Consider the following 230,686-nt stretch of genomic DNA (forward strand, 5'->3'; position numbering starts at 1 on the left):
TTCAAAGTGGGAATGGGATTTTTTATAAAACCAACAATTTAATTCCTCCCCAAAAATGTGAAAGTCCTTCTGGAAATTGCTTGCCCGAGGTAAGAGACAGGGATGGTTTAGAATATTTTTCCCTGAGTGATCCTGATAACCTTAGGTCCAAGGAAGAAATAATTATTTCATTTCCTGTTAATGAGGCTGGACAAAAAGGACTTGTTATTGGGAAAAGACAAAGCCTGATGACCACCTATTTATTGTACCAGGGCCTGGCTTATATGGGGAATGCGGTTGGATACTTTTTTACCCAATATGAATTGGGAAATATTCGACAAAAAGAGAATGTTTTTAACCTATTGGGTGGAATTGAGGTTTTTGTGAAGGATGCTGATGGAGAATGGGTTTTGCAATCCGAAATTCATGAAACCGGACCGATTGCCGTGGATTATTCTATAATTCCTATTCAAAATTTAAAAAAAGGAGAGGTAGAAATTAAAATCAGGATGAACAATGGCCTTTGGAGAATTGGCTATTTGGCTTTAACAGAAATTAAAGGAGAGGTTTACCCTGAAGTTTTTCAGCCTGTTGAGGTGGAAAAACAAGAGGGGAGTGAATCTGATGGATTAGGGAAATTACTGGACCCTGATGATTATCTGGTAACCTTTCCAGGAGATCGTTATGTTTTGAAATATGAACTTCCTTATGAACATGCAGCCTTGTTTTTGAATTCCAAAGGGTATTATTTGGAATGGATAAGAGAAGGTTGGATAGAGGAGCAGGATTTAAAGAAACTCCATCAAATGATTCGAAAACCGGAGCGGTACCTTAAGGAAATAGCTCCATCGTACAAAAAAGTAGAACCTGAAATGGAAAATGCCTTTTGGAATAGCAGATATGTCATGCCCTAAACTTATATATCAGGTATTGATTTTAATATTGGTGGGGATTTCCTGTTCTCCTCCGAGATCCATTTTGGCCCCTAAAAAGATGGTCCCCAAACAAAACGAAATTCTCTCAGATGCTTTCGGAGGGTGGATGGAATTGGGAGTTACCAATAGGCCAAACAAAATAGAAGGAGAGTTTATAGCCATTCACAACGATTCCATTTTTGTCTTGAAAAATGACCAACTCAGTGGGTTTCCTAAAGGTGACATCCAATTTGCACGAGTGATTTTTTATAATACCCAATACAATGCTATGGCTTTTTTGACTTCCATATCAAGTCTTGCCACAATCTCCAATGGTATTTTCCTCATTGGTACGCTTCCCTTAAATATAGTAGTTGGGGTTTTTTCTAATATTGCAGAGAGAAAAAGGTTGAATTACCGGCAATACCCAGATCAACCATGGGAGGAATTGTCCAAGTTTTCCAGGTTTCCACAGGGTTTACCAAAAGGGGGCCAAAGAAGAGAGATTAAAAGCCGTAAGTGGTTAAGAATTTGAAAGAAGAGAATCTGATCCGCATTTGCAATGCCCATAACATCTGATTTTTTGCAGGGGAAAAACTATTTTCTAACTCAGATAATTAGATTAGAAAATTCTAAGATTGAAATATTGGAAAATTAGGTGCAGGTTTAAATTGTCGTTAAATCCCCCCTAAATAATTTCTTGGGTGTTTTTTATGAAAGGATATTCGATTTTAAGTAGTCAGTGCCCCAGACCCTGAAAGGGTCAAATATTTTAACCCCGGGCAAACTGGTGCAGCCCAGGGAATAGAGCCAATCCGGTTTCACGCATTAGCAGCAAACCCAGTATCCAAATTCAACCAATTTTTCGCTAATGCCCATGGTCTGTTTGTTTTTAAGTTGTTTGTAAAAGGTCTGGAGACTTGAACCAAGGATTCGTGACCATTTGTGTAATTGGTGGTCTGTTAAAATTGTGAAAATATCGAAATGGATTTGCAACAAAAAACTGGACAAATGATTAAGCTCTATGTTAATATAATAACGCCTGCCGCGGGCTCCTCAAATTGTCAGTGCGATATTGAAAAAAAAATCACCCTGACAATTTCGAGGTCAGTCTTTATACGGTAATTTTTTTGTTGGTTTTTCCGAACTGATCAGGTGATAGGTACCCAAGTGAGGAGTGTCTCCTGTTCCTATTGTACCAGATTTCAATAAATTCGAAAATTTCCTGTTTTGCTTGCATTACTGATCCGTATTTACGGTATCCTGTTTCCGATTTCAGGATTTTGAAGAAGTTTTCAGCTACTGCATTGTCCCAGCAGTTTCCTTTTCTGCTCATGCTCTGCCTCACCTTTTCAGAATCGAGTTCATTCTTGAATTCACCGCAGGCATATTGTACGCCCCTGTCTGAATGGAAAACCAGGTCTCTGAAAAAAGGCCTGTTGATCTGTGCCATTCGCCATGCCGGTATAACTGTTGCCCCGGCATGCATGGTGGTGGACATCGACCATCCGATTATCTTACGGTCATACAGGTCCATGATCATGGTCAGGTAAAGCCATCCCTCTTCTGTCCAGATGTAGGTAATGTCCGATACCCATGATTTTGCAGGGCCATCAGGGCTGAAGTTCCTGTTAAGCAGGTTCGGACTGATTCTGAAACTGTGGTTAGATTCAGTGGTACAGACACTGAACTTCCCCGATATCACACTCCTGAGCCCATTTGCTTTCATTATCCTGGCAACCCTTGGCCTGGACACCGAAAAGCCCCTGTCCCTAAGCTCAATGGTTATCTTCGGACTTCCATACCGGCACTTGCTTTCAGCATAGATTTTATGGATTTCCCTGGATACTTCTTCTCGCTCCTCAGCACATTTGGATGGTTTTCGGTTAAGCCAGCCATAAAAACCGCTTCTGCTTACTTTAAAAACCCTGCACATCTTTTCAACAGCAAACTCGTGCCTGTGAGCCCTTATGAACCGGAATATTTGTTGTCCCCCTTGGAAAAGATGCTTACTGCCTTTTTTAGAATATCACGCTCCAGTTCGGCTTCTTTCAGGGCTTTTTTCAAGGCAAGGATTTCTTTCTCTTCTTCTGTTAGATGCTGTTTCCCGTTTCCGGGAAAGCTGCTGGATTCACTTGCTTTAAATTCCCTGGCCCAACGCCTGACCAGGTCTGGTCCAATCCCAAGTTCTCTTCCAACTTCAGTACTTGTTTTTCCATTCAAATGAAGCTCTACGGCCATCGTTTTAAAGGCCTTGTCAAATGTTCTCCTTTCTCTATTACTCATTGTTTCAAATTTAAGAAAAGAGCTTAACTTATTGTCCAGTCAAAGGTATACACTCCAAAAACCTCATTTTAAATGAGACCCCAGCCCCTGAAAGGGTCAAATAATTTAGCCCTGGGCAAGCCTGTGCAGCCCGGGGAATAGAGCCAATCCGGTTTCAAGCATTAGCAGCAAACCCAGTACCTAATGTCAACCACTTTCCGCTAATGCCCATGACCTTTTTGGTTTTGAGTCCCTTTTAGAAAGTCGGGAGACTTGAACCAGGGACTCATGACCATTCGTGTGATTCGTGGACTTAATTATTAGGAATTAAAATGCAGGTTATATAGAACCCTCGTTGCAAACGAGGGCCAGTTTTGGGGACCTTTTATAAGAAAATAAAACTAATCATCCCCTTGTGTGAGCAAGCATAAACTGTCTTCCAAGGCTTCCACAGAATGAGTGACTTCTACCGGAATGTCAATTTCCTCATAGCGTTTAAGCAAGGTTGCTTTATCCTTTTCTTGATAATTGACCGCTCCTTCCAAAACAAAAAGTTTGGAGGTCTTATGGGCTTTATGTTCTTGTAAAACCATGCCTTTTTTGAATGCAATGGCCAGCACCCTAAAAGAAGAATTTTGGTGAAGGGCCTGAGCGATGGGATGGCTGCTGGATTCTACTTTTGATTTTATGGTTGGAATGATCATAGTGGATTTTGAAAATGATTACACCTTAAAATACAAAAATTGTTGCAGAATCCTTAGGAACTCGATCTCAAAAATCCGTTTTACTATTGTCAAATGGATTTGAAAATTTTAAGATTGAAAAATAGGGTGCTTGATCGCTTAACAAATTTTTTTGTTGGTTCATAATAAAAGGCTGGTCCGCATTTGCAATGCCCATTAAATTGGAATTTCCTAGGGTAAACGAAATAGCCCTCATTTTCAACGAAGGCTATTGATATACCAAATTCGATAGAAATTCAAACTATTTCAAACGAATCCCCAGACCCTGAAAGGGTCAAATAATAATAACCCCGGGCAAGCTTGTGCAGCCCGGGGAATAGGAAAAACAAGGTAACCTGCATCATATGCTCGTGCAGGTTACACATTATATATTTGTGCTGACGAAAACAAAATGAATTTTGGAGTGTATACCTTTGACTGGACAATAAGTTAAGCTCTTTTCTTAAATTTGAAACAATGAGTAATAGAGAAAGGAGAACATTTGACAAGGCCTTTAAAACGATGGCCGTAGAGCTTCATTTGAATGGAAAAACAAGTACTGAAGTTGGAAGAGAACTTGGGATTGGACCAGACCTGGTCAGGCGTTGGGCCAGGGAATTTAAAGCAAGTGAATCCAGCAGCTTTCCCGGAAACGGGAAACAGCATCTAACAGAAGAAGAGAAAGAAATCCTTGCCTTGAAAAAAGCCCTGAAAGAAGCCGAACTGGAGCGTGATATTCTAAAAAAGGCAGTAAGCATCTTTTCCAAGGGGGACAACAAATATTCCGGTTCATAAGGGCTCACAGGCACGAGTTTGCTGTTGAAAAGATGTGCAGGGTTTTTAAAGTAAGCAGAAGCGGTTTTTATGGCTGGCTTAACCGAAAACCATCCAAATGTGCTGAGGAGCGAGAAGAAGTATCCAGGGAAATCCATAAAATCTATGCTGAAAGCAAGTGCCGGTATGGAAGTCCGAAGATAACCATTGAGCTTAGGGACAGGGGCTTTTCGGTGTCCAGGCCAAGGGTTGCCAGGATAATGAAAGCAAATGGGCTCAGGAGTGTGATATCGGGGAAGTTCAGTGTCTGTACCACTGAATCTAACCACAGTTTCAGAATCAGTCCGAACCTGCTTAACAGGAACTTCAGCCCTGATGGCCCTGCAAAATCATGGGTATCGGACATTACCTACATCTGGACAGAAGAGGGATGGCTTTACCTGACCATGATCATGGACCTGTATGACCGTAAGATAATCGGATGGTCGATGTCCACCACCATGCATGCCGGGGCAACAGTTATACCGGCATGGCGAATGGCACAGATCAACAGGCCTTTTTTCAGAGACCTGGTTTTCCATTCAGACAGGGGCGTACAATATGCCTGCGGTGAATTCAAGAATGAACTCGATTCTGAAAAGGTGAGGCAGAGCATGAGCAGAAAAGGAAACTGCTGGGACAATGCAGTAGCTGAAAACTTCTTCAAAATCCTGAAATCGGAAACAGGATACCGTAAATACGGATCAGTAATGCAAGCAAAACAGGAAATTTTCGAATTTATTGAAATCTGGTACAATAGGAACAGGAGACACTCCTCACTTGGGTACCTATCACCTGATCAGTTCGGAAAAACCAACAAAAAAATTACCGTATAAAGACTGACCTCGAAATTGTCAGGGTGATTTTTTTTTCAATATCGCACTGACAATTTGAGGAGCCCGCGGCAGGCGTTATTATATTAACATAGAGCTTAATCATTTGTCCAGTTTTTTGTTGCAAATCCATTATTCTTAATTAAATGAATACCGAACTCTATTACCCTTGCATACAACGGTTAATTTAGGCGTGGGCTTCAGAGTAGCAAGGCTCATGCTTTCATCATGTTATTCTTAGTTATCTCTTTGATTAAAGTTTGAATATATTTTTTCTTCTAATTTCAAGAGGTCTGTGTCCATTTTATCCTCGCCGTTTGAATAAAATAAAATTATTGTGACTTTAACATCATTCAAAGTTACTATCTGATTTTTAGGCAGATCCAAAGTGAATCTCAACACGTTTAGAGTTTCTTGTGGAAAGATCGGCATATTTGAATTTGCAGATATTTTGACTCTATCTTTTTCTAAAAGTGTATAGTCATAGTTTACCTTTTCTCGATGCCAAGTTATATTCATACCGGATTTAAAGTTCTCCATTATTAAATTTACCTTATAACTTTCTTCACCAATATCACCATCATTGTAAATTTCAACTTCACATAAAAAACGATGGTGATCTTCGTCGTCTACATCAATCTGAGTTAGTCCCCATCTTTCAATCACCAACTTAGACTTTGCCTTTCTCCCATATAACTGTCTGATTTCATGTTTTTCCATCGGAACAGATTCAAAATTGAATCTTTTGTAAAATCTTTTATCCTTACTTAGATGAGGCGCCTCAAGACTTTTTGGGATTTTGACCAAGTAGATTGAATTACTTACATTTTAATTCTGCCTAATCGGTATTATCTTGATTTCATCAATTCTTCTTTGGATAGAGGAATTTATTACACGTTCGAGCCACTCTTTTGTAAACTCATTCCCGTCGATATAAGTAAATGAATTGGCTTTATGATTCTCCTCTTTGATTCCGTAGATGATAATTCCGCCGTCTGAGTTAGCAAAAGAAGCTACATCTTTAGAAATCTCTTTCTTTTTACCATCGGTTTTACCTAATGCATCACTTGCTTTGAAATCCAAATAAATTGATTCTTCTACCTCATTATCAATCAATGATTGAATGTCACTAATTTTATAATCCTCTTTGTCGTAAAAGCTTTTCATTTTTTATTGAGCATAACGGTTTGGCGCTTGGCGAAGTGGCGGATTTCAGAGTACTAAACTGTCAATATACCACAAAAGTTGATGCGAGGTAGAATGTTCAATTAACCACTTCACCCGCCATTGTGCCAAACGCCTGTTGGCGGTAGTTTTTATTGATTAATTTTAACTTTATCCATTGTCAAATCAATGTCTAAATTTGTGTTATTTTCTTCAAGAAATCGATATAACTTATTTTTTGATTCAGCTCTGTCTAACCTAATTTCAATCAAATCTTCATCAATAAATACAAGGTTGTGATTTTCTTTGAGAAATCCTTTCATTGTTATACCGTTATCCGATTCACAAACAACTACATCCTCAGGTGAATGAGTAGTTATACATGATCTCCATTCTCTCTCATCATAAAGTACTTTATCCTTAATTGTTTCACCCGAATTTGGACAAGTAAAATCTTCCCTATAATTCCTTAAAAATGGATCTCCAATTTCAAGAGAGTGATGAAGTTCTGCTATTCTCTGCCTGAATTTTAAAATAGTTTCATTAAAAAATTTGTCCTTGTTAGTAGGTTTTAATAATTCTATTAATTCTTTGTACTCTTGGTTAATTTTTTCTTCTACTAAATTAGTATTGCCTCTTAGATCCATCCAGAATGACCAGGCAATAACATTCTTTATTATCTTTTCTTCAAATTCTGCTTCTTTTTTAAAATTGTGTTCGGACTTAAATAGACCTATGGTAAAATTCCTCAAGTCAATGTACTGTTGCTCAAGTCCACATGAGTTAAAGTGAACATATCTTACAGGGGATATTTTATTTCTCATGCCCCAATGTTTAGTCAAAGCTAAGGCAAAGGATCCATAACACTGCCGATGAAAAGCATTTTCGTCAGGCTTTATGTCACAAAAACAAACAAGAAAGTTTTGTTGCATGAAGGTTCTGTCAACAATTGGGGAATTTGGTCTTGACTCAGAGATTAATGAATGTCGAAATCCATTTTGAAGAATTAACTTAATGGTTTCAAAATCAGATGTAAAATGATATAAGTAGTCTGAACTTAGTCTTGTTTTCATATTTCTATAAATTACCGCCAACGTAAAGTGTTTTAAACGCAATCTAGGCAAAAAATAAACTATTTTCTTAAGACTATCAAGATTGCGTTTAAAACATAGTTGGACGGAGCCGGTGAACTGCTATGGGCATTTGTCTTTCATGGATCTTTTCTTGGCGGGAGTTTTCAGGAGGTTCTTTGGTTTCGCTGTTTAAAGCTTCTAGTTTGATTGATGGTTTTGCTGGAAAAAGGCATATTTTTCCCTGGGAAACCTTTTCCCTCCAATCTGTTCTTCATGATGTCAATGAACGTCCCGTTTATAAAGTTTCAGGGGCCTTTTTCTTTTGGTGAAGCAATCCCGAACACCATTTTTCCCCGTTTACAGCAGGGGCAAAGGAAGAAGTCCGGGCCCAGTACCTCTTCAAGTATCTCGTAAGTGGTCAGTCCCTGGTAGAAGGAGATGTACCCTGTCTTTTTCAGCAAGCTGAAGCAGGTTTCCATTTTGGTCCTGCTGTTTGCCGAGGCCATGATCCCGTAGTACCTGATCTTGTAAAATCCAGAAGGGAGGATGTGCTGCATAAACCTCCTTACAAACTCGTGGCAGCTGAGGCTCATGGTCCTGTTCCTGTTGTCCCTGTAGTCCTTCCACCTGAAACTGACCGCTTTCCCATCAGTCCATTGGATCCTGCTGTTGCTGATGGCCACGCGGTGGGTATACCTTCCCAGATAGCTGACCACCTGGTTTGCCCCCCTGAAGGTCTTTTTGATGTAGACATGCCAAAACTTTGCATAGGCTTCCCGCCTGAGAAGCCTTGGGTCGGCAAACAGTTTTGCCTGCTTTTCCGGTATCCTGAGAAGGTTTCCTTCCAACGCCCTGATAAGTTTTTCCATAAATACGCCCCTGTAAATAGCTGACAGTGCCTTCACCGGAACAAAGAACTTTTTATGGGCGACGATCCACTCCTGCCCATCGCTGTCCAGTCCCCCGGCAGGAACAAGCATGTGGATATGTGGATGGTAGGACAGGGACTGTCCCCATGTATGCAGCACCGCCATACAGCCGCTTTCAACCCCCAGAAAAGCGGGGTTCAGGGCAGCCTTTTTCACTGCGGCCGAAGAGGCTTCAAACAGGAGCTTGTAACCATACCGCTGGTTGGTATAAAAAAGCGGCCTGAGAAAGTCCGGGACGGTGAACACTACGTGAAAGTACCTCACCGGCAGCAACCTGCTCCTGAGCTTTTCTACCCATACCTGCTGTTTGATATACTGGCACTTGGGACAATGGCGGTTCCGGCAGCTGTTATAGCTCGTTTTGGTATGGCCACAGCTGTCACATGCCAGGGTATGGGAACCCATTTCAGATGTCCTGCAGGAAATGATGTCCAGATAGGCCTTGTACTGGGCGGTACACGGGCTGTTTCCTGAAAGAAAGGATTCTTTCTGCCCCAGAAGGATATCGGAAAGTTCTACCCCGCTGTTCCTCTTGTTAAGGATATCCATCACAGCTCGTCCAGGGGACTTTTGATCTGTGCCGGATTCAAGTTGGTCACATGCAGGTAAACCGTAGTGGTCCTGAGGGATTTGTGGCCCAACAGCTCCTGGATTAACCTGACATTGGTTCCCTGCTCAAGAAGGTGCGTGGCAAAGGAGTGGCGAAGGGTATGGAAAGAAGCATGCTTTGTTACCCCTGCGCATTCCATGGCTTTTTTTAAAACGCACTGTGCACTCTTTTCACTGTGGGGTTTGCCAGGTGTCCGGCCTTCGAAAAGATAGGTTTTGGGCCGGTAGTACCTGTAGTATTCCCGGAGCCTTTCCAACAGCCCTTTTGGCAGCAGGGTATACCTGTCCTTATATCCCTTTCCTCCCCTTACTTTCAGCTGCATCCTGTCACTGTCGATATCACAGGGCTTCAGGCTGATCACCTCGTTCAGCCTCAGACCGGAGGCGTAGGTGAGGGCCAGCAGGCAATAATGCTTTCTGTTCCTTATGGAGTTCAGTATAAGGGATATCTCCTCTTTCGAAAAAACAGAAGGGAGGAGTTGGGGCCGTCTGGGCCGCTTGATTCTTACCGGATCCCAGCTCCTGCCCAGGACATCTTTGAAAAGTATTTTGAACGCACTGATGGTCTGATTCACCCCTGAAGGGGACATTTTGTTGACTTCGACCTTATGGAAAAGGTATTCCTTTAACTTACCAATACTGATCTGTTCGGGGATCTTTCCAAAATGTTTGGAAACTGCCGATACAAGGCTGATGTAGGTACTGATGGTCCTGGGGGAATAGTTCCTGACCAACATTTCCTCATACATCCGTTGACGAAGACTTTTTTTCCATGATGTTATTTATTTAATGGTAAAACATGGAGTGAATTTAGGGTAAATCACTGAAAATAAATTGGTTAACTGTTCAAAATCAAATAGCTACCGACGTAGGAGGTTTTGTTCAACTTATCTTATATATCTGGTTTTTCTGTACCTATCAACCCTATTTGGAAAGGTATATCCAACTTTACCCAAAACCTGCTAATAAACGTAATCGCATTTAACTCTCTTCCAATTCCCCATCCCCAACCACTTACAAACGTTTAAAAACAAATCGAACTCTAAAAATAACCAATCCAGGTCTCCCAAAAAATACCTGAATTGCGGTAGTTTTTTGCTTGATGATAGGTAAATAATAGACCCCAATGTGGTTTTTGAATATAATTGGAGCCCAAAAAACCAACAACCTCCAAAACCCTGTAACGCTATCTTAACAGTAGCGTTTAGCAATTGGAACAAAAAAATGTAACTTTGTGACCGGTAATTAGTTGTTATGCTAACTATTTGATTCACCTTAGATTTGAAAACATAAGCTTATGGCTCAAAGCATTTTAGTGACCGGTGGAACCAAAGGCATTGGCCGGGAAATCATCTATCGATTTGCCAAGGAAGATTTTGATATTTTTACCTGTTCCCGTCACCAGGATGACCTGGACCAATTGGAAGCAGAAATGAAGGAGAATTTTCCTTCCGTTAACTTTTATACCAAGGTGGCTGACCTTTCCCAAAAGGAGGAAGTCAAAGCTTTGGCAGATGCAGTTAAACTGAAATTTATTCCGGATGTGCTGGTCAATAATACAGGTATTTTCCTGCCCGGGGCCATCCATGAGGAGCCGGAGGGGAACTTTGAACTTATGATGCACACCAATCTCTTTAGTGCTTATTACCTGACCCGGGAGTTTACCCCGGATATGATCCAGCGAAAGTCGGGGCATATCTTCTCCATGGGCTCTATTGCTGGCCTGACCGCCTATGCCAATGGAGGCAGCTATGCCATCTCCAAATGGGCCATGTTGGGCATGACCAAGTGCTTGCGGCAGGAATTGCTGGAATATGATATCAAGGTGACCTCGGTAATGCCCGGGGCGACCTATACGGCCAGCTGGGAAGGCGTGGACATTCCGGAGGAAAGGTTTATGAAGGCCAGTGATGTGGCCGAATCCGTTTGGGGGGCATACAACCTTTCCCCCCAATCAGTTGTTGAAGAAATAGTGATCAGGCCTCAGCTTGGGGACCTGTAAAAATATAGGAAATGATGGAAGTCAAAGATACCGTTCAAAATTTCAATTATTGCAATAGCCTGACGGCCTATTCCCGCAGAAAAACCATTCCGGTCAATGTGGGAGGCGTTTGGATTGGCGGGGACCATCCGATCGTGGTGCAATCCATGACCACCAAGGATACCATGGACACGGAAGGCTCTATCGAAGAGTGCATCCGCATGATTGAAAGTGGCTGTGAGCTGATCCGGATCACTGCTCCCAGTAAAAAAGAGGCCGAAAACCTGAAAAATATTAAGGAAGGTTTGCGCCAAAGGGGCTATTCCGTGCCGTTGGTGGCAGATATCCACTTTACACCCAATGCCGCGGAAATTGCCGCCCGCATCGTGGAAAAAGTGCGGATCAACCCCGGCAACTATGCCGACAAAAAGAAGTTTGAGGAGATTGAATATACCGATGAAAGTTACCAAGCTGAGTTGGACCGGATCCGGGAAAGGTTTTTGCCCCTTGTGAAAATTTGTAAGAAACATGGCACCGCCATGCGGATCGGTACCAATCATGGTTCCCTGTCTGACAGGATCATGAGCCGCTATGGGGATACGCCCATGGGCATGGTGGAGTCGGCCCTTGAATTTTTAAGGATATGCGAGGATGAAAATTACCATGATATCGTCATTTCCATGAAATCCTCCAATACCCAGGTGATGGTGCAGGCTTACCGCCTGCTTGTCAATAAGCTGGAGGAAGGTGGATTCCAACCCTATCCTTTGCACCTTGGGGTGACGGAAGCCGGGGATGGGGAAGATGGCAGGGTGAAATCTGCTGTGGGAATCGGTACTTTGTTGGAAGATGGATTGGGCGATACCGTCAGGGTGTCTTTGACTGAAGATCCGGAATTTGAAGCGCCGGTAGCCAGGGCTTTGATCGACCGTTATACACATCGTGCAGGACATGATGAAATCAAGCCTATTGCCGAATATCCCTTGAATCCTTTTGATTATGAAAAAAGGGACAGCCGGGAGGTGTACAATTTTGGCGGGAATAATGTGCCCAGGGTGATTACCGATATTTCCAAGGTGAAAGCTATCACCGAAAAGGAAATGAAAAATGTGGGCCACTTTTACCTTCCTGAACTGGACAAGTGGAAGATGAATGATGTGGGCTGTGACTTTGTCTATTCCGGCCAAAACCCGGTTTCGTTTATGCTGCCCAATGGGTTGAAGGAAATCATTGATTGGGCTGCCTGGGGTAAGGTGGAGGATCATACCAATAAGTTCCCTGCTTTCACCCTTGCCGAACTGAAGGAAGCCGGGGAGTTTCATAGTGAACTCAACTTCCTTAAACTCAAAGATATTGATGTGGAGGAGGCCATTCCGGTTTTATTGGGTAGGACCGATGTGGTGATTATTCTCCAAAGTGATAATAAACACAATATGCCTGCCTTGAGAAGGGCATTTATTGCTTTGATCAATGCAGGAATCTCATTGCCTGTGGTTTCCGAGGTAGGCTATCAAAACCAGGACGCCGATCAGACCATGCTCTTTGCGGCTACCGATTTGGGTGGTTTGTTGATTGATGGTTTGGGAGATGGCGTAATGCTGGGCTTGGAAGAAAAAGACCAGTCCGAACGGGAAGCCCTGATGGATACCATCAAGCTGCATAATTCAGTCAGCTTTGGGGTGTTGCAGGCGGCCAGGACCAGGATGTCCAAGACGGAATACATTTCCTGTCCTTCCTGTGGCCGAACCTTGTTTGACCTTCAGGAAACTACCGCCATGATCAGAAAACGCACCGACCATTTGAAAGGCGTGAAAATCGGTATTATGGGCTGTATAGTGAATGGCCCCGGTGAAATGGCGGATGCAGATTATGGCTATGTAGGCTCCGGAAAAGGCAAGATCACCCTTTACAAAGGCAAAGAAGTGGTCAAAAGGTCCGTGCCTTCAGAGCATGCCGTGGACGAACTGATCAACATCATCCGCGAAGATGGCCAATGGATTGAACCCGAAAAGGTGGAATAGAGTTTTGTAAGTAGTATTGAGTAGCTAGTAGCAAGTATCAAGAGTTAGAAAAAAGAGTCAAGAGCAAAGAATAAAGAGTGTCCAGGCGGAAAGGTTTCTTTTTTCTAAGAGCGGTTCTTCGCCTCCCAGCTTTCAAGGAGGCGGGCGTCCAGGGGCAGTAGGCCTTTCCGGCAAAGACGGAAACCAATTCTAAAAACAGATCGAAAGTCTCAAATCTAAAATCTCATCATATGAGTGATAATAAATTTAAATCGTTTTTTCAATTGGGTGAGGTAGGGAACTACTTTATCCGGGTATTTAAAAAGCCGGATCCCAATAAAAAGTCCAATTTCAACCTCAGGATGATGCATGGGATCAACCGGATTTCCATCATCATGTTTTTGGGGGCCTTAATCGTTTGGCTAATCAAAAGGTTGATGTAGATTTTATGAAATCTTCAGCTCGAAAAAGCGAAGGGCCATTCCCTATCCAACAAACGAATTATTTTGCCCTTTTCCTAAACTTGCCCAGTCAAAAAAAGGTAAATCATTGATGGAAAAATGTTGGAGAGTGGGGTTGAGCTTGTCTTATTAAGCAATTTCTGAATTGGAATACAAAATTTTATTTTGTTGATTTTATCCATTTATTTCTACGGTAATAAGGATTAACCAAATTCGGAGGGGTTGATTTTTCGCCTTGCAGGTTTTGGCGGTAAGAAATTTAAGAAGTGGGTTGCAAAAGGCACAGGCATGTCTGACGGTTATGCTGCAAAAAGATTATTGATGATGCTCATAAAGAAGGAGTTTGGCTGTGCGTGGGGAGGTTTAAATTTTAGCCAAAAGGTGCAAAGCGGCGGGGTTTTTTGGTCACTTTTTTTACCTGAAGAAAAAAAGTGACAAAGTGAATGGAGTTCAAAAGGCTATTGGAAATATGATACATCCTCATAGGGTGGAGTAAGGGAAGATAAATATCAATCCTGTCATTCTACCTCTTTATTTATTAGAGGTTTTATCCTCTCGCAATGACGTTGGCGATACTATTTCTTAAATTATCTATTGAGCTCGGACTGAAAAAAAGCCATTATCTTTAAACCATGGACATCATTTATTTCCGGGACTATTGTATGGCCAAGCCTGGGGTGACTGAAGACACGCCCTTTGATGAAGATACCCTTTGTTTTAAATTGGGCGGAAAGATTTTTGCCATTACCGGTATTGCCCAGTTTGAATATATTAATCTGAAATGTGATCCGGAAAGGGCGATGGAATTAAGGGAACAATATGAAGGAATCAGCCCGGGGTACCATATGAATAAAAAACACTGGAATTCGGTATATATCCAAAGGGGAGTTCCTGACCCCCTGATTTTGGAATTGACCGATCATTCCTATGAATTGATTTACCAAAGCCTCCCTCAAAAAGTTAAAAACAGCATCACAACATGACCTATCTGAAAATAGAGAAAGTTTCTAAGCAATATGATGAGGACAATATGGCTTTGGAGGGCTTTAGCCTGGAAGTGCCCAAAGGAAATGTAATTTCCATGGTAGGGGAGAGTGGCTCGGGTAAAAGCTCCCTGCTACGCATTATTGCCGGTTTGGAGATCCAAAGTGCCGGTTTGGTGTATTTGGGTGACCAAAAAATCCTCAATCCCAATGAAAAGCTGGTGCCCGGCTATGATGAAATCCAACTGATCCATCAGGAATATAAGTTGTATCCCAATTCCACGGTGGAGGAAAATATTGCAAGGCCATTGTTGATGTACGATAAGGCTTACCAAAAGGAAAGGGTGGAAGAATTGTTGGATTTACTTACCCTGACTGCCCATCGTCATAAAAAACCAAGGCAACTTTCCGGAGGTCAACAGCAGAAGGTGGCCATTGCCCGGGCATTGAGCATAGAACCTGAAGTGTTGCTTTTGGACGAGCCATTTAGCAGTTTGGATGCTATCCAGAAGAGGGAGCTGATAGAAGAATTGAAGCAAATTTTTGAATCCCTGCAGGTTACGGTGATTTTTGTGACCCATGATTTGGATGATGCCTTGTTGCTTACCGAACAGCTTTTTATCATCCATAAAGGCAAGTTGATCCAACAAGGAAATGCTGAGGATGTTTTTAGGCATCCGGCCAATCTTTATGTGGCCAAGCTTTTTGGTTACCTGAATGTCCTGCCGGGAAAAGAAAATAATTTTGTCAGGCCTTCTGATATTCATTTTTTAAAATCAGGGGGAATCAAAGCAAAAGTCCAAAAAAGGCAATATTTAATCCATTACAACCTTTTGACGGTCCAACTGGAAGGTTCAGGTGAAATTTGGAGGGTAGAAGATAAGGAAAGGGAATTTCAAGAAGGAGATACTTTATTTTTGGATTTTGATGAAGATAAGGTCCTGTATCTGGAAAAATAAGCCCACGAATTATCCCTGGTTTTTTGAAGGCGGCCCTTCGACTCCCTTCAGGGACCGCTGGACATTCCGATGGAGGTATGTATTTATCCTAATATGGATCGAAAGTCGCCTGTTGCTGAGCGAAATCGAACTAAAAGGGAATTACGGGGCAATAACAGAAGAGTAAATTGCCAAGAATCAAGATTAAAGCGTCTCCATTTTTTGTCTTTGTTCTTTATTCTTGACGCTTTTTTCTAATTTACTATTGTATCCGTCATAACGCTCAGGCCCATACATTACCCAATTAATATACGAATTTAAAGTTCCCCTCAAGGAGGAGTTAGGGGGGAGAGTAGAAACAAATAGCAAGGATCTGGAATCAAGAATGTACCCACCCTTCAATACTCACTGCTATGCAATAATCAAAAAAAATCCCTCAAAAATTTAATTTTTGAGGGATAGTTTAATTTTCAAATTTTTTAGTTTTGATGCCCTTGTGAGCCATCCACATGGCCAAAGGCTAATTCTTCTTCACTAGCTTCTCGAACTTCAAGGACTTCCCCGTCAAAATGCAGTTTGAAATCCACTAAAGGGTGGTTAAAATCCAAAATCAATTCTTCACCCATATCTTTAAGAACTTTGGCCTGCATGGAATAGCCTTCCTCATCTACCAGAGGAAGGAAATTGCCTTCTTGAAGCATTTCCGGCTTAAAGCCTCTTTCTTCAGTCAATTGGTCCTTAGGGATATTGACGATTAACTCATCATCAGCCGTACCATAGGCCTCCTCCACTTCCAAAACGAATTTAAAATGATCCCCTTGTTTTTTATCCGCCAATTCGGCTTCGAATTTTTCAGGTAGACCGCTTTTACCAAACAGGAAATAAAAAGGATCCTCTTGGTCACGGACTTCCACGCTAAAAGGGACCGAGTCTTCATCTTCTTTGCTTACCTTAAGTTCATAAGTAAGCCCCACTATCAGATTTTCTGCAATTTGCATACCGCTTTCTTTATTTCTTATATGAAAACAAAGATAATGAATTGGGGGGATTGGCCATAATTTTGGTTAGTTGGTTAACAGGATAATTTTTGAGATTACAAAAATAATAATAGGGCTGCTTGGGGTGCTAAACCCCGAACAGCCCTATTATTATTTTGCGAGTAATTATTAATTAAACCACGATATTGACAATTTTCCCGGGAACCACAATCACCTTCTTGGGAGACTTGCCATCCAACCATTTGGCTACGGTGGCATCTTCCAAAGCAGCTTCCTCAATTTCCTGCTTGTTCAAGCTCAGGGAAAGCGGTAGCTTGGTCCTCATTTTTCCATTGATGGAAACTGGATATTCATGGGCATCTTCAGTCAGGTATTCCTCTTTATATTTCGGGAAGACGGCTTCAATGACAGATTGCTCATGACCTAAAAGAGACCAAAGTTCCTCAGCAATATGCGGGGCAAAGGGAGAAATAATGACTGTCAAAGGTTCTAAAATGGCTCTCTTATTACATTTCAAAGAAGAAAGCTCATTGACACAGATCATAAAGCTGGATACAGAGGTATTGAATGCGTAATTGTTCATATCTTCTTCTACCTTTTTGATGGTCTTGTGCAGGGCTTTCAATTCCTTTTGTGAAGGCTTTTCATCAGATACGCTAAAGTTGCCTTTTTTATCCTGGAACAATCTCCACAGCTTTTTCAGGAACTTGGACACTCCGTCGATACCATTAGTGTTCCAGGGTTTGAATTGCTCTAGTGGCCCAAGGAACATTTCATAAAGCCTTAAGGTATCCGCACCATAACGGTCGATGATGTCATCCGGATTGACCACATTGTATTTGGACTTAGACATTTTTTCCACTTCGGCACCACAAATGTATTTGCCGTCTTCCAGTACAAATTCTGCTTCTGCCAAATCAGGTCTCCAGGCCTTGAAAGCTTCCAGGTCCAGCACATCATTATGAACCATATTGACATCAACGTGCATTTCTGCAGTGTCGTAATCATTCCTCAAGCCATAGCTAACAAACTTATTGCTGCCTTTGACCCTATAGACAAAGTTGGAGCGGCCCTGGATCATGCCCTGGTTGATCATTTTTTTGAATGGCTCCACCACATTGACATATCCACGGTCATGGAGGAACTTGGTCCAGAATCTTGAGTATAGTAAGTGGCCAGTGGCATGTTCGGAACCTCCGATATAAAGGTCCACAGCTTCCCAGTATTCCTGGGCTTCTTTGCTGACAAACTCCTTGTCATTATGGGCATCCATATAACGGAAGAAATACCAGCTGGATCCCGCCCAACCCGGCATGGTGCTTAGTTCCAAAGGAAATTCTCCTTCCTCAGTTTTATAAGTCCAGTCTGTTGCCCGGCCCAAAGGGGGTTCTCCATCCTCGGTGGGCAAATATTTATCTACCTCAGGAAGTACCAGAGGCAAATCTTTTTCATCAATTAAGTAAGGAACGTCATCCTTGAAATAAACCGGAAGTGGTTCACCCCAGTACCGCTGACGGGTAAAGATGGCATCCCGCATACGGTATTGAATTTTGCCTTTACCGATTTTTTCTGTTTCAAGGAATTCGATGGCTTTGGCCATGGCTTCTTCCATGGGCAAGCCATCCAGAAAATCTGAATTCATGGCTGTAGCGCCCCATCCGTCAAAAGGGATATCATCTTTGCTTCCTTCCAATACCTGTCGGATTTCCATTCCAAAGTGTTTGGCATACCTGTAATCCCGGTCATCGTGGGCGGGAACGGCCATTACAGCTCCAGTGCCATAACCTGCCAAGACATAATCGGCCACCCAAATAGGAATTTCTTCTCCATTGAATGGGTTGATGGCATAACTTCCGGTAAAAGCCCCGGAGATGGTTTTAACATCACTCATCCGGTCTCTCTCCGAACGGTTTTTGGCCACTTCTATATAGGCTTCGGCTTCTTCCCTTTGATCATCGGTGATCAGTTCTGTAGCCAGTTCACTTTCCGGTGCAAGTGCCAAATATGTAACCCCATAAATAGTATCAATCCGGGTAGTAAAGACCTTGATTTTGGTGTCACGGTTTTTGACCTGGAATACCATCTCTGCACCAGTGGATCTTCCGATCCAGTTGCGTTGCATTTCTTTGATGGGTTCCGGCCAGTCCACTTTTTCAAGGTCCTGCAATAGACGCTCTGCAAATGCAGTAATCCGCATACTCCATTGCATCATCTTTTTCCTTTCCACAGGGTGGCCGCCTCTTTCGGAAAAACCGTCTTTTACTTCATCATTGGAAAGCACGGTTCCCAAGGCTGGACACCAGTTTACAGTGGTTTCAGCCAAATAGGTCAAGCGGTACTGTAAAAGAACTTGTTGCTGTTCTTTTTCAGAAAAACCCTTCCAATCATCAGCAGAAAAAATTTCAGTATCCTCATCACAAGCTGCATTGACCTGGGCATTCCCTTCTTTTTCAAAAATGGAAACCAGTTCTTGGATATCTTTAGCCTTTTCTTCAGACTTATCATAATAGCTATCAAAAAGCTGCATAAATATCCATTGGGTCCATTTGTAGTAAGATGGATCAGAAGTCCTTACCTCCTTGTCCCAGTCAAAAGCAAAACCGATATTTTTTAATTGCTCTGCATATCTTTTGATATTTTCCTCAGTGGTAATGGCTGGGTGTTGCCCGGTCTGAATGGCATACTGTTCAGCAGGCAAGCCAAAGGAATCATACCCCATGGGATGCAGAACATTAAATCCCTGCAAGCGCTTGTAGCGGGTGACAATGTCCGAAGCAATGTAACCTAATGGGTGTCCCACATGCAAGCCTGACCCTGAGGGGTAGGGAAACATGTCCAGGGAATAAAATTTGGGTTTTTTAGGATCTATTTTGGCATTGAAAACCTGGGCGGAATCCCAGTAATCCTGCCATTTTTTTTCTATTTCTTGAAAATTATAGTCAGCCATTTTTTAGCAATATTATTACTTGTGATAGGTTTGCCAGCAAAATTAAAAAAATAAATGGGATATACCCTTTGAAATCAGTTTCAAGTACCAAGATGCTAGTGTCAAGATAGAACAAAGCACCAAGATTAAAGAGCCAGGATGGTGGAAACTGACTTTTCCCTTATTTTAATTTACCATTGGTTAAGTTGAGTCTAAGCGTTCTGTGCAATTTGCTAAATACTAAGGACTCACGACTATATGTTGACCAATAGCCCCCTCAAGAGGGATTTAGGGGTAGTTAGTAGCAAGAAAGAGCAAAGAATTAAGTGTAAAGAGTAAAGATCGGAGCTGCTTCAAATCTCCTGACTCCCCTCAAAAACGATTCATTAAAAACCATGGTTTTATCTCAAGCTACTGCCAATAAAGGTCTCTGTTACCGGAAAGGCCCTTTTAGTTGAAATTTGGAAACCGATTTTAGTGTAATAATAAGGGATCTGGAACCATAAGTGAAAAATAAATAAACTTAGCCTCTATCCTATATAGATACTTCAAAAGGCTCAAAATTCAGCTCTCAATTCCCCCACAATTACCAGAAACGCCAGCCTCTTTGCCTTGTTCTTCCTCTTCGGAGCCAATTTTCCCAGATATCTTGTGAGAAGTAGATTTCCAATCCGATGTTTAAAGTAAAATACCCATCATACCTATGGGTCAGGCCACTTCCCCGCCGGATACGGTGCCGCATGGTGCCGTGTTTATCAAAATAAATCCGTTGTTTGATTTTTTCCACATTCGGCTCTCCATTGTCCAATAGCCAGTCGTTATTTCTTACTGCCAACCTGAGTCGGTCAGGATAGGGGCCCTCTCCATATTCTCCATAACTTGCTAATAAATTTTGGTAAAAATCTCCAATGTCAAAATCACTGATATCATCCATATAATCCGTCAGGGTAAAACGGTAATTCCCTTCAATAAATAAATCCGTATAAACATTGAGTTTATATTTCATGCCCAGCCCCATAGGAAATACCACAATTACGGCAGGGTAGGGGTTGCCCTCCAGTTGGAGAGGTCGCAAGCTTACCCATTCCCCATCTAATTGGGCTTTAGGGGTGTTAGTGCTGGCCCCCACACCAGCAAAAATATACCAGTTGAGGAAGTGTCTGGTAATATTGTTGAGTCGAACGGGTTTCCAGTGGTATTCTCCCAAAAAAGCAACTTCAAAGTTTCTCGCCCGGAAATGTAGGTTTCTGGGCTCCCGCAAACTTCTGGGGTCGGCAGGAGGATCCTGCCCGGACATTTGTATAAATGACCCCTCCAATCGTAGCCTTGTTTTGGTCCCAATAGTCCGCCGGACATTGACCGAAAAATTGTAATCAGGCTGAATTCCTTCTTCGTATTTCCACAAGGAATACAATTCACCGAAATATTGGGTTACTCCACCTCCTGCACCGACTGACCAGGGCTCCTCAAACCGGAACCGGTAAAATGCTTGCCCGTAGGACTCCTTGGCCAAAACAATAAAAAATAATATGAGGATGAACCGCTTCATTAATTTGATGGGTGGTTATTGTTTGAGATGCATAAAAGTTAATTCAAAAAACCTTTATGTGTAAATATAATGTAATTTTTAAAATATTGAAAATCAGTAGTTAAACTTTTCAAATCCGGATTTCAAATGCAAATCTCTTTGAGGGTATGGGATTTGTATTCCCTCCTCCCTAAACCGCCTGAAAATTTCATAATAAAGTTGACTTTTCAAAACGTTGGGCTTGTTAATATAGGCGGAGGACCAAACCCTTAAAATAAAATCCAGGCTGCTGTCCCCGTATTCTTGAAATAAAACATCCGGTGGTGGAGATTTTAAAACGCCCTCATGGGCAATGGCCACTTCCTGTAAGATTTCTTTTACCTTTTGGGGATCTTCCTTGTAAGAAACATGAACCGGATAGTTGAACCGGATATTTCGGTCATTATGGGACCAGTTGATTACGGGGTTGTCAATAAATTGGCTGTTGGGCACGATGATGGTTATATTGTCATTGGTGACGACCATAGTCGATCGGGCTGATATTTTTATTACATCTCCATTGACCTCCTCCACTTCAATTCTGTCTCCCACTTTGATGGGCTGTTCAAAAAGGATAATTAGGCCACTGATAAAATTGTTGGTGATATTTTGGAGACCAAAACCTATACCCACACCTAATGCTCCGGCCAAAATACCAAGGGCACTCATGTCTATCCCGGTATTTTGGAGAATGACTACGGTACCCACGGTGATCATGATATATTTCAAAATGGTACCCACAGATTGGCGGGTTCCGATTTCCATATGGTACCGTGGCAGGAGCTTGTGGACAAGGAATTTTCTGATCCATTCGGATACCACAATCAGGACAAAAATGGATATGATCAGGGTAATAATAATGCCGATGGTGAGTTTGGAATCACCTATGTTTAATATGGTGGTACCCAAAAGGTCTTTCAATCGCTCCAGGATAGCGCTTAGCCCTTCCTCCTTTATATCCTGTAAAAGATCCTGCATAATGTTGAAAATTGGTTGAAATGCCCTTTTTATTGGGAATATTTGATACAAAATAATAATATTTATATTGCAAATCCAGTAGATAAATAATTGTTTTTATCAAAAATTTGGAGGAGAGCTAGGTGAAAAATTTTGAAAGATGTATGCTTTAATTATTTAATTTTGGGTCATGACGAAGCAAAAAGAAGAGATTGTCCACCGATTAAAACTGAGAAACCTGCATCTCTCAGATTATAAAAATATCCATGAGATCATGGTGAATATTTACAAAAACCAGGCTATGGCATATACCCGGCAGGAGTTTAAAAACCAAATAAATGCATTTCCGGAAGGGCAGATATGCATTGAAGATAATGGCAGGATTGTGGCTGTAGCTTTGAGTTTGATTGTGGATTACAGCAAATTTGGGGACAATCATACCCATGACCAGATCACAGGGTATGGGAAATTTGATACCCACGATCCGGAAGGGGACACGCTTTATGGAACCGATGTTTTTGTGGACCGGGAATACCGGGGGCTACGGCTGGGGAGAAGGCTTTATGATGCCCGAAAGGAGCTTTGTGAAAACCTGAATCTCCGCAGTATCATTGCTGGGGGAAGAATCCCCGGTTACAGCAAATATGCTGACCAAATGACTCCCAGAAAATATATTGACCTGGTCAAAAACAAAGAGATTTATGATCCTGTACTCTCTTTCCAATTGGCCAATGAGTTTCATGTGCGGAAGGTCATTACCAAATATTTGCCTGAAGATAAAGATTCCAGGGCTTATGCCACCTTGTTGGAGTGGAATAATATTTATTATGAAAAGGATGAAAAACTCATTGGTAACCAAAAATCCATTGTCCGGCTGGGTTTGGTGCAATGGAAAATGCGGCGCTTTAAGGATATCGATGACCTGATGCAACAGGTGGAATTTTTTGTGGACACCGTATCGGGTTACAAATCGGACTTTTGCCTTTTGCCGGAGTTTTTCAATGCGCCGTTATTGGCCGACTTTAATGATATGGATGCTTCTGAGGCCATCAGGAACCTGGCAGATTATACCGAGGAGATTTTGATAAGGATGAAGGACCTGGCCATTTCCTACAATGTGAATATCATAGCTGGCAGTATGCCGGAATATGACGGAAAAAAACTCCGGAATGTAAGCTACCTCTGCCGTAGGGATGGTACCACAGATAAACAATATAAATTGCATATCACGCCGGATGAGCAAGCCTATTGGGGCCTTCAGGGAGGAAATGGGATCAAAGTATTTGACACTGATGCAGGAAGGATAGGGATTCTAATCTGTTATGATGTGGAATTCCCCGAGTTGGGTAGGATTTTGGCCGAGCAGGAAATGGATATTTTATTTATTCCTTTCTGGACCGATACCAAAAATGCCTACCTTCGTGTCAGCACCTGCGCAAAAGCCAGGGCAGTGGAAAATGAATGCTTTGTTGCTATTACAGGTTCTGTAGGGAATTTGCCCAGGGTCGAAAATATGGATATCCAGCATTCTCAGGCTGCCATTTATTCACCCTGTGATTTTTCATTTCCCCATGATGCGGTAGTAGCAGAAGCTTCACTAAACACTGAAACGACTATTGTGGCGGATGTAGACCTGGATTTATTGACCAAATTGCACAAAGTGGGTAGTGTAAGGAATCTGCAACAAAGGCGTTTGGATCTTTATTCCATCCAATGGAAAAAAAATAAATAGCAATGGAGAATTACCTCTCAGGAATGAATGATATTATCCGTGAAAAAGCCTCACGGGTCAAATTATTGATCACTGATATAGATGGAGTCCTTACTGATGGCGGGGTGATTTATGATGATAATTATCTGGAATATAAAAAATTCAATGTAAAGGATGGATTGATCGTCAAAGTCTTAAAAAATAATGGTTTGAAGATTGGGGCCATTACCGGTAGAAATTCACCTGTTGTACGGAGCCGCTGTGAAGAATTGGATTTTGATTTTCATTATCATGGTATTAGTCACAAGGGCGAAAAGCTGGATGAGGTCCTTAAGAAATTTCAAATAGGACTTGATGAATGTGCTTACATTGGGGATGACCTGATCGATATTCCCATTTTGACCAGGGTGGGGTTTTCAGCTGCTCCAATAGATGCCTTGCCTTATGTAAGGCAAAAAGTCGATTTTATTTCCTCCCTTCCGGGTGGAAAAGGGGTGTTCCGCGAAGTAGCAGATGTGATCTTAAGTTCAAAGGGGCTTTTAGAGAAAATAATAAACGAATTGTCAGAAAAATAAAAAAATGAAAGTATCCACCCAACCCATGAAAATCTCTGAGGAGATCGTTTTGGGGAAAAATAAACCTGTTTTGTTTTCCGGACCTTGTGCGGTAGAGAGTTTTGATATATGCATGGAGATAGGGGAAAAAGTCAAAAAGGAAACCCAACGTTTGGGTTTTGATTATGTTTTTAAAGCCTCTTTTGATAAAGCCAACCGGACTTCCTCAGGTTCTTTTAGAGGCATAGGTATGGACATGTCTTTAGAGGTTCTCCAAAGAGTGGGAAAAGAGCTTGGAGTGCCTTTGGTGACAGATGTGCATGAAAGCCATCAGGTTTCTGAAGTGGCCCAAGTGGTGGATGTAATTCAAATTCCCGCCTTCCTTTGTCGCCAGACGGATTTGCTATTGGCTGCAGGCCAATCAGGAAAAGCTGTGAAAATAAAAAGAGGGCAGTTTATGGCTCCTGAAGATATGCAATATGCGGTCCAAAAAGTAAGGTCAACCGGAAATGAAAATGTCTGCCTTACTGAAAGGGGATATTCACTTGGTTATCATAACCTGGTAGTGGATATGCGGTCATTGCCTACGATGAGGCAATTTGCCCCCGTGGTTTTTGATGTCACCCATTCCGTACAGCAACCCGGAGGTCAGGGAGGATCCAGTGGCGGACAGCGGCAATTTGCTCCCTACCTGGCCCGTGCAGCTGCTGCCACAGGTGTAGATGGGTTTTTTATCGAAACCCATCCCGATCCATCTATAGCCCTAAGTGATGGCCCTAATATGGTTCCTTTAAACCAAATGGGAGGATTTTTGGAAATGCTTAAAGCTACCTGGGAATTGGGGAATAGCTATAAAGAATTCCAATTGAAATAAAATTATTGAGCCGGAGTTTCCGGCTTTTTCTTTTTATTTTTTAACTTTCAGTCCATCAATCTCTTCGATTATGAAGCTTCGGTATTTTTTATTTATTGCAAGCTTTTCATTGATTTTTACAGCCCGATGTAATCAGCAAAAGGCTGAGCAAGACCTCCCCAACTCAATCAGAACTGTCCTGGAATCAAGGCTGCCCAATGGGGATTTGGAAATTGCGAAAGAACATATTTACCTTACCGGCCTATTGAATGAATTTTACTATTTCCGGAATTTTAAGCCGGCATGGACACAGGAAGGTAAATTGACCTGCCAGGCCCGTGAACTGCATTACCAAATCCAACAATCCCAATTTGATGGGCTTTTCCCAAGTGATTACCACCATAATGCCATTGAGGAGCTGTTTGTGGAATTGGACTCAATCAATGAAAGAGGGAGCCAAGTCCCTGAAAATAAATTATCCCAATTGGATGTGTTGTTGTCAGATGCTTATATGCGACTTGGAACCCATCTTTATTTTGGAAAGGTAGATCCGGAAGATTTGACAGCTGGTTGGAACATTCCAGTAAAAAAATCCAATCCCCAACTTCCCAATCATCTGGAAACGGCAATCCGGAAAAAAAATATAGCAGAAAGTTTGGAGTCCCTGTGTCCATCTTTCCCTATATATCAACAAATGCGGAATTTCCTCAGGGATTTTGTTAATCTGGAGGAAAAAACAAATCAATGGAAAAAGGTTTCCGAGGCTAAAATGATTCAACCCTTGGAAAGAAATAAGGACATTCCCCTTATTAGGGATAGATTAATATTCTGGAAGGATTTGGTGCCTTATCCGGTGGAAGATGAGGAGGTCTATGACTCGGCCATGTTGGAAGGGGTGTATCGTTTCCAGGAAAGATATGGTTTGAATCAGGATGGGATAATTGGTAAAGCTACTTTAGAAGCCCTGAATGAATCCCCTGAAGATTTAATACAAAAAGTGTCTGTCAACCTGGAAAGGTTACGTTGGTTACCTGATACATTGATTGATAATCGGTTTATTGTGGTCAATATTGCCAATTTTCAGTTAGACCTTATGCAGCATGGAGGAAGGGATACTCTATTGACCTCAACGGCCATTGTGGGAAGGGCTTACCGAAGTACACCTGTTTTTAGTGCTCAGATGTCTTATTTGGTTTTTAATCCTGTATGGACCGTCCCACCTGGGATTTTGAAAGCGGATGTCCTACCTGAGATCAAAAAAGATTTGGAGTATTTGGAAAAAAAGCATATGAAGGTTTTTACCAGTGGAGGGCAGGAAGTTGATCCCAATAAAATTGACTGGAGAAATGCAGTTGCTGATAAATTTCCTTATTTGGTAAAACAGGTTCCCGGCCCCCATAATTCCATGGGGCTGGTGAAGTTCATGTTTCCCAATAAATACAATGTCTATATCCATGATACTCCAGAGAAAGAGCTGTTTAAAAAAGATACCAGGGCGTTCAGTTCAGGATGTATCCGGATCCAAAAACCTTTTGAGTTAGCAAAAATATTATTAAAGGAACATCCTGATTGGCCGGAAGAAAAAATTGAAGAGGCCATCCAGGCAGGAAAAGAACAAACCGTTAGTTTTAAAGCTAAAATTCCTGTGGTGGTTTTATACCTTAGTTTTTGGACAGACTGGGAAGGGAAACCCCAAATCAGAAGGGATGTTTACAAAAGGGACAAACCACTTTATGAGGTGCTGTCCTCTAGGAAGTAAAACCTGCTTGTTTTTTTGTATTGTTTGTTTTTGGCGTAAATGAAAAGACAGGATTTTCCCTTAATACTGTCAATTATGGATTTGTAATTGTCCATGGGAAGAGCAGGGCAGCCCCAGCTTCTTCCAAGTCTTCCGGTTTTTTGAATAAAGGATGGATTGGCATAAGCAGCTCCATGGATAACAATGGCCCTGGGCCTGGCTTTGTCATTGATTCCTTTCTCCAGCCCATCCAAACGGAGGGAATAGCCGTGTTTTCCACGATATGTTTCAGCAGTAAGATAAAAACCAAGGCTGCTCATATGGCTGGACATTTTATTGGAAAAGTGGTTGGCCATCAAGCCACCACTGTTTTTTCCATGAGCCACCCAGCTGTGATGGAGGATGTTACCATTAATGGGATTGATGGTCCAAAGCCTTTTTTGGGTAGAGGGAAGCGAAAAATCAATAATGGTCAAAGGTTTTCCTTCCTCAATTTTTCCAGACTTAATCAGTTGAAAGTAACCTTGTGTAGCTATTTTTATAGCTTCCAGGGATGGTGCTGAATTGGAATTACTGGTGAAATGGGAAGAAATGGCAGCTTCCAGAACTTCAGCTGGAGATCCCATGTCCTTGTTATTTTCAAAATTTTCGTATGTGGGTCTGGTTTTGGATGAGTGTACAAGTCCCACCAAAACACAGCAAATCAAACTGATCTTTTTTAACATATAATTACTATCAAATAAAGTTGGCTTATAAAAAGGCCTTTTGGAATTCGGGTGATTTTAGGGTCTGAATATAAGGGGTTTATGTTTAAAATGCTAACGTGACAAAAAAGTAATCATTGTAAATCTGAACCTAAAAAGGGTTTTGCTTTGTTAAAACCGTATTATAATTTGTTTAAAACAGGGTTGTTTCGATTACCGGAAGTATAGTTATTCTGGTTAGAATAGGCAAAAAAAATAATATTTGGTTAATTTTGTCGCTACCGGAAAAGTAATGGCTTGATCCAAAGGGTTTTGTTTGGATCCAGTTTTGCTTTTTTCAAACAAAAAAGGCCTGTTCAATGTTCTGGTATAAAGGATCAAGCTGGAAGATAATTGAAAAGCCCTTCCCAAATTAGATAAATAAGGCCATATATATATATATATATAGATTTCAGACATTTATGAAAGTAGCGGTTTACCGTAAAGAACATTTTAATGCAGCACATCGACTACATAACCCTGAATGGACTGCCGAAAAGAATAGGGAAGTATTTGGGAAATGCAATAACCCTAATTATCATGGCCATAATTACGAATTATTTGTAAAGTTGGTAGGTCCTATTGATCCGGACACGGGGTATGTATATGATATGAAGGTGTTGAGTGATCTTATAAAGGAAAAAGTCCTAAAGAAATTTGACCATAAAAACTTAAACCTGGATACCGATGAATTCAAACAGCTTAACCCAACTGCAGAAAACATTGCTGTGGTTATTTGGGATATTTTAAGAAAAGAAATTGAAGATAAATACGATCTAACAGTTCGACTATATGAAACAGAAAGAAATTATGTTGAATACGACGGGGGTAAATCTTGACCAATCCATAGATGAAATAGGGGATGAACATGTAGGGACATCGCATGAAACTCCCTTGCGGGAAGATGCTTTTGAAATGGATGATGAACTGAAAATGGAGTTGATCGAAAAACATTTTAAAGAGATCATGCATGTTTTGGGATTGGACCTGAAAGATGACAGCCTTAGCGGAACACCCAGAAGGGTTGCCAAAATGTTTGTCCAGGAGGTTTTTAGCGGCTTGGATCCCAAAAATAAGCCTGAAGTAAAGCTTTTTAAGAATAAGTATAAGTATAATGAAATGCTGGTGGAAAAAGATATTACCCTTTTTTCGCATTGTGAGCACCATTTTGTGCCTATTTATGGAAAAGCCCATGTGGCGTATATCAGCAATGGTCATGTAATCGGACTCTCTAAGATCAACCGTATTGTACAGTATTTTGCAAAAAGACCACAAGTGCAGGAACGATTGACTATGCAGATTGGAAATGAGTTGAAGTCAATTCTTGGTACAGATGATGTGGCTGTCGTGATTGATGCTTACCATATGTGTGTTTCGTCCAGGGGCGTACAGGATGTCAACAGCAAAACCTTGACTTCCTTCTATAGTGGTAAGTTTGAGGATGAAAATGTCCGTAATGAATTTATGCAATATATTTCACTGAAATAGATTCAAATAATTCCCGAAAAAAAACCGAAGTAAACGCTTCGGTTTTTTTGTTTGCAGGGCAAATTAACAGACAAAAAAAAGCACCCATACAGGTGCTTTTTATCCTAAATAAAGGTTAGTTGGTATTTAAGTTGTGGTTTTAAGGTTATTTATATTTTTGGGCTATTGCTGGATGATATTTCCGGATTTATCAAAACTTGCAATGACAGTTTGATTGTCAGGGTCTATAAATGTAAGGTCATAAACTGCTTGGTTTTTACCTTGAACCTTGGTTATTTCTTTTAAGGTAAAGGTGGATAGCAGTTCATTTTTATTGATTTTGGCGGCTATTTTTTGGGGCAAATCATCCAGGGCTACTGCTTTTTCTGGGGCAGTTGCCACTTCTGAAGGGCCAAAAGATGATTCCTGATGTTGATTTTCGGTAGTCTCCCCTGATTGATCTCCACATGAAACCAAAAACAGGAAAAGTGAAAAACTAAGCAGATAAAATGGTTTTGTCATGAAATGTTTTCATTAAATAAGAGGCCTATTCAGAATTTATTCCTCCTTAAATTTTCCTTGCTTAACTTCTATACTCATAAGTTGTGCCAGATTGGAATTTGGGCCTAGGTGAAGGTAAAGAGCATAAGGGACTATAAAAGTTGTAGTTTGCTATACACAATTTGTGGAACAAATCTAAAGTTGTGGTCATTTGGTCCGGTGTCAACGGATTTGCTGGGTTTACCGTTGAATTAATTAAAAACTAGAGCCCCTATGGTGTTTGAGGAAATCCGCTTTTTGATTTTTGCCGATTATGGCTTTGTGATTTTTCACTCTGGACTAATACTGTTCAACCTGTTGGGATGGTATTGGAGAGCTACCAGAGTTTGGCACCTTTGGACCATTTCATTGACTTTTGCTTCCTGGATTGTATTGGGAATTTGGTATGGTTGGGGCTATTGTCCCTTGACGGATTGGCATTGGCAGGTTTTGGAAGAAAGAGGAGTTTCCGGCCTTCCCAATTCCTATATCTCCTATTTAATCCAAAGGGTGACCGGTTTGGGTTTGCCTGGTAATTGGGTGGATACTATGACATTAATTCTGGCGTTTTGTGCCTTAGTAATGTCTCTTAAAGTCAATTTTTTTTCAGCTAAAAAACAAACATAATCAACGGGGCCCTAAAAGTTATTTCCTTACAATGTCATTATTTGAATAGGGTGATAATTTTTGTTTAAAAAATATTTATAAAAGTTAAACAAAAATAAAGGTGTTGGGTTTAGTTACTAAAATCTATGCAACTAAATGAAATTTATTATGACACCTCAAGCCAAAAATCTTATCAGGTTACTGATGATTGCCATTTTAGGAATCATGACGACCTCTTGTAATGATGATGATCCTGCTCCAATGTCAGAGGAAAAAGACATTGTGGAAATTGTAGTGGAAGGTAACAACTTCACCACCTTGGAAGCCGCTGTGGTGGAAGCTGATTTAGTGACCATTCTAGAAGGAGAGGGACCGTTCACGGTTTTTGCTCCAACGGATAATGCATTTAATTTATTTTTTAATGAAAATGGGTTGAGTGCGGAAGAGTTATTGGCCAGTCCCGATTTGTCAGGAGTGTTGACTTATCATGTGCTGGATGGAGAAGTGATGGCCTCAAATGTTAATCCAGGGGAAGGTGTTACGGTGAATGGGGCAAGCTTTTATTTAAGTGAAGATGTGGATGGAAACTTTTGGATCAATGGTAGTGCCCAGATTGTGGATACAGATATTGATGCCTCTAATGGTGTAATCCATGTTTTGGATTATGTGATTGTTCCTCCCAGTGAATCTATTGCCGAAATTGCCGTAAGTTTTACCAACCAGAATAACCCTGAATTTACGCAGTTGGTGGGAGCTTTACAGCGGGCTGATTTAGTAGGGGCCCTAAGTGATGATAATGGGGATCTAACCGTCTTTGCTCCAACAGATGCTGCTTTCCAGGCGCTTTATGATACCAATGAAGATTGGGATGATTTCAATGATATTCCATTAGAAACTTTGGAAGCGGTGCTCTTGGCTCATGTAGTTCCTGTTAGGGCATTTTCTCAGGATTTAAGGCAAGGCCAGGAAATTGCCACCCTCAATGAAAATGCTATGCTAACGGTAGATTTAAGTGCTGGAACGGTAGGTGGCGCTGCATTGAATACCTCCTTGATGAATGTACATGCTACCAATGGCGTGATCCATGTCATCAATGATGTGATTTTGCCCTAAATTAATGAAAAGAAGCCCATTGGAAATTGTGGCGAAAACCTAGGGGAATGATTTAACCGGCCTAATATCCCAATAGGGAATAATGGCATCAGATTATTAGACAAAATAAACTGAGGTTGGAAAAAAAGAACTATATTAAGATTTTTAGCGGCATTTTCCATAAGGCTGCCTTAGGTATGGCACGAATCCTTTTCCCTGGCCGTAAGTATGGTGGAGAGTGTTTTGTCCGCCCCAAGGAGGGAAGGCAATCCCGATTTTAAAAATTGAAACTTCCTCCCCTCCCTTCCATACAAAGCTTCTAGGTGAGGTTTTAGATCGAATTGGGGTAAATAAAAAGCTGCAAAACGCTTGCAGCTTTTTATTTATGCCCTTTCAAGCGTTGGATGAACCCAACCCCTTCAAATAAAATCCGTTTTGATTTGAAGATAAGTCCGTCTTAAATTGGGTTAATTCCCACATTAAAATAACTAAAGCCTGCAAAGTGATTAATGATGAAATATTCCATTTTGGGGAAGGAGGCAGCCAAGCGAGAGTAATTGAAAAGTACCTTTTCAAGGTAATTGGATTTCTATTGATGATGCAGTTGGGAGGATTTTCATTATTTGCCCAGGAAGTCCCGGAAAATATTCCCCTTAAAGTGGAAAAATTGCCCCTGGATCCGAAGCATTTTTATATTGCGGAAGTTTGGGATGAACGGGAAGACCATTCATCAGTGGCAAGGCTATGGACTAATAATTCTTCAAAATTATTGGATGTAGAAAAAGGATCAGACAAACTGAAAAATTATTATTTAGAGAGTTTGCCAAAAAATCCCGAATTGATTCCGGTCATTGTCCGGATTGGAAAAATTAGGATAGATGAAGAATCAGGGGGAGGAAGATCTGTTCCCGGCAAGGTGAAACTTGTGATTTCTTTCTATAAAAAGGGAGAAGATAGTCCAGTCCATTTGATTGATTACCGTGGAGGAGTTCAATATAAACGAACTGCCGGCCAGTATCAATTAATTTCTACCGTTTTGTCCAGGGCCTTGGAAAATTCTCTCCAATTTTTTGTGAAATGGATCGATCAGGAAATTGATTCCAATATTAATCTGGCCAAAGGAGTAAAGGTTTTCTTCAGGGATTATGATGAAGTAGAATCCGGGGATACGGTTTTTTATACCCCTTCCAGACCTATTAAATGGGAGGATTTCCAGGCTCCTACTAGACCTGGGAAATATGTAGCTTCAATTTTTACCAGTTTTTCATGGGAAGGTGAAAGTAAAGTGGTTGATGGCTGGGTGCACCTTTATCTTACAACCAAGGTTTTTATGCTCAAAAATTCCTCTTGGGTCAAATCTGGATCGAGAGATGCATATGGCCTGAATCATGAGAGAAGACATTTTGATATTACAAAATTGGTGGTGGAGCGCTTTAAAAAAAATATCAAAAACAGGGAAATGACTCCTTCGGATTTTGATGGAGTGATAGGCTATGAATACCTTCAGACATATCGGAAAATGAACAAATTGCAGGAGGCTTACGATAGGGAAACCAACAATGGAAGGGACAGGGCAGCTCAGGAGGAGTGGAATACCTATATCAAAGAAGAATTGGCTAAGGTGCAAAAGGCAAATGATTTGGCTCAATGAACTAAACCTAAAAAATTAGGTTATCGAGTTATTAGTATATAGCTAAAAAACTCAGGACCAGGTCAAAGGGCCACCATAGCGAAATAGGTCTTTTTACGCTGAATGTTAATGAAAAAATCCATTTTTCTCCGGGGCAAACCCTTTTCCCCAGATTTTGATATTGTCAAATTTTCCCACATCATCAAAAGTCCCCAGTCCTATATATCCAAAATCAAAATGATGATCAGTAGATTCCATAATAGGTTGGGTCATATCATCAAAGTAAACTTTGATGGAGCCTTTTTCAAGGTCCCTTTCCAACCTTACCCTATGCCAACTGTCAGTTTTGCCCCAATCGACACCATCAGTCACTTTTTCTCCTATGGCCACTCTGGGAGCATCATTGACCAGGAAAATATTATGGGCATGTGCATCGGCTTTAGAGGCGATGTGCACATAATAAAAATTGGAAGGATCTTTAGCCCCAAAGAAGAGGCAAAGGTCCCGGTGACCATACTCCTTTCCAGTCTGCTGTAAATCTGCTTCCAATACGAAGCTGCCAAGCTTTTTTGTTTTTAAGAGGGCGATGTTAAAGGGAGACCTGAACCTGGGGCTGTAATTACTGGCTTTGAAAATTTCAAGGGCTTTATTTTCCTTTCCATTCCCCAGTTTCCAGGCTTGGGAATCTGTGCATTCTATTTCCTTTAAAGCTTCCTCTCTCTCAAAGCTTTGTTGATAAAGTAATCGGTAATCAACAGGGATGTTTTGTGCATTTAGAAAAACCGGAAAGCAAAAAAGGAAAAAGGTTAGGACTGGAAAAGGATTTATAGGTTTCATTTGAATTGGGTTTAAAGTTCATGAAATGGGAAAATAAAAGTACAAACTTTTTTCTAAGTAGCTAAATGCCAAAAAAGTACTAAGTAATCGAAAGGGTTTGATAAAAAAAGTAACTTTTTATTGGAGGGTAGTAGATAATTTGTTAATTATTAGGTAGATATGATTATGGGAGTTGGGGGATAAGAAAGGAAAAAGTATGGGGTATTCTTTTAAAACTTACAACCTTAAATTTGCCCTCCATGGGATAGCAGTCATGGTAATATTCGGTACCCTGACTCTTGGCTGTTCCCCAAAAGTTAATCAGGTAGAGCCTCCCATAGAAAATTTAGAAAACTTTTCCACTACCGGGGTCCAAGTTGTTCCGGGTCAATGGTGGACCAGTTTCAAGGATGCCCAATTGAATGCAATGATAGAAAAAGCCTTGCAGGGAAATTTTGAATTGGCCTCCACTTGGGAACAGTACCGAGCTGCCCGGGCTGTTGTTAAAAGAGAATCTTCATTTTTATTGCCAGACCTGGAAGCTACCATCCAAAATGCCATCAGAAGGCCCGAACCGGATTTTGCCGGAGGCGAGAATTTCCAACAAGGTTTGTCCGCCTCTTATGAAGTGGATTTGTGGGGAAGGATTCGTGCAGGCCTACAGGTAGAAAAATTTAGGGCCGAAGCCAGCCTGTGGGATTATCAAGCATTATCCATGACTATTACCGCAGAAATGGCCATTAATTGGTACCAATGGCTGGCAGCCAACCATCAACTGGACCTGATCAACCAACAGATCCAAACCAATGAAAATATTATCAAACTCATCAAAGCCCGCTTTGGAAGCGGGCAGGTGAGAGCAGTAGATATTCTCCGCCAGACCCAGTTGATGGAAGCAACCCGGGAACAAAAACTTTTGATCGAATCCCAAATGGCCAGTTTGGAAAATCAGCTGGCCGTTTTAATAGGTCAACAACCTCAAAAAGAATGGACTTTTATCCCTGATAGTTTGCCAGAATTGCCGGAATTGCCTGCTACGGGGCTGCCCCTGGAATTGGTAAGAAGGAGGCCGGATATTCAAAGGGCTCATCATTTTTTATTGGCAGCGGATAGGGATATGGCCTCAGCAGTCACCAGCAGATACCCTCGTTTATCCTTTTCACTGGAAGGCCAGGTACGTTCCAATAATTTTAGGGGATTATTTCAAGATTGGGCTTACTCTCTGGCAGGAAACCTGGTCGCCCCGCTATTTTATGGTGGGAGGTTAAATGCGGAAGTGGACCGTACGGAGGCAGTAAAGCAACAAAGACTTTATGAATATGGGCAAACTGTTTTATTGGCCTTTCAGGAAGTGGAGGATGCTTTGGTGCAGGAAAGAAAACAATTGGAAAGGCTGGAGGTCCTTAAAAGGCAATTGGACTTGGCCAATAAAACTTCCGAACAGTTAAAGATTTCCTTTTTGAATGGATTAAGCAATTACCTGGATGTATTACTTGCTCTTGATCAGGAACAGCAATTGCGCCGGGAATTTATTGATGGCCGGTTGAATCTATTAATTATCAGAATTGGACTTTATCGGGCTTTAGGCGGTGGTTTTGAAGCCCAAAGGAAGATACAACAATAAAAATTGCTAAACAGTAGTAAAGAACCATGAGTAAGAAAAACATACTTTTTATTTGTTTGGGTATCCTTCTCAGCGGGGTAGGCGGAACAGTTATGATCTTTATGACCGAACCCACAGCAAAACATGAAGGTACCTCCAAGGAAACAGCCATGCTGGTGGATGTGGTCCAGGTTGAAAGAGGAGATTTTTTTCCTACAATTAAAGCAACAGGAACGGTTCAACCCGTTGAGGATATCATGCTTAGTCCCAGGGTTAATGGTCAGGTTGTCCGCCGGTCTCCCGGTTTTTCTCCCGGCGGATTTGTAAAGAAGGGGCAGGTTTTGTTGCAGATAGATCCTTCGGATTACCAAAATGTACTGGAGCTCAGAAAAAGTGAGCTCAAACAAGCAGAAGCTGATTTGAGGATGGAAATGGGTAGGCAGCAGGTGGCCCAAATGGATTATGAACTTATAGGGGATTCACTTTCTCCAGAGAAAAAGGCTTTAGTCCTGAGACAACCACAATTGGAATCCATCAAGGCAGCTGTCCAATCGGCAAAAGCAGCAGTCAGTCAAGCCCAGCTTGATTTGGATAGAACCGCCATCAGAGCACCATTTGATGCTCATATTTTAAACCGGAATGTTACGGTGGGCTCTCAGGTTTCCTCAGGGGATAATTTGGGTAGATTAATCGGTGCAGAAAATTACTGGGTAGTAGTTACCGTGCCTGTTTCCCAACTTCAGTTGTTGACTTTTCCTTCCAAGGAAAATGAAAAAGGGTCCAAGGTGAATATTGTTAACCGTTCGTCATGGAAAAAAGGCAGCCATCGTGAGGGGTACCTTTATAAACGGATTGGAGCTTTGGATGATCAGACCCGGCTTGCAAGGGTATTGGTAATGGTGCCTGATCCATTGGCCCAGGAGATGGCCGATTCCTTGGGCAGGCCCCAATTGATGGTAGGGGCTTTTGTGGAGGCCCAATTAATAGGGAATGAAATTGATGATGTTATCAGGGTGGACAGGGATTATATTCGGAATAACCAAACAGTCTGGGTAATGGAGGATGGAAAGCTTTCAATCCAACCTGTGGAAATCCTGTTTAGTGATGAACAATATGCCTATATCAATAAAGGGCTGAAAGATCAGGATAGGGTGGTCACCACTAATTTAAGTACGGTGGTGGATGGGGTTGGATTACGTCTAAAAGAAGACAGTGTTTCAACTTCTCAACCCGTAGGAGGTCCAAATAACCAGGGAAATTAAATGAGTCCATCAGAGGAAAATATCCATAAAAGCAAGGGGGGAATAGCCTATATGGCCCGCAATACAATTGCAGCCAATTTGTTAATGATTATCCTTTTGGGCGGGGGGATTTGGACCATGTACAATATCCAAAAAGAAGTTTTTCCCCAATTCCAACTGGATATTGTCAATGTGAGGGTGGTTTACCCCGGTTCTGCCCCAGAGGAGGTTGAGCAGGGGATTTTGTTGCCTGTTGAAGAGGCAATCCGTGGAGTGCAGGGTATTAAAGAAATTACTTCCACAGCTGGGGAGGGCTATGGGAATGTCCAGATTGAACTCGTGGCAGGCACCAATAGGATGAAAGCCTTTCAGGATATTGATCAGGCTGTCAACCGGATCCGGACATTTCCAGATGATATTGAACAACCCGAAGTGAATCTTCAGGCCAGACAAATAGATGTTATGGAGTTGGGTTTGTACGGGGAGGCTGATATTTGGACCCTAAGGAAATTGGCAGAAAGGCTGCGGAACCGTTTACTAAATGAACCTGAAATAACACAAGTTGAAATCGGTAATGTTCCGGACTTTGTCACTCATGTGGAAATTCCTGAGCATAACCTTCGCCAGTATGGGTTGACCCTGGGGAGGGTAGCAGATATCCTTGCCGCTTCAAGTGAGGATATTCCTGCCGGGGCCCTGGAAACGCAGTCCGGAGAAATTCTCCTGAGAATGCAGGAACGTAAACAATGGGCAGAGGAATTTAGCGAAATTACCATTATTTCCTCCCCTTCTGGTGCCAGGGTTACCTTAGGGGAGCTGGCCAAAATTACTGATGGCTTTGAAGAGACTGGATTTCATGGTCAGTTCAATCAACAACATTCCGTTGAGCTGGAAATTTTTAGGATAGGCAAACAATCCCCATTGGAAATCGAATCCACCGTACAGGCTGTTTTGAAGGATGTTTCTCTTCCGCCAGGGATCAATTTGCGTATTGATAGCAATAGGGCAGAGGATTACCGGGAAAGGTTGTCTTTATTGACCGAAAATGGAGCCTTGGCCATAGTTATTGTATTGGTGATTTTAACCTTGTTTTTAGAGTATAGGCTAGCCTTTTGGGTGATGATGGGCATGGCCATTTCCTTTATTGGTGGGATTGTTTTTCTGCCTCTTATCGGTGTGAGCATCAATATGATTTCCATGTTTGGTTTTCTGGTGGTCTTGGGTATTGTGGTGGATGATGCTATTGTTGTTGGGGAAAATATTTATGAGTACCGGCAAAGGGGAATGGGATATCTGGATGCCGCTATTGCAGGTGCCCGGGATATTTCCAAGCCTGTTGTTTTTAGTATTCTTACTACCATTATTGCCTTTGTTCCGCTTTTGTTTATGCCTGGAGAAACCGGGAAATTTTGGTGGCCTTTGCCTGCGGTAGTGATTATTGTTTTGATAGTTTCTTTATTGGAAGCCCTGTTTATCCTACCTGCCCATTTGGGCCATACTTCCAAAAAATCAATTGTGAAATTAGGGGACAGGATTGAGGGATGGCAACAATCTTTTGCTAGAAAGTTTAATTCAGGGATAGATAAGTATTACAGACCATTTTTAGAATTGTGCTTGAAATACAAGTACATCACCTTGTCCTCCGCATTGGCCCTTTTGTTAATTGTGGGGGGGTATGGATACAGTGACCATATGGGCATGATCATGATGCCGGAGGTTTCTGCTGATGAAATAGAGGCAGGGGTGAGGTTACCGGTTGGAACTACCCCTGACCAGGCTGCCAGGGTAGCTGAGGAAATTACTAATTCCACCCAGCGGATGTTTGATAAGCATAACTTGTATGAAGTGGCAGAGGGAATCAAGACCAATGTCCGTGGCCAGAATTTTATTGATGTGGAAATTGTCATGAGGCCACCGGATGAACGAGATATGACCGCAGGCGATGTTATTGCCCTGTGGAGGGATGAAATTGGAGATATCGAGGGGGTAGATCAAATAACCTTTGAAGCCGAAAGGGGGCCAGGTGGCTACCAGCAGGATATCAGTGTGGACCTGAGCCATGCGGATATTGATGTTTTGGAAAGGGCCAGCACTGCTTTTTTTGAAAGAATGGATGCCTATGAAAATACCCGGGATATCAGTGATAATTATAACAAAGGAAAAACCCAATTTGACTTTAAACTGCTTCCCGAAGGTCGGAATCTTGGCCTGACTTCTTCCGAAGTGGGAAGGCAGGTGAGGGATGCTTTTTATGGGGCTTTGGCCATGCGGCAATTACGGGGGATGAATGAAATAGAAGTTCGAGTAAAACTGCCCAAAGAGGAAAGAAAAGATGTCAGGAATCTGGAAACCTTTCTCATTCGGACTCCGGAAGGAGTGGAGGTGCCTTTATTGGATGTGGTGGAAGTGGAACAGCAGGAGGCATTTACTTCCATTAACAGGAGAGATGGCAGAAGGGTGGTCAATGTCGGTATGGATGTGGAACCTTCTAATGCCGTTTCCAGGGTTTTGGCTTCTGTGCAAAATGAAGTGCTGCCTCAGTTAAGGGCTGATTTTCCTGGGATCACCTGGAGTTTTCAGGGAAGCCAGGCCGATATGCGGGAATCCACCCAGTCCCTATGGGGTGGGTTTATGATGGCCATGTTGATCATTTATGCTTTGTTAGCGGTTGCATTTGGCAGTTATTGGCAGCCTGCCATCATCATGGCGGCGATACCATTTGGGATTGTGGGAGCAGTGATCGGCCATATTATATTGGGCTATGATCTTTCCATTGTCAGCCTTATGGGTGTAATTGCCCTTTCTGGGGTGGTGGTCAATGATTCTTTGATCATGGTGGATTATGCCAATAAAAACCGAGGAAGCCTTTCTGCTTTTGAAGCAATTCATGAAGCGGGCCTAAGACGTTTCAGACCAATAATGCTAACTACCTTGACCACTTTTGGGGGCTTGACGCCCATAATCATGGAAACTTCCAGACAGGCTTATTACCTTATTCCCATGGCCATTTCACTTGGCTTTGGGATCGTATTTGCTACTTCTATTATTTTGGTGATTGTGCCTTGTCTGTACTTGATTTTAGAAGATGTAAAGGGGAAGGTTCAATCTAAAACAGAAGAATTCGTGAGGTAGTGTATTGAGTTTCCCTGGTTCGCTTTTTACCCACCCTATCTGTTGAAATAGCCGAACCAAGACCAAGAATAGTTTCAAACTACTTTTGATAGGGCCTGCATTGTCAATCAAAATGAGGTATTAGTCCCATCCAAAACGAATCCCCAAAAGCCTATATTTTCATTTTAGGGGATAAACGGAAAAACTTTTACAGATTGAAAATAGTAACTTATGAATAAGTTATATTCATTACTAAAGTTTAAATAAACGATAGTACAAACAAACATCTTTTAGAAGATGAGTATTTACACGTTAAAAACCACAAATACATAATACTTAATATTGGTGTGGTTTATTATCAAGAAATATAAATGACAAGCCAACAATTTGATGTGATAATTATCGGTGGCGGATTAGCCGGATTAACTACCGCCATTCATCTGGCGCAAAATAATTTCAAGGTGCTTCTCATTGAAAAAAATAGTTTTCCCAAACACAAGGTCTGTGGCGAATATGTATCAAATGAAGTTTTGCCCTATTTAGAATATTTAGGGTTCAACCCTTTTGAATTTGGGGCAAAACGCATCACAAATTTTGAACTTACTACACACAATAACAAAACCATCAACGCTGAATTACCGCTTGGTGGATTCGGAATGAGCCGCTACGAAATGGATTTTCAGCTATATAAATTGGCATTAAAGCAAGGGGTTTCAGTAGTAAAGGATACTGTGGTCGATGTGGTATTTGAAAATGATTTTTTTCACATTCAAACAAAATCAAGTCAAAGCTTTGCTTCCAAAATTACAATTGGTGCTTTTGGAAAACGATCTAATTTAGATACTAAGCTTCAGCGTTCGTTTATCACCAAAAAATCACCATACTTGGGGGTAAAAGTTCATGTGTTAGGTGATTTTCCTGAAAATAAGGTGGCACTTCACAATTTCAAAGGTGGTTATTGTGGTGTATCCAAAGTTGAGAACGACCGTATTAATTTATGTTATATCACGGACTATAAAGCATTTAAACGCTATAAGGACATTGATGACTTTCAAAATGATGTTATCTTTAAAAACCTTGCTATAAAGGAGATGTTTCAGAATTCAAATGCTGAATTCGATAAGCCATTGACAATCAGTCAAATTTCCTTTGCGACCAAAAACCCAATTGAAAATCATATGATAATGTGTGGTGATTCAGCAGGAATGATTCATCCCCTATGTGGAAACGGTATGGCTATGGCCATAAGAAGTGCACAATTGGCATCAGTTCTTATTATTGGCTATCTTCAAAATAAAATACATACACGAGGAGAATTAGAGCGAAAGTATACTAAAGTTTGGAGCAAAACTTTCAGCTTGAGATTAAAAGTCGGTCATGGCATTGCCTATCTATTCAGACAAGATTGGTTGGCACCAAAATTACTGGTAGTTTTAAGGAGCGTACCTTTTTTGATGCCGTTAATTATTAGAATGACACACGGAAAGCCCATGAAAGTTTAATGAACTTATTTGTAGAAACCAAATACAGAAGCAATGCCACAGAGCTTATGGATGATTTTTCCATGAAGGGTGAATTACTACGAGATACGCTGGATAAGCTGGGTAAAATAAATAAATGGCTTGGTGGAAATCATGTGACCTTGGAGGGCCTGCGCCAATTGCTCAAAAATCAACCCAAAGATAAGACTTATACTATTGTAGATTTAGGTTGTGGACATGGCGATATATTAAGATTGATTGCAGATTATGGTAGAAAACATAAGTATTCGTTTAACCTAATTGGTATTGATGCGAACCAAGACGCTATTGACTTTGCCGTGGAATTATCTGAAGATTATGATGAACTGTCATTTAAAAAGCTGGATGTTTTTTCCGAGGAATTTCAAACCTTAAATTATGATATAGTGCTTTCAACCTTGTTTTTACATCATTTAAATCAAGATGAAATTAACACACTATTAAAAATGATAGGCTCAAAGGCGAAGCTAGGTGTTGTTATAAACGATTTGCATCGCAATAGAATGGCTTATGCATTATTTAAATTATTGGGCCTGGCGATTTTTAACCATATGATTGTACAAGATGGATTAACCTCTATTTTAAGGGCATTTAAGCGCGAAGAATTGGAAAACATTTCAAAGCAACTGAACCTTAGATCACAAATTTGTTGGAAATGGGCATTCCGCTACCAATGGCTAATTAAACCCTAAATGGCAGTAAGAATAATATCGGTTGCAAAGCAACTTCCAAAATATACTAGAAAAACCAAAGATATTTTACCTTATGTAGAACTTTGGCTAGAAGGGCAAGAAGAACGTTTTAAGCGTAAGGTCCTCAAGATTTTCGAGAACGCAGCGGTTGATAAGCGTTATTCCATAATGGATGCTGATGAGGTGTTTTTAAAAACTTCATTTGAAGAAAAAAATGACATTTACACCCGAGAATCCATAAAACTGGCAGAAAAAAGCTTGCTGAAAGCTTTAGATAAAGCCAATTTGGCGCCAAAAGACTTGGACTATATTATCACCGTGAGTTGCACAGGTATAATAATCCCCTCTTTAGATGCTTATTTAATCAATCGTTTAAAGTTGAAACAGGATATTGTTCGTTTGCCAGTAACTGAAATGGGGTGTGCAGCTGGAATTTCAGGGATTTTATATGCAAAGAATTTTTTAAAAGCCAATCCTAACAAGCGGGCAGTTGTAATAGCAGTTGAGTCACCAACGGCAACCTTTCAACACGATGATTATTCAATGACCAATATTGTAAGTGCCGCTATATTTGGCGACGGTTGCGCTAGTGTTATTTTATCGTCTCGCGAAGATGAGGTTGGTCCAGAAATCAAGGACGAATCCATGTATCACTTCTATGATGCAGAACATATGATGGGATTTAAATTAAGGAATACGGGTTTGCAGATGGTTTTGGACCAAACAGTTCCACAGATTATTGAAGATCACTTTCCAAATATTATTCATCCTTTTTTAGAGAATAATGGCTTAATAATTGAAGATATTCATCATTTAGTGTTCCATCCTGGAGGCAAAAAAATTGTCAAAACGGTTGAAGATCTATTCGGTGCTTTAGGCAAGAATATAGACGACACAAAAGAAGTTTTAAGACTATATGGCAATATGAGCAGTGCCACAGTGCTATATGTTTTAGAACGATTTATGGATAGAAAATTACCTAAAGGAGACAAAGGAATTATGCTAAGTTTTGGGCCAGGTTTTTCTGCTCAGAGAATACTATTAGAATGGTAACATGAAAGAATTCAAAGATAAAAATTATTGGGCTTTGGTACTTGGTGGCAGCAGTGGTCTAGGTTTGGCGACAGCAAAAAAATTGGCTAAACATGGAATGAATATTTGTATTGTACATCGCAATTCTAGAATACAAGAAGAAGCTATTTTAAAGGAATTTAAAATTGTAGCGCAAGAAGGAATACAATTCAAGGCGTTTAATAGTGACGCTTTTAAACATCAGAAAAGAGAGGCCATTATACAGGAATTGAAATCAATGTTAGGTGATGATCAAAAAATACGAACGATGGTTCATAGCGTCGCAAAGGGCAACCTAAAGCCAATGGTCTCAGATGAAAAAACTGAACTGAATCATGATGATTTCACATTGACCATACAGGCCATGGGAATTAGTTTATATGACTGGACCAAATCAATTTTTGAGGCAAAATTGTTTGCAGAGGATGCCCGGATAGTAAGTTTTACAAGCGAAGGTAATTCTAAAGCTTGGCGGAGCTATGCGGCCATTTCAGCAGCCAAGGTAACCCTGGAAGCGATTACCAGAAATATTGCACACGAGTTTGCACCATATGGAATCAAGGCCAACTGTATTCAATCAGGTGTAACGGACACGGCGTCGTTACGAATGATTCCTGGTAGTGAACAGATTATTAAATATACATTAAAACGGAACCCAAATAAACGCTTAACCACCCCAGAGGACGTGGCTAACGTTGTCTATTTACTAACAAAGGACGAAGCCGCATGGATAACAGGAACAGTAATTCCGGTTGATGGAGGAGAACATTTGATTTAAATGAAAGCATCGGAAATCATAGCGTTATTACCATATCAAGGTCCATTTTTATTTGTGGATGACATTGTTGCCGTTTCTGAAAAAAATATAACGGGGCACTATACGTTTAGAGATGATGAGTTTTTCTATCAAGGGCATTTTAAAAATAAACCTGTTACCCCAGGTGTTATACTTACTGAATGCATGGCGCAGATTGGTTTGGTTTGTTTAGGCATTTACCTAATGAAAGCTGAATTAAAGAAGGTTCAAAAACCACAAATAGCCTTAACCTCGTATCAAATGGATTTTTATTTGCCGGTTTTTCCTGGCCAAAAAGTCAATGTGCATTCAGAGAAAGAAGTGTTTCGATTCAATAAATTAAAATGTAAAGTAAAAATGCTCACCGAAGACGGAGAGCTAGTAGCAAGAGGAGTAATTTCAGGAATGTTGAAAGTATGAGTCATCGCGTTGTCATAACAGGACTAGGAGTCATAGCACCAAACGGTGTCGGTATTTCCCAATTCACGGAAGCGCTAAAAAATGGAACCTCGGGAATCACATTTCATCAACAATTAAAAGACCTTAACTTTTCTTGCCAAATAGGTGGTGTTCCAAACATTACCGATGAATTACAATCAAAATATTTTACAGATTTACAATTAAGGGGATTTAATAGCTCTGGAATATTATATGGTTTTATTGCAGGTATAGATGCTTGGAAAGATGCAGGATTTCAGGTGAACCCAAATAGCAAACTAGATTATGATACGGGACTCATTTTTGGAACGGGAACATCAGGTGTCGAAAAATTCAGGGAAGCAATTTACAAGCTCGATGATGGGAATGTAAGGCGTTTGGGCAGCACGGTTGTTTTACAGACCATGGCAAGTGGTATTAGTGCTTATTTAAATGGTATGCTTGGGTTGGGCAATCAGGTCACCACAAATTCCTCGGCATGTACAACGGGCACTGAATCCGTTTTAATGGGATATGATCGGATTAAGAGCGGAAAGGCCAAACGTATGCTAGTGGGTAGTTGTAGCGATTACGGACCATATGTTTGGGGAGGCTTTGATGCCATGCATGTTATGACATACAGATACAATGATAATCCAGAAAAAGGTTCGCGACCAATGAGTGCCTCAGCATCAGGTTTCGTTCCTGGAAGTGGCGCAGGAGCTTTGGTTTTGGAATCTTTGGAATCTGCATTGGAACGCGGTGCAAACATTTATGCTGAGGTTTTGGGAGGTGATGTTAATTCTGGAGGCCAACGCCAAGGAGGTACGTTAACTGCGCCAAATCCGGAGGCCGTACAACGGTGTATAAGAAATGCCTTAAAGAATGCAGATGTAAGCTCAAGTAAAATAGATGCCATCAATGGACATCTTACGGCTACTTCCAAGGACGCTATAGAAATTGAAAATTGGACCAAGGCATTAGGAAGAAAACATCAGGATTTCCCCCTTATCAATTCTACCAAATCATTGGTTGGTCATTGTTTGGCCGCTGCGGGATCTATAGAATGTGTTGCCAGTATCGTTCAACTGAAAGAGCAATTTATAGCACCAAATATAAATTGCGAGGATCTGCACGATAACATAAAAGAATTAATAGATGTTTCCAGAGTACCAACGCAATCAATAGTTTGTAATCTTCAAGTTATTGCTAAAGCCAGTTTTGGTTTTGGTGATGTGAATGCTTGTGTTTTATTTAAGCGGTTTATACCGTAACTTACTTTTCAAAAAACATGAATAAGGAACAATTAATTGCCAAATTAAAACCTATAATTGAACCCTATGTTCAAGATGAGGAAGCTTTCAAAAACTTATCCGAAGACACGGATTTTGTGAACGACCTCAAGATAAACTCAGCAAATCTTGTGGATGTCATTTTAGATATTGAGGACGAATTTGATATTCGATTGGAGAATGAGGATATGGAGCAAATGCTAAACGTAAAATCCGCCATAAGCATTGTTACTTCAAAACTTAACTACTAATGGTCGGTAATGACATTGTTGATCTTAATGAAGCGCAGCATGCTTCAAATTGGCAACGGGAGAGATTCTTAAACAAAATATTTACGGAATTGGAACAGAGGTATATCAAGGATGCCATAAACCCATTTCGCATGGTATGGCGATTATGGAGCATAAAAGAAGCCTCTTACAAACTATACACTCAAATATATCCAAGCCGTTTTTATAATCCCATGGGATTTGAATGTACTATTGAGAATAATTCCGAAACCGCAAGATTCGGAGATTTCCAATGTTTTGTGGAAACAATGGAGACCTCAAACTATATAATCTCTGAAGCAAGATTGAATAAACAAAAGTTGAGCTCTGAAATCGTAAAATTTAAAACTACTTGTCAAAAGGAGCAGAGTGAAGAACTAAAAACAAGACTACTAAATTATGTTGGTAGCGCTTACCAGCTAAAAAAGAACGAAATAGAAATTCCTACATTGAGTAATGGAAAAGAACAGTTCAATGTAAGCTTGACCCATCACGGAAGTTATGGTGCCTTTGTAATAGATTAATTGTTGAATTGATTCGGTTTAATATTTTATGGTTAATTTTAAAAATCTACAAAGACAGATTCCTGAAAACGGTCTGTAATTCGGTTAGTAATAAAAAAAACAAGGAGAATGGTAATAAACATAAATTAATAGAAAAGTAGATATTATGTATTTATTTTTTGATCCAGAATAACTGGATTACCTAGAAGCTGGAAAGTGCCTATTACAGACCTCAATAATTGGCCTAGGATGGTCCAGATTGCGTAGATTTTATGCGATAAGGATTGAAAAGAATTGAATTTGACGATTTTATTATCAAGCCGGTAAACTTTGAAATACCAATAAATGCAGCAAGAGTGCATGGGATTTCGACTGAAAAAAATTAATTCGACATTCCTCATTTTTAATTTTTTTTCCTTTATTCCACCAAATAACCATAATCATTTAAAATTTTGTGGGCTTCTGATGAAAAAAGAAAATCATAAAACAGCTGGGCATCCTTAATATCCTTGCCTTCTTTTTTTAGCAAAACCACACCCTGATCAATTGACCGGTAAGTGCTGGGATCGATCTCCAGCCATTTGCCTTTACCTTTCATTTCCGGCGATAAAACCACAGACATAGCCGTAAAGCCAATTTTTGCTGCTTTAGAAGTGATGAACTGGTTGGTTTGCGCAATGCTTTCTCCATATACCAATTTCTCCTTTACCTGATCAATAAGTTGATAGTGGTTCAATACGTCCATTGCAGCAATTCCATAGGGTGCTGTTTTGGGGTTGGCCAGGGCAATATGGTCAATTTCAGGAAAAGACAGGATGTCCAAAGAGACTTCGATCTCCTCATCCATGGTCCAAAGAACCAATTTCCCTTTTGCATAAATTCTGGGTGAATGGGCTGCCAGACCACTTTGAAAAATGGCCTCGGGATATTTCATATTTGCTCCCACAAAAACATCGTATGGGGCGCCCTCTTTGATTTGGGCTGTCAATTTCCCTGAAGAGCTAATAATTAGTTCACAATCTATTTGATGGTATTCTTTAAATGCCTCTGTCAAAGCCTTCATGGCAAATTGCATATTGGCTGCTGTGGCAATAGTGATTTTTTCGGTGGGTTTTTGCTGGCACGACAAACAAATTGGGAGAAGTAAAATAAATGTGAAAAAGGTTGATTTCATTTGGCGCTATAAATTATTTCTTAGATGTAAAATCCATTTTATGCTTTATCCCCAGCCAAAATATATGGCTGTTTTGATATTCTCGTGGGGCATTGCTTGCTGAGAATTGGTGGGTATAGGTCAGGGAGAAATCCAGGGTTTTGTTTAATTGAAATGCCGGACCTATTAGAATACGGTTTTGGTTAAAAACATTATACACAACATCCTTTCCTGCATTAATTAAGATTTCATCTCCAACATTGAAGGAAAGACTTTTTCCGTCATGCTCTGTGGATTCCCAAAGCGGAATACTGGCCATGATTCTATAACGGAATCGGAAATTGAAACTGTTAGACTTAGAGTTGTCTTGTGAGGTATTCCTGAAAAAACGTTCCTCGACCCTGTACCTGTGGGATAAGCTAATAGGAGCGAGTTTGTTATTTATAACCAGCTCCTGATAGGGACGCAATTCAGACCTGGTCCTACTGCCATTGTTATAAAAGCCAAGGTGGGCAAAGCCCACCAAAAAACTAAGTATGGAAGATGGGTTAAACCCAATACCTGTCCTGATGAGGTATTGTGAAAATTCATCAAAGTTGTTCCTCGTCCTTAAACCTCCATCCGTTAACAATGCCCATTTTTCATCCAACTTTATTTGGTTATAATACTGAAACCATTGTTGGTTCCCTGTGCTGACTTCTTTTCTCTGGGCAAGACTTTCTTTTATACTTGAAAAAAACACCAGTGTAAATAGGAAAATAAGTAATGGTTTCATGGTGTGAGGTTAATATTTCCGCTATGATTTTTAATGAATCAGGGAGGGAATAAATCAAAAGTTAAGCATTTCTCGAAATCAATTTCAAGATTATTGAGGATGCGAATGAGGATGCGAAACACTTTTTTTATCTTCGGAAACATCCGTGCCGCCACTATCTTTGCCCCTGTCCTTTTTTCTACCAAAGGCTTTTCAGCTTTTTCATTAATGGCATTTACCAAACACCAAACCTGCCTATTAGCCATGTCCATGGATTGGTCCAGTTTATTGATGGAACCAAGTTCATTTATTTTTTCAATAGTTCTATATGACCAAATCCCAGAAAGAGTCCTTTCTCAGTTTCTATTCAAAAACTGTTTGCAATAGTGCATTTCATTTGGATCCGTTATTTAATTACAAACTTAATGAAATGCAGTTATAAATACATAGTAAAAAATAAAGTAAGGTTTTTTGTTTAAGTTGTTGAGTGTGAGTTTGAAAAGGATGGTTCTCCAGTATAAATAGTTTATTTGTCGAATGGAAAGGGTACAGAAAGATATTGTCTACTTCTCTCAAGGTTCCCTTGAAAGAGTGCAAAAAAACATTGGAAAACATAGACTCTCATTTTGATACTTCCCAGCCTTCCCGATATTTCCGTCCAACAAATTGATTGGCGGCTTCCAGATTGGTGATTTTCATATTATCTCCATCCCAAAGCATTTTTTTTCTGCCATAATATTCAAATTGCCCATTGGCATTTTCCCGCCTTAACATATAACTTCTGATGGCCAAATTTCCCATCAGGACTGTTTCGGTCATGGGGCCTGCATAATCAAATGAAGAAGTTAGGGCCAGGTGTTCTTGGCTGTTAAATCCCGCTTTGCAGGCATCCACCCATTTACGCTGGTGGCCATATTCAGGTTCTTCACCATCTTCGGTTTGGGGGCCAAATTCGGTGGTTCCATCCTTGAGATAAAGTTTGGGCATTAGGGGAGAGCTATCATTGATATTGGTGGAGATGATGCCTTTTTCCCCATGGATCAGTACCCCATTGCTGCTTTGATGTCCACCGATGTCATGCTCGGGTGGGATGATTTCGGGATGGCTGGGCTTGATGCCGCCATCGCTCCAGGTCATCTCAATAGGAGACTTGCTTTTTTCTGTCGCATCAAAATGAAGGGTGATAAAAGAAGAGGGAGGACAGCTTTCCGGGTGGTAGTCAGGGGTCCACATTTTGGTGAAAACGGTGCCCACGCTGCATTCTGCATCTTTGGGATATTTCAGTCCCAAAGTCCGGAATGGAATATCAATCAGGTGGCAGCCTACATCTCCTAATGCTCCTGTTCCATATTCCCACCAACCTCTCCAGTTGAAGGGATGCAAGTTGGGTGTGTAAGGCCTGTATGATGCTGGCCCCAGCCAAAGGTTCCAGTATAAGTCATTTGGTTTTTTGTTTGGGTCAGGTTCAGGCATTGCGTAGCCTTGAGGCCAAACAGGCCGGTTAGTCCAGACCTGGACTTTTGAAATTTCCCCCAGTTTATCCGAGTCAATCCAATTTTGCACCAAACTGAGTAAGGGGTTGGAAGCTCCCTGATTGCCCATTTGGCTTACTATTTTGTTTTTTCGGGCCATTTCAGTTAAAATTCTTGCTTCCCGGATATTGTGAGTAAGTGGCTTTTGGACATAGACGTGTTTGCCCCTTTCCATAGCAAAAGCAGCAGCCGGCCCATGGACATGGTCTGGGGTGGAAATGGTAACCGCGTCGATGTCCTTTTCCTTTTCTAACATTTCCCGGTAATCGTGGTAAAGCTTGGCTTTAGGAAAATCCTTTATAGCTTGGGAGGCGGAACCCGAAAAATCCACATCACAAAGGGCGACCACCCTTTCACGGCCATTGACAGCAGCATTTCTGATGTCACTTAAACCTTTGCCTCCTGCTCCAATGGCTGCAATATTCAATTGGTCACTGGGAGCAGTAAATCCCACTCCGCCTAAAACATGCCTGGGGACAAATAAAATAGAGGAGGCAATGGCTCCTTTTTTTAAGAAATCCCTACGGGAATTGCCTGGCTGGCCTTTTTGTCCATTGTTCATAAGAAAAGATTTTTTTGGGTTTTTAATAAATAGGCCTTGACTTTCTAATTAAAATCTAAATCCCTTTCAATTAAGTTAATTGCTTGATTAAATTTTTGCTTAATCGATTTAATAATTTACTAAAGGAAAAATAAAAAACAAATAAACTTTTACAGCCAGAAGGCAGGGATACCTTTCGAGGTTTTAAAGGGAAAACTGAAATCAAAATCGCCAAAATAGAAATTTGTCCCTATAATATTAACCCTCTAAGAATTACCTTTAATTGAATTACTGATAACGATTTAAAGTGGTTGATTGACCTTTTTTATTAAGTAGGAGTTTACCAATAATAGTCCTCTTAGGAAATTGAAAAGTTATTTTGGCCGGAATTTAAGAATTGAAGGCCTCTTTTAATTTTTTAATTTCCAGTTTCTTCATTTGCATCATGGCCTGCATGGCTTTTTCAGCTTTTTCTTTGTCAGGATCATTTAGCAATTCAGGTAAAACCGTGGGTACTACTTGCCAGGAAACCCCAAACTTGTCTTTTAGCCATCCGCATTGTTCTGAGTCCGGAAATGCAGAAAGCTTATTCCAATAAAAATCTATTTCTTTTTGAGTTTGGCAGTTCACTATAAAAGAAACGGCTTCATTAAAGGAGAATTGATGGGAAAGCGCACTTTCCATGGCAATAAATTCCTGATTAGCGAGGTGGAAGTCGGCATATTTGATTTTTCCTTCTTGGTCGGGAGCTTCCTCTTTTTCGTATCGGTAGATATGACCAATATTTGAATCTTCAAATATTCCAGTATAAAATTCCATTGCTTCTTCGGCCTTTCCATATTGATCCCCTACAAATAAAAGGTTGGGAATGATTTTTTGGGTAGCTTTTTCTTCCCCAACTTCCATAATTTGCCATGAAAGCCCGAATTGATCTTGTAACCATCCATATCTCTTGCTAAAGGGGTACTGACCTAAGGGCATAAGAATAGACCCATTTTCTTTCAGCTTTTGCCAAAGCTCATCCACTTCAGCGGTGGAGGAACAATTCACAAAAAAGGATATTGAGGGATTGAACTTAAATTGGGGGCCTGCATTTAAGGCCAGGAAATTATGGCCTTCCAATGTGAATTCCTGGGTTAAAAAATTTCCCTTTTGTTTTTCAGAAGCTTCATAGGAGGCATTGTCATAATAGGCCGCCTTTCCTTTTTTTGAATTTTTTAATGCTGAAATATAGAAATTTACGGCTTCAGCAGCATTTTCATCAAACCATAAACAAGGAGTTATTTTTTGCATCGTGTTTGATATTAAAAGTCCACGAAATTTTAAGGTTGATTCAAGTATTATTTCAAGGATTTCCGTTGATGGCCCATAAACAGGAACATCAGGGAAAACAATTAAGATGGCCATTTATCTCGAATTTTAACTTGGTTCCTTTTAACTGTTTGTTGATTAGTTGTTTGTGAAATTAATAAAATTTAAAGGGAATTCATTTCCTTAGCTAAAGAAGTTGGGGCTTTAGGTTAAATACAAATACCATTTTTTGGATTTTGTTGATTATAGGGGGCAGGAAAAAGTTTGGTAAAAAAAATAGTAGGAAGTTTATCATTTATTTAAATAAGTGGTTTTTGTGGTTTGTGGTAAATGTAATGCAAAGGTTGTAAAAGTAAGGGTGTATTTAATAAATGTTAAAATTAAATCGATATCATTAATTAATATGTAATAAATGTGAAATTATGTTAAAATAATTTGAAAGCAATCTTGGTTGTATTACCTTTGATAGTGTAAAGCAAAGCAAAAGCGCTAAAAGGCTTTAAATACTGTAGGGTGATGAAATTGGTAAACATGCCCCTCTGTCTCAGGGGTGGGGAACCAGGGATAAAGCAAATATTGAGCTCGTATTTTGCCTAACTACCCTTTGAAGGTTCGAATCCTTCTCCTACAGCAGGTTATTTTGGGTTTATTGTTAATTGACTAAAGCTATGAAATTTTATTTCATAGCTTTTTGCTTTTTAAGAGGATTTTAACCGAATATTTCCCTATTAACTTTATTTTTCTTTTTTTCTACCATTTTCCCAAAAATAACTTGCCGTCCAAGTTACTAAATAACCTACCCCTGCAACCAACATTACCCATCGAAAACCCCATTCAATGGCCACCAAAGTAGCCAGAGCAGTACTGATTACAGAAAAGCAGCTGTTGATGCCCCAAGCCCAAGGGATAAGACTGGGGTTGGTTTTGCCAAGAAAGGAAAGGCCTGAGGGAAATGGAAATCCCATAAATATGGCCAAAGGAGCTATCAGAAAAGCTGCAAAAATTATTTTTAATGCAGGGTTCAGAGAAATGGTAATTAACAGCACCTGTGAAAGCCAAAAAGTGTAAGCCAAAATCAATAGCAAAATTATAGCAATACTAACCAATAATATTTTTCGACTAAAATTCCATTTTTCGGCCAAATAACTGCCAATTCCGGAAAATATTAAAATAGCCGAAATGGAAGTGGAAGCTGCATAAATAGGGTCTCCGAAATACAAAGTGAGTCTTTGTATCAAAACCATTTCCAAAAACATATAGCCCAATCCAATTCCACTGAAATAAAAAAATGACCAAAGTCTTTGGCCTTTTCTTGTTTTCAATTGGAACAAGGGGAGAATGATCAATAAAAGGGAAAGAATGCAGATTTGAGCTAAAGTGACAATTACCAAAAGGAAGCCTATTTCAAAAAAAGGTATAGACCTTCCCCCAAAAAGATCAGCCAAATGCCCCAGGCTTTTCCATTGAAGAAATTGGGAGAAATAAGGGGAGTTGTCCGTGGGAGGCTTGATGTCGAATGAGTAATCCTTAAGTAGTTGATTTTTGTTATCAGATAGTAGTTGGTCCACATGATGAAGAATAGTACTATCCTGGAGTTGGTTGAACCGAGTTCTTTCTTCTTCCCTTATGCCTGGTAATACAAGAGGGTCAAATAATTTTTGATCACAAAAATCCCTGATTTTTTGAATTGTTTTTTGATCCAGAGGTTTTTTAGTCACCGCAAAGGTGACTGTTCCCCAGCTCCTTATGGCTGCAATATGGGAGCTCAGCTTGCTAATACCGTTGTCCTCCAGCATCTGACTAATAAGGGCCAGGGATTTTAATGCATTTCTGGGTGGGTAATCCAACCAACAACTAATGCTAATTACCCCGTTATCACTAAGGTGTTCATACATTTCCTGAAAACCCTCCAAAGTCAGCAAGAACTGCTCCTGGGTAGCATGCAGTCCACTTGTTCCTCCAAATGCTCCAATCATTGGGATTTGTATTAATTGATATTGCAGATTGGTGCTGGTGATATAGTTACGGGCATTGACATTTTTTAACTGGATGTGGGAAGTTGCCAAGGGTAATTGTTCCTCCAACTTATCTATGATAAGGTGGTTGGGCTCCACCAAATGAATTTCACTAGCTCCATTTTGTATGGCCTGGGGGACCTGAAACCCCGTTCTGGCATTGAGGATCAAGATCTTTTTTCTTTCCCCCATCACGTAGGGGAGGGCCATTGTGGTGTGCTGCAACACGGAGGCAAATTCCTCATTTCCAAAATCCACATAGGGGCCATACCAATCACCGTTGATGAAAATTGCCTTTCCAATTTTAGGGGCAAATGGTGCTTTAAGGCTCAAGCCAGGGCCAAATCTTAATGCAGGAGAAGAAACCACCTGGACCAGGCCTTGAGGGCTATATTTAGTTTCTTCTACCTTGGTTTCAGGCAAACTTAAAGTCTTTTGAAGGCTTTTGTATTCAGATAGGTGTAAGGTTGGAGGATAAAAAAAGAAAATGATTGTGCCTGCCAAAGAAAGGCTGCCTATAAACAGGGGCCATTTTTTTTGCTTTTTTACTGTAAGAAATCCTGCGATTACCGGAAAAATAGCTATCAATGCCGGGATTTTTTCTGGTGCAAAATATGGCATCAATAAAAGAACACTTAACCCTCCCAGCCCAGAACCAAGTAGGTTGGCAAAATATATCTTGCCAATGTGTTTGACTTCAATTGTAAAAATGATGCCGATGGCCAGGGCACCAAATAAAAAAGGAAAGAAAAAAAGCAGGTAGGTGCCAATTAGCCTTCCAAAATGGCTTTGTTGGGCAAACAGGAGATAGGAGTCAAAGCGAAAAAAAGATAATTGGGACAATGCTGGGACTATTGCCATGAAAAGCCCGCAAAGCAGCATCAAAATGGGTGTATATTTTTCTTTTTTTTGAAGAAGTTTTTTCCGGAACAAAGCCAAAATGGTTCCTGCTGCTCCAAAGCCCAACAGGGCAACTGAAATAATCATAAAGGCAAAATGGTACCATTGGGTAATGGAAAGCAGTTGCATTAATACTAACTGAAAGGCTATAATGGCTGCAGAAAGTAAACCCAGAGAAAAAAGAAGCATAAAACCAACCTTGTCTTCTTTCATTTCATCGGCCCATTTTTTGTTCCTAAATAACTATTGGTTCTAACAAGGATTTTTTGAGTTAATACCAGGGACCCTGTTAATTCCTTTATTATTCTACCGGCTTGTCAGTTATCGAAATTAATCTATTATTCCCTAAATTGGGGGAAAGGGTATGATAGCGCTTTGTACCAGGTAAAATACAAATATTATTTGAGTAGCTAAGAAACTGAGGTTTGGGATGTGAAACATGGGCAAGTGCTTGTCCAGTAACCTAATATCTCAAAAAACATTAATCTTCTCTTGTGAAAGGCACAAACCTGACCGGGAATAGGGTTTTGGTAATAGGCTTGCCTCCTTTTTTTTCTACCAAAGTCAACATCTGTGTCATAAAAGGGGAGCCAACCGGTATAATCATTTTTCCTCCATTTTTGAGTTGTTTGATTAATGGTGGGGGGATAAATTCTGCTGCGGCTGTCACCACAATGGCATCAAATGGGGCATGTTCTTCCCAGCCAAAATAACCATCAGCCACCTTGGTTTTTACATTATCATAGCCTGTGGATTTTAGCCGGGAGGCAGCGGCATTCCCCAATTCTTCGACTATTTCTATGGTATAAACCTCTTTCACCAATTTACCCAGGACAGCTGCTTGATACCCTGAACCGGTTCCAATCTCCAAAACTTTGAAGTCGGGTTGCGGGTCAATGATTTCTGTCATATAGGCCACGATATAGGGTTGGGAAATGGTTTGCCCGTAACCAATGGGTAGTGGGCTGTCTTTATAGGCATGTTTTTGGGATTGCGGGGGAACAAATAAATGCCGCTTGACACTTCGCATGGCATTGAGGACAGAAGTGGATTCAATGCCCCGCCTTTCCAGTTGATTTTTGACCATTTCATGCCTTTCTTCCTTGAAAGGATCTTCCTGGGAAAAGAGAATGAAAACCAGTATAAATAACCAATGGAAGTCCATGATATTTTGGTATGTGTTGTTTGTACAAAACCAAGATTAGTGGGGTAAATGTTCCTGATTTGGGGTTTAGTTTATTGAAAATAAGGTGGTTTTGTTCATGATGGAATGGAGGGAGAGGTTAGAGTTGGAAGGGTGGTTTATTTGATAAATGAAATGAAAATGGTATATTTTATGGGATGGCATTTTTACTTTAGGACCCAAAAAAATCTGAAATCAATCATGAAAAAAACAGCGCAACGGAGGTCCAGGATATTGGAGATTTTGGAAGAGAAGGGTCAGGTCAATGTTTTTGAACTCAGTCGCTCTATGGGGGTTAGTGAGGTCACAATCAGGAATGATCTTTCTAATTTGGAAAGGAATAAAATGCTAATACGGGCTCATGGCGGGGCATTTAAGCCAAGGAGCTTGAATCTGCCAGTTTCTGATAAGAGAAAAATCAACCTGGAAAAAAAGCGTCAAATCGGGAAAAAAGCCATTAGTCAAATTGCTGAGAAAGATTCCATAATCCTGGATTCAGGTTCTACCACTTATGAGATTTCAAAAAATCTGGGAGGTTTTAATGCACTTAAGGTGATTAGTAATTCCCTGGATATTATTCATCAATTGGCAGGTTTTGAGCAATTGGAGGTGTTGGTTCCCGGAGGATTTTTAAGGGATTTTTCCATGTCTTTGGTGGGGCCAATGGCCATAAGAAATTTTAAACAACTGGATTGTCAAAAATTATTTCTGGGTGTGGATGGGGTGAAAGCTGATGTAGGTTTTTTTACCCAACAAATTGAAGAAGCTTATTTAAACCAGATCATGATAGAAGTGGCCCAAGAAGTGATCGTAGTTGCTGACTCTTCAAAGTTTAATAAATCCAGTTTGGCATTTATAGCAGGCTTTGATAAAATCAATAAAGTAATCACAGATGCTGAAATAGAACATCATCAATCAAAAATGCTTGAGAGAAATGATGTGGAGTTGATTGTTGCGGATTAATTAGTGGTATTAAACCAAAAAAAAATAGGTCCTTTAATTTTTACGAAACTTTTCTTTTCCCCTTTTGATTGTTTTTGTTGCTCAGGTTTTATTTGTATTGTGAATGGTGTTTTTCCTTAATTATTTTTTTAAAATCATAAAGTTTTATTCAGTTTATTGATAAAGGATAGGAATTTTGGAAGACTGGGATTGGGGTTTCTCTGGTTCCATAATGCAGTAATTTCAGCTTTTTGGGGATTTTATCCATTTCAACAAATTTCACCCTGGCATTGGAAAATTTCGCAAAAGAACTTGGGAGAAAAGTTATCCCCAACCCATGTGTTACCGAATTTAAGACCGTATGCCCATGCACAGTTTCGTGGGTGAAACCTTGATCCTCGCAAATGCTTAATTGTTGCCTGTAATACAGTTCCCCGTCAGACCGTGTGGGCAAGATAAATACTTCGTCAACCAATTGACGGATTTCCATTAATCAGTATTAGTTATTACGATCCAAAATAATACTATTTTTTATTATTAAATGAAATCCGGAAATTAGTAAAATAGAATGTATGTTATTTAAAGTCAGTTAGTTGTGTTAAGTATTGGTTCCGTGGCACCTTATCATGTTATAGAAAATAAGTCTCTTTCTGTGAGCGACTTGATGGAAATTATTCAATCTAGAAAGCCGGTTTTACTTTCTGAGGAAATCTCCAATAAAATAGTGCGTTGCCGGGAATATTTGGACAACAAAATCACCCGGGATGAATCTGCCCTTTATTATGGGGTCAATACTGGATTTGGATACTTACAACAGGTGGGTATCAATAAGGAGGAAATCCAAAAACTTCAGTTCAATCTTTTGCAGTCGCATGCCTGTGGCACTGGGGAAAAGGTTCCCCTGGAATTGGTTAAGTTGATGTTGCTTACAAAAATATATTCACTTTCCCAAGGTTATTCAGGTGTCCAGCTGGATACCCTCCATAGGCTAATTGATTTTTATAACAATGATATTCTGCCAGTGGTATATACGCAGGGCTCATTAGGTGCTTCCGGGGATTTAGCTCCCTTGTCCCATCTGAGTCTACCCGTGATCGGTTTGGGTGAAGTTTCTTTTCAAGGAAAAACCTATTCCACAGAGGTTGTATTAAAAAAGTTCGGCTGGAAACCCATTACACTGCAGTCTAAAGAGGGGCTATCCCTGATAAATGGTACCCAGTTTATGCTGGCTTATGGGATGCATTGTATTTACCATGCCCAACGGCTTTTTGATTGGGCGGATTTAATTGCAGCTATTTCCCTTGAGGCTTTTAATTGTAATGTTCAGCCTTTTCATCCATTAATTCATGAGATTCGCCCTCATGAAGGGCAATTGGCAACTGCTAAAACCATTAATAAGTACCTAAAGGGAAGCCAAATTACCCAGGCTAAAGGAAAACAGGTGCAGGACCCTTATTCTTTCCGTTGCATCCCTCAAGTCCATGGGGCTTCCAGAGATACTTTAGGGTTTGTTCAAAAAACCTTTGAAATAGAAATCAATTCGGTAACCGATAACCCAAATATTTTTCCCGAGGAAGATCAGATTTTGGCAGGAGGCAATTTTCATGGACAACCGTTGGCCTTGGGTTTTGATTTTTTGGCTATTGCCATGGCCGAAATGGGGAGTATTTCAGAAAGGAGGACTTATCAGTTATTGACCGGAAAGCGAGGGCTCCCTTTGTTTTTGGTTGATGATCCGGGCTTGCATTCTGGATTAATGATTCCCCAATACACTGCTGCCAGTGTGGTAAGTGAAAATAAACAGCTTTGTACTCCGGCATCAGTAGATTCCATTGTTTCCTCTAATGGTCAGGAAGACCATGTCAGCATGGGAGCCAATGGGGCTACCAAATGTCTTCGAGTACTCCAAAATTTGGAAAAAATTTTGGCTATAGAACTCTTGACATCGGCTCAGGCCCTGGAATTTAGAAAACCGGTAAAAAGCTCTGCTGTAGTGGAAAAGGTAGTGGATTTATTTAGGAAAGAGGTTGAATTTACAAAACAGGATAAAGTATTAGCTCCAGAGATTCAAAAATCCATTGATTTCCTTCAAAAGGTAGAATTGAGCAGTCTAATATCCTCCTAAAAATTATTGACCATGACTACTTTATCTTCAAAATCAAGGATGTCCAATTACAAAACCCCACTAGGAACTCAAAGGATTTGTAAGGGTTGGGAGCAGGAGGCTGCCCTTAGGATGTTACTAAATAATTTGGACCCGGAGGTGGCCGAAAACCCTGAAGAACTTATTGTGTATGGGGGGAGGGGCAAGGCTGCTAGAAATCTTGAGGCACTGGATAAAATAATTGCATCCTTAAAAGTTTTGGAAAATGATGAAAGTCTGCTGATTCAATCCGGCAAACCGGTGGGAATCATGCTTACCCATCCCAATGCCCCGAGGGTTTTGATTTCCAATTCCCAATTAGTGCCGCGTTGGGCGAATTGGGAGACATTTGATCAATTGGAGAAAAAAGGTTTGATGATGTATGGCCAGATGACCGCAGGCTCCTGGATTTATATAGGCACCCAAGGGATTATTCAGGGAACCTTTGAGACTTTTGCCGAACTGGCCAGGCAGCATTTTGGAGCTAAGCTTAAAGGGAAGTTGAATGTGACTGCTGGCCTTGGAGGAATGGGGGGTGCTCAGCCCTTGGCCATTACCATGAATGGTGGAGTTTGTCTGGTGGCTGAAATGGAGTCCTGGAGGATTGAAAAAAGACTGAAAACCAGGTATCTGGATGAAAGTTATGATGAAATAGACCAGGCCATTGATAGGGCTTTGGAGGCTAAAACATCAGGGAAAGCACTTTCTGTTGGGGTGCACTGCAATGCAGTGGATTTGTTGGAAAGACTGCAGGAAAGGAAGGTTTTGCCGGACACCTTGACCGACCAAACTTCGGCACATGACCCCTTGATGGGATATTTCCCCCAAGACCTTTCTGTGGAGGAAGCCTATCAAATGCGGAAGGAAAATCCTGAAAAATACATTGAACTTGCTTATGCCAGCATGGTGAAACATGTGCAGCTGATGTTGGATTTTCATCGAAATGGGGTGGTCACTTTTGATTATGGGAACAACCTAAGGGCAAGGGCTTATGAAAAAGGGCTGAAGGAAGCTTTTGATTTTCCGGGTTTTGTGCCCGCCTTTATCCGGCCTTTGTTTTGTGAAGGGAAAGGACCATTTCGTTGGGCTGCTTTATCCGGTGATCCGGAAGATATCAGTAAAACCGATGAATTGATTTTGGAGCTTTTTCCTGGAAATAAATCCCTGCACAGATGGATTCGGATGGCTCAGGAAAAAATAGCCTTTCAGGGATTACCTGCCAGAATTTGTTGGTTGGGGCAGGGAGAAAGGGAAAAAGCGGGATTGGCTTTTAATGAATTGGTTAGTACTGGAAAGGTGAAAGCTCCCATAGTTATTGGAAGAGATCATTTGGATGCAGGGTCTGTGGCTTCCCCTTACCGGGAAACGGAGGGGATGAAGGATGGATCCGATGCAGTAGCTGACTGGCCTATTTTAAATGCTTTGATGAATACTGCATCAGGAGCAAGTTGGGTGTCCCTGCACCATGGTGGTGGAGTTGGAATGGGGTATTCTATCCATGCCGGGATGGTCATAGTAGCAGATGGTTCAGAATTGGCAGCTGGAAAACTTCATAGGGTTTTGAAAAATGACCCCGGTATTGGTGTGATCAGGCATGCAGATGCTGGTTATGAAAAAGCTCGGATGACAGCCCGAAAGCATGGTCTTTCTTTGGATCAAAAAATTAGGGAATAATGCTGTTAGTAAATATCAAGGAATTGTGTGGGATCAGAGAGACTCCCGTTTTTTTGAAAGGGGAACAAATGGGAGAGTTGCCCACCATTTCTAATGCGTATTTGGAAATTGATAAGGATACTATTGCAGACTATGGCCCTATGAATCAACTTTCACCCAAAAAATGGAAGGAGAAGGAGGTTTTGGATTTAAGGGGGCAGTTTGTATTGCCTGCTTGGTGTGACTGCCATACCCATTTGGTTTATGTAGGAAGTAGAGAAGGGGAGTTTGTGGATAAAATCAAAGGGTTAAGTTACCGGGAAATAGCCGATAGGGGAGGTGGGATTCTAAATTCTGCAAGGCGGATTGAAGAGGCATCTGAGGAGGCAATTTTTGAGGAATCATGGATCCGTTTGGAGGAAGTACGGAAAATGGGTACAGGGGCTATAGAAATTAAGAGTGGCTATGGGCTGACTGTTGAAGGGGAGTTGAAAATGCTCAGGGTAATCAAAAAATTGAAGAAAAAATCAAAAATGCCCATGAGGGTTACTTTTCTTGGTGCCCATGCCTTTCCACAGGAATATCAATATGATCACCAGGGATATTTAGACCTAATTTGCCAGGGAATGATTCCAAAAATTGCCGAAGAAAAGCTGGCGCATTATGTAGACGCATTTTGTGAAGAAGGTTTTTTTAGCCCAGATGAAATTCAGCAAATTTTAGATGCTGCCCATTATTATGGGCTCAAGGGAAAGTTACATGCAAACCAGCTTTCCAATTCCGGAGGTGTCCAGTTGGGTGTTAAAAATAATTTATTGTCGGTTGATCATTTGGAGTGTATAGGGGAGAAGGAAATAAAAGCCTTGAGAAATAGCAAAGTTATTCCTGTTTTATTGCCTACAGCGGCATTTTTTCTTCAAATGGATTACCCCCCAGCTAGAACAATGATCGATAAGGGATTGGGGCTTGTTTTAGCCACGGACTATAATCCCGGTTCGTCCCCAAGTGGCAATATCCCGTTTTTGATTGCCTTATCCTGCATCCAGATGTTGATGACCCCGGAAGAGGCCATCAATGCTGTGACAAATAATGCTGCATTTGCGATGGAGTTGGAAGCTGAGGTGGGGAACATTGCCAAGGGTAAAAAAGCCAATTTGGTGATCACCAAACCTATGCCCTCTTTGGCTTTTCTTCCCTATGCATTTGGGAATAATATGGTTGACCAGGTCATGATTGGTGGAAAGTTATTATATTAAATAAAAGATTTGGCTATGGATTTTTTTAAAACATACTCTGAAGATGATTTGCCACATATCATCAGGCACAGGCCTAATGAAATTAAACTTGGTGAAAAGATGTCGGTAGGTTGGGGGGATACTCCCTATGTTCTGATCGGAATTCCGGAATCCCTTGGTGTAAAGGCCAATGGAGGGATTGGAGGAACCGAAAGTCTTTGGTCCAGCTTTTTATTTTCATTTTTAAACATCCAGAGTACAGAAAAGCTGACTGGGGATGAGGTTTCCCTGCTGGGATATTTTGATTTTGAATCCCTTACCCCTGACCATGAGGCACCTGTCGAAAAATACCAAAAGGCAGTAAAAAAAATTGATAAGGCCGTCCAAAAAGTAATCAGAAAAGTCCTAGCTCATGGGAAATTTCCCATAGTTATCGGTGGAGGCCATAACAATTGTTACCCCCTGATCAAGGGAATGGCAGAGTTTAGGGCTAAAGTGCAAAATGAAAAAGATCCAGCCATTAATGTGGTGAATTTTGATGCTCATGCAGATTTTCGGAAAATGGATGGCAGGCATAGCGGCAATGGTTTCCGGTATGCCTATGAAGAGGGATGTCTCCATCGATATGTTATGTTGGGGTTGAGTGAAAATTATAATGGGCAGGAAATGCTTAATGATCTGATTCATCATCCTGATATGGCGCCCATTTTCTGGGAAGATATTGAGTTAAGGAAAAAATTAACTTTTCAAGAAGCCCTGGAAAGGATTCAGGCTTTCCTAGCTGATAGGCCAACGGGTATTGAATTGGATTTGGATGCCATAGAAAATGTGTTATGCAGTGCCATGAGCCCTACAGGGTTTTCAATTTCCCAGGCTCGTCAATATGTTCATCATATGGCTTCCCATTTGGATACGGCTTACCTCCATATTTGTGAGGGGGCAGTGGAGCTGGAAAATGGCCTTATGGACCAAAACACTGCTCATATAGTGGCTTTTCTGGTCAGTGATTTTATTAAGGCAAGGAAAGTAGTATGAATTCGATTATGGTATTCCGCGTCCTTTGCAAGGAGGAAATGTTAATTACCTTTTAAAGAAAAAAATACAACCCTTTAATAATTAAGTTTTACAGTGTTTTATTTTTAATTGGATTATTTTTAAAGTTTATTGTTTGTTTTAATGGTTGGTTTGTATAGGATTTTACAATTTTATTTTAGTAGAAGGTTTTTTTTAAATTGGATATTTGTAATTTAATTAATCGATTTAGCATAAATAAATTTGTTTTGCTACATTAGCAGAAATTACCTGTTTGAACTAGCAGTTAAGGTCAAAAAACAATCCGAAATTTTAAATGGATAGGTTGATAAGAGGAGCTTGTGTTCAAAAAAAAATTATTAAAAAGCTTAAACGATTTAGTTTTAAAAATTAGATTGAAAATATTATTAAATAGATAATAAAAATGAAATTTAAATTCCTTTTGTTGCTTAGCTTAATGCCTTTGATGGTGTCTGCCCAAAAAGCTTATTTTGTTGATGGGTACCATGGAGGGGTATACGGCCATTACCCAAAATGGCAAACCCAGTTTATGGTGGACAAGATCACCGAGCATCAGGACTGGAGGATCAATTTGGAAATAGAGCCTGAAACCTGGGATTCAGTGAAGGTTTATGATCCAGAAGCTTATAAAGCTTTTCAAGAGGCCATGACCCAAGCGGGTTTTGCGGAAAGAATTGATATTGTTAATCCATCGTATGCCCAATCTTACCTTTTTAACATATCCGGAGAATCAATCATCCGACAGTTTGAACAGGAAATATGAATGATGAGTAAGCATTTTTCCAAATTCACTTATAGCACATACTCATCTGAAGAGCCTTGCTTTACCTGTGACCTGCCTCAAATTTTAAAATCTTTTGTATTCAAATATGCAGTCCTTAAAAATCCCAATACCTGTTGGGGAGGTTATACCCGTGGGTTTGGAGGAGAGTTGGTGAGCTGGAGGGGACCTGATGGGGCCTTTATTAAAACTGGTCCGGGGTATGAAAACGTTTTTGTTCTGGGTGTCAATGAATATTTCTGGGGTTATAAGGCCAGGTATTACACACCAATTTTACACCCTCACCTGACCAATGATAAACGGGAAATTGTTATGACCTACTCATTGAATTATACAGGATGTCAGGAAGATGCTTCCAATGCCTGTGACCCGGAAACAGGCTGGATGGATCCTTATTATTACCGTATCAAGGCAGTTAGGATTCCGGTTTCGATAATGGGGATTTAATTCCCCCATCCTCCCTCTGGCCACTTAAGAATTAAATAATACCACATAAATAACACCAATGAATATTTACAAGGAAGAAAGGGTAGTGATGACCCTCGATGCAGGTGGGACAAATTTTGTTTTTTCTGCATTTCAAGGAGGTAAGGAATTGATTAAACCTTTTGTGATGCCTTCCCATGCGAATGATTTGCAGAAATGTTTGGATACCATTGTTGAGGTTTTTAAAGCTATCAGGGGTCAAATAAAAGGGGAGGTTGCTTCCATTAGTATTGCTTTTCCTGGCCCGGCAGATTATAAAAAAGGAATCATAGGGGACTTGCCCAATTTTCCAGCCTTTAAAGCAGGAGTTCCATTAAAAGATATGTTGGAGGGTCTGTTTGGCTTACCCACATTCATTAATAACGATGGGGACTTGTTTGCCTTTGGAGAATCAGTGGCTGGGATGCTTCCTGAGGTCAATCAAAAATTACAATCGCTAGGAATCAATAGGGAGTATAAGAATTTGTTTGGTGTTACCCTGGGGACAGGCTTTGGAGGAGGGATGGTTATTAATAATCAATTGAACACTGGAGATAATTCCGCATCCAGTGAAATTTGGCTTACGCGGAACCCTATTCATCATCATTTAATAGCAGAAGAAGGAGTCAGCATTAGGGCCATTCAAAATGTATATCAAGAGGAGGCAGGAATCAAATGCGATTTTTCACCAAAGGATATTTATGAAATTGCATTGGGGGAAAAAGAGGGGGACCAAGCTGCTGCTCAAAAAGCCTTTGATAATATGGCTTTTGTAATTGCTGAGGCATTGGCCAATGCCATGACTCTGATTGATGGGCTAATAGTTATTGGTGGGGGACTTGCTGGAGCATCTAATTTAATAGTACCAAAAGTTATCCAGCATTTGAATGGGACCATAGAAAATGGAAAGGGAGAAAAAATTCCCCGCTTAGTTTCAAAGGTATATAATGCAGATGATCCACAATCCTGGAAGGAATTTGTGGCGGACCATGAACTGGAAATAGAAGTTCCTTTTACCAATAAAAAAGTGAGCTACAGGCCTGAAAAAAGGATTGCCCTGGGCTTGTCCAGGCTTGGGACCAATAGAGCAGTAGCCATTGGCGCTTATGCTTTTGCCCTTAGCCAATTAGATGAAAATAGTAAAGTGCCCCAATCTAAATTTAGAATGCTGGGGGATGAATCAATGATGAACGGAAAAAAACAAGAAAATGAATAATAATAAACTGTTTTATTATGCAATTACGGTGTCCATGGCTGGATTTTTATTCGGTTTTGACACGGTTGTGATTTCGGGGGCCAATTTGCCCATTAAGCAATTATGGAATACTTCCGAGTGGTTTCATGGTACTTTTATTATGTCCATGGCTTTATGGGGGACCGTAATCGGTGCCCTATTGGCAGGATATCCAACTGAGCGGTTAGGTAGGAAGGTGACTTTGATTTGGATAGGTATTTTGTTTTTTATTTCTGCTCTAGGTTCTGCCTTGGCCCCCGATCCTTACACTTTTTCCTTTTTCAGATTTATTGGTGGCTTGGGTGTTGGAGCTTCTTCCATAGCTGCACCAACTTATATTTCCGAAATTTCAAATCCTGAAAATAGAGGAAGGTTGGGAATCCTTTATCAGTTTAACCTGGTGTTGGGTATATTGATTGCCTTTATTTCCAATTACCTGTTAGAAGGAGTTGGAGGCCAAAATGATTGGCGTTGGATGCTGGGTGTAGAAGCAATTCCGGCAATATTGTACACCTTAATGGTATTGGGGGTTCCTAAGAGTCCAAGGTGGCTGCTTATCCATCAAAATAATCCTGCAGAAGCTTTAAGGGTTTTGAAATTGACTACGGCTGATAAGGAAGCAAGACAGATTTTGAATTCCATCGAAATAGATCACCTTAAAACCCAAAGCAATACTTCCTCCGTGTTTTCAAAAAAATATAGTTTTCCTATGATATTAGCCTTTTTGATTGCCTTTTTTAACCAGCTTTCCGGCGTGAATTTTATTCTTTATTACGCTCCTGAAATTTTGGAAAAGGCGGGTTTTGGTACTTCAGATTCCTTGTTCAGTTCCATTTCCATAGGTGTTGTTAATTTGATTTTCACCCTTATCGGAATGTATTTGATTGATAGGGCAGGAAGAAAACAATTGATGTATATAGGATCAATTGGTTACATTATTAGCCTTTCCATGGTGGCATTGGGTTTTTACATTGAATCATCTGCACTTTTTAAACTGGTGTTCATTTTGACATTTATTGCCTCTCATGCCATTGGTCAGGGAGCAGTGATTTGGGTGTTTATTTCCGAAATATTCCCCAATAAACTTCGCGCTTATGGTCAAGCATGGGGGTGTGGTACCCATTGGGTTTTTGCCGCCTTGATTACCCTGTTCGGCTCCGTGATGATCAATAGCTTCGCACCATGGAAAGTGTTCCTGTTTTTTGCCTTTTTTATGGTTTTACAGCTACTGTTTACTCATTATTTGATGCCGGAGACAAAAGGTGTTTCTTTGGAAGATTTACAGTCCAAGTTGGTCAAAGAAGATGAGGAAAAGGTCCTTCAAAGTTAGGGTGCCAAAGGAAATAAATTGGAAAATGATAATCCCTTAATGTTATAGAAATGGTCAATATCTGATGAAAGAACCCGCAGATTGGTCTGCGGGTTTTTCTATAAAAAAAGAAGTAGAAATCTTTGGTTTCAGGAATCAATTTAGAATGCTAAATTGTTTTAACTTAAGGTTTTAAATATTTCCCTTATAATTCTAAGGGACAGGGTTATGATTTTTAGATAAATTTAATTGAAACATAAAAAATAATGGCCAAAAATAAGGTTTCCATTAGTGATATAGCAAAGCAGCTTAATATTTCCACGACAACCATATCTTTTATCCTGAATGGAAAAGCGAAGAAGAAAAGTATAAGTGATAAGTTGGTGGCTAAGGTGCTGAAAAAAGTGGAGGGGGAGCAAAAAAAAATATCAATTTAGTTATGAAAAAGACTTTGGGACTCACACGGGAAAAGCCCTCTTTCGAATAATATTGCTTTTTTTCCTCTTTTGTGTTTTAAGTTGCAATGAGGAACTAAAGCAATCTTTTCAAGAGCAGGTTATTCCTGGGGAATTGCCTGATCCATCCGTGATCAAAGTAGGTGATGTATATTATGCAAGTGGCTCTTCAAATAATTGGGGACCCTATTACCCAGTATATCAATCTAAAAATTTGAAAAACTGGGAATTTGTAAACTATGTTTTTGATCAAAAGCCAGAATGGACCATTGATAGCTATTGGGCTCCCGAATTATTTTATGAAAATGGAACCTACTATTGTTACTATACCGCAAGGAGGAAAGATGGGATTTCTTGTATAGGGGTGGCAACAACTGATGATATTACAAAAGGTTTTAAAGATCAAGGTGTCATTATTGAGTGGGGCAATGAAGCTATTGATGCATTTGTTTTTAAAGAAAATGGAACAAAGTAAATCACTGGGAAAGCTTATGGGTTAACTCCTGATAAGCCCATTCAAATCTTGGGTTCTGCACTGACTGAAAATGGGTTGAAATTGACCGGGGAAGCCTTTGAAATCTTGACAGCAGAAAAGGACAGATAGGAAAGTGGGGTATAGAGGGCCAGTGTATTGTGAAGCACGGGGATTATCTCTATATGTTATATTCAGGAAATGCTTGTTGTGGAGGGTTGTGTGATTACCAGGTAGGGGTAGCAAGGTCCAAATCCATCAAAGGACCTTGGGAAAAAAATCCAGCCAATCCCATTTTAAAAAGTAACGAAACCTGGAAGTGCCCCGGTCATGGCACGTTGGTAAATTCAGGTAATGAATGGAATTATTTATACCATGCCTATCCCAATTATGGATTTCCATACATAGGAAGGTCCGCTTTACTTAGTCTCTTAATTTGGGATAAAAAAAGTGATTGGCCTTATTTTAACTTAAGTCCTGAGGACATCGACCCAAGACAACTCAAAACTGGAAATGTAGATGAGTTTGATGGCAAAATGGCGGATTGGTGGCGGTTTGATGTGTCCACTTACCTTCCTGTTACCGAGATTTCGGATTCAAAACTTCGATTAAAAGATCAACCCATTGTAGAAGGGGGAAATATGATATCTGCCATGGTGGCAGTTCCAGAATATGGAGATTTTGAAATTCAGACTACTATTGCCGAAGTAAATGGTGTGATGAGTGGACTGGTCTATTATGCCACAAAAGATCGCTCAGTGGGCTTTGGGGTTGAAGACCAACAACTTGTAGTTTGGGAATTGAATAAAGGAGATTTTGAAGTGCTTTCCTAGGAAATAATTCAATCGGAGGGCCCGGTTTATTTAAAATCCTCTATGAAAGGGGTAAACCAGATCGAGTTTTCTTACAGTACAGACCATCAAAACTGGAAACCCATGCCATTGGACGGTCCTGTGAAATCAGACCATTTGTCCTGGTGGTCCTGGGGAATAAAGGCAGGCCTTTTTGTTAAGGCTGGGAGTTATGCTGAAAATAGGGTCGGGGTATTTGAAAATTTCGAGATTAAATATTAAAAAGGCTTTTTGGCTGATTTGCTCAGTAAGAAGAGGTTACTCTTCCGAATTTCTTTTCAGATATTATGGTGCTTCAGCGGAATCAAATAATAAAAATTTGGGGCATGGTAGATAAAAAAGATGTCATCACAGTTCAATTTTACGGTGTTGAAAAAAAGTGTAGCAGGCAAGGATGGAAAATGGTCGGTAGATCTCCCTGCAATGAAATATGGAGGGCCATTCGAGTTGATTATTAAAGGCGAAAAAAATAGGCTTGTCTTTAAAAATATATTCATTGAAGATGTTTGGTTATCCAGTGGGCAGTCCAACATGGAGTTTGGTCTCAATGGAGATTTTACCGGCAAGGAGGCTATTGAAAACTCCAAAAATTCAAATATCAGGCTACTTAATGTTCCTAAAGCCATTCAAAATTCAGAAACTTTTGATATTGGAGCAAGTTCCTGGAGTATATGTGGTCTCTCCACATCAACCAACTTTTCGGCAGTAGGATATTTTTTTGGAAAAAGATTGCAGGAAAACCTGGATATTCCTATTGGGCTAATCAATTCCTATTGGGGTGGAACAGATATTGAAACTTGGACAAGCTGGAAGGCTTCAATGGAAAATAAAGAATTTGCCAAGTACAATTGGAAAACAGTAGAAAAGGCTTTGGGATATTCAACAGCTGATCTAAATAAATTCAAAAAGTCAATTGAAAATGATTCCGCCTTAAAAAGAGGTGGTTTGACCCTGATACCAAGGTTAAAGGTTGGGGAAAAATGACTGTTCCTAAAAGTTGGGATGGGAAGTTTGAGGATGAAGATGGAATTATCTGGTTTCGCAAGAAAGTGGAATTGCCCAAAGAGGTTGAAGGGAAAGAAGGAGAACTCAACCTTGGACCTATAGACGATGCTGACATCACTTGGGTAAATGGAGAAAAGGTTGGAGAAATAGCTTTCTGGATGGCCAATAGAAATTATAAAATAAAACCGGAAATATTAAAACCAGGAGAAAATACCATCAGAGTCAGTGTGATGGGTAATTCTTCCCAGGAAGGGATACATGGCAAACCTGAGGATGTTTACCCGAAGGTAAACGGTGAAAAATATCCTTTGGCAGGAGAATGGGGTTATAAACCTTCAGTAGTCAGTTCGGGCTATGGGTTTTCGAATAGGGGAAAGGTCCAAATTCCTTTGCTTCTTTTTCTTTTAATGGCTTGATATATTCTTTGGTGGGATTTGGCATCAAAGGAGTGATTTGGAACTAAGGGAAAACAATGCCGGAGGAGCTTACCGGTATGGAAAACTTTTCCCAAACTTAATCTATGACAAGTCAAAAATAATTACTTAAACTAAATGTTCCTTAAGATGTTTTTCAACCGGGAAATATGGCAGGTCAAAAGCCTCTGCCACTGCTTTATAAACAATTTCTCCTTTGATAATATTGAGACCAGCTGCTAATTCTTCATTTTCCACTGCAGCCTTTTGCCAACCTTTTTCAGCAAGTTCAATGGCATAGGGTAAGGTAGCATTAGTGAGTGCAACGGTAGAGGTGTAAGGGACAGCACCTGGCATATTGGCCACACAATAGTGGAGTACATCATCGATGGTATAAGTTGGGTTTTCATGAGTGGTGGGTTTGCAGGTTTCTATGCATCCACCTTGATCTACAGCTACATCTACCAATACTGTCCCTTTTTCCATGTCTTTTAACATATCCTTGCTGATCAAATGGGGCGCTTTTGCCCCAGGGATAAGTACTGCCCCGATGATTAGGTCGGCAGAAGGAATCAATTCCCGGATATTAAATTCATTGGACATCCTTGTGCGGACATTTGCAGGCATTACGTCCGAAAGGTATCTCATCCTTGGAAGTGAAACGTCCAGAATTGTTACATCGGCACTTAAACCTGCAGCCATCCAAGCTGCCTGGGTGCCTACAACTCCACCCCCGAGAATGAGGACTTTTGCCGGTAAGGTTCCCGGAACACCTCCCATAAGAATGCCCTTACCTCCTAAAGGTTTTTCCAAATAGTTGGATCCTTTTTGGGCAGCCATCCTTCCGGCTACCTCGGACATTGGGATTAGTAAGGGAAGACCTCCTCCTCTTTTTTCCACCGTTTCGTAAGCTAGGCAAATGGAATTACTTTTCATCATGGCACGGGTAAGGGGTTCGTGGGAGGCGAAATGGAAATAAGTAAATACCAGTTGGTTTTCCCGAACCAGCTTATACTCCGGTTCTATGGGTTCCTTTACTTTGATGATCATTTTGGCTTCCTCATAAATCTCCTCAATAGTGGGAAGAATTTCTGCGCCAGCAGAGAGGTAAAGGTCATTTGAAAAACCACTTCCAACTCCTGCATTATCTTGAATATAAACCGTATGACCTCTTTTGACCAATTCTTGTGTGCCCGCAGGAGTCAGGGCTACCCTGTTTTCCTGAACTTTTATTTCTTTTGGGATCCCTATTACCATAGCCTAATAATTTTGAAGTTTGTAGCCTTTAAGGTAAATATAAGATTTCAAGGGAGAAAATAATTGTGTTTTAGGAGAATGTTTCGGGGATCCCCGAATGGATGGACTGTTTTGGCTTTTTGTATTGAAAAAGTTGTGTTTTTTTTGTGTTTGTTTGGAGGGGATATGGGCTATTGAATTATTTTGATATAGTCAAGCACAGAATTTTAGGTGGGAATATAAATTTTTTAAAGCTTGAAACTGTTTTTGTTAAGGATTTGGTAGAATGTATATTTTCAGGATAAAATTTCGAAAATAGTATTTATTTAAACGATGTATAAAATTTATTATTGAGCAGGGGTTCCATGTGATTAGGATTATTTGTAAAACTGTTAAATTTCTGTATTTTTGGATTACTTGAATACCCAAAATAATAATTTAAATCAACAAGAATTCGAAGTGGAGACAATATCCAAACATAAAGGGAAAATACAAATAGATAAAGCTCAGGTACTTTACGATTATAAAATTGCACATCTTAGTCGTCAAGCTTCTTTGATGGGGAGGAAAGAGGTTTTCATGGGAAAGGCTAAGTTTGGGATTTTTGGAGATGGAAAAGAGTTGGCCCAAGTTGTAATGGCCAAATATTTCAAAAAGGGAGATTTCCGTTCTGGATATTACAGAGATCAAACCCTGATGTTTGCCATGGGAGAATTGAAGCTTCAGGAATATTTTTCCCAGCTATATGCCCATGTGGATGTAAAAGAAGAGCCTGCTTCGGGAGGTAGGTTGATGAACGGGCACTTCGCCACTCGTTCCCTCAATGAAGATGGAAGCTGGAAAGACCTGTCTCAAATCAAAAATTCTGCTGGGGATATTTCTCCCACAGCCGCCCAAATGCCCAAATTGGTCGGTTTGGCCTATGCATCCAAATTGTTTAGGGAAAATAAAGATCTGAAAAAACTCGAAGGATTTCATGCTAAGGGTGATGAAATTGCTTGGGGAACAATTGGTAATGCTTCCACTGCAGAGGGCATGTTCCTGGAAACGGTCAATGCGGGAGGAGTGTTGCAGGTTCCCATGGTTATATCCGTTTGGGATGATGAATATGGGATTTCTGTTCCTAATGAATTTCAGATGACCAAGGGAAGTATTTCTGAGGCATTAAGAGGTTTTGAAAGAGATAAAGGTAAGCCTGGTTTTGAAATTTTTGTAGTAAAGGGCTGGGAATATGAAGATCTTCATGAAGCTTATATGGAAGCCTCTCGGCTCGCCAGGGAAGAATTCGTTCCTTCCCTAATCCATGTGGTAGAATTGACCCAGCCTCAAGGGCATTCCACCTCTGGCTCCCATGAGCGCTACAAATCCAAAGAACGTTTGCAGTGGGAAGCAGACCATGATTGTATCCTAATGTTCAAATCTTATATCCTGGAAAATGAATTGGCCTCAGAGGAAGAATTGGAACAAATAGAAAATGAGGCTGTTCAGGAAGTTAAAGAGGAAAAAAATAAAGCTTGGAAATCATTTTCTGGTGAAATCAAAGCGGAGATGGAGGAAGCGGTTGGCTTGATTAAAAAAGCCGTTCTGGATAGCAAACAATCTGCAGCCTTAAAACAACTTTTGGAAGAGCTTTCCAAAACCCTGAATCCTATTCGGAAGGATGTGGTAAGCACCGTGAGGAGAGCTTTATGGTTGATGCGATTCGATGCGAAGGAAACCCGATTGGAATTGAAATCCTGGTATGAAAAGCAACAAGAACTTAACAAGGAACGCTATAGCAGCCATTTATATAGTGAATCAGACAAAAGCTGTCTAAAAATAAAAGAAGTGCCAGTTGAATATTCTGAAACCTCACCCCAAGTTGATGGAAGGGAGGTATTGCAGGCTTGTTTTGACCAAATACTTACCCGGGATCCAAGGGTGTTTGCATTTGGGGAAGATGTTGGAAAGATCGGAGATGTCAACCAGGCTTTTGCTGGACTGCAAGCTAAACACGGGGAACTTAGGGTGACGGATACCGGGATCCGGGAAATGACCATTATTGGTCAAGGTATTGGAGCTGCACTTCGTGGTCTTCGTCCCATTGCGGAGATCCAGTACCTGGATTATTTGTTATACCCCTTGATGACCCTTTCTGATGATTTGGCCTGTCTTCATTATCGTACCAAAGGGGGACAGAAAGCGCCCTTGATTGTAAGGACCCGGGGGCACAGGTTGGAAGGTGTTTGGCACTCGGGTTCCCCTATGTCTATGATATTGGGTTGCTTAAGAGGTATGTTGGTTTGTGTGCCAAGGAATATGACCCAAGCTGCTGGGATGTACAATACTTTAATCCAGTGTGATGAACCTGCACTAATGATTGAATGCCTGAATGGATATAGATTAAAAGAAACCATGCCGGCCAATGTTGGGGAGTTTACCGTTCCTTTGGGCAAACCTGAAATTTTGAGAGAAGGAGAGCATATTACCGTAGTTACTTATGGAGCCATGTGTAAAATCGTTATGGAGGCTGCTCAGTTTTTGGAGGACTTAGGAATTTCCATTGAAGTTATTGATGTCCAGACATTGTTGCCATTTGATATCCATCATGTCATTAAGGACTCGCTCAAAAAGACCAACAGGGTGATTTTTGCGGATGAAGATGTGCCTGGAGGTGCAAGTGCCTATATGATGCAGCAGGTGATAGAAGAACAAGATGGGTTCTATCTATTGGATTCTGAGCCAGTAACCCTTCCTGCAAAAGCCCATAGGCCTGCTTATTCTTCTGATGGAGACTATTTCTCCAAACCAAGTGTGGATGATGTAGTGGAAAAAGCCTACTTAATCATGCATGAGGCGGATCCTGTTAGCTATCCAAAAATATAAGGGGAAAAAATAGTTGAAGAAAAAAGCTTCCTCACCGGGGAAGCTTTTTTATTTCAATATTTGGTTTAAAGTTACTTCCGGGGAAGAAACTATATCACTTTTATTTAGTGTCCGGTCTTGAATTTGTACGTCAACCCGTATGGTGTCATTCCTGAAAATGGCCCTCCATCCGGAAGAAAGCATCGAATATTGAATAGTCCCTTCAATTGCTCTTTCATTATTGTCTGACAAAATGGTAGGAAAACGTCCGTTAAAAGTGGTATAATAGGGAGGGTCTGACCAATCAAATTCACTGAATACTCCATCCCTTTTTATGTAAAATTTGATAAAAATATTGTTGAAATCGGGATTTTGCTTTACCCAAATCGTATCGTTAATAGGGGTGTTGTTTACAATTGGATTGATTTCCCAATCTATTGGGTTGAAATTAGGGGCTTCAGGCGGCCGGTTGCTATAGGTGATCAAGGCACCTGAGTTGTCCCTTTGGTACTCCAATGGATTAAAAGGAGGGTTGATGTCCTCTGCATTCAAGCCTAAATTTCCTTCCGCATCCTGGAACCTGACGGAAACAATTAGAGAGTCGGAAGCATTGTCCAATTCCACGTAGGAAATGTCTTCAAAACTGATTTGAGGGGTAGAAGGGAAGTTTTCAGGAGGGGAAACGCATCCCAAAAGAAAAAATGCCAAAAGCAATGCGTATATGTTCCGATTAAACGTCATATTTTTGAGGAATATTTTTTTTGCATTTTGTCAAACCTAAATTTGCTTAAAAATGCCCACTATCGATAATAAAACGATGAAATATTTCAAAAGTTTTTCGGCTAGGTTGAAAAATATGGGACCAGAGGACTTTGAAAAAATGGCCCTAGATCTCTTTAGGTTTCAAGCTAAAGAAAATGCCATATATCAGGCTTATTTGGAAGCAAGGGGCATTTCTCTAGAAAGCATTGTAAATGTTAAAGAAATCCCTTTTCTACCTATTCAGTTTTTTAAAAAACATGAAGTGATATGTGGGGAAAAAGAGTCTTTTCCCGGTTTTTATTCAAGCAGTGGAACTACTGGAGCCATTACCAGTAGGCACTATTACTGGTCCGAAAAATATTACCTGGATCATGCTGAAGAGATTTTTTATCAACAATTTGGATCCTTGGAGGGTTACCACATTTTGGCCTTGTTGCCCGCCTATTTGGAACGAAAAGGAAGTTCATTGGTAGCAATGGCCGATCATTTTATCAATAAGTCCGACTCTGAACATTCCGGGTTTTATTTATATGATCATGATCAACTGGTCGAAAAACTTCAAGTGTTGTCCAATGGGAAACGAAAGGTGCTGCTTTTGGGAGTGACATTTGCTTTGCTGGATTTGGCAGAGACTTATGCCGGAAAATTCCCCGAAATGGATAATCTAATTGTAATGGAAACTGGAGGGATGAAAGGCAGGAGAAAAGAGATGGTCCGGGAGGAGGTGCATCATTTTCTCAAAGGTGCATTTGGGGTTTCTCAAATTCATTCCGAGTATGGAATGACGGAAATGATGTCACAGGCATATTCAATGGGATCAGGAAAATATACTTTGCCGTCCTGTATGCGCGTTTACTTAAGGGATTCTAATGACCCGCTTTCCTGGAGTCCCAGGGAACAAGGGGGAATCAATGTGATAGATTTAGGAAATTTTCATTCCTGTGCTTTTATTGAAACCCAGGATTTGGGGAAGTTGGATGAAAATGGAGATTTGGAAGTGTTGGGAAGGTTTGATAATAGTGATGTGAGGGGGTGCAATTTAATGGTAAATTAATTTTGTATTCCTTTTATAAATAGACATATTTGGTTTTAAAAAATGTTTAACATGAGAAGATTAGTTGCTTTAATTTTAGCTGTCGGCCTTATGGCTTTAGGTGCATGTGCCTCCAGTAAACCATGCCCTGCTTATGCAAAAGCCATGGATCAAAAAGAAGTCAAAGGTTAAAAAAATACGCTGATCTTAATAATCAGCGTATTTTTTAATGTCTTCGAGAGTGATTGTCTGATTACCCAAAATGACCAATCGCTCGACTACGTTTCTAAGTTCCCGGATGTTTCCTGTCCAAGGGTATTCCTGTAGTTTTTTGATGGCTTTTTGATCAATTTGTTTTTTTGTGGTGCCATATTCATTGGCAATGTCCTCTAAAAATCTATCCACCAAAAGTGGAATATCTTCTTTTCTGTCTTTCAAAGGAGGAACTTGGATGAGAATTACACTTAAGCGGTGGTACAAGTCTTCCCTAAAATTATTTTCTTCAATTTCCTTTCTCAAATCTTTGTTAGTGGCAGCCAAAACCCTTACATCCACTTTGATATCCTTGTCCCCGCCTACGCGGGTGATTTTGTGTTCCTGAAGGGCACGAAGGACTTTGGCCTGGGCCGATAGGCTCATATCACCGATTTCATCCAGGAAAATGGTGCCGCCATTGGCCTGTTCAAATTTGCCTTGCCTTTGTTTGTTGGCAGAGGTAAATGCGCCTTTTTCATGGCCAAAAAGTTCGCTTTCTATTAACTCAGAAGGAATAGCAGCACAATTGACGGCAATAAAGGGGGACTTTGCCCGGTTGCTTTTCTGATGCAACCAATGGGCAACCAGTTCTTTTCCTGTGCCGTTAGCTCCAGTGATTAGGACCCGGGCGTCTGTAGGGGCTACTTTTTCAATGGTTTCTTTTACCTGGCTTATGCCATCAGATTCCCCTATCATATCCAGCTTTTTGGAGAGCTTCTTTTTTAGGACCTTGGTTTCTGAAACCAAAGTCTTTTTCTCCAATGCATTTCTGACAGTAAGTAAAAGCCTGTTGAGGTCCGGTGGTTTAGGGATGAAATCGAAAGCCCCTTTTTTAGTGGCTTCAACTGCCGATTCTATTGAACCGTGGGCAGAGATCATGATAAATTGAGGTTGCTTTTCCATTTGGCAAACCTTATCCAGGACTTCCAAACCATCCATTTTTGGCATTTTGATATCACAAAGTACCAGGTCAAAATCATTGGATTCAATCAGTTTCAATCCTTCTGCACCGTCTTTGGCTTCCTGAATTTCATAATTTTCGTACTCTAATATTTCTTTTAAAGTAGACCGGATGACTTTTTCATCATCAATAATCAGGATTTTAGGCATAGGTAATTTTCAATTTTAGAATAAAAAAAGTGCAAGCCTATAAGCCGGGTTCTGTCCCCACCGAGGCGGGTACTTGTCATTTATCTGGCCCTGCCCTCACGGACAGGGTCTATCGATCCACCCGCTCCGATTATCCCAGTCCCGAAGGTTGGAAATTGGACGAGCAGCCCTTGGATCGGAGCCTATTTGATCTTTCAACCCATAAGGTTTACCCTGCAATACCGGTCACCCGGTACTCGGTGGGCTCTTACCCCACCATTTCACCCTTACCCCAATAGTAACCGAGGCGGTATATTTTCTGTGGCACTGTCTGTAACAAAGCCGTCACCAGCTTTGCCCCTTCCCGTTAGGAAGTATGGCGCTCTATGTTGCCCGGACTTTCCTCCCCGGAACGGCCTGACTAATCAGGTTCCCGTGGCGACAAGTTGGCTTGCACCTTGCAAAATAAAGTATTTTTAAATGATTTTTACATCTTTAACTCCAATTAAATAGTGTTTGGTTTCAAAGGTTAAGTGGATTTGAAGTAAATTTTCTCATAAGCAACCGAATTAGCGGGTTTGAAAAATTAAAATCCTACTTCGTTTTAGCTTCCCGGACATTGAGCCATTTTTAATTTTAGGGTGTTCTTTTGGGTGGGTGATGTTCTTGAATGGTTATATCTTGTTGGTAGTCAAGTTGTTTTTATAGAAGGGGGATAAAAAATTAAAAAATAATTTGGTCATTAAAGGTTCTGGATAAGCAAGATAAGCATTTAGTTTTTTCTAACTTTGTGGTAATTAAAATTAAAAACTATGATATTATTGGATAATGCCGTGCTCAGTGATGATCTCAAAGAAAACTTCTTTGTGTGTGATCTGGAGAAATGTAAGGGAGCATGCTGTGTGGAAGGAGATGCGGGTGCTCCTCTGGAAGATGAGGAAATTGAAATTTTAGACAAAATTTACCCTGCCGTAAAACCTTATTTGACTGGGGAGGGAATAAAGGTAATAGAGAAAAAAGGTACTTGGGTAATTGATCAAGAAGGGGAAAAAGGGACTCCTACTGTTGGTAAGAATGGTGCTTGTGCCTACGCCAACTGGGATGAAAACGGTACTTTAAAATGTGGGATAGAACAAGCCCATATTGATGGAAAAACGGATTATTTAAAGCCAATAAGTTGTCATTTGTACCCCGTGAGAATTACCAAATATGACCAATACGATGCTCTGAATTATGACAGGTGGAATATTTGTGATCCAGCTTGCCAGTTAGGGAATCGACTTCAGGTGCCAATTTATAAATTTGTAAAGGATGCTCTTATCAGGAGATATGGGGAAGCATGGTATGAGGCATTAGTGGAAGATATTGAAGGGAAAAAATAGCATTGCTGTAGCCATGTGGACCTGAAAGATTTTCTACTGATAAGTCGTAATATTTTGTCGAAAATCATAAATTTTGAAGCTATGCGAGGATTTTCTTTATTGGGCTATTGCTTGGTTGCTTTTTTTATTTTTTCCTGTTCCAGAAACCCCGTGACCGGAAAAAAAGAACTGGTATTAATGTCAGAAAAACAGGAGGTGGCCATAGGTAAAGAGGCAGATCCTCAAATTACAGCAACATATGGAGTTTATGATAATCCTGATTTGCAGGCATTCATTCAAACCAAGGGTGATGCCATGGCCAAAGTTTCCCATCGTTCAGGTTTAGAGTACCATTTTAAAATTCTGGATTCCCCTGTAGTTAATGCATTTGCTTTGCCAGGAGGCTATGTTTATTTCACCAGGGGTATTATGGCTCATTTTAATAGTGAAGCTGAGTTTGCCGGGGTCCTTGGCCATGAAATTGGCCATATTACTGCAAGGCATGGTGTAAAACAACACCGAAACAGGCTCTTGGGGCAGCTGGGCCTTGTGGCTGGGGTTGTGGTTTTTCCGGAATTAGGGCAATTTGCCGGAGAAGCCTCCCAAGGGCTTCAATTATTATTATTGAAATTTGGTAGAGATGCAGAAAGGCAATCGGATGATCTTGGGGTGGAATATTCTTCACATTTGGGATATGATGCCTCCGAATTAGCAGATTTTTTTACTACCCTGGAACGGCAGGGGGAAGTGGCAGGACAAGCCTCACTACCGTCATTTTTGTCAACTCACCCTTCTCCAGAAGACCGTAGCCAAGCTGTGCTTGTAGAAGCACAATTGTGGATGGAAAAATTGAATCTACAGGATCCAAAAGTTGAAAGAGAAGCTTACCTAAAAAGGATTGATGGCTTGGTGTATGGAGAAGATCCAAGGCAGGGTTTTATTGAGGGGGGCAAATTTTATCATCCCAAACTAAGATTTTCCTTTCCCATTCCCCCGGATTGGACTTGCATCAATTCTCCGACATCTGTTGATATGGCCCCGGAAAATGGAGAAGCACTTTTAACTTTTAGCCTTTCATCAAAAGATACTTTGGAAAAAGCGGCAACTGAGCTTGTGAAAAAATATGATCTGGAGCTTATCAATCATAAAGAAATTAGAATTCATGGATTGAAGGGACTTGCCTTAGAAGCTGGAAAGCAGCAAGATAATATGGTGGTCAGGGTTTTGGCTTATCTAATACAATATGGAGATCATATTTATCAATTTTTAGGAGTATCCCAGTCTTCTAATTTTGATAATTATGTAAACCTGTTTTTGGAAAGTATGCGGAATTTTCGGGAATTAACCGACCCGGATAAACTTAACCGTATGCCAAAACGAATTCAGGTTATAACTGTGGCTGAATCCGGAAATCTGGAGTCAATTTTGAAAGGTTTAGGGATGCCTCCATTAAAATTGGAGGAAATTGCTCTTTTGAACGGAATGTCCCTTTCTGATCAAATACAAAAAGGCACCTTAATAAAAATAATTGGTCAATGATTGTTGTCTTTCTTACAAAACAGCTTCATTTCTAGAAGCTACATGTCTAGGGTAATCCGTTTCCAAAATTTTTCTTATCCCATCCAGGTAGGAAGTGGGCTTGAAATAAAATTGCTTCTCAAATTTGGAACTGTCAAAAACATAGGGCCGGTCATATTGATACAGCATTTCCTTAACTTCCCTCATTAAAGGGGAAAAAGGGCTGGCCAAATGAAATATCCATTTGTAAATTACTTGTAGACTGGGTTGAGCACCCATTTCTTCTGCAATCATATAGACCCATTCTTTGCCAGTAGGGGGATTTCCTGCGGTTGGCAAGTGCCAAATTTGATTAAAAGCTTCCGGTGTATTTCCCAGTAAGGCAGTGGCTTTTCCTGCATCTGGTGTGAAAGTAAAAGAATGGGGTTGATAGGAAGATGCTATCCATTTGGCATTATTGCCTTTTGCCAGGGGTAGAAAGACCAGTTCGTTGAGCAATCCTTTCTTTTTTGTACCGGGCCCATAGAAATCTGCAGACCTGGCAATTAGGGCATTAATTTTTCCGTTTTCTACAGCATCCATGACCATTTTTGCAATTATTGCCCGGACTTTTCCCTTTTTACTGGAAGGGTTGACCGGGGTATTTTCTGTCATGGGATTTAAATGAAATGGGTCGTACATAAAAACATTATCAAAAAAAACCAATTTGCATTGGTGGGCACTACATGCCTCGATAACATTTTTAATAGCAAGCGGCCATATTTTTTGCCATAGAGCAGTGTTAAATTCAAACCCTACCGTCAAATAAACGATTTCGGATCCAGCCACTGCTTCCATAACTTCTTGGGCTTGAAGTAAATTAGCAGACTTAGTTTCGTCGCTAGAATTAACCACTTTAGGGTTTCTACTAACCAAGCGGATTTTGTCAGTATAAGTCCTCAATTCCTGAGCCAGTAATGTTCCAATAATTCCTCCAGATCCAAGTATGGTTTGCATAGGCGATGAGGTTTTGGTTCGGACTTTAATAAAGATACTTTAATTATTGGAGGAAAGTTAATTGTCAGGAAAAAATGTGAATAATTCCTGTCTGGTTTGTTGTAGGTAGGTTTGCAGTGTTAGGTGTAGAAGGGGATTAAACCGTTTTTGGATTCAAAAATTGGATCCATTTCCCTAAGTATTTAAATGTTTATAATAGTTATGGTTTTTAGGGGTATACTGTCCTTATTTAGTTTAAAAATACCATAAAAAAGGAATAAAGACTTGGTAAAGTTTCTTGTAGGATGTGATGGTGTTTATTACCCGAAATACTATTTTAATAGGTGTAAAAGGTTGTTAGTATATAGAAAAAAGTAATTAATGTAAATTAGGGGAAGGGTAGAAATATGAAGTGTAGCGCTTTATTTCGGTTATTTTGATCTTTATTTACAGAAATAATTATTTTATTTAATTAATTTTCAAATATATTAAAACGTATTTCAAAATATTTTTTTTGCATTTTAAAATTTGTAAATTAGTATAAATTAATCCCAACTGCTATGAAGAATTTTTATGCTGCTAAAATTCTGAACAAGGTTTGGAGTTTAGCTTTGGTTTTATCGTTAATAGTAATTGCAGCTTGTGACAAGGTAGATCCAGATGGGCCGGATATTGCAAACAAATGTTTTGATCAACCTGAAATGGCTTGGGCAATCGGAGAAAGGTTTAATCAAGAGGGGGACCGGGTTTTGTATGTCGAAATTCCACCATATGACCAAAGTGTGGGAGCTGGCGGACAAATAGTTTGGCTGGATTTAGGACTTGAAAACAGTGAAGAGGTCATTGGTGCGGTGAAGTTTAGAGAGCTTCTTGATAGTGAGGTTCCCAAGGGAGCCAACCCCGGGGAATATATTAAATTACTAGTCAGGATTGATGAGCCCCTTTGGTATTTTGTCCCACAATCCCAGAATATTAAAGTGGAAGGGTATGCTGAATCCCCCACCGGAGAAATTCCTCCTGATCAATTTGAAACCCACAAGGGAGTGGCTACTCAGGAAACCGGTTCAGATTGGGAGTATTATATAGTAGTTTTACCCCGATTTAATTATTACGAGGTTAATGTCGAAGTCCAAAAACAAATTAAATGTGTAGAAGGTGAATAGGTCAATTTGGAAAATAAGCAAATTGTTATTTCTGCAATAAGTGTTTTTCGAAAGAGTTAAGGTGAGGGGTTTCCAGCAGATAATCTCTTTATAAATCCAAGAATCTTTAAGATTGAAAGTTGAATTTTTTAAGGGATTTTGAATGAAAAAGGCTATTCTATTGATATAGAATAGCCTTATTTTATTCAATAATGTATTATCGATTATCCTTTGATCACCGAAAAATCAAAAGTATCAAGGAATTTGGTAGTAAAGTTACCTGCCTTGAAGTCCTCATTGTCCAAAAGGGCCAAGTGGAAAGGAATGGTAGTTTTAATACCTTCAATTACAAATTCTTCCAAGGCTCTTTTCATCCTAACGATAACCTCCTCTCTTGATTGTGCACTTACAATCAATTTGGCAATCATGGAGTCATAATTAGGAGGGATGACATATCCGGCATATACATGGCTGTCCACCCTGACGCCTCGTCCACCTGGAAGGTGCAAGTTTTGGATTTTTCCTGGGCAGGGTCGGAATCCATTTGATGGATCTTCTGCATTTATCCGGCATTCCATAGCATAAAGCTTTGGATAATAGTTTTGGCCAGAAATTTCAATGCCGGCAGCCACTTTTATTTGTTCTTTAATAAGGTCATAATCAGTCACCTCTTCAGTAATGGGATGTTCTACCTGAATACGGGTATTCATCTCCATAAAGTAGAAATTTCGGTGTTTGTCCACCAAAAATTCTATGGTTCCGGCTCCTTCATAACCAATGGCTTCTGCTCCTTTGATGGCAGCTTTACCCATAGCATCACGTAGTTCATCAGTGATAAACGGAGAAGGGGTTTCTTCGACTAGCTTTTGGTGACGCCTTTGAATGGAACAGTCCCTTTCAGATAGGTGGCATGCTCTGCCGGTTTTGTCACCTACTATCTGAATTTCAATATGACGAGGTTCTTCCACAAATTTTTCCAAATACAAGCCATCATTACCAAATGCAGCCCCTGACTCCTGCCTGGCGTCGTCCCAGGCTTTTTTGAATCCACTTACCTCTTTGACGATTCTCATACCTCTACCTCCACCTCCGGCGGTGGCTTTGAGTATTATTGGATACCCCATTTCTTCGGCAATCTTAATGCCATGCTCCATGGAATCCAATAGTCCGTCAGAACCGGGTACGGTTGGTACGCCGGCAGCTTGCATGGTTGCTTTGGCGGTTGCTTTGTCCCCCATCTTATTGATCATTTCGGGACTGGCGCCAATAAATTTAATGTTGTATTCTTCACAGATTTTGGAAAACTCAGCATTTTCTGAAAGAAATCCATACCCAGGGTGGATGGCATCTGCATTGGTGATTTCTGCAGCTGCGATGATACGGGGAATGTTAAGGTAGGATTCCCGGCTAGGGGCTGCACCGATGCAAACGGCCTCATCTGCAAACCTTACATGTAAACTGTCCTTGTCCGCAGTAGAATAAATCGCCACTGTCTTAATTCCCATTTCTTTGCAAGAACGGATAATCCTCAGGGCTATTTCCCCTCTGTTGGCAATTAATATTTTATTAAACACAATATTTCGGGTTGATGAAACAAATTGAATTTTATCCTGCCGGATCGACTAAGAATAGAGGTTGATCATACTCCACGGGGGATGCATTTTCAACTAGGATTTTAACAATTTTACCTGAAACTTCTGATTCAATTTCGTTGAATAGTTTCATGGCTTCGATGATACAAACCGTTTGTCCAGCTTTTATCGAATCGCCCACATTCGCAAATGGATCTGATTCAGGGTTGGCCGAACGGTAAAAAGTACCGATCATGGGGGATTTAACCTCCACATAATTGGAAGTATCGTCCTCTGCTTTTGGTGCGGAAGGTGCAGATGCCGCAGGACTTGGATCAGCAGCGTTTGTAGCTGCAGGTGCCGGAGCGGGTGCTGATGGAGCATGACTTTGAGAAACACTCGCTTCCGAATTTTTCTTGATGGACAATTTAAATTCGTCTGTTTCGATTTTCACCTCGGCTAATCCGGAGTTCGAAATAAAATCTATTAATTCCTGAATTTCTTTCGGTTTCATATTGATTTTGTTTGCAGAAGCGCTAATAATATTAAGCGTTTCTAAATGTTTTAAAAATATGATAGGCTATGTAATTTAATAAAATCACATAGGTATTAAAATTATTTCACTCTTTCTGAGTAGGAACCATCTCGGGTGTCTACTTTAATCAGGGTGTCCTGGTCTACAAATAAGGGCACCATTACAGTAGCGCCAGTTTCCAAGGTGGCAGGTTTAAGGGTATTGGTAGCTGTGTCACCTTTGATTCCCGGCTCGGTATAGGTGATCATCAATTCCACAAATGGGGGCAATTCAACTCCCAAAGGTGTTTCTGTCTCATCGTGGATGAGGATGTCCACCATCTGTCCTTCTTTCAACAAATCAGCCCTTTCGATCAGTTTGGGTTCAATAGGAATTTGTTCAAAAGTATTGGTATCCATAAAATGGTAACCTAAATCGTCTGCGTAAATGAATTGATGAGGGCGCTTTTCTACCCTTGCGGTGGTAACCTTTTCACCGGCATTGAAAGTCTTGTCCAGTACTTTGCCTGTTGTAAGGCTTTTTAACTTGGTTCTGACAAAAGCGGCGCCTTTGCCGGGCTTTACATGCTGAAATTCAACAATGGTATAGATGTCATTGTTGAGCTCCATGCAGAGACCATTTTTAAAATCTGCAGTACTTGCCATCGTTTATTTACTTTTTATAAGTTTCAATTATTTTGGGTCATATCCCCACTTGAGGTAAACTGCTCCCCATGTAAATCCTCCCCCAAAAGCAGCCAGAATTAGGTTGTCTCCTTTTTTGAGTTTTGATTCATAATCCCAAAGACAGAGTGGAATTGTTCCAGCAGTGGTGTTGCCATAGTTTTCTATGTTCATCATGACCTTTTCCGGCCCTATTCCCATTCGGTTGGCTGTGGCATCAATGATCCTTTTGTTGGCTTGGTGAGGTACCAGCCATTGTATATCCTCTCCGGAGAGGTTGTTTTTGGCCATAATCTGGGCACTGACTTCCGCCATATTGGTTACAGCAAACTTAAACACCGTTGATCCTTCCTGATAGGCAAAGTGTTGTTTTGCATTTACTGATTCAATACTGGCAGGAATTCGACTTCCTCCGGCTTTCATGTGAAGATATGGTGCCCCAGAACCATCCGCATGGTGAATGGAGTCCATGACCCCCAGTTCCTCTGTGGTAGGTTCCAATAATACCGCACCTCCGCCGTCACCGAAAATGATACAGGTGGTTCGGTCTTCGTAATTGACAATTGAGGACATTTTGTCCGCCCCAATTACAATGACCTTTTTATGCATTCCTGTTTCTATAAACTGGCTTCCCATGGTCAGGGCATAAACAAAGCCAGAGCAGGCTGCAGAGATGTCATAACCATAACTGTTTTTAGCACCCACCATATCAGCAACAATATTTGCTGTTGCTGGGAATGGCATGTCGGGAGTTACAGTGGCACAAATGATCAGGTCAATGTCTTCAGGGTTGGTATTGGTTTTTTCCAACAAACCTTTGACCGCATTGGCGCCAATGACGGATGTGCCTTGGTTTTCTCCTTTGAGTATTCTTCTTTCTTTAATACCGGTACGGGTAGTGATCCATTCGTCACTGGTTTCTACCATAGTTTCCAGTTCCTTATTGGTCAATACATAATCAGGGACCCAACCTTGAACTCCGGTAATAACAGCTCTAGTTTTTTTCATTTAGTTTTTGTTTTGGGAAAGTGCTTACTCATAGGGGTTTTTAGGGAAAGGCACTTACTCCATTATGTGATATTTTGCCACTTACATAAATAGGTTGTTGGGCAAAATAAATTTGGCTCTCAAAATTATTTAAAATGTGCTTTACCACCAAGAATTTTTATAAGTAGAATCCTATTTCTAACCTTTATTGATAAAATTTCAGGTAAAAACAATTGGTCATAAAAAAATCCATCCGAGGGCCCTCGAATGGATTTTATAAAAGTTTACCTGCGGTAATCGCTATCCACTGCTAGCATGGGATTTGGATTAAGCAAGAACCTCTTTTTCAATGATAACTTGGCCTTTGTAGTAAAGTTTCCCGTCCAGCCAATAAGCCCTGTGTGGCAAGTGGTATTCACCGGTGGTTTGACATTTAGCCAAGCCAGGAGCTGTCAACTTATAGTGAGTTCTTCTTTTGTCTCTTCTGGTTTTTGAAATTTTTCGTTTAGGATGTGCCATCTCTATACAATTTTAGATTAATCTTTTTTCTTAAATTTTTTTAATGCTTCCCATCGTGGGTCAATATGGTCTTCGGAATCATCTTCCGAAGGTGTATTGGGTGTCGGACTACTGTCATCAGGTTCATCTGACCAGTAAACCAATTGCCCCTCTCTGTCCAAATCTTCCTCATCCAACTCATTGATATAGTCCGGATGGATTTTTTTGGCAGGTAGGGCCAATATGATAAATTCATATATCAGTTGAGCCACATTGATGGAAGGGGTGTCTCTGGTAATCATGATAATTTCCTCGTTGATCTCCTGCTCCTCTGGTCCGTATTTGTAACGGATCTTTTGATTTATGGATAAAGGATGGTCAAACTTTTCAAGACTCCTGTCACAGGTCAATTCTGCTTTCCCTTCAATGTCAAATGTTGCCTCCATAAGGTTTACCTGCTTATCAAGTATAACCTTTGCTTTTAGATTGCCTTTTTCGATAATATCGTTGGCTTCAAAATGAGCAAAGAAATCATCGCCAATATCAAAAGAGAACTCGTGTTCTCCCTCACTTAATTTGATGATGTCAATGTCAAAAACTCTCCAGAATTTCACGATTCCTCCTGCTAGTTTAAGACCGCAAATTTAGGGAACTATTTTGTAAAAATAAAACCCTAGTTCTATTTATTTTTCTATTCTACTTCCCAGGGTGTTTTTTGGGCGATAATGTCCTGGGCAAGATAGATGGCAGCACGCATAGAACCCTCGTCTGCAATGTTTTTACCTGCTATGTTATAAGCGGTGCCGTGGTCTGGGGAAGTTCTGATGATTGGCAGCCCTGCAGTAAAATTGACCCCGGTTTCAAAGGATAATGCTTTGAAAGGAATTAACCCTTGATCGTGGTACATGGCCAAAATGCCATCAAACTTTTTCTGATGCATCATACCAAAGAAACCATCCGGAGCATAAGGGCCGAAAATCATATGGCCTTCATCCTGAAATTCACGGATGGCAGGTTGGATAACTTTGGCTTCCTCTTCTCCCAAAAGACCATCCTCACCCGCATGGGGGTTAAGACCCAATACGGCAATTTTTGGTTTATCAATGCCAAAATCATCCTTCAAAGACCGAAGCATAATCTTTAGTTTCTTTTTGATTTTTTCGGTGGTGACCTCTTGGATGACTTCTTTTAAAGGCACATGTCCACTTACCAGACCTACCCTCATATCTTCTGAAACCATAAACATCATGCTCTCTGTGCTTCCAAAGGCTTCAGTTAGATATTCTGTATGACCTACAAATTTAAATTCATCACTGTTGATATTGTTTTTGTTTAGTGGGGCAGTAACCAGCGCATCAATATTTTCCTCTTTTAAATCTTTGATGGCCTGGTCCAAGGCCGCTAATGCCATTTTGCCAGATTCGGCAGTTTCTACTCCTGGGATGATTTCCGGACATTGATCCACTACATTAATGACATTGATTTTTTTATGGTGAACTTCGTGGATAGTCCTTATCTGCATGAAATTAAAATCATCCAAATTCAGGTGTTTCCTATAAAAAGTTAACGCTTTTCCGTGTGCATAAATTACCGGAGTGATCAGCTTTTGCATTCTGGTGTCCAGCAAGGCCTTCATGGTAACTTCCGCACTTATCCCGTTAATATCTCCAATAGAGATGCCAATAATGGGTTTATCCTTTTTATGATTCATTGTTCTTTAGTTACAAATGTTTTTCAAAAACTGGGTGATCAGTCTAACCCCAAATCCAGTGCCTCCCGCAGGTTTATAAGTTTCTCCTGTTTTAAGGAAGGATGGACCTGCAATGTCAATATGGATCCAATCGTAATTTATAAAATGTTCCAAAAATTTACCAGCGGTAATTGCGCCGCCGGTTGCCCCTCCCAGGTTGGTGATGTCGGCAATTTCAGATTTAAGTTGATCCCCATATTCATCCCATAAGGGGAATTCCAGTAATCTTTCAAAAACCTCCTGGCCGGCTCTTTTAAGGTAACTTTTGTCTTCTTCATAGGCTTTGGCCATCATTACTGCACCTTCTTTTCCCAGGGCTCCTGCAGCGGCACCGGTTAAAGTAGCCAAGTCAATGACTAGTTTGGGATCGTATTTTTGGGCATAAATCAAAGCATCGGCAAGAATCAGCCTTCCTTCAGCATCTGTATTTAATATTTCGACAGATTTTCCATTGGCAAAGGTAATCACATCACCCGGAGTAACGGCATTAAATCCAGGGCGATTGTCCGTGGCAGGAATTAAACCAATTACTTCCACAGGTAAATCTAATTTGGCTGCGGCACAGATGGCACCGATGACAGCAGCAGCGCCTGCCATGTCTGCTTTCATGAAGTCCATAGAATTTAGTGTAGGTTTGAGGCTTAGACCTCCGGTATCATATACTACACCTTTGCCGACCAAAACTATAGGCTTTTTGAATCTTTGCCTTTTAGGTTTGTGTTTCAAAATGGTAAATGTAGGAGGGATTTCACTACCAGCATTTACCGCCAGAAGTCCAGCCATTCTTAGGGAGGCTATCTGGCTTTCATCCAAGGTTTCGGTAGTGAAACCGTAGGTCTTTCCCAGCCTTTCTATTTCCAAACCTAACCTAATCGCATCCAAAAAAATCACCGGTTCATTGACAAGGTTCCTTGCTTCAAAGGTGGCCAGGGTGCTTGCCAATAGCGATTCAATTTGGTGTTCTTCGGTAATGTCAGTGATTACTTCCAGGGTGTCCGGAACTTGTTTTTTCTTGGATTTATATTTAGAAAAGGAGTAAGAACTTAAAATTAAGCCTTCCAGGAAAGCTAGAAGCAACCTTTCGGATTTGCCATAAAAGAATACTTGTGGGCTGGAGAAATCCGAAAGGAATTTCCAGCTGGAAGCACCGGCTTTACGGGAATATTCCAATTGATAGGAAGCATCTTTCTTTTGAATAGGCCGGACGAACAAAAGCTGAAGCTTTTCATTTGTCCAAAAAACTTGCTGTTTATTCAGTTTAAATAGCCTTTGGTTTATAAAATTTTGCTGTTCTTTATCTAATGGTAGTTGAGACACCTCATCCTCACCGGAAAGAAAAACTACTCCATTTTTCAAAGGAATATTTCCGGGAGAGTGTAGTAATCTTATGGAGGTTAACATATATTGTCTTAATTTTGAATGGCAATTTACTATAAATTTTATCATTGAACTAAGGATGGAAAAGGTCAGACCAAAAAAGCACCTGGGGCAACATTTTCTCACAGATCTAAGCATAGCAGAGAAAATTGCTGCTTCGGTGACTGGGCATCAGGGAGTTCGCAAAGTTTTGGAGATTGGGCCTGGAATGGGAGTGTTGACTGATTTCCTTATCAAAGGAGGATGGGATTTGAAATTGATAGATATTGATAAAGAATCCATAGCTTATCTCCATAAAAAGTATCCTGAACTTTCTGAAAATATTATTGAGGCCGATTTTTTAAGATATGATCTTGGGAAGATCATGGGAGGGGATTATATCATTGCCGGCAACTTTCCCTACAACATCTCTTCCCAAATATTCTTTAAAGTATTAGAAAACAGGGACCAGGTATTGGAAGTGGTTTGCATGTTACAAAAAGAGGTTGCCAAAAGGATTGCTTCCCCAAAAGGAAATAAGGATTATGGCATACTGAGTGTGTTTTTGCAGGCCTATTTTGATATCGATTATTTATTTTCAGTTCCTCCCGGAGTATTTTCCCCACCACCCAAAGTGGACAGTGGTGTAATCAGATTGACCAGGAATGGGGTTGCAGTTTTGGATTGTGATGAAAAGTTGTTTTTTAGAGTAGTGAAGATGGGGTTTGGAACCAGAAGAAAAACGCTTCGCAATGCCTTGAAATCATTAAATCTTTCCGATGAATTAAAAAAAGACCCCGTTTTTGACAAAAGAGCCGAACAATTGAGTGTGTCGGAGTTTATTTCTCTCACCAATAAATTACAAGCGTCTTGGAAACAGTAAAAGTTTTTGAACTCTCCAAGGAATACCTGGAATCCCTCAGGGAGAGTATAGAGATAGAGGATAATAATTTCATCCAACAATCCCTCGATGGGGCCAATGAGGCGGATGTAGCCTCCCTTTTGGATGAATTGGATATTGAAGAGGCCTTGTACGTGCTCCGGGTTTTGGACCATGAGTTTGCTGCTGATGTGCTGATTGAACTGGATGAGGAAACCCAGTTTAAAGCAGTTCAGGAAATGGAATCAACTGAATTGGCATCCTTAATGGATCATATGGATTCCGATGATGCGGTGGACATCCTGAACCAATTGGTGTTAAAAGACCGGGAAGAAGTCATTAGCTACCTTCAAGAGAAAGAAAAATCTGCCCATATTCTTGATCTTCTGCGCTATGAGGAAGGTAGTGCTGGTGGATTGATGGCCAAAGAGCTTATCAAAGCCAATTTGAATTGGACCGTAATACAGACCATCGATGAAATCAGAAGGCAAGCGGAGAATGTTGAGAAAATCTACTCTATTTATGTGGTAGATAATAAAGAAAAGCTACTGGGCAGGGTAGGCCTTAAAAAGATCATTTTATCCTCCTCCCAAACTAGGATTGCGGATATATATGAAGGTGATATCGTGTCAGTTCCTACTTACATGGATGAGGAGGAGATTGCTGAGATCATGCGGAAATATGATCTGGAAGCCATACCCGTTGTTAATGCAAAAGATAAACTGGTAGGGAGGATTACAGTGGATGATATCCTGGATGTGATCCGTGAACAGACCGAAGAGGATATGCATGCCATGACCGGTATTACAGATGATGTGGAAGAGTCTGATTCCGTATTCCGGCTTTCCAAAGCAAGATTGCCCTGGTTGCTTATTGGAATAATAGGAGGTCTCTTGGGGGCGAAGATCATTGGAGTTTTTGAAGAAGGTCTTAATAAATACATTGCTTTGGCCAGCTTTATTCCCCTCATAACAGCCACCGGGGGAAATGTGGGTATTCAATCTTCTTCCCTGGTGGTACAAACACTTGCGGCGAAATCAATATTTGCAGAAAGCATTGGAAGGAGGTTTGCCAAAGTGCTTTTAGTGGCCATTCTCAATGGGTTGGTGTTAGGTTTTGTAGTGCTGTGCACCATAGTTTTTATTTATGGTTATGATGTGGGATTTGGGCTGGTAGTAGGCTTAGCCTTATTTAGTGTAGTATTACTTGCTTCCTTTATGGGGACCTTAACTCCCATCGTATTGGATAAAATAGGAATAAATCCTGCGATGGCCTCAGGACCCTTTATTACTACTGCAAATGATTTACTGGGTTTGGCCGTTTATTTCCTTGTGGCCATGATGCTTTTGAATCTTTGACTCCCAAATGAAGTTTTTTCTATCAAAAATTTTAATTTAACAATAAAAATCACCTGAACGGTTTTTCCAATGAAGGGTTGGAGGTTTTATATAAAGGTAATTGCCTAATGTGATTTTAAGGGCTGATAAGTGAGATTTTTATATAGTTGTAGGACGGGCCTTTGATTTCCAAAATAAGAGCTAAAATTATACACACATGAGGATATTGATTACGGATGTCATGCATGAAAGCATTGTTCCATTACTGGAAGCAGCCGGATACCAAGCAGATTATCAACCTGAAATTTCCCGAAAGGGCATTGAGGAAATAATTGGAGGTTATGAAGGGATTATCATCCGATCCAAAACAAATTTGGATGAGTCATTATTGGATAAGGCTGGCCGCTTGAAATTTATAGGCCGTGCCGGTGCAGGTTTGGATAAAGTTGACTTGGATTATGTACAAAAAAGAGGTGTTCAGCTTTTTCATGCCCCAGAAGGAAACCGGGATGCAGTTGGAGAGCAGGCTATTGGTATGTTGTTGTCTCTTTTTAACCATATCCCCAAAGCGGATGGAGAAGTAAGGAAGGGCATCTGGGACCGGGAAGGAAATAGAGGGGAAGAGCTATCCGGAAAGACAGTTGGAATTTTTGGATATGGAAATATGGGGCAAGCCCTTGCCAAAAAATTAAAAGGCTTTGGTGTTAAAGTGCTGGCTTATGACAAATATAAAATGAGCTATGGGGATGAATATGCCCAAGAAGCCAAGTTTGAACAAATCCAGCAAGAAGCCGACATTCTCAGCGTCCATGTGCCTCTTACTGCTGAAACCAAGGGATATTTTACCATGGATATTTTGGAAGGATTTAAAAAACCATTTTATCTGATCAATACTGCCAGGGGAAAGGTGGTTTCAATGGCTGTTTTGAATCAAGCCTTGGGTCGGGGAATCCTGAAAGGAGCCGTCCTGGATGTATTGGAAAATGAAAAGCTCCATACTTTTACTGCGGATGAAAAGGATAATTTCCAAGAGTTGATAGCAAGATCCAATGTGATTTTTAGTCCACATGTTGCGGGTTGGACTTTTCAATCCTATGAAAAAATCAACAAGGTGTTGGTTGGAAAAATTAAAGCCAGGTTCCCCGGGTGAACTTTTTTAGGGGATTTATAATTGTATTATCGTTTCTAGATCATTATCTTTGCGTTAAACGAAGAAATAACAAGCAGAAATATGAAACGGTCTTCAGAATGGAGACCGTTCTTTTATTTTCCAAGCTTTAGAAAATAACTTGACTATGGGAAAAATACAGTATTACACAGAAGAAGGGCTTAAAAGGTTGAAAGAGGAGCTTCTGGAATTGAAGACCAAGGGAAGGCAAGACATTGCAAAGCAGATAGCAGAAGCACGTGACAAGGGCGATTTGAGTGAGAATGCAGAGTATGATGCTGCTAAGGATGCCCAAGGACTTTTGGAATTAAAAATCTCCAAACTGGAGGAGGTAGTGGGAAATGCCCGTGTATTGGATAATTCTAAGATGGACACCTCCAAGGTGGGGATTCTCAGTACCGTTAAGATAAAAAATGTAAAAAACGGTACAACTGTTGCCTATACTTTGGTTTCTGAGGAAGAAGCTGATTTGAAATCCAATAAAATATCTTTGGGTTCCCCATTTGGAAAAGGTCTATTAGGAAAGAAAGTTGGGGAGATTGCCCAAATCAAAGCCCCGGCAGGAGTGATAGAATTTGAAATATTAGAGATTAACTATTAATTCTTTAGAATCCCGATGGTAATCCATTCGGGATTTTTTATTTTTATCCCATGGCAAGCATATTTACTAAAATCATCAATCGAGAAATTCCCGGCCATATTGTTGCCGAGGATGACAATTTTATCGCTTTTTTGGATATCATGCCTTTGGTAAAAGGTCATGTTTTGGTGGTCCCTAAAAAAGAGGTCGATTATATTTTTGACCTGGAAGATGACCATTTATCGGGACTCCATATTTTTGCCAAGAGAGTGGCCAAAGCCATTGATAAGACCATTTCCTGTACAAGAGTGGGAGTGGCAGTGATTGGTCTGGAAGTACCTCATGTTCACGTGCATTTGGTGCCCATGAACAGTATGGGAGATATTAATTTTAGCAGGCCCAAACTGAAATTAAGTGAGGAAGAATTGAAAAGTATCGCAGAAAAAATAAGTAATGCTGTGGAACTTTAATTGAAAAAATGTCAATGGATAAATGAAAAGCCTTTCCTGATTTCAGGAAAGGCTTTTTTCATTATTCGTTGGGGTAAGGGATATAAACAAAGTTGGTGAACCCCTCATCCACCACAAATAAACAGCAGAATTCATCAGGGTCTTTGTAAGCCTGTTTGAAATCCTCCAATCCATTTTCATCAATCAATTGCCTTTGGATAAATTCATCCAGGTAGGTAATATAATAATTCCAGTCAATAGCCAACTCCTGGTTGCCCATCAACAATTTTCCAATAGGTTGTTCTGTTTTACAAACCGGAAATATGGGGAATTGGGAGAATTTTCGGGACCGTACCTGATAGGATGCTTCCTTTAGGGTATCGGCTACTTTAATAAAATCCTTCGTAATGGTTCCCAAGTATTTTCCATTCAATTCTGGATCGTTGTCTTCTCTCATTATGAATTTAAAGTCAATAGTACAACATTTTCTACATGGTAGGTCTGGGGGAACATGTCCACTGGCTGAACTTTGTCCACTTGATATTTTTCCCCTAGCAAGGCCACGTCCCGGGCTTGTGTAGCTGGATTACAGCTCACATAGACTATTTTGGGAGCTTCCAATTTTAGCAGCATATTAACAACATCCTCATGCATGCCTGCCCTTGGGGGGTCGGTGATTATAACATCCGGTTGTTGATGCTTTTGGATAAAGTCATCATTTAGGATGTCCTTCATGTCTCCGGCGTAGAAGAGGGTGTTGTCCAATTTATTAATCTTGGAGTTAAGTTTGGCATCTTCGATAGCCTCTTCCACATATTCAATACCTATGACCTGTTTAGCTTTTTTGGCAACGAAATTTGCTATGGTTCCAGTTCCAGTATAAAGGTCATAAACGACTTCATCACCCTTCAGTTCTGCAAATTCCCGGGCTACTTTATACAGTTGGTATGCTTGCTCCGAATTGGTCTGATAAAAGGACTTAGGGCCTATCCTAAATTCTAAGTCTTCCATTCCCTCTATGATATAATCCCTTCCCTGGAATACATGGATGTCCTGGTCATGGAAGGTTTCATTTTTTTTGAGGTTGATGATATATAATAGAGAAGTGATATTAGGAAATGTGTCTGCCAGGAATTGCATTACCTTTTGAATTTCCTCCGGTTGATCTTCCCCAAATTGTACAATGACCATGATTTCCCCTGTGGAGCTGGTCCGGATGATTAGATTTCTTAACACTCCGTTCTGTTGGATCATATCAAAGAAGGAGATGTTATTTTTAAGGGCAAAATCCCTTAAGGCATTTCTGACATCATTGGACAAATTGCCCTGAAGATAGCAATGTTCAATATCAACAATTTTATCAAAACGCTTGGGGATATGAAATCCCAATGCATTTCGTTCAAAGGTTTCTCCTGAATCAATCTCCTCCCTAGTTAACCATCGGTTGTTGGAAAAGGTGAAATCCATTTTATTGCGGTAATACTGGGTTTCCTGAGAACCTATTATGGGCATTACCTCAGGAATTGGGGTTTTGGCAATTCTTTCAAATTGATCAATCACCTGTTGCCTTTTGTAAGAAAGTTGAAGGTCATAATTAATATGCTGCCATTTGCATCCCCCACATACTCCAAAATGCTTACAGAAGGGTTCCACCCTGTCTTTGGAGTACTCATGGATTTTGATGGCATCAGCCTCCATAAAGCTGCTTTTTGCCTTTCTTACCCTTACATCCACAACATCCCCAGGAGCCACTTGCTGTACAAATACCACCTTTCCATTATAGTGTGCTACACTCTTGCCCTCAGAGGCAATCCGCTCGATAGTAAGGTTTTCCAAAACCTTATTTTTCATCTTTCTCGACATAGGCTGCAAAATTAACAATATTATTTGGAACAGCGTTCTATCGTAAAATATCTTGTTTTTGATGTTTGATTTGGAGAATTGGGATCCATTGGAGAATTTAAATACGGTTGGTGGGTAATAAGTACAAGGTATTATGTGCAAGGATTTCTGAGCTGGCATATTAGAGAAGTTCAGCAAGCTGAGAGCGAACAAATCACTATAAATTATAAAATTCGGTTTTTGTTGGATCCAGGATACTTCTCGAATAATAGGTAGTAATCTCCAGTCTACAACCGCTCTGGTATTAGTCTGTTTGGTTAAAAGTTCAGGGGGAGATGTACAAGGGGGGTAATATTATTCCATAAAAAATCTAGTAACATACAACGCAATTCCTAATTTAATGGTAATCTTAGTTAGTGTTGGTTTTCTTACGAGGAAGGCAATTTCACTGAATTGATTATCTTTAGGATTAAAGAAGTAGTAAACATGATAATAAAGGACAAAGTAGTCATTGTTACAGGTGCCACTTCGGGTATCGGAGAGGCCTGTGCAATAGTTTTTGGTAGGGCAGGAGCTAAGGTTGCCATTACTGGGAGAAACCAGGATAAATTGGATAGAACCTTGTTGAATTTGCAAAAAGAAGGGATTGATTGCTTTGGAATAAAAGCCGATGCAGGAAAAGCGGAGGATAATAAAGCCATGGCTGAAGCTGTCCTGGGCCATTTTGGAAAGATTGATATTTTGATAAATAATGCGGGGATTTCCATGCGGGCTTTGTTTGAAGAATTGGAAATGGAAGTGTTTCATCAGGTGATGGATACCAATTTTTGGGGTACCGTGTATGCGACCAAATTTTGCCTACCTGAAATTTTGAAAAATAAGGGGACTATTGTAGGTGTATCCTCCATCAATGGGTACCGGGGTACACCAGCAAGAACTGCTTATACAGCCAGTAAATATGCTATGAACGGTTTCCTGGAAGCCTTAAGGACTGAAGTGATGAAGAGAGGGGTACATGTATTGGTGGCTTGTCCTGGTTTTACATCTTCTAATATCCGGCAAAATGCACTTACGGCCAATGGGAATGCACAGGGAGCCTCGCCCAGGGAAGAAGGAGAAATGATGTCTGCAGAAGATGTGGCTGAGCATATTTTGAAAGCAACCCGCAAGAAAAAAAGGGACTTGGTACTTACCAGGGAGGGAAAGCTAGCCGTTTTTTTAAACAAATGGATACCAGGCATCATGGACGGTATTGTATATAGGCATATGGCCAAAGAAAAAGATTCTCCCTTTAAGTAAGCGAAAATGATTAAAGATGTTTTTCAGGCATATCTAAACCGGCTGACGGATTTATCAACCAAAAACAGGGGAATTTATCTTCCCAAGTTGGTGGTGACACAAATGGTTGACCTGAAAGATTTTGAATTCCTCCAAGAAGAAAATGCATTTGCTTACATTCAAGATTTATTGGGTAGGAAAAAGCAATTTCCGCTTTTGGAGGTAAGTGATGCCCGTGATAAAAAAGTCAATCGGCTATCTAGCCGTCTGCAACGCCTGGGGCAACAGGTGAAGTTGGCTGAAGAGGAAACTGGGGAAAAGACACTTTTTGTGGCCTGGCCATTTGTGGAGGGAAAGTTGTTAAATGGACAGATAATCAGAGCTCCACTGATTTTTTTTCCGGTAAGACTATTGCGGGATGAGAATAATTGGTATTTAAAGAAGAAACCTGGTGATCATCCCTTTATCAATAAATCCTTCATGTTGGCCTATTCCCATTCCCTTGGTAAACCCTTTAATAAGGAGTGGATAGAAAATGCCCTGGAGGATTTTTCCAAAGACCCAACCCAATTCAGAACTGATCTTTACCACTATTTAAAGAAAGAGCTTACCCTAAATTTCACGCAGGAGCTTTTTGAGGATAAGGTGGATGAATTTACCGAGACCGAAAGGGTAAATAGTGAAAGGGACTGGAAAGAGGGGATTTTACAATTGAAGCCCTTTGCTATTTTGGGGCAATTTCCTCAAAAAAGCTCTTTTTTAATCAATGATTATGAGACATTGTTGGATAGGCATCAGGAACAGGGGTTAGAGAGTTTATTTGAAAATTGGTTTGAGGTAAAGGCGGAGGAATCTAAATCTTCCAGTGACGTATTGTTAAATACCTTTCCCGTGGATGCCAGCCAGGAAGAAGTATTGCAATCTGTAAAGTCAGGGGAATCCTGTGTGGTGGAAGGCCCACCGGGGACCGGAAAATCCCAATTGATCTGCAATTTGGTGACTGATTTCACTTCAAGAGGGAAAAAAGTCCTGGTGGTTTCCCAGAAAAGAGCTGCCCTTGATGTAGTAAAAGAAAGGTTAGGCTTACAGGGTTTTTCTGCATTTGTGGCACTTGTCCACGATTTTAGGGCAGATAGAAATGCACTTTTTAAACAGTTGGCCAGCCAGATCCAATCTCTGGAAAGCTATAAAGAACTAAACCGAAGTTTGGATGCCATCCAATTGGAAAGAAATTTTAGCAAAACCGTAAGTACCATTCAAAGTCATGCTGAATTTTTGGAGGAATACAGGCAAGCCTTGTACAACACAGAAGAATGTGGAGCCCCGATTAAAGAGCTTTATGTCAATTCCGCACTGAATGATGAACACCTTGACATGACCCAGTTTTACAAAAATTATCGCTGGGATATGTTAGATGAATTTTGCCGGGACTTCAGGGAATATTCAGTGTATTATAAAAAATATGAACAGGCAGATTCATTTTGGCTTCACAGGGTAGATTTTGGGGCATTTACTCCCAAAGCCATCCATCGATTCAAGGAAACTTTGACTGAGATAGGGGATCTTAAGGAAACAGCAGAAGAAATTTTGGGGGAATTGCTGGGGCAGGATTTTGAGTTCCCTTTGGTTTATCAAGCCTATGAACATAGGGAACGAATTGTTGAATTACAGCAATGGCTCCATCAGGAAGAAAATTTTGTGGTTCTAAAAGAGTTAATGGCTTACAAAAAAAATGAAATTGACCTGTTGTGGTTGGAAAATAAAGGGGAGATTGTAAAAAAATTACTTTCCGATGATGGAATAGAATGGACTATCCCTGATGGGGAAGTAGAAAAAGCCTTTGAAAAAGTAATCCGAATATTGGAAATCAAAGACTCTTGGTGGAAATCCCTTGCCCTAATTTGGAATAGAAAAGAGTTTGGGGAAGTAGGCATAATGCTGGAAAATAATGATTTGGAAAAAAATAAAGAAGGCTTACTTCACCTGAAAAATCGGTTGGAAAACCGTTTGAACCTCAATCATCAATATACCTTACTTGACAGGAAACCCTGGATCCATTTACCCAAGAAACCTTTTGACTTTGCGGAATTTAATCATTGCTTTCATGTGCTTATGGAAGCGGTGAAGGCCAGGTTAGTTTTGGATGATCTAGGGATGCTGGCAGCTTTTTTAATCCGATCCAAAACAAATTATGAACAGTTTCAAATGATTGTTCAGGAATTGATAGGAATTAATAATTTGATTCCATTTAAAATCCAAAATTGGCAAAATTATTTAAGTCAAGTCCAGATAAAGCATCTCTTAACTTCCCCGGATAACAAAAAATTAATGGCGGTAAAAGAGAGTCTTGTTCAGGATTTCAATGAAATTGTTGCACTTGACCGAATCAAAAAGAGGGTGAGAGGGGTGGACCTTGAGGTAATGAAAAAGCATATTGATTCCTATCCCGAAAAAACCTTTGATCGAGTTTGGGATATTTTTTTAGCAGGCTTAAAACTGAGCTGGATAGAACATATAGAGAAAAAGTACACTGTACTTCAACAGGTGAGCGTTGCCAAAGTGAAACATGTCCTTGAGGAATTGTCCTTTGCTGTGGATGAAAAAATAAGCCTTTCTAGGTATATAACGGAATTAAGATTGAGGGAAAAAACTTTTCAAAACCTTCAGTACAATAGGCTCAATAACTTGGTTACTTATAGGGAACTTACCCACCAGGTTACAAAAAAAAGGCGGGTTTGGACCGTTAAAAAATTAGTGGAACACTTTCAGGAAGAAATTTTTCGATTGATTCCATGCTGGATGGCCTCTCCCGAAACAGTCTCTGCTCTTTTTCCTCTGGACGATTATTTTGACCTTGTCATATTTGATGAATCTTCACAATGTTTTGCCGAACAAGGAGTACCTGCAATGCTCAGAGGGAAGCAAGTGGTTATAGCTGGAGACAGCCAGCAGTTACAACCTTTTGATTTATATAAAGTGAGGTTGGATGAGGAAGGGGAAGGGATGGCTCTGGAAGCTGAATCCCTTTTGGCTTTGGCTTCGGGTTATTTTAAGAAATATTCATTGGAAGGGCATTATCGAAGTAAATCACTTTCCCTGATTCATTTTTCCAACCAGCACTTTTATAATAATACCCTTAACATGCTTCCAGAAATGGAAGGATTGAATCATAGTAGAAATGTTTTTGAAAGGGTAAAAGTAGAAGGCGTATGGGAAAATCAAATGAATCAAGTGGAGGCTGAAGAGGTCTTGGACCAATTAAAAAATCATGTAAGGGCAACTCCTAATCTCTCATTTGGAGTGATTACTTTTAATTATTTCCAAATGATGCTGATTGTTGATTTGGTTTCTCAGGAAAGAAGTCTTTTTAATTCCAATATTAAAGTTAGGAATATCGAAAATGTTCAAGGTGATGAATTTGATATTGTGATTTTTTCTGTGGGGTATGCTCCTAACAAATCGGGAAAGTTTACTGCCAACTTTGGGTTATTATCCAAATCCGGAGGTGGCAACCGGTTGAATGTGGCTGTAACCAGATCAAGGAGGAAAATAATTTTGGTTACCAGTCTCAATTCAAGGGATTTTAAAATTAAACAACTGGCCAACCCTGGAGTGAAATTGCTAAAAGAGTATTTACAATATGTAGAAGACATTTCAGAAGGCAACCCGGTAAATATTGAAAAAGAAGAAGGGAAAGGATTTGCCAGTCACTGGAATTTAAAGGATAAACTTGTTGGTAAATTTGGTAACCATGAAGTAAGGGACAGCTCCCAGTCCAAAGTTATGGATTTGGAATTGTTGATCCAAGGGAAGTATCAGGGAGCCATATTGACGGACGACAACAGGTTGTTTTCTGCAAAAAGTGCCAAGGAAGCCTTTGTCTACCATCCTAAATTATTAAAGGAAAAGGGTTGGAATGTGGTTCAGGTTTTTAGCCGTCAGCACTGGATTGATCCGGAAGATTTATTGGAAACCAAGATTAAATCGATAAATGAAAATAAAATCAATTAAAAAGAGGCTGTAACTGTTTTATTGGAGATCAAACAATTATGTTTTGATATAAATATTGGAAAAAATAGTCTTTGAAGTAAACGTATTGGGAGATACTGTCCCTTGCTGTTATTACACTACAAGGAATTTAAATTGTTGTATCAAAATTCAAGTAGCAAGATGTTCTTGAATTTTGAAAAAAAAGATTAATATCTTCTGATTTTAGGATTAGTCTCTTTATTCTTACTGAGAATCAGATTGAAACAAAGGAGTGATGATCATCACTCCTTTGATATTTTAATGCCCACAGATTCAATACCATTCAGGGCTTCACTTCTCATATATTGCACAAACTGAACAGAGGCCTTATTCCCACCGGTCAATTTTTTTAAAGGCAAAGTGTCCACTTTGGTATAAGAATTACCAAAACCATCCCCCAAGGGTCGTCCTGACTTTTGATCAAATAATTGCAAATCCATTAGATCATTTTCCATCATATTACCTGTACTGTCCCTTAAAATATACCGAACATAAAGGTTATGGTAATCATAATTGTTATTGTATTTGACCCTGAGGATAGAAGCCACTTGGTAATCCTGGCTTAAACTTACCTCAAAGGATACGGTATCAGCAATATCCCAGGATTGGTTTTTCATTCCATGGTATTCTTCATAAACCCTATTGGTATCACAAGCCGAAATAAAAAACAGAATTAGGAATCCCCATGGATAAAGAAGGCCAAAACCAGGTTTATTCATTGGTCCGTCCTTTATTTTGATTGCCTCTGTTTCCCTTATTCTTGGGCGGGAATCGCCTTTTTCCTCCTTTGGGTCTTCTTCTGGACTTGTTTTCCGGGGAGTCTCCATTGGCCTTATTTCTTGGATTGGTTTGGTCTTTTTTATTATCCTTGTTTGGGCTTTTCCGATTTTTCCTTGGTGGACGCTCCTTAGAGGGGGCAGCTCCAGAAGTAGCCGTTTTCTCCCTGGAAGTTTTTGTTCCAGTATTGGATTGGGCTTTTGCCTTGGACTTTCTCCTTTTCTTCTTTTTGTTCCGGGTACTGAATTTCTTGTCCAATTGTTCCAGGTCAAAATTGGATTTGGATTTGTCCAACTCCCCTTCAATGATACTATCCATCTCCAGACTAAAGGGTTTTTCACCTTTTTCATTTAATTCGATGATTTCCTTTACCCTATCGCAATCAATGGAGTGCCAGTTGTTTTCATTATTATAGCTGAACCACATCAACTTCCTGAAAATGTCAGTTTTTTGAAGTTTTGCAGTTCCGGCTTCAGTTTGAAGGGGCTTTTCCACATTGGGAATGTCCTCCAAAGCCGCCATATAGGTGTCCAATTCGTAATTCAGACAGCATTTTAAGCGACCACATTGTCCAGATAATTTGCTGGGGTTCAGGGACAGGTTTTGGTACCTGGCAGCAGAGGTGCTAACACTTTTGAAATCATGAATCCAAGTTGCACAGCAAAGCTCTCGCCCGCAAACACCGATTCCGCCCAGCCGACCAGCTTCCTGTCTTAGGCTGATTTGCCTCATCTCCACACGGATTTTGAATTCCGAAGCCAGGATTTTAATCAGTTCCCTGAAATCTACCCTATCATCTGCCGAATAGTAGAAGGTGGCCTTGGAATTGTCGGCTTGATACTCCACATCTGACAATTTCATTTTTAGGCCCACCTCATCTATGATTTGTTTGGTCCTATACAAAGTGGGGACTTCCCTGTTTTTGGCTTCTTCCCACTTTTCCAGGTCTTTGGGATTTGCAACCCGATATATCCTTAGGATGTCATCATCATTTTTGATTTTCCGCTTTTGCATCTGGAGGCGAACCAATTCCCCTTGCAGGGAAACATAACCGATATGGTGTCCATTGGGTACATCCACCACTACGGGGTCCCCAGTGGTCAGTTGGAGATGGTCTACATTCCTAAAATAATCTTTACGTCCTCCTTTAAATTTTATCTCAACAACATCGAATTTATCAACGACTGGAATGCTCATATGGGAGAGCCAGTCAAAGGAATTCATTTTATTGCAATCGCTCGTTCCACAAGTGCCGTTGTTTTGGCAACCCCCTGAACCGGAGGTGGTTGAGCAGCTACTACATCCTGCCATACTTTAATCTATATTTTAGGGAGCCAAAGGCTCCTCGTCAAGTTGAATTATAGGTTATTTCCCATAATTCAGAATATCCTGGCCTATATCCTTTCTATAATATACGCCACTCCAGGATATTTCTTTGGTTCTCGCGTAAGCATTTGCCAATGCTTCGCCAATGTCTTTTCCTTTTCCGGTAATTCCCATTACCCGGCCTCCATTAGTAATCACTTCCTTAGCGTCATTAGTAGTGGTTCCGGCATGGAAAGTGATGCTGTTGCCGTTGTCAGCAAAATTCAGCCCCTCAATAGGATCTCCTTTGGGGTACTTTCCAGGGTAACCATCTGCCACCATTACTACCGTAGCGGTGACATAATCTTCTAGCTCCAATACGTATTGATCCAGCTTTTTGGTTCCCATGGCCTGTAATAAATCCACAAAATCACTTTTGATCCTTGGAAGTACTGCCTGGGTCTCAGGGTCACCCATTCTTACATTATATTCAATAACATAAGGTTCTCCTTTTACATTCATTAGGCCAATAAATAAAAAGCCCTTGTAATCGATATTTTCTCTTTCCAGGCCTTTAATGGTAGGTTGAACTACCTTCTCTTCCACCTTTTTCATAAATGCAGCATCAGCAAAAGGCACAGGGGTAACGGCCCCCATTCCCCCGGTGTTTAGGCCAGTATCTTTTTCACCTATCCTTTTGTAATCTTTGGCTTCAGGGAGGATTTTATAGCTTTTTCCATCGGTAGCCACGAAAACTGAAAGCTCAATGCCGGAAAGGTATTCTTCCACTACCACTTTACTGGAAGCCTCCCCAAATTTGCTTTCCAAAAGCATTTCCTTGAAAGAATCAAGGGCTTCCTCATGGCTTTGGCAAATCAATACCCCTTTTCCTGCTGCCAATCCATCCGCCTTAAGAACCACAGGAAGTGATTGTTTCTCTATAAAGCTAAGGCCTTCTTCGATATTTTCTGTGGTAAAGGTGCCAGAGGCAGCTGTTGGAATGCCATTCCTTTCCATAAATTGCTTGGAGAAATCCTTGCTTCCCTCCAAGGTGGCGCCCAGCTTTTGGGGGCCAATTACGGGGATTTGGCTTGTCTCTGGATCATTTGCAAAAAAATCGGCAATCCCTTTTACCAAAGGCTCTTCCGGTCCCACCACTATAAGGGCAATTTCTTTTTCAAGTACGAAATCTTTGATGGTCGGGAAATCATTGATCCCAAGGGATACATTTTCGGCAATTTCCGAGGTTCCTGCATTTCCTGGTGCTACATAAAGTTTACTGCATTTTGGGCTGTTTACAATTTTCCAGGCAAAAGCGTGTTCTCTGCCTCCGCTTCCTAATAATAATATGTTCATGAATTATTAATCTAACTAAATTTAATTGGCGTGATCTGAAATAAATTTGATGCGGTAAACCCTGATTTCTTCTTCTCCGAAATCTTCATCTTCTAATTCTTTTAATGCTTCTCTGATATTGTCAGTTTCGGCAGTCATGAAATAGTCATGAAGGGTGTCTTCCCGTTCTTCATCCATAATATTATGGATATAATAATTGATGTTTAACTTGGTGCCACTATAAATGATTTGCTCTATTTCCTGCAACAATTCGTTCATGCTGATGTTCAGGTTAGAAGCTATTTCATCCAGGTCAACCTTCCTATCCACTTGCTGAATGATGGAAATTTTTACTTTTGACCGAGTGCCAGCAGTCTTGACCACCACATCAGAGGCAGTGATGATATCATTTTCTTCAACGTAGTTTTCAATGAGTTTTAGGAAAGAAGAACCAAACTTGATTACTTTTCCCATACCCACTCCATTAATCTGGGCAAGTTCATCCCTGGAGGTGGGGTAAACGGTGGCCATTTCCTCAAGGGATGGATCCTGGAAAATGACATAAGGGGGGAGGTTTTTTGCTTTGGCAACCTTCTTTCTTTCGGCCTTGAGCAGTTCGAAGAGTTTTTCATCATATGCCTTATTAGCATTATTGATCTCCTCTACACCGTCACTCTCAATCATTCCCTCAAAATCATGGTCCTTACTTAGTGTAACAGAATAAGGTTTTTTCAAGTAAGAATCACTATCTGGGGAAAGCTTGATGACACCGTAATTTTCTATGTCTTTTTCCAGCAATTTATGGATCATAGCTTGCCGGATCACCATTTTCCAGTGCCTTTCATCGTTTTTCTCACCCTGACCAAAGACCGGAAGCTGATCATGTTGATAGCTTTCCATGTAGTCATTTTGCTCACCACGGATGACATTGACAATATGGTCCAGGTTAAATCTTTGGTTGGTCTCCTTAACTGCCTCGATGGCTATTTTAAGATGGTCTTTTCCATCGAAGGTGTCTTTTTTCTTTTTACAATTGTCACAGAATCCGCAGTCTTTGTCCAGGTTTTCACCAAAATAGTGAAGCAAAACCCTTCTTCGGCAAACGGAGCTTTCAGAATATGCCGCCATTTCTTGAAGTAGGACCTTGGCATTCTCCCTTTCATTGACAGGTTTGTCTTTGTTGAATTTTTCCAGTTTGACAATGTCCTCATACCGGTAAAACATCAGGCAATGACCATCCAATCCATCCCTTCCAGCTCTTCCAGTTTCCTGGTAGTAACCTTCAAGGGATTTGGGTACATCATAATGGATGACATAACGCACATCAGGTTTGTCAATGCCCATACCAAAGGCTATGGTAGCAACAATGACATCCACCTCCTCATTGAGGAAATTATCTTGGTTCTTAATCCTAACAGCAGATTCCAGCCCCGCATGGTAGGGTGCAGCATTGACCCCATTTACCTTCAGGAGGTGGGCAATTTCCTCAACTTTTTTCCTGCTGAGGCAATAGATGATTCCTGATTTACCCTTTTGGGATTTAATATACTTGATTAGCTGTTTTTTTGTGTCACTCTTTACCTTGGGCCGAACTTCGTAGAAAAGATTGGTCCTGTTAAAGGATGATTTAAAGACATCCGCACTTTCCATATTCAGGTTACGCTGGATATCCTGTTGAACCTTTGGGGTTGCGGTAGCTGTAAGAGCAATAATGGGAAGTTCAGGCCCTATTTGACCGATAATGCCTTTGATCCTCCGGTATTCCGGCCGGAAATCATGGCCCCATTCTGATATACAGTGGGCCTCGTCAATAGCAACAAAACTGATTGTAGCTTTTTTTAGGAATTCCACATTATCTTCCTTGGTAAGAGATTCCGGAGCCACGTACAGTAATTTGGTTTTGCCGGAGAGCACCTCCTTCTTCACCCTGTTGGTTTCTGTTTTGCTGAGGGTGGAATTTAAAAAATGGGCATTGATGCCAAAAGCATTCAATTGGTCCACCTGGTTTTTCATCAAAGCAATTAAGGGTGAAATCACAATGGCAGTCCCCTCTGAGGTAACTGCAGGGAGCTGATAACAAAGTGACTTTCCTGCCCCAGTAGGCATGATCACAAAGGTGTTGTTTCCTTTTAATATGTTATCAACAATGAGTTCTTGGTTTCCTCTGAATTGGCTGAAACCGAATATTTTCTTGAGGTTTTCTTTTACTTTTATTTCCACTCCATTCTTTCTTTTTAATGATGTGCCTCTCGCTTTTCATTAAACTTAAAGTAAATAATTTTACCTTTGTACAAATTTAATAATAACCGCGGTAAAATTGAATATAATAAAAAATATTAAGAGCAGTGCCATTAAAGTCCTAAAGACAGAAGCGCAAGCCCTTGAAAATCTGGCAGAATTGGTAGATGATGATTTTGAGGCCTGTGTAGCTAATATTTTGGAAACCAAAGGGAGAGTGGTCATTACCGGGGTTGGCAAGAGTGCTATCATAGCCAATAAAATTGTGGCCACTTTGAATTCCACAGGAACTCCTTCTTTGTTTATGCATGCTGCTGATGCAATTCATGGGGATTTGGGTATGATACAAAAAGAAGATTTTGTAATTTGCCTCTCTAAAAGTGGTAATACCCCTGAAGTAAAAGTCCTAGTACCTATGCTCAAGAAGATGGGGTCAAAGTTGGCCGCCCTGGTGAGCAATACAGATAGTTATTTGGCCAAACAAGCAGATTTTGTATTAAATGCCACCATCCAAGAGGAAGCGTGCCCCTTAAATTTAGCTCCTACAACCAGCACCACGGCACATTTGGCATTAGGCGATGCACTGGCGGTTTGTTTGTTGGAAGCAAGAGGGTTCGGGAGTCAGGATTTTGCAAGGTTCCATCCAGGAGGTTCCCTGGGAAAACAACTTTACCTGACGGTGGAGGATTTGGTGGCTAAAGATTTGGTCCCTGTGGTAAATCAGGAAGCTCCTTTGACCACAGTTATTTTGGAAATCAGTGGAAAACGATTGGGAGCCACTGCTGTCCTAAATGATGGGGGGAAGTTAACTGGAATTGTTACCGATGGGGATTTAAGAAGAATGTTGGAGCGCCATCCTGATTTGTCGGATATTACTGCCAAAGATATTATGACAAAAAACCCAAAAACCATTGATAAAAACGAATACGCTGTTAAGGCCCTTAATTTGATGAGGGAATTTAATATCACCCAATTAGTGGCTCTTGACGGAGAAAAGATTTTTGGGTTTATCCATATCCATGATTTAATGAAGGAAGGGATTGTTTAGATAATTTATGCGGAATAAACCATTTATTGTGATTATGGCCGGAGGGATTGGTTCTCGGTTTTGGCCTTTTAGTAGAAATAATTACCCAAAACAATTTTTGGATATTTTGGGTACAGGAAGGACGCTGATTCAAATGACTTATGACCGGTACGTGAAGATTGCCGGGCCAGATCATTTTTTTGTGGTGACCAATGAACAATATGTTAACTTGGTCAAAGAGCAACTTCCTGATATATCCGAAGAACAAATATTGGCAGAACCTGTTAGAAGGAATACGGCTACCTGTGTTGCCTATGCCAGTTATAAGATACAGAAGGAAAACCCTGAGGCAAAGGTGATTCTTACCCCGTCAGATCATTTAATCATTAATCAAGAAGAGTTTCAGGAAAAAATTAATTTGGCGCTGGAAGCAGCTGAAAAAGAGCCTCATTTGATTACCATAGGGGTGAAGCCAAATAGGCCTGAAACAGGGTATGGGTATATCCAATTTATTGATAAAACTCATGATTCCGAAATCAAAAAAGTGAAAACTTTTACCGAAAAACCAACTCTAAAATTGGCTGAAAAATTTTTGGAAAGTGGGGATTTTGTTTGGAATACTATGATGTATGTATGGAAAAACAAGAGTATTATTCATGCCTTCGAAAAATATATGCCAGAAGTTGCTGAGGTTTTTGAGGAGGGGAGGGAGTTTTATGGGACCGAAAAAGAACCTCAATTTATTAAAAGGGCCTATACCTTGGTTAAAAACACCACGCTTGATTACGGGATCATGGAAAAAGCTGAAGAGGTTTATACCGTAATTGGCGATTTTGGGTGGTCTGATTTAGGTTCCTGGATGAGCATCCATGAACTCCAGCCCCAGGATGATAATCAAAATGTAGTAGAGGCCAATGCCATGCTGTATGATACCTCCAATAGCTATATTAAAGTTTCTCCCAACAAATTGGTAGTTGTTCAGGGACTTGATAATTATCTAGTCAACGAATCAGATAATGTTCTCTTAATTTGTAAACTGGATGCTGAAAATAAATTCAGAGAGTTTGTGGCCGATGCCAGAAATAAGGGTGAAGGTTTTGTATAATTTTCTATTGTGAAACATCTGCATCCCGAGGGGCAGGAAGAGTAATTTGCTATCCTATGGGTTTAAATGACCCTCAGGAACTAAGTCCTGGGATTTTTTGGGATTTTATGCCATGTGGTTTTGGTACGCCCCCCTAAATTCTTAAGCCATTTGTTTGATAGATTTGTGGAATTTTCCAAACAGTAACTTTATCCTTATGGTACCGTTATTCCACCGGTTAGGGTGACCATAAGCGTTCCCGGGAAACTCAAGATTCATTACCTGGGTCCGAACCCTACATTTCCGATGTTTTTTAAAAAAATAGGTAAAAAATGGAAGGGTAAAAAAAACTCCCCATCCATTTTTATGTTTTTATTTTTTGCGCTGGCGGATGGCTTCATAGATCAATATTCCTGTAGCTACCGAAACATTTAAACTTACTATATTTCCTGCCAGGGGTATGCTCACAAATTCATCGCTGATTCCCATTAATTCATTGGATATTCCGTCCTCCTCAGATCCCATGATCAAGGCGGTAGGAGAGGAGAAATCAGCTTGGTACATTTCCCGGTCTGTTTTTTCTGTGCAGCATACAATATTGAGACCTGTTTTTTTTAAGTCTTTAACGGTATAATAAAGGTTTTTCACCCTGCAGACTGGCAAGAAATTAAGGGCTCCTGCTGATGTTTTTACTGCATCTGAGTTGATTTGGGCCGAGCCTTTTTCAGGAATCACGATCGCGTGTACACCTGCACAATCGGCTGTCCTGGCTATGGCACCAAAATTCCGGACATCTGTAATTCTGTCCAGAATAAGGATCAGTGGATCCACCCCTTTTGAATAACATTCTTCAATGACATTATCCAGTGAGGCATATTGGATGGCAGACATTTGGGCAACCACTCCCTGGTGGTTTTTGCGGGTAATCCGGTTGAGTTTTGCTTCCGGTACCCTTACCACATGCACCCTTTCCTTTTTGGCCAAAGTCAATAATTCCTTAATCAACTCATTGTTTAGTTCTTTATTGACAAGTATTTTATCGATGTCTTTTTGCGCATTCAGCGCTTCCATAATTGCCCTGGTTCCAAAGATAATATCCTTATCATGATCTCCCTTGTCGATCAAAAAGCCATCTTTCCGCTTCTCCATAATTTGATATTTCTAAACCACTCTGGTTGATAGGACCTGGAGCGATTCAATTTGTAATAATTTGGGGTGAATATATTTTTGACTCTGGCAAAGGTAAAGCTAATTTTTGAATTGGAGCCTATTCTGTTATAAATCCAGATTTCTTTTCCTTTTTCGAAAAACACATCATTTGGAGGTCCCATAATAATATAGATCATGCCACGGTCCGTTTTCCACCCCTCCTTAAAATCTGTAAACAATAAATTAGCAAATTCAATTTGTCTAAAATATTCCTTTATGATTTCTTTGGCCTTATCTGCATCATGGGTGAGTTCGAGCCAATATTTGTCCAGGGCTTTCTTTTTATCTGCCGCTTCTCTTAAGGCCTCATGTTCACTTCGGGTAGATATATATACCAACATATCGATCATTTCGCCATAATTGGAAACTCCTGGAAAGGCTTCATCCACGGTTTTGATCAATAGGCCACTTTGGGAAGTGGTGTCTGACTGGATAAAATAATACCCATTTTCGTCAAATGGTTTAGGGGTGTTGATAAGAAATTGGCCGGCATACTGGACTTGAATTTCTTTTGGAACAGGGGATTCACGGGTTTCCATTGGCGGGTACGGAGGGGCAAATTCCCTTGGGTAATAAAAACTGAAAAGGTCCATGGGGCCTTCACTTTTAAATATTAAGGCTTCTTCCTTGTGAATAAAGGTTTGGTCAAAAGGAATGCTGTTGTTGTAATATGCCCCGAAATTCGGATGGTTAATAACATAAGGGCTTATTAAATCTTCATGATAAACATATTCGTCATCTTGTCTCTTGTCTTTGGCCCAAAATACTACATAAGCTTCCTCTTGGTCTTTAGGGACGTTTACTGTTTCTTCAAAATAAAAATGCCTTTCTGTTTCCTGTTTTAATTTTGCTTTTGAAAGGGGGATTAGATCTTCCTGGTCGATTTTATCAGTAAAGCTTTTAACTATGGCATATGAAAATTGGTAGTCCTCAAAATTGGCTTCATCCTCAATTTTTTCCACTGGCATCTGTAGCTTAAATTTCCTGTTTTCAAGTTGAATGGGGATGATTTTAGGGGCAATCCGTGAATAACGGGAATACCTCAAATTCTGGTTGATGTTTTTGAGGGAGGTTTGGGCCTGAGTTAAGGGAGTAACAAGTAGGATGAAAAGGGCAAAGGCCAACAGTATTTTTCCAGTCTTTATTTTTATCATCATTTGGTTTTAAAAATTAACCTTATTTTTGTTGATGTTTATATTTACCAATTGGTCCCCAAGGTTTAACCGTCCGGGTTTCTCAATTTGCCATAAGGCTGAACTGTAAATATATTAAAATATTTATAGCTCTTTTTTAGGGCCATTTTGTATGTAACGGATTTAAGGGCAAAACCAATTGGAAATGGTTTATTTGGTTAAAATAATAAAATAATAAATGGCTACCTATACAACGGAAATTGCCTCAGATAAGTTGGTCAGTGATAATCCCATTCACCAGCGGTTGCTCAAGGCTTATGTAGCAGCACAACCTTTGGTAAAGGGGGATTTGCTGGAAATTGGCTGTGGAGAGGGGAGAGGCGTTCAAACCCTAAGGGATCATGTAAAATCTTATCATGGTTTGGATAAAATAGGGGAAGTGATTGATAAGTTGAAGGAACAATATCCGGGAGTAAAATTCGAACAGGCAGTCATTCCCCCTTTGGAGCATATTCCCTCCAATAGTTATGATTCAGTAGTAAGTTTTCAAGTGATAGAACATATTGAAAAAGATAAACTTTTTTTGGAAGAAATTTATAGGGTCTTGAAACCCGGGGGAATGGCAATTATTTCCACACCCAATATCCGACATACCTTGAGCAGGAACCCATGGCATGTCAGGGAATACACTGCTAAGGAATTGGAAGTTCTTTGCGGAAGAATTTTTGATAAAGTGGAGACAAAAGGGATTGGAGGAAATGAAAAAGTTTGGGTCTATCATGAAGCCAATAGAAAATCTGTGAATAGAATCATGCGATTTGATATTTTTAATCTTCAATACCGACTACCAGCATCTTGGTTAAAGGTTCCTTATGAGTTTTTAAATAGAAAAAACAGGGATAAACTCCACCAACAGCAAGGTAATTCTGTTTCCAATATTTCCCATGAGGATTTTAAATTGGTGGATTACCCGGAACAAGGCCTAGATTTATTTTATATTTTAAAAAAGAATTAAGGGTTATAGATTCCAGGAGTGAAGGGGTTTCCATTTCCCAGGAGGTAAATTGAAATATTGGAAAATAGCAGAGGGCAATAAAACTAAAAGGGCGACAGTTGTAACTGTCGCCCTTTTAGTTTATGAATTGAATTTATTGATCAATTCATCGGGATTCTTCCGGGGGTTGTGGTCCCGATGACCTTGTCCAATTGGTTCTGAATTTTTGTTGCCAGTTCATCATATCCCCTTTCTTGAAGCAATGGGACGAAATACCGCATCATTTCCATAGATACCATGGCTTCCCGGTCCATTGGCCTTCCCTTTTCCCGGTAGAAAGTAAGGGTTTGTACGGACTTTTTGGTCAATTGGTCGATAATATCCAAAGCTAAATCATCCTCTCCCATTTCAAACAACAAAGGAACGGATTGGCCATTGGCCAAATCATATGGGATAGCTTCATGAGGGAATTTTTCCAAACTTAATTTTTGGATATCTACTGCCTTTTCCAGCTCGTTTTCCTCCAACAATGCAATGGTTAGGCTATTGAAAGCGCTCCTGTGGTTGGAAGTAAACCTGCGGTATTCCTCATCAAAATAATTGTCAGGGTTGTTCATTCCCCGGAAGGCAAATTTCTCCATCATATTTTTGTAAGCAAGCTCTGTATTAACGAACTCGTCTCTTTGTTCGGGCTTTCTTACCGGTAATAAACGGTAGGTCAATCCTTCCATGACCACATGGTTTTTTAGGTCGAAACCAATAGTTGCTAGTGAAGTATTGTTGAAATAAATTGGTCTTTCCCAATTATTACTAACAATTAAATCTAACAACATGAGGTTACCTTTGGTCATGTAATTCCCTTTGACCCTCAAGTTCATTTGGTTCAATACCAAGTTTTCCATCCCTTCAGGGATAATTCCTTTTTTGATCACCTCTGCAGAGTCGATGTCCAATACCAAGTTTCTGGAGGGTACCATATTAATGGTGCTTTTATAACTGGAAGAAAGCTTGAGGAAATTACTTTCATTATGAATGAGTTTCAGGTATTCCCTGGCTGAGATGGCTTCTAAACCCTGTTGATCTCGGACATAAAGGACATCATTAGTGCCCTTTTTATAATTTTTCTTTTCAAGGGAAAAGGGCAAAGGTTCTGATTCATTTACCTTCCGGGTCATTTGTTCCACATACCAATCTGTGTCAAAATAACTCAGTACTATTACGCGGACATCAGTTCTGAAACCTTCCACTTCCTGAACATACCACAGAGGGAAAGTGTCATTATCCCCACCGGTAAAAAGGATGGCATTTTCTTCACAACTTGCCAGGAAATTTCTTGCAGAATCAACAGAGAAATACCGGTCAGAACGGTCGTGGTCATCCCAATTTTGCTGGGCCATGAGTACAGGAACCGGGAAGGCTAATAAAGTCGCCAAAATGCCGGATACTGCAAAGTTTTTACTGAGCTTCCCTAAAGCATGGGCAATGGCCATTACCCCCATTCCTATCCAAATGGCAAAAATATAAAATGAACCCACATAAATATAATCCCTTTCCCTGGGCTCTACTGGTGGGGAATTGAGGTAAAGCACCAAAACTACTCCCATCATCAGGAAGAGCATCAAGGTCAGCCAAAACGACTTGGCGTCATATTTGGCTTGAAAGAATATTCCGATTATACCCAGAATTAAGGGCAGCATCAGGTAATTGTTGTGAGCTTTGTTGTTGGTGATGTAATCTGGGAAACTATCAGAGAAGGCATCGGCGATACCTAACCAGGGAGCATCGGAAAAATCACTTTCCCGGCCAGAAAAATTCCACATAAAATACCTCCAATACATATGTCCCAATTGATGGGAAAGCATAAAGTAGATGTTGTCCCCAAAAGTGGGGTCCTCACCCTCCCTTAGGCCTAATTTTGACCGGTAGATTTGTTTATGCCTGGGTTGTGTAGAATATATCCTTGGTAGAATCGTGGTTTTGTCCTCTTCATATTCACTGACTAATTGATAGTCCACGATTTCATATTTGTCCTCTCCTTTGACATAGACCGGAGCCCCTTCTTTTTGGTCCACTACTTTGGCAGTGAAATATTGACCGTGGAGAAGGGGTCTATAGCCGTATTGTTCTCTCTTGAGGTAACTAACAAAGCTTAGGACATCTTTAGGGGCATTTTCATTGATAACAGGGTTGGCATTTGCCCTGATTACGATTAAGGAATAGGAACTATACCCAATTAAAATAAAAGTAAGGGAAATCATAATGGTGTTTAAAACCACCATCTTTTTCCTTTCGGAATAAATTATTCCAAAAATTACCGCAGCAATAAAAATGGCGACAAAAAAGATGATGCCTGACCCAAAAGGTAAACCTAAACTATTTACAAAAAAGATCTCTATGGATCCAGCTATGCTGGGAAGTCCTGGGATAATGATATTGTTTATGGCAACCAGTGCAACCCCCCCAAGTATGAAGGCTATAATGCCTCCAGTAAGGTTGGGATTTTTATATTTTTTAAAATAGACTACAAGTGCCAAAGCAGGTAGTGTGACCAAATTAAGCAAGTGGACTCCAATAGATAAACCTACCAAATAAGCAATGAATATCATGTACCTGTTCTCATCCTTTGGGTTTTCAATGACATCCCATTTTAGAAAAGCCCATATGACGATGGCAGTGAAAAAAGAGGACATGGCGTATACCTCTGCCTCGGCTGCAGAAAACCAAAAACTATCAGAAAATGTATAAGCCAAGGAACCGATAATCCCAGCGCCCATCAAGGCAATGGTATGGCCTTTTGTCTCATTTCCTTTCTCTATTTTAAATAGTTTTCTTCCCAACAAGGTGATGGACCAAAATAGGAAAAGAATGGTAAACCCGGAAAATAAAGCACTTCCCGCATTCATCAAAACCGCTACCTCTAAGGGGTCTCCAAAGGAAAAAAAGCTAAACATCCTGTAAATCAATAGGAAAAAAGGAGCACCCGGAGGGTGGGGAACCTGAAGTTTATAGGCCACTGCGATAAACTCTCCCGGATCCCAAAAACTGGCTGTTTCCTCAATTGTGAGCAGATAGACCAATGTGGCTACCAAAAATACAACCCATCCGGTGAGGTTATTGACTTTACTATAATTTATCATCTTTAAAATCCTATAAATGTGAAAGGCGAAAATAAAAAAATATTCAGGAAATGCCGGAGATTTAACAGTTTTTAAAAATAAGAGGCCAGGTTATCTCGATTTTCAAAAAAAGGAATAGCCCTAACAATATTTTAATTTGGATGCTGGGAAATATTAAGCCTCAGGCTGTCCTAAAGATTTGGGGAATAAAAAAACCAAGCTTTTAAATTGGCTTGGCTCGATATTCGTTTACGTGTTGAGATCCGGGTTGTTATTGGTGGCATCTACAAGTTGCCTTTTTAGTTTCCGCTCTCTTTCCAGGGTGTTTTTGCGATGTTGGTCAAATTCTTCTCTAGTTTCAGAAAGTGTCTTTTGGGTTTCAGCAATCACCTTAAAGCTTTTGGAATAACGGTAAATAAAGTAAAGCAAGGTAATGCTAAGCCCAGCCACCAATCCCCACATCATGGTAGTGTAAGTTCCTTTGTGGATATTCATGCCTAAAAAGGAAAAACTGTCTTTGATTTCCAAAGCTTCCTGAAGTTTCTGTTCAGTATTTTGGATTCCTGTGTTTAATTCGTCAATGGAAGCTTGTTGTTCTTTGATCTGGCCATTTTTTTGGATGATTTCCTCCTTGAAAACCCTTAAGGAATCCAATACATGTCCTTTCAACCTCTCCAAGTGGTTCTTTTTGACAACTTTATACTCTTGATAATCATTGGATATGTTATTTAGGTAGTCAAACTGACTTTCTATTGTCCCGCTATTTAAAGAATTAGCTGGTTGGGCCTCTTCAGTTGCATTTTGTCCAAAAGAAACTGAACAAGCAATAAGAAAGGTGAAAAACGCAATAACGCTGATTTTTCTCATTTTAATTTTCACTTTAGGTAATCCGTTCACACTTATTTTCAACGCGAAAAAAAAAGATTTATCCCACTTATGAAAATATGTTTCGCGAAAAGTGGTTTAATAATTGAAAACTAAAAGATGTTTCGGTGTTAAATAAATAAATCTGGGGATGTGTGTCGTATTCAGGTACTTAACGCAAGTTGGGTTTTTGGCTTCAAAGGACTTTAGGATGGGGATAATCCAGTAATTGGGGAAGCTGGTTTGTTGGGGATATTTTTGACAATTGAATTTTTATTAAAAGATGACATGGGTAGTTTGGTGTGGGGATAAAATACTTTTTTGGGAACAGAAAACCATAATTAAGGGTTAGCAAGAAAGTATAGAATCTGGAATTGAAATTAATCTCCTTAATCTCCGTTATTGTTTAATGTCCTTAGGTTTTTCCTGGTCTAAAAAAATAAGAAAAAGAAAAAAGATGTATGCAGGGGATAAGGTGTAAATTTGTGAAAAAGAAAAATGAAACTTCAACCGCTATTACTGGTATTCCTTTTATTATTTTCTGCTTCTGTGAGTAGTGCACAAATGGACACTACTGATTCGGTTGGGTTTAATAAAAATCCGCGATACCTCCTTTTGGACAAAGGACTTCAATTTAGGATTACGGAGGCAGTGAACAGTTTGTATAATTTTGAATTTGAAAAAGCTGAAAGAGGGTTTGCCGTAATGCGTTATAATTACCCGGAACATCCCCTTCCCTATTTTTTGATGGGTTTGAGTCAATGGTGGAAAATCATCCCGGATATGGAAAATAAACAGCATGATGATATTTTTCTTCGGTTTATGGATGAAACTATTGAAAAAGCGGAGGTGATGATAGGAAGGGATCCTGAAAATAAAGAAGCAGCCTTTTTTCTGGCGGCAGCTTATGGTTTTAAGGGAAGGCTGTTGAGCGAAAGGAGTAGTTGGACAGCAACTGCCTTTGCTGGAAAGAATGCCTTGAAATACATGGAAATGAGCAAAGGCGAGGAGGAGTTAAGTCCGGAATTATTGCTGGGAGATGCCTTGTTCAATTATTTTTCTGTTTGGATTCCCGAAAATTACCCCTTATTGAGGCCAGTGATGGCCTTATTTCCGAAGGGGGACAAATTATTAGGCCTCCAGCAATTGGAAGAAGTTGCCGAAAATGCATTTTATGCAAGAGTTGAAGCTCAATATTTTTTGTTTAGGCTGTATGCTTCAGAGGAAGATAAACCCTATGAGGCCTTACAGATTACATCCTACCTGCATGAAAAATATCCTGATAACCCTTATTTCCACAGGTTTTATGCCCGCCAATTATATGCTGTTGGAAGGGGGGCTGAAGCCAAGGATGTTTCTTTGGATATTTTGGAAAAAATAAAGCAAAACAAAAGAGGTTATGAGGCCAATAGTGGGCGATATGCCTCCTTCTTTGCTGCACAATTCTATGAGCGAATGAACCAAATGGAGAATGCTCGGAAGTATTATGAGCTGACAGTTGATTTTGGGGAGGAATCAGAAAGCCAAGAGAGTGGATACTACCTTTTTGCGCTTTTACATTTAGGAAAAATTGCTGCCCACCAGAAAAAATACGACTTGGCGAAGGATTATTTGAAGCAAGTAAAAAAGCATGCTAAACGAAAACACCCCGCTCACCGGAAAGCAAGAAAATTTTTAAAAGAAAATAAACTTTAGTAAATCCTTGGCCGTATTGCGGAGGTGATTTCAAGAGAAAATTTGAATTTTTTAAAGATAATTTCTTTAATCAGGTGAAAATTTTCAATATACCAGTTGATGAATAAACAATGTTTTGCCATTTGGCAGGTTTTTTGTTTTAAATTGCTTTAAAATAAATTAAGAATATATTACCTTTGCACAACATAATATTTTGCAAAAACTACTTGACATGGATAATAGCGTAAAAGTGAAATTCGACAAAATTGACCGTAAAATTCTAGAAATTCTCCAAGCCAACGCAAAGATTACCAATGCTCAGCTTTCTAAGGATATTGGCCTTTCACCAGCCCCTACTTTGGAAAGGGTAAAGAAATTGGAGCAGTCCGGAATTATCAAAAGCTACCATGCGAAACTTGATCCAGAAAGAATTGGACTAGGGGTAAGCACTTTTGTTTTGGTTAGCCTGATCGGTCATAACAAAGCCAATATTGATGCCTTCATGAAAGAAATTAATTCTGTTCCTGAAGTGATTGAATGTCATCATATTACAGGTACTGGGGATTTTATTTTGAAAATCATCTCCAAAGATATTACTTCCTACCAGAAGTTAATGTTGGAAAAAGTGAGTGAAATTAAGGAAGTGGATTCTATGCAGTCCATGGTAATTCTTTCTACCTTTAAAGATAGCAAGGTATTGCCCATCCCTGCTTAAGAAAAGAAAAGCATTAAAATACAGGAGGGTGGCTGATCGGTCACCCTTTTTTTTTAGAAGAAGATGAAAAACAATCCCTGGAAGACAAAGAAAAAAAGATTGGTTTATTCCAATCCCTGGATAGCCTTGGAAGAACATGATGTGGTTACTCCAGGTGGCACAGACTCCGTTTATGGTAAAGTGGTGTTTAAAAATAAAGCCCTGGCAATCGTTCCTGTTGATGAAAACCTGAACACCTGGCTTGTGGGGCAGTTTAGGTATACCATCGACGAATATAGCTGGGAAATTCCCATGGGAGGTGGGCCTTTGGATTTGGATTTTCTCGATAGTGCCAAAAGGGAACTGAAGGAGGAAACAGGCCTGATAGCCAACAAATGGTCTAAGGTAATGCGATTTCATACTTCCAATTCTGTAACAGATGAAGAAGGGTTTATTTATTTGGCCGAAGAACTTACTCAAGGGGAGACTGAATTTGAAGACACTGAAAAAATAGAAATCATTAAGCTTCCTTTGGCTGAAGCCGTTGAAAAAGTGATGAAAGGGGAGATCACTGATGCCATTAGCATAGCAGGACTTTTGAAAGTGGCAAAAATGAAAGGTATTCTTTGAGGATCATTAGCTTCAATTATTTGGCAGCAATAAAAAATTCTTGCCATTAAAATATTTTGGCGGTTGACCATGTTGAGGAGAATGAATTTTAAAACCCATTTTTCCAGAACTTTTAATCTGGCCTATCCGGTGATGTTGAGCCAGTTGGGACAGGTGTTGGTAGGGGTGGCAGATAGCATGATGGTGGGGCGTTTAGGTGCAGAACCATTGGCAGCGGCTTCCCTGGCCAATAGCATCTTTTTTGTTATTTTGATGTTTGGGATAGGGATTTCCATGGCGATTACTCCCTTGGTTGCTGCCGCAGATGGAGAGGGGAAAGTAAACCGAATTTCCCGGCTTTTTCGATATGGTTTTGCCATCAATACTATTGCTGGAGTTTTGCTTTTTTTGCTAATAATATTGGCCTCCCCCCTTTTGTACCAAATGGGCCAACCTCAAATTGTTGTAAATTTGGCCATTCCTTATTTAGGGATTATTGCCTTTTCTTTGGTACCCTTTATGTTTTTTCAACATTTCAAACAATTTGCAGAAGGTCTTTCCCAAACCAAGCAGGCCATGCGAATCACCCTTTTGTGCAATGGGGTGAATGTATTTCTTAATTGGGTTTTGATATACGGGAACCTGGGATTTCCAGCAATGGGGTTAAATGGCGCCGGTTGGGCGACCTTGATATCCAGGGTGTTGATGGCATTGATAATGGGTTATTATGTGTGGCACTCCAAAAGGTACAGGGGCTATGATTTGGCGATGAGTTTTAAGGGCCTGCGTTTGCCCATGGTTTCTTATATATTAAAAATTGGATTACCAACAGGCTTTCAGTTCATATTTGAAGTAGGGGCCTTCAGCTTTGCTGCCATTATGATGGGTTGGTTGGGAGTTAATGCACTCGCAGCCCATCAAATAGCCATAAATTTGGCTTCCATTAGTTATATGATGGCATCAGGGCTATCGGCGGCAGCTACAGTAAGAGTTGGAAATCAGTTGGGGAGAAATGATATCCATACCCTCCGGGAAGCAGGTTTTACTATTTTTGCTATGGTAGGGTTGTTTATGTTGGTGTTTGCTGTGTTTTTTGTGACCCTGAAAGAGTTTTTGCCTCTATTGTACATTGACAATCCAACCGTCATAAACATTAGCGCTAGTTTATTAATTATAGCAGGGTTTTTTCAGATTTCAGATGGAATTCAAGTAGTGGGATTAGGGGCCCTCAGGGGGATGGCTGATGTTAAAATCCCTACCTGGGTGACCTTGATAGCCTATTGGGGCCTTGCCCTTCCCTTAGGTTATATGATGACTTTTCACTGGGGAGTTGGTGCTCAGGGTGTTTGGTTTGGGCTTTTAATTGGCTTGACACTTACCGGAGGGGTTTTATTGTACCGGTTTCATTACCTCAGTTTAAAATTGCTATATAAATCCCAAATTAAATGACGGGGTTTTTGGTTTTTGTTTGATCTGGGATTTCCGTCAAACAAATAAAAGGGACTGCTTTGTTGATTATTAACAATTTGTAATACTTCTGAATTGTCGAAGCGGGTTTTAATGAAATCCAAATGTCCAAACCAATATCGGTATCAGCTTTTATTCATTTATATTTTGTCCGTTAAGGAAACAAATGTGGGGCGTAGTTGGACTCCAGGTGACTCAATAACCTATTAAAGCTTAAGTTTTTTTCTAAAATAGCCTATCGATGGTTCCTGCTTTATTTTTATTTTATATTAGTTTTGAATATAATTTTTCATAAAACCGAGCATCAATATGAATGAAAATAATGAAATGGCCAGACCGGCCAGTTTTTCCCGGACCACCATCACAGAATTGATGATTCCCTCTTACGCCAATTTTGGCGGGAAAATCCACGGGGGTATTTTACTTTCCCTAATGGATAAAGTGGCTTATGCGACTGCCACTAAGCACAGTGGGGCCTATTGTGTGACAGTATCTGTTGATACGGTGGATTTTCTTCAACCTGTAGAAGTTGGAGAATTGGTGTCTATGAAAGCATCCATCAATTACGTAGGGAACAGTTCCATGGTGATCGGTATCAAGGTGGTATCTGAAAATGTGAAAACAGGGGAAATCAAGCATACCAATACCTGTTATTTTACCATGGTGGCCAAAGGTGAGGATGATAGGCCTACGAAGGTGCCGAAATTAATCCTGGAAAGTGCCACGGAGGTAAGAAGGTTTGTTGAAGCTATTTACAGGAAGAAATTCAAGCAGAATTATGAAACCAATCTTCACGAGATTAAGAAGAATTGGGAAAAGCAGGATATTGAGACTTTGCTCAAAAACCAGCGTTGTATAAATACCACAAAGGAAGTGGGCTGATTTTGTTTATTATTTAATGGTTGAATTTTTTGAGGGGACAATTCTTCTTTTTAGGAACAGCCCAACAAAGGCGACCAAGGCACCACTTGTACCCATTAAGAAGACTAAAGGGAAATTATTGGCATCATTTGCATATACCCAGCCGGAAAAAAGGGCTCCCAGCCCAATACCTGCCTCCAGGGATATGTACATGGTAGCTAATGCCCTTCCCCGGAATCCATCAATTGAAAGGTCAATGGTCCAGGCTGCTACGGTTGGAGAGGTCATCCCCACAGCACATCCAAAAACAACAGCGGAAATGATCAGGGCCAAGCTGGTTTCGGCCAAGGCAATTCCGGTCATGGAAATAGCCAAGCAAAGGGTGGCAGCTTTTAATACAGGAACCCTTCCAAATTTATCGGATGCTTTTCCTGCTATGATCCGAATTATCAGGGAACTTAAAGTAAATACTGCAAAAAATAGTCCCTTGTTTTGAATGCCCAGATGGGTAGAAAAATCAGGGATAATGGTTAGGATGATGCCAAAAGATAATACGCTAAAAAATAAAACCAGTGATGGGGCGATCACTCTGGTTTCAAGTATTTCATTTTTTTTTAATCTCAGATGATCAAATTTTAAGCTTTCAGGTTCTGAGTGGGTTTCTTTTAATCGCATCAATAACAACATGGTCAGTACTGCCACTCCTGATGATGTATAAAAAAGGGGAGTGGTTCCGTGCAATTCTGCAATAAAACCACCCATGGCAGGCCCTGCTGCCATGCCCAATGAACTAAAAAGGGATTGAAGTCCCATAGCCTCCCCTCTTCTGTTAATAGGGACCAAGTCCGCCACATAAGCTGAAATACCAGTAGGAGTAAAGCCGGTTGAAAATCCATGGAAGAATCTCAAGCATAAAAATCCTGCGACGGATGAGATGATGGGGTAAAGGAGACTAATGACAAAACAAACCCCCGCTCCAAAAAACATTACCGGAATTCGGCCAATTTTATCGGCCAATTTCCCGCTAAATGGACGGGAAAGGCCAGCAGTTAAGGTGAATAGAGAAATGATAAGGCCTTTATAATCCTCCCCACCCAGACTGGAAAGATAAGCTGGAAGCTCGGGGATGATCATGTTGAAGCTTGCAAAAAACAAAAACGAGCTTGAGCATAGTAAGAAGAATCGCAAAGTAAAAAAAGGAGGTAAGATTTTCATAGCTTTCCAGTGTTTGCTTTGCTCAAAATCAAAGGGCACAAAGAAAAATCCATAAAGATGCTCTTTGTGCCCTTATTGGGGAAATTAATTTTTAACCTGACTAATCTTCTTTTGCTTCTTCCTCGCTTTGGGCCAGAAGGAAGGCTTTGATAAACTCATTGATACCCCCGTCCAGTACCGACTGTACATCAGAAGTTTCGTATCCGGTTCTTGCATCCTTAACCAACTTGTAAGGGTGAAGGACATAGTTCCTGATTTGGGAGCCAAAGTCGATTTTCATCTTACCGGCTTCAATTTTAGCCCGCTCTGCATTCCGCTTCTCCATTTCCATTTGATAGAGCCTGGATTTAAGCATTTGCATGGCTTTTTCCCTGTTGGCCAATTGGGAACGTTCTACCTGGCATACCACCACAATTCCAGTTGGCTTATGGGTCAATTGGACCTTGGTTTCTACCTTGTTGACATTCTGTCCCCCAGCACCACCAGAACGGGATGTTTGCAATTCAATATCCGATGGATTTATATCGATTTCTATACTGTCATCTACCACAGGGAAGGCGTAAACAGAGGCAAAGGAAGTATGCCTTCTGCCCCCACTGTCAAATGGAGAAATTCTAACCAGTCGGTGTACTCCAATTTCTGATTTCAGAAACCCGTAAGCCAATGGTCCATCAAATTCCAATGTCACAGATTTGATTCCGGCAACATCGCCTTCCTGCAGATCCACCTCCCGGACTTTATAGCCATTTTTTTCGCCCCACATGATGTACATCCGCATCAATATGGATGCCCAGTCATTACTCTCAGTTCCACCAGCTCCAGGGTTGATTTCTAAAATGGCACTAAGCTGGTCTTCCTCGCTGCTGAGCATTTTTTTGAGCTCCAGGTCTTCCAGTCCAACTAAAGCTGCCTCATAATCGGCTTTTAGGTCCTTTTCTTCCACTTCTCCAGCGGAATAAAATTCGAAAAGCACCTCAAGGTCCTGAATTTGACTGTCTACTTTCTCATATGATGAAGTCCAGGACTTTTTGGACTGGATCAACTTCATGGTTTTTTCGGCCTCCTCAGGATCGTTCCAAAAATCTGGTTGGGCAGAAACTGCTTCTAGGTCTTCTATTTCAGCTTTCTTTCGATCGTAGTCAAAGATACCTCCTTAAGGCCGATACACGAGCCTTCAAGTCTTTCAACTGTTCTAATGTCATAAAATATTAATTTGTTTAATGAATTTAGGAATGCAAATTTCGGTAAATTTTATGGGTTTACCTAATTGAAAGTTTAGCCGTTTAATTCAGGGATGGTTGCCTCCGTTTTCAGAATGGTGAAATGAAAAGGTTGTGCCCAGAAACTTAATAGCCAATTATCAATTGCCTTCAATTCCAAACTGGAAAACTTAATCCGGGACTTTTTAGCGAATGAAAATAAAGATTACTCTTCCTCTGGACTTAGGTAAATGATTTTTATTTGTTTATTACCTTCGTTTTTGAAGAACTTGGGTTTCAATTGAGAAAATAAAATGCCAGCTCCTAAAAGGGAACCGCCCGTAATTAGCACTCCACGGTCATAAGAGAGCTTTTGATCCTGATAAATTCCATTAATAGTTTCTGCAGTCAACAACAGGAGACCTGCCCCAAAGAAAATGGTTTTTAACTTATCAAAAGTTTGATTTTGAGGATGATCTCGAATGTCGATTTTTTCTATTTGATCTGGAAGGAGGATGTTGTCCTCTAATACGATTGCCTCAGAAGTAATTTCAATAATTTGATCTTTGATTAAATAATCAAAGCCTTTTTGTTGATAAACTAATTGATCTCCAGTCTCATAAAACATGACTTTTTCTGGTTTCCCAGATTTTTGTAATATCAGAAAATTTTGAGCCAATAGGGATTTGGGTGCCAGGCAAAGAAGCCCAATTAGTACAAAAAAAGAAAAAGTACTGGATTTCATCCTAAGTTAATATTAAATGGTTAGTTAGGGAAAAGGAGATAATATTTGGATCTCCTTTATTATGCAGTTAAAACTAATCCAATAAAAAAGGCTTCCTCATTTGTTGAAAGCAAATCCGGAAGCCTTTTTTTAAGATATTAAAGATAGCTAGACCTTTGTAATCCAGCCATGTTTATCTTCTATTTTGCCGTATTTGATGGCATCCAAAGTTTCCAGGACTTTGTATGAGAAAGCGTCCAAGGGTTTTTCTGGCAGCGTGTAATCTTTATCCCCAACATTAATTTTGGAAATGTGGGCTATGGTTGCTGCGGTCCCTGTACCAAAAGCTTCTTCAAGGGTGCCATTTTCCAACGCCTCCTGGAGTTCGGAAACAGCAAGGAATCTTTCTTCCACCGGAAGCCCCATTTCTTGGGCAAGGGTCAATACACTGTCACGAGTAATTCCCTTAAGAATGGTGCCTTTGGTTGTAGGGGCGGTGATCAATTTCCCGTTTATAATAAACATTACATTCATGGTACCGCTTTCCTCAATGAACTCATGATTTTTCGCATCCGTCCATAGCAACTGGTCATAACCTTGTTCTTGAGCCAATAGGGCAGGGTATAGGGAGCCTGCATAATTTCCTGCTGCTTTGGCATATCCGGTTCCTCCTTCAGCTGCACGGGTATATTTGGTTTCCACCTTTACGCTAACTGGTTTAGCATAGTAGTGTCCCACCGGACAGGTGAAAATCATGAACTTGTAAGTGGCAGATGGCCGGATGCCCAGATAATCATCTGTGGCAAAGATAAAAGGCCGAATGTATAGGGAACACCCGGGCTTATTGGGTATCCAATCCCTGTCCACCTCCATTAAGCGGCTCAGTCCTTCCATAAATAAATCCTCAGGAACAGGAGGTATACACATTCTAATGGAAGACTCTTTTAATCTTTTTTGATTGGCATCCGGTCTGAAAATGAGAACATCCCCATTATCGTTTTTATACGCTTTTAAGCCTTCAAAGACGGATTGCCCATAATGTAATGTGGCATTGGCCGGGTTGAGATCCAATGGGGCATAGGGCTCCACCCTGAAGTCCTTCCATTCACCATCCTTGTAGTCTGCCACAAACATATGGTCACTGATTGTTTGGCCAAAGGCTAAATTTTCAAAGTCTGTTTCTGGCAGTTTAGACGCTTCGGTCTTTTTTACTTGGATATCAATTGTCTTGTTCATGCTTTTATACTCTAGGTTCCCAAGTGACCTCTTCTGTATTCAATTCCTTGGAAATCATTCTTCCCAATACAAAGAGGTAATCTGAAAGTCTGTTTAAATATTTTATGATAGCTTCGGCTACCTGTTCTTGTTCATTTAGGCTGATCACCCTTCTTTCTGCCCTTCTGCAAACCGTCCTGGCAATGTGACAATAAGAAACCAAGGGATGTCCGCCCGGAAGGATGAATTTTTTTAAGGGAGGTAAAACTTCCTCCATTTCATCAATGGCCTTTTCCAACTCGGTAATATCTTTTTCCAGGATGACCGGGTTTTTGGCTTGTTTATCCCTATTAGCCAAGTCAGCTCCTATGGTAAATAGCTTATCTTGAATGCTTTTTAAAAAGGTCTTTCGGTTTTGGGATTCCTCATAATCCCTGATCAAACCCAAAAAAGCATTGAGCTCATCAACAGTCCCGTAAACTTCTATACGAAGATCTCCTTTGGACACCCTTTCTCCTCCCAATAAGGAGGTAGTTCCTTTGTCACCGCTTTTAGTGTAAACTTTCATGCTCAAGATAAAGCTTTTCAGTATTCCCCCGGATTAAATAAAAGGCTCCTTTTATCTTAGCTTTTATTTTGGTCTTAAATGAAAACACCGATTAAAGTTAACCATCTTTCCCTTTATTATAAGGAAAATTACCTATTGATCTTATGCTATTGTCATTGAAAATGACAATAGCATAAATGGATTATTCCAATTTCAATATTCAATAATAGAAATTAGGACACAAAAATAACGATTTACTTTTACTTTTTATAGCCTTATTCTGAGACCGTTTGAAATTTGTTTGAGGTAGGGTGAGGGTTCATTTCATCTGATTCTACCAACCCATCCCTCAATCTGACAATTCTATGGGAATAGTGGGCAATGTCATCTTCATGGGTCACCATGATAATGGTGTTGCCTTTTTGATGCAATTCATGGAATAACTCCATGATACCAAGGGAGGTTTTGGAGTCCAGATTACCGGTGGGCTCATCTGCTAAAATAATACTTGGGTCATTTACCAGAGCCCTGGCAATGGCCACCCTTTGCCTTTGGCCCCCGGAAAGCTCGTTAGGTTTGTGCCGGATACGGTCTTCCAACCCAACACTTTTCAGTGCCAAGAAAGCCTTGTCTTCCCGGTCAGGCTTGTTATAGCCGGCATAAATCAAGGGCAAGGCCACGTTTTCCAAGCAACTGGCTCTTGGTAGTAAGTTAAAAGTTTGAAAAACAAAACCTATTTCCTTATTCCGGATCTCCGCCAACTCATTATCTGTCATATCACTGACATCCTTATTATTGAGGATATAAGTGCCATCAGTGGGGGAGTCCAAGCAACCAATGATATTCATCAGGGTGGATTTCCCGGAACCCGAGGGGCCCATAAAGGAAACATATTCCCCTCTGTTGATTTCTATGGAAATGGACTGAAGGGCATGAACTTTTTCCGAGCCCATGGTGTAGGTTTTTTTGATTTCTATTGTTTCGATAATTTTGCCCATATTACAAAAATATTAGGTATTATTGATCCTAAAGATACAGTTTTAAAAATTAAACCCTTAATCAAAAAAATTAAATTATGTGAAAGGAAGTTAAAAGGTTTGAAGTTGAAGTTTTTCAAGGGTTTTTGGCTCCACCCACTGAGATAATTGTTGAAGGGCTGCAGTGCCGTAATGAGCCAATCCAATTTTTCTGCTGTACTTGATCATTTCTAACCATAGCAAGGGGTCTCTGTTGAAGTCCGCTGCCTCCCTAAGTATTTTGTATTTCTCTTCATCACTCTGGGCATTATTCATAGCTTCCATTACCATAAATGTATTGTACGGATTACTGTCCATTTTGCCAGAACTAGGGATCATACCTTTGTTTAAAAGAAGTTGGGCGTTTTCTGGTTTGGTTTTTTTCAGCATCACCTGGTTCATTTCCTGAAAAAAAGCCTGGCCCTCCTGAGACTTCATTCCTGTTTTGACCAAATTGATCATTTGTTGAATTTCTTCTTTTTCCAGCCAATGGCCTTTTTTCCATAATATTTCATTGGCCAAAATGGCTTTGAGCTTTGGGGTATCAATGGTTTCCAGAGCAGGTAAAATATTGCTTTTTACCTGCTCGATTAAATGGGCAAGGAAATTGAAAAATTTGCTTTGTTCATTTTCTTTTAAATCTCCATTTTCATCAAATATCATCCAGGATGGAAATTCCAACTCGTATTGCTTTTGGATCCTGAAAGCCTCATTAGGTTGGTTTCCAAAATATAGGATGGGCAAGTGCTTTTGCTGGAAATTTTCAAACCCCTTTTCTTCAGCCAATAACAATTCAAGGGCTGCTCTTTTAAAGTCCCCTTGGCCAATCAGGATATAGGCGGATAAGCTATGGTAATACCCAGCAGAATTAGAAAAATTAAAAGCTAGGCCATTGAGGTATTTTAGAGCAGAATTGATGTCTTGACTTTGGTAACTCCTGATCACCCTGGTTATGCGAAGTTCCTCTTCAGCATTAGGGGTTGAAGGGGTTTTTAGCAAAGTGTCTACCAACCCAATGTCCTTTGCTAAGGATTGGTGGACCTTGTTGGTCCATTGATTTCTCAATGCTGCCAAGGTGATCAGTTCAAGATGCCGGGATGTGTCCGGAGAAATCTGAAAATCAGAGAAATCCCCTAATCTGTTTTTGTAAGCAAGGTGGTTGGTTTGGGAAATAGGGTCATTTTTTGTAGGGATTTCCACCTCCAAGTGCCGTAAATGCTTAGCTTGGATTCCAATGGTATTGGCCAAAATAGTGTTAGAAGGAGAGGCTATTTGGGAAAGCAATTGGTAAGCTTCTTCCCCTTTATTGCCTTTGCTGAGCATTAATGCCAGATTGTTTTTTAAAATTGGGGAGTCAGGAAAAAACTCTAGTCCTTTTTCTAGGTAAAAAACAGCATCAAAATATTCACCTCTTTTATGGACAAGAGAGGAAAGCAGGATAATGTCATTTATATTTGGGTTTTGCGCCAAGCTTTCATTGAGGTGCTCTAGGGCTAATGTGGGTTGTTTTTCTATCAAATATAAATGGGCAACAGCATTTTTGGCTTTGTCATTTCTCCTGTACCTAGCCCAACTGTTTTCATAAAGGATCCTGGCTTCCAAAGGCCTATTGGTTGCATAATAATAATCTGCAGAAAAGTTTGTGGAACTGGTAGACAGTTGGGGTGCAATGATCCCATCGGTATAAACTATTAAACTCAGCAGGGCAATTGCTGCACCTAATCGCATATGGTAATAGGCAAAAAATTTGGGCCGGAAGATTACTTTTTCAATCGGGTTTCCCGAATCCATATAACCTGAAAAATTGGCCATGGTATAAATGAAAAATAACAGGGAAAGGGAAATTTGGGTGTAAGTAAACCAGTGGTTTAAGAAATCCATCATGGGACGGTTCTGGGAAAATCCTGCTTTCCAAAAAACAAGAGCACTGATGCCAAATCCAATCCAAAATAGAGACTGTCCTACCAATGGCGATTTATAAGGCTGGGAAAATTGTTTGATTTTTTTTCTGGTTTCAATCCATCCCAAAAAGCCAACAAAAATAAAGAACCAAAACAAGGAAGGTATGGCAAAAGGAAGTTCTATGCTACCATTGAGGTCTAATAAAAATAGGACCATTGCCCCAAGGTATAGCAAAGTAAAAAAAGTAAGGTGAAGGGAAATTTTGATTCCAACATCCTGATTTAGATTAGCCAGAAAAATAAAAAGTGCACCTATTACAGCATGGCCTATGTATAAAAGGAAAAGGGAAGTGATCCCCAGGCCCATAAGGGTAATGTTTTCCGCAAAAAGAAGAGCAGGGTCTTGAACCGGGCTGAAATAGATTAATGAAGCTATTGTTAAAAGTGAAATGGGAAAGACTAAAATCAGTCTTCGAAGGAGGGACCAATTTTCTCCAAAGACATGGATAAACATGGCGGGGGCCACCAATCCAATGATCAAAATAATCAAAGCAAAATTACTGCTAATGCTTCCAATGTTTAATGCATTGACTCCACTGAGAGTAAGTAAGATGATGACCAAAATCATGGAGGCAATAAAGTACCACCTTTTAAAAGTGGAAATTAGCGTGGTCCCCAAACTTACCAATACCCAGAATAATCCACCGAAAACTAAAACCTGGGTAGTGTGCGAAAGGGGTGGAAGTGATTCGAAATTTTGGAAAAGTAGGTGATTGTTGACTTCTAAGGAATAAGTATGGGGTGGCCATTGGAAATAATCCAGGGGAACTTTGACCATTTCAGTGAAAACACCAGGTTCAATGGGCATGCTATGCCCCAATTGGAAAAAATACTGATAAACTAAAAGAAAACTGCCAATAACCGTAATGATAATTGGCAGTCCTTTAAAAACTGTTTTGTTAATTTTTTCAGGGGATATTAATGGCATTATTCAAGAACCTTTGGCACGCGGAAATAATCTGAATCCCTTTGGGGCGCATTTCTCAATCCTCTTTCATGGGAAAGGTGTTTTCCCACTTTATCTTCCCTGATTATATTGATTTCAGAGGACATGGTGGTGATAGGTTCCACTCCTTCAGTATCCACCTGGTTGAGGTGCTCGACCCAATCCAGAATTTGCGTCATATCCTTAGTCATTTTTTCTGCACTTTTCTCATCAAATTCCAGTCTGGCCAAGTGCGCGATTTTTTTCAGGGTATTGATATCAATTTTCATATTTAATTTATTTCTGGTAATAAGCGGTTAAACTCCAGGGGTGGATGACTTTTGAGTCCTTTGTCCTTTTTGGGAAATAGGTTTGCCATTGTCCTTCCAAAGCTGATTTTGAATGGTCTTGAAACATTCATCTCTAACCTTTGCAATAGCGTCTTTACTTTCATTTTTCACCTCTAAAGGAGGGTGGATGACCACTTTTACCGATTTATGATTCAATAAGAACTTTTTGTCGTCGGGCAAAATTAAATGATTATAGGATAAAGTTACAGGAATTACTGGGATTTGTTTTTCCTGGGCTATATGAAATGCCCCATCTTTAAAAGCAGCCATAGTGGGAGGCTGTGTGGTCCGGATTCCCCCTTCAGGGAAAATTATGATATTGAACCCCTTTTCTATGACTTCTTTTGTCCTTCTTAAAGTTTCGCCCCGGCTTCTAAAGCTGGACCTGTCCACCGCAATATGTAATTTCCGGAACATATACCCAAAAAGTGGTAACCTGCCAAGGGAGCTTTTCCCCACAAATATGGCATCCCTTGAAATCAAACCGATAACTGGAATGTCCAGATAGGAAAAGTGGTTGGCTACAATTACATATTGCTTATTGGATTTTAAAATTTCCTTGTTTTCGATTTTTACCCGGATAAATATTAAGTTGAAAAATATTTTGGCCCATACCTGATTTAGCCGTCTACCGTATTTATGCCAATTAGGAACTTCTATGGTGATGATAAAAAAGGGCAATAGGATCAAAAAAGATAGCGTAAAAATAATTAATCCATAAATAGAATATATTCTTCTCAACAAAACCATGTGGGTGTCTTATTTAACGATTAATCATATGATTGGCCACTTTTACAAAGTAACCCATCATTAATTCTTTTGTGTTTTGTTCCACATTGATTTTATCCAAAGCGGTAAACATATTGTTGAGCCAGTGTTTTCTCATTTTACCGTCAATGGCCCAATCTAGATGACGCTTCCGCAAACGGGGATGACCTCTTTTTTCCGAATAGGCAGCAGGCCCACCAAATACCTGCAATAAAAACAGGAAAAGCCTTTCTTCTGCTGGTTTTAGGTCTTCCGGGTAAAGTGGCCTTAAGGCCTCATCTTTGGCTACTCCCTCATAGAAATATTTGGTAAGTAATCTTATTTTTTCTTCTCCTAATGCTTCGTATATCGTCTGAAATTCGTTCATGGATTCTTTATTGTGGATTCAAAAATAAAAAACAATCCTGAAAAACTTAATTTGGGAAAGGATATGGGTAAAATTTGATCCTAAATATGCGTAATACTTTAATGTTTTGGGTCAAAATTGCTTCAATGCAAGGTAAATTTAGAGCCCTAATAGAATCCCTGGTTATATTATTTTTTTCACCCTAAGAGAAGTCCCCTCTGCACTGATTACCTTGATTTTTTCTCCCTTGTCAATAAACTCCCCCCTGGAATGAGCATCATAAACTTCATCCTCTACAATAATTTTCCCACTGGGCATAAGCCGGGTCTGGGTAACACCTTCCTTTCCTACCAAATCTTCTGTGTACCAGGAAGAAGTGTACCCCTCTTTTTTGCTTTGGATATCCGCAAGTGCAATATGGCTAAACGCCTTCCATTGATTGACTTTTGGGGCCATGATAAATATCAAAGTCACCGCAATAATAGCCGAAAGTACAACAGTAACCAGAGCTATAAACAACTCCCCAGAAGGGACAAATGTAAAATCAAAAATGTCATTAGGGATCATGCCTAAAGTAAGCCCGGTAAGGATTCCAATTATCCCCAAGATGCCAAGCACCCCAAAGCCCGGGACGACAAATAACTCCAGTCCCAACAGGATAATTCCCAGAAAAAAGACAAATACTTCCCAGTTTTCAGCCAATCCAGTTAAATAATAAGGTATAAAATATAGTATTACCGCTAAGGTAGCAGCCGCTAGAGGAAATCCAACACCAGGCGTTTGGATTTCGAAATATATACCTGCAAAAATTATCAGGATCAAAAAGCCACTAACCGCTGGGTTTAAGAAAAAAGCAATGATGCCTTCTATAGGTGTCTGATGGTAAGAAATGACTTCGTAATTTCCCACGGTTTGCCTTTGGATAATTTCATCAATGGAGTTGACCTGGGCTTCACAAAAGCCGTATTTTAAAGCCTCTGATACCGAAAAAGTAATAACAGAACCTTTCTCGGAAATCCCTTCCACTTCGATATTTTCATCCACCATAGCTTCGGCAATTTTTGGGTTCCTGCCATTGGCCTCCGCAGTGCTTCGCATCATGGAACGCATATAGGATTGGTATTTGTCGGGGGCAGCTTCCCCACCGCCTCCCATTACAACTGTGGCCGCGCCAATACTAGCCCCAGGGGCCATATAAATGCTGTCGCAGGCAATGGAAATCAATGCCCCGGCAGAAGCGGCATCTTTGTCAATAAATACCATGGTAGGGATAGGTGCTTCCAGTATTCTGGTTCTGATATCATCGGCATCATTTACAGCTCCCCCATAAGTGTCCATATGGATGATGAAAAAATCAGCTTGCTGAACTGTTGCGTCCTCCAATGCTAACATTACCTTTCGGTTCATCCTTGGATCAATATTGTCTTTGATTTCCATGACATACACTTTTTTGGTATTCGTGGAATCCTGATTGGAATAACCCAAATAGGGAAAACATAGAAAAGGAATAAGTAAGAAAATAAAAATGCCTTTAATTGATTGATAAAAGCTTTTTTCTTTGGAAGCCAATGCTTTATCTTTTTTGGGATTTTTCATTACCTAGGGAAATGATATTTTGTGTTAATATTTTTATATGAATATACTGATAAATATAGCAGTTTTGGAGTGAGGGGCTGGTTTAAAAGCTTGAAAAATTGGAGGAAATAAATATATGGGGGTAGAGATTTGCTTGTTTGAAGAACATAAATATGACCGGTTCCAATTATGTAGGTGAATAACCAGTTAATTATTGATTTGTTTGGGTTTTCCAATTTGGAGTTCATCTCAAAAATAAAAACAATAATCCTTTTTTCGGCCATTACTTATATGGGGTTTTAAAACTTAATATGTATATCCGCAATGACACCAGTAGCCAAATAAATTAAAAGTGACAGTTAGTGTCAATAGCTTTAGTTAAGTTATTACTCTGTATAAATTGGGTCAAAATAAACGGTTTTGACCATGAATATAATCAACTTCATTAATCGGTTTCCTGACGAGTCTTCCTGTATTAAGTTCATTAGAGAACAAAGGACAAAATCGGGCATCATTTGCAAACGGTGCAGCTGTAACCGTCATTATTGGCTTGAAAACAAGAAGTCCTTTCAATGTGCTTCATGTGGGTTCAGGACCAGCATCAAGAGTGGTACTGTTATGGAAAACAGCAACCTTCCAATTAGGACCTGGCTGCTGGCCATGACCTTCATAACCGCCACTAAGAAGAGCTTCAGTGCCTCAGAGCTACAAAGGCAGCTTGGGATGAAGCGGTATGAACCTGTTTTCAGGATGTACCATAAACTCAGGAAGGTCATGGGACAACGCGATGATATCTATAGGCTTGAGGATATGGTAGAATATGATGAGGCCTTTGTAGGAAAAGCCACCAAAGCCAAATCCCAAAACAAGCTCAAAAGAGGCAGGGGCAGTCAAAAACAGTCCATTGTAGCGGTAATGGCCGAATCGACAGTTTTAGAAAACCCTGAATCCGGAAAGCTTGAAAAGAGCTGTAGATATTTTAAAATGAAGAAGATAAAGAACTTAGAGGCAAAAACAGCCCAAGGTCTGGTCAAAGAATTCATTGATCAGGACTCAGTGCTTCAAACAGATAAGAGTACCACCTTCTCAGATCTGGGTGACTGTATTGAGGTTCATGTCAGAGAGGTCTCTGGAACTGATAAAGGCCATTTTAACCTCAAATGGGTTCATATAGCCATAAGTAATTTAAAGAAACAGCTGCAGACATACCATATGATAAGTGAAAGGATGATGCAAAACTATCTTGATGAGTTTAGTTATAAGCTCAACAGAAAATATTTCGGTCAAAAACTTTTTGACCGGCTCATTATTGCTTCCATTTATCCTTACTGGCATGATTGCGGATAATCATAAAACTTAATATCCCATTTGAAACATTGATAATTTTTCCTTGTCATAATTCTTTAGTTTTCCATTTATGAAGGGGTCGTTTTAGCCCTTCCAATCAATAAGCCAACTCCTGCACCTGGAATGATCCCATAAGAAATATTGGAAACATAAAAATAAGCGCATAACGCAGAGAAAACATAGTCAGGATCACACTCTTCATCAATACCTTTGGCTATTGATCCGGTAATGATTCTGCCAATCAGTCCAGCCAATGTTCCAAGGATGATGCCTTTGCCTATAGAACTCCTTTTGAGAAATTTCAGGCTTTCTATTTCATTTATCTGGAATTCCCAATAGGTTAGGTCATATCCTGAAGTGAGGCTTTGGCTAAAAACTATTTAGGAATACTTTAATTCATAAAGATATCCTCGTACTATGGTATTTGGCCTTTCTATTACGACCCAAGCATCATATATCCTTGATTTGTCCTTGAATTGACCATTTGCTGACAGAATGAACAGTCCATAAAAAAAAATAAATAATAATTAAAGGTTTCAATTGAAGGGGATTGTAGCTTTTCAAAGCTGCATTTAGAAAATGTCAACTGACCTATTTCCATTTACTGACCTACTTTTTAATTAGATTTATTTATGGGTTTTATAATGTTGGTTTAAATTTTTCTGATATTTAAAATTGATGTTTTAAGTGCTGAGCGCTCGTATAAACTTATTGCAACTCCAGATTCCCCTTTTTTAAGTTTTCTCGAAATAAAAACTTTTTTTTTACGTTCCTTTATATTTGAACACCATAATACAAATTGGGTACTATTGTATGAACTTTTTTGCTTTATACCTATTGTAAACCAATTTGGAAAATGATAGGTAGTAAGCCCCAGGTTAAGTTGTTTTGGGCTACTTGACTTTGGGTTTTTCCCAACTGGAAAATTAACCATTTGGGGGAAGAGGTTCTGATAATTTTTTTGAGCAAGAAAAAAATAGCAACATTTTTGTGGTAATTTGCGGCAATTCCCGTTTGCATAAAAAAGGCAAATTCCTGAAAATTGTAATTGAATATAAAAATGAATTTTGCAGACCATATGGTGTATTTGAAGATGAAAACAAGTGTAATGATCTTAGGGTTTTTGATGGTGATGGGTTTTGCTCATGCTGCCGTTGGTGTGGAGATGGATTCGGTAGGGATCGAGAGGATCGATGGTAAAACCTACATAATCCATGAGGTTGCCTCCAAGGAAACCCTTTTTGCCATATCCCGAAGGTACGAAACCCCTGTTGGTGATATAATCAAGAGTAATAGTGACCTGAAGCAAGGGCTGAAAATTGGCCAGCGGATATTGGTACCTTACATTACCAAAACGGAAGTTCCTGAAGGCGCAAAACTCCATAAGGTAAATCCAGGGGAAACCCTTTTTGCAGTGGCAAAAAAATATAATGTCTCAGTTGAAGAAGTAAAAGCCTGGAATGATCTGAAAGGTAATGACCTAAGTGTTGGGCAGGGCTTGATCATCAAAGGGGTGAAGCCTGCGGAACCAAAAGAGATAGCTGAAAAACAGGTCAAGGAAACCGCAACTGAAGCTAGTAAGAAGGTTAAAGAAATGCCTGAAAAGGCTAAAGAAGCTACAGAGAAAAAAATAGCAAAAGCGGAAGAGAAAGCTGCTGAAAGAAAAGAGGCTAAGGAAGAGAAAGCCAAAGAGAAAATTAAGGAGGAAAAAGAAGAAGGTCCAACAGAAGCTCCAAGGATTGAAAATATACCAGAAGGTGCAGAAGTGGGATGGATCAGCCATACTGTGGTTAAAGGTGAAACACTATTTTCCATTGCCAAACAATATGATGCCAAGGTGGAAGATTTAATTAATTGGAATGCATTGGCTTCCAATAACCTGGCATTGGGGCAGGTGTTAAAAGTTGGAAGAAAAGGAGAGGCAAGGTCAATTTCAACTTCCGAAAAGGAGGGTGGAGAAAAAATTGAAAAAGTGGCAGAGAAAAAGCCTTCTTATAATGTAAATGAAAGTGCAAGTAATACTTCTACTGCCTACAAAAACATCAAAGAATCCGGTCAGGCAGAAGTGATCAAGGGGACTGGAAATCATAAAAAATACTTGGTGCTTCACCGGGATGCTCCTGTTGGGACCATTATGCGGATCAGAAATGAGGAAAATGATGTGATGATTTTTGCAAGGGTTGTGGGTAAACTTCCTGATACGGGTGACAATGGAAAACTCCTGATCAAGGTCTCTCAAGCAGCATTTGATCAATTGAGGGCAGTCAATACCAGGTTTAGAGTAGAAGTATCTTATTAATAATATTTATCCCGCCAATTTGGCGGGTTTTTTTTGCTAATGAATCAAGCTTTCAACTTTATATAAAATATAAATTCAAGTGAGATTTGGCGATTGGAGGTGAAATCCTTGAAAATTAGGAGAAATAAAATAGCTTAATTTGACCCTCCGTTTTAAAAGTTATTGACCATTCAATAATAAAAGAATTCATTAATCATTTTGTATGAGTTTGATTATTAGGTAGAATAGGCTATTTTTGCAGGATAGTTTACTTTCTGCATGAATAAAATACAGCTAATATTTCATCACATTTTCAAGTTTATCTGGAATTTGATTTTTGTGATTTCTTATCCCATTTTGGCCACTTTTGGGCTTGTTTTTATAGGTTTTACTTATTTTTTCTCGGGCCTTTCCAGGTTATTGACCAGGATAAAGTCCAATGAATCAATTAAGGAATTTAACCAACCGGAATGGGAGATAATTTCAAAGCAAACCGATCTCATTGAAGGTAAATTGCACAAACAAATCATGTTTGGGCCTTCCTGTTACCATTTGCGAAGAAAAGATGGCGTGCCATCCATTCTGGAGGATTATTTATTTGGAAGAAAAATCAGGGTTTTAGATGAAGGCTATCTGATGGAGAAATGGAATACCGTAGATTCCAAAAAATTGCCTGACTTCGATGTCTGTCTATATCAACCTGATGAAGATAAACTGACTTCCCTAACCACCATTAAATGTTTTGATTGGCATTTAGCAGAAAAAGAAGATAATAAATTGTCCTTCAAATGGTTTGATGGTACCCAAGGTGGTGAAGTGAAAGTGGCCCTTTGATTTATGGATTTAAAAGATTTTCTGGAAGAAAAAACTGCTTTATATAACCAACCGGACTTTATTGAACTGGATCCTATTTCCATTCCACATCAGTTTAACAAAAAACAGGATATAGAAATTGCGGGTTTTTTTGCAGCTACTCTTGCCTGGGGGCAAAGGGCTACCATAATAAAAAAATGTCGGGAATTGTTGTTCATGATGGATAATGCCCCTCATGATTTTATACTTCACCATTCAGACCGGGATTTAAAACCTTTTTTAAATTTTAAGCACCGGACTTTCAATGATATTGACACCCTATATTTCATAGAATTTTTTTCTTCCTTTTACAAAAAATATGAAAGTCTGGAAGAAGCTTTTACCATTGGTTGGGATGAAAGCCCAGAGGTAATGGGATCCCTGCTGACCAGATTTCATGAATATTTCTTTGAACTTCCTGATGCTCCTAAAAGGACCCGGAAACATGTAGCCACCCCTAAAAGAAAATCGGCTTGTAAACGCATCAATATGTTTTTACGATGGATGGTGAGAAGTGATGATAATGGAGTGGACTTTGGTATTTGGAAAAAGCTTAAGCCCTACCAATTGGTTTGCCCCTGTGATCTGCATGTGGACCGGGTCGCACGTAGATTAGGGATGATCCAGAGAAAACAAACCGATTGGTTGACGGCAATGGAGCTTACCCAAAAGCTCCGGGAAATGGATCCAAAGGATCCCGTCAAGTATGACTTTGCTTTGTTTGGAATGGGAGTGGAGGAAAGAGTTTCTTGAGTTAGGGAGATTTTGGAATGAAAGGGGGACTTTCATTTGAAAAAGCCTTGAAATAATTTATACTGATAAATGTGGAATTTAAAATTCTACGTTACTTTCTCTATTTTTTTAATCAAATGCCCTAAATACCCTGTCTGGCCGATTGTTCCTGACGTAGTTAATGTAAAAAGCCCCAAAATACTGGGGTAACAGCATGGGGCTTTTTAATGGTGTTAATATTAAAATAGGATTTAACCCCAAGTGTCAGGTGATTTTCTCCATTCAGCAAGGGAATTCAAGTCCTGGTCATTGGCATAATTAGCGTTTATAGCCTCTGGAAGCATGGCCTCATAATCACTTAGGCAGATCAGTTTTACTCCTGCATCTTCAAAGTTTTTACGTGCCAATTCAAACCCATAAGTGAAAATAGCTGCCATACCCAAAACCTCAAAGCCTGAGTTTTTCAATGCTTCAATGGCTTTAAGAGAACTTCCCCCTGTAGATACAAGGTCTTCGATTACCACTACTTTTTGTCCACTAGTAACTTTCCCTTCGATCATATTTTCCATTCCATGTCCTTTCGGTTTGGACCTGACATAGATGAAGGGCAAATCCAAGGCGTCAGCGATCAGGGCTCCCTGAGGGATTCCTGCAGTAGCTACTCCTGCGATAGCTTCTGCATTTGGGAAATTTTTTTGAACAACCTCTACCAATTGATTTTTGATAAAAGTCCTTACATCTGGAAAGCTAAGCGAAAGGCGGTTGTCACAATAAATGGGAGATTTCCAACCAGATGCCCAGGTGAAAGGGTGCTGAGGTTGAAGCCTGATGGCTCTAATGTCCAATAATTTTTGGGCCACTTTTCCGGCCGTTGCTTTGTCAAATAATTCCATGGCCCAAAATTAATTCATAAAATTGTATTGACGGTTGTGATGGCTGATAATTTTGTGCATTTTTGATTTGAAATGAATGGAATATGAAAATTTTCATCAACGATAAGCCCTTGGATATTTTGTCGCCAGGGGAATTGAGAAAGGACAAAAGCTTCGAATGCATTTATGACAATCCAGAGGATTTACCAGCCTACGTGGATTTTCATGATGATGTGCTAATCATCCAACCTTCCCATGACATTATCATTAAGTTGTTGTACCTCCTTCGAACCCGGAAATTGAAGGACCTGGATTCTATTACCATTGTTTCCGAAGATATCAAAGGCCTTAAAAAATTCATCAAAAGCAGGTTTAGCATTGTAAAAGCTGCTGGAGGAGTGGTAACCAAAGGGAATAAAGTCCTTTTTATTCACCGTATAGGAAAATGGGATTTGCCTAAAGGGAAATTTGATAAGGGAGAAACATCCACAGAATGTGCTGTAAGAGAAGTGGAGGAGGAATGCTCTGTTAAAGTTAAGCTGGGGGGGAGGATATGCAAAACCTGGCATACCTATACCCGTAACCGTAAAAGCATCCTGAAAAAAACATATTGGTATGTGATGGAGTGCTTAGATGATTCAATGATGGAGCCCCAAAAGGAAGAGGGGATAGAGGATATTAAATGGTTAAGCCATCAGGAAGCAAAAATAGCTTTGGTTAACTCTTACCCTTCGATGAGGTATCTTTACAAGCAATTTTTGAAAATGGTGCCGAAGGTTCATACATCATAAGGTAAAAAATCACTTACACTTCCCCCGTAACGATGGACTTCCCTAATTACCGTTGAGCTAACCGCGGCATATTGCGGGGAAGTAATCAAGAATACCGTTTCCAAATCCTCATTGAGGTAGCGATTCATCTGGGATATGGTATTTTCATACTCAAAATCCGTAGTGTTTCTTAGGCCTCTGATCAAAAAGTTGGCATTGTGTTTTTTTGCAATACTTGAAGTGAGTTCATTGTAAACAACTACTTTGACTTCAGGGATGGCCGCATATATACTTTCTATTTTTTGGACCATGGTATCGATTTCAAAATACCTGGATTTTTTAGTGGAGTTATATCCTATACCGATGATGATTTCATCAAACAAACTTAGGCCTCGCATTACAATGTCGTGGTGGCCATTGGTATAGGGGTCAAAAGAACCCGGAAAAATAGCAGTTTTTTTCATATAACTTCATTAAATCAGTTGGACCAAAAAGCTGCCAAGGACAAGGTCTCTTTAAAACCTTCTGCTCCCGGATGGTAGTTTTGATTGCTTTTTGGGGTAACGATTTCAAGGTTTTTAAAATATTTGTGGAGCAATTCTTTGTCGGTCCCCACCTCATCCAAATCCCCGATCAGGCTGATTTTACAATACATACGGTCAAAGGCCAATTGGTGAAGTACGCTGAAAGTATATTTTAAAAAATCCTGATCTCCGGAAACGTCAAACCGGTTAAAGAGTTTCATTTCGTGGCCGGCAAAACCTGCCAAATAAATATGTCCTTCCTCAACAATTACCAATAGCTCCTGGTTGAGCATGTCGTTTTTTTGAGGCAATAAATAGTCCAAAATCAGGGATACCCCATGTTTTAGGGAAAGATCAGGTATGGTTTCGGCAAAAGTCTCCATTAGGTCCTTTGAAATAGCACTGACCAGTACTATACTGTTATTCTGAATTCCCTCATAAAAGACCACTTGCTCCTCCAACGGACTGCTGAAATTAAGATAAGTCCCCTTATAGTTTGGGTCAAAAAGCATTCCTGGTACCAAGGTGAATTGGTCGGAATAAAGATATAGGAACCCGGAGACTTGGTTCTTAGCCAAAAAGGAATCCTTTTTTAGGATTTCCTTTAAAATTTCCTGATCCTGAAAACGGTGGATATGCACCCCAAGTATGGCTCCATTTTGGTCTTTACCAATAATGGTTAGTTTATGGGGGAACAATAAAAGCGATAAACTGGAAATGTTGTCCAAATCCAATTTATCGCTTTCAAATTCAATGTAATTATTTTTAGCTAATCCAGTCAAAATTATTCCCAATTACCTGAAGTGGAGGCATCCGTTCTGGAACCAACTTTTAATGCTTTTTCATTGTTATTGGCCCTTCTTTCAGGATTTACTGGGGCAGGATCTCTGATTTCAAATACGTCGATGACCATGTTATTGGATCCTCTTTCAATTTTATCCGCAAAAAACTCAAAAGTTTTTCCTCCAGATCCCGGTACTACATTCAAGGTTTGAAGATTGAAATCAGGATATTTCCTTTCATTAAATAAGGAATCCTGTACATTGACAGCCCCCAAGGTGTCATAACTAATGGTGATTTCTTCTTCACCATAATCCAAAAGCTTGGTTTCCTCAGTTTTCTGTACAATGTGGATTTGACCGTTTTTGATGAAATCCTTCAATTCTTGCCAACTTCCTGCGTATTCTTTGTTTTCAGCAATATAGGCCATTTGAGCTTCTCGGAGCATTTGAAGCTTTTCGATTACCCGGGCCTCAATTCTGGCAATTCGCTTCTCTTCCTGCATAGCATCGTCTATTCCCTTGTAGAGCAAATAGCCTACCGCCAATGCGGCCAATAGAAAAACAATGGATAAGATTCTGGTCAAATTCATTTTTTGCTAGGTTTATTCTTATATAAGGTTGATGGTGTATTTTTATTAAGTTGCTATTTTATGCATTTATTTTCAAAATTAAAATATCCTTTCCATATTCTTATCTCATTAATCGATTTAATATCCCAGAAAAGTTGGTGCTTTTCCTCCTTGTTGATTTGATTTATTTCTTCCAGGCTCATAAATTTTACCTCCTCAATGATTTGTTTTTCGGGTTGAAGTTCCGGATCGGTCCCTTTTACCAATTTGCCCGCTCTTTTCTCCACTTCAAAGAATAACTCTATAGCATGGAGAGGTGGCTGAAGGAATTCGGATACATACAAAAATTGATTGATTCCAATTTCCAGGCCTGTTTCCTCCAAAAACTCCCTTTGAAGATTTTCTTCCACATTGGTTTGGTAATGCATCCCTCCCCCGGGCACATTCCAAAATACCCTGTTTTGAGCCATCCGGTGCTTAACCATCAGGATTTTGTCTTTTTCTATCAAAACCCCATTTACCCGTGTACGCAGCCTGCCGCCAAATTTCTCCTGGATTTCTTTTTCTATATTGTGCATATATGCAGTAGATTCGCCATAATGGATAAAGGTAATGAACAAATAGCAAAGCCATCGGATCTGCTTAGGAGAAATTTCCCTTTTTCTCCCACAACAGGGCAGGATGATTTTTTTCAATTAATGGACCGGTTTTTAGACCCGGGTTTTGATCATAAACCTACATTTATATTAAGAGGTTATGCCGGCACGGGTAAAACTTCTGTGATTTCTGCTTTGGTAAGGAGCCTCCCCAAGCTGCGTTATAAGGCCATGATGCTTGCACCCACGGGTAGGGCCGCAAAGGTAATGACTGCTTATACCGGCAGGCTGGGTTTTACCATCCACAAAATCATTTACAGACCCAAAGGGGACAAAGGAGGCTTGGTTACTGGATTTGACCCTCAAAAAAACTATTATCAAAATACCATTTTTGTTGTGGATGAGGCTTCCATGTTGGCTGATGATGCCATGGGAGGCCAAAATCTATTGGTAGACTTGATCAATTTTGTTTTTCAGCATCCATCCAATCGCTTAATGCTGATTGGTGACACAGCCCAGCTCCCTCCTGTGGGGACCCTTAACAGCCCGGGGCTGGATAAAAATTATTTGATCCACCATTACCGGTTGGAGGTAGTAGAGGCAGAGCTTACCGAAGTGATGAGGCAACAACTGGATTCAGGGATTTTATTTAATGCCACTCGTCTAAGACAGGAAGTCAATAAAGAAAAACCTGTGATTTCTTTTCGAACCAAAGGCTTTAATGATTTTTTTAAAATGACCAGTGAAAGGCTGGAGGAAGGCTTGCGTTATGCCTATGATAAATATGGCGTGGAAAATACTATTGTCATTACGCGGTCTAATAAAATGGCGGTCCGGTACAATCAATATATTCGCCATACCATTCATTTCTTTGAGGAGGAGATTGATGCAGGGGATATGTTGATGATTGTTCGAAACAATTACGTTTATATGGCCGATTCGGAAAAGGTGAACTTTTTGGCCAATGGGGATTTTGTGGAAGTGATCAAAATCCGGTCCTTTGAGGAAGTTTATGGTTTGAGGTTTGCCACCCTAGAGCTTAGACTCATTGATTACCCTGATGAACCCTATTTTGAAGCCAAAGTGATCCTTGATACCCTATATTCAGATACCCCTGCCTTAGAAACGGAAAAATCCAAAGCTTTATACCAACAGGTTTTGATCGATTATGAAGGAATAGAAAATAAAAAGGAAAGGATGGAAATGGTTCGGAAGGACCCATACCTAAATGCCCTGCAAATTAAGTTTGCTTATGCACTTACTTGTCATAAATCCCAAGGGGGGCAGTGGAATGCTGTGTTTGTGGATCAGGGCTATTTGCCCGAGGGCCAACTTGACACTGCTTATATTCGATGGCTATATACCGCTGTGACCCGGGCAACCGATGAATTGTTTATGGTGAACTTTCATCCCAGTTTTTTCCTTGCATAAAAGGAAAAGCCCTTTGGTATAATAAAAAAAGTTAAAATGAGGAGTGCAGCTTGATTATTCCCTAAAAAATTAAAACTTTTGGGATTGATATAAAAATTGAAAAGCCAAATTTGGCACGGAGTTAGATACTAGATAAACTGAAGCTAAATATAAAATACAATGAAAAAGTTAGTTTTATTAATGTTTGCTGCCGCGATGGCCTTTGCTGTTCAGGCACAGGAGGTGGAAACTGAAAAAGTCGAATCCCAGAAGGAAGAGGTTAAAAGTGCGGAAGCCGAAAAAACTGAAAAAAAATCAGGGCCTGTCATTACTTTTAAAGAAAAATCAAAAGATTTTGGTGACATCACCCAAGGTGATAAAGTACAGCACACATTTAAATTAACCAATACTGGAAATGAAGTATTAAAGATTTCCAATGTAGCAGCAACTTGCGGCTGTACCGTGCCAAGCTGGCCCAAGGAACCTATTGCACCAGGAGAATCAGCAGAAATCAAGGTAACCTTCAATTCAGCAGGTAAAATGGGGAAACAAAACAGTGTAGTTAGAATTTATTCCAATGCTACCGAACCCATTGAAAAAGTATCTTTGATTTCCAATGTGAAAAGAAAGGGATAAGAATATTTTAAAGGATATAAAATAAGGCAGGCTGTTCAGGTCTGTCTTTTTTTATATAAAAAGATTTTAATTTCTAACTTTAAGTAAGCCCCCTACAAAACTGGATTTAAATTTGAATTTCAATAACTCAATCACCCAATTACAAATAACTTTTAATTTCAACGGGATAGAATAAAAAAATTCATTTCGGCGATAGGGCATTGTTGTGGGTATAAACATTCTTATCCAAATAGTAATTCGGGAAATTCGTGGATTTTCATTTTACTAGAAAATCGTATTGGTAAAATCAATTTTGACCTTCATCTGGAAATTTCTAATGACTTTAAAAATTTCAATGATTGTGACTTTTTCGATTTTGGTAAGACTGTCAATGCTGATGAAATTTTCGGGTTCAGCTTTGTCAATCATTATTTGCTGGGCCTGCCTGTCCAACCTCAGGCCCATCAGGTAATAATAGGATTGTTTGAGTTCCTGGCATTCCTTTTCCGTCAAATGGCCTTTTTCTTTCAATGCATTCAGCCTTTCTCCAGTGTTGGTTAGGAATATTTTATGTTTCAAAGCAAAAACCCGAGTAATGTCGACTATCGGAGTCATGGCTTTTTTGATATCAAAAACTTTTTGCTCCCCAACTGTGAACGTTTTGATGCCTTTAAAAAAGGTCAGAGGGGGTTCATATTGTAAGGCATTAGTGGCCATATTGTAAAAGAACCTTTCCAAAGGTACTTCCAATTGTTTATCCATATAGACATGTAGTTCCTCCAAAATGGAAAAATCCCCATAAATGGCCCTGTTGTCAAAGAAAGTGGAATATTTCATCACCGTTTCCTGAGTGGATTCCGTCATCCAGGCATCATAATTCCTTTTCCAATGCGAAAGGGAATGGGTCCATTTGGGATTTTTTGCCATAAAGCCTCCTTTGCAAAAGCTAAATCCGATGGTGTTCAGGTTTTCAGATACCTTTTCGGCAAATTTCAGAAAATATTTTCTTACCAGTTCCCGTTGTTCATTGGCTTTGTCTTCATAAATAATGGCATTGTCTTGATCGGTTTTGAGGGTTTGTTCCTTTCTGCCCTCACTTCCCAAAGTGATAAAAACAAATCGGGAGGGAGGAGGCCCCACTTCATGTATAACCTGATCTATAACTCTCAGAGCAATGGTGTCTGAAACAGTGGTGACCACTTGATTGACCGTCTCAGATTTTACCCCTCTTTCCAGCAGTTGGTGAACAGTGGCAGGGACCTGGGACCATTTAATTTTAAGTTCCTCAATTGAAGTGGCCTGTTTTACAGACTGGATAAATAGGAATGGCGATTGTGACTGCTCACTAAGCAATTTGTTCCTGGAGATAAAACCAACATACTTTCCGTCCTTGGCGACCAGGAGGTACCTGGTTTTAGTCTGGAACATTAGTAATAGGGATTCATAGATATAGGCATCTGTATCAATAGATACCATATCAGTTTTCATGACTTCTTCCACTGGCGTATGCGTGGGAATATTTTTGGCAATAACCTGATCCCTTAAAGTAATATCGGTGACATAACCCAAAATTTTGTCTTGTTCCCCTTTGATAAAAACACAGCTGGTTTTATGGTCAGCCATTAAATTGGCCACTTCCTGAATGGAGGTGAAAGGTGCACAGGTAACCAACTCTCTGGGGTTGAGGGAAGCTACTTTATGGGAATAAAAACTATCGGAAGTGATATTATTTTGCTGGGGGTAGTGTGTGGCTCCTTTGATAAAATGGACAAATTCCTGATCCAGCATCCTTTTTCCAATTTCCAAAATAAAATGATTCCTGAATTCCGGGTAATCGTCACATAATTTATTAAACAACTTATGACTCAATCGATGCACCTTGGTGTTTTCTTTTACATCCACCGTCTGCAAGGACACCCCTTTATTATACAGGTAAGAAATTCCACCAAACATCTTTCCCGGGCCAAATTTTTCAACCCTTCTTTTGTTTTGATTCCGGTCATAAAAAAATCCTTCATATTCTCCTTCAACAATAAAATCAAAGCCTTCAATGCTGGAATGGTTTTGAAGGTACAAACGTTTGGGTTTTGAATAAAAGACTTCTTGTCTTTGAGCCTTTATTTCATTTAATGCCTTTTCCGGAAGGTCCACAAAAGGCTTGGTACGCTCCATCATGGATAATAGTTGTTTAGTGGCTTTATATTTTGTAAAAATCTAAGATGAAAACTAAAGTAGCAGATAGAGGCGGATTCTACAATTTTTTGCAGAGATAAAATGCTGTTGTTTGTCCTATTAAAAGTAGTTAAATCGATTGAAATTTTTTGAGGGCAAAATTCATGAAAAATTATTGTTATGATAATCCCCAGCTAGAGGAAACCTTTTAGATTTGCAGGCTGTTAGATGGGCTTGTTATGCATTAAACAAAAAGGACTATGAGTGAGAGACAACGGACTTTTATTTTCGATATGAATGGGACCATCATTGATGATATGCAATATCATACCAAGGCCTGGTATCAGCTTTTTAATGAGGATTTGGGAGCCAACTTGACCTGGGATGAGGTTAAAGTGGAAATGTATGGTAAAAATCCCGAAGTCTTGGAAAGGGTTTTTGGAGAGGGGAAATTTTCTGATGAGGAAGCCGAAAAATGGTCTATGATCAAAGAAAAAAGATATCAAGAGGAATATAGGCCTCACTTGGGATTGATTGATGGATTGGATGATTTTTTTGAAAGGGCAAAAAGTAAGGGTGTGAAAATGGCCATTGGTTCGGCAGCCATTCCCTTCAATGTGGATTTTGTGTTGGATAATCTTAACATACGGGATTATTTTCAATCCATTGTCACTGCGGATAATGTGAAAATAAGCAAGCCACATCCGGAAACCTTTTTGCTGGGTGCGCAGGAATTAGGTGTAAAACCTGAGGATTGTGTAGTATTTGAAGATGCACCCAAAGGGGTAGAAGCGGCTCAGAATGCGGGTATGAAATCTGTAGTGCTTACTACCGCCCACCCCAAAAAGGACTTCGAAGCCTATGACAATGTGCTGGCTTTTATAGAAGATTATAATGACCCTTTTATCAAATCCATGTTATAGAGTAACATTGTTAGATTTTCATTAATGATTTTATGAGGGTGATCTGGAGAATGAGTTAATTGTTTTGGGTGATTAGGGATTTGATAATTGTAATCCCAGTTTAATTAAAAATAACTCTCTTATTGAAATTAGGGAAAAATTATTCTAATTGCCTGGCCACCAGGTCAGCCAATTTTTTCGCCCAAAATAAATATACATCAGTTCCTGGATGGAGTTGGTCCTTCACCACCATTTTTGGGAAATGTCCCACTTCCCGGTAATGGGTGGTGATTTCCACAAAATGGACATTACTTTCATTAGAGATTTCCTTTTTGGCCTGATTGTAAGCATCTATTTCACGGGCTATTTTTTCTCCACTTTTGGAATGCTGTTGGCCAAAAGGTGAAACACTCCAATCCGGAATGGAAAGCACAAAAACCTTTTGGGAATCGCCCCCGGCAAATGCTATTGCCTGGTCCAATAGCAGTCGGAATTCGTCTCTGTATTTATCAAGGCTCCATTCCCTATACTGGTTGTTGACCCCGATCAAAAGCGTTACCAAATCAAAGGTTTTGTCTTCTAGTCCTGCTTTTTTGATCCCCTCCAAAAGCTCTTCTGTAGTCCAACCTGTTTTAGCAACTATCTCGGGAGAGGCAAAAGAATAGCCTTTGTCATTTAATAGCTTCACCAATTGGTTGGGGAAATTTGATTTCAGAGGGACACCTTCTCCGATGGTATAGGAATCACCTAAAGCAAGATATGCATTTGGGGTCATAAGCTTGGATTCAATGTGTTCTTGGGAAAATGGGGTGCACAGAAAATTGAAAGCTGTCACCATAATTTTAGCTTAGAAGAAAAGCATTTGATTTTATCCCTTTTGGAAAACAGAATGAGTCATTTCAAAAACACCTTTGTCTGCATCCATTTTAATGTGGGCGCCTATAGGGATAATAAACTGCTTGGAGATATGACCAATCATGGCACCGTAATAGGCAGGGATTTCCAAAGGTTTAATATAATCCTGCAAAATCTGCCAAACCGTCAATGAGCCATATCCATTGGAAGGGGTGCAGTCAGAACATTGGCCAAAAATAAAACCTTTGATTTTATCTAATGCCCCCATTAGCTTCAGGGTGCTCATCATTCGGTCTATCCGGTAAGGTTCTTCTCCCACATCTTCCAAAAACAGAATTTTATTAGTGAAGTCAGGAAGATAGGGAGATCCAGCCAAAGCCGTCAAAACCGTTAAGTTACCTCCAACGATGGTTCCTTCTGCTATTCCCGGACGGATGGTTTGTATCCTATTCTTTTTTATGATCAGATCATCATTTGGAATTTGTTCGTTTTCATACCGCATCAATTGTTGGTTGAAAAATAAATTCTCGAATTGCCCTACATTAAAACTATTCCAGCTTCCCGTTCCATTGGGTCCATGGAAAGTGATAAGCTTGGTTTGAGCATAAATGCCATTGTGTAAGGCGGTGATGTCACTATACCCTAATATGGGCTTGGGGTTGCTTTTGATGGATTCGTAATCCAATAAAGGTAAAATTCTTGCAGCCCCCGAGCCTCCCCGGATGCAAATAATGGCCTTGACTTCAGGGGTGGCAAACATATGGTTGAGGTCAGCTGCTCTTTCCTCATCAGTCCCGGCCAAATGGCCCCTTCTGCCTTCCAGGTGTTGACCTTTGAGCACTTTTAACCCCAGTGCCAGAAGAGTTTCCTCTGCAAATTGAAAAAGAATTTCTTCATTTGTTGCAGCTGAAGGACTTACCAGGCCCACCAAATCTCCCCTGTTTAAGGGCTTTGGAAGTAAAGGGTCTTCAGGTTTTTGGACAGATGAAGCGGAAAAAAGACGGTTTTGACATCCCACCATGGGTATTAAGGCCGAAAGCCCAATGGATTTAATAAAAGTCCTTTTGTTCATGGATTATTGGTTTATGTTCCTGAAATTAAAAATTATCCCTGATATACTGCAGTACCTTTTCCATTTCCTTCCTCACTTGAGTAGCTTTATAGGGATAATTATTGTTCATAAAAGCAAAAGCATATAACTTCCCGGAATCGGTTTTAATAAATCCTGCCAGGGCGTGATTATTACTCATGGTTCCGGTTTTGGCAAAAATATAAGGGCTGGAAGATTTGTAAGAGTTTTCAAGGGTGCCATTGACCCCACCTCTGGGCAATAGGTCAAAAAGAAGATTGTCAGGCATAACCCTATAAATTTTTTCTATTAAAGCCACCATGGATCTTGGGGTAATTAGGTTGTGTCTGGAAAGGCCGGATCCATCCACCCATTGGGGCTCATCAGGTAGGTCTGAGAGGAAATTTTTTTTAAGGAAATCAATTGTTTGGGTAATATCCAGCTCCTTGAATATTTGATCGGAAATCATCAGCAATAATTGCTCCGCCAGAAAATTGTCACTTTCCTGTAGCATTTCCTTATAAAGGGCCCTTAGTGGAATTCCCTTAAGAATATAATGCTCCTCGGGAAGCACTTTTTTTACAGGAATAACTTCCTTACCAAGCTCCTGACTTGCCAACAGGGAAAAGATTTCCGGTGAGGTCAAAAAAGGGACTTTGGATTCCCTTAAGGTACAAGTAGAAGGATTATAATAAAACAGGTTGGTATGTGGATCCCTTTCAACTTTTTTTAGGGGCCTGTTTGTAGGTTTTAATTTATTTTCAAAATAGCCAGGTGAGATAGAAAAATTTTGCCGAATGTTTTTGACCTTGGCAAGGTTACCATAAATCGGGAATGGAGACCTTTCAGCAGCATAGGAATAATAATAATCATCCCATTGCCATCCATATCCCATGGGGGTATCTTTCCAGTTTTCATCTGAAAAATAAATTTTATCAAATTTCTTAAAGAAGCCTTCTAATTCAGGCTGAGGGAGGACCTCATATTTCCAGGAAGGGTCCCCTGTTCCCCAGATGGTTACTTCATTTCCATTTGGGACATAACGGAAAAGGGAGGTGCTGTCATTGAGCACCACATACCCAGCAAAAAAAGTAAAAAGTTTGGTAGTGGAGGCAGGGATAAAATAAAGGTGGCTGTTTTTTTCGTATTGGACCGTTTGTTCGTCTAGGTCATACAACATAACCCCTGTCAGGTGATTGCCAAAAAAGGAATCCTCATCCAATAGTTGGTCCAGCCCTTTGTACCTTTCTGAGACAGTTGATTGGCCAAAAAGGAATAATGGACTGACCAATAATAGAAAAAAAAGAAGGCAATGTTTTCGAGCCATGGAAAAACTTATTTTTTTATGTTGAAAAACAACAGGATCCACCCCAAAATAAATGCCAGGCCACCAAAAGGGGTGATGGCTCCCAGCCAGTTTACTCCGGAAATGGACAGAATATAAAGGGATCCAGAAAAAATGATAATTCCGCCAAAAAAGAGCCAGGCAGAAATGCTCAGTCCCTTATTTTGGGGAAACTGGACTTGTAGAATTCCGACAAGGAAAATGGCAAGGGTATGGTAAAATTGATATTTCACTGCAGTTTCAAAGGTATCTACCCTGCCCATCTTCTCAAGAGTTGGTTCCAGGCCATGCGCCCCAAATGCCCCAATAGCTACCGTTAATGCTCCTAGAGCAGCGGCTAATTTTATATTATTGATGTATGTCATCCCTTTGAATAATTTCTTTTTCCAAAAATGGCACTTCCAATCCGGACCATGGTACTCCCCTCTTCCTGTGCAATTTGATAATCCCCGCTCATCCCCATGGAGATTTCCTTTAATTCAAAATTGGAGGGAAGATCCTTGGATTTTATTTTGTCAAATAATGATTTTAAACTGGCAAATTCCCTTCTTACAACATCCTCATTGTCGGTATTGGTAGCCATCCCCATAAGGCCCACGATTTTTACATGGCTAAGTTCCGCTACAGGCTCGTTTTTGATTAATACCTCCAGTTCATCCTCACTAAAACCAAACTTACTTTCCTCTTTTGCGATATGGATTTGGAGGAGACAAGGAATTGTACGATTGACTTTCCTGCCTTGTTTATTGATTTCCTTTAGCAGTTTATAACTGTCAACCCCATGGATCAAGTGGACAAAAGGAGCGATGTATTTTACTTTGTTCCGCTGCAAATGGCCTATCATGTGCCAGCGGATATCTTTTGGCAGTTGAGGCTGTTTTTCGGCAAGTTCCTGCACTTTGTTTTCCCCAAAATCACGGATGCCGGCATCATAGGCTTCCTGGATATCCCCGATGGGTTTGGTTTTACTGACAGCCACCAGTAGGCAATCCGGATTTGTTAAGGTTTTCTTTAAACGAAAAAGGTTTTCTTTAATATCCATTCCTTTATTTTTACCGATCAAAGATAGAAGCCGGCAAAGCTTAGACAAATATTTTTTTGGACTAATATTTCAATTGTTAAAATAAAAATATGGCCATACTGGGTAAATTGCTCAAAATGGGACCCCTTCAAGGGAATCTCTGGAGAAAGAATACAGCTACCTTTTAGAGCTCCAATAGAAGGGATTAAAGAAACTTTTTATCGAATCCTGAAGGACAAACTTTTGAGACTTTCCAAGAATGATTTGCCTCTCAAGTTATTCAGTGTGGGAATTCTTAAATGGGATATTGGAATCTTAGTTGGTGTCCCGTCCTGTTACAGATTTTGCTGAGAAGATCATTAAGAGATACCATGTCAAATTGAAAAAAAATTTTTTCAGGGATTCATTCTTTTATTATTCCGGAATCTTGATCACCCTATTTGGTATGGTTCTTTCCAAAGCCTGTGTTACCAAAAGCATCGGGGAATTTGTTGCCCCTGCTAAATTTTTATTATCAATAGGTTTGTGGTAATATTACCGCTGTTGTTTGATTTCTATTTGTTCTTTTATGCCTTGAACCCCAATATTTGGGTTGGGTTTTAGGCCAGAAAATGAAAGTTGTTTTTAATCCTTACGATAGTCTTTATGGCTTTTAATGTGTTTGTAGTCAATAGTTTATGTTGTATGATGCTGGGTCTGATTATTTGATACGGTAGGCTTTGCTTTTAATTTTTGTCTTATGATTCTGATATTTCCTTGATCATGTTGAAATGAAATTTCAAACTGTTAATCCAAAAGGAAATTATTGATAAAGGTGTTTTTAAGGGTCAACCAGATAAAGAAGAAAACTATCCCCCAAAATAAATAGGCCCTGTAATAATCCTGAGTTTCTTTGTACCGGGATTCGATAATTTCCGCTTTTTCCAATTTATCAATTTGCTCAAAGATGTTTTCCAGAGCCCCATCATCTGTTGCCCTAAAGAATTGACCTTTTCCTATGCGGGCAAGATCTCTAAGGGTGGTTTCATTTAAGTAACTTTCCACCATTTGAGGTCTTCCAAAAAAGTCTTTGCCATATGGGACCATTCCATCTTTTCCCACAGCAATAGTATATATGGTGATGTCCATGGCAGCCGCCAATTCAGCAGCAAATCCAGGATCCACATTTCCTGCATTGTTGTCCCCATCACTGAGGAGGACCATGACTTTTGATTTGGAGTCGGATTTCCGCATTCTGTTGGTAGCTGTGGCCACAGCACTGCCGATGGCTGTCCCCTTGGCATCCATCATTTCAAAATTTATTTCACCTATGAGGTCGGTAAGTAGTTCGTAGTCTGTGGTTAAAGGGGCTAACGAAAAAGCCTCTCCTGCAAAAATCACCATGCCAATTCTGTCACCAAGGCGGCCGTTAATAAAATCAATGGCTGTTTTTTTTGCAGCTTCCAACCTGTTGGGCTCAAAGTCCTGTAAGTCCATTGATTCAGATATGTCCAATACCAACATAATGTCGATCCCTTCGGTATATTGCTCCACCTTTTCATTGGATCGCTGTGGCCTTGCCAATGCAATTATTATCATCCAAACAATAAGCAAAAAGAAAATGGTGGGGACCATTCTCAAATAAGTCCAGGGGTTGCTTGCTGAAATTTTTCCGGGAAGTGACAGCTCCAGCACCGGTTTTTTCATCAGCTTGGTCAACTTCCTGATCAACAGGATCAAAGGAACGACCCATAATAAATGTAATGCCCAGGGGTTTTCCCACTCATATGACTGGAAGGTCTCCGGCAAAAACCAGTTCCATGATAACCAATCAGAAATACTATTTGCGTTCACGGATCTCTTCGATTTTTTGTTGATACAAGTTGTTGCAGATGTTCTGCAGCTTATCACAGGTCATCTGGAGGTTTTCTCCACCCTTTCCGGCGTAAATGATGATTTCTATTTTCCTGAAATCCTTTACCAATCCAGGTTTTTCCAAATAATTCCCGATTTCCGTTGAGGTCCATTCCGGGTAGGGCTGACCGGTCAAATTGCCCATATAATCTTTCCAAAGCCAAAGCAATTCATCAGCCACCTGCAAACTTGGGGCTTTTTCCATTGTTTCAACGGTGTTTTTCCATTTTTTGGCAAAGAGGGCATGTTGTTTTTTTAGTTTTCTAATGCTCCACTTTTTCCTGATATTTTTGCCGAAGATGACCAAAACCAATACTGTCACTAACACCAAGCCTCCAATTACAATTGCCAACACGGGGTAATTAAATGCTTTATCTAAGTGGAGGTAATTGTTATTCTCCTTAAAAACCAATTCCTGGGGCATGGGATCAATGGTGAATTTCAATACCAACTGGTCTTCGGGGGCAAAATGGGAAATGCTATCATACCTTAGGATCTCAAAAACAGGTAGGGCATATGACTTTACTGAGTCCAGGGAGAAATTTGACAGGTAATACACTGCACTGTCTAGAGTGATGCTGTCTTGGGTAAATGAAGTGAAAGTTTCCTTATCCAAGAAGCTGAAATCCTCATATTGGAAAGTGGAATCAGGAAAAACAATATTCAAATCGGAGGGATAGCTGGCTTTCAACACATACCCTACCTTTTCACCCAACTTGGCTGAGTCTTCTAGAAAATAACCTTCCACCTTCAGCTTTTCCTGGGCTGAAACAAAGGTGGAAAATAGAATTAATAATAAACTGATGGTTACTTTGGATTTACCCACGCTTCATGGTTTTATTCCGGTGCCTAAACAATTCAATTAAGGGAAGGACAATGTCCTCCCGGGTGTCAATAGAAAGGTAGTTGATCTGATTTTTTTTGCATAATGTTTGAAGGGAGGCCCTTTCATTGGTGAAGGTGTCTGAAATTTTTTTGGAAAAATTCCCAAATGCCGTATTAACCCAAGTTGTTTTGCCTTCTTCCTTATCATAGACGGGGATGATACCCAAGGAAGGTAGGGCAGATTCCCTAGGGTCGGTGACTTGAATAGCTACCAGGTCATGTTTTTCTGCCAAGGCTTTTAGCGGTTTTTGATAATTTTCGTCTATAAAATCCGATATGACAATGATGATGCTTCTTTTTTTGATGAGATTAAGGGCAAAGGTAAACATTTCCCTAAGGTCAGTTTTTACGGATTTGTTTTCGTGGTTAAAAATGCCCTTGATCACTTTGACACCTTGTTTTACCCCTTTCCCTGGAAGGATGATTTTTTCTTTTTGATCTGAAAATGAAATCAGGCCCACCTGGCTTCCCTCATGGACGGCGGCAAGCGTAAGGACACCCGCAATTTCTTTGCCCAAATCAATTTTTTTTCTCCTTTCATCCCCGATTTCCTGAGAGCCACTGATGTCCAACAGAAAATACACGGATTGGTCTTTGTCCTCTTTGAAGGTTTTGACAAAAGTCCCGTGACCTTTGGCTGAAACCTTCCATTCAATGGTTCGGACATCATCCCCGTATTGGTAGGGCCGTAAATCGTCAAATTCCAAACCCGCCCCTTTGAAAATGGACTGATAATCTCCTTGAAGGTGATTATTGGCCACTTTCCTGATCATAATTTCGTATTTTCTGAGTTTTTTCAGCAGTTGATTCATGGGCATTTGCTTTCCGAAGGCCTAAATTTAATGTACTCCTTCGAATTATAAAACGAGTTATAAATAACATATTACCTAAATTTCAACGGAATTGGCTAATTTTGGATTGTGAAGAAAGTAATATTATTTATCGTTTTGACTGTTTGGAGTGTTTCCTGTTCAGAAAGGGACCGTCCTGATAGTTTATTGCCCGAAGATAAAATGGTTTCTGTTTTGGTGGATATCCATATGGCAGAGGGGATTGCAAGTTCCCTGCCGCTTTCCTATGATTCTTCCAAAAAACTTTATCCCATGCTGGAACATGAGGTGTTTAAAAAACATGAAATAAATGACAGCATTTTCCGGGAAAGTTTTCAGTATTACTTGAGAGATGCAGGTAAAATGGAAGAACTCTATAGTAGGGTAATCGATTCGTTGAACGTAAGAGAAAAGGTAGGAGAATAATAGTATGCAATACCCCAATAATCTTGAATCCAAGATTAATTTTGATAAAATAAAGGAATGGATTAAAGAAGAATGTACCAGCCAATTGGGTACGGATTTTGTCCAAAAAGTGTCATTTACCCATGATATCAAATTGCTGGACAAGTTGCTTGAACAAACTGAAGAGTTCAGGCAAATACTTATATCTGGTGAGGAGTTTCCCTCTTCCAATTTTTTGAATATTTATCCCTACCTGGAAAAAGCAAAAATTGAAGGTACATTTTTGTATGAGGATGACTTCCATCAAATTAAGCTTTCCCTAATTACACTTAGGGGATGCGTCAATTTCTTTAATGAAAATCAGGAAGAATATCCCCAGCTTTTTCAGTTGTTGGGCTTGGTGACGCTAGACCAAACCCTCTTGAGGGCCATAGAGCGTGTATTGGATGAAAAGGGGAAAATCAAAAACAATGCAACCCGGGAACTGGGGCTGATTAGGGCGCAAATCCTTTATGAGGAAAACAGACTCCGAAAAGTATTGGATAGGATTTTCCGGGAGGCCAAGGCCAAAGGCATGACACCAGACGATGCTTCTATTACAATCCGGGGGGGGAGGATGGTCATGCCTGTATTAGCAGAAAACAAAAGAAAAATCAAAGGCTTTGTCCATGATGAATCAGCCACGGGCCAGACCGTTTTTCTTGAGCCAGCAGAAGTCTTGGACATAAATAATGAACTGAAGGAATTGGAATATATGGAGAGGAGGGAAATCCATAAAATTCTTCTCCAACTTACTGATACCTTAAGGCCATTTATTCCAGAAATTAGAAAAGCTTATCAATTTTTGGGCATGGTGGATTTTATCCGGGCAAAAGCCAGATTGGCTTTGAAAATGGATGCCAGCAAACCTTCGCTCCAAAAAGGAAAGATCATTGAATGGTACAATGCCCGTCACCCAGTGCTTGAAAGTGCCCTAAAGCATCAAGGGAAAAATATTGTTCCCCTTAATATTCATTTGGATCATAATTCCCGTTTATTGGTCATTTCAGGCCCCAATGCTGGAGGGAAATCAGTAACTCTTAAAACAGTGGCTTTGATCCAGTATATGTTGCAATGTGGGATATTGATCCCAGTGGATCCCCATTCAAAGTGCAGTGTTTTTCATCATTTTTTTATAGATATAGGGGACGAACAAAATATTGAGAATGACCTGAGTACTTACAGCTCTCACCTGATGAGTATGAAGTATTTTACTCAGTTTGCCGATAAGAAATCCATATTTTTTATTGATGAGTTTGGAACGGGGACCGAACCGCAATTTGGAGGGGCCATTGCCGAGTCCATTTTGCTGGCCCTCAATCAAACCGGAGCTTACGGAATTGTAACCACCCACTATGGAAACCTAAAACAAGTAGCTGCCAAAAGGCAGGGCATGATCAATGGGGCCATGAGGTTTGATGTGGATAAATTGGAACCGCTCTATCAACTTGAAATCGGCAAACCAGGTAGTTCTTTTGCCTTGGAAATTGCAACAAAAATTGGGATTTCAAAAGATATCATCAGCTATGCCAAAGATCAAATTGGGGAGGAAAGGGTCCGTTATGACCGATTGTTGAATAAATTGGAATCCCAAAAAAACAAATACGAGCAATTGCTTCTTGAGACACAAAAAAAGGAGAGGTTACTTTCAAAAAGGCTTACTGAATACAATGACCTTAAGGAAACGGTTGAAAAGAACCAGAAACGTTTAATTCAGGAAGCCAAAGTGGAAGCAAAGTCCATTTTGGACCAGGCCAACCGGAAAATTGAGGAAACCATCCGGCAAATCAAGGAAAACAAAGCGGAAAAAGAAGCTACCCAGAAGGCCAGGAAAGACCTGGAAAAGTTAAAATCAAGTGTAAAGCCTCAAAAGGTGAAAAGGGTGGATTCCCCGGATATTCAAACTCTGGAGGGGCCCATTCAGGAGGGAGACCATGTTAGGGTGAAGGACCAGGGAGCCATTGCCGAAGTTTTAATGGTCAAAGGGAAGGTGGCTGAGATCAGCATTGGGGAGTTAAAATCTACGGTGAAACTCAACAGATTGGAAAAAATCTCCAAATCTGCAGTTAAAAGAGAAAAGAAATCCCTTTCCAAAAGTTATGGTTTTGACACCATATCCAAAATGCGGGATTTCTCAACCAATTTGGATTTAAGAGGAAAAAGAGGGGAAGAAATACTTCCCATGGTTCAGAATTTTGTGGATGAAGGCTATATGTTGGGAGTAAAGGATCTTAGGATTGTTCATGGAAAAGGTGATGGTATCTTAAGAGATATTACCCGAAACCTGCTTAAGGGGATGTCCAATGTCTCCAAATTTGAAGATGAGCATGCCGATAGAGGTGGCGCTGGAGTAACACTTGTTACTTTGAAATCATAAAAAAACCGGGTGATTTATTACCCGGTTTTTTATTTCGTTGTTTCTTCTGGCAGCTTATAGGCTTGCCTGGCCAAAAGTTTCCAATCCCCGTTTTTTCTCCAAATCATCATCACGCCTATTTTTGCCTTTCCTGCTACTCCTCCATCATTGGTTTCTGCAAATAAGAGATGGCGAGCAATACCAATATTATCCACTACTTCATATTTTTGGTTTTTGAGATGGATGGATACGAAATCAGATTTTCCACTTAGAAGGCTTTCAAGGAAGGTTTCCTTGTTTTCCAGATTTCCGTTGGAATGTCCATAGGATAACTGCTTTTCAGTTAACTTTTTCAATTTCTCTTCATTGGCATCAATCAAAGCCTGGTTAAATTCCTGAACAGCTTTTACAAGATCAATTGATGTCTCGGATTGGGCGTGACAAGTTGGTTTGATCAAGAAACAGACCATTATCAATAGCATGAATATTTTTGCTTTCATGAAATTAGTTGTTTAGTAGTCAGTGGTTTACTTGGTCAATTATGGTGCCTGATATGGATTTTGGGCTGAAGAAGTTATTCCTTTTTCAATTCAAATCGATAATCACCTGCAAGGGCATTGACCCTTGCTTCCTCAGGAGCTGGCACATTAAATTCCAGGATCAAGGTCCCTGCTGCACCAGAAAATGACATTTCCTTGCCTGCAGCTGGAGAGCCGCCAGTTAACATGATTTTTCCATACCCATCACCGGAAAAAGACCAACTTCCACTTTCGTCAAATAGGTAGCCTCCATTGGTGGTGGTGTAAGTTCGGTTACTGCTGATTGCTGAAAGTGTCAAGGAAAAATCTGCATATTCACTGGTAACATTAGAACCCTTATGTGTTACGGACCCATCACCGGTTACAACCCAGGTAGTACTGCTGGATTCCCCTGTTAATTTTTCAGTGGCAATTTCTTCCTGAGTTTTTTTTGGCTCTGGTTCACTTTCTTCCCCTCCTCCACAGGAGGAAAATAAAAATAGGAAAAAGCTAAAGATAATAGTTTGAAACAAATTCATTGCTTTCATAGGGTTAGTTTGGTTTTTTTAAGTCCATAAAATTACAGAAATCCAACTGAAATCAAAGACAGTTATAGGATAGTGTGTGGGTTTGTATGGGAAGATGAAGGTAAGTGCCAACAAATATTAGGCGGCAATTACAACATCAAGTAGTAAAAAGAAAAAGAAATGGTGCAAATAAAAAATGGATTGAATTTGAAAACAGGGGCTAATAAATCATAAAATCTACCTTCTGTTTTACATCATTCTTTTGGTAGTTCTTTGTCCAGAAATCTTGAAATCCTCGATGCTTAATTCTTGGTCGCAAAAGGAATATTCCTTTGGGTCATTTGAACCAATAAATACCATTCTGTTTTCACCGTATTTATCTGCCAATTCGAGGTACCATTCGCGCCCTTTCTGGTCCAGGTTGGAGGTTGGCTCATCCAAAAGGACCAAAGGAGCATCAGAAAAAAAGCAAAGGCCCAATTTAAGCCTTTGTTTCATTCCGCTGGAAAAATATTGGATTTGCTTATTTTTTGCATTTTCCAGGTAAAGTATTTGGATCATCTTATTTATATCCAAACCTGGAATTGGATTTTTAAATTTGAAGTGAAAAGTCAATAATTCTTTAAGCGTTAGTTCTTCAAGTAATTCCATATAAGGGGCACTGAAGGTCAAATGCTTAAAGTAATCTGTTTCTGGAATAATTTTATCGGATAGTTTATATTGGATTTTGCCTTCTGTCAAGGGAATGATTCCGGCAAGGCATTTTAAAAAAGTAGACTTGCCGGAACCATTGCTGCCAGTTATGGCTATTTTAGCTTGAGCAGGTGCCTGAAGGTCCAGGTTTTTAAAAATCCATTCGTATTGATACCGTTTACTTGCACCCTCAAGCTTTATTTCTAACATTTTTTAATTGATATACCCTTTCATAACACCTCTCTCAGAGGATCTGATAAAATTGACAATTTCATCTCTTTCTTTGGTGGCAGGTAGGTTGATTTCTATTTCCTCCAGAGCCCTGCTATTATTTAGACTATTTAGGAAGAGGTAACGGTAGACTTCCTGGATATGGCCAATGGCTTCGCTGGAAAACCCTCTTCTTCTCAATCCCAGAGAATTGACCCCTGCATAACTCAATGGTTCTCTGGCGGCCTTAGTAAACGGGGGGACGTCTTTTCTTACAAGTGATCCTCCAGAAACCATGGAGTGCATGCCCACCTTTACAAATTGATGGATAGCACTGCTTCCTCCAATGATGGCCCAATCGTCAATGGATACATGACCTGCTACCTGTACGGAATTGGCAATGATGACATGGTTGCCCACATAGCAATCATGGGCTATATGTACATATGCCATCAAAAGGCAATTGCTGCCAACTTTGGTTGTTCTTTTGTCAATGGTGCCCCTGCTGATGGTAACGCATTCCCTGATGGTGGTATAGTCCCCGATTTCCACGGTAGACTCTTCCCCTTGGAATTTTAGGTCCTGAGGAATACCGGCAATGACGGCCCCGGGGAAAATTTTACAATTTTTACCTATTCTGGCTCCTGGGAATATGGTGACATTGGAACCGATCCAGGTACCTTCTCCAATTTCTACATTTTCATGAACTACCGTGAAAGGATCGATGGTAACATCATCTCCAATTTTGGCATTGTCATGTATTTGCGATAGTTTACTAATCATGCGTCTTTTCTTACAATACTGGCTGTCATTACGGCTTCACATACCAATGTGTTACCAACATAAGCTTCACCTTTCATTTTGGCAATCCCTCTTCTGATGGGGGATAGTAATTCACACTTGAAAACCAATGTGTCACCCGGAAGTACCATTTTCCGGAATTTGCAGCTTTCAATGCCCAGGAAATAGGTCCAATAATTTTCCGGGTCTTCCACTGTACTTAACACAAGAATTCCGCCAGTTTGTGCCATTGCTTCCACTTGCATTACCCCAGGCATTACCGGATTATTGGGGAAATGCCCCATGAAGAATGGTTCATTAATGGTTACATTTTTTACCCCTGCGACTACTGTATCATCCAAGTATATGATTTTATCCAATAATTGGAATGGGTACCTGTGAGGCAATATATTGCTTATCTGATTGATATCAAGGACAGGAGGGAGCTTAGGGTCATAATGAGGGATATGACTTGGCCCCAATTTTTCCATTGACCTTTTTAGTTTTTTTGCAAAGGCAACATTGGCAGCATGGCCAGGTCGGGCTGCTAGGATCTGGGCTTTAAGTGGTCTGCCCACCAATGCCAAATCTCCAACCACATCCAATAATTTGTGGCGGGCAGGCTCATTTTTGTAGCGCAATTCTACATTATTGAGAATACCTTCTTTCCTGACCTCCACCTTGGGTTTGTTGAACATTTGGGCTAGCCCTTCAAGTTCTTCATCCGTTACAACTCGATCAACTACCACAATGGCATTATTAAGGTCGCCGCCCTGGATAAGGTTTTGATTATAGAGCATTTCCAGCTCATGCAGGAAACAGAATGTCCGGCAAGAGGCAATTTCTGATTTGAACTGGCTGATATCCATGATAGAGGCGTGCTGGCTACCGAGCACCGGGGAGTTGTAATCTACCATTACTGTAACCCGGTAATCGTCAAGTGGGAGGGCAGCCATTTCCACTTCCCGGTCCGAATCCCGGTAGTGAATGCTTTCCGGAACCTCAAAAAATCGCCTAAGTGCATTTTGCTCTTTTAATCCGGCATCTTCAAGAATGTCTATAAACTGAATGGAACTGCCATCCATGATGGGTGGTTCAGGTCCGTCCAATTGGATCAATACATTATCGATTTCCAAACCTACCAGAGCTGCCAGAACGTGTTCTACGGTGTTAACCCTTGCGCCACTTTGTTCGATGGTGGTTCCTCTGGAGACGTCCACGACATTGTCCACATCTGCATCGATGATGGGAGCTCCTTCCAGATCCACCCGTTGAAATTTATATCCATGATTTGGGGAAGCAGGGACGAAGGTCATATTTGATTCTACGCCTGTGTGCAATCCTACCCCAGAAATCGTAACCTGTTTTCCTATGGTATGCTGTTTGACTTTCATTAAAGATGATTTTTGCGCATCAAGAATTTTTCTGGCACAAATTTATAGTTTTTTTTCCAGTTCTTTGACTTTGTCCTGAAGAGAGGAGAGATTTCTGAAAATAGCGTAAGATTTCAGGAAATCTTTGAGATCCATACCTATATAACCAAAAATAGTTTTTCCTGGGGTCAGGATAGATTTGGAAATGCCGGTATTAGCCCCAATAGTAGTGTTGTCGGCCACTTTGATATGACCTACTATCCCTGCTTTCCCTGCGATGATACAATTTTTGCCTATTTCTGTAGATCCCGAAATCCCCGTCTGGGCTGCAATCACAGTATTTTCTCCAATAACGACATTATGGGCGATCTGTACTAAGTTGTCTATTTTAACACCACGCTTGATGATCGTGGACCCCATAGTAGCACAATCTATGGTGCTGTTGGCCCCAATACTTACATGATCCTCAATGATGACATTGCCAAGTTGGGGGATGTTTTTGTAAGAGTTGTCCTCTTGTGGTGCAAAACCAAACCCATCAGCTCCAATAACCACATTGGACTGGATTTCACAATGACTGCCTATTACGGTGTCCTCAGATATCCGCGCACCGGAATGGATTACCGTATGGTCCCCTATAGTGACATTATCTCCTACAAAAGCATGGGCATGGATTTTTACATGATTTCCGATTTTGGTGTTTTTGCCTATATAACTAAAAGCTGCCCGGTATCCATTTTCTCCCATCTGGCTGGAATCATCCATATAGGAGGGCTGTTCTACCCCGGAGTAGGCTGTTTTTTTCATTTGCGCATAAGCTTCCAAAAGCTGGGTGAATCCGGAATAGGGGTCTTTTACCTTGATCAGGGTGGTTTTTACAGGTTTGGTAGGTTGAAAATCATTGCCCACTATCACCGCACTGGCCTCGGTGGTATAAAGAAAGGGTTCATACTTTAAGTTGGATAAAAAACTTATGCCCCCTTCTGATCCTTCCTGGATTTTATCCAATCTGCAAACCTTCCGGGAACCGTCTCCTTCTACTTTTCCATTTAAAAGTTCAGCAATCTGACTGACGGTAAATTCCATGAGCTTCTAATTATAATTATCGCAAAGTTAATTTTTTAGCACGACAAGCATAGTACTTTTTAACAATTTTGCTCATTGCTTTAATATTTGGTAAATCCGCAGCCTGCGCTACATCGATTACATTTCCCTTTTTGGTTAGTATCAAAATGCGTTCCTTGGCAACATAGGCATTGTTGCTAATGGAACCATAGGAAAAAAAGTAGGGGAGGTCTTCCTTTGGAATTTTTAAAGATTTTAAGGCTTGATGCTCCATTTCCTGGAGCTCTTCTTTTGGGAAGGGGTGATTATTTAAGTTTATTTTAAATAAATTCCTTAAAAGAAACATGTTTGAAATATTCCTCAATATGTAGTCTCCATTTCCCTTCCAAAGCTTGATGGCACCCCAAATATCAAAATCATCAAGGCCTGCAAATACTTCCTGTAAATCCTTGGAAGCTTTAAAATCTTCTAGGGTGAAATTGTTTTCCAAAAGATAAACGAATTCATCGGATCCTTTCAGCTTTGTTCCAGATTGCTGCAGGTCTTTGGCTCGTGAAATCAAGTTGATCAACATCTTTTCTGCACTTACCGTGGTTTTGTGGAGGTAAACCTGCCAGTACATTAACCTCCTTGCGCTGAGAAAATTTTCAATGCTGTACAACCCTTTTTCTTCCACTACAATCTGGTCATCTATGATGTTCATCATTTTGATGATCCGGTCGGCTCCGATTGTGCCTTCTGATACCCCGGTAAAAAAACAGTCTCTTTGCAGGTAATCCAGACGGTCAATGTCCAACTGGCTGGAAACCAGCTGATGGAAAAATTTTCTTTCATATTTATTCTTAAAAATTCTTAAAGCCAGATTCAATTGGCCATTTAATTGGTAATTTATAGACTCCATCAGAAGTAAGGACAAGTCCTCATGGGGAACTTCCTTAAGTAAGGTATATTCCAGTGCATGTGAAAAAGGCCCATGGCCAATGTCATGCAATAGAATGGCAATCAGGCAGGCCTCATATTCCTCATTACTGATTTCATGACCCTTGTTCCTGAGATTGTCCAGGGTAATGCTCATTAAGTGCATGGCTCCGATGGCATGGTGAAAGCGGGTGTGAAGGGCCCCTGGGTACACTAGGTCAGTCAAACCCAGTTGTTTGATTCTGCGTAGCCTCTGGAAATATGGATGGTCAATTATTGTGAAAATAAGTTCACTGGGGATGGATATAAAACCGTAAACTGGATCGTTAAGTATTTTGTGGCTTTTCAATTGCCTAGGAATTAGTTGATCAAAATCAAAAGTAATTATAAATTTAAAAGATTTAAACCATCGAATATGCAAAAATTTAAAATTCTCTGGGCTGATGATGAGATCGACCTTTTGAAACCTCACATCATGTTTTTGGAGCAAAAGGGCTATGATATTACCACTGTTAACAGTGGCAATGATGCCATTGAAAAAGTGGAAAACACCAATTTTGATGTAATTTTTTTGGATGAGATGATGCCAGGAATGACCGGACTCGAAACTCTTCAACAGGTCAAAATCCTGAAGCCCCAGACCCCGGTGGTCATGATCACCAAGAGTGAGGAAGAGCATATTATGGATGATGCCATTGGAGGCAAAATAGCTGATTACCTTATCAAACCGATCAACCCCAATCAGATTTTACTTTCTGTAAAAAAGATATTGCAGAATAAGCAATTGATCAGTGAAAAGACCAACCTTTCCTATCAGCAGGATTTTTCCAAAATCAGCATGGCCTATAATGACGCTATTGACCACGATGAATGGGCTGACATTTATAAGAGGTTGACTTATTGGGAGCTGGAAATCGATAAAACAGAAAATAAAAGTATGCAGGAGGTCCTGGATACTCAAAAAACTGAGGCCAATGCCAATTTTGCAAGATTCATCAAGGACAATTATTTGGATTGGCTCAATGACCCTGATGTAGAAAAACCAACGCTCTCCCATCAAGTATTAAAGCGGAAGGTCTTTCCAAATATCCAAAAGAATAAGCCCCTGTTTTTTATTGTTATTGACAACTTAAGGCTGGATCAGTGGGAGATCATTGAGCCATTGATCAGTGACTATTTCAATGTCAAAACTGAGGATACTTATTATAGTATTCTCCCCACTACTACTGCTTATGCAAGGAATGCACTGTTTAGTGGCTTAATGCCTTTAGATATGGCAAAGTTTCACCCCGACCTGTGGGAAGGGGAAGATACAGATGAAGGGAAAAACAATAATGAAGCAGAATTTTTGGAAGCTAACCTGAAAAAAAATAGAGTCGAGGCCCGGTTTAGCTATCACAAGATTTTGCATGCTAACCAGGGAAAGGCAGTATTGGAACAGTTTCCCAATATGTTGAAAAATGAATTAAATGTATTGGTGTACAATTTTGTGGATATGATGTCTCATGCCCGTACCGACATGAAAATGATCCGGGAACTTGCCCCTGATGAATCTGCATACCGGTCTATTACAGAAAGTTGGTTTTTGCACAGCTCTTTATTTGAGCTTTTTAAAAAAATTGCAGATTCCGGACATGAGGTAATTGTTACCACTGACCATGGAACAAAAAAGGTCAACAGACCCTATAAAATTATCGGGGATCGAAAAGTCACAACTAATTTAAGGTACAAGCAAGGCAAAAATCTCAATTTTGAATCAGGGAAGGTTTTTGAAATCAGTAAACCTGAGGAGGGGAAATTACCAAGGTTTAATGTTTCTACCAGTTATGTTTTTGCCGTAGAAGATTATTTCTTTGCATATCCGAACAATTACAATTATTATGTAAATTACTATAAAGATACTTTCCAGCATGGGGGAGTGTCCTTGGAAGAGGTAATTGTTCCTATTATTCATTTGATACCAAAGCAATATTAACAGATTGGAAAAAATCATTTGTGAAAATCAGGCACAATTGCCCGAAGTGGCCAAGGCGGTAATCTCAATATGTAAAGGGTTGGATGTCTGGGTTTTTATGGGAGACTTAGGAGCTGGTAAAACCACCTTGATCAAAGCTATTGCCAATGAAATGGGTGTAGAGGACCTGGTAAGTAGCCCTACCTTTTCCATTATCAATGAATATCAAAATGGAAGTGGACAAAGATTTTACCATTTTGATTTTTACCGGATTGAGGATCCAGAGGAAGTTTTGGAAATAGGAGTGGATGAATATTTTTACAGTGGAAATTATTGTTGGATTGAATGGGCAGAGAAAATTCCTGAGTATATTCCGGAAAGTTTTTATTTAATATCCATAAAAGTGGAAAACGATCAAAAGCGAGAAATAACGATAAAAAAGGTTCAAGATGGGGGCGAAAATTGCTGAGTTGAGTAAAGAAGCGAAGATTTATCCAAAGGAGGCACTAGCAAGAGTAAGGAATTCAGATCATTCTATTTTAATAGGTTTGCCCAAGGAAAGTGCAGCCCAGGAAAAAAGAGTGGTGTTGACCCCCGAAGCAGTTGCTCTTTTGGTTAATAATAACCAAAGGGTAGTAATCGAATCTGGAACCGGTAGGCCTTCCAAATTTTCCGACAAGGAATATTCAGATGCTGGGGCAAAAATTGTTTATTCCCCTAATGAAGCTTTTGAAGCGGAGGTAGTCCTTAAAGTAGAGCCTCCTAGTGGGGAGGAAATAGATTTGATGAGGCCAGGGGCTTGCTTGATATCAGCCTTGCAATTGGGCAAACAAAAAGCTGAATATATTCATGCCCTAAATAGAAAAAAGATAACAGCGGTATCGTTTGAGAACCTGGAAGACAAAGTTGGAGGAATGCCCGTGGTGCGGGCCATGAGTGAAATTGCCGGAAGCACGGTCATGTTGATCGCTGCTGAATATCTTACAAATGTAAAAGCAGAGGGTAAAGGTTTGATTTTGGGAGGAATTACCGGAGTTCCACCTACCCAAGTTGTAATCATTGGTGCAGGAACTGTTGCTGAATATGCTGCCAGAACCGGTTTAGGGCTTGGGGCTTCCATAAAAATTTTTGATAACCATATTTATAAACTTAGAAGGATCAAGCAACTATTGGGGCAACAGGTTTATACTTCTACTATTGACAATTATTCCTTGGGGCAGGCATTAAAAGAAGCTGATGTGGTGATTGGGGCTTTAAGGGCAGAAAAAGGGAGAACAAAAATCGTCGTTTCGGAGGAAATGGTTTCGGCTATGATGCCAGGAAGTGTATTGATTGATGTAAGTATTGATCAGGGTGGCTGCATTGAGACCTCTCATATGACCACACACGATAAACCTACTTTTAATAAATATGATATCATTCATTATTGTGTCCCCAATATCGCTTCCAGGGTATCCAGGACTGCATCGGTTTCTTTAAGTAATATTTTTACGCCAATCTTACTTCAGATGTCTGATTTGGGAGGGTCGGAAGAAATGATTTTTAATTACAAATGGTTTATGAAAGGGGTATATACCTACCGGGGTAGTTTGACCAATGCTCATTTGGCTAGAAAATTCCAGATGAACCATAAAGAACTCCAATTGCTATTGGCAGCAAGGTATTAGGAAAGCAAGTTTTGTCTCAGCAAAAATTCCAATTGATCATTGGCCTTGAGCAAGTCGGCAGTTAACTTTTTGTTTTCCCTTCTAAGTGACAAGACTTCAAATGCATTTTTGATCACGGTCCTCATATACTCTTCCTCCCAAGGCTTGGTGAGGTAGTGGTAAACTTGACCTTTGTTTATAGCATCTATTACCGCTTGGATGTCTGTATAGCCCGTAAGCAGGATTCTAATTGGATCAGGGTAATCAGGGATTATAGATTCCAAAAAATCCACCCCAGTTTCTTCCGGCATCCTTTGGTCTGTGATAATGATGTCAACTTCCTGCTCCTTCAAAATATCCCGCCCCTCCTGGGCCGATATAGCAAGGTAAACCTTATAATCCCTCCTGAAAGTGGCTTTAAAGGCTTGTAGGTTGTTGGATTCATCATCTACATAAAGTATCCTTATTTTATTATTTGTAACGTCACTCATTGGGTAATGAAATTAGGCATACTTATTTGTGTTTTTAGGGATAGTTTCTTGAATTTTACCACATAGAATTGGAAAAATCAACTTTCAAGGATTTTGAATGGAATAACAATTCACTCACTTGAAATAGACTTGTATTATAAAATTAGCAAAAATAATAATTTAATTTGTAGGGAGTAGTGATAAAATTTCACCTTTTGTATTAAATTATAAATGCAAAAATATAACTTTACCCATATTAATATATTCATAAAGCCGTGGAATTAAATGAATTTTGAAAAGTTAGAAGGCATTTGTGCTGATTATGAGCCTTTAATTTTGTCTGGCAAGTCAGAGGAATCTTTTAGTCTGTTAGAGGAGTTTCAAAATGATCCTGCCGTCCAGGTGGTTGACACTATAAGGGGGCAGGTTGCGGAATTGATAAAAATTGATCATCCCAGTCAGAATTTTACCGAAAAGGAACTGGATTTCCAGGTGAAACGATTTTTTGAAGAACGGCTTAATAGGGAATATGGTAATTGGATATTTTATCCTTGGAAAAATCAACTTGTCCATACCCTACCGGAGTCAGATTTTATCAGGCTCCGTACCTCCAGAAATAAATATAAGATCACCCCAGAGGAACAGGATATATTGCAAAGCAAAAAAATTGGAGTGATTGGATTATCTGTTGGACAAAGTGTGGCGTTGAGTTTGGCTATGGAGCGGAGCTTTGGTGAGTTGAGGATTGCTGATTATGATACATTAGAGTTAAGCAATATGAACAGAATCAGGACAGGTTTGGAAAACCTCGGACTGAAAAAAGCTTGGATAGTTGCCAGGGAAATTGCTGAAATTGACCCTTATTTGAAGGTGAAGGTATTTGAAGATGGGATTCATGATGGGAATATGGATGATTTTTTTGAAGAAGGTGGTATATTAGACCTTTTGGTGGAGGAATGTGATAGTATCCCTGTAAAAATAAAAAGTCGAATAAAAGCCAAATCTCTTGGAATACCTGTATTGATGGATACAAGTGATCGGGGAATGTTGGATATTGAAAGGTTTGATCTGGAGCCGGAAAGGCCGATTTTTCACGGTTTGGTTGAAGATTTTGGTCCGGAGGAAGAACTGGTGGTTAAATTGCCTGAATTAGGCAATGAATTGATGATGAGTATTATAGAATATAAAAAATTATCACCTAGGATATTAAAAAGTTTTGCGGAGATCGGCAAATCCATCAGGACTTGGCCTCAGCTGGCCAGTTCTGTTTTTTTAGGTGGAGCTGCATGTGCCCATTTAAGCCGGACTATATTACTGGCCCAACCACTTAAATCAGGAAGGTTTTATTTGGATGTTGACCTATTACAATCAATAACCTATGAAAGTTAGGGTAAGGGTTGTAAGAGCGGTTGAGGATGTAGGGGCCACTGAAAAATACATTATGGGCCACCATAAGGTATTGGAGTCCTATGGTGTGACTAAGGTGACCTCTGCTGATCGGTCTTGGACCGCAAATCCAAATGTTTACTTGATTGTATTTGAATCGATGGATGATTTTAGGGTGTTGGGCGGTGGCCGAGTTCAACTTCGAAGTGAAGGTTATCCCCTGCCACTCGAAAGTGCCATTGAAGAAAAGGACCCTAGTGTAAGGAATTATATGGATCAGTTTGGTGATTTGGAAGTGGCGGAGTATTGTGGCTTGTGGAATAGTAAGGAAGTAGCAGGCTATGGAATCGGTAGTATATATTTGGTTAGGGTAGGAGTTGCCATCACCTCTCAGTTAAAATTAAAAAGATTATTCGGTTTAAGTTCCCCGGCCACTTTAGGGATATCACAAAAGGTTGGTTATGAGATTATTGAAAGCTTGGGGGACAAGGGAGTGTTTTATTACCCCAAGGAAGGATTGGTAGCCACCGCTCTGGAGATAAGGGATGTCTTTAATCTTCCTACCGCTGCCTGCCCAGAAAAAGAATATATTTTTAAATTGCGTTCCAATATTGTTCTAAATACAAAAGAAAAAGGCCCCAGAGGGGAAATGGAGGTTCAATTTGAATTGCAAATTCCATCGCCAATAAAATGAAGCATTTATTGATGAATTATAGAGGGTGGGTTACTGTTATTTCCCTTGTTTTACTCCTAGCATTAGCTATATTTTCTTTTTTAAGCATTTTTGATAATTCAAATTATTCCATCAACAATTATCAAGTACTTAACTGGGAACATGTAGAGGAAGATGGTATCCAGGAATCAGAAATAGTTGAAACTGCTGGAAAATCAGGGGTTAACCTTGGTGTTAAAAAAGATACCACATTTATTTATGTGGAAATTGGTGAGGTAGAAAACTTGAGGGATCGTTTTTTTCTTGAAGTTGAGAATCCGACTTTTAGGGTTGTGCAACCCTATTTTTTAGGAGATGATGGGGTGGTTGTCCCAGGAGCAATCCGGGGGATCTCGAGTGGTTATGAAAATAATCTCATGCAACCCAACCCGAATTTTGAATTTCCGGATTCAATAGGAAATATAATTGGGGTGATATTTAAGATTTATGGAAAAGAGCCCTTAAAGTTTCGGGCCCGGCTAAACGAAAAAAGTGATTTTAGGAAAAGCCTGGGGAATAAATTACTTTTTGCAAGTGTCTATGCAGGGATCATGTTGGCCTTATTCCTGTATAATATGATCCTTTTTTTCATGATTAGGGATAGGGTTTACTTTTATTATTGTTTCTATATTTTATTTATTTGCCTGGCCCAATTATCCCTATCTGGTCATTCTTTCTATTTTTTCCTGGATAAAAATGTGAAATTGTACGAACTGAGTATTGTTGGATTTACAGCCATGTCAAGCATTTTTGTGGTTCCTTTTATCCAGTTGTTCTTGAAAACCAAAGCCTATTTGCCCAGGGTAAACCGGTTTTTCCCCTTGATAATTGGTTCTTATTTGTTGGCCTTGGTGCTCAGGTTGTTGGGGATGGTGGAAGTCAGTTACCAAATTACGGACCTGAATGGACTTATTGTAGTAATTGCTTTTGTTTCGGTTGGAGTATATGTTGCCAAAACAGGATACCGTCCAGCGGTTTATTTTCTGATTGCCTGGGGCGGTTTTTTGTTTGGGTTGATGATTTATATCTTCCAAAACCTAGGGGTTGTAAATCTTGGATCTTATGGCAATATCCCGATGCTTGTGGGAACAGCAATTGAGGCAGTATTACTTTCCCTGGCATTGGCTGACAGGATCAATATCCTCAAAAGAGAAAAAGAAGAAGAACAACATGCCAAACTCGAGGTTTTAAAAGAAAATGAAAGGTTGGTCCGGGAGCAAAATGTGATGTTGGAGGAAAAAGTGAAGTTGAGGACTGAGGAATTAGAGCAAACCTTACTCAATCTTCAAAATACCCAAACCCAGTTGGTCAACCAGGAAAAAATGGCTTCTCTCGGTCAGCTTACTGCGGGTATTGCCCATGAGATCAATAATCCTATTAACTTTGTGAGTTCCAATATTTCCCCATTAAAAAGGGATATGAAGGATATGCTTGAAATTCTTGACATGTACCGGAAAAAAGGGGAGGATGAATTCACAGAAAACACAAAAAAAGAATTAAATGAATTGGAAGAGGATTTGGAATTCGACTATTTGGTAGAAGAAATTGGTCTTTTATTGAAGGGTATGGAAGATGGAGCTAAGAGAACTGTAGAAATCGTAAAAGGTTTAAGGTTGTTTTCCAGGGTAGATGAGCAAGATGTGAAGAAGGTGGATATCCATGATGGGATCAATAGTACATTGGTGCTGCTAAATAATTCCATGGGGGGAAATATTGAAATAAAGAAGGAGTATGGCCATCTTCCAATGGTAGAATGTTTGGCAGGTAAGATCAATCAGGTTTTTATGAATATAATAAGCAATGCAGTTCAAGCTTTGCAGGAAAAAACTGATAACAATTCCAAACCAACCATTATTATCCGAACCACATCAAATGAGGATGAAGTACAAATAGAAATAGAAGACAATGGTCCGGGGATGCCAATTCATGTTAGGGAAAGAATTTTTGAACCGTTTTTTACCACAAAAGCAGTTGGAAAAGGTACTGGTCTGGGGCTGTCCATAGTTTATAAAATTATTGAAAACCACCATGGGCAATTAAATGTTGTGTCCGAAGAAAATAAGGGTACTACTTTTATTATCAAATTACCTATATATCAAAACGTAAATAGTAATGAGCAATAAAATTCATGTATTATACATTGATGACGAACATAATAACCTGAATTCTTTTAAGGCAAGTTTAAGAAGGGAATTTAAAGTTTATACTGCTTTGAATGCGGAGGAAGGGTTGGAAATGGCCAAATCGAATGAAGTCCATGTCGTAATTGCTGATCAAAGGATGCCTTGCATGACAGGGGTGGAATTTTTTGAAAAGCTGGTGAAAATTAAACCTGATCCCATAAGGATTTTGCTTACAGGTTATTCAGATATTGCCAGTGTCATTGATGCAATCAACAAGGGGGAAGTTTACCGTTTTATTGATAAACCCTGGAATTTAGAGCAGATAAAGAATGCTATAAAGAATGCTGCGGATATATATTTTACCCGGAAGGAATTACAAGAAAAGAATGAAAGGCTGAAAAAGATGCATTCTGAAATGAACCAGTTTGTTTATAGTCTTTCCCATGAATTGAGAGGACCATTAATGAGTATTTCCGGAGTTTCCAAACTTGCCAAAATGGAGACAAATGACAGGGCAATACTAGAGTATTTCGATATGATTGATTCTGCTACAATTAAGCTGGATGATTTTATCTATAAAATGCTGGATTTTTACCGGTCTACCAAAATTGAAAATGTACTTACCTCTATTTCCTTTAAGGAGTTGCTTGATCAACAATTTGAAGCTTACAGGAGCAAATGGATTGGAATAAAGGAGGTTACTACCAATATTAAGATTGAACAGGAGGAGGCCTTTAGATCTGATGAAGCAAAGCTAAGGGTGATTTTTAATAATTTATTCAGCAATGCCTATAAATTCCAAAAAGAAGGTAATGGTGAGAAGTATATAAACCTGGATATCAAGGTAAGAAATGGAGTGGCCAATATTGAGATAGCGGACAATGGGATTGGGATAGAGGAAAAGCACCAAAAAGATGTGTTTAACCTTTTTCACCGGGCCACTCAAAAAAATGTGGGCTCTGGAATAGGGCTTTATATGGTAAAGGAATCTATTGAACAACTAAAAGGGTCAGTGGAGGTGGATTCTGAATTGGAAAAGGGGACGACCTTTAAAATCAAAATTCCTAGTTTATAAAAAAAACACTGCCTATTAATTCGGGCTGTGTTTTATTGTTGGATTAGTTTTCAAAACTAAAAGTAACCAACACCTCATCAGTTAATTGTTGTTCTTCGGGTTGAAAAACGGGTGCTTCCCGGTCTTGGGATTTTTGGAGCCTCATTGCTTCCATCTGAACAGGTCTTGGATAGTTTACATTATCTCTGTGCCCATAATTTACCTTTTTTACCATTAAATTTTCTAATTTCATCACCTTGCCAATTTGGTCAGCTTTATTTTGAGCATCCTCCAAAGCCATTTTTAATAATTGTTCCTCATAGGATTTCACCATTTCTTTCGAAATGCTAAAAGAAACATTAAAGGTTAAATCATTACTTATATTGAGAAGTTCCACTGCTTTTGGAAGGTCCTTTTCCAAGTTATAAAGCTCCAATTTTAAATTTTGGGAGGCAACATATCCACTATCTTTGGAGGTGCCTTTCCGGTAAACCCGGTTGATGTTGACATAATAATTATTGGCAGTAAACTTATAATCCTTGAATTTTTCCTTACGGATCTTTTTTTCGATTTCACTGGCTTTTGCATTGAGCTTTTCGGTGGCATCTGCCACTTTCATTGCCTTTTCCTCTAGATGGATTTGAATGATGGCCTGATCGGGTTTAACTAAAAGTTCACTGGTTCCCTTTACTTCAATTTCACGGGAATTTTGAGAATATGCCAGAGAAGTAACTGAACAAAGCAGGGTAAAAATTAAAATAATGTTTTTCATATCGATTTGGTATTTATTAACTATTACGGTAAAACTTGCATCAATGAGACAAAAGTGTAAAAAAAATATTTCAAAATCCCCTAAATTACTTTTTAAACTAGGTATTTGGCAGTAATTTGCAGGCCGTTTCATTTTAGCAAAAAAAAGTTTTTAATATGATTAATCCATGGCATGATGTCCAAATTGGTAAAGATGCACCTGAATTTGTAATGGGTGTTATTGAAATCACAAAAGGAAGTAAGGGGAAATACGAGCTGGACAAAAAAACAGGGATGTTGATGTTGGACAGGGTTCTTTTTTCTGCTGTTCATTACCCCGCCAATTATGGGTTTATCCCACAAACTTTTTGTGAGGACCATGACCCTTTGGATATCCTTATTATTTCCCAAATTGACATTCCTTCCATGACCTTGGTAAAGGCAAAAGTAATTGGTGTAATGAGGATGATTGATGGCGGAGAAGCTGATGATAAAATCATTGCTGTGGCAGCTGATGATCAATCAGTTAATTATATCAATGATATTGACGAGCTTCCTCCCCATTTGATGAAAGAAACCCATCGGTTTTTTGAAGACTATAAAAAATTAGAAAATAAAGAAGTAAAAGTAGAAGACTTTTTGGGTAAAGAAGATGCAATGAGGATTATAAAAGAAAGCATTGATCTCTACGATAAAAATTTCAGAACTCAAAAATAATTTTAAGCCCGAATTTTATTTCGGGCTTTTTTTATATTTTTTTGGGCTATAAAATATTTTTTTGGATTAGGAGGGGTGAAAACTTATCCAACCATTAAAAATAAATATCCATGAAATATTTATGTTTGTTTTTTGCAGTAATATGTCCTGGTCTGGTTTGGTCACAGGAAGATGATGGGCTGCAGTTTTCAGGGTATTTGGAAGGCTACTATAGCTATGACTTTAATCAACCTGATAACCATGAAAAACCTTCATTTATAAATCATTACCATCGCCATAATGAATTTAATATCAATCTGGCCTATCTTCAGTCCCAATATCAAAATAAAAATGTAAGAGCTAACTTAGGGCTAATGCTTGGGACCTTTGGCCAGAAAATTCGGAAAGAAGAGCCACTTTGGGCCCAAATGGTTTATCAAGCTAATATGGGGGTAAAGTTAAGTGAAGGTTTTTGGCTGGATGTAGGAATAATGCCCTCTCATTTTGGGGGGGAAGGGCAAATAGGAATGGAAAATGTCTCCCTGTCCCCCAGTATATTGGCAGAAAATACACCTTATTATTTTACTGGTGCAAAGTTGACCTATGAAAAATTAAAACAATGGGAATTTTTGCTTTGGTTAACAAATGGTTGGGGAAACATTCAAAAAAAGGATCGTTTTCAGTCTCTAGGTCTTGGGGCAGGAGTTAGTTATTATCCATCCAATCAACTTAAAATAAGCTATAATAACTATTTGGGAAATGAGGCACCTCAAACCATGAAACTTTTCCGGTTTTATAATAATTTGTGGATCCAATATTCGAGGGGGCAATGGGGCGGAAATATAAGGTTGGATTATGGCCTGGAAGACCATCCGTTTTCTACCTTTAATGAATGGTGGGGGGTAATGGCTCAATTAAAAAGATCTTTGACTGAATCTTTTGCACTTGGATTAAGGGGGGAGTATTTTAGGGATGATAGTAAGGTTGTCATGATGGATATTTCAAGGTTAAGTGGATATTCAATTAATCTAGATTATTATTTAACTAAAGATGCAATGGCTAGAATGGAGTTTAAAACCTTTTATAGTCAAGGTCCTCATTTTGAAAGGCCCGCAGGAAAATTAAGCCAAAGTAATTCCGCAATAACCCTAGTCCTTTCAATAACAATTTGATTTTGGAAGGTGTTGTTATCGAATTTATTGAATGGATAACAATAAAATAATAGAACTTCAGAAAATTTTGATTTTTTTATAAAAAGGGAAAAAATAGGTTTGAATTTGAGGGTTGGTGTTATGAAATGCTTATAGGGGTTTGAAATGAGCTTCGATAGGGAATTTTACGCGTGCTTAAAGAAAATTTTGGGTATAAAAATTATGATTAATTCATTATCTTTGCCCCTAATATCAAATTATATTAATAATAATGGGGCAGGGTTGCTGATTTGTAGATTTTGTCAGTGATTTTATTGAAGTTTAAAAGTAATTGGTTTTTTAAGTAATAATTTTTGTATGCTACTAATATTTTCTGTTTTAACCGCTTTTTTTATTGGGGTGATAGTAACTCCTCTTTTAATATTTTTAATTAAAAAAGGGAATATACTTGATATCCCCGGGGGAAGAAAAATCCATAAGGAATCCATCCCATCCATGGGTGGAATTGGAATGATGGTGGCTTTGATGGGAGGAATTCTCCTTTGGCTTAATTATAATCAATTGGTAGAGATTCGGTTTTTTTTGTTAGGAATGGGGATTATGTTTATCCTGGGTTTGAGGGATGATTTGGTTGAACTCACCGCCTATCAGAAACTAATCGGGCAATTATTAGCCATTATTACGGTGGTGGTTTTGGGAGATATTAGAATAACCAGTTTTTATGGCTTTCTCGGGATTCAAGAATTGCCATTATGGTTTAGTTACAGTTTAACCGTTTTTGCCATTGTAGGCCTTACCAATGCGTTTAATTTAATTGATGGATTGGATGGCTTGGCCGGTACTTTAAGTCTGATATCCTTTTTGTTTTTTGGTAGTTGGTTTATTTATTCAGGCTTTACCACATATGGATTTATAGCCTTTACCTTTGTTGGAGCTATTCTTTCTTTTATGGTTTATAACTGGCATCCTGCTAAGATTTTTATGGGGGATACCGGCTCATTAACATTAGGGTTTGCCCTATCAGTATTGTGTATCCTTTTTATCAAATCTAATGGGGTGGTTCCGGAAAGTTTGTTCAAGTTTGAGGCTCCCTTGACCGCAGGTTTGGTTTTAATGATTGTACCTTTTTATGATACCTTAAGGGTATTTGTCAAGAGGGCTTTAAAAGGAAAATCTCCCATGTCTGCAGACAAAAGCCATGTGCACCATTTTCTTTTGAGAATGGGGTATAGGCATGATCAAGTGGCCTTGATCCTTGGCGGAATTAAGGTGTTCTTTATCGGGCTTGTGTTTGTATTGTCCCCATTATCCGATATGATCATGCTACCTGTCATATTGGGTTTGGTAATTGTTGGAGGGTTTGTATTGGATAAAGTTACCCTGAAAAAGGTGAAGAATATAGTAAAGGATTCTCCTCGTGTATTGTCCCAGAAAAAATACCATGGGGTGAAGGCTAAAATCAATATAGATGAAAAAATCCTGGAAAAGGAAAAAGTGAACCTTAATTGATGTAAGGCCCTGCTATATTCTTATTTCTCTTCACCAAAGGGTACAAATTTTGAAAAAAAATTAGTAAGCCATTCCCCTCATTTTTTTATACCTTGACTTGGGAGTCAAATTGATTTTATTTATTTGTACTAACATGATTTTGGTATTATTTTCATAAAATAATAATCCAATTTTGATAAAACTTATTTTTTAGAGATTTCTTGAGGTCCATTTCAAATAGATAAAAAAGTTGATTATTCTGTAAATATTGTAGATTTTAAATCAAAGTTGAATAAAATAATTTGCTTAGTTAAAATCCCCCTATTTTATTGTTTATTTGTAAGGCGATTCCTTAGTTTTATTATAAATGAAATGGATTAAACTTTCTGAACCTGATTTATCTTGTAATATTCAAGATGATATTTCTAGAGCACTGGAGAACAAAGAGGTAGGGTATGTCGGCAGTTACGTGGATAGTTTTGGGAAGAAAATAAGGGATTACCTAAATCACCCATTTGTAGGATTATTTTCTTCTGGAACTGCCTCCCTTCATTTGGCTATGATATTGGCAGGAGTAAAAAGGGGAGAGGAAGTGATTTGCCAATCAATGACCTTTGCTGCATCTGCCAACCCGATCGTTTATCAAGGTGCAAGGCCGGTTTTTGTAGGAAGTGAATCTGAATCTTGGAATATGAGCCCTAAATACCTTGAAAAAGCATTAGAAGGCCGGCTTAAAAAAGGAAAAAAGGTAAAAGCAATCATCCCTGTTCATCTTTATGGGATGCCTGCCAAAATGAAAGAAATCCTGGAAATTGCAGCTCATTATGGAGTGCCTGTTATTGAAGATGCAGCTGAAGCTCTGGGTGCTAAGTATGATGATGATTATTGTGGGACCCTGGGGAATTTTGGAGTACTTTCCTTTAATGCCAATAAGATGATAACATCTGGTGGGGGAGGGGCTTTGTTAACACAAAGCGAAAAAGAATTGGAAAGGTCAAAGTTTTTCGCCCTTCAAGCCAAGGATTTAGCTCCCCATTATGAGCACAGTCAATTGGGGTTTAATTATGCTTTTAGTAATTTAAATGCCGTATTGGGTAATGGTCAAATGGATTTCCTCTCTAGAAATATCAATAAAAGAAGGAGAAATTTCCATATCTACCAATCCGAATTAAAAGAGACCTGCCCAATTGATTTTCAAAATGGTGAGGGAAGTAATTATAGCAATAGGTGGCTTACGGGGATTTTGTTAAAAAGCCCGGAATTACAATTGCGATTGAGAGAGCAATTAGGGGAGTTAAAAATAGAAACAAGACCATTGTGGAAACCAATGCATAAACAACCCTTTTATAGAGATTGTCCCTATTATGGCGAGCAAATAGAGTATGATCTTTTCCTAAGAGGGCTATGTCTTCCGTCGGGGAGCGGACTTCTCCCTGAGGAGGTGAATTATGTGGCAAAGCAAATAAAAAATATTATTTCCTAACCCAAAAGGATGTACAAAACTCTGATAAAACCAATATTTGACAGATCAGTTGGCTTGTTTGGAATTATTTTTCTGAGCCCACTTATTTTGTTTTTGATCTTGGTTTTGGGAGTTCATTTTAAAGGGAATCCATTTTTTTTGCAAGAAAGGATAGGAAAGGATAATAACGTATTTACAATTGTGAAATTCAGAACTATGAATACCAGGAAAGATAACTTAGGTATTTTATTGCCAGATTCAAAAAGGCTTACCTCTATTGGTCGATTTTTGAGAAAATTTTCCCTTGATGAATTGCCTCAATTATGGAATCTACTCAAAGGGGAAATGAGTTTGGTGGGGCCTAGGCCCTTATTGGTTGAATATTTACCATTGTACAGCTCTGAACAGGTGAAAAGACATTGGGTTAAACCTGGGATTACAGGTTTAGCCCAGGTGAAGGGTAGAAACATGATATCTTGGGAGGAGAAATTTAATTATGATGTAATGTATGTGAATCGACAAAGTCTTAAACTTGACCTTTGGATTGTAATCCTGTCCTTTATCCAAATATTTAATACTAAAGAAATTTATGGGGAGGGAGGAATTGTGAAGAAGTTTGAAGGAAAAAGATATAAATAATTATCGGTAGCAAATGGATTTTTTTTATATTAGTCATAGTCCTAATTTTCAATTTGCTAAAAGTCACCCGGAATCACCCTTATTTGTTTTGATTAGCAAAAAACATGATTTAAAATACAAAAAAATCTATATAAAAATTACGTTTTGTTTGGATGTATAGGGTTGAATTTTTTATATTAGATTAATGGTATTGTTAGCTTAATCCTCCGCTTATGGAATTTTTAAAGAAACTATCAACTATGCCAAAATGGATTATCAAAATATTTGATTTTTCCATTCTTTTCCAATCTGTTGTTTTAGGCTTTTTTATCAGGCTAAACTTTGAAATGGAATTAATGGCCAATTATCAGGTGCTAGAAGCAGGGCTGTTTTATGCTGGTGTGGGCTCCGTCTCTATTAGGGCCATAAGTGGCCAAAAAGGAATTATCAGTAGGACAGGGTTGAATAATAGTGTGATAGTTATCAAAATAGTAGTCCTCACCATGGCCCTTGTTTTGATGGGGGATTATTTTATTAATGAATTCTATCTCAATAGGGATTTTCTTCCCTTATCTGTATTGGTTATAGCCTCATTGACCTCTTTTTTTGGTTTGGTTTTGTACAGGTTATTGGGCAAAGAAATCTATAATTTTTATTGTTCCGGTCAATATCCCCAAAAGAATATTGTGATTTTTGGAGCTGGGGAAGCCGGAAGTTTATCCAAAACTGTACTTCTAAGGGAAGGGGGGAAAAGGCAAAAAATTCATGCTTTTTTGGATGATGATACTGAAAAAGAAGGTTCGAGGATAGATGGTATTAAAGTTTACAGGGGAGTTGATAAATTAAAGTATCTAAAAGAGAAATATGGAATTACTGATTTGGTAATTTCTGTTATGAGGGTTTCTCCAAAAAGAAAAAGAGAAATCATCGATGAGTGTTTTAAATTAAATATTCACGTCGGGATTATTCCTTCCATTGACGAATGGATCCAAGATGGCTTTAGTGCAAGTAAAATCAGGAAAATCAAAATTGAAGACCTTTTGTCCAGAGAAGAGATTTCTCTGGATAATCCTGAGGTATATAAGCATGTAAAAGATAAGGTGGTATTGGTTACGGGAGCTGCGGGGTCCATTGGCAGTGAGCTGTGCCGTCAACTGGCTTTTAATGAACCTGAATTGGTGATTATGGTAGATCAAGCGGAGTCTGCTTTGTATGATTTGGAACAGGAGTTTAAATCAACCAATTGGAATGTTTCCATAAGGCCTTTGTTAGGGGACGTAAGGAATAGGAAAAAGATGGACCAGATCTTCAAAAATTACAAACCTGACATTGTATTTCATGCTGCTGCCTACAAACATGTTCCTATGATGGAGGAATACCCTGAGGAAGCCATTCGAAGTAACGTGTTAGGAACAAGGAATATGGCCGATTTGTCAGTGTTGAACAATGTGGGAAAATTTGTTCTCATAAGCACCGACAAAGCAGTGAACCCAACAAGTGTAATGGGTGCTTCCAAAAGAATTGCTGAAATTTATGTTCAATCCCTTGGGGCCTATTTAAATACCAAAAAGGGAATTGCTACCAAATTTGTTATTACCCGATTTGGAAATGTTTTGGGGTCCAATGGCTCGGTGATCCCATTATTTAAAAAGCAAATTGAACATGGGGGGCCTGTAAAAGTGACTCACCCATTGATTACCCGCTATTTTATGACTATTGGGGAAGCTTGCCAATTGATTTTGGAGGCAGGTGCCATGGCAAAAGGAGGGGAAGCTTTTATTTTTGATATGGGAGAACCTGTGAAAATTGTTGACTTGGCCCGTAAGATGATTGTATTAAATGAAAAACAGGTTGGGAAGGATATTAAAATTGTTTTTACGGGGCTTCGTAATGGGGAAAAATTGCATGAAGAATTGATCGGTGTAAATGAGGAAGTTTCCATAACTCATCATCCAAAAATCAGGGTGATAAAAATAGGGACGATTCCTTATAATAAGGTCAATAACCAAATCGATATTTTTGAAAAATTATTGGAACAAAATGCTGAAGTAGACATTGTAAGGCATATAAAAGCCATTGTACCGGAATTTATCAGCAGTACTTCGAGGTTTGAGGTACTGGACAGGATGAATTAGCGTTTTTTGGTTATATAGAGGTGGGATTTCAATGATTGTTTCATATTAATTAAAGCTGACTAACAGCTATTTATTTTTTTAGTGAAGTAATTTATTTTTATAAGCAAGTCGAAATTCTAAGAATTTTATATCTTGCGGCAATGGAAAATTTCGTTGTTTCAGCCAGGAAATATAGACCATCAAATTTTAAAAGTGTTGTTGGACAGCAACACATTACCACCACGTTAAAAAATGCCATTAAAAACAATCATTTGGCACAGGCATTTTTATTTTGTGGTCCTCGGGGTGTGGGGAAAACCACGTGTGCTAGGATTTTGGCTAAAACCATCAATTGCGAAAACCTTTCCGATAATTTTGAAGCCTGCAATGAATGTGATTCTTGTAAGGCTTTTAATACCAACAGCTCTTTTAATGTTCATGAGCTGGATGCTGCCTCAAACAATTCGGTAGATGATATAAGAAACCTGGTAGATCAAGTCCGATATGCCCCACAAAAAGGGACCTATAAGATTTATATCATAGATGAGGTGCATATGCTTTCCACCCAGGCATTTAATGCATTTTTAAAAACCCTGGAGGAGCCGCCAAAATATGCGATTTTCATTTTGGCCACGACTGAAAAGCATAAAATTATTCCTACCATACTTTCCAGGTGTCAGATTTTTGACTTCAACAGAATTCAGATCAAAGACATTGCCGAACATTTAAAGTATATTGCTACCGAGGAAAATATATCATTTGAAGAGGAAGCTCTCCGTTTGATTGCAACAAAAGCGGATGGTGCCTTAAGGGATGCCTTATCCATTTTTGACCTCATTGTTACCTATTCGGCAGGTAATATGTTGACTTATGAAGAGACAATCAATAATCTACATATCCTGGATTATGATTACTATTTTAAAGTAACGGATTTCTTGTTGGAAGAAAGTATATCCAATGTGCTTTTGACCTTTGATGAAATCCTCAAAAAAGGATTTGATGGGCATAATTTTATAGTAGGATTGAGCGAGCATTTTCGAAACCTGATGGTCTGTAAAGATGCAGCCACTGTAGAGTTACTCCAAGTTTCTGAAAATGCTCAAGAGAGATATGTTGAGCAAGCTTCCAAAGCTAGTTTGTCATTTCTGCTTTCTGCTTTAAATATTTGCAATCAATGTGATATCCATTACAAAGGCAGCAAAAATCAAAGGCTGCATGTTGAATTGGCATTGATGAAACTGGCCAAGTTGCCACAAGCCATCTCTCTAGCGGCATTGGCTCAAGAGGAGTCAAAAAAAAAAGCCTGAAGGAGTCCATACCTGAAGGTAAATCATCATCCGATAGTTCCAAAATTGACCCCAAGGCTGTTCATTCAAAAAGTTCTCCGGTCAAAAAGACGATTCCTATACCTTCCAACGTTGATTCGGTAAAAGAACAAGTCCGTTCTCAGGCAGAGGAGCCAAAGGTATCCGCAACTCAAAAAAACAATGTTCCTGCTGAGGAGGAAGATAACTCGGAAAAGCTACGGAATCCATTTTCAATTGAGGAGCTGGAAGGTGTCTTAAAGGAAATCACGGCAGATTTTAAGCATCAGGAAAAAAACATGGAAAGTGCCATGCTTAAGCAGCCTGTCAAGCTCAAAGATGAAATTGTTACTTTTATTTTAAACGGGGAACTTCAGGAACATATTTTTGCCCGATTAAAGTCAGAATTGACTGGTTTGCTTAGAAAAAAACTCAATCATTTTGGATTGGAAATTCAGTTTGAGATACAGGAAGAAGTGGTAGAAGAAAGTGATAAACTCTATACTTCAACGGACAAATTGGCCTATTTAATAAAAAAATCCCCTGCATTGAAGGAACTTCAAAAAAGGTTTGGCTTGGAAACGGATTTTTAGAATTCCACTCCAAGCCCAAAATTAATGAGGTTTTGTAATTGGACAGCTCTGGACTTGCTGCCATCATCCATTTCTATGTACACATTTTCATCATATATCAAGGTGGTTTCTATACGGGTGCTAATGTATTTGTTGACCTTCATACTGATGATGGAGTTAAAGTTGACCACCATATTCCCGAATTTACCATAATTGGAAAAGAGATTAAGGTCGGTTTTCCATTTGATGTTTTCCAAAATTTCTGCTTCTACTGCTGATCCAAAAGATGCCCCTGCTTCTGGCCTGACCTTTTCTCCAGTTGAAATTCCAAAGGCACCAGCTTGACTGAGAGAATCATTTAGGACGATGGTAAACCTACCCGTAAAAGGAGAGAGTATGGCAGAAATTTTCACATTATCCAATTCTTCTTCAAAATTTAGACCAGTAGAGGATTGAATATAGCCCGGGCTTAAGAATTCCGAAATCAAACTTCTGGTTTCCCTTTCTGATCCAGAAGGGGTGAAGTATTTGTGTCCACCCAATAATTGGGTTCTTGCTTCTATCTGAGTGGAAATATAAAAGCCTCTGGAAAGTTCCCGCCCGTATTTAGAAACAAATTTAAAGTTATCATTGGTCTTTCGGACTTTGTAAGCTCGGTCCGCCTGTCTGTTAAAACCATAGTTTACAGATAGTTTGGTTTCCCAAATTTTACCTTCCTTTTTATAATTGGCAAAAAGATTTACACCGGTATTTAAAGCAAAGGAACTGGCTCCACCTCCAGACCAATTGGAAAGGCTTACTTGCTGGATGCTTACATTGAAATTTCCCCCTGTCTCCCAAAAAGTCTTTTTTACGGGTTCCTTTAAAATCAATGAATCACCTAGCATGATTAAAGTATCCCCATTGATCAGTACCGTATCCGGTTCAATGCCCAATTTCCTGTCCTGTGCCTGTAGGCCAGAAATGCAAAATGTTAATAATAAAATTAGGGTGAAAATGGACCGAATCATTCCAGATGGCTGATGGTTTGATGGATTACAAATATACAAATCCTTATTAAATGCATCTTACTGATCCTGTATGATTAACTTTTGCCCCACATGAATGGTTGTTTGATTTCCCATATTGTTCCACTGCTGAATATTTTTTACACTGACCTCATATTGTTTTGCAATAGCATACAGGGTCTCCCCACGGCTAACAATATGGGTTTGGGTGGTTGTTGGGGGATTATTATAATTGGCAGGTTTTGTAGGAGTGGGGATTGGATAACTCGTGGTTTTTGCTGGAGAAACTTGAACAAATTCAAAACCTTCATTTCTCCTCCTGTATTCCTGTAATTTCAGCACCATTCCCGGTTTAAGGTCTTTGTCTCTGTATATTATGTTTTTGGCCATAAGGGAGTGTAACCTAATTCCATAGGCCTGGGAAATTTGCCATAGGGTTTCTCCTTTTTTGACCACATGTTCCGCTACCTTGGCTTTACTTTTTTTTCTTTTGGTATAATAATACCTACCACCAATTACTTTATCTGATTTTTTAAGATCATTAACCCTTCTAAATTTCCCTTCCCTAATGCCAACCTTTTCGGTAAAAGCTTCCTGGCTCATGGTTTGGGTGACCAATATGCCCTTAATACCATTGATCTTGATCATTTCAGGTAAATGGGAAAACGCTTTATTTCCGGTTATTTTCGGAAAGCCTTCATGATTTTTCACCACTTCCGGGCTTTGCATAGACGGTTCTTCAGGAAAGGAAACCAAAACGGGCCTATCCGGGGTAGTATCCTCTTCTAAATAGGTAAGGGAATAGGGCTTGTCTCCCGGGATTTTTCCGTGTGAGACCCATTTGTTATATGTTTCCAAGTGGGATTCAGAAACATTAAGGTCCCGGGCCAATTTCTTTAAGGATGTCGGTCCTTGAACTTTAACTTCTTTTAGGTATTGATTGCTGACCAAAGTGCCGATATGGTCTTGAAAAGCTATTTTATGGGCCAGGTATTTTTTAAAATACCAATGGGTGTTTTTGGTGATTTTCATTTTCCGGTCTCCATTGTACCGGTTTCCAAAATATCCCTGAGCTCCTCCCGGTCCCATTTGGTAAGCTACAACAGCACAAACCCAGTTATCAAAGCGACTATTGTTTTTCTTCAAATACAAGGCTGCCCCACGGGTAGAAGCCACGATATTTTTTCTTTCATCAATCTGGTGGTCCACTTGGAGGAAAACCTCCTCAGCAGTTCCTTTCTTAAATTGCCAAAACCCGACTGCATTGGAAGAAGAAACGGCATCTGGAATTAATCCGCTTTCCTGTATGACCAGGTATTTTAAATCATCAGGGGCTCCCTGTTCTTGGAGGACCCTTTCTATAATGGGCATGTACAAATTGACCCTTTCCATTTTCTGGTTAAAATATCTGGGATTGCGGTGGAGGGCATTTACATCCAGCTGAATATCCCTTTGAGCTCTGCTGTCCAGATGGAGGGTCATGTTGGCAAATGAAATGGTTTCGGGGACCTTTGGAGCTTGGGCAAAGATCTTAAAAGCAAAAAAGCTAAATATCAGAAAAGGCAGTGAAAATTTTTGGAATCTCATGAGCTTTTATAACCATTTCCGTCTGCAATCAAAAGGGATGAAGTTGGGTGAAATATCAATGCAATCAAACGATTTGAGATGACCTTTTGTTTTGGGTTTCAATTTGTTGAAAATTTGGGGCAATTTATAATTTCCTTGCCAACATTATGCCATCCCTAATGGGAAAAATCACATTTTCTACACGAGGATCCTTATTGACCATTTCATTAAAGACTTTGATGGCTTTAGTGTCTTTGTCTATTTTTTCCCCTTCCTTTTTTAGCACCTTCCCTGACCAAAGGACGTTATCTGCAAGAATCATTCCCCCGGCAGGTACCCGGTCTATAACCATGTCATAGTATTTGCTGTAATTTTTCTTATCCGCATCGATAAATACCATGTCAAATTTCCCCTCCAATTCTGGGATTAAATCCAAAGCATTTCCCAGTCTATAATCAATTTTATGCCCTAATCCCGATTCAGAAAAATAGCCCCTTACCATATCTTCCAATTCATCATTGATATCCAATGTGATGATTTTTCCTTCAGGTCCAAGCCCCTTGGCCATCCATAAAGCAGAGTACCCCGTATATGTACCTATTTCCAAAATTACTTTTGGTTGAAGCATTTTCGTAAATAATTCAAGGGTTTTTCCCTGCAAAGGCCCCGAAAGCATCCTGGGCATAAGTACTTTGGCATGGGTCTCCCTATTTATTTTGGCCAATAATTCATCCTCAGGGCTGGTGTGTTCTTGGCAATAATTTAAAAGTTCTTCGTTGATAAATTCCATTATTTATTTGGGTAAATAAGTGAGAAAACTCAATTGATCTTCCTGAAATAATTCCTGGGCTATATCCTGTAAGTCTCCAGAAGTGGTATTTCTGATGGTTTGAAAGATGCTGTCCAGGGATTCAATATAGCCTTTGTCCAGCATACTTTTGGCATAAACCAACATCAGAGCAGCGTAGTTCTCCTCTGCCATGGCCATTTGACCGATGGCTTGTTCCTTGGCCATATGAAGCTGCATTGTCCCCAGCTTTTTCTCCCGTAATTTTTTAAGTTCAAGTAAGGTGATCTTTTGGGCTTTGGAAAAGGTCTTTTCTTCCGTTCCATAAAAGATTCCAATAAATCCAGTATCCGTATATACCTGATAAGCCGACTCCACACTGTAAACATACCCGTATTTTTCCCTTAGGGCAAGGTTGAGCCTGGAGTTCATGCTGGGACCGCCAAGGATATTATTCAATAAAAAAAGTTGAAAACGTTTGGGATGGTAAATAGAATATGCTGGTTTCCCTATGGCACAATGGGCCTGAGAGATTTCTTTGTAAAGGGTTTTCCTTAAAGGCTTATATTTGGAAAATTTACTTCTGGAAAACAGGCTTCTTTTGGTGGGGATTTCTTCCAACGGTTTTTCCAATTGGCGAAGGACTTTTTTAAAACTAATATTCCCAACCACCGAAAATACAATTTTTTCTGTATCCAATCGAGAAGCAATAAAGTCAAAGAAATCTTGCTGGGTGAAACTGGTCACTGTTTCTTCACTTCCCAGGATATTCCTGCCTAATGCATGATTTTGAAAGACTACCTCATCAAATTCATCTTGAATAGCATCATCAGGAGAGTCCCGATACATGGCCATTTCCTCAAGAATTACTTGCCTTTCCTTTTCAATTTGCTTCTCGGGAAAGGTACTGTGGAAGGTAATATCGTAAAGTAGTTCTGCAGATTTTTTGAAATGTTCTTTTAGGACACTGGAATAAAAGCACACCTTTTCCTTAGTGGTATATGCATTAAGCTCCCCACCAAGGGATTCCAGGCGGTTGATTATATGAAAAGCTTTTCTCTTTTGAGTCCCCTTAAAAGCCATGTGCTCCCAAAAATGGGCCAGGCCGGCTTCTTCTAATTTCTCATCCCTGCTTCCGATATCCAGGACAAACCCACAATGTACCAATCTTGTATGGGGGATTTCTTGATGGATGATCCGGATACCATTTGCTAACTCCTTAATATTGTATGGCATTTACTTTTTTACTTTCTAAGTATGAAATTACAAAATTAATGCACTTTTTCCGGATATTTTTTTGAGGTTGATAAATATGTTAATTTTATACATTGCAGAAATCACACAAACTACTTGAATTAGTGTTTACAGGGTGAATCACCCTAACTCTTTAAATTTTAATTGCAGTAAGCAAATCGATCAGATTTTAATAATATGAGATACAAACCACTGAGCAAGTCGCTTTACGTCAAAAACCGTGAAAAATTGGTAAAGAAGATGAAGCCTAATTCTATTGCGGTCTTTAATGCAAATGACTTGATGCCCTCCAATGCGGATGGGACCTTTAAATTTAGGCAAAATAATAACCTTTTTTACCTAAGCGGAATTGACCAGGAAGAAACCCTTTTGGTGCTTTGTCCTGATTTTCCCAATAAAAATTTAAGAGAAGTTCTTTTTGTCAAGGAAACCAATGAACACATTGCCATTTGGGAAGGGAATAAATTAACCCAAAATGAAGCAAAAGAAGTTTCCGGGATAAAAAACGTCCATTGGACAAAAGATTTTGATCGGATATTTTCCTCTTTGATGACATTTAGTGAACATGTGTATTTAGATACCAATGAACATCAAGGGGCTGCAAGAGAAGTGGAAACCAGAAATGACCGGTTTGTGAAAAGCTGTAAAGAGCTTTTTCCCTTGCATGATTACCAGCGTGCTGCTCCATTGCTCCAGGAGTTAAGGGCTGTAAAAGAAGGTGAGGAAATCGATCAGATACAAAAGGCTTGTGAGATAACAGATAAAGCTTTTAGAAGGGTGTTGAAATTTGTTCGTCCCGGAGTGATGGAATATGAAATTGAAGCGGAGTTTTTGCACGAATTTATTCGTCATGGGAGTAGGGGTTTTTCTTTTGAACCTATCATGGGATCTGGGCCCAATAGCTGTGTGCTCCATTATCTGGATAATGACAAGCATTGCCAATCTGGGGACCTTATTTTAATGGATGTTGGAGCGGAATATGGGAACTACAATTCAGATATGACCAGAACTATTCCCATCAATGGGCGGTTTTCTCCCCGGCAGAAGGAGGTGTATAATGCAGTATTACGGGTAAAAAAAGAAGCTTCAAAGATGCTGCGACCAGGGATTAGTGTCCAGGATTTTCATATTGAAGTTGGTAAGATAATGGAGTCTGAACTAATTGGATTGGGCTTGTTGGATAAAACAGACATTAAGCATCAAAATCCCAATCAACCGCTTTATAAGAAGTATTTTATGCATGGGACTTCTCATCATTTGGGATTGGATGTGCATGATTTGGGGCCTGTTTTCAGCCCCATCCAGCCAGGGATGGTATTTACCATTGAGCCGGGGATTTATATCCGGGAGGAAAATATTGGGATCCGATTGGAAAATGATTGGGTAGTTCAAGAAAAGGATAATCTGGACCTTATGAAAAATATCCCCATAGAGGTGGAGGAAATTGAGGAAATAATGAATACTAATTAAGAGAAGGATTTTGAGGTTTAAAAGAAAGAAATTATTGTCCCTTTTTAATGGTTAGGAGTGGCAATAACAAGTAGGGAAGAGCATGGAAAAAAGAATTCTATCAGACTTTTTTCAATCAGTTCCTAAATAAAAAAAAACCGCATTTTTCAATGCGGTTTTTTTTTATTGAAAATCGGAATTGCTTATCCGATAGAAATTCTCTTAAAGTTGCTAACCGTCATTCCTTTCGAAATACTGTCCAAGTACTGAGCAATGGATTTGCTGTTATCCTTAACAAATGTCTGACTCAAAAGGGTGTTTTCTTTGTAGAATTTGTTCAATTTCCCCATGGCAATTTTCTCAAGCATGGCTTCTGGCTTACCTTCGGCCATAGCTTGTTCTTTTCCTACCTGGATTTCTCTTTCTACAACAGCAGGATCAACATCCTCTTTGTCAAGGGCAACAGGGTTCATAGCGGCAATTTGCATGGCTACATCTTTACCAGCTTCTTCCACTTCAGCACCGTTGGTGTTTTTCAAGCCTACCAATACACCTAGTTTTCCATTTGAGTGGATGTAAGGAACTACTGTTTCACCTTTCACAGCTTCAAAGTGGCTGATTTCAATTTTCTCACCGATTTTACCAGTCAATTCGATGATTTTTTCCTTGATGGTGATATTTTCAAATGGCAGTTCAAGGATTTCCTCAATGCTGTCCACATCTTTTTCCACGGCGATGTCAAGGATGTCATTGGCAAGTGCTACAAACTCTTCATTTTTTGCAACGAAATCAGTTTCGCAGGTAAGGGAAAGTAGGATTCCCTGTGTTTTGTCAGCATTTACTTTAGAAACTACTACACCTTCTTTAGTTTCACGATCAGCACGGGAAGCAGATACCTTTTGACCTTTTTTTCTCAAGATATCAACCGCAGTTTCAAAATCGCCTTCAGCTTCGGTAAGGGCTTTTTTACAGTCCATCATACCGGCACCGGTTTTTTGTCTTAGTTTATTTACCTCTTGTGCAGTAATAGCCATGGTTAAATATTTTTGAAGTGATGATTTAAATTAACATGTGTGAATTTTGGAGCCACCTTATTCAAGGATAGGGTGATGCCCTATAGACTGCCAATAACAAAAAATTGAACATAGGTAGTTTACCGTATGTTCAATTTTTTGTTATCAATAAGTCATAGTGGAATTACTCTTTTGTTTCAGCGTCAGCAGCTTTTTTTGCTTCTTCCTCTTCAGAGAGTTTAGCCTCTTCTTTATCTTTCTTTCTTTCGGAAAGCCCTTCTTCAATTGCTGAGCCAACAGCCTTAACCAATAGTGAAATTGATTTGAAGGCATCGTCATTGGCAGGGATTGGGAAATCCACTTCTCCTGGGTTGGAGTTAGTATCTACCAATGCAAATACAGGGATACCAAGCTTTTTAGCTTCGGCAATGGCTATATGTTCTCTTTTGATGTCCACTACGAAAAGTGCAGCAGGAAGACGAGTAAGGTCAGAAATACCTCCTAGTACATTTTCCAATTTCTGGCGCTGTCTGGTGATCATCAAACGCTCCCTTTTAGCAAGGCTTGTGTATGACTCATCTTTCATCATTTTGTCGATGGAAGACATCTTTTTCAAGGATTTGCGGATAGTTGCAAAGTTGGTCATCATACCACCCAACCATCTTTCGGTTACAAATGGCATTTTTAACCTTGCAGCTTCTTCTGCTACTAAGTCCTTGGCCTGCTTTTTAGTGGCTACGAACATTATCTTTTTGCCGCTGCGAACGATTTGCTTGAGTGCGTTGGATGCTTCTTCAAGGCAAACAAGCGTTTTGTTTAGGTCGATGATATGGATACCGTTTTTCTCCATGAAGATATACGGCGCCATTTTCGGATCCCACTTTCTTGTTAAGTGTCCAAAGTGAACACCAGCATCCAGTAAGTCTTTATATTCTAATTTTGTCATTAATTATGTAAATTTTAAAAGATGTACGGAGTAAATGCTCCAAATTAACGTTTGGAGAACTGGAATCTTCTTCTCGCTTTTCTGCGACCTGGCTTCTTACGTTCAACCATTCTTGGGTCACGAGTAAGGAAACCTTCTTTTTTCAATGGACTTCTGTGGTCTTGGTTAAATTCACAAAGGGCTCTGGAAATCGCCATTCTGGCGGCTTCTGCTTGGCCTTTGATTCCACCACCGTCTACATTGATTTTTACATCATAAGCTTCTCCTTCATTCACCAAAGTAAGGGGTTGCTTCACCACAATTTGGTGAAGGTCAAAAGGGAAGTATGCTTCTAAACTTCTGTTATTGACAATAATCTCTCCTTTGCCAGGCTTCATATAAACCCTAGCTACAGATGTTTTTCTTCTACCTATTGTTTTGATAATTTCCATGGAATGATCAAATTATAAATTAATTTCTTTTGGTTGCTGTGCAGTATGAGGATGCTCGGTACCTTCATATACGTGTAGGTTGGTGAACAACTTGCTACCCAATTTATTTTTGGGCAACATTCCTTTTACTGCTTTTTCAATAAGAATGGCAGAAGACTTTTCTTTCAATAATTTTGGTGTAGAAATTCTTTGTCCTCCTGGAAAACCGGTGTGACGAACGTAAACCTTTTGGTTCCATTTTTTACCGGTCAGTCTGACTTTGTCTGCGTTGATGACAATGACATTGTCTCCGCAGTCCACGTGAGGAGTAAAGCTTGGCTTGTTTTTGCCTCTTAGAATTTTTGCAACCTCACTGGCAACTCTACCTAGTACTAGTGCCTGGGCATCCACTACAACCCATTCTTTTTGTACGGTAGTACGGTTGGCTGATACGGTCTTATAGCTTAAAGTATCCACTGTGTAAATGTTTAATTATTAGCTTGTTAAATACATTTCACCTTCAAAAAGGGACACAAAGATAGAAGGAATCTAATACATATGCAATATATCCCCCTGTTTAGTGCCTGATTTTTATACGGATAGCTCCTTTGAGTCACTTGGTGATTGAACTTTTATTCCTTCATCAAGTTTCTTTTTGGTTCCTTTTTTAGAACCGGGAGTTTGCTTACTTGTTTTTCTCCAGTTGATGGATCAATACCGCATAATCTTTAGGGTAGGGGGCAGAAACCTCAATAGGTTTTCCATCCCTTCCCTCAAAGCCAATCGAATAGGCATGCAGGGAAACACGCTGCATAATAGGTAGTTCCTCTGTTCCTTGTTTGAGGTTAAATCTTCTTTTTAATTTGGACAGGTAAAGCGGTTTTCCGCCATATAATTCATCCCCACATATCGGTGACTTGAGATAGGCCAAATGAATCCTGATCTGATGCAACCGTCCTGTAACAGGGCGGCACTCAACCAGTGAATGTGCCTGATAGGTACTCAATGTCGTAAAATACGTGGTGGCCGATTTTCCGTCTTTACTGATTTTGGCCATTCCTTTACTGCTGGCAATCAGGTTGCGGTCCACCAGGAGATCTTTGAATTCATGAATTCCATCTATGACAGCATGGTAAACCTTATTGACTTTTCTGTTTTCAAATTGGATAGCAATGTTTCGGTAAGCCTCCTGGTTTTTGGCAATTACCAAACATCCGGAAGTTTCCTTGTCCAATCGGTGGCACACCTGGGCATCGGGAGTGTGCTTTTTGGCCAATTGCAAAATGTTTTGCCTTTCATGCCTATCGTCTAAGGTCGATAGGTATGGGGGCTTGTTGATTACAATGTAATCCTCATTTTCAAACAGAATAAGTTGTTTAAAGTCTATTTTCTTCATAAACCTTGGCTAATACCCACCAAATCAAGCGGCAAAAATAACTAAAAAATGCGGGGTAAAAAATGTCTGGCCAAAATATTATTTTGTAGTTGTTGGTTTAGGGTTTCCTTTGGTCAATTTATTTTTGGCCAATGGGAGAGAAAAAGTGAAAATAGAGCCTTTTCCGACGGTGGAAGAAACGGAAATTTTGCTTTTATGCCCCTCCAGAATGTGTTTTACAATGGCAAGGCCCAATCCTGTCCCCCCTTTTTCCCTTGACCGGCTTTTTTCCACCCGGTAAAAACGTTCAAAAATTCTTTTTAAGTCCTCAGCTGGAATTCCCTGCCCATTGTCCCTGATCTCAATGTTGAGGTGATTCTTTTTTGTTTTTAAATTGATGTGCGCCTCCCCACCTTCGTGGTTGTATTTGATGGCATTGGAAATAAGATTTTGGCAGACACGGTAAATCTTATCCTTGTCGGCCTTGGTCCAGTGATTTTTGTCTTCGTCAAAAGTAAATCGGATGGCCACATTCCGCTTTTCCGCTTTGTTTTCCAATTGTTCGATTACTTCCTGAATCAATTCCCTTACATCAAACACCTCATAATGGAATTTGACAACCCCGCTTTCCATTTGGTTAAGGGTAAGCAAATCCTGGACAAGTTTGTCCAATGAATTAAGGCTTTTTGCAGCCCTTTTCAGGAATTTGTCCCTGACCTTTTGGTCATCCACCGCACCGTCCATTAAGGTGTGGACATATCCCTGGGCGGCAAATATTGGGGTTTTTAATTCATGGGAAATATCAGCAATAAATTCCCTTCTAAAAGCAGCGTTTCGTTGTAAGGTTTCTATTTCTTTGTTCTTGGCCTGAGCATAGGAATTGATGGTGTCATTGATTTTCCTTAATGGGGAGATAGAGGATTTTTTGGGTTTTTCGGCCACACCTGATAAGTCCTTTTTTTGGATTTTTTCCAATACCGTATAAATGTTGCTGATCTCTTTAAAAATCAAAAATTCCAAGGTGACATAGGTAAGCAAATAGGATACAGAAAAGGATAGCCCTCCTGCTACGACCAATAAGGTAGGGGTCGCGTCATCCAGTAATGACAAAAACGCGACCGTAAGAGTAGCAATGGCAATAGCCAAAACGAGGGAAATCCCCCTTGAAGTGGTCAGCATTATTAATTTAACTCAAATTTATATCCTACGCCCTTTACAGTAGTGATGTAGTTATCACCAATTTTTTCGCGGACTTTCCTGATGTGTACATCCACAGTTCTTGCCAAAACAAAAACGTCTGTCCCCCAAATATTTTGCAACAATTCATCCCTGCTAAAAACCATATTAGGGTTTTTGGCCAAAAAATACAATAATTCAAATTCCTTTTTGGGTAGAGTGATGGTCTTACCATTTTTATCAATAGTAAAACTTGTGCGATCAATGACCAAATCCTTGATTTTGATCTGAGTGTTTTCCGGTTCCTTTTTGGATTCCCGACGAAATAAGGCTGCAATTCTGCTTACTAATGCTCTGGGTTTAATAGGTTTGGTAATGTAATCATCCGCCCCCACATCAAAGGCTGCCACTTCAGAATATTCTTCTGACCGGGCTGTTAAAAAGATGATAAAGGTGTTTTTCAGTTCTTCCAAATCCCGTATTTGACGGCAGGTTTCCACCCCGTCTTGCTGGGGCATCATAATGTCCAACAGGATAACATCTGGTTTGAATTTTACTGCTGTCTTGACTCCTTCCATTCCATTTGTGGCAGAAGCTACTTCATAACCTTCTTTTTCGAGGTTGTAAGTTAAAATTTCAATAATATCTGGTTCATCATCTACAACCAGTACCTTGATTTTTGGTTTGTCACTCATTTGAGTTTTCCTGTTTGTTGTTAACTTATAACACCGCTAATTTATAAAAACTATGAAAAGAAATAAGTTGTAAGGGTGGAAATAGGGAATGGTTTGATATAAAATTTTGTAATTATAGCTATTTGTTAATTTTAGATTAAGGGAGGTTCAATTAATTGTTACGTAAACCCGTAGCCTCAGTAATTTCCATGTTAAGGGCACCTACTACCAGATCAGCTTCAATTTTAACGGGAATTCTGTTTTTATCATCCGTTATCCATACTTTGATGGGGTTTTTCCCGCTGAATAGTTTGTTGTCAGGCATTATAGGAGAAAATACATAGGTGTCGAATTCCCCGATTTTTGTAGAAACCCTGTCCTTTCCTTCGTATATTAATTTTAGGTTATATGATTTTTCATCAAAAAATCCCCGGATGTTAATAACATCCTTTTTATTGTACTGATCCAGGTCCATAGTTCGTAAATAATAAAAACCACTGACGATGTCCTGAACACCTGGAGGGATGTCATGATTATTTGTTTTGACCACTTTTTTATTTTCACGATCATAGAGATTAACCGTAGCGGTTTTATTTTTGTGGTCAAAGTCGATCACTTCATGTTTCCGGTATCCGCCCTCTTCGATATGGCGGTAAGATTTGTAGGGAATGTGCATGGAGGTGTCCATATAGGTACCCCAATTATCTTTAACATAAAAAAGGCTGAAAATATTCAGGGTCCTGCCATAAACGTCGATCTTGTAACTTGGGCGGTTATTAATTAGGTGGATTTGGGGATCAATGACCATTTTGGCTTCGGCCGCATTAAAGAAAAGGTATTTGACCTTAAAGGTAAGAGATTCTCCATTGTCATACGGGGGGACGGAATGGGATTGCGGCGATGCATCCGATAGGGGAGACAGGAGGACAAAAGCCAATAACATTAATTTGGAAAGTAAATGCATAAGCATTTTATTGGTTTCTTGGTTCTTTTCAAAAGTTATACCAATCCACAAGGACAACATAACCGAAATTCCTAAATTAGTAAAACGGTAATATAAAACAATGGTTGTTTATTAAGTTGATATTCAATTTTCGAATGTTTACTTTCACAGCATATTTATAAATTGAATAAGTTTCTACCTAAATAATTTATGAGCGTAAATACAGAAAAACTTAAAGCGCTTCAGCTCACCATCGATAAGTTGGAAAAGACTTATGGAAAGGGGACTGTGATGAAGCTGAGTGACAATACCGTACTGGATGTACCCGCAATCTCCACAGGTTCCCTGGGGCTGGATATGGCTTTAGGTGTTGGAGGGGTGCCCAGAGGTAGGATTATTGAAGTGTATGGACCGGAATCTTCCGGTAAGACGACCTTGGCCATGCATTGTATTGCTGAAGCCCAAAAATCCGGTGGATTGGCTGCTTTTATCGATGCAGAACATGCGTTTGACAAAGGATATGCGGAAAAGCTGGGGATCGATACTGAAAACCTGCTTATTTCCCAACCGGATAATGGAGAGCAAGCCTTGGAAATCGCTGAACACCTGATCCGTTCCGGGGCTATTGATATCATCGTAATTGATTCCGTGGCGGCATTGGTGCCAAAAGGTGAGCTTGAAGGAGAAATGGGAGATAGCAAAATGGGCCTTCAGGCGAGGTTGATGTCCCAGGCATTGAGGAAGTTAACTGGTGCCATTCATAAGACTGGATGTTCCTGCATCTTCATTAACCAGCTTAGGGATAAAATCGGTGTGATGTTTGGCAACCCGGAAACCACTACCGGTGGTAATGCCTTGAAATTTTATTCTTCTGTAAGACTGGATATCCGAAGGATTGGACAGATCAAGGAAAGTGCTGATAATATCTTGGGAAATAGGACCAAAGTAAAAGTGGTTAAAAACAAAGTTGCTCCTCCATTCAAAGTTGTTGAATTTGACATTATGTATGGCCAGGGAATTTCCAAAGTTGGGGAAATCATTGACTTGGGTGTTGAGTTTGAAATCATTAAGAAGGCCGGTTCCTGGTTCTCCTATGAAGGCAATAAACTAGGTCAGGGCAGAGATGCTGTGAAAACCCTGATTCAGGATAATCCTGAATTGATGGAGGAATTGGAATTGAAAATTAAAGAAAAAGCCGGACTAAGCGGTGTGGTTGAGGAAGAGGTTTCCGAAGACTGATTTTCAGAATAGATCAATAAATCAAAAGGGAGGCAATATTGCTTCCCTTTTTTTTAATAATGCTTTGGCAACCTGAATTTCCTTAATAAACACTGAAGTACTAATTCGGAAAGGCAAGTGTTAATTCAAAAATTAGCCAGAGGAAAAGAGGCTAGAATACCTATTACATTTATTAATTGGAGCGGATTGCTTCCACGGGGTCCATTCTTGAGGCAATTCCTGCCGGGATAAATCCTGAAATTATTCCAATGGATGAGGAAAGAAGCAAGCCTATTATGATGTTTTTTAGGGAAAGGTACACTTCCAAAGCTCCTAAAGGAATAAAGGTAAGGGCGAAAACCAAGCCGATACCTGCCAAACCACCAATTAAGCTCAAGAAAGTGGCTTCAAATAAAAACTGCAAGAGGATAAAATAATTTTTGGCCCCCAGGGATTTTTGAATCCCGATAATAGGGGTTCTTTCTTTTACGGAGACAAACATGATGTTGGCTATTCCAAATCCGCCCACCAAAATAGAAAAACCACCGATTACTGCCCCTGCAATGCTGATTACATCAAAAATCGACCCAATGGCATTTTGGATGAATTCCGATTTGTTCAAGGCAAAATTATTTTCCTCAGTTGGCTTGAGGCCTCTTTTTGCCCGTAAAAGGCCCGTCATTTCGTTTTCCAGGGATTCCAAACCTTCATCTGAGTCCAGGCCTTTTGCAGCGATGGTTGGCTCCACTCCATTTCTGCCCAGGTAATACATCTTGTTAAAAGACCCATATGGAATCAAGCAGGTATTGTCCTTGGAAGGTAGGTCAAATAATCCTGCTCCTTCTTCTTCCAAAAGGCCAATTACTACAAAATTTTGCCCTCTGATTTTGATTTTTTGGCCAATGATAGGGGCGGCGGCGGCAAGGGCATTTGAAATTTTTGAACCTATAACAGCGACATTCCGGGCAGCTGAGATCTCCATTTCGGTGAAATAGCGGCCTTCAACTACTGGGACATCATATACTTCCTTGTGGTCAAAGATCACCCCTTGGAGAGTGGCTCCTTCAAATGAACTGCTGCCGCTTTTGAGGGTAGAATTGGAAGATGCTGAAATAGTTATGGCTTCCGCATTTTGAAGCCTTTCCTGTAAAAACTCATATTCGGAATAGTTGCCTGGTGGTCTCCGAAAATACTTCCACCAGGGATATTCACCAGGCCCGGAAGAGAAGGGAAAACGGTCCACCCTGAGGACATTGGTTCCTAAAAAGGTGAAACTAGACTTGATGTTTCTTTCCAGTGAATCCACTAATGTGAAAACTGCAATGATGGCAAAAATGCCGATGGTAACCCCTAATAGGGAAAGTATGGTTCTTGTCAGGTTAGCTCTCAAAGCCTGCCATGCAAATCGAAAACTTTCCCAAATAAGCCTAAAAATGATCACCTATTAATTATGTTTGAAACTATTTGTTAATATAGGTAGTTTTACCTATAATTCTTATTATCTTTGCAGTTTTTACGAGCGTATCGTAAAATCAAAATATTCAACGCGTTTATCTCAAAAACATTTATGAAATTATCCGATTTCAAATTCGAGGTTCCAAAAAAATTAATTTCCTTATATCCATCCGATAATAGAGACGAGTCTCGATTAATGGTAGTCCACAAGGATACCGGTAAAATTGAGCACAGAATATTTAAGGATATCATTGAATATTTTGACGAAGGGGATGTGTTTGTAACCAATAACACTAAAGTTTTTCCAGCCAGGTTATATGGCAATAAAGAAAAGACTGGAGCAAAAATAGAAGTATTCCTGTTAAGAGAATTAAACCGGGAATTACGACTTTGGGATGTGTTGGTTGATCCTGCCAGAAAGATACGGGTAGGTAACAAGCTTTATTTTGGGGATAGTGATTTAGTGGCAGAAGTTATTGACAATACTACTTCCCGAGGCCGAACCATCCGTTTTCTTTTTGATGGTACTGATGAGGAATTTTACAAAACCATTGATGCATTAGGGGAAACTCCGATACTTAAAGAATTCATCGAAAGAAAAGTTGAAGAGGAAGACCGTGAGCGTTATCAAACCATTTATGCAGAACATGTAGGGGCTGTGGCTGCACCTACTGCAGGTCTGCACTTTACTCCTCATTTATTGAAAAGGTTGGAAATCAAAGGGGTGGAAGTAAGCCCGATTACACTTCATATTGGTCTGGGAACCTTTAGACAGGTGGATGTAGAGGACCTGACCAAGCATAAGATGGACTCTGAAAACTATGATATTCCACAGCCTACTGTTGATTTGGTTAATGAAGCTCTGGAGGAAAAGAAAAGAGTAGTAGCAGTAGGCACTACATCCTTAAAAACTATCGAATCTTCAGTAACGGCTAGCAATAGGTTAAAAGCATCCAGTGGTTGGACTGATAAGTTTATTATTCCGCCTTATGATTTTAAAATTGCCAATGCTTTGATTACCAATTTCCACATGCCCGAAAGTACGCTATTGATGACTACTGCAGCATTTGGAGGATATGATCTGATTATGAAAGCTTACCAGGAAGCAGTCAAAGAAGGTTACAGGTTCTTCTCCTATGGAGATGCCATGCTGATAATATAAAATTTTGAAAGGCTCTTCGGAGCCTTTTTTATTTTTTTTAATATTTCATCTAATCATAATGTGGAATAAACGGGCTATTCTGCCTGGTTAGTTACATTTGTGCCTTAATATTTGTGAGTTTTATGAATAAAGCAGCGATAATTGTTGCGGGAGGCAAAGGATCCAGAATGGGGGGCTCCATTCCCAAGCAATATTTGGAAATCGGTGGAAAGCCCATTTTAATGCATACTTTGGAAGCATTTTTCAATTATGACCCTAATCTTACTTTGGTATTGGTCCTTCCAGAAGTGGATTTTCCTTTTTGGAAGGAATTGTGTAAGAAATTTTCCTTCGATATTCCCCATGAAATGGTCGTTGGAGGTAAATCCAGGTTTCAGTCAGTGAAGCACGGTTTGGATTATTTGGATTGGGAAGATGGCTTAGTGGCCATACATGATGGGGTTAGGCCTTTTGTTAGCCAGGAAGTGATTTCCAATGGTTTTGAGGAAGCGCTTCACTCAGGAAGTGCCATAGCAGTGGTTCCCCTTAAAGATTCTATCAGGAAATTAACCGATGATGACCGTTCTTTTTATCAGGAAAGAGAATATTTCAGGTTGGTACAAACCCCACAGACTTTTGACTTGAAGCGCATTAAAAAAGCTTTTGATGTAACCGAATTGCGCCACTTTACTGATGATGCTACGGTGTTTGAGCATCAGGGCTGGCAAGTAAGCCTCATTGCAGGTAATCCAGAAAACATCAAAATCACTACTCCGGAGGACATGGAGTATGCTTCATTTTTAATTCAAAAAAAGAAAGACAAATATAATTTCCCAAGATTCAAGGGGTGATAGGAACAAAGGGTATTGGAAATGGGAGATAAAACACAAAAAGCCCTAAACATAGGGCTTTTTGTTAATATTCGTCTTCGTTAAAGAAGAAATCATCTTTTGTTGGGTAATCAGGCCAGATTTCTTCAATGTTTTCATAAGGTTCTCCATCGTCTTCCAACTCCTGAAGGTTCTCGACTACTTCAAGAGGAGCTCCAGAACGAATAGCATAATCGATTAATTCATCTTTTGTTGCTGGCCACGGAGCATCTTCCAAATAAGATGCAAGTTCTAATGTCCAATACATAGTCTCAATATTTTAGTTTATTCCGTATTGCACGGGGATGCAAAAATATAAATACTTTTATTTTTTAAAACTCAAACTGACTAATTGTTTGAAAGTTCCTTTAATATATGATTTTTTACATCCAATTTCCTTTTAAACGCACTTAATTTTCTATGAAGCATTACTTCAAAATCCCCTTCATTAGACCGGAATTTTTCAGCATTTTCCTTTACTGTATCAAGCTCTTTTTGGTCTCTTCCAATTAAATCCTTTATAATGTTGATTTTAATCTGATTTTGTTCTTTTGGATCCTTTTCACGGAAGTCCTGGAATTTTGAATTAGCTAATTTGTCCAGAAAGGACTTTTCAAATACCACATCTGCAAAAAAGACGAATGTGCGTGAATATAGTTTCGCTTCCCGCGGTTTTTTGGGCGGAAGGGACTTCCATTCACTTTGGAGTTTTTTTGCTTTGGAGATTTTTTCTGGAGACATCGGGCCTCTGGATAGGGATTTCATTTCCTCAGCGAGCTTCTCCGATTTTTTGACTATTTCAAAAGGTTTTAGCCTTGGCTTTGACTGTAAAGTCCTTTTGTAGCGACTGAAAATTCTATTGTTCAGCTTTGAAAATTCATCCCAGAGGGGTTGACGCCTTTCGGCTGGGACTTTTCCGGACTCTTTCCACTGTTTCTGGATTTTTTTGCTTATTTCAAAGGCTTTTTTGGCATCATCCATTGCAAAGGCCTCCCTAGCTTGGACCACCAAGGCTTCATAAACTTTAATGTTTTCTTCTGCCTGTAGGGCAAGGCCTTCAAAATAGTTTTTACGGTTTTCAAAGAAGGTATCCACTGCATCTTTGAACTTGGCTTCTATTTCTTCTTCGATTTCCTTTTCTACCGGGCCTGTTTTGATCCAGCGTTGCTTGAGTTCCTTGAAGGCTTCTGAAGTTTCTTTCCAGTCAGTTTCGTTTTTTAATGCTTCAGCTTCCAGGATCAGGCCTTTCTTTATTTCCAGATTTCTGTCTCTGTTGGCCTGGATGATTTCTGAAAGATAATCCTCAAGCTGGTCCAGCTCCTTGATTAAGGGTACAAAGTCACCCAATGCATCATATTGCATCAGGGATTTTCTCAGGTGGATCAGTTTCATTAGGAAAGAACCTTTGTTTTGGTTTTCCTCAATGTCCTTTTTGAGATCTTCTACCTTTTTCTTCACCATCTCAAAACGGTCTTCAAAATATTTGATGGTAGAGGCTTCGTTTTCTTTAACTTCTCCGATGACCCTGTCTTCCTGATCTAAAAATCCTTTTAAATAAACTTTGTTGTCTTTAATGTATCCGTATGGATGCTCCATCTTCGATATTGATAGGTTGGTGGTTAGTCCGCTATTCTTGTTTTCTGCAAATTAATTAATTAAGATGCATTTATCCTAAGAAAGGTGATTTTTTGCCATCTTTGTTTTTTCATGTAAAACCAGAAGGTAAAGTTAATATTTATGAGTGACGAGAAGATCATATTTTCCATGTCCGGGGTCTCTAAAGTGTACCCTCCGCAAAAGAAAGTATTGAAAGATATTTATTTGTCTTTTTTTTATGGGGCCAAGATTGGTGTCCTAGGACTCAATGGGTCAGGTAAAAGTTCCTTGCTACGGATTATTGCCGGCATGGATAAGGAATACCTGGGCGAAGTGGTCTGGTCTCCCGGGTATTCTGTGGGTATGTTGGAGCAGGAGCCAAAATTGGATCTTGAAAAAACAGTAAAGGAAATTGTAGAAGAGGCAGTAGCCGATACCAAAGCCCTTTTGAAAGAATTCGAAGAAATCAATGAGAAGTTTATGGACCCTGCCGTCATGGAGGATCCGGATGCCATGAACAAACTGATTGAAAAACAGGGTGAAGTTCAGGAAAAGTTGGATGCCGCCAATGCATGGGAACTGGACGTGGTGTTAAATAAAGCCATGGATGCCCTAAATCTTCCTCCCAGTGATGCCAATGTTGGGAATTTATCCGGAGGAGAGAAAAGGAGGGTTGCCCTTTGCCGATTATTGCTTCAAGAGCCTGATGTGCTTTTGCTGGATGAACCTACCAACCATTTGGACGCGGAGTCCGTACTTTGGCTGGAGCAGCATTTGCAACAATATAAAGGAACAGTGATTGCCGTTACCCACGACAGATATTTCCTGGATAATGTTGCAGGGTGGATCCTGGAACTGGACAGGGGAGAAGGTATCCCTTGGAAGGGAAATTACACCAGTTGGCTGGAACAAAAGCAAAAACGATTGCAGCAGGAAGAAAAGACAGAATCCAAACGGCAAAAAACCCTGGAAAGGGAATTGGATTGGATCCGGATGACCCCTAAAGCTAAGCAAGCCAAAGGTAAGGCAAGGTTGAATGCATATGAAAAATTGGTGGGAGAGGAAGCCAAAGAAAAAGAAGCCAAATTAGAATTATATATTCCCCCAGGTCCACGGTTGGGAAACAAAGTCATTGAAGTAAATGGGGTGTCCAAAGCCTATGGTGACAAATTATTGTTTGAAGACCTTTCCTTTTCCCTGCCACAAGGGGGGATTGTTGGAGTGATTGGTCCCAATGGGGCAGGGAAAACAACTTTGTTCGAACTCATTACCCAAAAGGAAAAACCTGACGATGGCAATTTTGAAGTGGGGGAAACGGTGAAATTAGCCTATGTGGATCAGGAACATAATCACCTGGATCCTGATAAGTCTGTTTATCAAACTATTTCTGAGGGGAACGAATTGATCAAACTAGGTAATAAAGAGGTTAATGCCCGTGCTTATGTCAGCAAGTTTAATTTCTCCGGGGCTGACCAGGAAAAAAAAGTGGGGGTGCTTTCCGGTGGGGAAAGGAACCGCGTTCACCTGGCCTTGACACTGAAAGAAAATGGGAATTTGCTGCTCTTGGACGAACCTACCAACGATTTGGATGTAAATACCCTTAGGTCCCTGGAGGAAGCCCTGGAAAATTTCGGTGGCTGTGCCGTTATTATTTCCCACGACAGATGGTTCTTGGATAGGATTTGTACCCATATCTTAGCTTTTGAAGGGGATTCCCAAGTATATTGGTTTGAAGGGAATTTCTCTGAATATGAGGAAAATAAGAAAAAGAGATTGGGTGATGTTACCCCAAGAAGGTTGAAGTATAAGAAGTTGAAATAGGATCTAACAGTGATTTCGGTTTCCTAAATAAGTAACCCCCTATCTATTTGTAAGAATAATAGGTATGGGGTTCTTTTTTTGATTACTTTTGGCGGAAATTTGGAAATTACGATAATCAAGTAAATATGATCAGGCAAATTTTGTTAGCCCCAGGTGCAGACGAATTGACCTATGAGATCAGGGGAATTGTCAAAAAGGCAAAATTGATCGAAAAATTAGGCAAGGAGATTACCTGGGAGAATATTGGGGACCCAATTCAGAAAAACAATAGGATTCCCTCCTGGATGAAGGACATCGTTACTGAATTGGTTCAGGACGACAAGACTTATGGGTATGCTGATTCCAAAGGAATGTTGAAAACCAGGGAGTTTTTGGCTGACTTAAATAATAAGCGGAATGGTGTGAAAATCACTGCTGAGGATATCTTGTTTTTTAATGGCTTAGGGGATGCGATTGCCAGACTCTATCAGTTTTTGATTCCTACAGCAAGGATCATTGGGCCCTCTCCGGCATATTCTACTCATAGTTCTGCAGAGGCTGCCCATGCAAACACTTTTCCAATTACCTATAAATTGGACCCGGCCAACAATTGGTACCCGGATATGGATGATTTGTATAATAAGGTGAAATATAATCCAAATATTGTAGGGCTATTGATTATCAATCCGGACAACCCAACTGGAATGGTGTATCCGCGGGAGGTAATGGAGCAATTTGTTTCCATTGCAAGAGAATTTAATTTGTTGATCATTGCTGATGAGATTTATCAAAACATAACTTATAATGGCTATGATGCTATCCCGCTATCCGAAGTGATCGGGGATCTTCCAGGTATTTCTTTGAAAGGTATATCCAAGGAGTTTCCATGGCCCGGCTCCAGGTGTGGCTGGATGGAATTTTATAATAGAGAGGCATCCTCCGAGTTTGATAAGCTCTGCACTACCTTGGATAATGCCAAAATGATAGAGGTGTGTTCTACCATGTTGCCCCAATTGGCCATTCCTAAAATTATGAGTCACCCTGAATATTCTGCATATAGAAAAAAAGCCAATGCCAGGATTGGACAGCGGAGTAGGATCATGGAGGAGGTGTTGAAAGATGTGCCTGGGATTATGTTTAATAAAACCAAAGGGGCATTTTATAATACCATTGTTTTTGACGAAAAAGTCCTCAATGCCAAACAATACCTTCCAGTCGAAGATCAAAGGGTAAAGGGATATCTTGATCAATGGCTGAATGAAGAAGATATGCCTCATGATAAACGTTTTGTTTATAATTTGTTAGCCGCCGAGGGGATTTGTGTGGTTCCAGTCAGCTCCTTTTGTTCCAATCTAAGAGGGTTTAGAGTGACCTTGTTGGAGGAAGATGAAGAAAAATTCAGGGATACCTTTACCCGTATTGCCAATTGCATTAGAAAATATTTAGCTTCTGCCTGATCAAGTTTTCCCTTTGGGGACTTTCAAATATAGGATTAGCCAAATTGAGCAGCTTCTAGAGAAATTTAAGAAGCTGTTTTTTTTAAGGAGGAGAAGAAGGTCTTTCAAGGTGATTGGGATTATTATTGGAATCGTGTCCCGGGGGGATTTGTGTGGGGTGCTGAAGTAATTTTGATAGGTCAGGTTGCCCTGCATCCACCCATGCTGTAAACCAAAAGTCTGCCACCATTTTGATGGATTTTTTCATTTGCCTTTCCACCTGTCCATGGAGCATTTTATGGTATGCCAGGGTATAAGCTTTAGAGTAAACTTTCATGTTCCGGTTACCTCTTTCTTCAAAGCTATATTTTTTGTCCTTGCTGAATTTGGCATCCAATTGCCGTTCAAAAAGCAAAACACTATCCAGGGCTTGGTGGGCCTGGATGATAGCATCCCAAGCTGCCAACTGGGTGTTTTCGACATATTCCGCTTTTCCAACAAACAAATTGAAATTTTCTGCCAAAAGTTCAGGGATCCTTGTTTCCCAAAAACCATGGATTCCTTCTTGGCCGGTGAGTTGCCCGTTATAGTTTTCAGTGGTATGGAGAGGTACATTGATATCGCCAATATAATGCCCCAAATCTGCAGCTAATCGCAGAATGGCTGGTCCATTTTTTTCTTCAAAGGCTTCTGTTAGCTGATGTTGGACAAAATGCACATTCCATGGGGCAATGCCGTACTTCCTCAAGGTGTCTTCAGTAAAAGTTTCCTTTGCCTCCTTCCAGTATCTTGGAAGCGAATAGACTGCGCTGTCCCCATACACATCGGCATCAATAAAATGCTTTTCCGCTTCCCCTTCCACTGCATATCTCCTTTTATCAGGATTGACTGCGTTTTCCGTTATGTATTGGATGTTTTCTTTGAAAAAACCGATCATTTCGAGGGGTAAAGAGAATACTGCCTGCCTGTTTATTTTTTTATGAGCATAAAAGCCCCAATATGCAAATCCCTGAAAGTCAATTAAAAGTAAGAAAAGTAAAAATAAACTTCGTTTCATGTTGAAATTTAAAGGAGAAAATGAAAGAAACCGAATAATAAATGCCTACCTTTGCGCCTAGTTAGATCCGTTTTAAGGGGATTAACTGATTGATTTTTAAACTTTCATGAGTTATTGTTTAGAAATCCTTTTGTCTTTAAAAATAAAACATTTAAATTTGCACTCCGATTAATTTTAAGGGGCAAAAATAAAGAAATTATAAGTTAATAAATAGATATGGCAAATCACAAATCAGCTCTAAAGAGAATCCGGGCTAACGAAGCCAAGCGTTTGAGGAATAAATATCAAGCGAAAACCACCAGAACTTTTATCAAAAGACTTAGAAATACTACTGATAAAGTTGAAGCGCAAGAGCTATTCAAGAAGGTGTCTTCTATGATTGACAAACTTGCTAAGAAAAACATTATCCATAAAAATAATGCAGCCAATAAAAAATCTAGCTTGGCTAGATTTATTAATACATTAGGTTAAAATTCCACCACCTACGGTATTTTATCGGAGAAGTCTCATCTGAATTGATGAGACTTTTTTTATTTGCTTCATTTTTAATACTTTTAGTTTTGATGTTTTGTGAGATGGGAGGGGTATTGGATTATTTTTAGAACTATTTTTTATGGATGCTTACCAGTCGATTAAAATTTCCGCCTTGGCTGAAGAGGAAAGGCCCCGTGAAAAACTGCTGTTAAAAGGAAAAGGGGCATTGACGGATGCAGAACTCATTGCTATTTTGATTGGTTCTGGCAGCAGGTCTTTGAGTGCGGTAGACCTTTCCAGGCATATTTTATCAAGTGTAGATCATGATTTAAGTGCCCTTGCGAAATTGGGGGTAAAAGATCTGCAGAAGTTTAAAGGTATAGGAGAGGCTAAAGCTATAGCCATTGTAAGTGCTTTGGAGTTGGGGCGAAGAAGAAAGGCAGTTGATGCCCCTCAGAGAAAGAAAATTTCTTCTTCCCAGGATGTTTATGAGTTGATGAAGGCTGAATTGATGGATGAAATTGTAGAACATTTTTTTATTATTCTATTGAGCAGGGCTAACCACGTTATCCGAAAATTGTTAATAAGCAAAGGAGGGATGAGCGGCACCATTGCAGATCCAAAATTGATTTTTAAATATGGACTTGAAAATAATGCCAGTTCCATGATCTTGGTTCATAACCATCCATCTGGCAACCTAAAACCCTCACAGGCAGATATTAATTTGACAAAAAAACTGGTAGAGCTGGGACGTAATTTGGAGTTGCCGGTCTTGGATCATTTGATTTTCGCAGATGTTGGTTATTTTAGCTTCGCCGATGAAGCAATGATTTAAAAATGAAGCAAAAAAATATTTTCTTATCAATAGTGATTTTGGTGGCTGTTGCTGCGGTGGCCTACATGTTTACCGGTGGAGAAAGCAAGGCTGAATATGAACAAAAGGTTCTGGATGAAAGAGAGAAACAGTTTAAGTTTTTAAAATACAATGAAACTTCTCCGCTGACCAATGAACAAAAACAAAATTTGGAGGGGCTTGATTTTTTTCCGGTAAAACAAAAATTTTCGGTCCGGGCCAGGATGATACCTTTAGAAAACCAAAAGATCCTGGAGCTGGCCATGACCGATGGCTCTACCGAAAGTTACATCAGGCATTCCTATGTTGAATTTGAATTGGAAGGGTTGACCAGACGCTTGTTGTTGTTGCAGGCTACTGATGAACCTGATAAGAAGAAATTTTTTTTAGCTTTTGCAGATGAGACAAGTGGAAAAAGCACTTATGGAGGCGGAAGGTACATTAATCTTAGGCAGGATGGTCCCAGCTCAATCACCATTGATTTTAATTTGGCCTATAATCCTTATTGTGCCTACAACCCTGATTTTGCCTGTCCAATACCTCCAAAAGAAAACATTTTGGGAATTGCTATTACAGCAGGAGAGAAAAATTACAAGGAATAAGCTTTTTGCCAATGGCAATTATCTTAAATTTGTTCCTTCAAAAGTAATAACCAGGATTAGTACATGAAAGTAGCTATAAATAGATTAAAAGAATTTATATCATTTGAAGAAAGTACAGAGGAGATTGCTGATAAACTCACCCAATCCGGATTGGAAGTGGAGGGGATTGAAAGGTTTGAATCCATTTCCGGAGGATTAGAGGGTGTTGTTATTGGTGAGGTGCTAAGTTGTTCTCCTCATCCCAATGCTGATCGGCTAAAAGTTACCACTGTTGATATTGGCGGTGAAGAGGTGCCGATTGTTTGCGGGGCCCCCAATGTCGCTCAGGGGCAAAAGGTGGTAGTGGCAACTGTGGGCGCACAGCTTTGCCCAAACGGTGGTGAAGCTTTTACCATAAAAAAAGCTAAAATCCGGGGGGAAGTTTCCCATGGAATGATCTGCGCAGAAGATGAACTTGGCCTGGGTAAAAGCCATGATGGTATTTTGGTGCTGGACACCGAAATGGATAATGGAACCCCTGCCAGTGATTATTTTCAAATAGAAAGCACTGATGTGCTTGAGATTGGGCTAACCCCCAACCGTGCAGATGCGGCTTCCCATTTGGGTGTGGCAAGGGATTTGAAAGCCTTATTAAAAAAGGATTTGGCATTGCCTGATGTGGAGGGTTTCCAAGTGGATGACCATAGTCGCCCGGTAAGTATCGAGGTGGAAGATGCAGCTGATTGTCCTCGGTATGCTGGATTGACCCTATCAAATGTGAAAGTCGGACCCTCGCCAGAGTGGCTGCAAAATTACCTGAAAGCCTTAGGATTGGAGCCAATCAACAATATAGTGGATTTGACCAATTTTATCCTTCACGATTTGGGGCAACCGCTTCATGCATTTGACCTTGACCAAGTTGCAGGAGATAAGATCATTGTCAAAAAACTCCCAAAGGGAACAGTTTTCACAACCTTGGATGAAAAGGAAAGGAAACTTTCGGGAGAAGAATTGATGATCTGTGATGAAAACCACGGGCTCTGCATGGCAGGGATTTTTGGAGGGGTAGGTTCTGGAGTAACCCAAAGTACCAGTACCATCTTTTTGGAAAGTGCCTATTTTTCCCCCGATGTCATCCGAAAAGGAAGTCTTCAGCATGGATTGAAAACAGATGCTTCATTCAGGTTTGAAAGAGGAACCGACCCGAATATGCCAGTTTATGCCCTGAAAAGGGCCGCTATGCTGATCAAGGAATTGGCGGGAGGTAAGGTTAGCTCGGAAATTATTGATCTTTATCCCAAGCCAGTTGAAGATTTTGAAATTGATGTCAAGTATAGGAATATTGACCGCTTAATTGGAAAAAACATTCCAAAAGAGGAAGTGAAAGCAATCTTGGAAAGTTTGGATATTCAAGTGGCCGATGCAAGTGAAGGAGGTTTTAAGGCAATCGTAAAGCCTTACAGGGTTGATGTTACCCGTGAAGCGGACATAATAGAGGAAATCCTCAGGATTTATGGTTTTGAAAATGTTTTGCTTTCGGATACCTATCAATCCAGTTACTTGGCTGAGCATCCTGCTAAGGATTCCAATAAGCTTCAATTCAGGGTTTCTGAACTGTTGTCAGGAATGGGCTATTATGAGATGATGACTAATTCTTTGACTAAACCAGGATATGCGGAGCAATCAACCCATTTGGATGAAGGACAAAGTGTGGAAATCGTCAATAAATTAAGCGAGGATCTGGGTGTAATGCGACAGACCCTTTTATTTACCGGTTTGGAAGTGTTGGCCCACAATATCAATAGGAGGCAAAAAGACCTAAGGTTTTTTGAGTTTGGATCCACTTATCACAAAGAGGAAGAAGGTTACAGGGAGGAAAGCCACCTGTCATTATTCCTGACTGGGGACCGTGCTGATGAGAGTTGGTTAGAACCCTCCAAGCCAGTTGCGTTTCCAGATATTTACAGTGTGGTGGAAAAGCTTTTGGACAAGCTCAATATCCAAACTCCCGAGGTGGAAATTATCCATGAATCTCCATTTGATTATGCCCTGAAATTAAAATTGGGGAAAAAAGAGATTGGAACGGTAGGTTTGCTATCCCCGAAAATCACCAAACAGGCAGAAGTAAAACAGGAAGTGTTTTTTGCTGAGCTGAGGTGGGATTATCTTCTAAAAAAAGCTTCGGGGTTGAAAAAATACCAGGAGATTTCAAAATTCCCTGAAGTAAGAAGGGACCTCTCTTTGGTTATTGATAAGGAGGTGACTTTTGATGCTGTCCGGAAAATTGCGGAAAAGGCAGGAGGAAAACTGTTGAAACATATCGGGGTTTTTGATGTTTATCAGGGAGAAAATCTCGAACAAGGTAAAAAAGCATACGCCCTAAGTTTCTTCCTTCAGGACAATGAAAAGACCTTAACGGATAAAATCATCGATAAGTCTATGGACCGATTGATGAAATCTTTCGAAAAGGAAATTGGGGCATTGATAAGAAAGTAATGAAATGATCCACGAGGAACTCCAAAAACTAGAACGTTTATCGGCTCAAGTTACCCGAAAGCTTCACCATCTGCAGGAAGAAAACCAATCCTTAAAGGAGGAACTGGAAAAAAAAGAGCAGTTGTTGGAGGAAAAGGAGGCTTCATTGGATTATTTTAAAAATCAAATTAAAATTAGTAAAATTGTAAACAATTTACCGGTAGAAAATGTAGATTCTGCTGAATTGAGGAATAGAATAAATAATTATATCAAAGAGATCGATAAGATCATTACCTATTTGTCTGAATAATATGGAGACACTTTCAATTAAATTAAAAATTGGGGATAGGGAATATCCTATGAAGGTGAAAGCTGAAGATGAGGCGAAAATCAGACGTATAGGCAAATTAATAAATGATAAAATCAAAAAATACAGAAGTGAATTTGGCTTAGATGATAAGCAGGATTTGCTGGCCATGGTTGCATTTGATTGTATGGTAGAGGCGATGGAAGTGAGTGAAGTGACCTCTGAGGATAGTGAACAGATATCGGCTACCCTGCTCCAGATCAATGACCAATTAAAATCTGTATTATAATTATTACTTTCTAGCCCAAGAGGCGGGACTTTTTCGATACCGGTAGGTCATTTAACCTAAAATTACCTATGGGAGTATCATTATACATTATAGTAGCTGGCGTAGTTGGGCTGGCACTAGGGGCAGTTTTGGTGGGTTTCCTTATGAGGAAGAACAACCAAAAGCTGGAACAGGAAGCTCAGGAAAGAGCAAAAAGTATCATTAGGGAGGCTGAAATCACAGCTGAATCAACCAAAAAAGACAGGATTCTTGAGGCTAAAGAAAAATACCTGAAATTAAAGGCTGATTTCGAAGAGGAAGTTAACAAAAAGAAAAATATCCTCATCACTAATGAAGGTAAGCTGAAACAGCGGGAACAGATCCTTTCGAAGGAAATGGAACAGCTCAAGCGGAAGGAAGCTGAGTTGGATAGCAAAAAGGAAAACCTCAATGCCCAATTACATTCAGTTCAGGTCAAAAAAGATGAGCTTGACCGGGTAACCAATCAAAGAATTTCAGACCTGGAGAAAGTGGCCCTGCTAACCAAAGAAGAAGCCAGGGATCAACTGGTGGTCATGCTGAAAGATGAAGCCCATACTAAGGCTTCATCCCATATCAAAGACATCCTTGATCAGGCCAAATTAAGTGCTACCAAGCAGGCCAAGAAAATTGTTTTGGATACCATCCAAAGAACAGCCACTGAACATGCCATTGAAAACTGTGTTTCGATCTTTAATATTGAAAGCGATGATATCAAAGGTAAAATCATTGGACGTGAAGGTAGGAATATTCGGGCATTGGAGTCTGCTACTGGGGTGGAGATTGTCGTTGATGACACTCCTGAGGCCATCATCATTTCAGGCTTTGACCCAGTAAGAAGGGAGATAGCCAGGTTGTCCTTACACCGATTGGTGCAGGATGGCAGAATCCATCCCGCCCGGATTGAGGAAGTGGTGGCCAAAACCGAAAAGAATATTGAAGAAGAAATCGTAGAAATTGGGGAAAGAACTTGTATCGACTTGGGCGTTCATGGGTTGCACCCTGAATTAATCCGGATGGTTGGACGTATGAGATTCCGATCCTCTTATGGACAGAACTTATTGCAGCATTCTCGTGAGGTAGCCAAACTTTGTGCGACCATGTCAGCTGAGATGGGATTAAATGCCAAGCTTGCCAAAAGGGCAGGGCTACTTCATGATATTGGTAAGGTTTACCCTGAGGAAGCTGAACTTCCACACGCCATCTTGGGCATGGAGTTGGCCAAAAAATACAAGGAACATCCAGAGGTATGCAATGCCATAGGAGCTCACCACGATGAGATAGAAATGACTTCCATGATCTCACCCATTGTTCAGGCGTCAGATGCCATTTCCGGGTCCCGTCCAGGAGCCAGAAGGGAAATCATGGATAGTTATATCAAAAGGTTAAAAGACCTGGAGGATTTGGCTTTAAGTTTTGATGGAGTTAACAAATGCTTTGCCATGCAAGCTGGACGTGAACTTCGCGTATTAGTTGATGCTGAGAATGTGGATGACAATACAGCAGGAAAGCTTTCTTTTGACATTTCACAAAAAATCGAAAAGGAAATGCAATATCCAGGTCAGATAAAAGTGACCGTGATAAGAGAAATGAGAGCGGTAAATTATGCAAAATAATAACTGATTGCATGAGCAAATATTTCTAAGGGCTGTCCATCTTTGGCAGCCCTTTTTTATTTGTTAATATAAAGAAATGCCATTTATTTCTACCCACCATATGGATGGGGCAAATTGGAAGATGGATGAACCATTTATTAAAATTGGAGCATTTGTAAATTGTCCTTTCAAATTTTTGAAGCAATCTATGTGATAAAATGAATTGGATAAATTTTCGAAATTATTTTTTTGATTGGAGAAAAACAGCCTTCGTCTTATTTGTTGGGCTGATAATGATATTCCCCTATATATTTTTGGGAGAGGATGTACATATCCCGGTAGGTGACAATATGGACTCCAATATAGCCTGGTATAAAATGCTGTCAGATCAAGGCAAAATTTGGAGTGGACCTGAGACCCTTGTTCAGGGAATGGTAAAAGAAATACCCAGGTTTTCTCTTCCTTCCGGGTTGAATCTTGAGTTGGTCTTTTATGGATTTATGGATCCATTAAATGCTTACCTGGTGAATAAAATCCTTATTTTTTTCATAGGCATCCTTTCCATGTATGGCTTTCTTAATTTTTGGAAAGGGAAATGGAGTTCAACTGTTATGATCTTATTTGCATTGATCTGGGCTTCCTTGCCTTTTTACCCCCATAGGGGGATTTCTATTGCAGGATTGCCCTTAATTGCCCTGGGAATGGGCTACCTCTGGGAGGGCAGGAGGATTTGTTTGGCTTTTGCTCTGATTTTTTTGTATTCCGCTTATTCGATGATGGTTTTGGCAGGGATTTTTGCCTGGTCAGTGGCCTTTATGATGTTTATAATGTTCTGCATTTATTTCAAAAAATGGCCAAAATGGGTGTTTGGAGGCTTTTTGTTTTGGTTGTTTTTGTATTTAATTCAGGAATATCAATTAATTTATTCCTATTTTATTCAGAATAACTTTATTTCCCATCGTTCGGAAATGATATATCCTGGACATGAATTTAGCCTTGTTAATGTAGTCAAGGAAATAACTAAAGGGGGATATTTGGGAGTTTATTATTGGTGGGGATATCTGCCATTGGTTTTTCTTGGTGTTTTTCTTGGTAAAATAAGGAATGGTGTGAAAAAGGAAATTGGGGTTATGTTGCTTATTGCTCTTATTTTATCCTTTCTTTCTAATGTTCTTAATATTCCCGAGTTAGTCAATTTTCCGGGGAAGCTATGGCCAAAACTTCAATCTTTTTCCTTGATTCGTTTTGCCCATTTAATACCGTTTTTTGTTTTTACGGCATTGGCATTGGTGATGTTGGAAGGTACTATTCCATTCAAAAAAATATTAATGGTGGGCTTGATCGCTCTCAATATTTTTCCCTATCATTATGAATGGAGGAATATGGTCAATGAACAGGTACCATTTTTGGGATACAGGGCAGCCTCTTTTAAGGAGTTTTACGCAAGGGATCAATATAATAAACTTAAATCCATTATCCCTGAGGCCTATCAAGGGTATTTTGGGCATATCAATATTCACCCGGCGATAAGTGCTTATAATGGTTTACCGTGTATTGATGGTTACCTTCAAAATTATTCCCTAAAACATAAAAACCAAATTATTAAAGTTCTGGAAGATGAGATTGCAAATAATGATTTTTTGAATTATCATCTGAAGGATTGGGGCAATAAATGTTACCTTCAAAATCAAAAATATCCTGATGAATTTGATGCATTTAAATGGAGGGATTATACTAAAATTGAGGATTTAGCATATGATTTTGACCATTTAAAAAATCAATTAAACGTTCACTATTTGATTTCCTCCATACCAATATCAATGGACGGGTTGGAACTGGTAAGAAAAATAGATGACCATTCATCTGCTTGGAATCTTCATTTATACCGGATTCAATAGTTAATTACAAATTTGCTTTTAATTACTCCTTAGCCCTGATATTTGTAAATTGTAGGATAGGGGATTTGAAATGAAATGAACTGGAAAGATTATAATATTCCTTTTAATAAACCCTATCAAACCGGCAGGGAAGCCAGTTTGATACAAGAAGTCTATGCCCAAGGAAAATTGTCAGGTAATGGCGCTTTCACCCAAAGATGTCAAAATTTTTTGGAGAATATTATTGGAAGTAAAAAGTGCCTGTTGACCCAATCGGGAACTACCGCCCTGGAACTAATGGCCCTTTTGTTGGATATTAAGGAAGGTGATGAGGTGATTTTACCCTCCTATACTTTTGTTTCCACTGCCAATGCATTTGCATTACGTGGGGCAAAACTGGTTTTTGTGGATACCAAAAAGAGGGTTCCGGTTTTGGATGAAAATATTGTGGAGGCCAGGATAGGGCCGAAAACAAAAGCGATTATTGCAGTACATTATGCTGGGGTGGCTTGTAATATGAAAGCCTTAGGAAATATTGCCAGGGATAACAATATATATTTATTGGAAGATGCTGCCCAAGCTTTGGGTTCCTTTTATTATGAAAAACCATTGGGGAGCTTTGGGGGATTGGCTGCTTTTAGTTTTCATGAAACTAAAAATATCAGTGCTGGAGAAGGGGGGTGTTTGATGATCAATGACCCCCGTTTGGTAGAAAGGGCGGAAATTCTATGGGAAAAAGGAACCGATAGGGCAGCTTTTTTCAGGGGAGAAAAAACTAAATATCAATGGCAAGATCTTGGCAGCTCTTTTTTGCCTTCCGAAATTACAGCAGCTTTTCTATGGGGTCAATTGGAGGACTATGAAACTATACAGCAAGGAAGGAGACAGGCCTGGGATTATTATGATAATCATTTGCCCGATTTACTCGATATTTATCAAAAGCCATATGTTCCAAAAGGAACGAATCATAATGGTCACGGATATTATTTGTTCTTTAAAAATAAATATGACAGGGAAGACCTGAGGGGATACTTAGGCAAAAGGGGGATTTTAGCATTGGCTCATTATGAACCACTACATCAAAGCCCCTATTATTTGGCCAATTTCCCTGCTATTTCTCTTAGGAGAACAGAAAAATTTGCAGATTGCTTACTTCGTTTACCCTTATATAATTCCATTTCAAAAGAAGAACAGAGCAGGGTGATTGATGCAATTGGTAATTGGAGCAACCTTCAGATAAAAAAGCTCAAAAGCATTCAATTACCATAAACATTAAAGACTAGCAGGAAAATGCTTTGATTATTTATTTTTACAGTTAAAATTTTACTTCAATAAAAAATGGCCCAACAACCTAATCCTTTTTTTTCTGTCGTTTGTCCGGTTTATAAAACAAGGCATCAATTGGAGGAATTGGTTGATAGATTGGAAGCTGTATTTAATGAGCTTGATAAGGATTTTGAGGTGATTTTAGTGGATGATGGTTGTCCAGAAGATTCGTGGGATTTGATTGCTTTATTAACTCAAAAGAATGATTTTATCAAAGGGGTGAAATTAAGTCGAAATTTTGGCCAGCATTATGCTATAACAGCAGGTTTAGATCAATCTATGGGGCAATGGGTAATAGTGATGGATGCTGACCTTCAGGATCTCCCAGAAGAAATCCCCAGTTTATACAAAAAAGCCAAGGAAGGATTTCAGGTGGTAGTGGCAAAGAGAAAGGAAAGGAAAGATGGTAGGAGGAAAAGATGGGCAAGTTGGCTTTTTTATAAAATTTTGTCCTATTTGACCCGAACTTCCATGGATCACCAAGTGGCCAATTTTGGGATATATCATGCTCAAGTCATTGAAGAAATCAAGAGATTAAAAGAACAAGTCCGGTATTTTCCAGCACTGGTACAATGGGTAGGGTTTCGGCAAGTAAAGGTGGAAGTGAAACATGGTGATAACAGTGGAAGGGTTTCGGCTTATAGCTGGGAAAAAATGGTGGATTTGGCATTAAATATAATGATGGCTTATTCCGATCGTCCTTTACGGATGATGGTCAAACTTGGGTTGATGGTAGCCCTAATTGGATTTTTGTATGCAGGGTATACCCTTTTTAAATATTGGCTTGGGGAAATTATTGTTGCAGGTTACGCCAGTTTGATTGTTTCCATTTGGGTGCTGACTGGGGTGCTTTTGATTACCTTGGGAATGGTGGGGCTTTATGTGGGGAAAACCTATCAGGGAGTTAAAAACAGACCTTTATATATTATTGAAAAAAAACTATGATCCAACCATTACCATGGGATTCGAAATTTTTTGGCCTACATATTGGCCGTTTGGAACTGACTGGCGGTCTTCAACTCAATAATTTTAAGAAGGAAATAGCAAAATTTGACCTGGTTTATATTTTTTCCTCTGAACCCTTAAATCTAAAGGGAACCGAAATGGGGTACCATGGGAGCAGGTTGGAGCTCGAAATTAATCCGCCTTTTTCTACCTGCGATTTATTAATGCCCTCAGATGAAAAAGTTGGGGAATTGGTGGCCCCAGGGTTTGAAGAAAAAGAGGATTTGTTCCCCCTGGCTAGGGAGAGTGGTTATTGTTCCAGGTTTTTGGGAGATCCTGTTTTGAAGTTAAATTTTCAAAAGTTTTATGATCGGTGGATGCAGTTGATCCTGGATAGAAAAGATAAGATTTGGGTTTGCCGTGAAAATGGGAACCTGATTGGGATGGTCACCCTTCAAATAAATGATGGGGAGGGGAAATTGGGGTTGATGGCTGTTCAAAAAATGGCAAGGAGAAAGGGGGTGGGAAAAGCCTTGATGCTAGGTTTGAGCCAAAAGGCTAATTTGCTGGGATTGAAGAAAATAAGGGTTGTTACCCAAGGAGAAAATAGTGCGGGGGTGGGGTTTTATTATTCGATGGGTTTTAAGAAAGTGCTTTGCCAGTATGTTTATCATTGGCATAACCCAACCCTTAAAAAAAAAGAAGGCTGAAAACTCAATTTTCAGCCTTCTTTTTTTAAAATATTTAAATATTTTTCAATTAGATATTATCCAATTCCCCATTTTCTGCTTTTTCGATCAATTCCTCGTTTGCAGTGATGGCGACTTCCACTCGACGGTTTTTTGCCCGGCCTGCATCAGTATCATTAGTGGCTACTGGCATGGACTCCCCATGACCAACGGTGCTTAACCTATTTCTGTCAATTCCTTGCATCTTTAGGTAATTAGAAACTGCACCGGCCCTTTTTTCCGAGAGGTCTTGGTTATATTCTTCACTTCCTTTGCTATCGGTATGCCCATATATCATAATATTGGTGTCAGGATAGTCATTAAGGATTTTTGCCAGTTTCATGACATTTTCCTGGGATTGCGGGGTTAGGGCATAAGAGTCAAAACCAAATAGGATGCCTGAGTCAAAAGTAATCTGGATACCTTCACCCACTCTTTTGACCTCTGCATTTTCAAGTTCTTCCAATTCCTCGGCTTGTTTGTCCATATACTTTCCAATTGCAGCCCCAGCAGCGCCACCTACTGCCGCTCCGATTACGGCTCCAGCAGCTGTATTTCCTTTTTTGGATCCAATAATACCTCCTAGAACACCTCCTGCACCACCACCAATGGCGGCCCCTTTTCCGGTGTTGCTCCAATTGGCGCAACTCATTATTAGGGCTGAACTTAATACAAGTGCTAAAATTGATTTTAAAGTTTTCATAATTAAAAGTTTATTATTGGTTTAGATTTTCAATCCCTTGTTTGATCTTTGATATAGCATCAAAACTATCATCAAGGTTAATTACTCCTTTGCCAAATTTATGCCAAAGTCCATCTCCGCAATCAATATATTGCCCCCTTTTAGTGGGAGTCTTTTCACTGGCTTGGCTATAATCATAATCAGGAAGAAAAATATAGCTCATTAATTCTTTGGTTTTTTCCCAATCCACCTCATGAATTTCTCCATTGATTTCCAGGATTACTTTCCGGACAGAGAACTTTACTGTTAGGTGATAATCCATCGTGGAGGTATTTGTGATGGTTCGGTACCGGATGGTCAGAGGGGCTTCCTTTTTGTTGATTTCATAAATGGCCTGGATAAATTCCTGGGCCAAAAAATGCCAATCTTCCTGGTTACTGGGGATTGTTCTGACCATTTTACCGTGAACATCCTTGGCCAGGATTTTTATCCCCCCTGAAGCATCCAGCTCCTTCTTATTGGACCAGGTAGAATCGGTATAAAGTTTTTTGAACGTGGCTTCCCAAACCTTAGGAACTTCCCCCAAAAAGGTATAATCATCATCCAATGTAAAACCTTCCCCAATTATTTCATCTTCGGAGATTTCATCCCGGTCCAAGTATTGGATGGCAAATTGTGTGTTGATAAAACTTTTTTCAAAGCTAATTTTTAGTTTAAAAACATGACTAAAAGGAGGAGGGACTATCCCGGAGTCATATTCCAGCTCTAATCTTTTGATATCTTCAGATTTTAAAAACATTTCAGGCTTTATGGTATTATTTGTTTGCAATGGAAAATTGCTTGTCAATTTTCGGTACAAAATTATGGTTTTATTGTTTAATATTGGCGTATTTTTGGAAGCAAAAATAAGTTAGAGATGGAAAGTCCTTACAAGTCCATAGCGGAAAATATTTATGAGAAAGGTTATGTGGTGGTGGATGACTTTATCTCTGACGATTTCAGGGAAGAGTTGTTGCAGGAACAACAAGAAATTTTGGCCCATGGCCAATTTAGACATGCAGGAATAGGCAAAGGGAATGAGTTTCAGATCAAGCCTGAAATAAGGAGTGATAAGGTTTGTTGGATGGATCATTTGAACTTGACCCCATTACAAAATCACTATTGGAATGAAATTGAAAAAATCAGGGAAAAAATAAATCAAAGATGTTTTTTGGGCCTTAGGTCATTTGAGGCGCACTTTGCCATGTACCCGCCTGGTTCTTTTTACCTTCGTCATCTCGATCAGTTTCAAAATGTGAAATACAGGGTGGTAACAACTATTCTCTACCTTAATCAAAAATGGGAGCCTGGGGATGGGGGTGCATTAAGGATGTATTTGCCCAAATGTGAAGGGCAGGAGGAAATTATGGATGTCTTTCCCAAAGGTGGAAGACTAGTCGTGTTTTTGAGTGGGGAAATTCCCCATGAAGTTTTGCCTACCTTAAAGGAGCGGGTAAGTATAACCGGGTGGCTTAGGGATATTGAATATTAATATTTAGGATGTCAGCTACCAAGCCATTAAGAAAGCAATCAACACCCTGCAGAAGTTGTTTGATTTTTTGAATGTGAATTAATTGATCTTTTATCCAATTAGCTATCAAAAAAAATGTATAAGATAGCTCCCATAGGGATAGGTGAAACTTTGCTTAGTATAAAAAAAACACAGCCGAAAATATTCCTTGGCTGTGTTTTTTTATGGTTTTGTGGAAAAAGTATTAGGCTTCTACATTTTTTAGTGCCTTAGCCATTACTTCACCGATCTCAGCAGGAGATTCAGCGACATGGATGCCGTTTTCCCTCATGATTCTCATTTTTGCACTAGCGGTGTCATCTGCACCACCGATAATGGCTCCTGCGTGGCCCATTCTTCGGCCTGGAGGTGCGGTTTGTCCAGCAATAAATCCAACAACTGGTTTTTGATTGCCATTTTCTTTTACCCATTTGGCAGCTTCAGCTTCGTAATTACCACCAATCTCACCGATCATAACGATGGAGTCGGTTTCAGGGTCTTCCATCAACAATTGTACAGCTTCCTTGGTAGAAGTACCAATGATAGGGTCACCACCAATACCGATTGCAGTGGAAACACCTAAACCTGCTTTTGCAATTTGGTCAGCGGCTTCGTAAGTCAATGTTCCAGACTTTGATACGATACCCACTTTTCCTTTTTTGAATACAAAACCTGGCATAATGCCTACTTTGGCCTCACCTGGAGTGATTACCCCTGGGCAGTTAGGTCCAATTAATGTAGCACCTTTTTCTTTGATATAGGGTTTAGCTACCATCATGTCCTTAACAGGGATTCCCTCGGTGATGGCAATGATCACTTTAATACCCGCGTCTGCAGCTTCCATAATTGCATCAGCAGCAAAGGCAGGTGGGACAAATATAATGGAGGTATCTGCTCCAGTAGATTTTACCGCGTCAGCAACGGTATTAAAAACAGGTTTTCCCAAATGATTGGAACCACCTTTTCCTGGTGTTACACCACCTACTAAGTTGGTGCCATATTCAATCATTTGTTGTGCGTGGAAGGAACCTTCAGATCCGGTAAAACCCTGGACGATTACTTTAGAATCTTTATTAACTAAAACACTCATGATGCGATTTTTAAAGTTTGGATACAAAAATAAAAGAATAAGGCCTAGTACAAAAAGAAAAAGGGAAACATTATTAAATTTAATTTACTCAAACAAATACTTTTCCTATTTTCGGCAAAACATCATCATGAAAATTAGGCTTCTTTTTTTTCTGTTTTTCCTTTTTGCTAACCTGGCATTTTCACAGTCTTTTCAGGCTAATAAACAAATCAACGGGCTTGAGCTTCCAATCAATAATGCCTTTAGAATCGGCCAGGACAATAAGGGTAGAATGTGGTTTTCTACACCCAGAGGGATTTATTTTTCGGATGGAATCAATACATACGGCCTCCCTGAAGGGGTTTTGAAAGATTTGGAAGGGAATGTGGATTTTTTTATTGATGCTCAAGGAATAGTTTGGGTTTACGAAAAATTGCCGGGAGGTGATATTTATTTCTCTGATTCTGGAAAATGGGAAAAACTAAAACCCCCTTCAAAAATTAAGGGAGAAATCTTTCCCAGTAACGGAATGGTTTTTAATGTGGTTGGAGAGAAAGCAAAAAAAAATATTTTTTTGGGATTTTATGGGAAATTGGTTTTTTCGGGACTCTCCAGGGGAAATTGGGAATCTATTGAATATTCCCCTGAGGAATGGGGAGTTTTAAAAAGTGTCTTTTATAATAAAGGGAAATTTTACCTTTTCTTTAGCAGGAAAACCTCCATTTTGGAAAATGGACAATTGCAACCTTTTAAACCTGCTGATGGAAAATTGCCTGGCCCGGTTTATCAGGTGGTTAAAAATAAAAAGGACAATATGTTTTACTTTTTAGGGGAAAATTACCTTGCTAAAGGAAAACAACTGTCCAAACTGGACACCGTTTTGACAGAAGGGTTTTCAAAGAAAATTCATTCTAAATCATCTGTTTTTGGACTTCAGGAAAGGGGAGGGCAAATATACTTTTTCTTTAACTCCCACTTATTTAAGTATAGCCCAATCAACGCTGAAATAATAGAGGTGTCCGCATACGAAGCTTTAGGGGCTTATTATATACAAACAGCATTTGTTGACCGGGAAAATATCATTTGGATAAGTTCAGATAGAGGGGTGGTGAATATTCCTACTCTAAGGTTCCAAAATTTTAATGCTTTTCAGGGCCTATTGGAAAATGATGTTGCAGCCATCAAAAAATTAGGATATCGTAAATTCCTGTTTGGGTTCAATAATGGAATTCAAATTTGGGAAAGGGGAAGACTGTTAAAATCCTGGGAGTGGGGATTGGAGACAGGAGATCCCTCACAGCGGGTAATGGGATTCTCCCAGGATCATAATGGGGTCGTTTGGGCAGCCTCTTGTGAAAAAGGGGTGGGAAGGTTGGATTTGAACAGCAGAAAGCTGGAGTTTTTTTCCACTCCAGGCCAGGCTGAAGTAGTGGATGTTTGTGTAAAAGAGGACAGTATATTTATCAATTGTGGCAATAAGGTTTATCAGGCATCCATTTATGACCGGGGAAAAGATTTGTTTAAAAATGAAATAACAAAGGAGATTTTTGAGGAGACTCTCCAGGGAAAAGTTGATTACTTAAGGAAAATAGAATTTTTAACCAATGGAAAAGCTGTTTTCCTGGCCCGTTCAAATCCAGGTTTCCAGGATCAAGTGATAGTAGAGGATCAATTTCTATTAATAACCGGGTATGATATGTTGGAGTTTGATGATACTGTGGTGTTGGGGAGTGAACATGGATTAAAATATTACCGGTCAGGGGAGATTGATTTTTTCAAAATCAATGGGCAAATTATTGATAGGCCTGTTTACGATCTGGTGAATGATAAGAGTGGGAACCTTTGGGCTGGGACAGATAAAGGCGTTTATTTGATTGGAGATGGTGTGGTCAGGAGGTTTGACAAAAATAGTGGTCTGATTGGGGATATTATTAATTCAGGTGCTTTTACCATTGGGGACTATGGAAGAGTGGCTATTGGGACCAAAAATGGACTGAGCCTTTTTATACCTGAGGAGGACGAACAGTCATTTGCACCGCCACTGGTATCCATTAAAAAGGTTCAGGTAATTGGATCGGAGGAGGGGACTTCACTAGAGAAGGTGCCCTATAGTCAAAATAATATCCAGATTGACTACCAAGCGATCAGTTTTCTGGAAGTGGCCAATCTTACTGTTGAATATAAATTGGAGGGGTTTCATGATACCTGGCAAAAGATCCGAAACCCAAGGACAACCTCTTTGATGTTTAACAACCTCCCTCCGGGAGAATATCAACTTCGTTTAAAGGCAAGTCTGGGAGGACAATTTGAATCTGAGACAGTGATTTCCGAACCATTTCACATCACCAAGCCTTACTTTTTGCAATTTTGGTTTATCGGGTTGGTCCTTTTGGTTTTTCTTTTGATTGGCTTTGTTTTAAATACTTTGGTCGATCAAATGCGAACCCAGGGATTGTTACGATCCCGAATCGATGAAAAGATAAAAGAGATCAAAGCAGCTGAAAAAAGGTTCCGGAGTGTTTGGGACAATTCTAAAGATGGGTTGATGCTTTCGGTCCAAGGGGGGGAAATTGTAGCTGCTAACCCTTCCCTTCTTGAGTTGGTTGGAGAAATCCCGGAAAAGGGGGGGGGGAATAATATTAGGGATTTGTTTTCAGACCCTCAATTTTTTGATAAAAAAAGCCCTGAAATTTTATCAAAAATGGAAGCTTCTAATGGAAAGGGGGTTACTTTGGAAATGGAAATGCCCTTTTATTCTGGAAAAAAAGACATTGAAATTTTTATAAGTTGGATGGATGTACTCCATCAAGGGGAAAAAATTCTCTTGACGGTAATGAGGGATGTTACCGAGAAAAAAGCCTATGAAAGACGGCTTGAGGCGGCAAAAAATAAAGCAGAAGAGGCCAATAAGGTGAAATCCAATTTTCTTTCCAGTATGAGCCATGAAATTCGGACTCCGCTAAATGGAATTTTGGGAAGTACAGAAACTATCATGTCCAGAAACCAAGATAACCAGGAATTGGTGGGGCAATTGCAGATAATATTGGAAAGTGGGGAAAGGTTGCTTCAAACCATAAATAGCATCCTGGACATGTCCAAGATTGAGGCCAACAAAATGGAGGTCATATATGAAAAGACCCAGATCAATGATTTTTTGTCCAAGATATTACTTCCATTAAAAAATCTGGCCATAAAAAACAACCTTTTGTTGACTGCCAAGTTTGAAACTAAAGCTTTGGAAGGGAAGGTGGATAGAAGGTTTTTAGAAATGATTGTCAATAATATTGTAGGCAATGCCATCAAATATAGTCCTGAGGGATTGATTCGTTTTACTGCCAGGCAGGAAAAAAACAGCTTATTAATCCTTGTTCAAGATAACGGTATTGGAATGAGTGAGGATTTTGTTAAGAATATTTTTAATCCCTTTGAACAGGAAAGTGTTGGATATGACCGGAAATTTGAGGGAACTGGGTTGGGGCTAAGTATCACCAAAAACCTGGTAACCATCTTGGGCGGAGAAATTACCATTCAAAGTAAGCCAAAAGAAGGCACCCTTGTAAGGGTGATTTTACCGATCTATTAATTATTATTGTGAATAATACCTTATAAGCCGAAAGCGGATTATTGAGATAAACCACCAGCATATGTTAGCTCTTAGAATTTTAATCACCGAGGATGATAATGTTTCTGCTCTGCTCCTGAAAAAAGCCCTGGAAAAAAACAACCATGAAATAGTGGGAGTGGCTGCAACAGGTGAGGAAGCCCTGAATTTTTTGGATGATAGTGAAGTGGACTTGGTTATGATGGATATTAACCTTGGGGGGGATTTGGATGGCATCAAAACTACAGAAATCATCAATGAAAAATATGACATCCCGGTGGTTTACCTGACAGCAAGTTCTGATGAAGATACCCTCCAGAAAATTGCAGGTACTAATCCAAGTGCCTACGTCATTAAGCCTTTTAATATCAGGGAACTCAACATGATGATTGAGTTGGCCATATTTAAAGATAAAAAGGAAAAAGAGCTACAGAAACTAAACAATGAGCTTGAAGAAAAGGTGAAACAGCGTACAGCTGATCTCAACGAGGCCAATAAAGAATTGAAAAAAGCATTGGAAAAGGAAAGGGAAATCGGGGAGCTGAAATCCCGAATCGTTCAAAATGTTTCCCATGGATTTAAAACCCCGCTTACGTCCATTCTCAGTTCTGCCCAATTGTTGCAGATATATGCAGAAAAAGACCACCCTTTCAGGCAAAAAATAGCCAAACATTCCAAAAAGATTGAAAACTCTGTAAGGAGCTTAAATAATCTTTTGACTTCCGTTTTGTTTTTTGGAAAAGCAGATGCCAATAAAATTGATTATAAACCTGCGCGTTTTTTTACCACTCCCTTTTTTAATGAGTTGTTAGATGTGGTAAAAGCCAATAATGATAATGAAGTCACCATAACCACCGATTTTGTCAATGTTCCAAAATCCATAAAATCCGATGCAGAGCTACTCTACCAGGTTTTTGAAAATTTGCTTTCTAATGCATTAAAATATTCAAAAAAAAATGGTCATGTAGATTTCAAGGTGGAGATGAAAGAAAATACACTTTTTATCGAGATTAAGGATGATGGGATTGGCATTCCCAAAAAAGAACAAGATCAGTTGTTTGACCGTTTTTTTAGAGCAAAAAATGTTGGGATTACAGAGGGTTCCGGATTAGGACTTTCCATCGTGAAAAAATGCATGGATGTGATGCATGGGGAAATTGAAGTAGAAAGTGATTCAGGAAAGGGGTCCACTTTTAATTTGAAGATACCATTGGGATGATTTATACGGAAGGCCTATCATATAAATATCAGCATTCCGGGCAAATTAAGATTCCTGATATTTCTTTGGAGGCAGGAAGAGAATTGCTGGTATTGGGAAGGTCCGGGTCTGGGAAAACTACTTTACTGAATATTTTAGGGGGACTATTGAAGCCCCTGCAAGGTAAGGTGATAATAGACGGGGTGGATTTATATCAAATGAAAGGAGCCCGGCTTGATAAATTCAGGGGAGCCCATATAGGAATGGTATTTCAAAAGCCACATATCTTGCCCCCTTTGACAGTGGAGGAAAACCTGAAAATAGCACAATTTTTTGCAGGAAAAACAAATGGCAGGCAGCTCAAAATGATTCTTGAGGACCTGGGGATGACCTATAAAGCCAAATCCAAAGTTCAAAATCTAAGTGAAGGGGAAGCCCAAAGGTTATCCATAGCACGGGCTTTGGTAAACGGCCCGAAAGTAATCTTAGCCGATGAGCCTACAGCCAGTTTGGATGATTTTCATGCCGAAAAAGTTATTCGCTTATTAAAATTACAGGCCCATAAAATGAATTCTGCCCTGATCATTGTTACCCATGATCAGAGAATAAAACAACATATTTCTGATCAGATCATAATGGGAGGTGATTTATGAATATGTTGCAATTAAGCTGGAAATACCTTTTGGCTAAACCACTTAATACGGGCTTGAACATTTTACTTCTATCTTTAGGCCTTGCCATTATTACAGTGTTGATCCTGATCCAGGATCAACTGGAGTCCAAAATGAATAATGATGCCCAAGGCATCGACCTTGTAGTGGGTGCAAAAGGGAGTCCGCTGCAATTGATTCTATCCAGTGTTTATCATATAGATTTTCCGACCGGCAATATCAATTTGGAAGAGGCGGAAAGTATCACCAAAAACAGATTGGTAAAAAATGCTATCCCTCTTGGCCTGGGAGACAATTACCAGGGTTTTAGAATCGTAGGGACGAACCATGATTTCCTTTCCCTTTACGGGGTGGAGTTATCTCAGGGAGGTTTATGGGAGAAGCCCTTTGAGGTGGTTTTGGGAAGTGAGGTAGCCAAAAAATTAAATTTGCGTGTGGGAGACCGTTTTTTAGGATCCCATGGTATCAGTGTTGGCAGTCATGAACATGACCAATCTGAATATTTAGTGAAGGGGATTTTGCAACATTCCGGAAAAGTAGTGGACCGCTTAGTGTTGACCAGTTTGGAATCAGTTTGGTACACCCATGATGAAAAGCATGATTCTGATAAACTAGAAAGAAAAGTAGAAACCAAAGGATTTCCCCAAATTAGTCAGGATAGAGAAATCACTTCCTTACTAATTCAATTTCGCAGCCCTATGGCTGCAATAAGGTTGCCACGGTTTATCAACAGCAGAAGTTCATTACAAGCCGCCTCCCCATCCTTTGAAATGGCTAGGTTATTTGAATTATTGGGAATGGGAGTAACCCTAATAAAAGGATTGGCGATGGTAATAATATTTATTGCTGGCCTGGGCATTTTTATTGCATTGTACAATTCACTGAAGGAAAGGAAATATGATTTAGCAGTCATGCGAACAATGGGAGCATCCAAAGGACAACTTTTTTTTCATATAATTCTGGAGGGATTGATATTGACTGTTTTGGGGGCACTGACCGGAATAGGTTTGGGGCACTCTTTTCTGTATATTTTGGTTATAAACTTCCAACAAACGGCAATTAGTGGTTTATCTGCTACCTATTTTCTGAGTGAGGAATTATGGATTTTGCTATATGCGGTGTTGGTAGGTGTCCTTGCTTCATTGATTCCAGCTTTGAGTGTATACAAAGCGGATATTGCCAAGCAACTCACCTGACAAATCGAAATATACCATGAAAATAAATAAGACTTGTTTGCTTTTATTATTCTTACTATTGGCAATTTGTGCCAATGCACAAGAAAAGCAAAATATTTGGCGGGCACTATCCGAAGTTTCCTATGAAATTAGTGAGGATGATTATGGGGAGCTTTATTTGCCTGCATTTAGTGAAAAAATAAAAAAACTGGAAGGAAAAGAAGTGGCAGCCGAAGGTTACATCATTCCATTTGAAGGTATGTTCAAACCCCATCATATCATTCTTTCCTCTTTGCCCATTGCAGAATGTTATTTTTGTGGGTCGGGTGGACCGGAAACTGTAATGGAAGTTTATTTAAAAGAACCTATTGAATATACCTCCAAGCGGGTAAAGGTGAAAGGAACTTTAAAATTGAATGCGAAGGATCCTGAAAAATTGATGTACATTCTTCAGGAAGGCAAATTGGTTGACGATTGACCAACAACCTCATCTAAAAAATGAATCGAAAAGGAATTGGCTCCCCCTCAAAAAAAATACTGGAATTTCCCTTTTCGATATATAGTCTATCTCTGTTATTTCAACTACAATGGGGCCCCAAAAGCCCCGAAGATGGCTTTATTTTCCGTTTCATTTGGGGGTTAAATGTAATGATCTTAAGAAAATATTTATTTAAATTAAGGATCAATTTTGAAAATAATTTAAAACAAAAGATATGTTAAAGGTATTAAATGGTGCTTTGGTTTTTCTTCTTATTATTGGACTATTATCCTGTTCGTCAAATAGGGTTGATAATGAGGAATTAAAAGAGGAGGTCATAAGCATCCATGATGAAGTGATGCCCAAAATGGGGGAGCTGAAATCTCTCCAAAAGGAATTTTCCCAAAAAGCCCAGCAGCTTACTTTGGAGGATTCAGTTGCCCATAAAGAGGAGGTTAAAGAACTTAAAAATGTAGCGCAAGAATTGGAGCAGGCTTATGAGGGGATGTTTGAATGGATGCGTCAGTTTGAGGTGGATTTTCAGGATATGACTGAAGAGGAAGTTACCCAGTACCTCAATGAACAAAAAGAAAAGGTGAAACAGGTAAATAAATCTATTAAGGAAGCATTGGAGAAGGCTGAAAAACTAAAAAGTGAATAAGATGGTTTTTTATTGATTTAAATATTGATTGACCTTGTTGGCATCGATCAATATTTCTTTTTGCCCAAAAACATTATATATGTAGGTGGTGATTTCTGCAATTTCCAAATTTGTTAATTGAGGGTTGGCAGGCATTTGCTGGTTATATTCTATTCCATTGACCATTATTTTTCCAGAAATTCCATTTTTTAGGATTTGCACAGTTTTGCTAATGTCCTGCATCATATAATCGGAATTTTTTAATGGCGGAATAAGTTTGCCCAGCCCCTCGCCATTATCCTTATGACAATTGGCACAAAGCTGTTGGTAAAGGACTCTCCCCGCTATGGCATATTGTCTGGTCTTTATATCCTCAATATTATTTAAGGAAAATTCCTCCTTTTCATTTTTTGAGGACCCGCTGCAGCTCCCAGCAATAATCCCAATTAAAATAAGGGCTCCAAAACTAAATTTCATCATTTTTTTTATTGAGAATGAGTGGAATGTCCTGGATCAATTCGTTTACCTGGTCTTCTTTAGTCCCGTCATAAACTCCTCGGATATGTCCTTTTCGATCCACTAATACAAAAGCTCCACTATGAAGAAACCCACCAGGTTCATTTTGATCTTCCATTGCGGTAGTCATATAGCTGGTTTGGCCAATTTCAAAAATTTTTTCCTTATCACCAGTTAAAAAGTGCCAGGTGGAAGCATCCTGAATGCCCAGTCTTTGAGAATAATCTTTCAAAAGGGCGACAGTGTCATATGTTGGATCAATTGAGTGGCTTAAGATCTGAAAATCTGGATTATTTTTAAATTCCTCATATACCCTTAGCATTTGGCTTTTCATAATAGGGCAAATGGTGGGGCAGGAGGTGAAGAAAAAATCGGCAACATAGACTTTCCCTTCTACATCAGCATTGGTAATGGTATCTCCATCCTGGTTATAAAAAGAAAATGGGGCAATTTGGTGAAAAACAGTGTCCATAACCTTTTTACCATCTACCATTTTTTCTTCTGTATATTTATGGCCTAAGATGGGAAGTTCTTTGTTTTTTTCTTCTTTTGAGGTACAATTCCAAACCAGCAAAATGCTGGCAAGTATGGCCAATATAGAGAGGTTGTGTTTTAGCATTTG

The 230,686-nt window shown here is 39.7% G+C and carries 212 protein-coding genes and 1 other RNA gene (1 of these 213 running past the window's edge); 113 read left to right on the plus strand and 100 right to left on the minus strand.

Annotated elements, in window-relative coordinates; genetic code table 11:
* Together QWY93_RS10590 and QWY93_RS10595 are read left to right on the plus strand one after the other, a co-directional pair.
* Positions 1-893 carry the 3' portion of a hypothetical protein gene (locus tag QWY93_RS10590; RefSeq protein ID WP_290248216.1) on the plus strand. Its footprint begins 181 nt before the window's first position, so only the last 893 of its 1,074 coding nucleotides appear in the window; its start codon lies beyond the left edge, outside the window; it ends in the stop codon at positions 891-893.
* A gap of 16 nt (positions 894-909) precedes the next feature.
* On the plus strand, positions 910-1,428 hold the full coding sequence (locus QWY93_RS10595; protein WP_290248217.1) for a hypothetical protein: 519 nt from the start codon (positions 910-912) through the stop codon (positions 1,426-1,428).
* A 579-nt stretch (positions 1,429-2,007) separates the two neighbouring features.
* Here the strand turns inward: QWY93_RS10595 and QWY93_RS10600 are convergent.
* Positions 2,008-3,179, minus strand: a protein-coding gene (locus tag QWY93_RS10600; RefSeq protein ID WP_435380184.1) for an IS3 family transposase whose coding sequence is annotated in 2 segments (ribosomal slippage) — positions 2,008-2,918 and positions 2,918-3,179 — 1,173 coding nt in all. Because the reading frame shifts where the segments join, the coding sequence is not laid out codon by codon here.
* Between the two features lie 380 nt (positions 3,180-3,559).
* Positions 3,560-3,862 carry a cupin domain-containing protein gene (locus QWY93_RS10605; RefSeq protein ID WP_290248218.1) on the minus strand — a complete coding sequence of 101 codons (303 nt, stop codon included), beginning with the start codon at positions 3,860-3,862 and terminating at the stop codon, positions 3,560-3,562.
* A 495-nt stretch (positions 3,863-4,357) separates the two neighbouring features.
* On the opposite strand from QWY93_RS10605, the gene QWY93_RS10610 reads away from it, so the two are divergent.
* Positions 4,358-5,529 (plus strand): IS3 family transposase gene (locus tag QWY93_RS10610; RefSeq protein ID WP_435380184.1). Its coding sequence is split into 2 segments (ribosomal slippage): positions 4,358-4,619 and positions 4,619-5,529, totalling 1,173 coding nucleotides; the frame shifts between segments, so codons are not numbered across the junction.
* Positions 5,530-5,763: 234 nt separating this feature from the next.
* Here the strand turns inward: QWY93_RS10610 and QWY93_RS10615 are convergent.
* From QWY93_RS10615 to QWY93_RS10635, 5 genes are all read right to left on the minus strand, one after another.
* Positions 5,764-6,246 carry a hypothetical protein gene (locus tag QWY93_RS10615; RefSeq protein ID WP_290248219.1) on the minus strand — a complete coding sequence of 161 codons (483 nt, stop codon included), beginning with the start codon at positions 6,244-6,246 and terminating at the stop codon, positions 5,764-5,766.
* A 108-nt stretch (positions 6,247-6,354) separates the two neighbouring features.
* Positions 6,355-6,693, minus strand: coding sequence for an AlbA family DNA-binding domain-containing protein (locus QWY93_RS10620; protein WP_290248220.1), 339 nt, complete (start codon positions 6,691-6,693; stop codon positions 6,355-6,357).
* Between the two features lie 149 nt (positions 6,694-6,842).
* Complete coding sequence (locus QWY93_RS10625; RefSeq protein ID WP_353959634.1) at positions 6,843-7,763, minus strand: abortive infection system antitoxin AbiGi family protein; 921 nt, start codon at positions 7,761-7,763, stop codon at positions 6,843-6,845.
* Between the two features lie 305 nt (positions 7,764-8,068).
* Positions 8,069-9,241, minus strand: coding sequence for an IS91 family transposase (locus tag QWY93_RS10630; protein ID WP_290248799.1), 1,173 nt, complete (start codon positions 9,239-9,241; stop codon positions 8,069-8,071).
* On the minus strand, positions 9,241-10,050 hold the full coding sequence (locus QWY93_RS10635; protein ID WP_290246662.1) for a tyrosine-type recombinase/integrase: 810 nt from the start codon (positions 10,048-10,050) through the stop codon (positions 9,241-9,243). Before QWY93_RS10635 ends, QWY93_RS10630 begins: the two co-directional genes overlap by 1 nt.
* Before the next feature lie 548 nt (positions 10,051-10,598).
* On the opposite strand from QWY93_RS10635, the gene QWY93_RS10640 reads away from it, so the two are divergent.
* From QWY93_RS10640 to QWY93_RS10665, 6 genes are all read left to right on the plus strand, one after another.
* On the plus strand, positions 10,599-11,303 hold the full coding sequence (locus QWY93_RS10640) for an SDR family oxidoreductase (protein ID WP_290248221.1): 705 nt from the start codon (positions 10,599-10,601) through the stop codon (positions 11,301-11,303).
* Positions 11,304-11,317: 14 nt separating this feature from the next.
* On the plus strand, positions 11,318-13,303 hold the full coding sequence (gene ispG / locus QWY93_RS10645; RefSeq protein ID WP_290248854.1) for a (E)-4-hydroxy-3-methylbut-2-enyl-diphosphate synthase: 1,986 nt from the start codon (positions 11,318-11,320) through the stop codon (positions 13,301-13,303).
* Positions 13,304-13,533: 230 nt separating this feature from the next.
* Complete coding sequence (locus tag QWY93_RS10650; RefSeq protein ID WP_290248222.1) at positions 13,534-13,725, plus strand: DUF6728 family protein; 192 nt, start codon at positions 13,534-13,536, stop codon at positions 13,723-13,725.
* A 240-nt stretch (positions 13,726-13,965) separates the two neighbouring features.
* On the plus strand, positions 13,966-14,178 hold the full coding sequence (locus QWY93_RS10655; protein ID WP_290248223.1) for a hypothetical protein: 213 nt from the start codon (positions 13,966-13,968) through the stop codon (positions 14,176-14,178).
* Positions 14,179-14,375: 197 nt separating this feature from the next.
* Complete coding sequence (locus tag QWY93_RS10660) at positions 14,376-14,726, plus strand: MmcQ/YjbR family DNA-binding protein (RefSeq protein ID WP_290248224.1); 351 nt, start codon at positions 14,376-14,378, stop codon at positions 14,724-14,726.
* Complete coding sequence (locus QWY93_RS10665; protein ID WP_290248225.1) at positions 14,723-15,685, plus strand: ABC transporter ATP-binding protein; 963 nt, start codon at positions 14,723-14,725, stop codon at positions 15,683-15,685. The genes QWY93_RS10660 and QWY93_RS10665 overlap by 4 nt, the downstream gene beginning before the upstream one ends.
* Positions 15,686-16,143: 458 nt before the next feature.
* Here QWY93_RS10665 and QWY93_RS10670 read toward each other — a convergent pair whose 3' ends face one another.
* From QWY93_RS10670 to QWY93_RS10685, 4 genes are all read right to left on the minus strand, one after another.
* Complete coding sequence (locus QWY93_RS10670; protein WP_290248226.1) at positions 16,144-16,662, minus strand: FKBP-type peptidyl-prolyl cis-trans isomerase; 519 nt, start codon at positions 16,660-16,662, stop codon at positions 16,144-16,146.
* Between the two features lie 172 nt (positions 16,663-16,834).
* The gene (gene leuS / locus QWY93_RS10675; RefSeq protein WP_290248227.1) at positions 16,835-19,609 is read right to left on the minus strand and encodes a leucine--tRNA ligase; all 2,775 of its coding nucleotides are present in this window, start codon (positions 19,607-19,609) and stop codon (positions 16,835-16,837) included.
* Positions 19,610-20,174: 565 nt separating this feature from the next.
* On the minus strand, positions 20,175-21,137 hold the full coding sequence (locus QWY93_RS10680) for a hypothetical protein (RefSeq protein ID WP_290248228.1): 963 nt from the start codon (positions 21,135-21,137) through the stop codon (positions 20,175-20,177).
* Between the two features lie 93 nt (positions 21,138-21,230).
* Positions 21,231-22,133: a mechanosensitive ion channel family protein gene (locus QWY93_RS10685; protein WP_290248229.1), complete on the minus strand. Its 903-nt coding sequence runs from the start codon at positions 22,131-22,133 to the stop codon at positions 21,231-21,233.
* A 169-nt stretch (positions 22,134-22,302) separates the two neighbouring features.
* Here QWY93_RS10685 and QWY93_RS10690 point away from each other — a divergent pair, with 169 nt between their 5' ends.
* The 4 genes from QWY93_RS10690 to QWY93_RS10705 all read left to right on the plus strand — a co-directional run bounded on the left by QWY93_RS10690 (position 22,303) and on the right by QWY93_RS10705 (position 26,989).
* On the plus strand, positions 22,303-23,844 hold the full coding sequence (locus QWY93_RS10690) for a bifunctional GNAT family N-acetyltransferase/carbon-nitrogen hydrolase family protein (RefSeq protein ID WP_290248230.1): 1,542 nt from the start codon (positions 22,303-22,305) through the stop codon (positions 23,842-23,844).
* 2 nt (positions 23,845-23,846) lie between these two features.
* The gene (locus QWY93_RS10695) at positions 23,847-24,398 is read left to right on the plus strand and encodes a KdsC family phosphatase (protein WP_290248231.1); all 552 of its coding nucleotides are present in this window, start codon (positions 23,847-23,849) and stop codon (positions 24,396-24,398) included.
* Positions 24,399-24,402: 4 nt separating this feature from the next.
* Positions 24,403-25,251: a 3-deoxy-8-phosphooctulonate synthase gene (gene kdsA / locus QWY93_RS10700; protein WP_290248232.1), complete on the plus strand. Its 849-nt coding sequence runs from the start codon at positions 24,403-24,405 to the stop codon at positions 25,249-25,251.
* Between the two features lie 70 nt (positions 25,252-25,321).
* On the plus strand, positions 25,322-26,989 hold the full coding sequence (locus QWY93_RS10705; protein ID WP_290248233.1) for a L,D-transpeptidase family protein: 1,668 nt from the start codon (positions 25,322-25,324) through the stop codon (positions 26,987-26,989).
* On the opposite strand, the gene QWY93_RS10710 is transcribed toward QWY93_RS10705, so the two are convergent.
* Positions 26,962-27,693, minus strand: coding sequence for a murein L,D-transpeptidase catalytic domain family protein (locus tag QWY93_RS10710; RefSeq protein ID WP_290248234.1), 732 nt, complete (start codon positions 27,691-27,693; stop codon positions 26,962-26,964). The two genes, QWY93_RS10705 and QWY93_RS10710, sit on opposite strands and share 28 nt — an antisense overlap.
* 440 nt (positions 27,694-28,133) lie before the next feature.
* Here QWY93_RS10710 and QWY93_RS10715 point away from each other — a divergent pair, with 440 nt between their 5' ends.
* Together QWY93_RS10715 and folE are read left to right on the plus strand one after the other, a co-directional pair.
* Complete coding sequence (locus QWY93_RS10715) at positions 28,134-28,550, plus strand: 6-pyruvoyl trahydropterin synthase family protein (protein WP_290248235.1); 417 nt, start codon at positions 28,134-28,136, stop codon at positions 28,548-28,550.
* Entirely contained in the window at positions 28,504-29,199 is a 696-nt protein-coding gene (gene folE, locus QWY93_RS10720) for a GTP cyclohydrolase I FolE (RefSeq protein WP_290248237.1), read from the plus strand. Before QWY93_RS10715 ends, folE begins: the two co-directional genes overlap by 47 nt.
* Positions 29,200-29,361: 162 nt before the next feature.
* Here folE and QWY93_RS10725 read toward each other — a convergent pair whose 3' ends face one another.
* Positions 29,362-29,700: a hypothetical protein gene (locus QWY93_RS10725; protein ID WP_290248238.1), complete on the minus strand. Its 339-nt coding sequence runs from the start codon at positions 29,698-29,700 to the stop codon at positions 29,362-29,364.
* A gap of 252 nt (positions 29,701-29,952) precedes the next feature.
* Here QWY93_RS10725 and QWY93_RS10730 point away from each other — a divergent pair, with 252 nt between their 5' ends.
* From QWY93_RS10730 to QWY93_RS10740, 3 genes are all read left to right on the plus strand, one after another.
* Positions 29,953-30,345, plus strand: coding sequence for a DUF2784 domain-containing protein (locus tag QWY93_RS10730; RefSeq protein ID WP_290248239.1), 393 nt, complete (start codon positions 29,953-29,955; stop codon positions 30,343-30,345).
* A gap of 135 nt (positions 30,346-30,480) precedes the next feature.
* Entirely contained in the window at positions 30,481-31,437 is a 957-nt protein-coding gene (locus QWY93_RS10735; protein WP_290248240.1) for a fasciclin domain-containing protein, read from the plus strand.
* 481 nt (positions 31,438-31,918) lie between these two features.
* Positions 31,919-33,067, plus strand: a complete 1,149-nt coding sequence (locus QWY93_RS10740) for a hypothetical protein (protein ID WP_290248241.1) — start codon at positions 31,919-31,921, stop codon at positions 33,065-33,067.
* A 105-nt stretch (positions 33,068-33,172) separates the two neighbouring features.
* Here the strand turns inward: QWY93_RS10740 and QWY93_RS10745 are convergent, their stop codons facing one another.
* Entirely contained in the window at positions 33,173-33,883 is a 711-nt protein-coding gene (locus QWY93_RS10745) for a hypothetical protein (protein WP_290248242.1), read from the minus strand.
* 196 nt (positions 33,884-34,079) lie between these two features.
* On the opposite strand from QWY93_RS10745, the gene QWY93_RS10750 reads away from it, so the two are divergent.
* From QWY93_RS10750 to QWY93_RS10800, 11 genes are all read left to right on the plus strand, one after another.
* Entirely contained in the window at positions 34,080-35,486 is a 1,407-nt protein-coding gene (locus QWY93_RS10750; protein WP_290248244.1) for an efflux transporter outer membrane subunit, read from the plus strand.
* A gap of 26 nt (positions 35,487-35,512) precedes the next feature.
* Entirely contained in the window at positions 35,513-36,727 is a 1,215-nt protein-coding gene (locus tag QWY93_RS10755) for an efflux RND transporter periplasmic adaptor subunit (protein WP_290248245.1), read from the plus strand.
* The gene (locus QWY93_RS10760; RefSeq protein WP_290248246.1) at positions 36,728-39,838 is read left to right on the plus strand and encodes an efflux RND transporter permease subunit; all 3,111 of its coding nucleotides are present in this window, start codon (positions 36,728-36,730) and stop codon (positions 39,836-39,838) included.
* A 350-nt stretch (positions 39,839-40,188) separates the two neighbouring features.
* Positions 40,189-41,319, plus strand: a complete 1,131-nt coding sequence (locus QWY93_RS10765) for an NAD(P)/FAD-dependent oxidoreductase (RefSeq protein WP_290248247.1) — start codon at positions 40,189-40,191, stop codon at positions 41,317-41,319.
* Positions 41,319-42,029, plus strand: coding sequence for a methyltransferase domain-containing protein (locus QWY93_RS10770; RefSeq protein ID WP_290248248.1), 711 nt, complete (start codon positions 41,319-41,321; stop codon positions 42,027-42,029). The genes QWY93_RS10765 and QWY93_RS10770 overlap by 1 nt, the downstream gene beginning before the upstream one ends.
* The gene (locus tag QWY93_RS10775) at positions 42,030-43,082 is read left to right on the plus strand and encodes a type III polyketide synthase (protein WP_290248250.1); all 1,053 of its coding nucleotides are present in this window, start codon (positions 42,030-42,032) and stop codon (positions 43,080-43,082) included.
* Position 43,083: 1 nt separating this feature from the next.
* Positions 43,084-43,878, plus strand: coding sequence for an SDR family oxidoreductase (locus QWY93_RS10780; RefSeq protein ID WP_290248251.1), 795 nt, complete (start codon positions 43,084-43,086; stop codon positions 43,876-43,878).
* The gene (locus QWY93_RS10785; protein ID WP_290248252.1) at positions 43,879-44,316 is read left to right on the plus strand and encodes a 3-hydroxyacyl-ACP dehydratase FabZ family protein; all 438 of its coding nucleotides are present in this window, start codon (positions 43,879-43,881) and stop codon (positions 44,314-44,316) included. It abuts the gene before it with no gap.
* The gene (locus QWY93_RS10790) at positions 44,313-45,587 is read left to right on the plus strand and encodes a beta-ketoacyl-[acyl-carrier-protein] synthase family protein (protein WP_290248253.1); all 1,275 of its coding nucleotides are present in this window, start codon (positions 44,313-44,315) and stop codon (positions 45,585-45,587) included. The genes QWY93_RS10785 and QWY93_RS10790 overlap by 4 nt, the downstream gene beginning before the upstream one ends.
* 17 nt (positions 45,588-45,604) lie before the next feature.
* Complete coding sequence (locus QWY93_RS10795; protein WP_290248254.1) at positions 45,605-45,856, plus strand: acyl carrier protein; 252 nt, start codon at positions 45,605-45,607, stop codon at positions 45,854-45,856.
* Positions 45,856-46,398, plus strand: coding sequence for a 4'-phosphopantetheinyl transferase family protein (locus tag QWY93_RS10800; RefSeq protein WP_290248255.1), 543 nt, complete (start codon positions 45,856-45,858; stop codon positions 46,396-46,398). Before QWY93_RS10795 ends, QWY93_RS10800 begins: the two co-directional genes overlap by 1 nt.
* Before the next feature lie 397 nt (positions 46,399-46,795).
* Here QWY93_RS10800 and modA read toward each other — a convergent pair whose 3' ends face one another.
* The 6 genes from modA to QWY93_RS10830 form a co-directional block, all read right to left on the minus strand.
* A complete protein-coding gene (modA, locus tag QWY93_RS10805; protein WP_290248256.1) occupies positions 46,796-47,506 on the minus strand; it encodes a molybdate ABC transporter substrate-binding protein in 711 nt (236 codons plus the stop codon).
* 58 nt (positions 47,507-47,564) lie between these two features.
* Positions 47,565-48,305: a DUF2490 domain-containing protein gene (locus QWY93_RS10810; RefSeq protein WP_290248257.1), complete on the minus strand. Its 741-nt coding sequence runs from the start codon at positions 48,303-48,305 to the stop codon at positions 47,565-47,567.
* 600 nt (positions 48,306-48,905) lie between these two features.
* Positions 48,906-50,378, minus strand: coding sequence for a Gfo/Idh/MocA family protein (locus tag QWY93_RS10815; protein ID WP_290248258.1), 1,473 nt, complete (start codon positions 50,376-50,378; stop codon positions 48,906-48,908).
* 369 nt (positions 50,379-50,747) lie between these two features.
* Positions 50,748-51,650, minus strand: coding sequence for a VOC family protein (locus tag QWY93_RS10820; RefSeq protein WP_290248259.1), 903 nt, complete (start codon positions 51,648-51,650; stop codon positions 50,748-50,750).
* A 752-nt stretch (positions 51,651-52,402) separates the two neighbouring features.
* On the minus strand, positions 52,403-54,796 hold the full coding sequence (locus QWY93_RS10825; RefSeq protein WP_290248260.1) for a hypothetical protein: 2,394 nt from the start codon (positions 54,794-54,796) through the stop codon (positions 52,403-52,405).
* Between the two features lie 268 nt (positions 54,797-55,064).
* On the minus strand, positions 55,065-55,748 hold the full coding sequence (locus tag QWY93_RS10830; protein ID WP_290248261.1) for a protein-L-isoaspartate(D-aspartate) O-methyltransferase: 684 nt from the start codon (positions 55,746-55,748) through the stop codon (positions 55,065-55,067).
* Positions 55,749-55,967: 219 nt separating this feature from the next.
* On the opposite strand from QWY93_RS10830, the gene QWY93_RS10835 reads away from it, so the two are divergent.
* Positions 55,968-56,729, plus strand: a complete 762-nt coding sequence (locus tag QWY93_RS10835; RefSeq protein ID WP_290248262.1) for a DeoR/GlpR family DNA-binding transcription regulator — start codon at positions 55,968-55,970, stop codon at positions 56,727-56,729.
* A 148-nt stretch (positions 56,730-56,877) separates the two neighbouring features.
* Here the strand turns inward: QWY93_RS10835 and QWY93_RS10840 are convergent, their stop codons facing one another.
* Positions 56,878-57,198, minus strand: a complete 321-nt coding sequence (locus QWY93_RS10840) for a LysR substrate-binding domain-containing protein (RefSeq protein WP_290248263.1) — start codon at positions 57,196-57,198, stop codon at positions 56,878-56,880.
* A gap of 105 nt (positions 57,199-57,303) precedes the next feature.
* Here QWY93_RS10840 and hutH point away from each other — a divergent pair, with 105 nt between their 5' ends.
* The 14 genes from hutH (at position 57,304) to QWY93_RS10910 (ending at position 69,780) form a co-directional block, all read left to right on the plus strand.
* A complete protein-coding gene (gene hutH / locus QWY93_RS10845) occupies positions 57,304-58,833 on the plus strand; it encodes a histidine ammonia-lyase (RefSeq protein WP_290248264.1) in 1,530 nt (509 codons plus the stop codon).
* 12 nt (positions 58,834-58,845) lie between these two features.
* Positions 58,846-60,525 (plus strand): urocanate hydratase, encoded by a 1,680-nt coding sequence (gene hutU, locus QWY93_RS10850; RefSeq protein WP_290248265.1) that lies wholly within the window; start codon positions 58,846-58,848, stop codon positions 60,523-60,525.
* Positions 60,525-61,760: an imidazolonepropionase gene (gene hutI, locus QWY93_RS10855; RefSeq protein WP_290248266.1), complete on the plus strand. Its 1,236-nt coding sequence runs from the start codon at positions 60,525-60,527 to the stop codon at positions 61,758-61,760. Before hutU ends, hutI begins: the two co-directional genes overlap by 1 nt.
* Before the next feature lie 15 nt (positions 61,761-61,775).
* A complete protein-coding gene (locus QWY93_RS10860; RefSeq protein WP_290248267.1) occupies positions 61,776-62,774 on the plus strand; it encodes a formimidoylglutamase in 999 nt (332 codons plus the stop codon).
* A 421-nt stretch (positions 62,775-63,195) separates the two neighbouring features.
* Positions 63,196-63,555 (plus strand): hypothetical protein, encoded by a 360-nt coding sequence (locus QWY93_RS10865; protein ID WP_290248268.1) that lies wholly within the window; start codon positions 63,196-63,198, stop codon positions 63,553-63,555.
* Positions 63,556-64,020, plus strand: a complete 465-nt coding sequence (locus tag QWY93_RS10870; RefSeq protein WP_290248269.1) for a hypothetical protein — start codon at positions 63,556-63,558, stop codon at positions 64,018-64,020.
* A gap of 58 nt (positions 64,021-64,078) precedes the next feature.
* A complete protein-coding gene (locus QWY93_RS10875) occupies positions 64,079-65,254 on the plus strand; it encodes an ROK family protein (protein ID WP_290248270.1) in 1,176 nt (391 codons plus the stop codon).
* Complete coding sequence (locus tag QWY93_RS10880) at positions 65,247-66,602, plus strand: sugar porter family MFS transporter (protein WP_290248271.1); 1,356 nt, start codon at positions 65,247-65,249, stop codon at positions 66,600-66,602. The genes QWY93_RS10875 and QWY93_RS10880 overlap by 8 nt, the downstream gene beginning before the upstream one ends.
* Before the next feature lie 245 nt (positions 66,603-66,847).
* Positions 66,848-67,018, plus strand: coding sequence for a helix-turn-helix domain-containing protein (locus tag QWY93_RS10885; protein WP_290248272.1), 171 nt, complete (start codon positions 66,848-66,850; stop codon positions 67,016-67,018).
* Between the two features lie 52 nt (positions 67,019-67,070).
* Positions 67,071-67,511, plus strand: a complete 441-nt coding sequence (locus QWY93_RS10890) for a glycoside hydrolase family 43 protein (protein WP_290248273.1) — start codon at positions 67,071-67,073, stop codon at positions 67,509-67,511.
* A gap of 140 nt (positions 67,512-67,651) precedes the next feature.
* On the plus strand, positions 67,652-68,341 hold the full coding sequence (locus QWY93_RS10895) for a family 43 glycosylhydrolase (protein WP_290248856.1): 690 nt from the start codon (positions 67,652-67,654) through the stop codon (positions 68,339-68,341).
* A gap of 42 nt (positions 68,342-68,383) precedes the next feature.
* On the plus strand, positions 68,384-68,581 hold the full coding sequence (locus QWY93_RS10900) for a hypothetical protein (protein ID WP_290248274.1): 198 nt from the start codon (positions 68,384-68,386) through the stop codon (positions 68,579-68,581).
* 120 nt (positions 68,582-68,701) lie between these two features.
* Positions 68,702-69,343 (plus strand): sialate O-acetylesterase, encoded by a 642-nt coding sequence (locus tag QWY93_RS10905; RefSeq protein WP_290248275.1) that lies wholly within the window; start codon positions 68,702-68,704, stop codon positions 69,341-69,343.
* Complete coding sequence (locus QWY93_RS10910) at positions 69,340-69,780, plus strand: hypothetical protein (protein WP_290248276.1); 441 nt, start codon at positions 69,340-69,342, stop codon at positions 69,778-69,780. The genes QWY93_RS10905 and QWY93_RS10910 overlap by 4 nt, the downstream gene beginning before the upstream one ends.
* A 126-nt stretch (positions 69,781-69,906) precedes the next feature.
* Here QWY93_RS10910 and ald read toward each other — a convergent pair whose 3' ends face one another.
* Positions 69,907-71,034 (minus strand): alanine dehydrogenase, encoded by a 1,128-nt coding sequence (ald, locus tag QWY93_RS10915; RefSeq protein ID WP_290248277.1) that lies wholly within the window; start codon positions 71,032-71,034, stop codon positions 69,907-69,909.
* Between the two features lie 387 nt (positions 71,035-71,421).
* On the opposite strand from ald, the gene QWY93_RS10920 reads away from it, so the two are divergent.
* The gene (locus QWY93_RS10920) at positions 71,422-73,878 is read left to right on the plus strand and encodes an alpha-ketoacid dehydrogenase subunit alpha/beta (RefSeq protein ID WP_379945426.1); all 2,457 of its coding nucleotides are present in this window, start codon (positions 71,422-71,424) and stop codon (positions 73,876-73,878) included.
* A 48-nt stretch (positions 73,879-73,926) separates the two neighbouring features.
* Here the strand turns inward: QWY93_RS10920 and QWY93_RS10925 are convergent, their stop codons facing one another.
* Positions 73,927-74,598, minus strand: a complete 672-nt coding sequence (locus QWY93_RS10925; protein WP_290248278.1) for a hypothetical protein — start codon at positions 74,596-74,598, stop codon at positions 73,927-73,929.
* A 76-nt stretch (positions 74,599-74,674) separates the two neighbouring features.
* Between QWY93_RS10925 and QWY93_RS10930 the strand changes: the two genes are divergently transcribed.
* Complete coding sequence (locus QWY93_RS10930) at positions 74,675-75,673, plus strand: long-chain-fatty-acid--protein ligase (RefSeq protein ID WP_290248859.1); 999 nt, start codon at positions 74,675-74,677, stop codon at positions 75,671-75,673.
* A 186-nt stretch (positions 75,674-75,859) separates the two neighbouring features.
* Here QWY93_RS10930 and QWY93_RS10935 read toward each other — a convergent pair whose 3' ends face one another.
* Together QWY93_RS10935 and rnpB are read right to left on the minus strand one after the other, a co-directional pair.
* Positions 75,860-77,017 (minus strand): sigma-54-dependent transcriptional regulator, encoded by a 1,158-nt coding sequence (locus QWY93_RS10935; protein ID WP_290248279.1) that lies wholly within the window; start codon positions 77,015-77,017, stop codon positions 75,860-75,862.
* A 24-nt stretch (positions 77,018-77,041) separates the two neighbouring features.
* Positions 77,042-77,454, minus strand: an RNA gene (gene rnpB / locus QWY93_RS10940) — RNase P RNA component class A.
* A gap of 354 nt (positions 77,455-77,808) precedes the next feature.
* Here rnpB and QWY93_RS10945 point away from each other — a divergent pair.
* Positions 77,809-78,378: a DUF3109 family protein gene (locus QWY93_RS10945; protein WP_290248280.1), complete on the plus strand. Its 570-nt coding sequence runs from the start codon at positions 77,809-77,811 to the stop codon at positions 78,376-78,378.
* 81 nt (positions 78,379-78,459) lie between these two features.
* Positions 78,460-79,896, plus strand: a complete 1,437-nt coding sequence (locus tag QWY93_RS10950; RefSeq protein WP_290248281.1) for a M48 family metalloprotease — start codon at positions 78,460-78,462, stop codon at positions 79,894-79,896.
* Positions 79,897-79,908: 12 nt separating this feature from the next.
* On the opposite strand, the gene QWY93_RS10955 is transcribed toward QWY93_RS10950, so the two are convergent.
* A complete protein-coding gene (locus QWY93_RS10955; protein WP_290248282.1) occupies positions 79,909-80,871 on the minus strand; it encodes an NAD-dependent epimerase/dehydratase family protein in 963 nt (320 codons plus the stop codon).
* 539 nt (positions 80,872-81,410) lie between these two features.
* Here QWY93_RS10955 and QWY93_RS10960 point away from each other — a divergent pair.
* A complete protein-coding gene (locus QWY93_RS10960; RefSeq protein ID WP_290248283.1) occupies positions 81,411-82,013 on the plus strand; it encodes a hypothetical protein in 603 nt (200 codons plus the stop codon).
* Between the two features lie 203 nt (positions 82,014-82,216).
* Here QWY93_RS10960 and accC read toward each other — a convergent pair whose 3' ends face one another.
* From accC to QWY93_RS11000, 8 genes are all read right to left on the minus strand, one after another.
* Entirely contained in the window at positions 82,217-83,566 is a 1,350-nt protein-coding gene (gene accC / locus QWY93_RS10965) for an acetyl-CoA carboxylase biotin carboxylase subunit (protein WP_290248284.1), read from the minus strand.
* A 31-nt stretch (positions 83,567-83,597) separates the two neighbouring features.
* A complete protein-coding gene (gene accB / locus QWY93_RS10970) occupies positions 83,598-84,077 on the minus strand; it encodes an acetyl-CoA carboxylase biotin carboxyl carrier protein (protein WP_290248286.1) in 480 nt (159 codons plus the stop codon).
* 101 nt (positions 84,078-84,178) lie between these two features.
* Entirely contained in the window at positions 84,179-84,742 is a 564-nt protein-coding gene (gene efp / locus QWY93_RS10975) for an elongation factor P (protein WP_290248287.1), read from the minus strand.
* Positions 84,743-84,769: 27 nt separating this feature from the next.
* Positions 84,770-85,768 (minus strand): beta-ketoacyl-ACP synthase III, encoded by a 999-nt coding sequence (locus tag QWY93_RS10980; protein ID WP_290248289.1) that lies wholly within the window; start codon positions 85,766-85,768, stop codon positions 84,770-84,772.
* 306 nt (positions 85,769-86,074) lie between these two features.
* On the minus strand, positions 86,075-86,266 hold the full coding sequence (gene rpmF / locus QWY93_RS10985; protein ID WP_290248290.1) for a 50S ribosomal protein L32: 192 nt from the start codon (positions 86,264-86,266) through the stop codon (positions 86,075-86,077).
* A 17-nt stretch (positions 86,267-86,283) separates the two neighbouring features.
* Positions 86,284-86,859: a YceD family protein gene (locus QWY93_RS10990; protein ID WP_290248291.1), complete on the minus strand. Its 576-nt coding sequence runs from the start codon at positions 86,857-86,859 to the stop codon at positions 86,284-86,286.
* A gap of 77 nt (positions 86,860-86,936) precedes the next feature.
* Positions 86,937-87,956, minus strand: coding sequence for a 4-hydroxythreonine-4-phosphate dehydrogenase PdxA (gene pdxA, locus QWY93_RS10995; protein ID WP_290248292.1), 1,020 nt, complete (start codon positions 87,954-87,956; stop codon positions 86,937-86,939).
* 6 nt (positions 87,957-87,962) lie between these two features.
* Positions 87,963-89,396, minus strand: a complete 1,434-nt coding sequence (locus tag QWY93_RS11000; RefSeq protein WP_290248294.1) for a leucyl aminopeptidase family protein — start codon at positions 89,394-89,396, stop codon at positions 87,963-87,965.
* Positions 89,397-89,451: 55 nt separating this feature from the next.
* On the opposite strand from QWY93_RS11000, the gene rsmA reads away from it, so the two are divergent.
* The 5 genes from rsmA to QWY93_RS11025 all read left to right on the plus strand — a co-directional run bounded on the left by rsmA (position 89,452) and on the right by QWY93_RS11025 (position 93,786).
* Positions 89,452-90,234, plus strand: a complete 783-nt coding sequence (rsmA, locus tag QWY93_RS11005; RefSeq protein ID WP_290248295.1) for a 16S rRNA (adenine(1518)-N(6)/adenine(1519)-N(6))-dimethyltransferase RsmA — start codon at positions 89,452-89,454, stop codon at positions 90,232-90,234.
* On the plus strand, positions 90,222-91,589 hold the full coding sequence (mgtE, locus tag QWY93_RS11010; RefSeq protein ID WP_290248296.1) for a magnesium transporter: 1,368 nt from the start codon (positions 90,222-90,224) through the stop codon (positions 91,587-91,589). The genes rsmA and mgtE overlap by 13 nt, the downstream gene beginning before the upstream one ends.
* Before the next feature lie 196 nt (positions 91,590-91,785).
* Positions 91,786-92,718: an NAD(P)-dependent oxidoreductase gene (locus QWY93_RS11015; RefSeq protein WP_290248297.1), complete on the plus strand. Its 933-nt coding sequence runs from the start codon at positions 91,786-91,788 to the stop codon at positions 92,716-92,718.
* A gap of 145 nt (positions 92,719-92,863) precedes the next feature.
* Positions 92,864-93,337 carry a transcription elongation factor GreA gene (greA, locus tag QWY93_RS11020; RefSeq protein WP_290248298.1) on the plus strand — a complete coding sequence of 158 codons (474 nt, stop codon included), beginning with the start codon at positions 92,864-92,866 and terminating at the stop codon, positions 93,335-93,337.
* A gap of 50 nt (positions 93,338-93,387) precedes the next feature.
* The gene (locus QWY93_RS11025; RefSeq protein WP_290248299.1) at positions 93,388-93,786 is read left to right on the plus strand and encodes an HIT family protein; all 399 of its coding nucleotides are present in this window, start codon (positions 93,388-93,390) and stop codon (positions 93,784-93,786) included.
* A 61-nt stretch (positions 93,787-93,847) separates the two neighbouring features.
* Here the strand turns inward: QWY93_RS11025 and QWY93_RS11030 are convergent, their stop codons facing one another.
* Positions 93,848-94,222, minus strand: a complete 375-nt coding sequence (locus QWY93_RS11030) for a hypothetical protein (RefSeq protein ID WP_379945425.1) — start codon at positions 94,220-94,222, stop codon at positions 93,848-93,850.
* Positions 94,222-95,628: a 23S rRNA (uracil(1939)-C(5))-methyltransferase RlmD gene (gene rlmD / locus QWY93_RS11035; protein ID WP_290248300.1), complete on the minus strand. Its 1,407-nt coding sequence runs from the start codon at positions 95,626-95,628 to the stop codon at positions 94,222-94,224. The genes QWY93_RS11030 and rlmD overlap by 1 nt, the downstream gene beginning before the upstream one ends.
* A gap of 465 nt (positions 95,629-96,093) precedes the next feature.
* Between rlmD and QWY93_RS11040 the strand changes: the two genes are divergently transcribed.
* Both QWY93_RS11040 and QWY93_RS11045 read left to right on the plus strand, forming a co-directional pair.
* Positions 96,094-96,906 carry an SDR family oxidoreductase gene (locus tag QWY93_RS11040; RefSeq protein WP_290248301.1) on the plus strand — a complete coding sequence of 271 codons (813 nt, stop codon included), beginning with the start codon at positions 96,094-96,096 and terminating at the stop codon, positions 96,904-96,906.
* A 6-nt stretch (positions 96,907-96,912) separates the two neighbouring features.
* A complete protein-coding gene (locus tag QWY93_RS11045; RefSeq protein ID WP_290248302.1) occupies positions 96,913-100,896 on the plus strand; it encodes an AAA domain-containing protein in 3,984 nt (1,327 codons plus the stop codon).
* A 260-nt stretch (positions 100,897-101,156) separates the two neighbouring features.
* Here the strand turns inward: QWY93_RS11045 and QWY93_RS11050 are convergent, their stop codons facing one another.
* The 4 genes from QWY93_RS11050 to recQ form a co-directional block, all read right to left on the minus strand.
* Positions 101,157-101,633 carry a gliding motility lipoprotein GldH gene (locus QWY93_RS11050; RefSeq protein ID WP_290248303.1) on the minus strand — a complete coding sequence of 159 codons (477 nt, stop codon included), beginning with the start codon at positions 101,631-101,633 and terminating at the stop codon, positions 101,157-101,159.
* Positions 101,626-102,915: a PSP1 domain-containing protein gene (locus QWY93_RS11055; protein ID WP_435380196.1), complete on the minus strand. Its 1,290-nt coding sequence runs from the start codon at positions 102,913-102,915 to the stop codon at positions 101,626-101,628. The genes QWY93_RS11050 and QWY93_RS11055 overlap by 8 nt, the downstream gene beginning before the upstream one ends.
* Positions 102,916-103,056: 141 nt before the next feature.
* On the minus strand, positions 103,057-104,352 hold the full coding sequence (gene purD, locus QWY93_RS11060; RefSeq protein WP_290248305.1) for a phosphoribosylamine--glycine ligase: 1,296 nt from the start codon (positions 104,350-104,352) through the stop codon (positions 103,057-103,059).
* A gap of 21 nt (positions 104,353-104,373) precedes the next feature.
* A complete protein-coding gene (gene recQ / locus QWY93_RS11065) occupies positions 104,374-106,551 on the minus strand; it encodes a DNA helicase RecQ (RefSeq protein ID WP_290248306.1) in 2,178 nt (725 codons plus the stop codon).
* A 97-nt stretch (positions 106,552-106,648) separates the two neighbouring features.
* On the opposite strand from recQ, the gene QWY93_RS11070 reads away from it, so the two are divergent.
* The gene (locus tag QWY93_RS11070; protein WP_290248307.1) at positions 106,649-107,617 is read left to right on the plus strand and encodes a KpsF/GutQ family sugar-phosphate isomerase; all 969 of its coding nucleotides are present in this window, start codon (positions 106,649-106,651) and stop codon (positions 107,615-107,617) included.
* 7 nt (positions 107,618-107,624) lie between these two features.
* Complete coding sequence (locus QWY93_RS11075) at positions 107,625-108,701, plus strand: mannose-1-phosphate guanylyltransferase (protein WP_290248308.1); 1,077 nt, start codon at positions 107,625-107,627, stop codon at positions 108,699-108,701.
* A gap of 351 nt (positions 108,702-109,052) precedes the next feature.
* Here QWY93_RS11075 and rlmB read toward each other — a convergent pair whose 3' ends face one another.
* Positions 109,053-109,829 (minus strand): 23S rRNA (guanosine(2251)-2'-O)-methyltransferase RlmB, encoded by a 777-nt coding sequence (gene rlmB, locus QWY93_RS11080; protein ID WP_290248310.1) that lies wholly within the window; start codon positions 109,827-109,829, stop codon positions 109,053-109,055.
* Positions 109,802-111,046, minus strand: coding sequence for a GWxTD domain-containing protein (locus tag QWY93_RS11085; protein WP_290248311.1), 1,245 nt, complete (start codon positions 111,044-111,046; stop codon positions 109,802-109,804). Before QWY93_RS11085 ends, rlmB begins: the two co-directional genes overlap by 28 nt.
* 214 nt (positions 111,047-111,260) lie before the next feature.
* Here QWY93_RS11085 and QWY93_RS11090 point away from each other — a divergent pair, with 214 nt between their 5' ends.
* Positions 111,261-112,037, plus strand: coding sequence for a class I SAM-dependent methyltransferase (locus QWY93_RS11090; RefSeq protein ID WP_290248312.1), 777 nt, complete (start codon positions 111,261-111,263; stop codon positions 112,035-112,037).
* Between the two features lie 140 nt (positions 112,038-112,177).
* On the opposite strand, the gene QWY93_RS11095 is transcribed toward QWY93_RS11090, so the two are convergent.
* Positions 112,178-115,153, minus strand: coding sequence for a glycosyltransferase family 117 protein (locus QWY93_RS11095; protein WP_290248313.1), 2,976 nt, complete (start codon positions 115,151-115,153; stop codon positions 112,178-112,180).
* Between the two features lie 228 nt (positions 115,154-115,381).
* Entirely contained in the window at positions 115,382-115,999 is a 618-nt protein-coding gene (locus QWY93_RS11100) for a hypothetical protein (protein WP_290248314.1), read from the minus strand.
* A gap of 495 nt (positions 116,000-116,494) precedes the next feature.
* Here QWY93_RS11100 and QWY93_RS11105 point away from each other — a divergent pair, with 495 nt between their 5' ends.
* The 5 genes from QWY93_RS11105 to QWY93_RS11125 all read left to right on the plus strand — a co-directional run bounded on the left by QWY93_RS11105 (position 116,495) and on the right by QWY93_RS11125 (position 121,322).
* Positions 116,495-117,691 carry a TTC39/IML2 family protein gene (locus tag QWY93_RS11105; RefSeq protein WP_290248315.1) on the plus strand — a complete coding sequence of 399 codons (1,197 nt, stop codon included), beginning with the start codon at positions 116,495-116,497 and terminating at the stop codon, positions 117,689-117,691.
* 211 nt (positions 117,692-117,902) lie between these two features.
* Positions 117,903-118,385, plus strand: coding sequence for an Lrp/AsnC family transcriptional regulator (locus tag QWY93_RS11110; RefSeq protein ID WP_290248316.1), 483 nt, complete (start codon positions 117,903-117,905; stop codon positions 118,383-118,385).
* Between the two features lie 63 nt (positions 118,386-118,448).
* On the plus strand, positions 118,449-118,994 hold the full coding sequence (locus tag QWY93_RS11115) for an NUDIX domain-containing protein (RefSeq protein WP_290248318.1): 546 nt from the start codon (positions 118,449-118,451) through the stop codon (positions 118,992-118,994).
* An 81-nt stretch (positions 118,995-119,075) separates the two neighbouring features.
* On the plus strand, positions 119,076-120,422 hold the full coding sequence (locus tag QWY93_RS11120) for an MATE family efflux transporter (RefSeq protein WP_290248319.1): 1,347 nt from the start codon (positions 119,076-119,078) through the stop codon (positions 120,420-120,422).
* Between the two features lie 327 nt (positions 120,423-120,749).
* Entirely contained in the window at positions 120,750-121,322 is a 573-nt protein-coding gene (locus QWY93_RS11125; RefSeq protein ID WP_290248320.1) for an acyl-CoA thioesterase, read from the plus strand.
* Positions 121,323-121,331: 9 nt separating this feature from the next.
* Here QWY93_RS11125 and QWY93_RS11130 read toward each other — a convergent pair whose 3' ends face one another.
* From QWY93_RS11130 to QWY93_RS11180, 11 genes are all read right to left on the minus strand, one after another.
* Entirely contained in the window at positions 121,332-122,516 is a 1,185-nt protein-coding gene (locus QWY93_RS11130; RefSeq protein WP_290248321.1) for an MFS transporter, read from the minus strand.
* Positions 122,517-122,616: 100 nt separating this feature from the next.
* Positions 122,617-123,718, minus strand: a protein-coding gene (prfB, locus tag QWY93_RS11135; protein ID WP_290248322.1) for a peptide chain release factor 2 whose coding sequence is annotated in 2 segments (ribosomal slippage) — positions 122,617-123,657 and positions 123,659-123,718 — 1,101 coding nt in all. Because the reading frame shifts where the segments join, the coding sequence is not laid out codon by codon here.
* Between the two features lie 223 nt (positions 123,719-123,941).
* The gene (locus QWY93_RS11140; RefSeq protein WP_290248323.1) at positions 123,942-124,460 is read right to left on the minus strand and encodes a hypothetical protein; all 519 of its coding nucleotides are present in this window, start codon (positions 124,458-124,460) and stop codon (positions 123,942-123,944) included.
* Between the two features lie 147 nt (positions 124,461-124,607).
* Positions 124,608-125,675 (minus strand): branched-chain amino acid aminotransferase, encoded by a 1,068-nt coding sequence (locus tag QWY93_RS11145; protein WP_290248324.1) that lies wholly within the window; start codon positions 125,673-125,675, stop codon positions 124,608-124,610.
* A gap of 4 nt (positions 125,676-125,679) precedes the next feature.
* On the minus strand, positions 125,680-126,222 hold the full coding sequence (locus QWY93_RS11150; RefSeq protein WP_290248325.1) for a cob(I)yrinic acid a,c-diamide adenosyltransferase: 543 nt from the start codon (positions 126,220-126,222) through the stop codon (positions 125,680-125,682).
* Positions 126,223-126,476: 254 nt separating this feature from the next.
* On the minus strand, positions 126,477-127,199 hold the full coding sequence (locus QWY93_RS11155; protein ID WP_290248326.1) for an ABC transporter ATP-binding protein: 723 nt from the start codon (positions 127,197-127,199) through the stop codon (positions 126,477-126,479).
* A gap of 90 nt (positions 127,200-127,289) precedes the next feature.
* On the minus strand, positions 127,290-130,106 hold the full coding sequence (locus tag QWY93_RS11160) for a hypothetical protein (protein ID WP_290248327.1): 2,817 nt from the start codon (positions 130,104-130,106) through the stop codon (positions 127,290-127,292).
* Positions 130,106-130,393 carry an Asp-tRNA(Asn)/Glu-tRNA(Gln) amidotransferase subunit GatC gene (gatC, locus tag QWY93_RS11165; protein WP_290248328.1) on the minus strand — a complete coding sequence of 96 codons (288 nt, stop codon included), beginning with the start codon at positions 130,391-130,393 and terminating at the stop codon, positions 130,106-130,108. Before gatC ends, QWY93_RS11160 begins: the two co-directional genes overlap by 1 nt.
* A 27-nt stretch (positions 130,394-130,420) precedes the next feature.
* Entirely contained in the window at positions 130,421-131,203 is a 783-nt protein-coding gene (locus tag QWY93_RS11170; RefSeq protein WP_290248329.1) for a lysophospholipid acyltransferase family protein, read from the minus strand.
* Positions 131,204-131,216: 13 nt separating this feature from the next.
* Positions 131,217-131,588, minus strand: a complete 372-nt coding sequence (locus tag QWY93_RS11175) for a globin domain-containing protein (protein ID WP_290248330.1) — start codon at positions 131,586-131,588, stop codon at positions 131,217-131,219.
* 162 nt (positions 131,589-131,750) lie between these two features.
* Positions 131,751-133,163 carry an NfeD family protein gene (locus QWY93_RS11180; protein ID WP_290248331.1) on the minus strand — a complete coding sequence of 471 codons (1,413 nt, stop codon included), beginning with the start codon at positions 133,161-133,163 and terminating at the stop codon, positions 131,751-131,753.
* A 405-nt stretch (positions 133,164-133,568) separates the two neighbouring features.
* Between QWY93_RS11180 and QWY93_RS11185 the strand changes: the two genes are divergently transcribed.
* On the plus strand, positions 133,569-134,489 hold the full coding sequence (locus QWY93_RS11185; protein WP_290246175.1) for an IS1595 family transposase: 921 nt from the start codon (positions 133,569-133,571) through the stop codon (positions 134,487-134,489).
* A gap of 68 nt (positions 134,490-134,557) precedes the next feature.
* On the opposite strand, the gene QWY93_RS11190 is transcribed toward QWY93_RS11185, so the two are convergent.
* Complete coding sequence (locus QWY93_RS11190; protein WP_290248332.1) at positions 134,558-134,743, minus strand: hypothetical protein; 186 nt, start codon at positions 134,741-134,743, stop codon at positions 134,558-134,560.
* Positions 134,744-135,549: 806 nt separating this feature from the next.
* Here QWY93_RS11190 and QWY93_RS11195 point away from each other — a divergent pair.
* From QWY93_RS11195 to QWY93_RS11205, 3 genes are all read left to right on the plus strand, one after another.
* Positions 135,550-136,788 (plus strand): LysM peptidoglycan-binding domain-containing protein, encoded by a 1,239-nt coding sequence (locus QWY93_RS11195; RefSeq protein ID WP_290248333.1) that lies wholly within the window; start codon positions 135,550-135,552, stop codon positions 136,786-136,788.
* Positions 136,789-137,046: 258 nt separating this feature from the next.
* Positions 137,047-137,601 carry a hypothetical protein gene (locus tag QWY93_RS11200; RefSeq protein ID WP_290248334.1) on the plus strand — a complete coding sequence of 185 codons (555 nt, stop codon included), beginning with the start codon at positions 137,047-137,049 and terminating at the stop codon, positions 137,599-137,601.
* Positions 137,602-137,604: 3 nt separating this feature from the next.
* Positions 137,605-138,372, plus strand: coding sequence for a TIGR02757 family protein (locus tag QWY93_RS11205; RefSeq protein WP_290248335.1), 768 nt, complete (start codon positions 137,605-137,607; stop codon positions 138,370-138,372).
* Between the two features lie 230 nt (positions 138,373-138,602).
* On the opposite strand, the gene pyrE is transcribed toward QWY93_RS11205, so the two are convergent.
* Positions 138,603-139,244: an orotate phosphoribosyltransferase gene (gene pyrE, locus QWY93_RS11210; protein WP_290248336.1), complete on the minus strand. Its 642-nt coding sequence runs from the start codon at positions 139,242-139,244 to the stop codon at positions 138,603-138,605.
* An 83-nt stretch (positions 139,245-139,327) separates the two neighbouring features.
* Here pyrE and QWY93_RS11215 point away from each other — a divergent pair, with 83 nt between their 5' ends.
* The gene (locus QWY93_RS11215; RefSeq protein ID WP_290248337.1) at positions 139,328-140,014 is read left to right on the plus strand and encodes an NUDIX hydrolase; all 687 of its coding nucleotides are present in this window, start codon (positions 139,328-139,330) and stop codon (positions 140,012-140,014) included.
* On the opposite strand, the gene coaD is transcribed toward QWY93_RS11215, so the two are convergent.
* Genes coaD through QWY93_RS11235 form a run of 4 tightly spaced genes read right to left on the minus strand, consistent with a single transcriptional unit; the run spans position 140,002 to position 142,446 of the window.
* Complete coding sequence (gene coaD / locus QWY93_RS11220; protein WP_290248338.1) at positions 140,002-140,457, minus strand: pantetheine-phosphate adenylyltransferase; 456 nt, start codon at positions 140,455-140,457, stop codon at positions 140,002-140,004. The two genes, QWY93_RS11215 and coaD, sit on opposite strands and share 13 nt — an antisense overlap.
* A 14-nt stretch (positions 140,458-140,471) precedes the next feature.
* The gene (locus QWY93_RS11225) at positions 140,472-141,299 is read right to left on the minus strand and encodes a DUF3822 family protein (protein ID WP_290248339.1); all 828 of its coding nucleotides are present in this window, start codon (positions 141,297-141,299) and stop codon (positions 140,472-140,474) included.
* A 2-nt stretch (positions 141,300-141,301) separates the two neighbouring features.
* Entirely contained in the window at positions 141,302-141,889 is a 588-nt protein-coding gene (locus QWY93_RS11230) for a hypothetical protein (RefSeq protein WP_290248340.1), read from the minus strand.
* Between the two features lie 53 nt (positions 141,890-141,942).
* Positions 141,943-142,446: an NUDIX domain-containing protein gene (locus QWY93_RS11235; protein WP_290248341.1), complete on the minus strand. Its 504-nt coding sequence runs from the start codon at positions 142,444-142,446 to the stop codon at positions 141,943-141,945.
* Between the two features lie 21 nt (positions 142,447-142,467).
* Here QWY93_RS11235 and QWY93_RS11240 point away from each other — a divergent pair, with 21 nt between their 5' ends.
* Both QWY93_RS11240 and QWY93_RS11245 read left to right on the plus strand, forming a co-directional pair.
* Positions 142,468-143,895 (plus strand): ATP-dependent DNA helicase, encoded by a 1,428-nt coding sequence (locus tag QWY93_RS11240; RefSeq protein WP_290248342.1) that lies wholly within the window; start codon positions 142,468-142,470, stop codon positions 143,893-143,895.
* A gap of 159 nt (positions 143,896-144,054) precedes the next feature.
* Entirely contained in the window at positions 144,055-144,510 is a 456-nt protein-coding gene (locus QWY93_RS11245) for a DUF1573 domain-containing protein (RefSeq protein WP_290248343.1), read from the plus strand.
* A 264-nt stretch (positions 144,511-144,774) separates the two neighbouring features.
* Here QWY93_RS11245 and QWY93_RS11250 read toward each other — a convergent pair whose 3' ends face one another.
* Positions 144,775-146,664, minus strand: a complete 1,890-nt coding sequence (locus QWY93_RS11250) for a DUF294 nucleotidyltransferase-like domain-containing protein (protein WP_353959635.1) — start codon at positions 146,662-146,664, stop codon at positions 144,775-144,777.
* Between the two features lie 257 nt (positions 146,665-146,921).
* On the opposite strand from QWY93_RS11250, the gene QWY93_RS11255 reads away from it, so the two are divergent.
* Complete coding sequence (locus QWY93_RS11255; RefSeq protein WP_290248345.1) at positions 146,922-147,584, plus strand: HAD family hydrolase; 663 nt, start codon at positions 146,922-146,924, stop codon at positions 147,582-147,584.
* A gap of 139 nt (positions 147,585-147,723) precedes the next feature.
* On the opposite strand, the gene QWY93_RS11260 is transcribed toward QWY93_RS11255, so the two are convergent.
* The 8 genes from QWY93_RS11260 to QWY93_RS11295 all read right to left on the minus strand — a co-directional run bounded on the left by QWY93_RS11260 (position 147,724) and on the right by QWY93_RS11295 (position 155,443).
* The gene (locus tag QWY93_RS11260; RefSeq protein ID WP_290248346.1) at positions 147,724-148,338 is read right to left on the minus strand and encodes an SGNH/GDSL hydrolase family protein; all 615 of its coding nucleotides are present in this window, start codon (positions 148,336-148,338) and stop codon (positions 147,724-147,726) included.
* 93 nt (positions 148,339-148,431) lie between these two features.
* Positions 148,432-149,490: a S66 peptidase family protein gene (locus tag QWY93_RS11265; RefSeq protein ID WP_290248347.1), complete on the minus strand. Its 1,059-nt coding sequence runs from the start codon at positions 149,488-149,490 to the stop codon at positions 148,432-148,434.
* A 25-nt stretch (positions 149,491-149,515) separates the two neighbouring features.
* Positions 149,516-150,814 (minus strand): D-alanyl-D-alanine carboxypeptidase/D-alanyl-D-alanine-endopeptidase, encoded by a 1,299-nt coding sequence (locus tag QWY93_RS11270; protein ID WP_290248348.1) that lies wholly within the window; start codon positions 150,812-150,814, stop codon positions 149,516-149,518.
* Positions 150,815-150,822: 8 nt separating this feature from the next.
* Positions 150,823-151,197: a DUF423 domain-containing protein gene (locus tag QWY93_RS11275; RefSeq protein WP_290248349.1), complete on the minus strand. Its 375-nt coding sequence runs from the start codon at positions 151,195-151,197 to the stop codon at positions 150,823-150,825.
* A complete protein-coding gene (locus tag QWY93_RS11280) occupies positions 151,194-151,874 on the minus strand; it encodes a YggS family pyridoxal phosphate-dependent enzyme (protein WP_290248350.1) in 681 nt (226 codons plus the stop codon). Before QWY93_RS11280 ends, QWY93_RS11275 begins: the two co-directional genes overlap by 4 nt.
* Positions 151,875-152,639: 765 nt before the next feature.
* Positions 152,640-153,686 (minus strand): vWA domain-containing protein, encoded by a 1,047-nt coding sequence (locus QWY93_RS11285; RefSeq protein WP_290248351.1) that lies wholly within the window; start codon positions 153,684-153,686, stop codon positions 152,640-152,642.
* Entirely contained in the window at positions 153,673-154,572 is a 900-nt protein-coding gene (locus QWY93_RS11290; protein WP_290248352.1) for a hypothetical protein, read from the minus strand. Before QWY93_RS11290 ends, QWY93_RS11285 begins: the two co-directional genes overlap by 14 nt.
* A complete protein-coding gene (locus QWY93_RS11295; RefSeq protein WP_290248353.1) occupies positions 154,565-155,443 on the minus strand; it encodes a DUF58 domain-containing protein in 879 nt (292 codons plus the stop codon). Before QWY93_RS11295 ends, QWY93_RS11290 begins: the two co-directional genes overlap by 8 nt.
* Positions 155,444-155,551: 108 nt before the next feature.
* Here QWY93_RS11295 and QWY93_RS11300 point away from each other — a divergent pair, with 108 nt between their 5' ends.
* Positions 155,552-155,887: a DUF4296 domain-containing protein gene (locus QWY93_RS11300; protein ID WP_290248354.1), complete on the plus strand. Its 336-nt coding sequence runs from the start codon at positions 155,552-155,554 to the stop codon at positions 155,885-155,887.
* 4 nt (positions 155,888-155,891) lie between these two features.
* Complete coding sequence (locus tag QWY93_RS11305; RefSeq protein ID WP_290248355.1) at positions 155,892-158,282, plus strand: endonuclease MutS2; 2,391 nt, start codon at positions 155,892-155,894, stop codon at positions 158,280-158,282.
* Between the two features lie 29 nt (positions 158,283-158,311).
* On the opposite strand, the gene QWY93_RS11310 is transcribed toward QWY93_RS11305, so the two are convergent.
* The 7 genes from QWY93_RS11310 to QWY93_RS11340 form a co-directional block, all read right to left on the minus strand.
* A complete protein-coding gene (locus QWY93_RS11310) occupies positions 158,312-158,761 on the minus strand; it encodes a nuclear transport factor 2 family protein (protein ID WP_290248356.1) in 450 nt (149 codons plus the stop codon).
* A gap of 74 nt (positions 158,762-158,835) precedes the next feature.
* Positions 158,836-159,327, minus strand: a complete 492-nt coding sequence (locus QWY93_RS11315) for a hypothetical protein (RefSeq protein WP_290248357.1) — start codon at positions 159,325-159,327, stop codon at positions 158,836-158,838.
* 228 nt (positions 159,328-159,555) lie between these two features.
* Positions 159,556-160,209, minus strand: coding sequence for an ABC transporter ATP-binding protein (locus tag QWY93_RS11320; protein ID WP_290248358.1), 654 nt, complete (start codon positions 160,207-160,209; stop codon positions 159,556-159,558).
* A gap of 3 nt (positions 160,210-160,212) precedes the next feature.
* Entirely contained in the window at positions 160,213-160,992 is a 780-nt protein-coding gene (gene lpxA, locus QWY93_RS11325) for an acyl-ACP--UDP-N-acetylglucosamine O-acyltransferase (protein ID WP_290248359.1), read from the minus strand.
* A complete protein-coding gene (locus tag QWY93_RS11330) occupies positions 160,989-162,383 on the minus strand; it encodes a bifunctional UDP-3-O-[3-hydroxymyristoyl] N-acetylglucosamine deacetylase/3-hydroxyacyl-ACP dehydratase (protein WP_290248360.1) in 1,395 nt (464 codons plus the stop codon). Before QWY93_RS11330 ends, lpxA begins: the two co-directional genes overlap by 4 nt.
* 42 nt (positions 162,384-162,425) lie before the next feature.
* A complete protein-coding gene (gene lpxD, locus QWY93_RS11335) occupies positions 162,426-163,448 on the minus strand; it encodes a UDP-3-O-(3-hydroxymyristoyl)glucosamine N-acyltransferase (RefSeq protein WP_290248361.1) in 1,023 nt (340 codons plus the stop codon).
* A 16-nt stretch (positions 163,449-163,464) separates the two neighbouring features.
* Positions 163,465-164,694: an HD domain-containing protein gene (locus QWY93_RS11340; protein ID WP_290248363.1), complete on the minus strand. Its 1,230-nt coding sequence runs from the start codon at positions 164,692-164,694 to the stop codon at positions 163,465-163,467.
* A 66-nt stretch (positions 164,695-164,760) separates the two neighbouring features.
* Here QWY93_RS11340 and porX point away from each other — a divergent pair, with 66 nt between their 5' ends.
* The 3 genes from porX to QWY93_RS11355 are packed head-to-tail and all read left to right on the plus strand — an operon-like array spanning position 164,761 to position 167,966.
* Positions 164,761-166,320 (plus strand): T9SS response regulator signal transducer PorX, encoded by a 1,560-nt coding sequence (porX, locus tag QWY93_RS11345; RefSeq protein WP_290248364.1) that lies wholly within the window; start codon positions 164,761-164,763, stop codon positions 166,318-166,320.
* Between the two features lie 4 nt (positions 166,321-166,324).
* Positions 166,325-166,768, plus strand: a complete 444-nt coding sequence (gene tsaE / locus QWY93_RS11350; protein ID WP_290248365.1) for a tRNA (adenosine(37)-N6)-threonylcarbamoyltransferase complex ATPase subunit type 1 TsaE — start codon at positions 166,325-166,327, stop codon at positions 166,766-166,768.
* On the plus strand, positions 166,749-167,966 hold the full coding sequence (locus QWY93_RS11355) for an alanine dehydrogenase (protein ID WP_290248366.1): 1,218 nt from the start codon (positions 166,749-166,751) through the stop codon (positions 167,964-167,966). The genes tsaE and QWY93_RS11355 overlap by 20 nt, the downstream gene beginning before the upstream one ends.
* Here the strand turns inward: QWY93_RS11355 and QWY93_RS11360 are convergent.
* Positions 167,963-168,436, minus strand: a complete 474-nt coding sequence (locus QWY93_RS11360; protein WP_290248367.1) for a response regulator — start codon at positions 168,434-168,436, stop codon at positions 167,963-167,965. The two genes, QWY93_RS11355 and QWY93_RS11360, sit on opposite strands and share 4 nt — an antisense overlap.
* A 264-nt stretch (positions 168,437-168,700) precedes the next feature.
* On the opposite strand from QWY93_RS11360, the gene QWY93_RS11365 reads away from it, so the two are divergent.
* Genes QWY93_RS11365 through QWY93_RS11380 form a run of 4 tightly spaced genes read left to right on the plus strand, consistent with a single transcriptional unit; the run spans position 168,701 to position 173,711 of the window.
* Positions 168,701-169,804, plus strand: coding sequence for a ThiF family adenylyltransferase (locus QWY93_RS11365; protein WP_290248368.1), 1,104 nt, complete (start codon positions 168,701-168,703; stop codon positions 169,802-169,804).
* Positions 169,794-170,495: a hypothetical protein gene (locus QWY93_RS11370; protein ID WP_290248369.1), complete on the plus strand. Its 702-nt coding sequence runs from the start codon at positions 169,794-169,796 to the stop codon at positions 170,493-170,495. The genes QWY93_RS11365 and QWY93_RS11370 overlap by 11 nt, the downstream gene beginning before the upstream one ends.
* Positions 170,496-170,506: 11 nt before the next feature.
* Positions 170,507-172,636 carry a 7TM diverse intracellular signaling domain-containing protein gene (locus QWY93_RS11375; protein ID WP_290248370.1) on the plus strand — a complete coding sequence of 710 codons (2,130 nt, stop codon included), beginning with the start codon at positions 170,507-170,509 and terminating at the stop codon, positions 172,634-172,636.
* A complete protein-coding gene (locus tag QWY93_RS11380; RefSeq protein WP_290248371.1) occupies positions 172,626-173,711 on the plus strand; it encodes a hybrid sensor histidine kinase/response regulator in 1,086 nt (361 codons plus the stop codon). Before QWY93_RS11375 ends, QWY93_RS11380 begins: the two co-directional genes overlap by 11 nt.
* Positions 173,712-173,754: 43 nt before the next feature.
* Here the strand turns inward: QWY93_RS11380 and QWY93_RS11385 are convergent, their stop codons facing one another.
* Positions 173,755-174,462: an SIMPL domain-containing protein gene (locus QWY93_RS11385; RefSeq protein ID WP_290248372.1), complete on the minus strand. Its 708-nt coding sequence runs from the start codon at positions 174,460-174,462 to the stop codon at positions 173,755-173,757.
* 155 nt (positions 174,463-174,617) lie between these two features.
* Between QWY93_RS11385 and QWY93_RS11390 the strand changes: the two genes are divergently transcribed.
* From QWY93_RS11390 to QWY93_RS11425, 8 genes are all read left to right on the plus strand, one after another.
* Positions 174,618-175,157, plus strand: a complete 540-nt coding sequence (locus QWY93_RS11390) for an inorganic diphosphatase (protein WP_290248373.1) — start codon at positions 174,618-174,620, stop codon at positions 175,155-175,157.
* A 110-nt stretch (positions 175,158-175,267) separates the two neighbouring features.
* Positions 175,268-176,308, plus strand: coding sequence for an outer membrane beta-barrel protein (locus QWY93_RS11395; RefSeq protein ID WP_290248374.1), 1,041 nt, complete (start codon positions 175,268-175,270; stop codon positions 176,306-176,308).
* A 336-nt stretch (positions 176,309-176,644) separates the two neighbouring features.
* On the plus strand, positions 176,645-177,796 hold the full coding sequence (locus QWY93_RS11400) for a glycosyltransferase family 4 protein (RefSeq protein WP_290248376.1): 1,152 nt from the start codon (positions 176,645-176,647) through the stop codon (positions 177,794-177,796).
* Between the two features lie 346 nt (positions 177,797-178,142).
* The gene (locus QWY93_RS11405; protein WP_290248377.1) at positions 178,143-179,258 is read left to right on the plus strand and encodes a DegT/DnrJ/EryC1/StrS family aminotransferase; all 1,116 of its coding nucleotides are present in this window, start codon (positions 178,143-178,145) and stop codon (positions 179,256-179,258) included.
* Between the two features lie 9 nt (positions 179,259-179,267).
* On the plus strand, positions 179,268-179,876 hold the full coding sequence (locus tag QWY93_RS11410) for a sugar transferase (protein WP_290248378.1): 609 nt from the start codon (positions 179,268-179,270) through the stop codon (positions 179,874-179,876).
* A gap of 212 nt (positions 179,877-180,088) precedes the next feature.
* Entirely contained in the window at positions 180,089-181,990 is a 1,902-nt protein-coding gene (locus QWY93_RS11415; RefSeq protein ID WP_290248379.1) for a polysaccharide biosynthesis protein, read from the plus strand.
* Positions 181,991-182,130: 140 nt separating this feature from the next.
* Positions 182,131-183,276 carry a DNA polymerase III subunit gamma/tau gene (locus QWY93_RS11420; protein WP_290248380.1) on the plus strand — a complete coding sequence of 382 codons (1,146 nt, stop codon included), beginning with the start codon at positions 182,131-182,133 and terminating at the stop codon, positions 183,274-183,276.
* A 242-nt stretch (positions 183,277-183,518) separates the two neighbouring features.
* The gene (locus QWY93_RS11425) at positions 183,519-183,866 is read left to right on the plus strand and encodes a DUF8439 domain-containing protein (protein WP_494337480.1); all 348 of its coding nucleotides are present in this window, start codon (positions 183,519-183,521) and stop codon (positions 183,864-183,866) included.
* Here the strand turns inward: QWY93_RS11425 and QWY93_RS11430 are convergent.
* The 4 genes from QWY93_RS11430 to QWY93_RS11445 all read right to left on the minus strand — a co-directional run bounded on the left by QWY93_RS11430 (position 183,863) and on the right by QWY93_RS11445 (position 188,441).
* A complete protein-coding gene (locus QWY93_RS11430; protein ID WP_290248382.1) occupies positions 183,863-184,855 on the minus strand; it encodes a DUF3078 domain-containing protein in 993 nt (330 codons plus the stop codon). The genes QWY93_RS11425 and QWY93_RS11430 overlap by 4 nt on opposite strands.
* Positions 184,856-184,912: 57 nt before the next feature.
* A complete protein-coding gene (locus tag QWY93_RS11435; protein WP_290248383.1) occupies positions 184,913-186,439 on the minus strand; it encodes a LysM peptidoglycan-binding domain-containing protein in 1,527 nt (508 codons plus the stop codon).
* 124 nt (positions 186,440-186,563) lie between these two features.
* Positions 186,564-187,208, minus strand: a complete 645-nt coding sequence (locus QWY93_RS11440; protein WP_290248384.1) for an O-methyltransferase — start codon at positions 187,206-187,208, stop codon at positions 186,564-186,566.
* Between the two features lie 3 nt (positions 187,209-187,211).
* Positions 187,212-188,441 (minus strand): M16 family metallopeptidase, encoded by a 1,230-nt coding sequence (locus QWY93_RS11445; RefSeq protein WP_290248385.1) that lies wholly within the window; start codon positions 188,439-188,441, stop codon positions 187,212-187,214.
* Between the two features lie 195 nt (positions 188,442-188,636).
* On the opposite strand from QWY93_RS11445, the gene QWY93_RS11450 reads away from it, so the two are divergent.
* Positions 188,637-189,929 (plus strand): aminopeptidase P N-terminal domain-containing protein, encoded by a 1,293-nt coding sequence (locus tag QWY93_RS11450; RefSeq protein WP_290248386.1) that lies wholly within the window; start codon positions 188,637-188,639, stop codon positions 189,927-189,929.
* 182 nt (positions 189,930-190,111) lie between these two features.
* Here the strand turns inward: QWY93_RS11450 and tsf are convergent, their stop codons facing one another.
* The 8 genes from tsf to QWY93_RS11490 all read right to left on the minus strand — a co-directional run bounded on the left by tsf (position 190,112) and on the right by QWY93_RS11490 (position 196,466).
* A complete protein-coding gene (gene tsf, locus QWY93_RS11455) occupies positions 190,112-190,942 on the minus strand; it encodes a translation elongation factor Ts (RefSeq protein WP_290248387.1) in 831 nt (276 codons plus the stop codon).
* Between the two features lie 163 nt (positions 190,943-191,105).
* On the minus strand, positions 191,106-191,867 hold the full coding sequence (gene rpsB / locus QWY93_RS11460) for a 30S ribosomal protein S2 (protein WP_290248388.1): 762 nt from the start codon (positions 191,865-191,867) through the stop codon (positions 191,106-191,108).
* A gap of 44 nt (positions 191,868-191,911) precedes the next feature.
* Positions 191,912-192,298: a 30S ribosomal protein S9 gene (rpsI, locus tag QWY93_RS11465; protein ID WP_290248389.1), complete on the minus strand. Its 387-nt coding sequence runs from the start codon at positions 192,296-192,298 to the stop codon at positions 191,912-191,914.
* Positions 192,299-192,310: 12 nt separating this feature from the next.
* The gene (gene rplM, locus QWY93_RS11470; RefSeq protein WP_290248390.1) at positions 192,311-192,754 is read right to left on the minus strand and encodes a 50S ribosomal protein L13; all 444 of its coding nucleotides are present in this window, start codon (positions 192,752-192,754) and stop codon (positions 192,311-192,313) included.
* 208 nt (positions 192,755-192,962) lie between these two features.
* Positions 192,963-193,673 carry an RluA family pseudouridine synthase gene (locus tag QWY93_RS11475; RefSeq protein ID WP_290248391.1) on the minus strand — a complete coding sequence of 237 codons (711 nt, stop codon included), beginning with the start codon at positions 193,671-193,673 and terminating at the stop codon, positions 192,963-192,965.
* A 78-nt stretch (positions 193,674-193,751) separates the two neighbouring features.
* Complete coding sequence (locus QWY93_RS11480) at positions 193,752-194,831, minus strand: sensor histidine kinase (protein ID WP_290248392.1); 1,080 nt, start codon at positions 194,829-194,831, stop codon at positions 193,752-193,754.
* A gap of 2 nt (positions 194,832-194,833) precedes the next feature.
* Positions 194,834-195,523, minus strand: coding sequence for a response regulator transcription factor (locus tag QWY93_RS11485; protein WP_290248393.1), 690 nt, complete (start codon positions 195,521-195,523; stop codon positions 194,834-194,836).
* A gap of 151 nt (positions 195,524-195,674) precedes the next feature.
* Positions 195,675-196,466: a DUF3108 domain-containing protein gene (locus QWY93_RS11490; RefSeq protein WP_379945453.1), complete on the minus strand. Its 792-nt coding sequence runs from the start codon at positions 196,464-196,466 to the stop codon at positions 195,675-195,677.
* A 189-nt stretch (positions 196,467-196,655) separates the two neighbouring features.
* On the opposite strand from QWY93_RS11490, the gene recA reads away from it, so the two are divergent.
* Positions 196,656-197,684, plus strand: coding sequence for a recombinase RecA (gene recA / locus QWY93_RS11495; protein WP_290248394.1), 1,029 nt, complete (start codon positions 196,656-196,658; stop codon positions 197,682-197,684).
* Between the two features lie 172 nt (positions 197,685-197,856).
* Here the strand turns inward: recA and QWY93_RS11500 are convergent, their stop codons facing one another.
* Entirely contained in the window at positions 197,857-199,104 is a 1,248-nt protein-coding gene (locus tag QWY93_RS11500) for an ABC transporter permease (RefSeq protein ID WP_290248396.1), read from the minus strand.
* 126 nt (positions 199,105-199,230) lie between these two features.
* Here QWY93_RS11500 and queA point away from each other — a divergent pair, with 126 nt between their 5' ends.
* Together queA and QWY93_RS11510 are read left to right on the plus strand one after the other, a co-directional pair.
* A complete protein-coding gene (gene queA, locus QWY93_RS11505) occupies positions 199,231-200,280 on the plus strand; it encodes a tRNA preQ1(34) S-adenosylmethionine ribosyltransferase-isomerase QueA (RefSeq protein WP_290248397.1) in 1,050 nt (349 codons plus the stop codon).
* Between the two features lie 122 nt (positions 200,281-200,402).
* Positions 200,403-201,110: a 2-C-methyl-D-erythritol 4-phosphate cytidylyltransferase gene (locus QWY93_RS11510; RefSeq protein ID WP_290248398.1), complete on the plus strand. Its 708-nt coding sequence runs from the start codon at positions 200,403-200,405 to the stop codon at positions 201,108-201,110.
* A gap of 64 nt (positions 201,111-201,174) precedes the next feature.
* Here QWY93_RS11510 and QWY93_RS11515 read toward each other — a convergent pair whose 3' ends face one another.
* Both QWY93_RS11515 and QWY93_RS11520 read right to left on the minus strand, forming a co-directional pair.
* Positions 201,175-201,396 (minus strand): DUF2795 domain-containing protein, encoded by a 222-nt coding sequence (locus tag QWY93_RS11515; RefSeq protein ID WP_008625540.1) that lies wholly within the window; start codon positions 201,394-201,396, stop codon positions 201,175-201,177.
* Between the two features lie 80 nt (positions 201,397-201,476).
* On the minus strand, positions 201,477-202,724 hold the full coding sequence (locus QWY93_RS11520) for a DUF349 domain-containing protein (RefSeq protein WP_290248403.1): 1,248 nt from the start codon (positions 202,722-202,724) through the stop codon (positions 201,477-201,479).
* 141 nt (positions 202,725-202,865) lie between these two features.
* On the opposite strand from QWY93_RS11520, the gene ettA reads away from it, so the two are divergent.
* Both ettA and QWY93_RS11530 read left to right on the plus strand, forming a co-directional pair.
* On the plus strand, positions 202,866-204,545 hold the full coding sequence (gene ettA / locus QWY93_RS11525; protein WP_290248404.1) for an energy-dependent translational throttle protein EttA: 1,680 nt from the start codon (positions 202,866-202,868) through the stop codon (positions 204,543-204,545).
* Positions 204,546-204,673: 128 nt separating this feature from the next.
* Complete coding sequence (locus QWY93_RS11530; RefSeq protein ID WP_290248863.1) at positions 204,674-205,981, plus strand: pyridoxal phosphate-dependent aminotransferase; 1,308 nt, start codon at positions 204,674-204,676, stop codon at positions 205,979-205,981.
* An 82-nt stretch (positions 205,982-206,063) separates the two neighbouring features.
* On the opposite strand, the gene QWY93_RS11535 is transcribed toward QWY93_RS11530, so the two are convergent.
* Positions 206,064-207,017 carry a zinc dependent phospholipase C family protein gene (locus tag QWY93_RS11535; RefSeq protein ID WP_290248405.1) on the minus strand — a complete coding sequence of 318 codons (954 nt, stop codon included), beginning with the start codon at positions 207,015-207,017 and terminating at the stop codon, positions 206,064-206,066.
* Between the two features lie 216 nt (positions 207,018-207,233).
* Here QWY93_RS11535 and rpsT point away from each other — a divergent pair, with 216 nt between their 5' ends.
* The 11 genes from rpsT (at position 207,234) to QWY93_RS11590 (ending at position 218,467) form a co-directional block, all read left to right on the plus strand.
* A complete protein-coding gene (gene rpsT, locus QWY93_RS11540) occupies positions 207,234-207,488 on the plus strand; it encodes a 30S ribosomal protein S20 (protein WP_290248406.1) in 255 nt (84 codons plus the stop codon).
* 142 nt (positions 207,489-207,630) lie between these two features.
* Positions 207,631-208,326 (plus strand): RadC family protein, encoded by a 696-nt coding sequence (radC, locus tag QWY93_RS11545; protein ID WP_290248407.1) that lies wholly within the window; start codon positions 207,631-207,633, stop codon positions 208,324-208,326.
* A 2-nt stretch (positions 208,327-208,328) separates the two neighbouring features.
* Positions 208,329-208,946, plus strand: a complete 618-nt coding sequence (locus QWY93_RS11550; protein WP_290248408.1) for a DUF1684 domain-containing protein — start codon at positions 208,329-208,331, stop codon at positions 208,944-208,946.
* Positions 208,947-209,009: 63 nt separating this feature from the next.
* Positions 209,010-211,421, plus strand: coding sequence for a phenylalanine--tRNA ligase subunit beta (gene pheT / locus QWY93_RS11555; RefSeq protein WP_290248409.1), 2,412 nt, complete (start codon positions 209,010-209,012; stop codon positions 211,419-211,421).
* 4 nt (positions 211,422-211,425) lie between these two features.
* On the plus strand, positions 211,426-211,710 hold the full coding sequence (locus QWY93_RS11560) for a hypothetical protein (protein ID WP_290248410.1): 285 nt from the start codon (positions 211,426-211,428) through the stop codon (positions 211,708-211,710).
* 1 nt (position 211,711) lies between these two features.
* Complete coding sequence (locus QWY93_RS11565) at positions 211,712-211,996, plus strand: cell division protein ZapA (protein WP_290248411.1); 285 nt, start codon at positions 211,712-211,714, stop codon at positions 211,994-211,996.
* A 68-nt stretch (positions 211,997-212,064) separates the two neighbouring features.
* Positions 212,065-213,630: a ribonuclease Y gene (rny, locus tag QWY93_RS11570; protein WP_290248412.1), complete on the plus strand. Its 1,566-nt coding sequence runs from the start codon at positions 212,065-212,067 to the stop codon at positions 213,628-213,630.
* A gap of 197 nt (positions 213,631-213,827) precedes the next feature.
* Complete coding sequence (locus tag QWY93_RS11575) at positions 213,828-215,507, plus strand: DUF6044 family protein (protein WP_290248413.1); 1,680 nt, start codon at positions 213,828-213,830, stop codon at positions 215,505-215,507.
* A gap of 75 nt (positions 215,508-215,582) precedes the next feature.
* On the plus strand, positions 215,583-216,755 hold the full coding sequence (gene rffA, locus QWY93_RS11580) for a dTDP-4-amino-4,6-dideoxygalactose transaminase (protein WP_290248414.1): 1,173 nt from the start codon (positions 215,583-215,585) through the stop codon (positions 216,753-216,755).
* Positions 216,756-216,824: 69 nt separating this feature from the next.
* The gene (locus tag QWY93_RS11585) at positions 216,825-217,757 is read left to right on the plus strand and encodes a glycosyltransferase family 2 protein (protein WP_290248415.1); all 933 of its coding nucleotides are present in this window, start codon (positions 216,825-216,827) and stop codon (positions 217,755-217,757) included.
* Complete coding sequence (locus tag QWY93_RS11590) at positions 217,754-218,467, plus strand: GNAT family N-acetyltransferase (protein WP_290248416.1); 714 nt, start codon at positions 217,754-217,756, stop codon at positions 218,465-218,467. The genes QWY93_RS11585 and QWY93_RS11590 overlap by 4 nt, the downstream gene beginning before the upstream one ends.
* 49 nt (positions 218,468-218,516) lie before the next feature.
* Here QWY93_RS11590 and QWY93_RS11595 read toward each other — a convergent pair whose 3' ends face one another.
* Both QWY93_RS11595 and QWY93_RS11600 read right to left on the minus strand, forming a co-directional pair.
* Positions 218,517-219,188 carry a YiaD family glycine zipper/OmpA-like lipoprotein gene (locus QWY93_RS11595; protein WP_290248417.1) on the minus strand — a complete coding sequence of 224 codons (672 nt, stop codon included), beginning with the start codon at positions 219,186-219,188 and terminating at the stop codon, positions 218,517-218,519.
* A 13-nt stretch (positions 219,189-219,201) separates the two neighbouring features.
* On the minus strand, positions 219,202-219,966 hold the full coding sequence (locus QWY93_RS11600; protein ID WP_290248418.1) for a hypothetical protein: 765 nt from the start codon (positions 219,964-219,966) through the stop codon (positions 219,202-219,204).
* Between the two features lie 117 nt (positions 219,967-220,083).
* Here QWY93_RS11600 and QWY93_RS11605 point away from each other — a divergent pair, with 117 nt between their 5' ends.
* On the plus strand, positions 220,084-220,698 hold the full coding sequence (locus QWY93_RS11605; protein WP_290248419.1) for a 2OG-Fe(II) oxygenase: 615 nt from the start codon (positions 220,084-220,086) through the stop codon (positions 220,696-220,698).
* 223 nt (positions 220,699-220,921) lie between these two features.
* Here QWY93_RS11605 and sucD read toward each other — a convergent pair whose 3' ends face one another.
* Positions 220,922-221,806 carry a succinate--CoA ligase subunit alpha gene (gene sucD / locus QWY93_RS11610; protein ID WP_290248420.1) on the minus strand — a complete coding sequence of 295 codons (885 nt, stop codon included), beginning with the start codon at positions 221,804-221,806 and terminating at the stop codon, positions 220,922-220,924.
* A 127-nt stretch (positions 221,807-221,933) separates the two neighbouring features.
* Between sucD and QWY93_RS11615 the strand changes: the two genes are divergently transcribed.
* The 6 genes from QWY93_RS11615 to QWY93_RS11640 all read left to right on the plus strand — a co-directional run bounded on the left by QWY93_RS11615 (position 221,934) and on the right by QWY93_RS11640 (position 229,569).
* Positions 221,934-225,368 carry a sensor histidine kinase gene (locus QWY93_RS11615; protein WP_290248421.1) on the plus strand — a complete coding sequence of 1,145 codons (3,435 nt, stop codon included), beginning with the start codon at positions 221,934-221,936 and terminating at the stop codon, positions 225,366-225,368.
* A 61-nt stretch (positions 225,369-225,429) separates the two neighbouring features.
* Positions 225,430-226,605: a hybrid sensor histidine kinase/response regulator gene (locus QWY93_RS11620; protein ID WP_290248422.1), complete on the plus strand. Its 1,176-nt coding sequence runs from the start codon at positions 225,430-225,432 to the stop codon at positions 226,603-226,605.
* Positions 226,602-227,237 (plus strand): ABC transporter ATP-binding protein, encoded by a 636-nt coding sequence (locus tag QWY93_RS11625; RefSeq protein WP_290248423.1) that lies wholly within the window; start codon positions 226,602-226,604, stop codon positions 227,235-227,237. The genes QWY93_RS11620 and QWY93_RS11625 overlap by 4 nt, the downstream gene beginning before the upstream one ends.
* Positions 227,234-228,451: an ABC transporter permease gene (locus QWY93_RS11630; protein WP_290248424.1), complete on the plus strand. Its 1,218-nt coding sequence runs from the start codon at positions 227,234-227,236 to the stop codon at positions 228,449-228,451. The genes QWY93_RS11625 and QWY93_RS11630 overlap by 4 nt, the downstream gene beginning before the upstream one ends.
* Positions 228,452-228,467: 16 nt before the next feature.
* Positions 228,468-228,908: a hypothetical protein gene (locus QWY93_RS11635; RefSeq protein ID WP_290248425.1), complete on the plus strand. Its 441-nt coding sequence runs from the start codon at positions 228,468-228,470 to the stop codon at positions 228,906-228,908.
* Between the two features lie 235 nt (positions 228,909-229,143).
* On the plus strand, positions 229,144-229,569 hold the full coding sequence (locus tag QWY93_RS11640; RefSeq protein ID WP_290248426.1) for a hypothetical protein: 426 nt from the start codon (positions 229,144-229,146) through the stop codon (positions 229,567-229,569).
* A 9-nt stretch (positions 229,570-229,578) separates the two neighbouring features.
* On the opposite strand, the gene QWY93_RS11645 is transcribed toward QWY93_RS11640, so the two are convergent.
* A complete protein-coding gene (locus QWY93_RS11645; protein ID WP_353959636.1) occupies positions 229,579-230,028 on the minus strand; it encodes a c-type cytochrome in 450 nt (149 codons plus the stop codon).
* Positions 230,015-230,683: an SCO family protein gene (locus QWY93_RS11650; protein ID WP_290248427.1), complete on the minus strand. Its 669-nt coding sequence runs from the start codon at positions 230,681-230,683 to the stop codon at positions 230,015-230,017. The genes QWY93_RS11645 and QWY93_RS11650 overlap by 14 nt, the downstream gene beginning before the upstream one ends.
* Positions 230,684-230,686 lie beyond the last annotated feature (3 nt).

Origin of the sequence: Echinicola jeungdonensis, from assembly GCF_030409905.1 — a bacterium.
Classification (GTDB): domain Bacteria; phylum Bacteroidota; class Bacteroidia; order Cytophagales; family Cyclobacteriaceae; genus Echinicola; species Echinicola jeungdonensis.

What these genes read in the sequence shown, in the direction of transcription:
- QWY93_RS11150 (WP_290248325.1), bottom strand. Translation starts at nt 126,222, where the DNA reads ATGAAAGTTTACACTAAAAGCGGTGACAAAGGAACTACCTCCTTATTG.
- greA (WP_290248298.1), top strand. Translation starts at nt 92,864, where the DNA reads ATGGGAAAAATACAGTATTACACAGAAGAAGGGCTTAAAAGGTTGAAA.
- QWY93_RS11250 (WP_353959635.1), bottom strand. Translation starts at nt 146,664, where the DNA reads ATGATGGAGCGTACCAAGCCTTTTGTGGACCTTCCGGAAAAGGCATTA.
- QWY93_RS10930 (WP_290248859.1), top strand. Translation starts at nt 74,675, where the DNA reads ATGAAATATTTCAAAAGTTTTTCGGCTAGGTTGAAAAATATGGGACCA.
- rpsT (WP_290248406.1), top strand. Translation starts at nt 207,234, where the DNA reads ATGGCAAATCACAAATCAGCTCTAAAGAGAATCCGGGCTAACGAAGCC.
- QWY93_RS11515 (WP_008625540.1), bottom strand. Translation starts at nt 201,396, where the DNA reads ATGTATTGGACATTAGAACTTGCATCTTATTTGGAAGATGCTCCGTGG.
- QWY93_RS10620 (WP_290248220.1), bottom strand. Translation starts at nt 6,693, where the DNA reads ATGAAAAGCTTTTACGACAAAGAGGATTATAAAATTAGTGACATTCAA.
- QWY93_RS10800 (WP_290248255.1), top strand. Translation starts at nt 45,856, where the DNA reads ATGGTCGGTAATGACATTGTTGATCTTAATGAAGCGCAGCATGCTTCA.
- tsf (WP_290248387.1), bottom strand. Translation starts at nt 190,942, where the DNA reads ATGGCTATTACTGCACAAGAGGTAAATAAACTAAGACAAAAAACCGGT.
- QWY93_RS11370 (WP_290248369.1), top strand. Translation starts at nt 169,794, where the DNA reads ATGAAAGTTAGGGTAAGGGTTGTAAGAGCGGTTGAGGATGTAGGGGCC.
- rlmD (WP_290248300.1), bottom strand. Translation starts at nt 95,628, where the DNA reads ATGTCGAGAAAGATGAAAAATAAGGTTTTGGAAAACCTTACTATCGAG.
- QWY93_RS11330 (WP_290248360.1), bottom strand. Translation starts at nt 162,383, where the DNA reads ATGAAAGTCAAACAGCATACCATAGGAAAACAGGTTACGATTTCTGGG.
- QWY93_RS10815 (WP_290248258.1), bottom strand. Translation starts at nt 50,378, where the DNA reads ATGAACAATGGACAAAAAGGCCAGCCAGGCAATTCCCGTAGGGATTTC.
- QWY93_RS11485 (WP_290248393.1), bottom strand. Translation starts at nt 195,523, where the DNA reads ATGAGTGACAAACCAAAAATCAAGGTACTGGTTGTAGATGATGAACCA.
- QWY93_RS11075 (WP_290248308.1), top strand. Translation starts at nt 107,625, where the DNA reads ATGCGGAATAAACCATTTATTGTGATTATGGCCGGAGGGATTGGTTCT.
- QWY93_RS11030 (WP_379945425.1), bottom strand. Translation starts at nt 94,222, where the DNA reads ATGAGAGAAGACAACGATCCAGAATTGAATGGAAAATACTTGGGAACC.
- QWY93_RS10765 (WP_290248247.1), top strand. Translation starts at nt 40,189, where the DNA reads ATGACAAGCCAACAATTTGATGTGATAATTATCGGTGGCGGATTAGCC.
- QWY93_RS11420 (WP_290248380.1), top strand. Translation starts at nt 182,131, where the DNA reads ATGGAAAATTTCGTTGTTTCAGCCAGGAAATATAGACCATCAAATTTT.
- QWY93_RS11405 (WP_290248377.1), top strand. Translation starts at nt 178,143, where the DNA reads ATGAAATGGATTAAACTTTCTGAACCTGATTTATCTTGTAATATTCAA.
- QWY93_RS11595 (WP_290248417.1), bottom strand. Translation starts at nt 219,188, where the DNA reads ATGAAAACTTTAAAATCAATTTTAGCACTTGTATTAAGTTCAGCCCTA.
- QWY93_RS11235 (WP_290248341.1), bottom strand. Translation starts at nt 142,446, where the DNA reads ATGCACAATATAGAAAAAGAAATCCAGGAGAAATTTGGCGGCAGGCTG.
- QWY93_RS11380 (WP_290248371.1), top strand. Translation starts at nt 172,626, where the DNA reads ATGAGCAATAAAATTCATGTATTATACATTGATGACGAACATAATAAC.
- QWY93_RS10785 (WP_290248252.1), top strand. Translation starts at nt 43,879, where the DNA reads ATGAAAGCATCGGAAATCATAGCGTTATTACCATATCAAGGTCCATTT.
- QWY93_RS11625 (WP_290248423.1), top strand. Translation starts at nt 226,602, where the DNA reads ATGATTTATACGGAAGGCCTATCATATAAATATCAGCATTCCGGGCAA.
- QWY93_RS11085 (WP_290248311.1), bottom strand. Translation starts at nt 111,046, where the DNA reads ATGATGATAAAAATAAAGACTGGAAAAATACTGTTGGCCTTTGCCCTT.
- QWY93_RS10695 (WP_290248231.1), top strand. Translation starts at nt 23,847, where the DNA reads ATGGAGAATTACCTCTCAGGAATGAATGATATTATCCGTGAAAAAGCC.
- QWY93_RS11295 (WP_290248353.1), bottom strand. Translation starts at nt 155,443, where the DNA reads ATGAATCAACTGCTGAAAAAACTCAGAAAATACGAAATTATGATCAGG.
- QWY93_RS10810 (WP_290248257.1), bottom strand. Translation starts at nt 48,305, where the DNA reads ATGAAACCATTACTTATTTTCCTATTTACACTGGTGTTTTTTTCAAGT.
- recA (WP_290248394.1), top strand. Translation starts at nt 196,656, where the DNA reads ATGAGCGTAAATACAGAAAAACTTAAAGCGCTTCAGCTCACCATCGAT.
- ispG (WP_290248854.1), top strand. Translation starts at nt 11,318, where the DNA reads ATGGAAGTCAAAGATACCGTTCAAAATTTCAATTATTGCAATAGCCTG.
- QWY93_RS10880 (WP_290248271.1), top strand. Translation starts at nt 65,247, where the DNA reads ATGAATAATAATAAACTGTTTTATTATGCAATTACGGTGTCCATGGCT.
- rlmB (WP_290248310.1), bottom strand. Translation starts at nt 109,829, where the DNA reads ATGGAGAAGCGGAAAGATGGCTTTTTGATCGACAAGGGAGATCATGAT.
- QWY93_RS11090 (WP_290248312.1), top strand. Translation starts at nt 111,261, where the DNA reads ATGGCTACCTATACAACGGAAATTGCCTCAGATAAGTTGGTCAGTGAT.
- gatC (WP_290248328.1), bottom strand. Translation starts at nt 130,393, where the DNA reads ATGAAAATTGATATCAATACCCTGAAAAAAATCGCGCACTTGGCCAGA.
- QWY93_RS10875 (WP_290248270.1), top strand. Translation starts at nt 64,079, where the DNA reads ATGAATATTTACAAGGAAGAAAGGGTAGTGATGACCCTCGATGCAGGT.
- QWY93_RS11445 (WP_290248385.1), bottom strand. Translation starts at nt 188,441, where the DNA reads ATGCCATACAATATTAAGGAGTTAGCAAATGGTATCCGGATCATCCAT.
- QWY93_RS10665 (WP_290248225.1), top strand. Translation starts at nt 14,723, where the DNA reads ATGACCTATCTGAAAATAGAGAAAGTTTCTAAGCAATATGATGAGGAC.
- QWY93_RS11615 (WP_290248421.1), top strand. Translation starts at nt 221,934, where the DNA reads ATGAAAATTAGGCTTCTTTTTTTTCTGTTTTTCCTTTTTGCTAACCTG.
- QWY93_RS11375 (WP_290248370.1), top strand. Translation starts at nt 170,507, where the DNA reads ATGAATTATAGAGGGTGGGTTACTGTTATTTCCCTTGTTTTACTCCTA.
- porX (WP_290248364.1), top strand. Translation starts at nt 164,761, where the DNA reads ATGCAAAAATTTAAAATTCTCTGGGCTGATGATGAGATCGACCTTTTG.
- QWY93_RS11260 (WP_290248346.1), bottom strand. Translation starts at nt 148,338, where the DNA reads ATGACCCCAAATGCATATCTTGCTTTAGGTGATTCCTATACCATCGGA.
- QWY93_RS10705 (WP_290248233.1), top strand. Translation starts at nt 25,322, where the DNA reads ATGAAGCTTCGGTATTTTTTATTTATTGCAAGCTTTTCATTGATTTTT.
- QWY93_RS10860 (WP_290248267.1), top strand. Translation starts at nt 61,776, where the DNA reads ATGGATTTTTTTAAAACATACTCTGAAGATGATTTGCCACATATCATC.
- sucD (WP_290248420.1), bottom strand. Translation starts at nt 221,806, where the DNA reads ATGAGTGTTTTAGTTAATAAAGATTCTAAAGTAATCGTCCAGGGTTTT.
- QWY93_RS11200 (WP_290248334.1), top strand. Translation starts at nt 137,047, where the DNA reads ATGAATAAAATACAGCTAATATTTCATCACATTTTCAAGTTTATCTGG.
- hutU (WP_290248265.1), top strand. Translation starts at nt 58,846, where the DNA reads ATGACTACTTTATCTTCAAAATCAAGGATGTCCAATTACAAAACCCCA.
- QWY93_RS11560 (WP_290248410.1), top strand. Translation starts at nt 211,426, where the DNA reads ATGATCCACGAGGAACTCCAAAAACTAGAACGTTTATCGGCTCAAGTT.
- QWY93_RS10945 (WP_290248280.1), top strand. Translation starts at nt 77,809, where the DNA reads ATGATATTATTGGATAATGCCGTGCTCAGTGATGATCTCAAAGAAAAC.
- QWY93_RS10725 (WP_290248238.1), bottom strand. Translation starts at nt 29,700, where the DNA reads ATGACAAAACCATTTTATCTGCTTAGTTTTTCACTTTTCCTGTTTTTG.
- QWY93_RS11410 (WP_290248378.1), top strand. Translation starts at nt 179,268, where the DNA reads ATGTACAAAACTCTGATAAAACCAATATTTGACAGATCAGTTGGCTTG.
- QWY93_RS11215 (WP_290248337.1), top strand. Translation starts at nt 139,328, where the DNA reads ATGAAAATTTTCATCAACGATAAGCCCTTGGATATTTTGTCGCCAGGG.
- QWY93_RS10905 (WP_290248275.1), top strand. Translation starts at nt 68,702, where the DNA reads ATGTCATCACAGTTCAATTTTACGGTGTTGAAAAAAAGTGTAGCAGGC.
- queA (WP_290248397.1), top strand. Translation starts at nt 199,231, where the DNA reads ATGAAATTATCCGATTTCAAATTCGAGGTTCCAAAAAAATTAATTTCC.
- QWY93_RS11280 (WP_290248350.1), bottom strand. Translation starts at nt 151,874, where the DNA reads ATGGATATTAAAGAAAACCTTTTTCGTTTAAAGAAAACCTTAACAAAT.
- QWY93_RS11590 (WP_290248416.1), top strand. Translation starts at nt 217,754, where the DNA reads ATGATCCAACCATTACCATGGGATTCGAAATTTTTTGGCCTACATATT.
- QWY93_RS10825 (WP_290248260.1), bottom strand. Translation starts at nt 54,796, where the DNA reads ATGAAAGAAGACAAGGTTGGTTTTATGCTTCTTTTTTCTCTGGGTTTA.
- QWY93_RS11155 (WP_290248326.1), bottom strand. Translation starts at nt 127,199, where the DNA reads ATGGGCAAAATTATCGAAACAATAGAAATCAAAAAAACCTACACCATG.
- QWY93_RS11605 (WP_290248419.1), top strand. Translation starts at nt 220,084, where the DNA reads ATGGAAAGTCCTTACAAGTCCATAGCGGAAAATATTTATGAGAAAGGT.
- QWY93_RS11415 (WP_290248379.1), top strand. Translation starts at nt 180,089, where the DNA reads ATGGAATTTTTAAAGAAACTATCAACTATGCCAAAATGGATTATCAAA.
- QWY93_RS11100 (WP_290248314.1), bottom strand. Translation starts at nt 115,999, where the DNA reads ATGAGAAAAATCAGCGTTATTGCGTTTTTCACCTTTCTTATTGCTTGT.
- QWY93_RS10835 (WP_290248262.1), top strand. Translation starts at nt 55,968, where the DNA reads ATGAAAAAAACAGCGCAACGGAGGTCCAGGATATTGGAGATTTTGGAA.
- QWY93_RS10830 (WP_290248261.1), bottom strand. Translation starts at nt 55,748, where the DNA reads ATGGACTTCCATTGGTTATTTATACTGGTTTTCATTCTCTTTTCCCAG.
- QWY93_RS11125 (WP_290248320.1), top strand. Translation starts at nt 120,750, where the DNA reads ATGAATGAAAATAATGAAATGGCCAGACCGGCCAGTTTTTCCCGGACC.
- ald (WP_290248277.1), bottom strand. Translation starts at nt 71,034, where the DNA reads ATGGTAATAGGGATCCCAAAAGAAATAAAAGTTCAGGAAAACAGGGTA.
- QWY93_RS11245 (WP_290248343.1), top strand. Translation starts at nt 144,055, where the DNA reads ATGAAAAAGTTAGTTTTATTAATGTTTGCTGCCGCGATGGCCTTTGCT.
- QWY93_RS10775 (WP_290248250.1), top strand. Translation starts at nt 42,030, where the DNA reads ATGGCAGTAAGAATAATATCGGTTGCAAAGCAACTTCCAAAATATACT.
- QWY93_RS11630 (WP_290248424.1), top strand. Translation starts at nt 227,234, where the DNA reads ATGAATATGTTGCAATTAAGCTGGAAATACCTTTTGGCTAAACCACTT.
- QWY93_RS11535 (WP_290248405.1), bottom strand. Translation starts at nt 207,017, where the DNA reads ATGAAACGAAGTTTATTTTTACTTTTCTTACTTTTAATTGACTTTCAG.
- QWY93_RS11040 (WP_290248301.1), top strand. Translation starts at nt 96,094, where the DNA reads ATGATAATAAAGGACAAAGTAGTCATTGTTACAGGTGCCACTTCGGGT.
- QWY93_RS11575 (WP_290248413.1), top strand. Translation starts at nt 213,828, where the DNA reads ATGAATTGGATAAATTTTCGAAATTATTTTTTTGATTGGAGAAAAACA.
- QWY93_RS11315 (WP_290248357.1), bottom strand. Translation starts at nt 159,327, where the DNA reads ATGAAAGCAATGAATTTGTTTCAAACTATTATCTTTAGCTTTTTCCTA.
- QWY93_RS10865 (WP_290248268.1), top strand. Translation starts at nt 63,196, where the DNA reads ATGAAATTTAAATTCCTTTTGTTGCTTAGCTTAATGCCTTTGATGGTG.
- QWY93_RS11050 (WP_290248303.1), bottom strand. Translation starts at nt 101,633, where the DNA reads ATGAATAAACCTGGTTTTGGCCTTCTTTATCCATGGGGATTCCTAATT.
- QWY93_RS11000 (WP_290248294.1), bottom strand. Translation starts at nt 89,396, where the DNA reads ATGTTAACCTCCATAAGATTACTACACTCTCCCGGAAATATTCCTTTG.
- QWY93_RS11045 (WP_290248302.1), top strand. Translation starts at nt 96,913, where the DNA reads ATGATTAAAGATGTTTTTCAGGCATATCTAAACCGGCTGACGGATTTA.
- ettA (WP_290248404.1), top strand. Translation starts at nt 202,866, where the DNA reads ATGAGTGACGAGAAGATCATATTTTCCATGTCCGGGGTCTCTAAAGTG.
- radC (WP_290248407.1), top strand. Translation starts at nt 207,631, where the DNA reads ATGGATGCTTACCAGTCGATTAAAATTTCCGCCTTGGCTGAAGAGGAA.
- QWY93_RS11320 (WP_290248358.1), bottom strand. Translation starts at nt 160,209, where the DNA reads ATGTTAGAAATAAAGCTTGAGGGTGCAAGTAAACGGTATCAATACGAA.
- QWY93_RS11565 (WP_290248411.1), top strand. Translation starts at nt 211,712, where the DNA reads ATGGAGACACTTTCAATTAAATTAAAAATTGGGGATAGGGAATATCCT.
- QWY93_RS11185 (WP_290246175.1), top strand. Translation starts at nt 133,569, where the DNA reads ATGAATATAATCAACTTCATTAATCGGTTTCCTGACGAGTCTTCCTGT.
- QWY93_RS11645 (WP_353959636.1), bottom strand. Translation starts at nt 230,028, where the DNA reads ATGATGAAATTTAGTTTTGGAGCCCTTATTTTAATTGGGATTATTGCT.
- QWY93_RS11395 (WP_290248374.1), top strand. Translation starts at nt 175,268, where the DNA reads ATGAAATATTTATGTTTGTTTTTTGCAGTAATATGTCCTGGTCTGGTT.
- hutI (WP_290248266.1), top strand. Translation starts at nt 60,525, where the DNA reads ATGCTGTTAGTAAATATCAAGGAATTGTGTGGGATCAGAGAGACTCCC.
- QWY93_RS11015 (WP_290248297.1), top strand. Translation starts at nt 91,786, where the DNA reads ATGAGGATATTGATTACGGATGTCATGCATGAAAGCATTGTTCCATTA.
- QWY93_RS11490 (WP_379945453.1), bottom strand. Translation starts at nt 196,466, where the DNA reads ATGCATTTACTTTCCAAATTAATGTTATTGGCTTTTGTCCTCCTGTCT.
- QWY93_RS11265 (WP_290248347.1), bottom strand. Translation starts at nt 149,490, where the DNA reads ATGAACAAAAGGACTTTTATTAAATCCATTGGGCTTTCGGCCTTAATA.
- QWY93_RS10820 (WP_290248259.1), bottom strand. Translation starts at nt 51,650, where the DNA reads ATGCAAAAAATAACTCCTTGTTTATGGTTTGATGAAAATGCTGCTGAA.
- QWY93_RS11095 (WP_290248313.1), bottom strand. Translation starts at nt 115,153, where the DNA reads ATGATAAATTATAGTAAAGTCAATAACCTCACCGGATGGGTTGTATTT.
- pheT (WP_290248409.1), top strand. Translation starts at nt 209,010, where the DNA reads ATGAAAGTAGCTATAAATAGATTAAAAGAATTTATATCATTTGAAGAA.
- QWY93_RS11270 (WP_290248348.1), bottom strand. Translation starts at nt 150,814, where the DNA reads ATGGCTCGAAAACATTGCCTTCTTTTTTTTCTATTATTGGTCAGTCCA.
- QWY93_RS10935 (WP_290248279.1), bottom strand. Translation starts at nt 77,017, where the DNA reads ATGCCTAAAATCCTGATTATTGATGATGAAAAAGTCATCCGGTCTACT.
- QWY93_RS10735 (WP_290248240.1), top strand. Translation starts at nt 30,481, where the DNA reads ATGAAATTTATTATGACACCTCAAGCCAAAAATCTTATCAGGTTACTG.
- QWY93_RS11635 (WP_290248425.1), top strand. Translation starts at nt 228,468, where the DNA reads ATGAAAATAAATAAGACTTGTTTGCTTTTATTATTCTTACTATTGGCA.
- QWY93_RS10790 (WP_290248253.1), top strand. Translation starts at nt 44,313, where the DNA reads ATGAGTCATCGCGTTGTCATAACAGGACTAGGAGTCATAGCACCAAAC.
- QWY93_RS11520 (WP_290248403.1), bottom strand. Translation starts at nt 202,724, where the DNA reads ATGGAGCATCCATACGGATACATTAAAGACAACAAAGTTTATTTAAAA.
- QWY93_RS10980 (WP_290248289.1), bottom strand. Translation starts at nt 85,768, where the DNA reads ATGAAAAAAACTAGAGCTGTTATTACCGGAGTTCAAGGTTGGGTCCCT.
- QWY93_RS11205 (WP_290248335.1), top strand. Translation starts at nt 137,605, where the DNA reads ATGGATTTAAAAGATTTTCTGGAAGAAAAAACTGCTTTATATAACCAA.
- QWY93_RS10750 (WP_290248244.1), top strand. Translation starts at nt 34,080, where the DNA reads ATGGGGTATTCTTTTAAAACTTACAACCTTAAATTTGCCCTCCATGGG.
- lpxD (WP_290248361.1), bottom strand. Translation starts at nt 163,448, where the DNA reads ATGGAATTTACCGTCAGTCAGATTGCTGAACTTTTAAATGGAAAAGTA.
- rpsB (WP_290248388.1), bottom strand. Translation starts at nt 191,867, where the DNA reads ATGACAAAATTAGAATATAAAGACTTACTGGATGCTGGTGTTCACTTT.
- QWY93_RS11475 (WP_290248391.1), bottom strand. Translation starts at nt 193,673, where the DNA reads ATGAAGAAAATAGACTTTAAACAACTTATTCTGTTTGAAAATGAGGAT.
- QWY93_RS10635 (WP_290246662.1), bottom strand. Translation starts at nt 10,050, where the DNA reads ATGTATGAGGAAATGTTGGTCAGGAACTATTCCCCCAGGACCATCAGT.
- QWY93_RS10955 (WP_290248282.1), bottom strand. Translation starts at nt 80,871, where the DNA reads ATGCAAACCATACTTGGATCTGGAGGAATTATTGGAACATTACTGGCT.
- QWY93_RS11480 (WP_290248392.1), bottom strand. Translation starts at nt 194,831, where the DNA reads ATGCTGACCACTTCAAGGGGGATTTCCCTCGTTTTGGCTATTGCCATT.
- QWY93_RS11550 (WP_290248408.1), top strand. Translation starts at nt 208,329, where the DNA reads ATGAAGCAAAAAAATATTTTCTTATCAATAGTGATTTTGGTGGCTGTT.
- QWY93_RS11055 (WP_435380196.1), bottom strand. Translation starts at nt 102,915, where the DNA reads ATGAATTCCTTTGACTGGCTCTCCCATATGAGCATTCCAGTCGTTGAT.
- QWY93_RS11115 (WP_290248318.1), top strand. Translation starts at nt 118,449, where the DNA reads ATGAAAAACAATCCCTGGAAGACAAAGAAAAAAAGATTGGTTTATTCC.
- QWY93_RS10710 (WP_290248234.1), bottom strand. Translation starts at nt 27,693, where the DNA reads ATGTTAAAAAAGATCAGTTTGATTTGCTGTGTTTTGGTGGGACTTGTA.
- QWY93_RS10650 (WP_290248222.1), top strand. Translation starts at nt 13,534, where the DNA reads ATGAGTGATAATAAATTTAAATCGTTTTTTCAATTGGGTGAGGTAGGG.
- rny (WP_290248412.1), top strand. Translation starts at nt 212,065, where the DNA reads ATGGGAGTATCATTATACATTATAGTAGCTGGCGTAGTTGGGCTGGCA.
- QWY93_RS10730 (WP_290248239.1), top strand. Translation starts at nt 29,953, where the DNA reads ATGGTGTTTGAGGAAATCCGCTTTTTGATTTTTGCCGATTATGGCTTT.
- coaD (WP_290248338.1), bottom strand. Translation starts at nt 140,457, where the DNA reads ATGAAAAAAACTGCTATTTTTCCGGGTTCTTTTGACCCCTATACCAAT.
- QWY93_RS10780 (WP_290248251.1), top strand. Translation starts at nt 43,084, where the DNA reads ATGAAAGAATTCAAAGATAAAAATTATTGGGCTTTGGTACTTGGTGGC.
- QWY93_RS11440 (WP_290248384.1), bottom strand. Translation starts at nt 187,208, where the DNA reads ATGGAATTTATCAACGAAGAACTTTTAAATTATTGCCAAGAACACACC.
- QWY93_RS10960 (WP_290248283.1), top strand. Translation starts at nt 81,411, where the DNA reads ATGAAGAATTTTTATGCTGCTAAAATTCTGAACAAGGTTTGGAGTTTA.
- QWY93_RS11145 (WP_290248324.1), bottom strand. Translation starts at nt 125,675, where the DNA reads ATGAACAAGACAATTGATATCCAAGTAAAAAAGACCGAAGCGTCTAAA.
- QWY93_RS11105 (WP_290248315.1), top strand. Translation starts at nt 116,495, where the DNA reads ATGAAACTTCAACCGCTATTACTGGTATTCCTTTTATTATTTTCTGCT.
- leuS (WP_290248227.1), bottom strand. Translation starts at nt 19,609, where the DNA reads ATGGCTGACTATAATTTTCAAGAAATAGAAAAAAAATGGCAGGATTAC.
- QWY93_RS10770 (WP_290248248.1), top strand. Translation starts at nt 41,319, where the DNA reads ATGAACTTATTTGTAGAAACCAAATACAGAAGCAATGCCACAGAGCTT.
- folE (WP_290248237.1), top strand. Translation starts at nt 28,504, where the DNA reads ATGAAACAGAAAGAAATTATGTTGAATACGACGGGGGTAAATCTTGAC.
- QWY93_RS10690 (WP_290248230.1), top strand. Translation starts at nt 22,303, where the DNA reads ATGACGAAGCAAAAAGAAGAGATTGTCCACCGATTAAAACTGAGAAAC.
- QWY93_RS10870 (WP_290248269.1), top strand. Translation starts at nt 63,556, where the DNA reads ATGATGAGTAAGCATTTTTCCAAATTCACTTATAGCACATACTCATCT.
- QWY93_RS10925 (WP_290248278.1), bottom strand. Translation starts at nt 74,598, where the DNA reads ATGACGTTTAATCGGAACATATACGCATTGCTTTTGGCATTTTTTCTT.
- QWY93_RS11120 (WP_290248319.1), top strand. Translation starts at nt 119,076, where the DNA reads ATGAATTTTAAAACCCATTTTTCCAGAACTTTTAATCTGGCCTATCCG.
- QWY93_RS11585 (WP_290248415.1), top strand. Translation starts at nt 216,825, where the DNA reads ATGGCCCAACAACCTAATCCTTTTTTTTCTGTCGTTTGTCCGGTTTAT.
- QWY93_RS11435 (WP_290248383.1), bottom strand. Translation starts at nt 186,439, where the DNA reads ATGAGATTCCAAAAATTTTCACTGCCTTTTCTGATATTTAGCTTTTTT.
- QWY93_RS11275 (WP_290248349.1), bottom strand. Translation starts at nt 151,197, where the DNA reads ATGACATACATCAATAATATAAAATTAGCCGCTGCTCTAGGAGCATTA.
- QWY93_RS11130 (WP_290248321.1), bottom strand. Translation starts at nt 122,516, where the DNA reads ATGAAAATCTTACCTCCTTTTTTTACTTTGCGATTCTTCTTACTATGC.
- QWY93_RS11230 (WP_290248340.1), bottom strand. Translation starts at nt 141,889, where the DNA reads ATGAATTTGACCAGAATCTTATCCATTGTTTTTCTATTGGCCGCATTG.
- QWY93_RS10745 (WP_290248242.1), bottom strand. Translation starts at nt 33,883, where the DNA reads ATGAAACCTATAAATCCTTTTCCAGTCCTAACCTTTTTCCTTTTTTGC.
- QWY93_RS10795 (WP_290248254.1), top strand. Translation starts at nt 45,605, where the DNA reads ATGAATAAGGAACAATTAATTGCCAAATTAAAACCTATAATTGAACCC.
- QWY93_RS10630 (WP_290248799.1), bottom strand. Translation starts at nt 9,241, where the DNA reads ATGGATATCCTTAACAAGAGGAACAGCGGGGTAGAACTTTCCGATATC.
- kdsA (WP_290248232.1), top strand. Translation starts at nt 24,403, where the DNA reads ATGAAAGTATCCACCCAACCCATGAAAATCTCTGAGGAGATCGTTTTG.
- rpsI (WP_290248389.1), bottom strand. Translation starts at nt 192,298, where the DNA reads ATGGAAATTATCAAAACAATAGGTAGAAGAAAAACATCTGTAGCTAGG.
- QWY93_RS11650 (WP_290248427.1), bottom strand. Translation starts at nt 230,683, where the DNA reads ATGCTAAAACACAACCTCTCTATATTGGCCATACTTGCCAGCATTTTG.
- QWY93_RS11180 (WP_290248331.1), bottom strand. Translation starts at nt 133,163, where the DNA reads ATGAAAAATCCCAAAAAAGATAAAGCATTGGCTTCCAAAGAAAAAAGC.
- QWY93_RS11385 (WP_290248372.1), bottom strand. Translation starts at nt 174,462, where the DNA reads ATGAAAAACATTATTTTAATTTTTACCCTGCTTTGTTCAGTTACTTCT.
- QWY93_RS11305 (WP_290248355.1), top strand. Translation starts at nt 155,892, where the DNA reads ATGCAATACCCCAATAATCTTGAATCCAAGATTAATTTTGATAAAATA.
- QWY93_RS11360 (WP_290248367.1), bottom strand. Translation starts at nt 168,436, where the DNA reads ATGAGTGACGTTACAAATAATAAAATAAGGATACTTTATGTAGATGAT.
- pyrE (WP_290248336.1), bottom strand. Translation starts at nt 139,244, where the DNA reads ATGGAATTATTTGACAAAGCAACGGCCGGAAAAGTGGCCCAAAAATTA.
- purD (WP_290248305.1), bottom strand. Translation starts at nt 104,352, where the DNA reads ATGAACATATTATTATTAGGAAGCGGAGGCAGAGAACACGCTTTTGCC.
- QWY93_RS10625 (WP_353959634.1), bottom strand. Translation starts at nt 7,763, where the DNA reads ATGAAAACAAGACTAAGTTCAGACTACTTATATCATTTTACATCTGAT.
- QWY93_RS11430 (WP_290248382.1), bottom strand. Translation starts at nt 184,855, where the DNA reads ATGATTCGGTCCATTTTCACCCTAATTTTATTATTAACATTTTGCATT.
- QWY93_RS11640 (WP_290248426.1), top strand. Translation starts at nt 229,144, where the DNA reads ATGTTAAAGGTATTAAATGGTGCTTTGGTTTTTCTTCTTATTATTGGA.
- QWY93_RS11170 (WP_290248329.1), bottom strand. Translation starts at nt 131,203, where the DNA reads ATGGTTTTGTTGAGAAGAATATATTCTATTTATGGATTAATTATTTTT.
- QWY93_RS10950 (WP_290248281.1), top strand. Translation starts at nt 78,460, where the DNA reads ATGCGAGGATTTTCTTTATTGGGCTATTGCTTGGTTGCTTTTTTTATT.
- QWY93_RS10840 (WP_290248263.1), bottom strand. Translation starts at nt 57,198, where the DNA reads ATGGAAATCCGTCAATTGGTTGACGAAGTATTTATCTTGCCCACACGG.
- QWY93_RS11620 (WP_290248422.1), top strand. Translation starts at nt 225,430, where the DNA reads ATGTTAGCTCTTAGAATTTTAATCACCGAGGATGATAATGTTTCTGCT.
- rffA (WP_290248414.1), top strand. Translation starts at nt 215,583, where the DNA reads ATGAACTGGAAAGATTATAATATTCCTTTTAATAAACCCTATCAAACC.
- QWY93_RS10885 (WP_290248272.1), top strand. Translation starts at nt 66,848, where the DNA reads ATGGCCAAAAATAAGGTTTCCATTAGTGATATAGCAAAGCAGCTTAAT.
- QWY93_RS10755 (WP_290248245.1), top strand. Translation starts at nt 35,513, where the DNA reads ATGAGTAAGAAAAACATACTTTTTATTTGTTTGGGTATCCTTCTCAGC.
- rsmA (WP_290248295.1), top strand. Translation starts at nt 89,452, where the DNA reads ATGGAAAAGGTCAGACCAAAAAAGCACCTGGGGCAACATTTTCTCACA.
- QWY93_RS11175 (WP_290248330.1), bottom strand. Translation starts at nt 131,588, where the DNA reads ATGAACGAATTTCAGACGATATACGAAGCATTAGGAGAAGAAAAAATA.
- rpmF (WP_290248290.1), bottom strand. Translation starts at nt 86,266, where the DNA reads ATGGCACATCCTAAACGAAAAATTTCAAAAACCAGAAGAGACAAAAGA.
- QWY93_RS10685 (WP_290248229.1), bottom strand. Translation starts at nt 22,133, where the DNA reads ATGCAGGATCTTTTACAGGATATAAAGGAGGAAGGGCTAAGCGCTATC.
- QWY93_RS10715 (WP_290248235.1), top strand. Translation starts at nt 28,134, where the DNA reads ATGAAAGTAGCGGTTTACCGTAAAGAACATTTTAATGCAGCACATCGA.
- QWY93_RS10670 (WP_290248226.1), bottom strand. Translation starts at nt 16,662, where the DNA reads ATGCAAATTGCAGAAAATCTGATAGTGGGGCTTACTTATGAACTTAAG.
- QWY93_RS11110 (WP_290248316.1), top strand. Translation starts at nt 117,903, where the DNA reads ATGGATAATAGCGTAAAAGTGAAATTCGACAAAATTGACCGTAAAATT.
- QWY93_RS11510 (WP_290248398.1), top strand. Translation starts at nt 200,403, where the DNA reads ATGAATAAAGCAGCGATAATTGTTGCGGGAGGCAAAGGATCCAGAATG.
- QWY93_RS11310 (WP_290248356.1), bottom strand. Translation starts at nt 158,761, where the DNA reads ATGAAAGCAAAAATATTCATGCTATTGATAATGGTCTGTTTCTTGATC.
- QWY93_RS10760 (WP_290248246.1), top strand. Translation starts at nt 36,728, where the DNA reads ATGAGTCCATCAGAGGAAAATATCCATAAAAGCAAGGGGGGAATAGCC.
- QWY93_RS11240 (WP_290248342.1), top strand. Translation starts at nt 142,468, where the DNA reads ATGGATAAAGGTAATGAACAAATAGCAAAGCCATCGGATCTGCTTAGG.
- QWY93_RS11365 (WP_290248368.1), top strand. Translation starts at nt 168,701, where the DNA reads ATGAATTTTGAAAAGTTAGAAGGCATTTGTGCTGATTATGAGCCTTTA.
- QWY93_RS10910 (WP_290248276.1), top strand. Translation starts at nt 69,340, where the DNA reads ATGACTGTTCCTAAAAGTTGGGATGGGAAGTTTGAGGATGAAGATGGA.
- QWY93_RS11255 (WP_290248345.1), top strand. Translation starts at nt 146,922, where the DNA reads ATGAGTGAGAGACAACGGACTTTTATTTTCGATATGAATGGGACCATC.
- QWY93_RS10680 (WP_290248228.1), bottom strand. Translation starts at nt 21,137, where the DNA reads ATGAAGCGGTTCATCCTCATATTATTTTTTATTGTTTTGGCCAAGGAG.
- pdxA (WP_290248292.1), bottom strand. Translation starts at nt 87,956, where the DNA reads ATGAATCATAAAAAGGATAAACCCATTATTGGCATCTCTATTGGAGAT.
- QWY93_RS11160 (WP_290248327.1), bottom strand. Translation starts at nt 130,106, where the DNA reads ATGCCATTAATATCCCCTGAAAAAATTAACAAAACAGTTTTTAAAGGA.
- QWY93_RS11400 (WP_290248376.1), top strand. Translation starts at nt 176,645, where the DNA reads ATGCTACTAATATTTTCTGTTTTAACCGCTTTTTTTATTGGGGTGATA.
- QWY93_RS11140 (WP_290248323.1), bottom strand. Translation starts at nt 124,460, where the DNA reads ATGAAATCCAGTACTTTTTCTTTTTTTGTACTAATTGGGCTTCTTTGC.
- QWY93_RS10615 (WP_290248219.1), bottom strand. Translation starts at nt 6,246, where the DNA reads ATGGAAAAACATGAAATCAGACAGTTATATGGGAGAAAGGCAAAGTCT.
- efp (WP_290248287.1), bottom strand. Translation starts at nt 84,742, where the DNA reads ATGGCAAGTACTGCAGATTTTAAAAATGGTCTCTGCATGGAGCTCAAC.
- QWY93_RS10605 (WP_290248218.1), bottom strand. Translation starts at nt 3,862, where the DNA reads ATGATCATTCCAACCATAAAATCAAAAGTAGAATCCAGCAGCCATCCC.
- QWY93_RS11390 (WP_290248373.1), top strand. Translation starts at nt 174,618, where the DNA reads ATGATTAATCCATGGCATGATGTCCAAATTGGTAAAGATGCACCTGAA.
- QWY93_RS11355 (WP_290248366.1), top strand. Translation starts at nt 166,749, where the DNA reads ATGGGGGCGAAAATTGCTGAGTTGAGTAAAGAAGCGAAGATTTATCCA.
- QWY93_RS11195 (WP_290248333.1), top strand. Translation starts at nt 135,550, where the DNA reads ATGAATTTTGCAGACCATATGGTGTATTTGAAGATGAAAACAAGTGTA.
- accB (WP_290248286.1), bottom strand. Translation starts at nt 84,077, where the DNA reads ATGAAACCGAAAGAAATTCAGGAATTAATAGATTTTATTTCGAACTCC.
- QWY93_RS11450 (WP_290248386.1), top strand. Translation starts at nt 188,637, where the DNA reads ATGAGATACAAACCACTGAGCAAGTCGCTTTACGTCAAAAACCGTGAA.
- QWY93_RS10640 (WP_290248221.1), top strand. Translation starts at nt 10,599, where the DNA reads ATGGCTCAAAGCATTTTAGTGACCGGTGGAACCAAAGGCATTGGCCGG.
- QWY93_RS10660 (WP_290248224.1), top strand. Translation starts at nt 14,376, where the DNA reads ATGGACATCATTTATTTCCGGGACTATTGTATGGCCAAGCCTGGGGTG.
- QWY93_RS11025 (WP_290248299.1), top strand. Translation starts at nt 93,388, where the DNA reads ATGGCAAGCATATTTACTAAAATCATCAATCGAGAAATTCCCGGCCAT.
- QWY93_RS11600 (WP_290248418.1), bottom strand. Translation starts at nt 219,966, where the DNA reads ATGTTTTTAAAATCTGAAGATATCAAAAGATTAGAGCTGGAATATGAC.
- lpxA (WP_290248359.1), bottom strand. Translation starts at nt 160,992, where the DNA reads ATGATTAGTAAACTATCGCAAATACATGACAATGCCAAAATTGGAGAT.
- QWY93_RS10900 (WP_290248274.1), top strand. Translation starts at nt 68,384, where the DNA reads ATGAAAGGGGTAAACCAGATCGAGTTTTCTTACAGTACAGACCATCAA.